Below are 223624 nucleotides of genomic sequence, written 5' to 3' on the forward strand. Positions count from 1 at the left end.
CCCCTACTCCCCTACTCCCCTACTCCCTCATTTTCGGGGTTACATCCGCCAAAACTCTTCCCTATAAGGCCCTCCTAGCCTGATACCAGAATCGCAAACACAACCGGCCGGGTCCTTCCCGCCCGGTTTTTCGTGCAAGCTGCTCGCCGAACGGAACCCGTAGACATGCCAAGACGCACCGACATCAAGTCGATCCTGATCATCGGGGCCGGCCCCATCGTCATCGGCCAGGCTTGCGAGTTCGACTATTCCGGCACCCAGGCCTGCAAGGCGCTGAAGGAAGAGGGCTTCCGCGTCATCCTGGTCAACTCCAATCCGGCCACCATCATGACCGATCCGGAGCTGGCCGACGCCACCTATATCGAACCGATCACGCCCGAAGTGGTGGCCAAGATCATCGCCAAGGAGCGGCCAGACGCGCTGCTGCCGACCATGGGCGGCCAGACCGCGCTCAACACGGCGCTGTCGCTGCGCCGCATGGGCGTGCTCGAGCGCTATCAAGTGGAGATGATCGGCGCCGACGCGGCCGCCATCGACAAGGCCGAGGACCGCGCGCTGTTCCGCGAGGCGATGAGCAAGATCGGGCTGGAAACGCCGAAGTCGATGCTGGCCAACGCCACCGACGTCAAGAACGCCGACCGCAAGACGCATGAGGCCGAGCGCGCCGCGCTGAAGGCCGAACATCCCGAAAACCTCGACGCCGCGCTCGATGCGCTGGAAACCCGCTGGAACCTCGGCGAAGGCGACCGCAAGCAGCGCTATATCAGCCACGCCATGGCGATCGCCGCCCAGGCGCTCGACCATGTCGGCCTGCCGGCCATCATCCGCCCCTCCTTCACCATGGGCGGCACCGGCGGCGGCATCGCCTACAACCGCGCCGAATTCTACGACATCGTCCAGTCCGGCCTCGATGCCTCGCCCACCACCGAGGTGCTGATCGAGGAGAGCGTGCTCGGCTGGAAGGAGTATGAGATGGAGGTCGTCCGCGACAAGGCGGACAATTGCATCATCATCTGCTCGATCGAGAACCTCGATCCGATGGGCGTGCATACCGGCGACAGCATCACCGTCGCGCCGGCGCTGACCTTGACCGACAAGGAATACCAGATGATGCGCAACGCCTCGATCGCGGTGCTGCGCGAGATCGGCGTCGAGACCGGCGGCTCCAACGTGCAGTTCGCCGTCAACCCGGCCGACGGCCGGCTGGTGGTCATCGAGATGAACCCGCGCGTCTCGCGCTCGTCGGCGCTTGCCTCCAAGGCCACCGGCTTCCCGATCGCCAAGGTCGCGGCCAAGCTTGCCGTCGGCTACACGCTGGACGAGCTGGAGAACGATATCACCGGCGGCGCGACGCCGGCCTCGTTCGAGCCGACCATCGACTACGTGGTGACGAAGATACCGCGCTTTGCCTTCGAGAAATTCCCGGGCGCCGAGCCGGTGCTGACCACTGCCATGAAGTCGGTGGGCGAAGTGATGGCCATCGGCCGCACTTTTCAGGAATCGCTGCAGAAGGCTTTGCGCGGACTGGAAACCGGTCTCACCGGATTGGATGAGATCGAGATTCCGGGCCTTGGCCACGGGAGCACCGCCGCCAGCCACACCGACGACCGCAACGCGATCCGCGCCGCGCTCGGCACGCCGACGCCGGACCGGCTGCGCATGGTGGCGCAGGCGATCCGCATGGGCACCTCGCTGGAAGACGTGCACGCCATGTGCAAGATCGACCCGTGGTTCCTCGAGCAGATCGCCGGCATCATCGCCATGGAGGAACGCGTCCGCGAGCACGGCCTGCCGCAGGACGCTGTCAATCTGCGCATGCTGAAGGCGATGGGCTTTTCCGACGCCCGCCTCGCGTCGCTGACGAAGACCGACGCGGAAGCGATTCAGAAGGCTAGGCAAAAGCTCGACGTTCATCCGGTCTACAAGCGCATCGACACCTGCGCCGCCGAATTCGCCTCGCCGACCGCCTATATGTACTCGACCTATGAAGTGCCCTTCGTCGGCGAGCCCGCCAACGAGGCGCGCGTGTCGTCGCGCAAGAAGGTCGTCATCCTCGGCGGCGGCCCGAACCGCATCGGCCAGGGCATCGAGTTCGACTATTGCTGCTGTCATGCCGCCTTCGCATTGCGCGACGCCGGCTATGAAGCGATCATGATCAACTGCAACCCGGAGACGGTCTCGACCGACTACGACACCTCAGACCGGCTCTATTTCGATCCGCTGACGGCGGAGGACGTGCTGGAGATCCTGCGCGCCGAGCAGGCGTCCGGCGAGCTGGTCGGCGTCATCGTCCAGTTCGGCGGCCAGACGCCGCTGAAGCTGGCCGACGCGCTGGAGAAGGCCGGCATCCCGATCCTCGGCACCTCGCCCGACATGATCGACCTGGCGGAGGACCGCGACCGCTTCCAGAAGCTCTTGCACAAGCTGAACCTCAGCCAGCCGAAGAACGGCATCGCCTATTCGGTCGAGCAGGCACGCCTCGTCGCCGGCGAGCTCGGCTTCCCGCTGGTGGTGCGCCCGTCCTATGTGCTCGGCGGCCGCGCCATGCAGATCATCCATGACGAAGGCATGCTGCAGACCTATCTGCTCGACACCGTGCCCGGCCTGGTGCCGGAGGACATCAAGCAGAAATACCCCAACGACAAGACCGGCCAGATCAACACCTTGCTGGGCAAGAACCCGCTGCTGTTCGACACCTATCTCTCAGGCGCCATCGAAGTCGATGTCGATTGCCTGTGCGACGGCAAGGATACCTTCGTCTCCGGCATTCTGGAGCATATCGAGGAAGCCGGTATCCATTCGGGCGATAGCGCCTGCTCGCTCCCCGTTCACTCGCTGCCCTCCGACCTTGTCGACGAGCTGGAGCGGCAGACGGCGGCCTTGGCCCGCGCGCTCAATGTCGGCGGCCTGATGAACGTGCAATATGCGATTAAGGACGGCACGGTCTATGTGCTGGAGGTGAACCCCCGCGCCTCGCGCACCGTGCCCTTCGTCGCCAAGACCATCGGGCGTCCGATCGCCAAGATCGCCGCCCGCATCATGGCCGGCGAGACGCTGGAAAACGCCTTCGCCCATTACGGCGCCATGCCCGACGCGCGCAACCCTGGCCACATCGCGGTCAAGGAAGCCGTCTTCCCCTTCGCCCGTTTCCCCGGCGTCGACATCCTGCTCGGCCCGGAAATGCGCTCGACCGGCGAGGTCATGGGCCTCGACCGCGACTTTGCGCTGGCCTTCGCCAAGAGCCAGTTAGGAGCGGGTGTCGACCTGCCACGCTCCGGCACGCTGTTCGTCTCCGTGCGCGACGAGGACAAGAAGGGCATCCTGCCGGCCGTCAAGCGCCTCGCCGGCCAGGGTTTTAAAGTGCTCGCCACCTCCGGCACTGCCCGCTTCCTTGCCGAGAACGGCGTGACGGCCGAAAAGATCAACAAGGTGCTCGAAGGCCGCCCCCACATCGAGGACGCCATCCGCAACCGCCAGGTCCAGATCGTCTTCAACACGACGGACGGCCAGAAGGCGGTTTCGGACTCGAAGTCGCTGCGCAGGGCAACGCTGATGCAGAAGGTGCCGTATTACACGACGCTGTCGGGTGCAGCGGCGGTGGCCGAGGCGATTGCGGCTCTGCGAGCGGGGAATCTGGAGGTGCGGCCGCTGCAGGAGTATTTTGGGTGAGTTGACCAGGCGCCATCTCGCGCCACTCCACGGCACGACACGCGCAGCAGCCTCAAGGATGGTGAAACCTAACAGAGTATGTTACCCCACGTCGTTAGGGACACTGGGGTTACAATGCTATGGCCATACCTACCGACGATCCATTTATAATATTAATCACGATAATCCTCTCCATCGCGACGGTCTTATCGGTTCTAGAATTTGTTGGCTTCCTTCCAGAATTTATATCAAAACGATTGAACAGAAACAGAGCCGCGTTTACTTTGGAAATTTTGCGAGAGATGGGAATCGACGCAAAAACGGTTAAAAGGAGAAATGTTTCTAGCCTGTTTCAATATTTCTATAGTAAGGATGATCTGTACTCTGGAACGATACGTGACCTTAGATCCATAAAAATTCCAAAGAAAGTCAACGTCGGCTCCGTTAATTCTACTCAGTCAAACGGATTCATCGACCTAATGGGCGCAACGGTATCCTCCGACATTGCCGAGCGCTACGCCAAACGTCTTGTGACCTTCTGGCGAGAAAAGTTAAACAGTGATATTGACCTCAAGAATTCGAACTTTACGTTTATAGTTACGCCGAAAAGCGGAAGCCCTTTCATTGCATATGAGATGTCGAAAATATTAAACTTGCCTTTGGTTGTTCATAACTCGAGACAAAAATTTGAGGTTGAGCCAGCCGAATTCTCCGCATACTTCGATGCGACAACGCAACCTCCAAAAAACTCTGTTGGTATTATCGTCGACGACAGCACCACGGGAGGCGCGAAGGCGATGAAATTGATAGATGACCTTAAGAAGTTTGACCTTAAGGCAACAGAATTTCTTGTGATTTTTGAGCCTGAGATCAAAGATCCACGCCTTGTTTTAGAGAACAGAGGGGTAACGCTTCACTCTATAGTAAAGTTTCGAAAAAATGGGAAAATAGAAAAGTGAAGATACTGATATGCGGGGCTTTCTCGGCGGGTAAAACTGAGACTGTAATGGCAACAAAAAAGCTCTTAGAGACCTACGGAGAGAAGGTGTCGATAGTGGAGGAGGTTGCTCGAAAGGCACCCTTCGCGCTGAATAAACTTCAGGCGTTCGAAACCACTGCCTGGCTCTATTGCCAACAAATCTGCAGCGAGATCGAAATCAATAAAGAAGCGTCTGCAATTACAATCTGCGACAGGGGTATCCCAGATATATTTTCTCATTTCCTTGATATCTTGGAAAAGGCGCCTTCGTCAGACCGATTTTTAGATGCTTTCTTCCCCGCGCTGAAGCAGTGGTGTTCCACTTATGAAAAAGTCTTTTTTTGCCCAGTCAACCATGACGTTCCAATTGAGGCTGACTCGCTGCGAGTTTCGGATCCAGCATACCGTCGAAAGATGGAAACCCACTGCTTAGAAGCGCTTGAAAAGCTTAGCCTTGATTATGTTAAGCTACCCTTCGACAAAGAAGACAGAGCGACCATCATATATAAGTCGGTGAGATCTTCAAAAAACTAGATGTTGCTCCAAATTTCGACAGCAATTTCCTCCGGGCTTCTGAGGCTCGAGCCGAAGTCCACGTCAACAGTGAACCAGTTCCCTAAAATCGATTCCGCCGCTAATTTTTCATACATAATCGAGACTCTTGAAAGCAGCGAATTATCTGCCTCATGCCTATCCGCTTCGAGTTCGGTATATGCACGTCTCGGCTTCTTCAGAACATTTCTTGCGGATGCTTCGGATGAAATTCGTAAATATACGTTTAGATTGGGCGCTGGAAGCTCGTAGACATTCAACTCAAGATTTGATATCCATTGTATCATTTCAGTTGCCCGACCGGGCTCCACCTTGGAGGCTTGGTAAGCTACGTTGGAAGCAATATATCTATCAAATATCAACAAATCGGAATTTGACAGACTACTGGCAATCAAGGCCTTTGATTCAAATCTGTCCATTGCATAAAGAGTGGCGATAGATCTAGCGTCGTCAGGGACATATGTTCTCCCAGATAAAAAATCACCGAGTGCCCGCCCAGCGATGGTTTCAGAGTACCTTGGAAAAGAAATTATATTCGCGACTTTTCCATGGGCATCGGCCAGAGTTTTTAGCGCCTTGGATATTGTAAATTTTCCGGCTCCATCAACGCCTTCGATTGCTATTATTTTACCCATCAGAGAGACATGACCTTTTCTAGCACTCGTGAATTCGAAAGAAGAAACCTAAAATCGCGCTCTGATAGACGAAATTTATCGGCTTGCCGCAATATAATATCACGCCGTCTGCTCATAGGTTCAAAGGCAATATTATCAGATTGATCAATAGAATAAATTATCGCATTTCTAAACGTTGAAAAGCTGACCTCCAAATTGGAAGGCAAAGAAAAATCAGTATAAAACCGACGATCTAAATCTACAAAATATATCGAGTATCCGAGCGCAGCATTTTCGGATACCGTAACTACCCTGTCCTTTAGGAGAATCTCAAAACCGCCAGATCGCTCACGAATATCACTCGAAACCTTACCGGCGTACATCATAACACACACGCACGCGACATGCGCTACATCGCTCTCAGAGAAAAGCTCATTGTACTTGGTAATCATCTATAAACGTAAGCGCCTACCCAAACCGCCCTATCGCAACCGAATCAAAGCCTGCTTGACAGATCGACAAGTCGCAAAACCTATCATGAACCAACGCGCCTAACCACTCGGCAGTTTGCCGATGCTACCGACAGATAGAGCGCATGGTGAAACCGCACAATCCATTCCTTTGTGTTGCCGAACCTCATGCCACCGCCACGCACTCGATCTCAATATCGAACTCCATCGGCCATGACGCCACCGGCACGAAACTGCGCGCTGGCGGGTTGGTGGCAAAATACCGCGCATAAACCCGGTTGATGGCGTTGTAGAAGCCGGAATTGACGGCGTAGATGCGCACCATCACCACCTTATCCAGTGTGGTGCCGGCCGCTTCCAGGCAATGTTTCAGCGCTTTCAGCGACGCCTCGGTCTGGGTCTCGATGTCGCCGCGCACCATCTCGCCGGTCACCATATCGACCGGCGGCGTCGCCGAGATGAACACGAAGCCGTTGGCCCGCACCGCCGTCGAGCAGGGCAGGCCGAGCGAGCGCACTTTCGCCGACATCACGGGCACTTCGATAACTTCCTTGTCCATGGCGGTCCTCCCTTTGTTGCGCGCGAGCTTATCGCGGCAGCGAGGGAACGCCAGTCTTCCCTTCCCCCCTTGTGGGGGAAGGTGGATCGGCACGCAGCGCCGAGACGGATGAGGGGTGTTCCAGCCTGGCAAAACCGCTCGTCCAACCGTGACCGTATGGCTTATTGCCAGCGTCTCACTCCGCTGGAACACCCCTCATCCGGCCGCTTCGCGGCCACCTTCTCCCACAAGGGGAGAAGGCAAAGCCCTCACTGATGCGCGACCGCCAGTTCCTTCACGTGCTTCTCGTGCATCTTCAGCACCGGCAGCGTCTTCTTGGCGAATTCCTTCATCGCCGGGTCGTCGCCGGATTTGGCATAGGTGGAAAACAGCGCCACCGCATCCTTATGCGCGTCGGTCTGCATCTTGATGTATTTGGCGTCGAACTCCTTGCCGCTCGCGCCCTTCAACTCGCCGAGCATCTGCTGTTCCTTCGGCTGCAACGCCGGGCCGGCCGGCTTGATCGATGCGGTGGTCTGGCCCTGGCTGAGCGCTGTCTTGAAATCCTCGGCCGCCTTGCTGTGATCCTTGATCATCTGCGCGGCGAAAGCCTTGACGTCGGCCGACGCCGACTTCTCTTGCGCCAGCTTGCTCGACTCGATCTCGAACATGTTGGCATTCGGCACCGTCGTGACGAAGGTCTGGGTGTCGACCTTGTTCTCGGTCACCATCGGTCCCACGGCGTCTGAGTTGTCCGACTGGGCGAACGCGGCGGGCGCGCCGGCAAGAAGCGCGACGGCGACCAGGGGCAGCAGCGTTTTCATCTCGATCTCCGATCCGAAACAGCCCCTCCGCCTTCCCCAACGCGGCACCGGCCCCAGGGTTGCCTAAGAGGTTGCCTCGAAAAGAAGCGCGCGGGCCGGGCGCCCGCATCGCCATCAGTGGCAGTGCGCGCCGGCGGCGTGCCCGGCATATTGCAGCTGCTCGTGCCAGTTCGGCCGGCCTTCGGGCGTGAAATCCATCAGGTTCCACAGGATCTCGCAGGTGCCGATGCCGCGCGGGTCCTGGCCTGGGTCCGATGGCGCGAAGTCGAGCTCCGACGACCAGAAATGCCGGATGCCGTCACCATCGCGGTGGAACACCGAAAGCAGCGGTATCTGCGCGCCCTCGGCGGTTTCGGAGTTGTAGTCTCGCTTGAAAGCGTTGCCCGCCGACGAGACTAGCCGCATGTTTCGCCAGCCGCGGTCGCGGCCAAGCGCTACCAGATTGTCGAGCTTGGTCTTGGCCACCACGGCGAAGTTGAAACCCGCCGCTTCGAGATGGCCGATCGCGCCGTCGAACTGGTCGAGCAGCGCCGTGCAGGAGGGGCATGGCTGGTCCTGCCGGGCAAGCTTCGCCGTCTCGCCGCCTTTCGCCACCTCGCGCGTCTCCTGCGGGTGACGCGGGAACATCATCTGATAGAGGATCAGCGTATCCTTGCCCGGCGCGAACAGGTCCGACAGCTTGACTTTCGCCGGCTGGCCCTGGTCGTCCAGGGCGTCGAACACATAGTCCTGCGGCACCAAACCGCCCGGCGGCAAAGCGCGCCTTGCCTCCGCCACCGCTTCCATGGCGCGGCGCAGCTCGATTTCCTTGCGCAGCAATTTTTCGCGCGCAGTGCGATATTTGGCGGATTCATTGGGAAAGGTGATCATGATCGTCTCCTGGCGCCGGCGTCCCGGCGCGGGTTGCTCTACGATCCAAGGACGGCTCGCCGCGACCCGATCCGACATTTCGGCGCACGCTTTCCCTTCATTTTTCGCGTCGCATCTAGCCTTTGACGCCGCCAGCCGTGAGACCCGACACGATCCTGCGCTGGAAGACGAGCACCAGCACCACCAGCGGCACGGTGACGATCACCGAGGCGGCCATGATGTTGCCCCACGGAATCTCGAACTGCGAATTGCCGGAGAGCAGCGCGATCGCCACCGGCACGGTGCGCTGCGTGTTGGTGGAGGTGAAGGTGAGCGCGAACAGGAATTCGTTCCAGGCGCTGATGAAGGCAAGCAGCCCGGTGGTGGCGAGCGCCGGCCACATCAGCGGCAGGAAGATGCGCGTGAGGATGGTCCAGGGCCCGGCGCCGTCGAGGATCGCCGCCTCCTCGATCTCGACCGGCAGGTCGCGCACGAAAGTGGTGAGCACCCAGACCGTGAACGGCAGCGTGAAGATCATGTAGGACAGGATAAGCGCCAAGAGCGAATTGTAGAGATGCAGCGCCCGGATGATCTCGAACAGCCCGGCAAGTGCCGCGACCTGCGGAAACATCGAGACCGACAGGATGGCCAGCATCAGCGCCGAGCGCCCGCGGAAGCGGATGCGCGCCAGCGCATAGGCCGCGGTGACGCCGAGCAGCAGCGAGACCGCCACGACCGCGCCGGAGACGATCAGCGAATTGACGAGATTGCGCAGGAAGGGACCTTCGGTCAGCACGTTGCGGTAATTGGCAAGGCTGAACGATTGCGGCCACAGGCCTGCCTGGAACAGCTCTGTTCCCGATTTCAGGCTGGTGACGATTGCGTAGTAGAACGGAAACACCGCGACGAAAACGATCGCCAGGAGCAGTAAGTAGAAGCCGGCGCGCCTCAGCATTTTCATGTCAGCGCCCTCCCTCGAAACTCAACCGGCCGATGCGGATATAGGCGATGGTGAGCAGGCCGATGATCAGGAAAAGCAGCGTCGAGGCGGCCGAGCCATAGGCGAACTTGTCGAACTCGAACAGGTTCTCGCGCGCGAAGATCGACATCGACTTGGTCTGCACGTTGTTCGGCGTCAGCACATAGATCAGGTCAAAGATGCGCAGCGCGTCGAGCGCGCGGAAGATCACCGCCACCATCACTGCCGGCCGGATCAGCGGCAGCGTCACGCGCCAGAAGATCTGCCACGGGTTCGCGCCGTCCAGCTTCGCCACCTCGAGGATCTCGCGCGGCAGCATCTGCAGGGCCGCCAGGATCAGCAGCGCCATGAATGGCGTCGTCTTCCAGATGTCGACGATCAGCACGGCGATCATCGCGGTATCGGCATTGGCGGTCCAGGCGATCTTGGTGTCGATCAGGCCGAGATTGAGAAGCGCGACATTGATGATGCCGAACTGGTCGTTGAGCATCCACTGCCACATCTTGGCCGAGACGATGGTCGGGATCGCCCAGGGAATGAGGATGGCGGCCCGCACGATGCCGCGTCCCGGGAATTCGGTGTTGAGCGCAAGCGCCACGATCATGCCCAGCACCGTCTCGCAGGCCACCGAAACCACGGCAAAGCGCACCGTGTTCCACACCGCGCGCCACCAGACCGGATCGACGAGCAACCCGTCATAGAGCAGGCGGCCGCTCGGCAGGCGCAGCACCGAAAAGTAATTGTCGAAGCCCACCCATTGCCGCGCGTCGATGTCCGCCAGCGAAGCATCGGTGAAACCGTAATAGACCGTGCGCAGGAACGGCCAGCCAGCGACGGCGGCGAGCACGAGAAGCATCGGCGCAAGGAACAGCCAGGCCGTGCGCACGCGCCGGCGCATCAGCGGCGATCGCCTTGCCGCGCTCACCAGCCCTTGCCTTTCAGCCTGGTCAGCCTCGCGCCGAGATCGGCCAGATTGTCGGCGGCGCCGCCCTGGCCGGAGATCGTGTCGTGCACGGCAGTCCAGAACTGGCTGGATGCCTCGTTGTACTTGATCCTGGCGGTTGCCGACGGCCTTGGCTGCGCGTTGAGAAAAATCTCTTTCCAGCGCGGCACGATCGGCTGCTGCCGGGCGATGTCGGGGTCGTCATAGAGCGCCGGGATGGTCGGCAGGTTGGACGTTCTCAGCGTCCGGTATTTCTGCATCTCGCGCGACGCGATGAACTTGACCAGCTCGATCGCCTCGTCTGGATGTTTCGAATATCTGGACACCGCAAGGTTCCAACCGCCCAGCGTGGCGACCGGCCGCCCGCCTTCGCCCGCCGGCAGCGGCGCAACGTCGAACTTGCCCTTGATCGGCGAATTCTCGCTGTTGCCGAGCGCATAGGCATAGGGCCAGTTGCGCATGAAGACGGCATTGCCGGTCTGCCAGACGCCGCGCGCTTCCTCCTCCTGATAGGCAAGCACGCCCGGCGGCGCTATCGTGCCGATCCAGCCCTTGACCATGTCGAGCGCCGCGGCCGCCTTTGGATTGTCGATGGAGATTTCACCGTCCGGCTCGATGATCCGACCGCCGCCATTCGACATCACCCATTCGAGCGCGTTGCAGGTCAGCCCCTCATAGGCGTTGCCCTGGAAGACGAAGCCCCAGATGCCCTTGTTGCCGGCCGCCCGCTCCTTGTTCATCACGAGCTTCGCGGTATCGGCGAGCTCCTTCCAGGTGGTCGGAACCTTGGCGCCATATTTGTCGAGCAGATCCTTGCGGTAATAGAGCGCCGGCGCGTCGGTGAAGATCGGCAGCGCGACCAGCCTGCCGTTGACCGTCTGCGATTGGATGATCGACGGGAAATGCTCTCCCACCACATCCCTTGTCGCCTTGGTCAGGTCGACCAGCTGGCTGGCAAGCTGCGGCGCCCAGATCACGTCGGTCTGGTAGATGTCGATATCGCTGCTGCCGGCGGCGAGCCAGAGCCGGTACTGGCCGAACTGGTCGGTGGTCGAAGGCGGAATGACGACGATATCGACCTTGTTGCCGCTCTTCTTCTCGTAACGATCGAGTATCTCGCGCAGCACCTTGATGCCGTTGCCGGTATCGCCCGACACGATCGACAGTTCCACGGCTCGCGCTTGAACAGCGCCGAGCAGGATGCCGGCGGCCAGGAATGCTGAAACGAACTTCACGGGATTGCGGACCTCCCTGCGCGACCGGCGACGCATAGGTCGCGGCTCATCAAGGCCCCTGCGTTGAATGCGCGACGCCGCTTAGGGTTCCCGCGTTGTGCGTGGCCGACCGGGCCAGCAGGTCGGTGAAGCCGATCTCGGTGGCTCGCCGCGTCGGCGGCCCGTTCCGTCCGCCTCGCTTCACGCAAAGCGGACGGGCTCCGAAACCCCCGCCCCGGAGCCCGCCTGGGAGTGGCTGACGCATGCCGGCACAGCCTCCTCCGACGCCTTGCCCGCGTCGATCCGCCGATCGGCCGCCCGGCACGACGACGAATTAGCATGCCCTAACGTCAGCCTATGTGAAGGAGTTCACAATGTCCGGGCGCAGGCGATTGCAACGCCGCGCCGGGAGCCTCCGATCCGGCCCGCCGCGCTTTGGGCGTCAGCCTTCCCAGTCGACCGGGATCATGCCGAGCCGCTCGTAGAGCCTGAAGGCCGCGGTGTTCTTCACAATATTAGTCTTGAGATCGACATGGGTCGCCCCGCGCTCGCGAAAGGTCAGGAACACCTGCCGCATCAGCGCCTCGCCGAGGCCCTGCCGTCTCGATTCCGGATGGACGGCGAGATCCTTGACGAAACCGGATGTCCAGCAGAGCGCCGCGCCCGCCAGCAGCCCCTTGCCGTCGATCGCCAGGAAACAGAGAGCGGGATTGAACTCCGCATCGCCGGCAATGCGCGGCCACCACTCGTCGAACGGCCCGTCGGCGCCGTCATCGAACACCTCTTCCAGCAGCGCGTGCAAAGCCTGCGCATCCCGGTGCTCGAACGCGCGCATGACGAAGCCCTGCGGCCAGTGCGGCGCGGTGAGTGTATCGTCGAGCAGCTTGCGCAGGCGGATGTCGTTGGCAGCCGGCCGGCAGGGAATTGTGTTTTCATGCATGGCGCTGTCTCGAAACGCCGCGCGGGACCGTCCGCTCAGGCGTCGGGTTGCAGGCGATGCCGCTTGCGGTCGGAGCCAAGCCCCGTCGCCTCGAGCAGGCCCTTGCGCTTGGCGTCGTAGTAGTAACCGGTCTGGTAGAGCGTGTCGGCCCGCTTGGCGTTGCCGCCCGAAACCAGCCAGGCGCCACGCAGATATTTCACCGCGTATTTGAGGTTGGTCTCGGCGTCGAACAGGCCGGCCGCCGGCCCGTCATAGCCCATGCCGCGCGCCGTCGCGTGCTTGATCTGCATCAGCCCCCAATGGCCATGATTGTAGGCTTTCGGGTTGAAGGTGCTCTCGCGGTTGACGACATGGCGCACCAGCTCGACCGGCACTTCATAGATCGCCGAATATTTCTCGATCAGCCGCTCGATCTCGCCGCGCGGGCCGCTGGCGTGCTGCTCGGGCTGGCCGGGTGCCGCCAGCAGCGCCGGGTTGTCCGGCATCATATAGGCGACCTGCTGGACGCCGGGCATCGGGGCGACTTTCGCCGACTGGCCGGTGACCGGCATGGCCACGCCCGCGATCGTATAGACCGCCGCTCGGCTGATGGATGCCGCTCGGCTGATGGATCCTGGGCCGGTCGGCGAGCCGCCGGCCGTCAGCACCGGCGGCGGCGGAAACTGGCCGGCTATCGGCGTCGCTCCGGCGAAAGCCGCAGGCTGAGCCAGCGCCGCGGCGGGCGCGCCGGGCTGGACAGGCGGCGGCAAAAGCGCGCTTTGCGTCGCGAGCGCGCTTTGCGTCGCGGGCGCGCCTGGCGTGGTCGCCGCGGCGACGGCATCGCCAGCCAGCGCCGCGGTCTGCACCTGCGCGAGACCCGAAGGTTCCGGCAGCACGGCCACCGTTTCGGGCAGCGCGAGCGTCGGCGTATCGTCCGCGACGGCAGGCGTCGAGGCTTCCGCAAGCGCGGGCGCGGCCTTCATCTGCGAGGTCGAGGTACAGCCGCTGAGACCAGCAGCGGCTACGAGCACGCTGAGCGCGGTGAATATGATTTTAGCTGGCAAGCCGTGCGGGTCCGGTTTGTCGGTTGTTAAGGAGTCCTTACACCAGCGATTCACACCCGGCAATCGGGGCCACCCGGCGGTTTTCGGGTGGCGACAACAGGGCCGAAGTGCCATATTGTTCTGGATATGTACTCGTTTTTCGCTGTTTTGCCGAAGGAATACGCCATGAAACCCACATCCCAGATCACGGCCGGCCACGCAGTGTTAGAAACAGTGATCGGCTTCATGGGCATTGCCTGGAGCGAGAAGGGCCTGATCCGGCTTTGCCTGCCGGAGCGCAGCCGCGAAGCGGTCGAGCGCCGGCTGCTTCGCCACCCCGGCGTCTCAGCCTCGACAGACCAGCCGTCCTGGGTGGTCGATCTGATCGCCAAGATCAAGGCCTATGCGGCCGGCGAGGACGTCGACTTCTCGAGCGTGCCGGTCGATCTCGACGGCGTCGACGATTTCCGCCTCGCCATCTACGACGCGGCTCGCAAGCTCGGCTTCGGCGAGACCACCACCTATGGCGCACTGGCCAAGCGCGCCGGCCATGCGGGCCTTCCGCGCGAAACGGGCGCGGCGCTCGGCGCCAATCCGGTGCCGCTGGTCATTCCGTGCCATCGCATCCTGGCGGCCGGCGGCAAGATCGGCGGCTTCTCAGCGCCCGGCGGCTCGGCCACCAAGGAAAGGATGCTGGCCATGGAAGGCGTTCGCGTCGGCCCGCCGCCGGCGGCGCAGGCTTCGTTCGGGTTCTAAGGCGCTGCGTATCAGTCCTGCAGGAACCGGCGGCGGAAACGCCGCTCGAAATCCGGACGCTTGCAGACATAGACCATGCAGGACCGGGTGTCGGCGCTCGGCACGTAGGCGCGTGCCCTCACTTCGCCCGCGTTGCAGAAGCGCTCGTCGCGCACATAGCGGTCGTAGAGCGGCAGCCCCGGCACGCGCGTCGACTGGTAGCGCAGGATGACGGCGCCCTGTCTGGCGATCGTCGCCTGCACCCGGTCGCAGCTCATGCGCGTCGGATCGTAGCGCGTCACCGCCTGCGCTTCCGCGGCCAGCAGCAGGAAGCAGGCGGCAAGCAGAATGGCTTTCATGGCTTCTCTCCTCGGAAGGGCAAGCATCCCATCCCTTCACAACGCGGCACCGCTGTCAAAACTTCCATGCTTGTATTCCGCTCGATCCGGGATGCGGGGCAGCGTCCAGGCAACCCGTCTTGTTTTCTTGCTCAAACTATCCTATATCCGCAGCATTGAATTTGGCCGATCGATCGGGCCGCGATCTTCGCGTTTGCTGACGTCTATCTCCAAAATTTCGATACCGCCGGCCGGACGTTGGTCCGGTCAAACAAAAGCAAATGTGAAGGGCACTCTATATGGCAACTGGTACGGTCAAGTGGTTCAACGCCACCAAGGGCTACGGCTTCATCCAGCCTGACAATGGCGGCGCGGACGTTTTCGTCCACATCTCCGCTGTCGAGCGCGCTGGCATGACGAGCCTGGCTGAAGGCCAGAAAATCAACTTCGAGATCGAGCAGGACCGCCGCACCGGCAAGTCCGCTGCTGGGTCTCTTAGCAAGGCAGCCTGATTTGGCTTAAGCATTTTGCGGCAGGCTTTACGGCCAGCGGCGCAAAATGCGACTAAGTAAGGCGCGCACCGGGCGAAGGTTCGGGGCGCGCGGCAAGTCACGGATGTACTGACGGTCGCGCGAGAAGCGCGCCGGAGCGAAAAGACCCGACAAGCTGGAACAGCAGATAGCTGCCGGCCCGGACCAGACGCTCCCGATCAGGCTACCGGCAGAGGAAGGCGGGCATTGCCCGCCTTTTTTGTTGTCTGGATTTTGGCGAGTTGCCTCCTTCTCCCCGTGAACGGGAGAAGGAAGCTGTCCCCAGCCTTTCGCCGATCGCCGGCGCTGCCTTAAGGCACCCACTCGATCGGCACATGTCCCTTATCCGCCCCGACGCGCTTCAACCAGGCGGTGACCGCCGGATAGGCGTCGAGCTGGAAGCCGCCCATCCCGGCGGTGTGGGTATAGGCGTATAAGGCGATGTCGGCGACGCTATAGGCGTTGCCGGCGAAGAATTCGTTCCGTTCCAGATGCTGGTTCATCACGCCGAGCGCCTTGTTGCCGCGCTCCAGCGTCTGCGCCAATCGTTCAGGCGTGGCGTCCTTCGCCCGTTCCGGAAAAGTCAAAAGCGCCTTGCGCACCGCGATATAGGGCTCGTGGCTGTATTGCTCGAAGAACAGCCATTGGTAAGCCAGCGCGCGTTCATATTTGTCGGCGGGCAGGAAGCGCGTGCCTTCGGCAAGATAGAGCAGGATGGCGTTGCTCTCGGCGATGCGCCTGCCGTCCTCGAGCTCGAGCATCGGCACCATCGCGTTCGGATTCTTGGCGACGTAGTCTGGTTTGCGCGTCTCGCCGGTATGCGAGCTCACCTCGACCCGGGTGAAAGGAATGCCGAGCTTGGCCATCAACAGCCGCGGCTTATAACAATTGCCGCTGTCGGCCATGTCGTAAAGGATCATCCCACATACCTCGCGCGTCGCCTGAAGCCCATTTCAGCACGGCTCTAACGCGCCCAGGCGAGACCATCCAGTGATTTGTTTTCAAGAAGAACCATCAGCGGCGCTGATATTTTTTTCGCTGCATCAGCGATGCTGATGCGTCTTTTGGATCGAGCATCAGCGATGCTGATGCAGGGGCACGACCTTGTTGCCGGCGTCGATGAGGACGTCGATGGAAAGCGGTTCTTCCTTGAAGACCGTGCCGGCGAGCGCCGGGCGGGCGAGATGGAAGCCTTGCAGCAGGTCGACGCCGCCCTCGAGCGCGACGCGCAAGTGCTGTGCATTCTCGATGCCCTCGACCAGCACTTTGGCGCCGCGCTCGTGCAGCATCGCCACCAACGGCCGGAAGAAGCGTTCGGCGGCGGCATGGCGGCAGAGCTCGCCAAACCAGGCGCCATCGATCTTGACGATGTCGGGTGCAAGCAGATCGATGCGCGCTTCGGTCGAATGCCCCGTGCCGAAGTCGTCGATGGCGATGCGGATGCCGTCGCGCCGCATTTCGCGCACCAGGCTGGCAAGAACCTGGTCGTCGGCTGCCTGTTCGGTGATCTCGCAGACCAGCAGGCTGGGCTCAAGCTCCAGATCGCCGAGATGCCTGGTCATCAGCCGGATCTCGGCGAGCGCACGTCCGAGATGGTCGTTGATGGTCGGATTATAGTTGAAGAACAGCGTCAATTCCTCGACGCCGATGTTGCGGTAATTGCCGAGATGCAGCATCCGGCACATCGTTTCGACAAACAGAAGATCGGACGCGGGAATGCTGCCGAAGAAGACCGAAGCGGCTACCGGCTGCGCGACGCGGCGCGGCTCGATCAGCCCCTCGACGGCGACGGCTCTGAGCACCCTGCCCTCCGGCGCGAAGATCGGCTGATAGGCGCTCCACAGCCGGTACTCGCCATAGACGCCGAACTGTAGGCCGATCTCGTCGGTGAAGATCGCCTCGGCGACGTTGCGCCGCCTGTCTGATTGTCCGCTCATGGCGCGACCTTGCGCCCGAACACCCTTGCCGGCCGTCCGTGCAGCGTTGGGGCCGCCGGGCTTGCGGCGGCCGGTGCCTTGCTGTCTTCGCTCGAGGGCTGCTGCGCGCCCTTGCCGAAGACGCGAAAGCTGGTGGGGGCAAGTTCCGGCCGGGCAAGCACGTAGCCCTGCACCATGGAGGCGCCGGACCTCTCGGCGAGCTCCAACTGCCAGCCTTCCTCGATACCTTCGAAGACGGTGCGGATGCCCTGGTTCTCGAAACTCTGCACCATCGCCGTCAGCAAGGCGAAGCCGGCGCCGGACTCCATCAGATGGGTGATCCAATTCGCATCGAATTTGACGATGTCTGGCTTGAGTTCCTTGATCCGATTGATGTCGGAATCATCGGCGCCATAGTCGTCCACCGCGATGCTGAAGCCATTGGCCCTCAGCGCCTCGACAAAACCGTAGAGCGCTTCCTGCGAAGCCGACTTCTGTTCGGTGACCTCGCAGACGATGCGGCGCGGATCGATGCCGGCTTCGTGCAGCACCAGCCGCATGTCGCGCAGGGCCTTGTCGGCGATGTGGCGATCGGTGAAGACCGACGGGTCGAAATTGACGAAGATGGAGGCCTCTTGCGGTAGGCAGGCGCCGGCGTTCAGAAGATGCAGCGTGCGCGTCAGCGCCTCGATATGCAGCCGGTCGGCCGCCGGGCAGGTGCCGAAAAATGTCCCCGGCGACTGCGGCTCGCCATCGCGGAACGGCCGGATCAGCCCTTCGAAAGCGACGACCGAGAGCTTGCCCTGCTTGAAGGCGAAAATCGGCTGGAACGCGCTCTGCAACGTATAGATGCCCCAGACACCGGTCGAGGTGCCGTCATCATGACGGATGATGTGGGCGAGCCCGATGCTGCGCGACAAGGTTTCTCGCTCCGCGAATAGTCGCAATCCGATCTGCGATCCTGCCAGCCAAGGGTTTACCGGCCGTTGATGAATTTAGCGTTGCCGCTCACGCAGGCTGACTTTGGTCACGCCTCCTGACCTCTGGCTCATCGCACAATGCTTGCGCTCCGCGCGATGATGCGACATGAGAGGCGCCGCGGCCGCTCCTGGCCGCTTTTCCTAGGAGACATTTCGTCATGGCCTTTCTCGCCGACGCCCTTTCCCGCGTTAAGCCTTCCGCGACCATCGCGGTGACGCAGAAAGCGCGCGAGCTGAAAAATGCCGGCCGTGACGTGATCGGCCTCGGCGCCGGCGAGCCGGACTTCGATACGCCCGACAACATCAAGAATGCGGCGATCGAGGCGATCCGCCGCGGCGAGACCAAATATCCGCCGGTTTCCGGCATCGTGCCGTTGCGCGAGGCGATCTCGAAAAAATTCAAGCGCGAGAACAATCTCGACTACCGGCCGGAGCAGACCATCGTCGGCACCGGCGGCAAGCAGATCCTGTTCAACGCCTTCATGGCGACGCTGAACCCGGGCGACGAGGTCATCATCCCGCGCCCCTACTGGGTGAGCTATCCCGAAATGGTGGCGATCTGCGGCGGCACGTCGGTGTTCGCCGACACCTCGATCGACAACGGCTTCAAGCTGACGGCGGAAGTGCTGGAAAAGGCGATCACGCCGAAGACCAAATGGCTGTTGATGAACTCGCCGTCGAACCCGTCGGGCGCCGCCTACACGGAGGCCGAGCTGCGGGCGCTGGCCGACGTGCTGCTCAGGCATCCGCATGTCTGGACCTTGACCGACGACATGTATGAGCACCTGACCTATGGCGATTTCGTCTTCAAGACCATCGCCGAGGTCGAGCCGAACCTCTATGAGCGCACGCTGACCATGAACGGCGTATCGAAAGCCTATGCCATGACCGGCTGGCGCATCGGCTATGCCGCCGGCCCGGTGCCGCTGATCAAGGCGATGGACATGATCCAGGGCCAGCAGACCTCGGGCGCCTGCACCATCGCGCAATGGGCTTCGGTCGAGGCGCTCAACGGACCGCAGGATTTCATCGCCAGGAACAAGGCGATCTTCCAGGGCCGGCGCGACCTTGTGGTCTCGATGCTCAACCAGGCGCGCGGCATCTCCTGCCCGTCGCCGGAAGGCGCCTTCTACGTCTACCCGTCCTGCGCCCAGCTGATCGGCAAGAAGACCAAGACGGGCAAGGCGATCGACAATGACGAGACCTTCTGCTCCGAACTGCTGGAGGCCGAAGGTGTCGCGGTGGTGTTCGGCTCGGCCTTCGGCCTCGGACCGAACTTCCGCATCTCCTACGCCACGTCGGACGCCTTGCTGGAAGAAGCCTGCACGCGCATCCAGCGCTTTACCGCGTCGCTGACCTGATCGGCCGCCCGGCCGGCCAGCAAGAAAAACCCGGCGCCGCGCCGGGTTTTTCTTGGACGCCGATCAGCTGCCATATTGCTCGTCGGAAACCTGCTCCAGCCAGTCGGCGTGGACGCCGTCCAGCGCCTCCTGCATGGCGATGTGTGTCATGGCGGTTTTCCGGCCGGCGCCATGCCAGTGCTTTTCGCCCGGCGCGAAGGAAACGACATCCCCTGCCCTGATCTCCTGCACGGGGCCGCCCCAGCTTTGCGCCAGGCCGGCGCCGGCGGTGACATAGAGCGTCTGTCCAAGCGGATGCGTGTGCCAATGGGTGCGCGCGCCGGGCTCGAAGCTGACCAGCGTCGCCCTCAGCCGCGCCGGCGCCTCTTTCTCGATGATCGGCGTCTGCAGCACCCGCCCGGTGAAATATGTCTCCGGCGCGATGATCGTCGGCACGCTGCCGCACGCAATGAGCTTCATCGTTCAGATCCTCTCGAACAAAGCGCCCCGCCCGGCGTCTCACGCGGTAGTTTCACCTCGTCGGGAGACCGTTGCAACTGGCTTTGAGCCGTTGCCGGGCGGCAACCTCGATTTCTCATTCGTGCAGCGGGCGGATTGCAGCATTAGAATGTCAGAGAACCGTCACAAATAGTTGCTTTTTAACCATAAAATCGCGATCTCCACTCAGCGGCAAAGGAATAGATCAAGGCAGCGGCCAAGCTCAGCGTTTCTTAACGGCTGAGGTCCTAGCCATGTCGCGTGCTGTGGGGGCGCGGACATGAGTATCTTGGCGACAATCAAAGATCACAGCGGCCGTATCTATCGCGGCATCCAGGCGTTGCTCGTGATGAGCATCGCCACCACCGGGCTTGCGGCTTTCGCGCTGACGGAGAACGCCTCCCGCGCCGGCGCGCTCGCGGTTTCGGTGACTTCGACCTTATTGGCGCTTCTGGTGTTGATGTATATGCGCTCGAACGTCGTCCAGCGCCTGCAATCGGCGGCGGACGCCGAGGCCGAGAAGCATCGCTTCCTCACTGTCGATGCCATGACAGGCGCCATGACCCGGCGCTACTTCATCGAAGCGTTGGGCGATTGGCTGAGCGGCTCGCGCAATCGCCGCCAGGCAAGCCTGCTTTTGATCGACCTCGATCATTTCAAGCAGCTCAACGATACATTCGGCCATCAGTTCGGCGATCTGGCGCTGGCGCATCTGGTCGCGGAAGCGCAGCGCATCTTCGAGGACGGCGTCATCGGCCGGCTCGGCGGCGACGAGTTCGGCATCATGGTTCCGCATGGCGACGTCGCCAGTATCGGCAACGACGCCCGCCGGCTGCTGCATGCGATGCGGGCCGGCAAGAGACATGAAGGCAAGATCATTCCCCTGTCGATCTCGGTGGGCGTCGCGCTCGCGCCGTTGCACGCTTCGAACGGCACTGAATTGATGCTGCTGGCCGATCTCGCGCTCTACGAGAGCAAGGCGGGCGGCCGCGGCCGCGTCACCGTTTTCGACGACGAGATGCTGTCTGACAAACGCTATCGCCGGCTGGTCGAACGCGAGCTGCGCGCTGCGATCTATCTCGGCGAATTGGAACTGCACTACCAGCCGATCGTCGATCCCGACGGCTCGGTCGACGCGCTGGAAGGATTGATCCGCTGGCGTCATCCCGTGCGCAGCTTGATCTCGCCGTCGGAATTCATCCCGATCGCCGAGCGTTCGACGCTGATCGACATGATCGGCGAATGGGTCTTCAAGCGGGCCTGCGCCGATATCGGGCATTTTCCCGGACGGCGCATCTCGATCAACGTCTCCGGCGAGCAGCTGAAGCGCGACGAGATCGTGACGATGTGCGACCGGGTCCTGCGCGAGACCGGCCGGTCCGCGTCGCAGTTCATCATCGAGATCACCGAGACAGTGGCGACGGCCGCAACGCCCGAGGTTCTCAGGCGCCTCGAGGCACTGCGCGGCCTCGGCTTCCACATCGCCCTCGACGACTTCGGCACCGGCCATTGCGGCTTCAACTACCTGAAGTCGCTGCCCATCGACAGCGTCAAGATCGATCGCTCCTACATCCGCAGCCTCGCCCACGACCAGGTGGCGCAGATCTTCGTGTCTGCGCTTGCCCAGATCGCCCGCATCCAGGACATCGCCATCGTCGCGGAAGGCGTCGAAACCGCGGAGGAATTCGCGCTTGCCCGGACGGCCGGCTGCAGCCGCTTCCAGGGCTACTTCTTCGGCAGGCCGGCGCCGCGCGACAAGGCAAGCGCGTTATGTGCCGCCGCCCGCGAACCGCTCGCCCTCACAGCCTGACAAGCAAAAATAGCGGCCTGCTGAACCCAAGCCGGCGAACGTCCTATTTTCTTGCCCTCCGACAAACCCGTGTGACGATGGTTTTGGGAAGAGGTGAAACCCTGAAAAATGCCGGCCGTGACGCGATCGGCCTCGGCGCCGGCGAGCCGGACTTCGATACGCCCGACAACATCAAGAACGCGGCGATCGAGGCGATCCGCCGCGGCGAGACGAAATATCCGCCGGTTTCCGGCATCGTGCCGCTGCGCGAGGCGATCGCGAAAAAATTCAAGCGAGAGAACAATCTCGATTACCGGCCGGAGCAGACCATCGTCGGCACCGGCGGCAAGCAGATCCTGTTCAACGCCTTCATGGCGACGCTGAACCCGGGCGACGAGGTCGTCATCCCGCGCCCCTATTGGGTCAGCTATCCCGAAATGGTGGCGATCTGCGGCGGCATCTGGCAATCCTTCCATTGGGGAGAACCCCTGCCCTGTGTCGGCTACCACCCCAGCCGCGGCCAGAACAGGCCGGCTCGACCGCGATAGGCCTGGTAATCGCCCGCCAATGGCGTACGCGAAAACTTCTTTTCTTCGCCCAGCGCCGCAACCACATAGAGGACGGCGATCCCGGCGACCGGCACCACCGCCCAGATCGACCAGGTCGCGATCCCCCATCCAATCCAGAAGATGATGTATGACGAGTAGAAAGGGTGGCGGATGTAGCGGTAGGGGCCACCGGTCAGCAGGCTGTGCGGATTATCGGGCGCGAAGGCGAAGTGCAGCCGCGCCTTCCGCGAGGTGACGATCGCCCACCAGAAGAGGGCAGAGCTTGCCAGTTCGACGGCGAGCCCGGCGAGCTTTGCCGGAACCGGCTGCGATTGGATCCACAGGATGGCGAGAAAGAAAAAAGTCGTAGCAATCACCGCTGCCGAAATCACCATGGCGCCTGGAAACATGGCCTGCAATTGGAAATGCGCCCGCATCGACCAGACATATTGGCCAATGGTCGCGATGCTGCAAATCGAGACAAGAAGATCGAGGAGTGGTTCCATCGTAGGGGTTTTCCGCCGGTGCTGCCATCCAGCCGGTAGCCACGCCGGCCGCTTATTTCCAGGAACCCTCTCTTAACCACATGCTTAAAGAAGATATAGAGCCCCGGATGCGATGTTGGCCACCAGCCACATCCGAGGATCTAATCCAGCATGAGCGTCACTGACCGCACAATCCGTACGCCGCAGGCTGATTTGCGCCTCAGCCAGTCGTCTGGTTCCGGCCTGCCCATCGTCATGATCCACGGCTCGGGCAGTTCGCGCGCCGTCTTTGCGCGTCAGTTCGACAGTCCGCTCGCCGATGCCCACCGGCTGATCGCTTTCGACCTTCCCGGCCATGGCGACTCCTCCGATGCTCGCGACCCGGCCGCAACCTATACGATCACCGGCCTCGCCCAGACCACAGCCCGCCTTCTCGATGCCCTCAACATAGGCCACGCCATCATCTTCGGCTGGTCGCTTGGCGGCCATGTAGCGATTGAACTTGCCAGCTTCCATCACGCGGTGAACGGTCTGGTGTTGACCGGGGCGCCGCCGGTGTCGAGGGGGCCGCTCGGCATGCTGCGTGGCTTTCATGCCAACTGGGACATGCTGCTCACCTCCAAGAAAGTTTACTCCGAACGCGACATCGAGCGCTTTGAGGCGTTTTGCTTCGGCGGCAGCGCAAGTCCGTCTTTCCGCGAGGCCATAAGGCGCACCGACGGCAGGCTGCGCTCGGGCGTGGCGTTCGGCATGTTTGCCGGCAAGGGCGCCGACCAGAAGCAGGTGGTCGAGAATGCCCCGTTCCCGGTCGCGGTGATCAATGGAGAGCATGACCCGCTCGTGCGGCTGAGCTACTTCGAGACAGTGGCCTACGCCTCGCTGTGGGAACGGTGCCATGTCATATCCGACGCCGGCCATGCACCTTTCTGGGAAAAGCCGGACCTGTTCAATCCGCTGCTGTCACGCTTTGCCGAGAATGTAGTGAAGCAGAGCGCAGTCATGCCGGTGCGCCGAACCGAGGCCGGCTGAGCCTTTATCGACATCTTCCGATTCCGGCTTCTGAACCACCACCATCGATGGGTGGCGCGGCGGCCCAATTGGCAGGTGCCGGCTTGGCTTTTAGCGGCTGCGGTCTTGCCCTCACGGGCTGACAAACAGGAAATCGCGACCTGACGAAACCCAAGCCGGCGAACGTCCTATTTTTCTTGCCCTCCCGACAAACCCGTGTGACGATGGTTTTGGGAAGAGGTGAAAACCCGCCCGCGACGGCCGAACAGGCCGGCCGCCGCTCTGCATAGGGTGCGATCGGACGCAAACCGGTTTCCACTTTTGCTGATCGCTCTCTTGGGAAACGCCTGAGTGGAGGTTCAGCCATGGGTACTCGCGCCGGAGGACGACGCACGGGACCGAAATGCATTGCCATAGTCGGTCCCTTCGCAAGCGGTAAGACGACACTTCTCGAAGCCATCCTCGCCCGCACGGGCGCCATTCCCCGCCAGTCACCAGTTTCATCGGGCAACACCGTTTCCGACCATTCGCCGGAGGCACGCGCCCACGGCATGAGCGTCGAGGCGACCTTCGCCACCACCGATTTCATGGGCGAGCAGATCACTTTCGTCGACTGTCCCGGCTCCATCGAATTCGCCTTCGAGGCCGAACCCGTGCTTGCCGCTTGCGACCTCGCGGTCGTCGTCGCCGAGGCCGATGAGAAGAAGATCCCGGCGCTGCAGCTCATCATGCGCAAGCTCGACGATCTCGCCATTCCGCGCATCCTGTTCCTCAACAAGGTCGACAAGGCGGTCGCGGGCGTGCGCGAGACGCTGAAGATGCTGCAGCCGGCAAGCACGGTACCGTTGCTGCTGCGCCAGATTCCGGTGCGCAAGGACGGCATCGTCATCGGCTCGATCGATCTGGCGCTGGAACGCGCCTACATCTATCGCGAATACGCCGAGAGCCAGGTTGCCGAGATCCCGAACGACGACAAGGCGCGCGAGCTGGAAGCCCGTTTCTCCATGCTGGAGACGCTCGCCGATCATGACGATCACCTGATGGAGCAATTGCTGGAGGAGATCGAGCCGCCGAAGGACGCTATCTTCGACGATCTCTCGGCCGATCTGCGCGCCGGCGCGGTGACGCCGGTGCTGATCGGCACGGCCGAGAAGGGCAACGGCGTGCTGCGCCTGTTGAAAGCCATCCGCCATGACGCGCCGGATGTCGAGGCGACGCGGAAGCGCCTTGGCGCGCCGGACGGCCAGACGGTAGTGCAGGTGATGAAGACCATTCACACCGCGCATGGCGGCAAGCTTTCGGTGTCGCGCGTGCTCTCGGGCCAACTGGCCGACGCAGCCGAGCTCTTCCTTTCCAACGGCGACACGGCGAAGGTTTCCGGCATCTACAGGATGCTCGGCAAGGACCAGTCGAAGCTGACATCCGCCAAGGCGGGCGACACGGTTGCGCTTGGCAAGCTCGACAACGTCAAGACCGGCCAGACGCTGAGCTCGGCCAAGGGCGGCATCCGGCCATTGGTCACGCTGGAGCCGCCGCAGCCGGTCTTCGCCTTCGCGCTTCGCCCCAAGGAGCGCAAGGACGAGGTCAAGATGTCGGCGGCGATCCAGCGGCTTGCCGAGGAAGATCCATCGCTCAGCCTGCGCCACAACCAGGATTCCGCCGAGACCGTCCTGTCTGGGCACGGCGAGATGCATCTGCGCGTGGTGCGCGAGCGCCTCGAAGGCAAGAACCAGATCCCGATCGAGGGCCATACCCCGGCGGTGCCTTACCGGGAGACGATCCGCAAATCGGCGCAACAGCGTGGCCGCCACAAGAAGCAGTCCGGCGGCCACGGCCAGTTCGGCGACGTGGTGATCGAGATCAAGCCGCTGCCGCGCGGGTCCGGCTTCCAGTTCTCCGACACCATCACCGGCGGCGTGGTGCCGAAAACCTATATCCAATCGGTGGAGACCGGCATTCGCGACTATCTGAAGACAGGCCCGCTCGGCTTTCCGGTCGTCGATGTCGCCGTCAATCTGTCGGATGGTTCCTACCACGCGGTCGATTCCTCCGACATGGCCTTCCAGATGGCGGCGAAGCTCGCGATGAAGGAAGGCATGGCCGCCTGTTCGCCGGTCTTGCTTGAGCCGATCATGAAGGTCGAGATCGTCACGCCCTCCGACGCGACCTCCAAGATCATCGCGCTGATCCCGCAGCGGCGCGGCCAGATCCTCGGCTATGACGCAAGGCCCGACTGGCCCGGCTGGGACGTCGTCGAGGCGACCATGCCGCAGGCCGAAATCGGCGATCTGATCATCGAGCTGCGCTCGGCGACCGCCGGCGTCGCCAGCTACAAGGCCACTTTCGATCACATGGCCGAGCTCACCGGCCGGCTGGCCGACGAAGCGATGAACGCCAACGGCAAAGCGGCCTAGAGCAATTCCGGGAAAAGTGTGAGCGGTTTTCCGTCCGGAATTGCGAAAGAACAAGGAGATAGTGCGGTTCGCCGTTTCCGTGAAACGGTGAAACGCACGAGCAGGTCGACCTGCTGGCAGGCTTCTGTTGGAGATATGAAAGCGGCGTCCGGATGATCCGGACGCCGTTCCTATTGCGGACCGTTCTCCTGGGAGGCAACGGCTGGCCCGCCGCATCCGTAAAAAGGTTCGGACGCGGTGCTTGCCTGAGCCCGGTCTTTCGAGTGATGCCCCCATCTCCCGAACCGACCAACCGCGTCCTATCGTCTACTTAAACGATAGAGTGGGTCTGCGACATGTTACCCGATGTTACATGTCACTGTTACGCGGTGGATTCAGTCGTTTTCTTGCCGGCTCGAAGGCATGCGGGCAACAAAAAAGCCGGATCAATAAAGATCCGGCTGAGTTTGATTGGAAGTGCCGATTAAGGCTAACCTCCAGAGGGGAACACTCGAGGGCGCTAATGGGAGGAGAACGCGCCCCGGAGATGTGACTATATATGTGCTCATCATGCCCAAGAAACAAGCATCTATTTTGCAACACACGCATGCAAAAAGACGCAGGCTGTGGTCCAACCTGTTCCTCGAAGCCATAGGACCAGAAAAGTCGCCGATTCCGACGCGTTTCCGGCGCTAAAGCGACTGCTTAAAAGCAAACCGAGCCGATTTTGCTCAGAAATATGCGAGTCGGCGAAATGATGTCGATTTCGGCAGGCCGAGTTTATTTTTACGGCAGGAGACCGATGATGCGAACTTTTTCAGCAATCGCCGGCAGCGCGCTGTTCCTGGTCGCAGCGCCGGGCGTCGTCGCCGGCTTGGCGCCGTGGCTGCTGACCGACCATTATCGCAAACCTCTGTCGGCCCTGCCGGGCTTCGTGGCTGTGGGCTCGATTCTTGTGATCGGAGCGGCCGCCATCCTGCTTCATGCCTTCGCCCGCTTTGCCCTCGAGGGCCTGGGCACGCCCGCTCCCGTGGCTCCGACCGAGAAACTGGTCGTAGGCGGCGTCTACCGCCATGTGCGCAATCCCATGTATGTGGCGGTGTTGTCGATCATCCTTGGCCAGGCGCTGATCTTTTCGAGTTGGGCGGTGCTGGTCTACGGCCTCATCGCCGCGGCGGCGATGATCTCGTTCGTCAAGCTCTATGAAGAGCCAACGCTCGCCAACCGCTACGGCGAAGAATACGAGGTCTACCGCCGCGCCGTGCCCGGCTGGCTGCCGCGCCTGAAACCCTGGCGCGGATAAGCCGCCCTTTCCGAGAGGGGTGCCGATATTCAGGTCAGGCCGAGTCGAGAACGGTAGGCTCCGAGAACCGGAACGGAGCGTACTTCAGTACGTGAGTACCGGAAGCGCAGGAGCCTGCCGTTCGCAGGCCCGGCCTCACCTGAATATTCAGTAAGACCAGCTGCGCGCCTTGGCGATGATAAAGTCGCGAAACACGTGCAGCTTCGCCTGGTTCTTCATCGCGTCGGGATAGGCGAAATAGGTGTCGAAGGACGGCACCTCGGTCTCCGGCAGCAGCTGCACCAGGTTCGTGTCCTTGTTGATCACATAGTCCGGCAGCATGGCGATGCCGGCGCCGCCCTGCACTGCCCGCTTGATCGACAGGATGTCGTTGATCTGCAGCGTCGGCACCCGCTGCCCGCCCTCGAAATCGCCGACCGTCTCCAGCCAGTTCAGCTCCGACAGATGCGAGGGCACCGGCAGGCCGAAAGTGACGATGCGGTGGTTCCTGAGCTCGGCGATCGAGGCCGGCCTGCCGAACTTGGCGATATAGGACGGCGCCGCATAGAGGTGGAAATGCACCGTGAACAGCCGGCGCTGGATAAGGTCGGGCTGCTGTGGCTGGCGCAGCCGGATCGCGCAATCGGCCTGGCGCATGGTGAGATCGAGCTCCTCATTGGCCAGGATCAGCTGCAGGCTGATCTCGGGATAGAGCTCAATGAATTCCTGCACGCGCTCGGTCAGCCAGCCGGCGCCCAGGCCGACCGTGGTCGTCACCCTGAGCACGCCCGACGGCCGATCCTTGGTCTCTGTGAGCCGCGTCTTGATGGTTTCCAGCTTCATCAGCACGTCATGCGCCGTGCGGAACAGCATCTCGCCCTGCTCGGTCAGCACCAGGCCGCGCGCATGGCGGTGGAACAGTGCAACGCCGACGTCATGCTCCAGCGCGCTGACCTGCCGCGAGATAGCCGATTGCGACAGATGCAGCGTCTCGGCAGCATGGGTGAACGACCCAGCCTCCGCCGCTGCGTGAAATACGCGTAGCTTGTCCCAGTCCAGCGCCATGATTCCCCTCGCGTTGCCTTTGGCGTCTGAATGAAAAATCAGGCTTTTAAACGGCTCTTTTCAGCCGATTGTCATTCCGCCGCTTCGCGGTGAACCTCGATGCCCGCCAGATATTTTTCCGCCTCGAGCGCGGCCATGCAGCCAAGCCCGGCCGCCGTCACCGCCTGGCGGTAGACGTCGTCGGTGACGTCGCCGGCGGCGAACACGCCGGGCACGTCGGTGCGGGTGGAATCGGGCGCCGTCCACAGATAGCCGTTCGGCTTCTGCTTCAGCTTGCCCGCGAAGAGCTCGACCGCCGGCGCATGGCCGATGGCGACGAACACGCCGTCGACCGGCAGCTTCGATTCCTGGCCGGTCACGACGTTGCGCAGCGTCAGGCCCTCGACCGAGGGCGGCAGCGGCGCCTTGCCTGGCCGTCCGGTGATCTCGTCGACGACCGTGTCCCAGATGACGCGGACATTGTCCTTCTTGAGCAGCCGCTCGCGCAGGATGCGCTCGGCGCGGAAATCGCCGCGCCGGTGGATGACGGTGACGCTCTTGGCGAGGTTCGACAGATAGAGCGCTTCCTCGACCGCCGAATTGCCGCCGCCCACCACCGCGACGTCCTTGCCGCGATAGAAGAAGCCGTCGCAGGTGGCGCAGGCCGAAACGCCGAAGCCCATGAAGGTCTGCTCCGACGGGATGCCCAGCCACTTCGCCTGCGCGCCCGTGGCGATGATCAAGGCGTCCGCGGTGTAGACGGTGCCGGAATCGCCGGTGGCGCGGAACGGCCGCACATTGAGATCGACCTCGGTGATGATGTCGTTGATGATGTCGGTGCCGACATGCTCGGCCTGCTTGAGCATCTGCTCCATCAGCCACGGACCCTGGATCGGATCGGCGAAGCCCGGATAGTTTTCCACGTCGGTGGTGATCATCAATTGGCCGCCCTGCTGCAGGCCGGCGACCAGCATCGGCTGCAGCATGGCGCGCGCGGCATAGACCGCCGCCGTGTAGCCGGCCGGGCCGGAACCGATGATGAGAACGGGCGCATGTTTGGTGTTCATGAAAAAGTCCCCTGCGGCGCGAAGCCGTGGTTTTGTTGGGCTTAATGTAAGTGTTGCCCGTGAGACCAGCAAGGCAAGTTGGCTTTCGTCCCCGGAAAGCTTCGTTCCCCGTATATAGGGCCATATCGCCGCCCTCACCGATGCATGCCGCCCGGAGATATGCGCGGCTCTGGCATCATCGCATGCATCAAAAGAAGGAGAAAATCATCGTAAAGGGATGGCCTCCCAGGCGAAACCAAATTACAAAATCGCGAAAGATTCTTGCGCGAAAGCCGTCCATGCCGCTCAAAGCCGACCTCGATGCCATCGACTGGAAGATCCTGCGCGAACTGCAGGGTGACGGCCGCATGACCAATGTCGAATTGTCCAACCGGGTCGGCATTTCGGCGCCGCCCTGCCTGCGCCGTGTCAGGCGGCTGGAAGAGGCCGGCATCATCCGCGGTTACCGCGCGCTGCTGAACGCGCCGGCGCTCGGCATGGATGTCGTCGCCTTCTGCCTGATCGGCCTGCATCATCAGGCCGATGCCGAGCTGAAGACCTTCGCCGAACGCACGCGCGGCTGGCCGATCGTGCGCGATGCCTGGATGGTTTCGGGCGAATCCGATTTCCTGCTGCACTGCGTGGCGAGCGACCTCGGCACCTTCCAGACCTTCGTCATCGAGGAACTGGCCTCGGCCCCGAATGTGGACACGGTACGCACCGCTTTGACGATCCGCCGGGTCAAAGACGAAGGGCTTGTCGCTTTTCCAACTTAATGTGCCGGCTTCCGGAAATTCTCCTGCGCAAACAAAGGGCTTAGCGCCAGGTTTTGAATCAATCCGCGATCAGAGCGACCGTATCGCGGTAAGCAGCTCCTCAACGTGGTGAGCGCCGCGCAACGGCGAAACCGAAAACCCGCCTGTCGTCGAGGCTTCGCCGTCGACGAGCCAGCCACGCATGAGGCCGGCGCGCTGGCCGGCTTCCATGTCGGCCGGCTTGTCGCCGACGATCAGCGATCGCTTTAGGTCGAGGCCGAGGCGGCGGCCCGCCTCCAGCAGCATGCCCGGATTGGGCTTGCGCATCGGGTGATCGGTAATGGCGAGAGGACCTGAACCGGCTTCGTGGTAGGCGCAGGCAAGCACCATGTCGACGAAGGCATTTTTCTGAGCCAGCAGCTCGAGCACGCGCCCATTGACCCGCGCGAACGCGTCCCAGCCGAAATAGCCGCGCGCGATGCCGGACTGGTTGCTGACGACAATGGCCGGAATACCGTGCACGTTCGCGGCCTCGATGACCGGCGCGATGCCATCGCGCAGCACCATGGTCGCCGGATCGTCTGGATAGCCGGTATCGACATTGATGGTGCCGTCACGATCGAGGAACAGGGCCGGCCGGCCGGCCGGAAAGCTCGTGGCGGTGGTCCGCTCGACCCACAGGCCCGGCGCGGCCAGCGGAAAGCCTTCGCTCTCATCCATTGCTGAGACGCGCTTCAACCGCCTCGCACAGATGGTGATAGAGGCACAGATGCCCCTGCTGAATGATCGGCGTCGAGGTCGACGGCACGTTGAGCAGGATATCGGTCAGCTGCTTGAGCTTGCCGCCGGTCTCGCCGGTCAGGCTGATAACCGTCATGTCCATCGCCCGCGCCTGCTCGGCGGCGGCAAGGATGCTTGGCGAATTGCCGCTGGTGGAAATGGCGAGCAGCACCGCGCCTTCCGATCCATGCGCCTCGACCTGGCGCGAGAACACGGTGTCGAAGCCGTAATCATTGCCCCAGGCGGTCAGCACCGCGGCGTTGGCCGGCAGCGCGATGACGTTATAGGCCTTGCGCTCCTTCAGGAAGCGGCCGACCAGCTCGCCGGCGATGTGGATGGCGTCGCTGGCCGAGCCGCCATTGCCGCAGATCAGCAGCGCCTTGCCTTGCGACAGCGCCGTCACCACGGTGCTCACCGCGCGTTCCATCTCGTCGGTGAGGTCGCGCTCGACCATCGCCGATATCGCCGCCGCGGAGCGGACCAGGTAGTCGTTCAAATCTGACATGAGATCCTCAGTTTGCGGCACGCAGCTTGCCGATCGTGTTCGTCGTGCTCTTGCCGGCGACGAGATCGACCAGCACCACGCGCCCGCCCGCCTTCTGCACGACATCGGCGCCGACCACGGTCTCCACCGTGTAATCCGCGCCCTTGACCAGAATGTCCGGCAGGAGCGCCTCGATCAGCTTCAGCGGCGTGTCCTCCTCGAAGACGACGACCGCATCGACAGAGGCAAGTGCCGCTAGCACGCAGGCGCGGTCATGCTGGTTGTTGACCGGGCGCCCCGGCCCTTTCAGCCGGTGCACCGAGGCGTCGCTGTTGAGACCGAGCACCAGCCGGTCGCACTGGCTGCGCGCGGCATGCAGCAGGCTGACATGGCCGGCATGCAGGATGTCGAAGCAGCCATTGGTGAAGCCGACGGTCAGCCCCTCTTCCTTCCAGGCAGCGACCATCCTGGCCGCGGCATTGAAATCGAGGATGGCGTCCTGATGGCCGGTCGGCCCGTGCGAGCGGAACAGCGCGCCGGATAGCTCCTCGACGTTGAGCCGCGCCGTGCCGCGCTTGCCGACCACGACGCCGCCGGCCGCGTTGGCGATGACCGCGGCATGCACCCGGTCGGCGCCGGCGGCGAGCGACAGCGCGAAACTCGCGATGACTGTATCGCCGGCACCGGAGACGTCGAAGACTTCGCGCGCCTGGGTGGAGATGTGGCGGGCGTCCTCGGCGGAGACCACGCTCATGCCCTTCTCGCTGCGCGTGGCGACGATGAACTCGAAATCATGCGTGGCGATCAGGTCGCGCGCCGCCGCCACGATCTCGTCATCGCCGAAGACCTTGCGCCCGACCGCCTCGCCAAGCTCCTTGCGGTTCGGCGTCACAGCCGTGGCGCCGGCATAGCGCGCATAGTCGCGTCCCTTCGGATCGACCAGCACCGGCTTGCCGGCATCTCGGCAGATCGCGATCAGCTCGCCGGCGACGCCGTCGAGCAGGATGCCCTTGCCGTAATCGGAGAGGATGACGATGTCGGCGCGGCCAAGCGCCGCCTGGAAATGATCGATGAGCTTCGCCCGCTCGGCCCCGGCGAGCGGCTTGATCTCTTCCTCGTCAAACCGCAGCACCTGCTGGTTGAGCGCGCTGAAACGGCTCTTCGACGAGGTCATGCGGTCCTGGCGCTGCAGGAGCCCGTCGGTATCGACGCCGATCTCGCCCAGCATGCGCATCAGATTGTCGCCGGCCTGGTCGGCACCGATCACCGAAACGGGAATGGCGGCCGCGCCCAACGAAACGATGTTGGAGACGACATTGCCGGCGCCGCCGATGTTCAACGCCTCGCCCTTGCCATGCAGCACCGGGATCGGGGCTTCCGGCGAGATGCGCTCGATCACCCCGCTGACGAAACGGTCCAGGATGAAATCGCCCACCACCAGCACGGTGACGTCGCCGAACCGGGCGATGGTGCGATGCAAAGGTTCCGGAGAAGGCAGATGGTGCTTGATCATCTCGCTCGAGCTATGCCTGAAGACGGCCGGACTTGATTAGGTTTCAGCGCCGGAATTGTGGCGCGGGCTGTTCAAAGCGATGCCGATATACCGCAATTCGGGCGAGCGCAACGGCAGCCCGGCGCGGACCTTAGCCGGAGCCGGGTTGGCAATCAGCTCCTCTGCAGGGCGACGTGGACGCCGAGGCCGACCAGCACGGCGCCGCCCGCTCGCTGCATCAGGCGCTGCGCGCGTCCCGAACGCCGCAGCCGCGCTATCATCGCGCCGGCAAGGAATACGCACATGACGTCGGCGGAGGAGAACATCAGGTTGACGATGGTTCCAAGCACGACGAACTGCAGCCAGACCGGAAACGCCGCCGAAGCATCGATGAATTGCGGCAGGAACGCCATGAAGAAGATCGCCGTCTTCGGATTGAGCACCTCGACGGTGATGCTTTCGAAAAAGGCGCGCCGGACCGATTTCCGCTCGATGGCGGGCAGAGCCATATCGCCGTCCGCCCGTTTGCGGAACATGGCAACGCCGAGCCAGACCAGATAAAGCGCGCCGATCAGCTTGACCGCCAGGTACAGCGGCGGCACGGTGTGAAACAGGACGGACAGGCCGGCAGCGGCCGCGAAGACATGCACATAGCCGCCGAGATGGATACCGAGTGCCGCCGTCAGCCCAGACCAGCGCCCGCGCGCCATTGTCTGCGCAGCGGCGTAGAGCATGGCGGGGCCAGGGATATAGGCGAAGACCGCGGTGGTGGCGAAAAAAGCGATGAGCAGTTCGGTCGACGGCATCTTGTCCCTCATGATCCGGTCGCAGCCTGTTCAGTCCGCACGCGGGATGGCTTTGGATTGACCTTTGCGGACAACCGTAATGAAAGCAGCCATGACTTTCTTGTGGAATGACGGACTGAACGCGCCGATGCGCGCGCCCGGCTCGAAATAGGCTGACGATTCCAGGATATCGTGATTGTATTCGTCGACTATGACCCAAAGAGGAATAGGGTCAAGGCCGGCGCGGCGGCGTTCGATTTCCGGAACGGAAACGGCAACACGATCGCGACCCGGTTGCGTAGAGGTGATTGCGAGGATGAAGAGGTTCGTGCCGCCGGCTTTCCCGGGAAGGACGGCCACGAAGGCAACGGGCCGTCTCTTGCGGCCTTCGGTCTCGCCGTCTCCATGCTGCCGATACCAAAGATATGGATATCGCCAGACGTCGGCGGCAACCGGCTTAATCACGATCCAACTCCGCAGCGTACTCCTCAAGCATCTCGACATGGTCTGACGGAGCATCCTTGGCAGCGTAAGCGCGACGGCTGTCGTTGGCAAAGCGAGCCTCGTAGGCCTCGATGCTCATTAGGACATATCTCGGCTTGTTGTGACGGGTAATGGAGACAGGCTGCTGGCTCGCGGCCGCAAGCACGTCACCGAGATTTTGTTTCAGATCAGTAGACGGGTATTGCTTCATGAAGTCCTCCATCTTGTACAAAATAGGCAAAACAGACGAAATAGACAAGCTCAACGACCTAAGACGGGACGATGCCTGCTTTGTCGACAGCCCGACTGGCCTCCCCTATAAGAGCCGGAATCGCAAGCAGCAGAGGCCATCATGATCATCGTCACGGGCGGCGCCGGCATGATCGGCTCCAACATCGTCGCCGCTCTCAATGCCGAGGGCCATGACGACATCGTCGTCGTCGACGATCTCACCGACGGCCACAAGATCGCCAACCTTGCCGACCTTCGCATCGCCGACTATTTCGACAAGGACGATTTTCTCGCCCGGCTCGAGGACGGCGCGCTCGGTCGCATCGAAGCCGTCTTCCATCAAGGCGCCTGCTCGACCACCACAGAGTGGAACGGCAAGTTCATGATGGAGGTGAACTACGCCTATTCGAAACGGCTGCTGCATGCCTGCCTGAAGCTGCGCGTGCCCTTCCTCTACGCCTCGTCGGCTTCGGTCTATGGCGGCGGCAGCGAGTTTCGCGAGGAGCCAGACTTCGAGCGGCCGCTCAACGTCTATGCCTATTCGAAGAAGTTGTTCGACGACTACGTCCGCCGCAACGTCTTCGATACCGATCATTCGCAAGTGGCGGGCCTGCGCTATTTCAATGTCTATGGGCCGCGCGAGGCGCATAAGGGCGCCATGGCCTCGGTCGCCTTCCATCTGTTCAACCAGGTCGAGCGTGGCGAAAACCCGAAGCTGTTCGGCGCCTATGGCGACTTCGGACCCGGCGAGCAGAGCCGCGACTTCATTCATGTCGGCGATGTGGCCGACGTCAATCTGTGGCTGTGGAAGCGCGGCGCGAGCGGCATCTTCAATTGCGGCACCGGCCGCGCCCAGCCGTTCCGGGCGATTGCCGAGACGGTGATCGACACCCTGGGCAAGGGCGAGATTGAATTCATCCCCTTCCCCGACCATCTCAAGGGCAGCTACCAGAGTTTCACGCAGGCTGATATGTCCCGCTTGCGCGCGGCCGGCTACAATGGCCAATTCCGCACAGTCGAAACCGGCGTCAGGGACTATGTCGAATGGCTGAAGGCCCAACGATCCTCGTGATCGGCCCACGCTGGGTGGGCGACATGGTCATGGCGCAGTGCCTGTTTGCGGCGCTGAAGGAAAAACATCCGAACGCGGCCATCGATGTGCTGGCGCCGGCCTGGGCGGCCCCGCTGGTCAAGCGCATGCCTGAGATACGCAGCCAGATCGACTTTCCTTTGATGCCGGGAGCGCTCGAGTTCCGCAGCCGCAGGCGCTTCGGCCGCCTGCTGCGCGGCCGCTACGACATGGCCTATGTGCTGCCGGGGAGCTGGAAATCGGCGCTGATCCCGTTCTTCGCCCGCATCCCACATCGCGTCGGCAATCTGCGCGAAATGCGCTACGGCCTGCTGACGGATGTCGTGCCGCTGCCGGAAGCGCTGAAACGGCGCACCGCACGCGCCTATTTCGGCCTCGCGCGCGGCGGCACTTTTCGCGCGCCGCGTCTTACCGTCGACAAGGCCAATCAGGCCGATCTGCTGGCGCGCCTCGGGCTGACCGGGAAGAAATTCGTGGCGCTCATGCCCGGCGCCGAATTCGGCCCGGCAAAACGCTGGCCGAGCGATCGCTATGCTGGGCTGGCCCGGGACATGATGGCCAAGGGTTTGAGCGTCGCGCTGCTCGGCTCGAAGAACGATGCCGATGTGACCGGCGAGATTGCAGCCCTTGCGCCAGGCGCAATCGACCTTGCCGGCAAGACGCGGCTGGAGGACGCCATCGACCTGATCGCAGCGGCAAAGCTTGCGGTCTCGAACGACAGCGGGCTGATGCATGTCGCCGCCGCCGTCGGCACGCCGATCGTTGCCGTCTACGGTTCGACCTCACCGGATAACACGCCGCCTCTCAGCGAGCGCTCCGAGCTGATCTGGCTGCATCTGTCCTGCTCGCCCTGCCACAAGAAGGTCTGCCCGCTTGGCCATCTCAACTGCCTGAACACGCTCGACGTCGCGCGCGTCACCGCCGCGGCCGACCGCTTGCTGAAGGTTCCGGCAGCGGCATGAAGGTGCTGATCGTCAAGACATCGTCAATGGGCGATGTCATCCACACTTTTCCCGCCATCGAGGACGCGGTGCGCAATCGCCCCGATATAGATTTCGATTGGTGCGTGGAGGAGCCGTTTGCCGGTATCGTGGCTCTGCATCCGGCGATCGGCACCATTCACAAGGTGGCGGTCCGGCGCTGGCGCAAGCGGCTTCTCGATGGAGCCACGTGGCGCGAGATGACCGGACTGCGCGGAGCGCTCCGCGCCTCCCGCTACGATCTGGTCATCGATGCGCAGGGCTTATTGAAATCGGCCCTGGTCGCGATCCAGGCCGGCGCGCCGATTGCTGGCTTTGATCGGGCGAGCGCCCGCGAGCCGTCGGCGACGCTGTTTTATCGACACAGATATGGGGTGCCGCGCGACCTGCACGCCATCGAGCGCACCAGACGGCTGTTCGGGCTGGCGCTTGGCTATCAGCCCGACCTGTCGACGCTTCGCTCAGGCATCGTGCCGCCGGCGGGCAACCTGCCTGGCATCGAAGGCAGAGCCGCCTTCCTGCTGCACGGCACCAGCCGCGAGGACAAGAAATGGCCGGTCGAGGACTGGATCGAAACCGCGCGCCGACTGACCGACCGGCAGTTCACACCAGTGGTCACTTGGTCCAATGAGGCGGAAAAGAATGTGGCGGAAGCCGTTGCCACTGCGGTGCCAGGGACGGTGGTGGTTGCGAAATCGCCGCTCGCGGATGTCGCCGCGATCCTTGGCCGCGCGGCGCTGGTCATCGGCGCCGACACCGGCCTCACCCACCTCGCCAGCGCCTTCGGCCGGCCGACGGTCGCCATCTTCCTGGCGACGGAACCCGGTCTCACCGGCCCGCGCGGGCCTTTCGCATCGACCTTGCTTGCGCCTGCGGGCGGCAGAGTGACGCCGGCCGAGGTGATGGCTGAGGTTGAGCGCCTGCTGGCGCTCAGATCAAACGCGCCAGCGTGAGGACCTTTTCAGAATTCGCTCTGGTGAGTCGAATAGCGTGGCTTTCGAGAACCGGAGCGGAGCGTACTTAAAGTACGTGAGCACCGGAAGCGCAGAAAACTACGCTAGTCGGCCGCCAGAGTAGAATTATCAAAAGGTCCTCAGATAAACTGCACCTGGACAATCTCGTAGCCTCGGGCGCCGCCCGGAGCATTGACCTCGATGGCATCGCCGACTTCCTTGCCGATCAGCGCACGCGCGATCGGCGATGAAATCGAGATGCGGCCCGACTTCACGTCCGCCTCCTGGTCGCCGACGATCTGATAGGTCTTCTTTTCCTCGGTATCCTCGTCGACGAGCACGACGGTCGCGCCGAACTTGACCTTGTCGCCGCTGAGCTTGGAGACGTCGATAACTTCGGCCCGCGCGATCAGATCCTCGAGCTCGTTGATGCGGCCTTCATTGTGGCTCTGCGACTCCTTGGCCGCGTGATATTCGGCATTTTCGGACAGGTCGCCATGCGAACGCGCTTCGGAAATCGCCTCGATGATACGAGGACGTTCCTCCTGCTGGCGCCAGCGAAGTTCTTCCTTCAATGACGCGAACCCCTCGCCTGTCATCGGGACCTTGATCATAGCCTGACCTTTCTGCCGCCACCCCCGTTTTCGGGAGGGACCTTGTCAATAGGTACAAAAAGAAAACGGTCCGGCAGCCTCGGGCTAACGGAACCGTCTCACCACAATTTCCCTGAATATAGCGATCTTTGCGCGCTTTTCACGCCCAAAATTGAAGTTCGGCAAAATGATCACCGCTTTCGCGGGTCCGGGCTGACGGCGAGCAATAAAAAACCGGCTGCGATTGCCCGCAGCCGGTTCGAGAGGCTTCGAGCCCTGTTCAGCTCCTCAGGAAATGATCGATCTGCTCGGACAGCATGCCGTATTCGCGCGAGCCCTTGCCGGTCCGCTTTTCGATCTCCTGGAGCTGCTGCTGTGCGCCGGCGAGATCGCCGATCTGCAGATGCGCCTCGCCGAGATATTCGCGCACCAGCGTGTAATTCGGGTCGATCCGCAGCGCTTCCTCGTAATAGCCGAGACCGACCGTGACGCGGCCCGAATGGCGGTGCGAATAGCCGAGATAATTGAGGATGCGCGGATCCTGCTTGTTGGCGGCGAGCGTCAGCACCGAGATCGCTTCGTCATAGCGTCCGGCCATCGCCAGATCGTGACCGGCCTCGTAGATGCTGTCGTCGTCCAGCATGCCATATTGCGGCTTTACGCATTTGTTCTTCTTCTTGTCCCAGACCTCGCCCTTCTTGCAGGTGGTGGTCGTCTGGCCACCGCTGCTGCCGCCTTCACCAGCCGCAAAAGCCGGCGCAACGAACAGCGGCAGCGCCGCAATAGCCATGACCTGAACAAGCAAACGTCTGCGCATCGAAGCCTCCGTGAGTGTGACAATGCCAGATTAACGCCGCCTTGGCGCGGTTTCATCCCGAAATGCGGGCGACTACCGAACTATTTTGAACGGGCCGGACAGAAGCCGATAGCTGCGGACGTGACGCGCGCTTTAATTCCGCTATCATCGGACCAAGCGCATCACGTGGAGAAGGACCGTGCAGCAGCGCCTCGAGAAGGAGTGGGAACTTTCGATCGATCCGGACACGGTGCGCCTGTTCATCCTCAAGGCGAAGGCGCTGAGTGCTGCCGTCAACGAGGACTATGATGACGGCGCTGAGCACGAGGTCGAGTTCGACGGCGACACGCATGACAGCCACCATCATGACGGCCTTGTCGAGGAAGCCTCGGAAGACCTGACCGGGGAAGAATTGCGCGAGCTGATCAACGATCTCAATATCGACGAAGCGGCCGAGCTCATCGCGCTCGCCTGGGTCGGGCGCGGTGACTATGAGGCATCCGAATGGACGGACGCGGTGGCCGCCGCCAGGGAGCGCCCCAGGAAGCGCGTGGCCAAATATCTGCTCGGGCTGCCGATGCTTGCCGACTGGCTGGAGGAAGGCCTTGAAGCCATCGGCGCGTAACGCGCCGGTAACCGATTGTGATCGGCAAGGCAGCCGATACAGGCAACTTCGCACCGCGACCGCCGTTTCCGGGCGATGGCAACGCTGAGCCTTTCACGACTTTGCAGATTGGCGCTGCCTGTGGCGGCTGCGATGTTGCTGGTTACGCCGGCCATAGCCAAGCATCATCATCGGCATAAAAGACATCTGCCGCCGGCCAGCCAGAGCGCCGCTCCGGCTCCGGAAACGCCGCCGGCGACCCCGGTTCCAGGGTCGCGTCCGCAAGACCTGGAGAACGGCACTGAGAAGTCGGGGCAAGGCAAGCCGCGCGCGGACGGCAGCGACGACTTCCTCAACCAGCAGAAATCGCATTCGAAATGGGACGCCCGTCCGCCGCGTTCGAAGAGCGCTCAATCCGCGCCGCGGACGGAAGCCGAGCCGCAGACGCCGGATGTTGTGCCGACGCCCCCGCAGAAGCCCACCGAACTGGAGCCGGAGCCGCCGGAAACCGCGCCGCAGCCAGCGGAGAAACCCGAACCGCCGGGCGAGGAAAAGATGCTTCCCGATCCGCGCTCGGCCGACATGCCGGCCGAAACGATGCCGGCGGAAGAAACCGCGTGCCGCGAGCGGCTGAAGGCTCTGGGCGTCGAGTTCGAGGAGCACAAGGCCGAGCACGATGCGGAAATCGGCTGCTCGATCCCCTATCCGATAATTCTGAAAACGCTCGGCAAGTCCATCGGCATCAGTCCCGGCACCGAGCTCAACTGCCAGATGGCCGAGGCGGCGGCACGCTTCATGGCCGAAATCGTCCAACCCACGGCAAAGGCCGAGCTCGGCGCCGATTTGAAGTCGATCGACCAGGGCTCGGCCTTTGTCTGCCGCCCGCGCAACGGAACCCGCAAACTGTCCGAACACGCCTTCGGCAACGCGCTCGACATCGCCAGCTTCACCTTGTCGGACGGGAGGAAGATCGAGGTCGGGCCGGCGCCGCCTGAGAAGGACGCAAAATTCCTCGACGCGGTGCGCAAGGCTGCCTGCGGGCCGTTCAAGACGGTGCTCGGACCAGGCGCCGATCCCGACCACGCGCTGCATTTCCATCTGGACCTGGAACCGCGCCGCCACGGCGGAACCTTCTGCCAATAGGTGAATTCCGGAAGTCTTGCCCGTGCCAAGCCAAGCACAGCGCCGCAATTCCGCCCCATGCGTGAATGCCGGCGCTGATCTTTCCTTTACTGTTGGCGGTTAACCTTGTGCCATTCGGGGACAAGGACGCCTTTCAATGGCTCGAAGACTTGGCGCTATGCTGGCAGCGGCGCGACGGAGCAAGCGTGCGCGCATCACGATCGCCGGGCTGGCCGCGGGCGTCGCCATGGCGGCGATATCGGCCTGCACGACCGGCGACGTCTTTGCGCTGCAGCCGGCCGTCGATGTCGGCAGCCAGACGGCAGCCGTGCCGCAGCCCGATGCGCCGCAATATTCCGGCATGCAGCGTCTTGTTCCGTCCAACCCCTATATGACGCAGGCCGCCTATCCGCGCATGGACGAGCCGATGTCGCCTCTCGAGCAGATGCCGGCCAGCGAGATCGACTGCCGCAACGAGCTGAGGCGGATGGGAGTCGTCTTTCAGGACGTCCAGCCGATCCATGAGGGCCGGTGCGGCATCGATTATCCGGTAAAAGTCTCGGCCATCGGCAACGTCGCCATGACGCCCGCGGCGACGCTGACCTGCAACATGGCCGCAACCTTTGCCGCCTGGACGAAGAACGAGCTGCAGCCGGCTGCCCGCTGGCGCTATTTCTCCGGCGTCAAGGCGATCCACCAGGGTTCCAGCTATTCCTGCCGCAACATCGCCGGCGAAGGCGTGCTGTCCGAGCACGGCAAGGGCAACGCCCTCGACGTCATGAGCATCGAGCTCAACAATGGCGACGACATCGACGTCCGCAAGCCCGGCCTGTTCGCCTTCCGCACGCGCGGCTTCCTCAACAATGTGCGCGCCGACGGTTGCGAGTATTTCACCACGGTGCTCGGCCCCGGCTACAATTACGACCACCGCAACCATTTCCATTTCGACATCAAGAACCGCAAAAGCGGTTACCGCGCCTGCCGCTAGTCTAGATTAGCCTTGGGCTTCGGTGGCAGCGATGATCTGCCGGGCGACCAGATCCTGGATATGCCAAAGATTTCTGTCGCGGATCCCGCTTTCCTCCAGCTTGGCGACCGTCCGGAAAAGATATTGCGCCGAGGAGCCCCAATGCCCGGCGGCGCGCGCCAGCGTGTGCGCAACCTGCTCCAACGCCAGCCTGCCGGCATAAGCCCTGCCCTCGGGCGCGGCGACAAAAGCCAGCGCACGCAATGGCCCGTCCCTGGTCCGGAGCTTGATCCAGCATGGCACGTTGGTCGGCGGGTTCGCATCTATTTCGCGACGAAGCAGTTGGACGATCTGCCCCTGATGGTCCTCCGCCGGCAGCCGATAGGCGATGCCGTTGCAGCTGCCTCCCCGGTCGAGCGCCAGCATCAGCGCCGGCAATTCACGCGTTCCGCGCCAGCGTGTCAGCTTCAGGCAAAATGAGCGGTGCCAACCCAGTGCCGTCGCCTGACGCTGCTCTTCATAGATGAATTCTGGATTCCAGATCAGCGAGCCATAGGCAAAGACCCAAAGCGTCTCAGGCCGATATTGCGCAAGCAGCTGTTCGGCCAGACCGTCAAATTCAGCGTCGCTATGCTCGCTTGTTCCGGGCTCGGGACCGGGATCCGGCTCCATGCGCTCGACCCTCGCGACAAGCTCGGCAGTCAGCGCCATTTTCCCGCGGCCTGTCTTTGTCGGTTCCATTCGCTGCACCCCGGTCAAGCGATAATCGATGGTAGACGGTCTCCAGATCGCTGGCCATTGATTTCCCGTGATTGTCGCGCAACACATGCCACACGGGATCGAGCGGCGTTCATGAGCCACAGAAGTTTGAGACGACGCGCGGTGATCTGGATCGCGGCTTTCTGCGCCTTCTACGTGATGCTCGCCTATCTCGCCGCGCCGGAATTCTGGACCTGGCGGGAGCGCGGCTTCCGCACCCGGCCCTTCGAGATGGTGACGCATACGCCGCAGGGCATTCCCGGCGACCCGATCAATGTCGGCCTTGTCGGCACCGAGAAGGAAGTTGTCCACGCCTTCGCGGTCGCGGGCTGGGACACTGCCGATGCCGTGACGCTGCAGACCGCGATCGACATCGGCGAAAGCGTCTTGTTTTCCCGCCCCTACCCCGATGCGCCGATGAGCCGCCTTCTGTTCGAGGGCCGAGCCCAGGACCTGGCCTTCGAGAAGCCGGTCGGCGACAGCGCCGACCGGCGCCACCACGTCCGCTTCTGGCAGACGGACACGGTGGGCGACGACGGCCGCCCGCTCTGGCTGGGCGCCGCGAGCTTCGACCGCGGCGTCGGCCTCAGCCACGATACCGGCGCCGTCACCCACCATATCGGCCCCGACATCGATGCGGAGCGCGACTTCCTGATCGGCGATCTGAAGGCTGCCGACCTGCTGGCCTCCACCAGCGAGATACCCGGGATCGGCGCCACCAAGGCCGGACGCAATGGCGGCGGCGACCCCTATTTCACCGACGGCATGGCCATTATCGGCGTTCTGAAGACGCAGCAGTGACGGCGCACCGTCACGCGCGCGCTGACGCCGAAGGTGCGCGTGGTGGTCGACGCGCTTGTCGGGCATTTTTCGGCGCCGCTTTGGGATGCCGCCTGAACAGCGCGCCTGTCATGTTCCAAAAATACCCGCGGGCTATTTTCGAACGCACTGCAGCAATGCTATTGACCGCCCATGCTATATGTTGAAATCGCCGTCGTGGCCGTCCTCATTCTGGTGAACGGCCTCTTGTCGATGTCGGAGCTAGCCATCGTCTCGTCGCGGCCCGCCCGCCTCAAGGCGATGATCGACCGCAACGTCAGGGGCGCGGGCCGCGCGCTGGCGCTCGGCTCTAATCCCGGCAAGTTCCTGTCCTCGGTGCAGATCGGCATCACCTTGGTCGGCGTTCTCTCCGGCGCCTTTTCGGGCGCCACGCTCGGCGAAAGGCTGGCGCAATATCTGGCGTCGACCGGCATCCGCGAAAACATCGCCGATCCTGTCGGCGTCGGCATCGTGGTTGCTTTGATCACCTATGCCTCGCTCATCGTCGGCGAGCTGGTGCCGAAGCAGATCGCGCTCAAGGATCCGGAGCGCGTCGCCGTCAGAGCCGCGCCGGCAATGACCATCCTCGCCACCTTCTCGGCGCCGCTCGTCTTCCTGCTCGACCTCTCGGGCCGCGCGGTGCTTTGGCTGCTTGGGCAGGCCGGCGAGACCGAAGAGAAGGTCACCGACGAGGAGATCAAGATGCTGGTCGCCGAGGCCGAGCATCACGGCACCATCGAATCCGATGAGCGCCGCATGATCGCAGGCGTCATGCGCCTCGGCGACCGCGCCGTGCGCGCCGTCATGACGCCGCGCACCGAGGTCGACTGGCTGAACCTGCAGTCAGACGACACGGCGGTCAAAAAACTTCTGATGGATACCCAGCACTCGCGGCTGCCCGTCGGCGACGGCAATGTCGACGCCATGGTCGGCGTCATCCAGACGCGCGACGTGCTGGCCGCCCTTCTGGCCGGCAGGGTGCTGGATCCGCGCCAGCATGTGCGCGCCGCCCCCATCGTGCATGATCAGGCCGACGCGCTCGATGTCCTGCAGAAGCTGAGGGAATCGGACGTGCCGATGGCCCTCGTTCACGACGAATACGGCCATTTCGAAGGCATCGTCACCCCGGCCGACATCCTCGAAGCCATCACCGGCGTGTTCCGCTCCGACCTCGAGGCCGGCGAGGAAGAGAACGCCGTCAAGCGCGATGACGGCTCGTGGCTGCTCGCCGGCTATATGCAGGCCGACGAGATGGCCGAGGTGCTGGGCATCGACCTGCCCGAAAACCGCGACTACGAGACCGTCGCCGGCTATGTGCTGTCGCATCTGCATCATCTGCCGACCACCGGCGAATGCGTCGACGCGCAAGGCTGGCGTTTCGAGGTGGTCGACCTCGACGGCCGCCGCATCGACAAGCTGATCGCCACCCGCCTGCCCGACGGCCACCGCCCGGTGGCGCGCTGAGGCGAAATTTATGTGGTGATCAACTCGCCGTCAGCTTTGAACGGCCAATCTGCTTTCCGGCAAACCGCCACAAGCTGCCGCGTCCAGCAGTGCAGGGTTGCCGCATAGAGAAGGCGGAAGCGCCAGATAGCGTTTCGATCATTCACCTTATCCGCCGATGTAGGCCGCCAATTCGTCAGGGGTTCCCTTGGGAAACGCCTGCTTCAAATAGTCGAGGAACGCCGATACGCGGACGCTGAGCAAGCGTCGGGACGGATAGAGCGTCCATAGGGCGATGTCCGGGCCGTCGACATCGCCCCAATGCACCAGCGTTCCAGCAGCCAGATCGTGACTTACAAGCGAGATCGGCAAACGTCCGGCGCCGACGCCCGCCCGGACGGCATCGCGGAACATGAGGAGCGACGAAAGGCGAAGGACTGGCTCAATCGCGATGCGCGACCGTCCGGTCGGCGTCGCGATGTCCCAGGCTGCAACGCGCTCGCCGGACTCCCGCACGACGGCCGGAACGGCGAGATCGTCAGTCGGTCTGGCGAGGCCCGGACTCGCGACCACGACCAGCCGGTCGCGCAGGAACACCCGTCCGACAAGACTTTCATCGGGCTCGGGATCGACCCGGATCACCAGATCGTATCCCTCCTCGATCATATCGACGGCCCGGTCTTCCGTCGTGACCTCGAGCCGGACTTCCGGATATTTCAGCGCGAACCCGGCGGCCAGCTTCCCCATCGCAGTTTGGGAGAAGAGCAGCGGCGCGCTGATCCGCAGCCTGCCCCGCGGCGTGCGTCCGCCCGAAGCGATCGCCGTCGCGGTTTCGTCCAATTCGGTCAGCAACGCTCCCGTCCGCTCGAAGAGCGCCCGTCCTTCCTCGGTGAGCTTCAGCGCACGCGCCCCGCGCTCGAACAGACGCAAGTCGAGGGCGGCCTCCAGTTCCGCGACTCGGCGAGACAGGGTCGCCTTCGGGCGCCCCGCGGCGCGCGCCGCCCTTCCAAACCCTCCGTGCCGGGCAACCAGATTGAAATCAGCGAGGGCGAGAAGGTCCATCTGTTCCAACATTGAGACGCTGTGTCCAAATGTAGCGCCTATCGGTTCGAATGTGGATCACTCATTTACGGGATGTCTTTTGACCCAAACCCGGAGTGAACCCCATGACCATTCTCGTTACCGGCGCGACCGGCAATGTCGGCAGCCAAGTCGTCAACCAACTCGTCAAGCGCGGCGCCGATGTCCGTGCGCTTGTCCGCGACCCTTCGAAGGCGAACTTCCCTGCGAGCGTCGCCGTGGTGCAGGGCGACCTGATCGACGTCGATTCTCTGCGCAGCGCCTTCTCGGGCGTTTCCACCCTATTTCTGCTCAATGCCGTGGTGCCCGACGAATTCACCCAGGCGCTGATCGCGCTCAACTTGGCCCGCGAGGCAGGCATCGAACGCATCGTCTACCTGTCGGTGATCCACGGTGAGCTTTACGCGAACGTGCCGCACTTCGCCGGCAAGCTCGCGGTCGAGCGGATGATCGAGCAGATGGGCCTCAACGCCACCATCCTTCGTCCGGCCTATTTCATGAACAACGAGTTCATGATCAAGGACGTGATCCTCAGCCAGGGCGTCTATCCGATGCCGATCGGCAGCAAAGGCTTGGCAATGGTCGACGCGCGCGACATAGCCGAGGTCGCGGCGATCGAGTTGCTTCGCCGCGAGCAGGCCGAAATTGCCCTCCCGCTCGACCGGATCAACCTCGTCGGTCCCGACACCCTGACCGGCACGGATGTCGCCGGCATCTGGACCGAGGTCCTGGGCCGCCAGATCGCCTATCCCGGCGAAGACCTGGCAGGCTTCGAACAGAACCTGCGGCAGTTCATGCCGGGTTGGATGGCATTCGACATGCGCCTGATGGGCGAGCACTTCATCAGTGAGGGCATGATTCCCGACGCTGGCGACGTCGACCGCCTGACCAAGCTGCTGGGCCGTCCGCTGCGCACTTATCGCGACTTCGCCGCAGAAATCGCCGCCGCGGCCTGACGCCGGCGGCAGCCTGCCACCCCAACATCAATCCCAAGGATACGATTATGATCTACTCAACCGCCACTGTTCCAGTGAACCCGGAAGGCGCGACCAGGCTGACCCGTGCGCAAGCCTGGGCCGGCCTGGAGCTCAAGGCTCGCGACGCCCGCGAATTCCTGCCGCCCGGCCTCTGCACCCGCTGCGATGTCGTGGAAGAAAGCGCGACGCATTTCGTGCGCGAAGCGACCATCGCGGGTGCAGATCTGCGCGAGATCATCACGCTTGAACCGGAGAGCAAAGTCACATTCTTCCAGGCCACCGGGCCACGCGAGGGCGCGATCATCAACGAACTGTTCGAGAGCGCCGACGGCACGCTCCATCTGCGCTTCTACTGCTATCTCGGCCTGCGTGGCAAAGAGCCGAACGGCCCCGAGGAGCAGGCCGAACAGGCGCAGTTCGACGGCGACCAGGGCTACAAAGCTGCCCTGCTGTCCACACTGAAGCGCACCCGCGAGTTGCTCATGGAGGGCCGGCTCTGACCATCACCCATGAACATCAACCAGGGACCTTCTCTCGTCGGCTTGGCTATTCTCGGACGAAGGTGTCGAGGCTGATGCCGAAGGCACGCCAGGTCCCCACCCGCTTGCGGGAAGCGGTTTCGCCCTCCTTGCCGGTGATGGTGCTGCCGGCCACTGTCAGCCACATCGTCTCCAGTCTGCCGTCCCGCAAAATGCCGGTGTAGCTCACGGCGGCAGGGCCGGCCGTACCCTCGCCGGCGGCCGTTACTCCAATCACGTCGCCATGCGCGATGCCGGATATCGGCACGGTCTGTCCATAGAAGCTGCTGTCTTCGAGCGCCGTGCGAAACGTGCCTTCAATCCGGCCGCCCTCCTCGCCGGTGATGTCGAGGACGGACCCATACTGATTGCGCCATCTGCCAAGCCAAGGCATCCCGCTCCTCCACGACTGTGCTGTCTTCGTCTTCGGTGGATTCGGGCCTGCATCTAACGCGCCGTTCCGAGCGGTCAACAGCGCGACGGCCAAAGGGATCAGCCTGGGATCCAGGCAAGACAGACAGCTCCGCAAATGGAAAGGGGCAGCGCTGGCGCCGCCCCTTTCCCATTGGGAGGACAGTATCGATCGACCGCTCAGGCGGCCTGGGCTTCGCCGGCGATCGCGTCGGCGGCGCGGGCCGCTTTCAGCACCCTTGCCCACCAGGCGACGTCATTGACCAGCGCGGCGGCCGACTGGTTCAGGTGCTCGAGATCCTCGAGCTTCTTCTCGCCCTGGCGAACCGCAAGGAAATCGCCCCAGGCGATGTGCACCGCCGACTTGACCGGCGCCATCTGCAGCTCGACGGCGATCAGCCGAAGGTGCTCGATCGCTCGCGAGCCGCCGACGCTGCCATAGCCGACAAAGCCGGCCGGCTTCTTGTTCCACTCATTGGCGGCGTAATCGATGGCGTTCTTCAGCACAGCGGTCGGGGCGTGATTGTATTCGGCGGCAGTGAAGATGAAGCCGTCGAACTCGGCGACCTTCTTCTGCCAGCGCTGCGCCACTTCGTTCTGCGACGGTGCCCAGGCGGACGAAGCGACCTCGTCGAAGAAAGGCAGCGGCCAGTCACGCAGATCGACGATCTCGACATCGATATCGGCGTGCGACTTGGCGATCTTGGCGATCCACTGCGTCGGCACGTCGGCGAAGCGGGCGGCGCGCGTCGAACCGACGACAATGGCGATTTTGGGCTTGGACATAAGGGGCTCTCCTTGCGGGAATTTCTGGTATCGTTTGGATACCGGCGCTATATGTGATACTGACAAATCGGCGCGCAAGGAGGCACTTCTTTGTTACTGAGGCACCCGCACAACACCGAGGACTGCCGGGCCGTTTCAGAAATCCTGCAACGGGTCGGCGACAAATGGACGGTGCTCGTCGTCGGCAAGCTCGGCGGCGGACCAATGCGCTTCAACGAATTGCGCGCCGCCGTCGGCGGCATTTCGCAAAAGATGCTGACCACCACCTTGCGCGGTTTGGAGCGCGACGGCTTCGTCACGCGCAAGGTGTTTCCGACAATTCCGCCACGTGTCGACTACGAGCTCACCCAACTCGGTCACGAGCTCCTCGTGCCGGTCGGCGCGCTCGGCGAATGGGCGCGCAAGAACACCAATCGAGTCCGCGAAGCGCGCGCGAAATTCGACGGCCTGCAGGCCTGAAACCCTTGAAGTTCAAGGATTTCTGAACCATTGGATGAGCCATGCGGCTGGGCGCAGGGCCCGTCCCACCTTCCGGTTTAATGGATCCGCTGCGGCCCCGCAGTCAGCCTCGCCGGCGTCTCCGCGCAACCGGCTCGCCAAGGAGATCCGTCTTTGGCCGGCAACGGATCAGGCGCTTGGGGCAGTGCTGTCGCAGCACGCGGTCGAGCAGCTCTCCCGCTGCGCGGCCTTCTTGTCGATCGCCTTCGGGCCCCGCATGCAGGCGACGTGTGGAAGGCCTTTGCTGACCTCCACATAGGCTGTTATCCCGAGCAGGCAGACCAAGGCAATAAGAGCTGCCACGAGCCAGCCGTTCAGCATATGTTGACGCATTGTCTTTCCCTCGCGCCTACAAGGTGGGGGGTGAAGGCAACCATTGGATGTCGCGAAGCGAATCTCCCGAGCAGGCGTTGTTACAAAGCGGCAAGTCTGGGGAGAATCAGTATCCCGCCGGAGCGTCAGCTCTCGGCCGGAACCGGCTTCGGCTTGCCCTCGCCGTCGAGCGCCACCATGACGAAGTCGGCATGGGTGACCTTCTCCATCAGATCGGAAAGATAGCGCTGCGCCCAGGCTTCGACCTTGAGCACCATCGAGGTGCGGCCGACGCGCTCGACATGGGTGTAGATGCAGAGCGTGTCGCCGATCTTCATCGGCTTGGCGAAGGACATCTCCTTGACTGCGGCGGTGACCACGCGGCCCTTGGCGCGCTCGGCGGCGCGGATGCCGCAGGCAAGGTCCATCTGCGCCATCACCCAGCCGCCGAAGATGTCGCCGGCCGCATTGGCGTCGGACGGCATGGCGAGCGTGCGCAAGGTCAGATCGCCAATGGGTTTTCCGTCCGCGTAATGCACCATGGCAAAATCCTCAAAGGGCAGCTTCTGTTGCGTATCAATGCGACCGCCATGTCGCAAGCTCTGGTAAAGGCGAAATGTGCCTCACTGCGCCGGTCGCTTTTTTCACAAGCCATGCCGGAAGCCACGGCGACGCCGCAAGCCGGCAATGTCTAGGGTAAGCGCAACAGCGCGGAGCCCGCTTTTCCATCATGCAGACTTACGACTTCATCATCGTCGGCTCCGGCTCGGCCGGTTCGGTCGTTGCCGACAGGCTGTCGGCTTCGGGCCGCTTCTCGGTGCTGGTGCTGGAAGCCGGCGGAACCGACCGGCGCTTCTACGTCCAGATGCCGCTCGGCTACGGCAAGACCTTCTTCGACCCGGCCGTCAACTGGAACTACAAGGCCGAGCCGGATCCCGGCCTTGCGGGCAACAGCGACCACTGGCCGCGCGGCAAGCTGCTCGGCGGCTCGAGCTCGATCAACGCCATGGTCTATATCAGGGGCGCGCGCGAGGATTTCGATGCCTGGGCCGCCGCAGGCAATCCCGGCTGGGCCTATGACGACCTCCTGCCATCCTTCAAGGCGCTGGAAGACAATGCGGCGGGCGCCGACCAGTGGCGCGGCGTCGGTGGCCCCTTGCACATCACCGACTGCACGAACGCGGTGCATCCGCTGACCAAGCGCTATCTTGCCGCCGCACAGCAAGCCGGGCTGCCGCTCAATCCGGACTTCAACGGCGCCTCCCAGGAAGGCGTCGGCGTCTACCAGATCACGACGAAGAACGGACGCCGCATGTCGGCCGCCCGCGCCTTCCTGCGGCCGGCGATGAAACGCGGCAATGTCCGTGTCGAAACCAACGCCCTGGCGACGAAAATCCTGTTCGAGGGCAAACGCGCCGTCGGCATCGAATACGAGCAGAACGGGCAGAAGAAGACGGCTCGCGCGGGCCGCGAGGTGATACTGTCGGGCGGCTCGATCAACTCGCCGCAGTTGCTGCAGCTGTCCGGTATCGGCCCTGCGGCATTGCTGGCCGACCTCGGCATCCCGGTCGTCCATGCCAACGACAATATCGGCGCCAATCTGCAGGACCATGTCGGCATCAACTACACCTTCAAGGGCAAGCTGCCGACGCTCAATCAGATCCTCAGGCCCTGGTGGGGCAAGCTGCTCGTCGGCATGCAATACATCCTCTTGCGCTCCGGTCCGCTGTCGCTGTCGATGAACAATGCCGGCGGTTTCTTCCGCACCGACCCGTCGATGACGCGGCCGAACATGCAGCTCTATTTCCAGGCTTTCTCGACCGTCATCCCGAAGAGCGGCGAGCGTCCGATCCTGACGCCCGACCCCTGGCCGGGCTTCTCGATCGGCCTGTCCAATTGCCGGCCCTCGAGCCGCGGCGAGATCATGATCCGCTCGAAGGACCCGCGCGAGTATCCAAGGATCACGCCCAACGCCTATTCGACCAACGCCGATGTCGACGAGATGCTGGCGGCGGTGAAGTTCGTGCGCAAGATCGCCTCGATGCCGGCCATAGCCGAGATCATCGAGGAAGAGGTTCTGCCCGGCCCCTCGATCCAGTCGGACGCCGACCTGATCCAGGATTTCAGGAAACGCTCGGGCACCGTCTATCACCCGGTCTCGACCTGCCGCATGGGACCTGACGCATCGCGCGCCGTCGTCGACCCGCGGCTTCGGGTGCATGGGCTGGACGGTCTGCGCGTCATCGACGCTTCAATTTTCCCCGACAACATCACGGGCAACACCAACGCCGCCGCGATGCTGACCGGATGGAAAGGCGCCGACCTGGTTCTGGAGGATCACACATGAAAATCATCGACGTGAAGACCTGGGTTGTCGGCAACCCGCCGCCCGGCATCGGCGGCAAGTATTTCATCTTCGTCAAGCTCACCACCGATGGCGGCGTGGTCGGCTACGGCGAGGCCTACAACGCCACCTTCTCCGCGCATGTCACCGCCAGGATGATCGAGGACATGGCCGAGCGCTATCTCGTCGGCCGCGATCCGCACGACATCGAGAATTTCTTCCGCCGCGCCTATTCTTCCGGCTTCACCCAGCGCCCCGACGTCTCCGGCATGGGCTGCTTCTCGGCGCTCGAAATGGCCTGCTGGGACATCGTCGGCAAGGAGGCCGGCAAGCCGGTCTACAAGCTGCTCGGCGGCCAAGTGCACGAGACCCTGCGCTCCTACACCTACCTCTATCCGCACACCGGCAGCGTCCATTCGGAAGATGCGCGCGGCAAGAACGTCTACAACGATCCCGACATGGCTGCGGCCTGCGCGCTCGAATATGTCGAGCAGGGTTTTAATGCCGTGAAGCTCGATCCGGCCGGCCCCTACACCGCCTATGACGGCCATCAGCCGCGCTTGATCGACATCGACCTGTCGGCGCGCATGGTCAAGGCGATCCGCGAAGGAGTCGGTAACAGGGCGGATATCCTGTTTGGCACGCATGGCCAGTTCACCGCCTCGGGCGCGCTGCGGCTCGCCCGCGCCATCGAGCCCTACGATCCGCTGTGGTTCGAGGAGCCGGTGCCGCCTGATATGCCCGAGGTGATGGCGCAAGTCGCCCGCCAGACCTCCATCCCGATAGCAACCGGCGAGCGGCTGACGACGAAGTTCGAGTTCGCCCGCGTCATCGAGAACCGCGCCGCGACCATCCTGCAGCCGGATCTCGGCCGCTCCGGCGGCATTCTCGAGACTAAGAAGATCGCCGCCATGGCCGAGGCCTACCACATCCAGGTCGCGCCGCACTGCTACTGCGGCCCGATCGTCGGCGCCGCCAACATCCAGCTCGCGGTGACGCTGCCCAACTTCCTGATCCTGGAATCGCTCAAGCAGTGGGACGGTTTCCACGCCACGCTGCTCAAAAAGAAAATCGAATGGCAGGACGGCAACGTCATCCCCTCGAAAGAGCCCGGCCTCGGCGTCGAGCTCGACGAGGCGGTCTGCGAGGCCCATCCCTATAGCGGCAAGGAGCTGCATCTGCAGATGATGCAGACGCCGCTGATGCCGTGACCCTCGCTTACGCCTTCGTCGGCCTTGGCCATCTCGGCGGCAACCTTGCCGCCAGCCTGCTGCGCAACGGCTTTGCCGTCACCGTCTTCGACCGCGACCCGGGGGCGGTCGAGCGCCTTGTCGCGCTCGGCGCCACGGCGGCGGCGAGTCCGGCGGAAGCCGCTGCCCGCGCCGGCAACGCGATCACCTGCCTGCCCTCGCCGAAGGTCAGCGAAACTGTGCTCGCCGGCCCCGACGGATTGCTCCAGGGCCTGCCCGCGGGCGGCACCTGGATCGAGATGTCGACCAATGGCCGTGACGAGATTTTACGACTCGCCGCGCTGGCATCGGCACAAGGCATCGAGACGCTCGAATGCCCGGTGACCGGCGGCGTGCATCTGGCCGCAGTGGGCAGGATCACGGCGCTCGTCGGCGGCGATGCGGCGCTCTACGAACGCCATCGTCCGGCCATCGAGGCGATGTGCGCGAAATCCTTCCTGATGGGCCCGGTCGGCTCGGCGGCGGTGATCAAGGTCATCACCAATATGCTCGCCTTCATCCATCTCGTCGCCGCCGGCGAAGCGTTGATGCTGGCGAAGCAGGGCGGCCTCGACCTTGCGCAAGCCTACCACGCCATCGTCGCCTCTTCCGGCAACAGCTTCGTCCACGAAACCGAAAGCCAGCTCGTGCTCAACGGCTCCTACGACATCGGCTTCACCATGGATCTGGCGCTGAAGGACCTCGGCTTCGCGCTTGCCATGGGCAGGGATTTCGGCGCGCCGCTCGACCTTGCCACCCGCGTCAACGCGATTTTCGAAGAGGGTAAGCGCGCCTATGGCGGTGGCGCCTCGTCGACACAGATCGTCAAGCTTTTGGAAGACGCGGTCGGGACGGAGCTTCGCGCGCCGGGCTTTCCGGCCAAGCTCGAACTGTAACCCTGCAGAAATTAGCCAGCTGTTTCAATTGCCTGACCGCACCGGCTGAATCGGGCTCTTAACCGGTTGATTCAACCCCTCAGCATTAGCGCGCCGGGCAGGATCTCAAACGTCGCCGGAATTCGGCCTGGCGACTCGCCGTCTATGTCGACCAGCGCGCCGTTCTTCTCGGCATCGCCGAGCGGCTCGACCAGCACCTTGCGGCCACGCAGGATGGTGATTGCCGGATGGTTGCGGTGGCGTCCGCCATAGAGCAGGCGGAGGTCGCGGATCAAGCCGAGCTTGCCGGCGGCCCGCAGGATGACGATGTCGAATTGGCCGTCAGCGAGCTCGGCGTCCGGCGCGATCATCATGCCGCCGCCGAAGAATTTGCCGTTGGCCACCGCCACCAGCGCCATGCGCGCCTCGACCGGCTCGCCGTCGTCGATGGTGATCCTGACATCCTGAAAACGGTAGCGGATGAACTCCAGCACGGTGCGCCAGAAGAACAGCGCCTTGGCCGAGACCCTGCCCTTGCGCTTGTCCGCATTGACGGCGCGATCCGTCGCGCCGGACAGGCCGAGGCTGGCGATGTTGATGAAGTGGCGGCTTGCCAGCGCGCCGTGGTCGTCGATGTAGCAGATGCGGCCGGCGTCGATTTTTCGGGCCTTGGAATCGGCGACCCGCTTCAGCGCGGCATCGATGCCGCGCGGCAAGTCGAGCCCGCGCGCGAAGTCGATGCCGGTACCACAGGGCAGAAGGCCAAGCGCGGCTTCCTGGCCGGTCTCATCTTGTGCCTGCAGCAACTCGTCGGCCACCTCGCTTGCGGTGCCGTCGCCGCCTGCCGCGATCACCAGGTCGCACCCGCCGGCGGCGAGATCGATCGCCAGCCGCTCTGCGTCGCCGCTGGCCTGAGTTTCCCGCAAGTCGAAATCGCCGAAATTCCTGTTGAGCGATGCCGCGGCCTCCGCCCAATGCCGCTTGAGCCTGCCGCCGCCGGCAATCGGATTGAGAACAACCCCGACTTTCAAGTCGACCTCCCCCGAGGCAAGTCGCGCAACTAGTACCCAGAGTCTTTTGCCGACATTGAAACGCGGACCGGGCGCCGGAGCAAGGCTCCAACATCGAGCGGTCACAGAAAAGCCGGGGCAGGCCGTCTAAGCGGTTCGGCCGGCGGATTCCGAAGCTTTCGCCATTGGTCCCCGATAATCCCGCTATCCACAGGCGCGCCGGCATTTCCCAGAGCCCTTACCCGGCGTACATTCAACCCATCTCAGGCGGCTACCGAACGCCCAGCCGAAAGGCAAAAGCGCAAGGCGGATTTCCTGAGGCCCGTACGGCCCAGAACGAGAGCAGGCTTGCCTGTTGGAGGGACGGATGCCGAGACCTACGGGTGCCGCGGAAAGCGTGCCAACGCCGACGGCGGACCGATGCTGCCATGAAGGCCGGTAAAAACCTTCGATGGCACGCTGGGCGAAGCCTGCAAGGGTGGAGATCGGCGTGGTCTGGAACGGGAGCTGCCCTTCGGGCGGCGACTGGCAGGACCGTCAAAATCAAGGCCGGCCTGGCGCGACGACTTTACGGAAGTTGCTGCCTTGACTGGTTCCTGATCTGACAGGGAGGCGCTGGGAGAAATCCCAGCGCCAACTGTCTTTTTGGCCCGCCTCACAGGCTACCGCGCCTTCCGGGCGTCCGCTGCTGATGCTTTCCGGCCACAGTCGCCGGCCAAGCAACCTTCCGTAACGCGTCGACACGCACAATCCACAATCGCGGCCAAATCCCGCCTTGTTCCCCGGCGATTGATCGGTTTGGGAACATTTAAAGGGACAAGACCGTGATCAAGACCGCCCTTGTCGCCATGACCATTGTCGGCTGCGACTGCGACGCCAAGCTCTGCGAATATATCGGCGAGACGCCGGCCAAGTGGGCGACGCTCGCCGACTGCGAAGCGGCGGTGAAGAGCCAGATGCTGCACCAGCGCAATTTCGACTATCCGCTGGTTTCGGGTATCTGCCGCGTCAAGGGCTCGGCCTCTTCCTCCGAGCTTGCCGAGAAAGCTTCCAGGCCGGATTTGAAGCCCAGGAACCGCGTCGTCGAAACCATCGCCCCGCTGCCGCCCGAGCTCGACCATCGCCCGAGCGCTCCGGTCGGCGGAACGGTGACCGCCAGCGAAACGGAATCGGCAAAGCCCGTGGCCTTCGATGGATCGGTCGATGGCGGCCGCGCCGTGCTCTACCGCACCAAGGCCGGCTATGCCGTGGTCAAGACCGACCTCAGCCGCGCTGCCGGCGCAACGGTGGACGCGGCGAAGCGCTCGGCGAACTGGCTGGCCGGATTGACCGGGCTGTAAGCCTGCCCACGGTTCAGGTCGGCCCGAGCAGAAGTGAAGCCATTCCCTTATGATTGCCCGATGACAAAGGCGTAGGGCCGCTTCGCAACCGCAGATCGGATTGATCAAGCCGACACATTGCCCGAAGATAACGCACAGGATATTGGCCATCACCGGGGGGTGTCATGACAACTGCCGTTCGTATCGCGTTATCCCTGCTGCTGGCGCTCGCCCCCTTGCATGCCAGGGCGGAAGGCGACGACAAGGCCATGGTGATCGCATCCGACGACGCCGAGATGGCGGTGGCGGTCGAGAAGGCGCGATCCAGCCTGGATGAATTCCTGAACCTGTCCGACGCTCCGCCGCCGGGAACCGACAGGTTCAAGCTGAAGGTGATGGTCGTCGACGGCAATGCGACGGAGCATTTCTGGGTCATTCCCTTCAAGCGGACGGCCAACGGCTTCGTCGGGATATTGGCGAACGAGCCGGAAATCGTCCGCAACGTCGTCCTTGGCCAGAACATCGAATTCACCAGGGACGACATCTCCGACTGGGGCTACACCAGGAACGGCCGCCAGGTCGGCAGCTTCACCGTCTGCGTGATGCTCAAGAAGATGTCGAAGGAAGAGGCCGAGCACATGCGCGCCCAATACGGCTTCGATTGCTGAACCCTATCCGGCCGCTTCCTCCATCGCGCCGATCTTGCGCTCCGACATGGGAAAAATCGTCACCAGTCGGGCCGCGACCCGCTGCTTGAGCGCGCCACCCAGAGCCACGACAGGCACCAACCGCTCGTGACCATTGGTGGCGAGGCGCGCGAAAAAATGCATCCGGTAGGCGGCGATCCTACCCCGCGTGGCCGGATCGACGCTGACATCGACGACGAATATCGAGCCGATGCGTACCGGCCATGGCAGTCTGGCGAGCGCAGTGCCGAGGAAATCGCCAAGGCCGTAGGCGATCACGCTGTCGCCGACACGCTCGATGGGCTGCACGACATGCGCGTGATGCCCGGCGATCAGCCGGACGCCGTGATCCGCCAGCCGTCTCGCCAGCGCCCGCGTCGCCGGCCGTGGAAAATGCCGGAACTCCCAGTCCCAGTGCGGCACGGCGCAGATGAGATCGATGCCGGATGCAGCGTCGCTCGGCCATTCGGCGGCATGCATCGAGATGCGTTCTTCGAACCGCGCGGCATCCGTGTTGCGCCAGAGCGTGAAAGCCGCAAAGCCGATCGTCAGCGGTCCGGCCGCATGACGCTGGACGGGCCCGCCGGCAACCGTGCCGATGGTCCGGATCCCGAGCCGGTTCAGCGCCGCGAGCGTTTCCTCGAAACCGGCGATGCCCTGATCGAGCACGTGGTTGTTGGCCAGGGACAGAACGAGCCTGTCGCGCGCGATGCCGGCGGCTGCGAGCGCATCGGCCAGGAAATGCTCGCTCATCGCATGATGCGTGCCGAGCCACGTGCCCATCACCGCGCGTGGGCGTTCGACGATCGGGCTTTCGCAATTGCCGATCACGAGGTCGGCGGACGAAAGCAGCGTCGTGATTGCCGGATCGCAATCCGGCGCATCGCAATTGGCGACGGCCGAAATGTCGCCGACGAAGGCCAGCCGCACCTTCCGTGTGGGCTGCGGATCGAGCAACATCGCCGCGGGCGCCGCGAAGCCGCTTCTGTCGCCGGCAAGCGATGGTCTCAGCAGGCGCGGCAGCCACGACAGTTTATAGGCAAGCGGATAGTTCGACACGGGCCCATCCAGTTTCGCCCTGTGTAGACTGTCTGACGGGCCGGTTGAAGCGGGTTGCTGGCGATCCCGCGGCGGCCATCTCGGACTGCCCGAAATCCGTGTATGCTCACGACGTGGAGCAGTGGAGGGCGATGACGATGCGTAGAACGATCCTTGCAGCAGCCTTGTTTGCATTCCTGCCGGCGTCCGTCGCCTGGGCCGAGATGCCGGACGAAGCCAAGTCCATGTTCGAGGCGAAGAGCGTGGCCGACCGGAACACGGCGCTGTCGACGTTGGAGGCGGCAGCGGCCAAGGACCCGGCCTCGGCCTATGCGGCCGGCGCCGGCGAATTCTTCACCGCGCTTGAGGTCCTCGCCGGCGGACTGCATCGCCACGGTTTCGAGAGCCCGAAATCCTTCATGCTGCCGCTGATGCGGTTGCCCGTGCCCGACAATCCCAACCCGCAGCCGCTGACCTACGAAGAACTCCGCGCCATCCTGGTTGCCTTCCGCGACCGGCTCGAAAAATCTGCGGCCACGCTCGGCTCGGTACCAAAAGATGCCGATGTCGGCATGGTGGTCGATCTCACCCATGTCGGCATCGACCTCAACGAAGATGGCAAGCTCGCGCCCGATGAAAGCTTCGCCGCCATCATGGCGTCGCTGTCGCGCGGCAGCATCGACACCAGCAATACCGCGCCTTCGCTCACCTTCCGCTTCGACCGCGCCGACGGTTTTTGGCTGCAAGGTTATGCCGAGTTCCTCATGGCGCAGGCCGATTTCTGGCTGGCGCATGATTTCCGCAATGCCTTTGACGGCTCGTTCCACATGCTGTTCCCGCGCGCGAAACTGCCATTGCAGGATACGCTTGTGCCGCTGGACGGCGGCATGAGCGGCAACATTTTCGCCTCGGAATGGCGCTTCGCCGACTTCATCTCGCTGGTGCATCTCGTCAACTGGCCGGTGGTCGAGCCGGAACGCCGGCAGGCCGCGCGACGCCACCTGCTGGAGATGATCCGACTGTCGCGCGAGGACTGGAAATCGATCCTGGCCGAGACCGACAACGATCGCGAATGGCTGCCGGGACCCCAACAGAAAGGCGTCAATCCGCTGACCGGCCTCGAGGTCGGCGAGGAACAGGTGCAGGCCTGGCTCGCCACGTTGACCGTGGCCGAGGATCTTCTCGAAGGCCGCGCGCTGCTGCCGCATTTCCGCATCACCGGCAAGGGCATCAACATGAAGCGCTTCTTCGACGAGCCGAAACCTTTTGACCTGGTCCTTTCGATCACCGGTCCCGGCATCGCGCCCTATCTCGAAAGCGGCAAGATCCTCACCAGCGACGATTTCGACCAGATCCAGCGCCAGTTCAGCGGCGCCGGTTTCTTGACGTTTGCGCTGTGGTTCAATTGAGGCCCGCGGTCTTAGGTTCCTCGCCCCCATGAAATGGGGGAGAGGTGGCTCGGCGAAGCCGAGACGGAGAGGGGGCGCCGGTCCCGCGCGGCGAAAGCGCTTTGAAGAGAAGGGCTTCCGCCTTACGAAACCCCCTCTCCGTCCGCTTCGCGGACACCTCTCCCCCGCCTCTGGCGGGGGCGAGGAAACCGAACCTTCGAGGTCGACGCCGTCCCCCTGGCTATCGTCAGAAAATTGCGCCCTGATAAAGCACCGCTTCCGCCTCTTCCGGCGCGAAGCGCCGCGCCAGCGTGCGGAAGGCGCTGTGGACGCCGTCGCGGTCCAGGTTGCAGCTTCTGAGGTGGCGGACGGCCAGCGTCGGATCGAATTCGGTGCGTCCGTGCAAGACCCGCTGATTGTCGAAGACCAGCACCTCGCCGGGCTGCAGCTGATGCCGGAACTGGTTCGCCGGATCGCAGATCAGCCGCGTCAGCTCGGCAAGCGCCTCGATCAGCCCGTCGATCTCATCGACAGCGCCCGTCTGCGGCGCCAGGCAGCGATCGTTGAAGCGTATGCCGGTGACGGCGCCGCTCGCGTCGAGGCTGATGACATGCGCCTCGGCGCTGAAGAACACGTCGCCGGCATGCTCGCGATGGAATGTCACGCCATGTCGAGCGAGCAGGTCGAACAGCTCCGGACTGTTTGTGCGCATCCGTTCGGCGACTTGAAATCCGTCGACCATCAACGAGGTGCCGCCGCTGCCGGCGCCGGTCCTGATGGCATGGAAGAAGATGAAGCCCGGCGGCGAATAGCGGAACGGCTCGTCCGTGTGCGGAATTTGCGCGCGCGCCGTTTCCCCGGCCACCCGGGCGTCGGGCCGTGAGATGAGATCGAAAACCTTGCCGTAGCTGGTCTCGCGCACCGGACCGTAGCGGCCGGCGACGCGCAGCGTCGCCTCCGGCTCGGCCGGGACGCCGGTCAGCATGGCGATACCATGGTCGCGCAAGGCGCGCAGCGACTGGAAAAGCGCCGCGTCCCCCTCCACCACGGCGTCGAAGGCGAAGCGCCCAAGCCGCGCGCCGAGATCGCCATTCCACAGTTCCGGCTGAAAGCGTGGCGCGCCGAAATCGCCGCCCCGTCCGGCATGGGCCGCCAGAAAGCCCGCCGCGAAGCGCGAGACGTGGCCGTCCTGCCAGACCACGTCCATCTTCCCATCCGTCGAGATTTCGATCGAGGCCGCGCGAATACCGACCGGAACATCAGCAGGCGTCAGCCAGCGCTTTCCGGAAGCGGTGTCGCCGCATATCCCGCATTCGCAGGCAAGCCGCAGCCAGCGCATCGACAGCCGGCCGGCGCTGCCGTCGTCGAATTCCATGGCGATGTGCGGTCCTTCGTTGCGCATCGATCGCAAGGAGCGCGTTGCGAGTGCCTGGCCGGCGGGGACGGACTGCGTTTGCATATCAAGCATGGCGACGGCTTTCCTGGATTGAGTTGTCTTCAACAACGGTAGGGCGCTCGCGGCTTTTCTTGCAAACGAGTTTGTTTTCGCAAGTTTTGAGGTATTCTCAATACATGGCATTTCTTCGCGACCTCCCGCTGTCGGCCCTGCGTGCGCTTGCAGCCGCCGCGCGCACCGGCAGTCTCACGCGCGCCGCCGACGAGCTCGGCGTCACGCCCGGCGCCGTCGGTCATCAGTTGCGGCAGCTGGAGGATCGGCTTGGCGTCAAGCTGGTCAGGCGCGAGGGCAACGGCATCGCGCTCACGCGCATTGCCGAGGCGGCGCTGCCCGACATCGACCGCGGCTTCGACGCGCTGGCCTCCGGCTTGCGGCGGCTGCGTTTCGAGCGCCGTGCCGATACGTTCACCATCGCCGCCGATCCGTCCTTCGCCTCGCTTTGGCTGGCGCCGCGCCTTGGCAATGTCCGCGCGGCTCTCGGCAGGCTAGACGTGCGCATCGTGGTGTCGATCGCGTTGGATTCGATGCTGGAGGAAGGCATCGACCTCGCCATCAGCTACCGCAACAGCACGGCAAGAGATCTCGTATCGGCCGATCTCTTCACCGAAAGGGTGGTTCCGGCCTGTGCCCCTGCGCTGATCCGCAACCGCACAGATCAAGACAGCGCCGAAGTGCTCGACCGCCTACCCCTCCTCCACATCGACCAGACGATGGGCGACGACGTTTACCCCACATGGGCAAACTGGTTCGCCGCCGCCGGCCGCCTGCGCAAGAACATCGACCACGGCCCGCGGTTCCCCTTGACCGTGCTGGCGGCGCATGCCGCGATCTCCGGCATGGGCGCGCTGCTTGCCAGCGAACTGGTGCTTAGGGAGCATTTCCGCTCCGGCCAGCTCGTCGAGATCGCCCGCGAGGTTCCGGCATTGACCATCAAGCGCCGCCTGGTCTGGCCGGTGGATGGACCGAAGGCCCGCCGCGCCGCCGCCGTCGCCGCGGCGCTTGCCGCGGTTGCCAAGGCGGAGCCGGACGATCCCAGGCCCATCGGATCATGACCCCTCTCCTGACAGCCTTCTGTCAGCAGCGTCCAAGCGCGGCCGGAGCCCTTTCACTCCGCTCTTTCCATTTCGGCCGAGTCCTCCCATATTCGGGCCATGGCCAGACATCCTGACAAGAAGACGCCTTCGCAAGACGGCGCGCCGAAGCGACGCAGTCCGCTGACCGAGTTCCTCGATGCCGCCGAGCCGCTGGAGCCCGGCGGCTTCGCGGAAGCGCCGCAGGCCGAATTTGCCGGCGCGCCGCTGACCGGCTCGATCTCCGATTGGGCCGGGCAGATCGAGCGCGAGGCGGAAAAGCAGCCGAAGGCAAAAGCGCCGAAGAAGATACCCGAGCGCTCGTCGGCGCCCGGCCGCACCGCGCGCGGCACCTCGATGGGCGGCGCTGCCTCGGCCAAGGAGCGCGCGGCCGCCGGCCTCAACCCGGTGGCCGGCCTCGACATCAGCCTGGAGGATGCCGAGTCGGTTTCGTCCGGCGGCGTCACTGCAACGGTCGCGGCGCTCTCGGCGCTGATCGAATCCGGCAATCCGCTGCACAAGGACGGCCAGCTGTGGACGCCGCATCGTCCGGCCCGCCCGGAAAAGTCTGAGGGCGGCATCGCCATCAAGATGGTCTCGGATTTCGAGCCCGCCGGCGATCAGCCGACCGCCATCAAGGACCTCGTCGAAGGCGTCGAGCGGAACGACCGCACCCAGGTGCTGCTCGGCGTTACCGGCTCGGGCAAGACCTTCACCATGGCCAAGGTGATCGAGGAGACGCAGCGCCCTGCCTTGATCCTGGCGCCGAACAAGACGCTTGCCGCGCAGCTCTATGCCGAGTTCAAGAAATTCTTCCCCGAAAACGCGGTCGAATATTTCGTCTCCTACTACGACTATTACCAGCCGGAGGCCTATGTCCCGCGCACCGACACCTATATCGAGAAGGAATCCTCGATCAACGAGCAGATCGACCGCATGCGCCACTCGGCGACCCGCTCGCTGCTCGAGCGCGACGACGTCATCATCGTCGCCTCCGTGTCCTGCATCTACGGTATCGGCTCGGTCGAGACCTATACGGCGATGACCTTCCAGATGCAGGTCGGCGACCGGCTCGACCAGCGCTCGCTTCTCGCCGACCTCGTCGCCCAGCAATACAAGCGCCAGGACATCAACTTCGTGCGCGGCTCGTTTCGCGTGCGCGGCGACACCATCGAGATCTTCCCCGCCCACCTGGAAGACCGGGCCTGGCGCATCTCGATGTTCGGCGACGAGATCGAGCAGATCACCGAGTTCGATCCGCTGACCGGCCAGAAGACCGGCGAGCTGAAGAGCGTCAAGATCTACGCCAACTCGCACTACGTGACGCCGCGCCCGACCTTGAATCAAGCCATCAAGTCGATCAAGGAGGAGCTCAAGCATCGCCTGCAAGAGCTTGAAAAGGCTGGCCGTCTGCTGGAAGCGCAACGGCTGGAGCAGCGCACGCGCTTCGATCTGGAGATGCTGGAGGCGACCGGCTCCTGCGCCGGCATCGAGAACTATTCGCGTTACCTCACCGGACGCCAGCCCGGCGACCCGCCGCCGACCTTGTTCGAATATGTGCCCGACAACGCGCTGATCTTCATCGACGAAAGCCACGTCACCGTGCCGCAGATCGGCGGCATGTATCGCGGCGACTTCCGCCGCAAGGCGACGCTGGCCGAGTATGGTTTCCGCCTGCCCTCCTGCATGGACAACCGGCCGCTCCGCTTCGAGGAATGGGACGCCATGCGCCCGCTGTCGGTGGCGGTTTCGGCGACGCCGGGCGGTTGGGAAATGGAGCAGTCCGGCGGCGTCTTCGCCGAGCAGGTCATCCGTCCGACCGGCCTGATCGATCCGCCGGTTGAGGTGCGTCCGGCCAAAAGCCAGGTCGACGACGTCGTCGGCGAGATCCGCGACACGACCCGGGCCGGCTATCGCACGCTGGTCACCGTGCTGACCAAGCGCATGGCCGAGGACCTCACCGAATATTTGCACGAGAACGGCATTCGCGTCCGCTACATGCATTCCGACATCGACACGCTGGAGCGCATCGAGATCCTGCGCGATTTGCGCCTCGGCGCCTTCGACGTGCTGGTCGGCATCAACCTGTTGCGCGAAGGCCTCGACATTCCCGAATGCGGCTTCGTCGCCATCCTCGATGCCGACAAGGAAGGTTTTTTGCGCTCCGAAACCTCGCTGATCCAGACCATCGGCCGCGCTGCCCGCAACGTCGACGGCAAGGTCATCCTCTACGCCGACCAGATCACCGGCTCGATGGAACGGGCGATGGCCGAGACCAACCGCCGCCGCGAGAAGCAGATGGAGTGGAACGCCGCCAACGGCATCACGCCGGAATCGGTCAAGTCGCGCATCGCCGACATCCTCGACTCGGTCTACGAGAAGGACCATGTCCGCGCCGACATCTCGCAGTTCACCGACGATGCCGGGGCGATGATCGGCAACAATCTGAAGACGCACCTCGAGGCGCTGGACAAGCAGATGCGCGACGCCGCCGCCAATCTCGACTTCGAGAAGGCGGCGCGCATCCGCGACGAGATCAAGCGGCTGCGCGAGATGGAGCTTGCCATCTCCGACGACCCGCTGGCGCGCGAGGTGGAAGGCCAAAGTCCTGCCTCAGGCCGCGAAAAGGGCAAGCACAACAAGGGCGTGGCCAAGCATCGCACGGTCGAGGAACAGGAGCGCTTCCGCAAGCTCGATGAGGCACGCGCCGCCGAGGAGGCGGCAAAGGCTGCCCGGCCCAACCTCTTCCGCAAGCCGCATCTGGACGAGATGGGCGCCGACGGTGCCGTGCCGGTGAAGAAGCCGCTCTTCGCCAAGCCGTCGATCGACGACATGGGGCCCGGCACCGACATGACGACCCCCGCCGGCGCGGTGTCGCGTTCGCTGTTCAAGAAGCAGAGCGCGCAGGAAGCGCACGGTTCCGATTTCGGCATTCCCGGCGAGCCGACAAAGCCCCTGTTCAGGAAGAACTCGCTCGACGAGATGACGGTGCGCCGCACGGAGAAACCGGTCGAGGGCAGGAAGCCGGCGAAGCCGCAGCCAACGCCTCCTCCGGCGGGGGAGATGTCCGGCAGGACGGGCGCGAAGGAACGCGACGATAAGCCGATCGTCCGCCAGCGAACCGGCATCGGCTCCTACGAGGACCCTGGCGACGAGCGGCGTCAAAAACGCCGGCCGGGCAAGACCGGACGGCCGGGGCAGTAGCATCTTTTCCTTCTCCCCGTGTGGGAGAAGGTGTCGCCGAAGGCGACGGATGAGGGGTGCTCCAGGGAAAGCCAGCGTCTCACTCCGCTGGAACACCCCTCATCCGTCTCGGCGCTGTCGCGCCGATCCACCTTCTCCCACAAGGGGAGAAGGGAAAGGCGCACCTTGCCTCCGCCCCTCCCCCGGTGTACCCAATTCCCAATTCGAACATCCGGAAAGGAGGGCTGCGTGAACTACTGCCACCACCGTCAGCGCGGCCCTGTCTGTGCCCTGCGAGCTTGCTTGCAGGGCTGACCAGGACGGTCCGGGTTTTCCCGCTTCGATTTTTGGTCTGCCCTTCGTGGTGCCGCTGAACCTGGCCTGATGGCCCGCCGGCGCACCGTCAAAGTGCATCACAGCCCGAGTTCCTCCGGGCAGACCAGAGAAATAGACATGGCCCTGATCAGCCTCAAATCCCTCGGCGTCACCATGAGTGCGCCGCTCTTCTCCAACCTCGACCTCATCATCGGCTCCGGCGACCGGCTCGGCATCGTCGCGGCCAATGGCCGTGGCAAGTCCACACTTCTCAAATGCCTGACCGGCGCGTTCGAACCCACCACCGGCGACATCACCCGGTCGCGCGGCCTGCGCGTCGGCCATGTCGAGCAATCCATCCCTGACGCATTCCTCGGCCGCAGCTTCCATGATGTCGTCGCCGATGCCTTGCCGCCCGAACAGCGCGACAGCGAGTTCTGGCGCGTCGACGTCGTGCTGGATTCGCTCGAGGTGCCGGAAGACATGCGCGGCCGGCCGATGCGCGCTCTGAGCGGCGGCTGGCAGCGTCTGGCGCTGATCGCCCGCGTCTGGGTCACCGATCCCGACGTGCTTCTGCTCGACGAGCCGACCAATCATCTCGACCTCGCCAGGATCAGCCAGCTGGAAACATGGCTCAATGCGCTGCCGCGCGATGTGCCGGTCATTATCGCCAGCCACGACCGCGCCTTCCTCGACGCGGCCACCAACCGTACCCTGTTCCTGCGCCCGGAAGAATCGCCGGTGTTCGCCCTGCCCTATTCGCGCGCCAGGCAGGCGCTCGACGAGCTCGATACCTCGACGGCGCGCAAGTTCGAGCGCGACATGAAGATCGCCCAGCAGTTGCGCAAACAGGCCGCCAAGTTGAACAATATCGGCATCAATTCCGGCAGCGACCTTTTGACGGTGAAGACCAGGCAGCTCAAGGAACGGGCCGAGAAGCTGGAGGATGCCGCCATACAAGCGCATCGCGAGCGTTCGGCCGGCGCGATCAAGCTGGCGAACCGAGGCACCCACGCCAAGGTGCTGATCACGCTGGAGGACGCGGCGGTCGAAACCCCTGACGGCACGCTGCTGTTCAGGACCGGCAAGCGCCACATCTGCCAGGGCGATCGCATCGTGCTGCTTGGCCGCAACGGCGTCGGCAAGACGCGCTTCATCGCGATGATCCGCGACGCCGTCGCCGACCCGGGATCGGTCGCGAACTTCAAGGTGACGCCGTCGACCGTGCTCGGTTACAGCGGTCAGGCGCTGTCGGGCATCGATGGCGGCGACACGCCGCTGGCGATGGTCTCGCGCCGCTTCGAGGTCGGCGAGCAGCGCGCCCGCTCGTTGCTCGCCGGCGCCGGCGTCGCGATCGAGATGCAGGAGAGGAAGATCGGCGCTCTGTCCGGCGGACAGAGATCGAGGCTGATGATGCTGGTGCTCAGGCTCATCCATCCCAATTTCTATCTGCTCGACGAGCCGACCAACCATCTCGACATCGACGGCCAGGAAGCATTGGAGGACGAGCTGCTGAAGCATCAGGCGAGTTGCCTGCTTGCCTCGCATGATCGCTCCTTCATCCGCGCCGTCGGCAACCGCTTCTGGCTGATCGACAAGCGGCGGCTGACCGAGGTCGACGACCCGGAAGCCTTCTTCCGCTCGGTCGCCGAGATGCGGAGCTGAGACGATACCTCTGTTGGGCCGGCGCTGCCGGCCCGACAGGCGTTGCTGCCGGCTCGGCGATACTTTTCCACCTGCTAAAAAAAGCGCATGCTGAACTGCTTAGCCATGGAGGGAATGGGCCATGCGTGCAGTGGAAATCGTCAGCAATCTCTATCAGGCCTATGCGGATCGCGACATCGAGGGCGCCTTGTCTCGGTGCGCTGAAGATGTCGTGTTCCGCTGGATTGCCGATCCCCGGCAATCGCGTCATGCCGGCACCGCGCACGGCAAGCAGGAATTCCTCGCCAGGCTGCTGGCGCTCGACGACGACTTCGAATACCGGCATTTTGTCCCGGTCGAGCTCATCGACGGCGGCGACAAGGTCGCCGCGCAAGTCGAGATCCACATGACGCGCCGCGCCACCGGCGAGGAGTTCATCATGCGCACCGCCAATTTCTGGACGGTCCGCGACGGCGAGATCATCGAGATGGTGGAATATTACGACACCGCGCTGGCCGCGTCGGTGTTCTAAAAAAAAATCGAGGGCGATCTGTCGGATCGCCGATTGCCGCCTCGTCCTTGGGATGCCGACACGATGATGCCGGCATCAACCAGGGAGAGACATCATGTCGGTACTGTCATCCATCGGCCGCCTTGCCAACCGCTATACCCAGGCGCGCGCCCGTCATCGCAGCGAGCGCATCCTGCTGTCGCTTCCGGCCGAGCTGCGCAAGGACATCGGCTTTCCGGAGATTTTCGAAACGCGGGAAAGCCGCCGCGCCGCCACCTTCTCGGCGAAGGTCATATAAGTCGCTTTCGATGCGATCGTTTTGCAGCCGCGCTTGCCGCCCGAGCTGTTTGGGCCAGCTACTCTAAAAATAATTCTCGGGCCATGTAGGATCGCCGCCGCTTCATCCGTCCTGGGGTCGCAAAACCGGATCAACCCGTGAAGAGGAACACGAGAATGAATGACCAAACCCCGCCCCGCGCCAAGGTCCTTGGCGGATTGACCCCCTACCTGCAGGTCGACGGCGCTATCAAGGCCGCCGAGTTCTACAAGAAGGCTTTCGGCGCGGAGGAAGTGTTCGCCCATCCGCCTGACGACAAGGGCCGCACCATGCACATCCATCTCTACGTCAACGGCTCGACGCTGATGCTGGGCGATGCCTATCCCGAACACGGCCATCCGCACCAGGCGGCACAAGGCTATACGCTGCAGCTGCATCTCGGCAGCGACGACATCGATGCCTGGTGGCAGCGCGCGGTGGATGCCGGCTGCGAGATCGTCACCCCGCTGCAGGTGATGTTCTGGGGCGACCGCTGGGGCCAGGTGAAAGACCCCTTCGGCGTCGCCTGGGCGATGAATGCCCCGGTGAAGTGAGCCCGCCCACCTCTCCCTGTGGGAGAGGTCGGATTGCCCCAATTTGCCCTTCGCAAATCGGCTCCGGGTGAGGGGTAAGCGACGCCGAGCTGGCGCACCCCTCATCCGTCTCGGCGCTGCGCGCCGATCCACCTTCTCCCACAGGGGAAGAGACGCCACAAAGAGGAGTTCAGCATGTCCTATGTCGATGGTTTCGTGCTTGCCGTGCCGAAGGCAAATCTCGATGCGTACAAGAAGATGGCCGAGAACGCCGGCGCCGTCTGGATGGAGCACGGCGCGCTCGCCTATGTCGAATGCGTCGGCGACGATGTCCCCTATGGCGAGCTGACCTCGTTCCCGCGCGCCGTGCAGGCGAAGGACGACGAGGTCGTCATCTTCTCCTGGGTCGTCTACGAGTCCAGGCAGAGCCGCGACGCGGTCATGGCCAAGGTGATGGCCGATGAGCGTCTCAAGATGGACTGGTCCGCCATGCCGTTCGACGGCAAGCGCATGATCTTCGGCGGCTTCCAGCCATTCATCCAGCTTTGAGGAGCGACGGAACGCCGGTGTCGGCTGATCGCAATCCGTTGCGATTGGCCAAGACGCTCGTCAGGTCGTCATCCACGGGCGGAGCAAGGAGCGAAGCGACGCGGCGCAGACCCGAGGATCCATTCCGTTACCTATGAGCTTTGCAGCGATGCAAAACGACCTCTGTTCTGCGCCGCCTTTAACCTTCGCGCGAGGTCACGGAATGAATCCTCGGGTCTACGCGTCCGCTTCGCTCCCGCTCCGCCCGAGGATGACGAAGTTCGGACGCTTCGGCCAATCGCTGACGCGTGTGCTAGTTCAGCCGATCAAGCAGCGGCTTCAGCCGCTCCCCATACCTCTTCCACAGATCGACCGAGCCCTGATACATCGGCTGGCGCACCTGCGCGGCGGAAGCGGTGCGCACCGGCCGGTCCGTCTCGTGGAAGGACAGCACCTTGTCGTCCCAGGGCAGGCCGAGATACGCCATCAGCGCCCGCGACTGCCCTTCCTGGTCGGCGACGAAATCCTCATAGCGCACATCATGCACGACGCCTGGCAGCACCTTGTGCCAATGCGCCATGATGTCTGTGTAGAGGTTATGGAAATCGGCGAGCTCGCCGAGGTCGTAGCCGTAGCGGTGGCTGTCGCCGCGGAAATGCACCTTGAAGATCGACAGGCACGTGGCCGCCGCATCGCGCGCGCAATGGACGATCTTGGCCTTCGGCAGCATCATGTGCAGGAAGCCGACCAGCAGGAAGTTGCCCGGCATCTTGTCGGTGACATGGCGGTAGCCCGGATAGCGGCTATGCAGCATGTCGAGATAGGCCTGGCCCGCCTCGGCGAATGCCTTGTCGGGCATGTCGGCGATACCGGCGGGGAAGCCGCCCGGCATGCTCATCGGAAACTGCTTGCCGACGGCCGTCTTGAGGATGTTCAATTCGCCCGCACCGAAAACCTGCGGATGGCTGGCGATGATCTGCTCGACCAGCGTGGTTCCGGAACGTGGCATGCCGACGACGAAGATCGGCGTGTCGTCGGAAATGCCGCTTGGCATGTGCTTCTCGAAGAAGGCTGCGTCGAAGGCCGTCTTCATCGCCTCGAATTCGCCCCGCGTGCGCGCGGGATCGTAGTCGATCACGCTGCGGCGGATGGCATTGCCCTCGGCGAAATAGTCGAAGGCGCGGCCATAATCCTTGAGGTCGTCATTAACCTTGCCCAGTCCGAAGGAGAGCTGCATGCGCGCGAGGCTGCCTTGCGGCGCCTTGGCATGTTCGGCCTCCATGCCGGCAAGCTCCTTGTCGCGCTCGGTCTGGCGCTTGACCTGCGTGAGCAGCAGCCAGGCTTTGGCCATGTTCGGGGCGATCGCCAGCGCCTGACGGGCGCGGTCGGCCGCCTCGTCGAGCTTGCCCTTCTCCATCATCGCGACGCCCAGACCGTAGAGAAGCTCGGCGTCCTTCGGCCGGATCGACAGCGCCTCGCTGAACAGCTTGATCGACTCGTCCAGCCGCCCGGCTTCCTGCATCGTCTCGGCAAGGCCGATGCGCGCACGGACATGGAACGGATTGCGGCCGATGGTGCCTCGATAGATCTCCTCGGCCGCGTCGAATTTGCCGAGCTGCTTCAGCGACGAACCGAGATTGTCGCGCGCGGCCAGCTGGTCCGGCCGGATATCCACGGCCCCGCGGAAGAAATCGACCGCCGCGGCGACGCGCCCGAGGTCGCGCATGACCGTGCCCATATTGTTGAGGAAGTCGGCATTCTCGGGCTGCAGCGTCACCGACTGCTCGATGAGATCGAGCCCTTCCTCGCTCCTGCCGGTCTGGTGCAGCAGCAGCCCGAGGAAATGCAGCGCTGCGGCATGGTTCGGCTGCTGCCCCAGGACCTGCCGGTAAAGCGCCTCGGCCTCTTGCCGCCGGCCGCCCTGGTGCAGTTGCAGCGCCTTTTGCACATAAGGATCGAGCGGGTTCACCGAGCCACCTGGCCTGCCACCGGCGTTTGCCGCTCTTCTGCGATCTTTGTTAATGGGAAACCTGCCGTATTTGTTGGTCCGCCGGACCTAAGCCATGCGGGCAAGAGATTCAAGACAAACGTCAGCGCGCCTCGCGGTGTCTATCTTGCGAATGGACACCGCGGTCTGCTCAGCACGGCCCGTCGCCGACGATGCGATAGTCCGCCGCGCGCGCCTCGCAGGCGTTCGGGAAGGTGCGCATCTGCCCATGGCGCCTGGCGCAGACCGGCGCGTATTCGCGCGTGCAGAAGGCTTGTTCGCCACCACCGCCACCGCCGTCGCGGCAAGGACCGTCCCGCACGATGCGGTAGCCTTCCCTTTCAGCCAGGCAGGCATTGGCAAAGGTCTGCCGGTCGCCGCCGCGCCGGGCGCAGACCGGTTGGTACTGCATGGTGCAGAGCTGCGGATGCGGCCGGGACGGCAGCGGGCGCGGCCCATCGTCGACGACGACGGTGCAGGCTGCCAGCAGCGCCGACAGCGTGAAAACGACAACGCCCTGCCATAACACCGCAAGAAGCCGCATATACCCCTCCTCCATCCCGACGCGTGATGCCGGCTCGCGGTATCCTCGCATCCTGCGCATTAAACGCAACCATCGTTTGTGGAGCCACGGAACGGTCGTCGCCGCCTTGGCCCATGCTTGGCCCGCCTCTGGCCGATGACCGGTGATAGGCCCGGGTCTATCGAGGCCCAGCGTTGGACGCGCCGCTGGCCGCCCGCGAGCGTCGTCTTGCAACCATCACGTTTCCGTGTAATAAAAATCATGTTCGGGCATTTGCGACCCGGAGAGCGGAACGTTTTGGACGACCTTTCCCCGATAAGTGTGAATCTCTGACAACCCCGTTTTTCGGCGGGGGGTTTGACCATGCGCGAATGCATGACCGCCGAAGCAACCACCGGGATTTGCCCAAGGCGCGAGGCAGCGGGCAAACCACCAAGACTGACACGGGTGAAGGAGTTTTCCCCAATGGCCCAGACCGGTACTGTAAAGTTCTTCAATGCCACCAAAGGCTTCGGCTTTATCACGCCGGATGGTGGCGCCAAGGACGTGTTCGTCCACATTTCCGCGATCGAGGCCTCTGGCCTGCGCACGCTGGTCGACGGCCAGAAGGTCACCTTCGACGTCGAGCCGGACCGCATGGGCAAGGGCCCGAAGGCGGTCAACCTGCGCGCTGCCTGATCCGCCGAAACAGCCTATCGTTGCGGATGCAATGGTGCGGCAGGATCATGAGCCGGCTTCAGGACAGGCCTGAATTTGCGAAGGCGCGACCGAAAAGGTTGCGCCTTTTTTGCGCGCAAATGCTTGGATCGGCAGGCGAAAACTTTCTCTTGCCGATAGCGCTAAAATAAAGGACAAATTTCCTCTCGGGCAGTTTGCCGGCCCGAGACTTGACTTGATGGGATCAAAGGAGTTTCCCATGCCGCAGACCGGCACCGTCAAATTCTTCAACCATGCCAAGGGCTTCGGCTTCATCACGCCCGATGATGGCGCGAAGGATGTCTTCGTCCACATCTCGGCTGTGCAGGCGTCGGGCCTTCCCGGTCTTGAGGATGGGCAGAAAGTGACATTCGACACCGAGCCGGACAAGCGCGGCAAGGGTCCGAAGGCCGTCAATCTGTCGGTCGGCTAAGCCGGCTCGCGACGGATCCGACGGAAGCTTTTCAGGCGGGACCGCTCCCGCCCCGGAACGGATTGTGCCTAGGTCCGGAAAGGTCGCCGGCTTCGAAAATCGCCAAGCCTCGCAAACCGCCGAGGCTCGAAAAATCCCCAGGCCTCGAAAAATCGTTTACGCCGATTTCCGTTCAGCCTCCGTTCAGCCACGGTCTTCTATTAACCTTTGCTAAAGCCGGTCCGTATCCCCCGAAAAACGCGCGGGCCGGCGCGAAGGAGACCGAAAATGAATCGTTTTCTCAGGACCGCCATCCTCAGTGTTGGCATTGCCGCGACCACCTTGGCCACCTTCTCGGCGGCCAATGCCGACGACTGGCGCTGGCACCATCATCGTCATCATGGCGGTGACGCCCTCGCCGCCGGCGTTGTCGGCCTTGCGGCAGGCGCTCTGATCGGCAGCGCGCTCAGCAACCCTGGGCCGCGCTATTACGAACCGGCCTATGGTGACGACTATTATGTCGACCGGCCGGTGCGCCGCTACTACGTTCAGCAGCCGCGTGTCGTCTACGCCGACCGCTATGCCGAGCCGTGGACCCGCGGCTGGTACGAGTATTGCTCGGACCGCTACCGCAGCTTCAATTCGCGGACCGGCACTTTCACCGGCAGTGACGGCGCTCAGCATTTCTGCGTCGCCAATTAAGAAAACCCAGGTTCCCTACCTTAAAAAGCGCCGCCCTTGGGCGGCGCTTTTTTGAATAACTCGCCAACGATGGCTATGCCGAGATTCAGGTCAGGCCGAGCCGAGAGCGATGGGTTCCGAGAACCGGAGCGGAGCGTACTTACAGTACGTGAGCACCGGAAGCGCAGGAAACTGACGCTCGCAGGCCGGCATCACCTGAATATCGGCATCGCCTAGGTCAGAAACGGATTGGTCCGCCGTTCGTCGCCAAGGCGGCTACCCGGGCCATGGCCGCAGATGAAACCTATGTCGTCGCCTAGCGGCAGAAGCTTGTCCTTGATTGAGGCGATCAGCGCTGCGTGGTCGCCGCCGGGCAGGTCGGTGCGCCCGATCGAGCCGCGGAACAGCACGTCGCCGACATGCGCGAATTTGGCCGCCCGGTTGTAGTAGACGACATGGCCCGGCGCATGTCCCGGGCAATGCAGCACTTCGAACACATGGTTGCCGAACGACACCGTTTCGCCTTCGGTGAGAAAACGGTCCGGCACGCAATTGCGCACCGGATCGGTGAGGCCGAAACGTTTGGCCTGGTTCTCGAGATTGGTAAGCAGCGGCTTGTCGGCCTCATGTGGGCCGATAATGTCGATGCCCAGCGCGTCCTTCAGGTCCATCGCGCCGCCGGCATGGTCGATATGACCGTGCGTGATCCAAATTGCGCCGGCGGTGATGGCATTGTCCTTCAGCGCCGACAGTATCTGGTCGACATCGCCGCCGGGATCGACCACGACGCCCGACCTGTCGTCCATGTCGAAGAGAATGGTGCAGTTCTGCTGGAAGGGCGTGACCGGCACGATACCGGCATTGAGCTGACCCATGGCATTCCTTTCCCTTCCTTCGAAGTGTCGCCCTGATGTAGACAGCCCGGCGAACCTCGTCCACCATTGTCCGAACTTCGGGAGGAAATGCGCGGCCGAGGCCGCTGGCCATGTTTCCAAAGGAATGGGCGGCCGAGGCCGCCGGCTTGGTAATAAAGAATGGGCGGCCGAGGCCGCCCATGGCAAAGTCCGAAAGACCGGACCTATTTCTTCATCGCATTCATGACCGCGCCGACGATGCCGGTCAGTATCGCGCCACCGCCAACGCCGCCGAGGAGGTTCTTCAGGTCGAGCGCGCTGCCGATGCCGCCCGCCGCCGCTGCCGCGTCAACGCCGCCGCCGCCGAGCAGGCTGCCGAGAATGGCCGCGCCGCCGACGCCGCCGATCGCACCGCTGAGGATTTTGGTAAGTTGGCCCATCGCCGCCTGCTTGAACGCCGCGCCAACCGCCTGGCCACCGATAACGCCGGCAATTACCTGTACAACGATCTGAATAATCGTGTTGCTGTCCATGTAACTAGTCCCTCCATAGCCGCCAGCCTCCTCGGGCCGACGCCATCATGAGACGCCGAATTGTTCGAAAGTCAAATGCGCGCGCGCTTAAATAAAAGGGGCGGCTCGAAAACCGCCCCTATTGCATAAAAAAGCTGTGACTATCTCTATTCTGCAGCGATTGCGTGCTTTGGCTGCACCGCGGCGGAATAGTCATTCATCAATGTCTTGGCGATCTCGCCGACCTCGAATCGGTATGGACCGATCTCGGAAACCGGCGTGACCTCGGCGGCGGTGCCGGTGAGGAAGCACTGCTCGAAACCTTCGAGCTCCTCCGGCATGATGGCGCGCTCGATCACCTCGAAACCGCGGTCCTTCGCCAGGCCGATCACCGTGCGGCGGGTTATGCCGTCGAGGAAGCAGTCGGGCGTCGGCGTATGGATTTTGCCGTCCTTGACGAAGAAGATGTTGGCGCCCGTCGCTTCCGCCACCTGGCCGCGCCAATCGAGCATCATGGCGTCGGCGTAGCCATTGGCCTCGGCGGCGTGCTTGGACAGCGTGCAGATCATGTAGAGGCCGGCGGCCTTCGACTTGGACGGCGCGGTGCGCGGATCGGGCCGGCGCCATTCGGCGACGTCGAGCCGAATGCCCTTGAGCTTCTGCGCGGGATCGAAATAGCTCGGCCACTGCCAGATGGCGATGGCGCAGTTGATGCGGTTGTTCTGCGCCGAAACGCCCATCTGCTCGCTGCCGCGCCAGGCGATCGGACGCACATAGGCGTCCTGGAAACCCTGCTTCTTCAACAGCGTGCGGCAGGCCTCGTCGATCTCGGCGACCGGATAGGGAATCTTGAAGCCGAGCAGGCGCGCCGATTCATGCAGGCGCTCATTGTGCTCGGTCAGCTTGAAGATCTGGCCGCCATAGGCGCGCTCGCCCTCGAAGACGGCACTGGCATAATGCAGGCCATGGGTCAGCACATGGATCTTGGCATCGGCCCATTTGACGAACTCGCCGTTCATCCAGATGAAGCCTTCCAATTGATCGAAGGGAACGGATGCCATGGAAACCTCCCGCGGGCAGGCGCCCGCAAATCGTTGTGTTTATGACCTTCCGAACCGGCCCCGCACAGGATCCGAAACGCTGGCCAATGCTTGAAAGCGTAGGCGGATATTCAATCCGTGGCAAACTCAGGAAGTTCCGGAAAAACGGCTTCCTCTTGCCTTTTTGTTCGCAATCCGCCGAAAAGCTTGTCAAAAATTATCATTGCCCGGAAATTACGTCAATAGTACTGACGTAATTCCCGCCTCGCATGGAGAAACGATGACGAGCCCCGCAGCCGGAAAACCGATCAGGACGGCCATCGCCGATGAGGACGGCATCGACTTCGCCATCATCGAGCTGTTTTTCTTCGCCTATCGCGATTTCACCTCCGACCCGGACCAGATCCTCGCCGATTACGGCTTCGGCCGCGCCCATCATCGCGTGCTGCATTTCGTCAACCGCAGGCCCGGCCTCACCGTCGCCGAGCTGCTCGATGTGCTGAAGATCACCAAGCAGAGCCTGGCGCGGGTTTTGAAGCAGTTGATCGACACAGATCACATCGTCCAGGTGCAGGGTCCGCGTGACCGCCGGCAGCGCGAGCTTTACCCGACCGCCAAGGGTCGCGCCCTGGCCCTGGCGCTGGCGCGGCCACAGTCGCGCCGCATCCGTGCGGCATTGGAGGATTCCGGAACCACCGAACGCGCCACGATCGAGCGTTTCCTGGAAGCGATGGTCAATCCGGAACTAAGAGCGCAGATCGACATTGTGCCTGCGCAAACATCGGGGAAGAACCATGGAGACCATTGAGAAGGTCGATCATCCGTCAGCGCCCGACGATGACGCGCCGCATCTTCTGGTCGTCGACGACGACACGCGTATCCGCAACCTGCTCAAGCAGTATCTGTCCGAGAACGGTTTTCGCGTCACCGTGGCCGGCAATTCCGGCGAGGCCAGGCGCAAGCTCGCCGGCCTCGACTTCGACCTTCTGGTGCTCGATGTGATGATGCCGGGCGAGACCGGCGTCGACCTCACCAAGGCGCTGCGGGCCGAGAAGAACGTGCCGATCCTGATGCTGACGGCGCTGTCCGAGACCGACAGCCGCATCACCGGCCTGGAAGCCGGCGCCGATGATTACCTGCCGAAACCGTTCGATCCGCGCGAGCTGATCCTGCGCATCAACAACATCCTGCGCCGTGGCGGCCCGGCGGCGACGCCCAAGGTGGAGCAACTGGTGTTCGGGCCCTACACGTTCCAGATCGCCAAGCGGGAATTGAAGCGCGGCGGCGAGGCGCTTAAGCTGACCGACCGCGAGCAGGAGATCCTCGCGATCTTCGCCGCGCGGGCGGGCGAGACCATACCGCGCCATGAGCTGGTGGGCGATGAATCGGATGTCGGCGAGCGAACCATCGACGTGCAGATCAACCGGCTGCGCCGCAAGATAGAGCGCGATCCATCCAATCCGGTGTGGCTGCAGACGGTGCGCGGTATTGGGTATCGGCTCAGCGTCGAATAGGTTACCGTCGAAGGCCCTTTGCTGAACGGCCATCGACGAGCGGAAGGGCGAATGGCGACCACGCAACTGGACAAGCCGAAAGGAAGCGGTCCCGGCGATCTCGCATTGCGGACGCTGAGGGCGATGCCGCGTGCCTGGAACCGGTTCTGGCGCCTGGTCGCACTCTATATGCCGAAACGGCTTTACGCCCGCTCGCTGATCATCGTGATCGCGCCGATGATCCTGCTGCAGTCGGTGGTCGCCTTCGTCTTCATGGAGCGCCATTGGCAGACTGTCACGCAGCGCCTGTCGCAGGCGACCATCTCGGACATAGCGGCCGTCATCGACATGATGGAGACCTATCCGCACGACGCTGACTACGCCAACATCATCCGCATCGCCCAGGACCGCATGCAGTTGAAGGTGGATCTGCTGCCGCCGGACCCGCTGCCGCCGCCCGGTCCCAAACCGTTCTTCTCGATCCTCGACGAGGCCTTGTCGTCGGAGATCACGAAGCAGATCAACCGTCCGTTCTGGATCGACACCGTCGGCAACTCCAACGTCGTCGAGGTTCGCGTCCAGCTTGAAGGCAAGGTGCTGCGCGTCTTCGTGAGGCGCAGCCAGGCTTATGCCTCGAACACCCATATCTTCCTGATCTGGATGGTCGGGACCTCGCTGGTGCTGTTGATGATCGCCATCCCGTTCCTGCGCAATCAGATCAGGCCGATCCTGACGCTCGCCGAGGCCGCCGAGAGTTTCGGCAAGGGTCGACCGATGCCGCGCGATTTCCGCCCGCGCGGCGCCGAGGAAGTCCGTCGCGCCGGCTTCGCCTTCATCCAGATGCGAGAGCGTATCGAGCGCCAGATCGAGCAGCGCACCGCGATGCTGACCGGCGTCAGCCACGACCTCAGGACCATCCTCACCCGCTTCAAGCTGCAGCTGGCGCTGGCCGGCGGCAAGTCCGAGACCAAGGCCGCGCTGAACCAGGACATCGACGACATGCAGTCTATGCTGGAAGGCTATCTCTCTTTTGCCCGCGGCGAGTCCGCGGAGGATACAGGCCGCTTCGACCTTGAGACCTATTTCCAGAAGCTCGGCGAGGAAGCGCAATTGCGCGGCTGCAAGCTCGCGACGACGCTGGTCGGCGATCCGACCGTGCATGTGCGGCCGAACGCCTTTGCCCGTTTGCTGTCGAACGTCATCGGCAATGCTTTCCGCTATGCCAAGACCGTCGAGGTCCACGCCAATCATGGCCGCGGCTCGCTCACCGTCACCATCGACGACGACGGACCGGGCATCGCGCCCGACAAGCGCGAAGAGGTGTTCAAGCCTTTCCTGCGGCTCGACGAGGCGCGCAATCTCGATGCCAGCGGCACCGGCCTTGGCCTGTCGATCGCCCGCGACATCGCCCGCAGTCACGGCGGCGACGTCGGCCTCGAGGACAGCCCGCTCGGCGGCCTGCGCGCAGTGATCAAGGTGCCTGCGTAAGTCCAGCCGAGACAGGCTTCATCCGCCCGTCATGAAATCATGGTCAAGAGCGCGCATGAAGCGCGCGACCTCTATTGATTCGGCCCTGCCGCACCGCTTCGATCCGGCCCCTGCCCGGGTGCGCTGGAGCGAGGCGCGAGCGGCTGCCTGGTCGCCGTTCCGGCACCGCGCCGGCGCGCTCAGGAATTATTGCGGTATAGGATCGCCATCCGTATTGGGATCGCCATGCGTATCCTGATGGTCACCGACGCATGGCGGCCCCAGGTCAACGGCGTGGTGCACACGCTGGAACGCCTCACCGAGGCGCTGAAACCCTTCGACGTCGAGCTCGATTTCCTGACGCCGAACCTGTTTCGCACGTTGCCGATGCCGACCTATCCCGACATCCGCTTAGCGTTGACCACGCCTGGCCGCGTCGCGCGCATGATCGAGGCCGCCAAGGCCGACCACATCCACATCGTCACCGAGGGTCCGCTCGGCATCATGGCGCGCCGCCATTGCCGAAAAGTGGGCCGCCCCTTCACCACCAGCTACCACACGCGCTTTCCCGAATATCTCAGCGCCCGCCTGCCGGTGCCGGAGAGCTGGGCTTACAATTGGCTGCGCGACTTCCACAATTCCGGACAGGGCACGCTTGTCGCCACGCAATCGCTGGCGGACGATCTCGCGGCACGCGGCTTCAACAAGCTGAGGCCCTGGACGCGCGGCGTCGACACCGACCATTTCCGGCCCGACAAGCGCAAGGAAACCGGATTCCCGCACCCGGTATTCTTGTGCGTCGGCCGTGTCGCAATCGAAAAGAACCTGACCGCCTTCCTCGATCTCGACCTGCCCGGCAGCAAGGTTATCGTCGGCGAAGGACCGGAACTGGCAAAGCTCAAGGCGCGCTATCCCAACGCGCATTTCCTCGGCCACCGGCCGAACGACGAGCTGGCCGAAATCTACGCGTCGGCCGATGTCTTCGTCTTTCCGAGCCGCACCGATACCTTCGGCAACGTCATCATCGAGGCGCTGGCCAGCGGAACGCCCGTCGCCGCCTATCCGGTGACCGGACCGATCGACATTGTCGGCGATGGCGTCGGCGGGGCCGTGTCGAACGACCTGGGTGAGGCGGCGATGAAGGCGCTTCACGTCGATCGCGCCGAAGCGCGCCAGCGCGCGATGCGCTACAGCTGGCAGGCCTGCGCCGAAATGTTCATCGACGCCGTCGACGAAGCGCTGGGCATGCCAAGCAAGCGCGCCGATCAGGACAGAGCGGCTCCAGTTCGCCCCAGGCTCGCCCTAGAATAGGCGCCCGCCGTCCGGCACTTTGCGCTCGATGGCGCCGAGCACCACGGCGCCCTCTTCGTCGGGAAAGCCCAGCGTCAGCACTTCCGACATGAACGGGCCGATCTGGCGCGGCGGGAAGTTGACCACCGCGAAGACCTGGCGGCCGATCAGCGTTTCCGGCGCGTAGTATTTGGTGATCTGCGCCGACGACTTCTTCACCCCGATCGCCGGGCCGAAATCGATCTTCAGCTTGATCGCCGGCTTGCGCGCCTCCGGAAACGGCTCGGCCTCGACGATCGTGCCGGCACGGATGTCGACACGGTCGAAATCGGCAAAGCTGATCTCGGGCTTGCGCTCGCTGCTGGAACTCATTGGCGATTTCGGCTTGGCTCAGGCGTTTCCATGGGTCTCAAAGAGCACGCTGGACAGCGCGTCCTTGGCCGATGTACCCGACCAGACGACGAACTGGAAGGCCTGGAAATAGCATTCACAGGCCTCGAGCGCCGATGACAGCAGCACCTCGACCTGCTGGCTCGACGGCTCGACCCCGCCGGCAAGCAGCAGCGACTGCCTGAACATGATCGCGCCTTCCTGCTCCCACAGATCGAAATGCCCGAACAGCATCTGCTCGTTGATCAGCGACAACAGCCGCATCACTTCCAGCGCGCGCGTTTCCGGCACCTTGATGTCGAAGGCGCAGGCCAGATGCAGCGCCTCGAAATCCTCCATCCAGGAAAAGGAGACATGATAGTCGGTCCAGCTACCGGCCACCGAAATCGAAATCTCGTCGTCGCCGGCGCGCTCGAAGGACCAGTCGTTGTTGTGGGCCACCTGCTCGATGACGTCCACCGGGTGGATTTCGCGGGAGAATTCGAGTTCGAGGAGTTCCATGAATGCTTCCTGTGTTCAGGGGAGCGCCACACGCTCCGCGGGGCACACACGACGAACAATCTTGTCTAGAACTCGGACGGTCAGGACTTTCCAACACAAAGACCCAACCGGACCCCACCGCCCGGCGCATGACCCTGCTTCGAATCATGCAACAAATTCAGTCTATTGATCGGGAGTCGCGTGAACAGCCCAATTTTTCGCACTGCGTCATCCGCATGTGGAAAGGTGGCTGTGACAAAGATTCATGCAATGCCGGTAAGCGATTCACGGCAAAGCGATTTTTCGGATCGCGCTATGTGGAAAAGTTTAACGATTATTTTTTTGCGCGGGGCTTCGCGGCACCCGCTGGTGCGGCTTGTCCGGTCAGCTCGGCGAGCCTGGCCTCGAGCGCCTCGACGCGCGTCGCCAACTGGATGTTGTCTTCCCGTGCCTTGACCGCCATCTCGCGCACCGCCTCGAACTCTTCGCGCTGCACCACATCCATGGAATTCAGCATGCGCTCGGCCTGGGCCCGGAACGCCGTCTCCACTTCGCGCCGCACGCCCTGCGCGGCACCCGCGGCATCGGTCATGATCTTTGCGAATTCATCGAGAATGCGGTTCGGTCCGGTCGACATGGCAGATCCTCGCTTTGTCGTTTTGACGTAGTGGCGAGCGGCGCGGAATGCAAGCGAAGCCTTGCCTTGACCGCGCCAAAACCCTGCCGCATGGTCCGCGCCCAATCGTGACCGTCACCGGGGAACCGTTTTGAGCGAATATTTCCTGCTGCCGCTGGCCTCCCTGCCCTTCCCCAACATCGATCCGGTCATCGTCCATATCGGGCCGCTGGCGGTGCATTGGTACGGCGTCGGCTATATCGTCGGCATACTCTTTGCCTGGTGGTACGCCAAGCGCCTAGTCACCAACCCGCGCCTGTGGCCCGACGGCAATCTGCCGATGAAGCCCGAGGACCTCGACGACTTCATTGTCTGGGCGGCGATCGGCGTCGTGCTCGGCGGGCGCACCGGCTACGTGCTCTTCTACGACCTGCCGCGCTATATCGCGCATCCGCTCGACATCTTCGCGGTCTGGCAGGGCGGCATGTCGTTCCACGGCGGCCTGCTTGGCGTCATCCTCGCCATGACGCTGTTTTCGCTCAAGCGCCGCATCCCCACCTGGACATTGTTCGATGTGGTGTCGGCGGGCGTGCCGGTTGGGCTGGGCCTGGTCCGGGTCGCCAACTTCATCAATTCGGAGCTTTGGGGCCGGCCGTCGGACGTGCCCTGGGCGATTGAATTCCCCAATGGCGGCCCGTTCACCCGCCACCCCAGCCAGCTCTACGAGGCACTGCTCGAAGGGCTCGTGCTTTTCCTGGTGCTGCGCTTCCTCACCCATTCGCGACTCAAGCTGAAGATGCCGCGCTTCGTCGGCGGCGCCTTCATCTGCGGCTACGGCCTGTCGCGCATCTTTGTCGAGTTCTTCCGCGAGCCCGACCAGCAGCTTGGTTATCTGCTCGGCACCGGCTGGCTGACCATGGGCATGATCCTGTCCACGCCGATGGTGCTGGCCGGCATCTGGGCCATGGTCACCGCAAGGCCGGCGGTCGAGCCGCGGGCGGCATGACCCGGCTGAAGGAGCGCATCATAGGCCTGATCGGCGCGGCGGGGCCGATCCCGGTCAGCGAATATATGGCGCTCTGCCTGTTCGATCCCGACGCCGGTTACTACACGACGCGCGAGCCCTTCGGCGCCGCCGGCGACTTCATCACCGCCCCAGAGATCAGCCAGATGTTCGGCGAGCTTGTCGCCGTCTGGCTCTATCAGGCCTGGCAAGGTGCCAGCCGGCCGTTGCCCGCGACCTTCGCCGAGATCGGCCCCGGCCGCGGCACCCTAATGAAGGATATGCTGCGCACCTGGTCACGGCTCGACCCGGCGCTCGTGGCCGGCGCCTCCTTTGCCATGATCGAGACCAGCCCGCGCTTGGCTGATATCCAGAGAGAGACACTTGCCGGCCAAGACGCAAAGCTAGCCTGGCACCAGACCATCGACACGCTGCCGCGGCAGCCGCTCTTCATCGTCGGCAACGAGCTGTTCGACGCGGTGCCGATCCGGCAGTTCGTCCATGTCGGCGAAAGCTGGCGAGAGCGCGTGGTCGGCCTCGATGGCGCCGATGAACTGCGTTTCTTCGCCGGCGCGGGGTCTGTCGATCCGGCACTGCTGCCGGCCGCCGCGGCCGATGCGCCGCAAGGCGCCGTCGCCGAAATCGCGCCCGCCCGTTCGGCGCTGATGGCGGTGATCGCCGAACGCATCGCCGGCCAAGGCGGCGCCGGCCTGTTCATCGACTACGGCCACCTCCGGCCGGGGATCGGCGACACCTTCCAGGCGCTGCGCCGGCACCGACGCGAAGACGTTTTGGCCAATCCAGGTGAAGCCGATCTCACCGCCCATGTCGATTTCACGCCCCTTGCCGATATGGCGCGCGCTCACGGCCTCGATGTGCAATTGTCGACCCAGGGCGAATTCCTGCTCGGCATGGGCTTGCTCGAGCGCGCCGGCACGCTCGGCGCCGATGCCGATGCCAAGACACGTCAAGCCATTTCGGAAGCGGTCGAACGCCTGGCCGGCCGCGACGCGATGGGCGAGCTGTTCAAGGTGATGAAGATCCTGCCGGCCGCGAGAACAGCCTGAGATCGAGGAGCGGGTCATGCCGCATGGCCCGCCTCGTCATCCGAACTTCACCTTGACGAGACCGCCCCGCACGGACGACAAACCCAACCATGCTGAATCAGACCAGACCCGATCCAGTGCGCTCGCCGCTGCTTGAAAAGGCGCAAGGCATGCGCCACGGCTATTTCACGCGCATCGGCGGCGTCTCCGACGGCATCTATCGGGGGCTCAACATCGGCACGGGCTCCAGCGACGATCAGACACTGGTCGCCGAGAACCGGCGGCGCGTTGCCGCCTGGATGGGCGTGCCGGCGGATCATCTGTTGACCGCGCACCAGGTCCATTCGCCGGATGTCGTCGTCGCCAGGGAGCCCTTCGCTGGTCCTCGCCCAAAGGCCGACGCCATCGTCACCGACCGTCCGGGCATCGCTATCGGCGCCTCGACCGCCGATTGCGGGCCGGTTCTCTTCGCCGATGCCGAGGCGCGCGTCATCGGTGCCGCCCATGCGGGCTGGAAGGGTGCCTTCACCGGCGTGCTCGAGAATACCGTCGCCGCGATGGAGAGCCTCGGCGCCAGCCGCAAGCGCATCGTCGCCGTGCTCGGTCCTTCCATCGGCCCCGACAATTACGAGGTCGGGCCGGAATTCGTCGCCCGCTTCGTCGAGGCCGACGCCGGCAATCATCGCTATTTCAGGCCATCGAGGACCGCCGGCCACTCGATGTTCGATCTCAACCGATATACGGTCGACCGGCTGCGCAAGGCCGGCGTGACCGCCGAGGGGCTTGGCCGCTGCACCTATGCGGAAGAAGACCTGTTCTATTCCTACCGGCGCACCACACACCGCAAGGAAGCGGATTACGGGCGCCAGGTTTCGGCAATCGTTCTGGAGAAAGAATAATGGCGCTGCATTTCGAACGTTCGGAATTCGACGCGCGGCGCGACCGGCTGCTGATCGAGATGGCCGAGAAGAAGCTCGACGCCGTGCTCCTGTTCGCGCAGGAGAGCATGTATTGGCTGACCGGCTACGACACGTTCGGCTTCTGCTTCTTCCAGTGCCTGGTGGTGAAGGCCGACGGCTCGATGGTGCTGCTCACCCGTTCGGCCGATCTGAGACAGGCGCGCCATACCTCGACCATCGAGAACATCGTGCTGTGGACCGATCGTCAGGGCGCCAATCCGGCGATCGACCTGCGCAACCTGCTCAACGACCTCGATCTGCTCGGCGCCCGCATCGGCGTCGAATACGACACCCATGGCTTGACCGCCTACAATGGCCGCCGCCTGGACGAGCAGTTGCAGACCTTCGGCCAGATCGCCGATGCTTCCGGCATCGTCGGCCGGCTGCGCCTGTTCAAGAGCCCGGCCGAGATCGCCAAGGCGGAAAAAGCCGCCAATCTTTCCGACGACGCGCTGGATGCCGCCCTGCCCCTGATCAAGCAAGGCGGCGACGAAGGGCTGATCCTTGCCGCCATGCAGGGCGCGGTCTTTGCCGGCGGCGGCGACTATCCCGCCAATGAGTATATCATTGGCTCCGGCGCCGATGCCTTGCTCTGCCGCTATAAGGCCGGCCGCCGCAAGCTCACCAAGAACGACCAGCTGACGCTCGAGTGGGCCGGCGTCTTCCACCACTACCATGCCCCCATGATGCGTACCGTTTTGACCGGCAAGGTGTCGAAACGTCATCAGGAATTGTTCGACGCTTCCCGCGCCGCCCTGCTCGCGGTCGAAAAGGCGATGACGCCGGGCAACACTTTCGGCGATGTCTTCGACGCGCATGCCCGCACGCTCGAAACGCACAATCTGACCAAGCACCGGCTGAACGCCTGCGGCTATTCGGTCGGCGCCCGCTTCACGCCGTCCTGGATGGACATGCCGATGTTCTACCAGGGCAACACGGAACCGATCGCGCCCAACATGACGCTGTTCGCGCACATGATCATCATGGACTCTGAGACCGAGACCGCGATGACGCTTGGCCGCACCTACCTCACCACGGAATCGGCGCCGAAGCCGCTGTCGCGCCATGATCTCGACTTGATCGTGCAGTGAATCCATAATCGTTCGTTCACGCGGGGGCGTTCGCCAGCAGGGAGTTTTCAGGCAAATGAGACGATCGCAGGTGACGACCGTGTCATTGCTTGCGGCGCTGGCGCTTGGCGCCTGCACCAATGCCAAGGACGTGCTCGAACCTTCGGCGATCACCCCGCCGGCGGGCTCGGCCCAGTCCTCGGCCGCTTCGCAGGGCACATCGACGACGGCCACAACCCCGACCACGACCGCGCCCGCCCCTTCGCCCGCGCCTTCCACCACAGCATCGCCCGCGACATCCAGGACACCGGCCCAGACCGCGGCTGTCGCCAAGACGCGGCTGCAGGTGGCGCCGATCGTCGGCGCGTCCGTGGAGGCTGCGGCGCCCTTGACGGCGGAACTGCAGGCCCGTGCCCGGCAGCGCGGCCTGACGCTTGTCGGCAGCACCGACCAAACGGCCACGCATGTGCTGAAAGGCTATTTTTCGACAATGTCCGAGGGCAAGGACACGACCGTCATCTATGTCTGGGACATCTACGACCCCTCCGGCAATCGCCTGCACCGCATCAATGGCCAGCAGAAGGCGCCCGCGGCCGGCAGCGGCGAGGGCTGGCCCACGGTGGCGCCCGCGACCATGCAGGCCATTGCCGACCAGACGATCGACCAGTTCGCCGCCTGGCTCGGCAGCGGCGGCGCCGGTTGACCGGACCGGCGCGGGCCGAACTGTTGCCGGCCAAACTGTTGCCGGCTTGCGATGTTTTCCGTGTTTGTTGCGGCCGCCGGAAGGATTCCCCACGACGAGGCTTGCAATACCGGCCCGGCCCGCTAAAAGCCCGCTTAAAAGGCGCATGAGAGTCTCTCCGGCCTCTCCATCCTTCACCAGGAACGGTGCATGAAGCTTTTCGCGGGCAATTCCAATCGGGTGCTGGCCGAGGCGGTCGCTCGCTATCTCAACGTCCCGCTGGGCAAGGCCAGCGTCAGGCGCTTCGCCGACCAGGAGATCTTCGTCGAGATCCAGGAAAACGTGCGCGGCGAGGATGTCTTCATCCTGCAATCGACCTCTTATCCGACCAACGACCATCTGATGGAACTGCTCATCATGATGGACGCCTTCATGCGCTCCTCGGCGCGGCGCATCACGGCGGTCATCCCCTATTTCGGCTATGCAAGGCAGGACCGCCGCGCCTCGGGCCGCACGCCGATCTCGGCCAAGCTGGTCGCCAACATGATCACCCGCGCCGGCGCCGACCGCGTGCTGACGCTTGATCTCCATGCCGGCCAGATCCAGGGTTTCTTCGACATCCCGACCGACAATCTGTTCTCGGTGCCGGTGATGGCCCGCGACGTAAAGGCCAAGTACAAGCAGCTCGGCAATGTCGTCGTCGTGTCGCCGGATATTGGCGGCGTGGTGCGGGCGCGTGCGCTGGCCAAGCGCTTCGACGCGCAGCTCGCCATCGTCGACAAGCGCCGCGAGCGTCCCGGCGAATCGGAAGTCATGAACATCATCGGCGCGGTTGCCGGCAAGGACTGCCTCCTGATCGACGACATCGTCGATTCCGGCGGCACGCTTTGCAACGCAGCCGACGCGCTGCTGGCCAATGGCGCGACCTCCGTCACCGCCTACATCACCCATGGCGTGCTCTCCGGCGGCGCCGTTGCCCGTATCGCCGGCTCGAAGCTGCAGGAACTGGTGATCACCGATTCCATTCAGCCGACGCAGGGCGTGCTCGACGCCCCGAACATCCGGGTCATTTCGATCGCCGACCTGCTGGGCGAAGCGATCTCGCGCACCGCGACCGAAGAATCGGTTTCGAGCCTGTTCGATTGATCAGAAACTGGTTTCCGCGGGCGCATAGCGCAGCAGCGTGACCCCTTGCGCAAGGCGCCCCGTGCCGAGCGGCTTCAACGCCAGCGACAGGCCGGACTGGAAATAGGGCTTGCCGCCGCCGCCCAGCACGACCGGATGCATGTAAAGCCGGTATTCGTCGATCAGGCCGGCACGCGCAAGGTGCCCGGCAAGGTCGGCGCCGGAGACCGAGATCTCGCCATCTGTATCCGTCTTGAGGGTCCTTGCCACCGCCTCCGCGTCAGCCTTCACCAGCCGGGCATTCGGCCCGACCTCCTGAAGCGTGGTCGAAAACACGACTTTCGGCGTCTCCCGCCACGCGCGGGCAAAATCCCGCTCGACCTCCTCAGCCGCGATATCGCGTTCCGGGCTGTCCCAGAAGCGCATGGTTTCATACATTCTGCGCCCGCAGAGCGCGATCGACGTCCGCCTCATCTCGTCGTTGAAATGCCGATGCAATTCTTCCTCGGGAACCGGCAGGTCGATGTCTCCGCTCGGCCCGGCGATGTAGCCGTCCAGCGATGTCAGCATGGCATAGACGAGCGTTGCCATGGGGGCCTCCGATTTTGCGTTTCTCGGAAAAGAACCATAACTGATTGCAAATTGCAATCAGAATTGGCGCCTACGCCGAGCACACCGGCTCAATGCCGCCGGGCGCTGTTTCACGCGGCGATCGGACCGCCTGTGCGGCGCTGGTTCTCACCGGCATCGCGCGCGCCACGCATATAGCCGCGCGGCGAAGCGCCGAGCATGCGCTTGAACATGGTGATGAAGGCCGGCACGCTGTCATAGCCGAGATCGAGCGCCACCCTGGTGATCGGCTCGCCGTCGGCGAGCCTTGGCAACGCCGCGAAAAGGCAGGCCTGCTGGCGCCAGGTCGACAGCGACAGCCCGGTCTGGCGATGGAAGGCGCGGGTGAAAGAGCGCCGGCTCATGCCCGCGGCATCCGCCCATTCATCGATCGTCGCATGCGGCGAAGGGGCCGCCACGAAGCGCCGGCAAAGCGCCGCGAGCTTCGGATCGGACGGGAAAGGCAAGCCGAGCGGCCGTTCCGGCAGGTTCGGGATCTCGTGCAGCAGCAGTCCCATGACGAGCGCCGCCCGCCCTTCGAGCTCCCCGCCCTGCGGCAGCTTCTCCGATTCGACGATCAGGCTGTGCATCAGCTCGGTAATGCCGACGACGCGCAAGCTGTCCGGCAGGCCGGCAATGGCACCCGGCATCACATAGACCGAGCGCATCGAGACGTCGCCCAGCATCTCGACGGAATGCTCGATGCCGGCCGGTATCCACATCGCATGGTCGGGCGGCACCATCCAGCGCCCATGCCTGGTCGTCACCAGGACCACGCCGACCAGCGCGTGCAGCAGCTGGCTGCGGCTGTGGCGGTGCTGCGGCACGTGATAGCCGTCCGGGTATTCGGTCGGCAGCGCGACCGCCGGTCCGACAGCCTGTTCCAGCCATTGCCAGCGGCTTTCATGCAGCCGGCCGAGCTCGGCAGCGTCGCCCTTGAATATCTCCTTGCCATGCGGCATCGATGTGGCCCACTTGCGAAACTATTGGACCAAACCACGAAAGAAGTCGCTTGGCAACGGGCCTATAAGGCCGGCTGCGGTTCGCCGCCTAGAGCATGATCCCGAAAAGTGGGAACCGGTTTTCGGACAAGATCATGCTCCAACAAGACTACGGAGCATTGCCTTGACTGATACGACCGCCACCTCCGTCGCCGCACCGGCGCCGGCAAGCAACATCTCGGCGCAAGCGACGGCCTTCACCGTCATTCTTGCGGTGAGCTTCTGCCACTGCGTCAACGACATCATGCAGTCGCTGCTTTCGGCGATCTATCCGCTGCTCAAGGACAATTACGGTCTCGATTTCTGGCAGATCGGCCTCCTGACCTTCACCTTCCAGGTGACGGCCTCGCTGCTGCAGCCGGTGATCGGCATGATCACCGACAAGAAGCCGATGCCCTACTCCTTGCCCTGGGGCATGGCCTCGTCGCTGGTCGGCCTGGTTGTCCTCGCCCATGCCGGCCACTATTGGCTGCTGCTGATCGGCGCCTCGCTTATCGGCATCGGCTCGGCGATCTTCCATCCGGAATCCTCGCGTATCGCCCGCTTCGCCTCGGGCGGCCGGTTCGGCCTGGCGCAATCGCTGTTCCAGGTGGGCGGCAATTTCGGCCAGGCCATGGGGCCGCTGCTCGCCGCCTTCATCGTCGTGCCCTTCGGCCAGACCAGCATTTCCTGGTTCGCCGTCGGCTCGCTGATCGGCATCGTCGTGCTGTGGCGGGTCGGCGGCTGGTACAGCCGGCTGCGCGCCTCGCTGGCCACCCGCAAGCAGGCTGCCCATGTCTCGCCCTTCGCGCGCAAGAAGGTCATGTGGGCATTGGCCGTGCTGACGCTGCTGGTGCTGACCAAGAACGCCTATATCGCCTCGCTCTCCAGCTACTACACCTTCTACGCCATGCATAAATTCGGCGTTTCGGTGCAGATGAGCCAGGTGATGCTGTTCCTCTTCCTCGGCGCCTCGGCGCTGGGCATCCTGCTCGGCGGCCCCTTCGGCGACCGCTACGGCCAGAAGGCGATGATCTGGTTCTCGATCGTCGGCGTCCTGCCGTTCACGCTGGCGCTGCCATACGCCAATCTGGAATGGACGATGGTGCTCACCGTGCTGATCGGCCTGATCCTGTCGTCGGCCTTCTCCAACATCGTCGTCTTCGCGCAGGAGCTGGTTCCGGGCCGCGTCGGCATGATCGCCGGTATCTTCTTCGGCTTCGCCTTCGGCATGGGCGGCATCGCCGCCGCGGTGCTCGGCGTCGTCGCCGACATGAAGGGCATCGACTTCGTCTACCAGATCTGCTCGTACCTGCCCTTGCTTGGCCTGCTGACTGTTTTCCTGCCAAACATGAAGGAAGCGCGGAAGGCCTGAGCCGATCGGGTCAGCGGCCAAGCTGCCGTTCAACAAAAGATCGCCGCCGGGTTCGGAGCCTTGAAGGTTCCGGAGCCGGCGGCAGCATTCCATGGCGCGACGCTTGCTTTACCCAACAAGCAGCTTCTTCCTCGCCGCCCTCGCGACGAGATCAGCTCCATCCCCTCAAACCCAGGCGTTGCAAAAGGCCGTGAAGAAAGCGACCCCGGCCATCGGCCGGCTTCGCCGCCGGCTGGCGTTGCCGCCTCGGCAGCGCTGCGAACAGCTCGGGAAGCTTTCGGAGCGTCGAACTCCAAAGCAGCGTGTCGAGCTGCGCGATGTCTGCCGAATTCAGCGTCTCCGGTTCGCTTCTGAGCGCCTGGGCAAGCACATCCCGGAAGTCTTCCGGCCTGTCCGCCAGCCGGACATTCGGCCAATGCTTGAATTGCTCGTAGCCGCGCAACGCGAAGGATGTCGCCACGACCGGCTTGCGGTTGTACAGCGCTTCCGCGGTCTTGATATTCGTGCCGCCGCCCTCGACGATCGGAAGCATCACGACGTCGGCAAGCTCGATCAGCGCGCTGAGGTTCGCGCCGTCCTGCATGCCGAGCAGCTCGATCCGGGCATTGTCGGCGCCACGGCGCCGCAGGAATCCGGGATCGTTGCGGATCTGGTCGGCAACGCCGCCGACCACCACAATCCGCTCCGAGGCTGAGAGAAAACCAAGGTCCGGATCCGTCATCTGGAGAAAACCGCGGGCATTGGGCGGATGGCCCGACCCGACGAACAGCGCCGTGCGCAGGCCGGCGAACCGCGATGACCACCGATCGAGGCCAACGGGCGTTTCCCGCGGCCATACGCCGTTGGCGGCGACCACCACGCTTGGATTGAGCTTGCGAAAATGGGCTGCATCCTGCTCGCTGACCGCGACCACCAGGTCCGCCTTTGCGGCAAGATCGGACTCGATGTCCGCCGCACGTCGAGCGCTCCAGAGGTCCGTTCCCGCGCCGGCAATCGCGGCCTCTTGCGCCAGCAAGTGCTGTTCGACATTGTGCGAGCTGTAGACGATTGAAAAATTCGCCTCGGGCGAGCACGTTTCAACATACTCACGCAAAGCCGGCCAAAGCCAGCCTTGCTCCACGGCAATGACATCCGGCCTGAAGTCGTCGAGAAATCTTGCGATTTCAAGGCGATGGGAGCTGTTGCGCGCGATGAATTCGGCGGTGGCGACATCGGAACGCCATTTGCGCCTGGCCATCTGCTTGCGAAACCGGCGCGGCATCTCGATGAAAAGATCGCCGGCCTCCATTTCCCGCCTGGCGCCGCGGTTGGGAGTAACGAGGACATGGCGTGTTTCCCATCCACAATCCCGCAGGACCCTGTGGATGGCGTTCGCCCGCAGCTGGCCGCCCTGGACCGGCTGCCGGATCGGATACGTTCCCAGCGAAACATATCTCATCGGATCAGCGTGATGCTGCAATCGCCGGCATCAAGCAGCGATCCTACGACGGCACTCATTTTTTTGCCCCCTTCTTCAGAGGCGACAGTACCATTTTTCGGTGCCGAGTCTGGAGATGATATCGGCGGCCGGGCGCTGACTTCTCGCCGATATCGAAAGGACGGCATAGGGACAATATCGAGCGTCCTCGCCCAACCGCGAAACGATGATCCGTCATCTTACAGCACCCGCCCGAGGGCGGGTGCTTTCGCGTTTTGGCGGCCAGCCTCAGGCCTTGAAGAAGGCCAGCAGGTCGGCGTTGATGACATCCGCATGGGTCGTTGCCATACCGTGCGGGAAACCCTTGTAGATCTTGAGCTCGCCCTTCTTGAGCAGCTTGATCGAGATGAGCGCGGAGTCGGCGATCGGGACGATCTGGTCGTCGTCGCCATGCATGACCAGCACCGGCACGTCGATTTTCTTCAGGTCCTCGGTGAAGTCTGTTTCTGAGAAGGCCTTGATGCAGTCGTAATGCGCCTTGGCGCCGCCCATCATGCCCTGGCGCCACCAATTGTCGATGACACCTTCGGAAGCCTGGGCGCCGGGACGGTTGAAGCCGTAGAACGGGCCGGCCGGCACGTCGTGGAAGAACTGTGCCCGGTTGGCCGCCAGCGCCGCGCGGAAACCGTCGAACACCTCGATCGGCAGGCCGCCGGGATTGGCCGGCGTCTTCAACATGATCGGCGGCACCGCGCCGATCAGCACGGCCTTGGCGACGCGGCCTCCGCCGCCATATTGCGCGACATAGCGCGCGACCTCGCCGCCGCCTGTCGAATGACCGACGTGGATGGCATCCTTGAGGTCGAGATGCTCCGCGAGCGCCGCCACATCCGCGGCATAGGTGTCCATCTCGTTGCCGGTATCGGTCTGGCTGGACCTGCCATGGCCGCGCCGGTCGTGGGCGATGACGCGGTAGCCCTGTGCCAGGAAGAACAGCATCTGGGCGTCCCAGTCGTCGCTGCTCAGCGGCCAGCCATGGTGGAAGACGACCGGCTGGCCAGTCCCCCAGTCCTTGTAGAAGATCTGCGTTCCGTCCTTCGTGGTGATCGTGCCGCTGCCCGAACCCGACTTGGTCTGCGAGGTCATCTCAATCTCCTTGTATTAGCGCGATAAACAATATCGCGATAATTATTTCGTAATGAAGATCGAGAGCCTTGTCTACCAAAAAATGTATCGCGATACCATTTCCCGTGATACATAAAGGATGCTCAGTCGGCAAAGGAATGCGCCGTGCCTCTCCCGTTGGACAATCAGCTCTGCTTCACCCTCTACGCCACCAGCATGGCGATCAACCGCACCTACAAGCCGATGCTGGACGAGATGGGGATCACCTATCCGCAATATCTCGTGCTCAATGCGCTGGGAGAGACGGACGGCATGTCGGTGGGCAGCATCGCGCATCGGCTGGCCCTCGAATCGAGCACCATCACGCCGCTGGTGAAACGCATGGAACAGGCAGGCCTTGTCACCCGCCAGCGCAGCCAGACGGACGAGCGCCAGGTGCAGGTCGATCTCACCGCCGCCGGACGTGCTCTGCTCGTCCGGTGCAATTGCCTGAACGAGACCCTGATCGAGCGCTCAGGCATGAAACTGGCTGAACTCGATGCGCTGAACCGGCAAATCCAGGCGCTGCGCAATGCTTTAAGCGGCGACCAGATGGTGGACACCGCCGAAGGCTAATCGAGATTCAAAGTCGGGCTGGCATCACCTGAATATCAACCTAGTGCAGGCCGAACTCGCGTAGCAACTCCTCGCGATAGCGCACGAAGCGGCTTTCGCTGCGCTCGCGCGGCCGCGGTAGGTCGACATCGATCAGTCGCGCCGCGCCGCCTTTCTCCCTGGGCAGGATCAGCACCCTGTCGGCAAGATAGATCGCCTCTTCAAGGTCATGGGTCACCATGACCATGGTGACATTCTCCTCGCTCCAGATGCGCGCCAGCTCCTCCTGCATGGAGATCTTGGTCATGGCGTCGAGCGCCCCGAGCGGCTCGTCGAGCAGCAGGATTTCCGGCTGCACCGTCAGTGCCCTGGCGATGCCGACGCGCTGCGCCATGCCGCCGGAGAGCTGCCTGGGATATGCATCGCTGAATTCGGCAAGGCCGACCAGGGCGACATAGAAACGCGCCCGCTTCTCGGCCTCCGCCTTGGCAATGCCGCGCACTTCGAGACCGAAGGCGACATTGCCGAGCACAGTCAGCCAGGGCAGCAGCCGCGGCTCCTGGAAAATTACCGCTCGCTCTTCGCCGACGCCCTCAATCCGCTTGCCGTCGATCGCGACGGCGCCGCCATCGGCCCGCTCCAGCCCGGCAAGGATGCGCAGCAGCGTCGTCTTGCCGGAACCGCTTGCGCCGACAATGACCAGGCATTCGCCGGAGCGGATATCGAGATTGAGCGAGCGCAGCACGGCAAGCTGCCGCCCGGCGAGTGCGAAGGATTTCGACAGGTCGCGGATCGTGACATCGCCGCCGCGTGCCGTGGGCATGGTTTGCGTCTCCGTGCTCAATTGGTCTTGGTTTCGCCGAGACGGTAGAGAATGTCGGAAGCCTTGAGCTTGCCTTTCGGCAGCCGGCCGTCGCGCTCGAGGATATTCACCCAGAACTCGACGTCGCGGTCGGTCACCGCCGCCTTCTCGCGCAGGCCGAAGCCGGTCCAGTAGCGCGCCAGCTCGCCATTCTCGCCACGCCTGTTGAGAATGTCGGCGAGCAGCTTGCGCGCCTCGTCCGGATTTTGCCGCGACCAGTCCGACGCGCGCGCCGACTGTTCGACGAAGTTGCGGGCCGCATCCGGATTCGCCGTGATGAAATCACGACGCAGCACGACGAAGCCACCGGCGATTTCGCCGAGCACGTCAGTATCGTTGAAGACGCCGCGCACGCCGCCATTGCTGACCAGTTGGCCCGCAAACGTCGCTTGCCAATAACCCAGCCCGGCAATATCGACCTGACGCGAGCGCAAGGTCTGTTCGAGCTGCGGCCCGGGCACCACCACCAGCTTGGCCGCGTCCGGCGACAGGCCAACACTGTGCAGCGCCTCGCGCACCGTATAGTCGAGATGGGCGCCGAGCGTGTTGACCGAGATCGTCTTGCCGGCAATGTCGGCGATCGATTTGATCGGACTGTCTTCCAGCACGTAGAAGACACTCTTCACATCCTTGTTGATGCCGTTGCTGGGATAAGCCGCGACGAAGTCGTTGCCGCCGGCGATAGAGTTGATCACCGCCGGCGTGGCTGCCGAGCCCAGGTCGACGCTGCCGGACGCGAGCGCGAACAGCGATTCCGGGCCGCCCGCGGCATAGCCGACATTTTCGAGCTCGATGCCGAGGCCCTTGAAATAGCCGAGCGCGTCGGCCAGCTCATGCGGGGAGATGCTGCCGCGGCTGGCGAGATAGCGGATCTTGACGGATGCGGCTTGCGCCATGGCGATCGACGGCAGGCCGGCGAGAATGCCGGCAGCAAGCGGAGCGCGCAGGAGAAGCGAACGGCGGGTGATGCTCATGATCAAGCCTTTCGTTGTTTTGGGAGTGACGGTGAAGGTTTGGGTGCTTAGCCGGCTGAAACATTCCAACGACACAGCCGCCGCTGCAGGACGACCAGCACCTGGTTGGCGATCAGGCCGAGTGCCGCCAGGATGACGATCGCCGCGAACATCAGCGGAATCTGGAAATTGTACTGGGCATTCATCACCTGGAAGCCGATGCCCTTGTTGGCACCGATCATTTCCGAGGCGATCAACAGCAGCAGCGCGGTCGTGGCGCCGAGCCGCAGGCCGACGAAGATCGACGGCACCGCGCCCGGCAGCACGACGCGACGGAAAATCGTCAGCCGCCGGGCACCATAGGCGCGCGCCATTTCGAGCAGCTTCGGGTCGACCTCCTTGACGCCGCTGATGGTGTTGAGCAGCAGCGGAAACAGCGTCGCCCAGAAGATGACGAACACCTTCGAAGCTTCACCCAGCCCCAGAAGCAGGATGAACACCGGGTAGAGCGCCAGCGCCGAGGTCTGACGGAACAGCTGCAGGATCGGGTCGAGCGGGGTCTCCACGGCACGCGCCTGGCCCATGACCAGGCCAAGCGGAATGGCGACGACGACGGCCGCCGCGAATGCAAGGCCGGCACGCTGCAGGCTGATGGCTATGTCGCCAAGCAGGCTGCCGCCAATGAGACCCTTCCAGAGCGCCGCGACGATCGTGTCGACCGGCGGCAGCACGGCCGAATTGACCCAGCCGCTGCTCGCTGCCACCTGCCAGAACACGAGGAAGCTGAGCAGCACGCCATAACGCGACAGGATTCGCGCCGAAGTCCGCGTCAGGAGGCGCAGCGGCTCCATGCCGGTGCCGCTGCCACCCTCATGCCGGCCGATACCGACCGTCTTTTCGATATGCTGCAAAGTCATCGTCTTGCTCTCGCGTCGGGAATCATTCGGCGGCGAGCACGGTCGAGCGCGCGGCCGTCCACGGGTTCTGTGGCCGCCTCAGGCCAAGATTTTCGCGCAGCGTCCTGCCCTCGTAAGCGGTGCGGAACAGGCCGCGACGCTGCAGCTCCGGGATTACCAGATCTACGAAATCGTCGAGCGCGCCGGGCAGCCAGGGCGGCAGGATGTTGAAACCGTCGGCGGCCTCGCCTGTGAACCATTCCTCCAGCTGATCCGCGACCTGGGCGGCACTGCCGATCACCGTGTAATGGCCGCGCGCGGTCGCAACCCACTGATAGAGCTGGCGGATCGTGAAATTATGCTCGTCCGCGATCTGGCGGATCAGCGCCTGGCGGCTCTTCATGCCTTCGGTCTCCCTGCTCGGCGGCAGCGGGCCGTCCAGTGGATAGTCCCTGAGGTCGAGCGTCTGGCCGGCAAGTCCGTTGAGCAGCGCCACGCCGTCCTCCGGCAGGATCAGGTCGTTCAGCTGCTGGTATTTGGCACGGGCCTCCTCTTCGGTGCGGCCGACGAAGGGCGCCACGCCCGGCATGATAAGCACCTGCGCCGGATCGCGCCCGGTCGCCGCGACGCGCGCCTTGATGTCGCGATAGAATTCCTGCGCCGAGGCAAGGTTCTGATGCGCCGTGAATATCACCTCGGCCGACGCCGCCGCGAGCCCGCGACCGTCCTCCGATTGTCCCGCCTGCACGACCACCGGATGACCCTGCACCGGACGCGGCACGTTGAGCGGCCCCTTGACGCTGAAATGCGCGCCCTTGTGGTTCACGTCATGCAGCTTGTCCTTGTCGTAGAAACGGCCCGTCTTCTTGTCGCGGATGAAGGCGTCGTCTTCCCAGCTGTCCCACAGCGCCTTGACCGTTTCGACATGCTCATGCGCCCGCGCATAGCGCTCGGCATGATTGGGCTGGACGTCACGATTGAAGTTGCGCGCCGTGTCGTCGCCGGCCGACGTCACCACGTTCCAGCCGGCGCGCCCGTTCGACAAAAGATCGAGCGAGGCGAATTTGCGCGCGAGCGTGTAGGGTTCTTCATAGGTGGTCGAGGCGGTGGCGATGAAGCCGATATGCGTGGTCAGCGGCGCTAGCGCGGCAAACAGCGTCACCGGCTCGAATCCGGCGATCTTGGCGTTGCCGCCTTCACGGGCGCCGAGGCCGATGGTGAGATTGTCAGCCAGGAAATAGGCGTCGAACAGACCCCGCTCGGCGGTCAGTGCGAGTTGCTTGTGGAACTCGAAATTGGTGGCGCCATCGGCCGGCGCGTCCGGATGGCGCCAAGCCGCGACGTGCTGGCCGCCGCCGGGCAGAAAGGCGCCGAGCTTGATCTGTCTGGATGTGCTGGAGCTGGTCATGGCTGATCCTTCGGGTTCCAAAACGACTGCCTGAATTCAGGCGGCGAGGCCGACGCTGCGAGTTTCGCCAACGATGCGCAAAACCTCGGCAACGGCCTGTCGGGCGCGGGCTTGGGTAGCTTCCGACACCAGCACGCCGTCGGTGAAATCCTTGTCGGAAGCGTAGATCGCGGTCGGCATGGTGAGCGCTTCGAAGAATCCGAACAGCGGCCGCAGCTGATGCTCGACGATCAGCGAATGGCGCTCGCCGCCGCCCGTGGCAACGAGAATGATCGGCTTGCCGCGCAGCGACGACGGATCGAGCAGATCGAACAAGTGCTTGAAAAGTCCGGTATAGCTGCCTTTGAAGGTCGGCGACCCCACCACCAGAACGTCGGCGCCGAGCAATTGCTCAACGATATTGCGCGCCGTTTGATCGAGATCGGAAATGCGCCGTGCCGACGGGAACGATAGACCGAGATCTTCAATGTCATGGACCGCCGAGGCCGCCCCGATGCGGCCAGCCGCTTCGTCCGCGATCTGCGTGATAAATGCCTTGGTCTTTGACGGACGGGTCAGATTGCCGGAAAATCCAACCACCAGCTTCTTTGTCATGTTCGGGCTCTCCTCGCGGACACTTCTTCATTAAGACTACAGATTTTGTATAATTAAATGAGCGAGAAGATTTCAAAACGCGCCGCGCAAACGGATTGAGTTTGCGCGGGAGAAGCGTTGATTGGTTCAGCCCATGCGGGTCAGGCCTCGATCTTGACCGGAGCCAGTGGAGGCGCCTGAAGTCCCTGGAACGGGTCGCGCCAGGCATCGATCGCCTCGAGCCGGCCATACCAGCGGCGGATAGACGGGTAGTCGTCGAGCGGCAATCGGGCGGCATCGTTGAAAGGCAGGAACGTCGCCATGCGGAAGTCGGCATAGGAGACGGAATTGCCGACCAGCCAATCGCGTCCGGCAAGCTCAGGCTCGAGGATCGCGGCGGCGGCGTGGAACTGCCTCAGTCCCTCCTCGACCAGCGCGCGGTCGATAGGACCAAGCCCATAGCGCTGCTTGGTCCCACGCTCGAAATGCACCATGTCGCAAGCGAAAGCGAACCGTTCCTTGCCCCAGCTGATCCAGCGGATCATGTCCGGCTCGTCCTGCCCGCCGCGCCAGAAATCCGAATGCGTCTCGCGCGAAAGCCGGCAGGCGATGGCGTCGGTCTCCCAAAGGCTCCATCCCGGCCCGACCAGGATCGGCAAGGTCAGATTGGGGTTCAGCGCGCGATAGCGTTCGGCCTGCCCCGGCGCCATGGGCGATGCGAACTCGAACGCGATCTCCGCCTTGAGATGGCGCGCCGTCGCGACCGCGAGGCGAGGATTGGGATTGCGGCTGAATAGAAGCTTCATATCGGTCCCCATTGGGTCTGGTCAGATGCCGCAGGACGGCTGAGAACTGCGCGTTCCTACATTTGCCGCAAATCGGATTTCCGGTTTATCCTTTCGGCACCGGAAACCGCCCGCAACCCGCCCGGCCAACCGCTTGCACCCTTGCCCGCCTTCCGCTATAGAGCCGCCACCCGCGTAGACACCCTTGGAGGCAACGCGGAGGAAGGCCGGCCAGGCCTGCATGATCCCCTAGACGCTTTTGGATCGCCAAACGCATCGACAGATCGTGCAAGGCCGCGACGGCTTTCGACGTTTACGGACGGGTTTGCCGGCCGCGAACGCTCCACAACACGCGAAAGGAAATGCCATGAGCCACGATGCTTATGAGCTGAAAGCCGAAGCGCGCGAACAGGTCGGTAAGGGGTCCGCCCGTGCAGTTCGTCGCGACGGTAAAGTGCCTGCAGTTATCTATGGCGACAAGCAGCCTCCCCTGGCGATTGCGCTCAACTACAAGGACATCTTCTACAAGATCCATGGCGGCGGGTTTCTGACCACGATCGCCACGATCGATGTCGACGGCAAGAAGATCCAGGTCCTGCCGAAGGATTTCCAGCTCGACCCGGTCAAGGATTTTCCTGTCCATGTCGACTTCCTGCGCATCGGCAAGGACACCGAAGTCAATGTCGACGTGCCTGTCCACTTCATCAATGAAGACAAGTCGCCAGGCATCAAGCGCGGCGGCGTGCTCAACATCGTTCGTCACGAAGTCGAGTTCCACTGCCCGGCCAACGCGATCCCGGAGTTCATCACCGTCGATCTCACCGGCACCGACATCGGCGATTCGATCCATATCTCGGCGGTCAAGCTGCCGGCCGGCGTCAAGCCGGTCATCTCCGATCGCGATTTCACCATCGCGACCGTTGCCGGCTCGTCGGCGATGAAGCCGGAGACGGAAGCGACCACGGAAGCTGTGGAAGAGACGGCGGCCCCGGAGGCCGAAGAGAAGTAATTCTCCGAGCCGGATGATTTCATCCGGCTCTAAATCAAAGAAATAGAGCATGATGTTTTCCGAAAACCGCTTCCCACTTTTCGGCATCGTGCTCTAAGTCTGGAGGCGGCGATGCTTGTCTTTGCAGGCCTCGGCAATCCGGGCGCGAAATACGAAAACAACCGGCACAATGTCGGCTTCATGGCGGCGGACGCGATTGCCCGCCGCCATTCCTTTTCGCCCTGGTCGAGAAAATTCCAGGGCCTGGTCTCAGAAGGCACGCTCGGCGGCGAAAAAATCCTGCTGATCAAGCCGCAGACCTTCATGAATCTCTCCGGACAGTCAGTCGGCGAAGCGCTGCGCTTCTACAAGCTCGAGCCATCCGCCCTCACCGTCTTCTACGACGAGATCGACCTTGCTGCCGGCAAGCTCCGGGTCAAGGTGGGCGGCGGCTCCGGCGGCCATAACGGCATCCGCTCGCTCGACCAGCATGTCGGCAACGCCTTTCGCCGGGTGCGCATCGGCGTCGGCCATCCCGGCGTCAAGGAGATGGTGCACGGCCATGTGCTTGGCGATTTCGCCAAGGCCGACCGCGAGTGGCTCGATGTCCTGCTGGACGCAATCGCCGACGCTGCCGGCTTGCTCGCCAAGGGCGACGACAGCTCGTTCATGAACCGGGTCACGCTCGCCTTGCGCGACAAGCTTGTGCCGACCGGCGACGACGACCGCCCGCCGCCCAAGGCGCCGAAGCAGCAAAGCCATGTCCGCCAGGCGCGCCCGCAGCAGCCAGCGGCAAAGCTCCCAGAAAGCGGCCCGATGGCTGCCATGCTGAAGAAGCTCTTTGGCAAGGACTAAAGCATGTCTCCCGAAAGTGGGAACCGGTTTCGGGGTAAAGACATGCGCAAAATCAAAAGCCTAAAGCGCAGGGAGCGAATCTAAAAGATCGCGACGCGCTTTAGGCCCTGTCACGATAGAGGCATGGGGCTTGACGTTCGTCACCCCTATCGCCCATAGCCCTCACCAAAATCGAATTTCCGACAGGATTGGACGAACATGGGTTTCAAATGTGGCATCGTTGGCTTGCCCAACGTCGGCAAGTCGACGCTGTTCAACGCGCTGACCAGGACGGCCGCCGCGCAGGCCGCCAACTATCCTTTCTGCACCATCGAGCCGAACACCGGCGAGGTGGCGGTGCCCGACCCACGCCTGCAGAAGATCGCGGCGATCGGCAAGTCGAAGGAGATCATCCCGACCCGCATCTCCTTCGTCGATATCGCCGGCCTGGTGCGCGGCGCCTCCAAGGGCGAAGGGCTGGGCAACCAGTTCCTCGCCAACATTCGCGAGGTCGACGCCATCGTGCACGTGCTGCGCTGCTTCGAGGATGACGACATCACCCATGTCGAAGGCCGTATCGACCCTGTCGCCGACGCCGAGACGGTCGAGACCGAGCTGATGCTCGCCGATCTCGAAAGCCTCGAGCGCCGCATCGCCCAGATCCGCAAGCGCGCCGCCGGCAAGGACAAGGAAGCCATGGCCGTCCTGCCCATGATGGAGGCCGCGCTCGAGCTTCTGCAAGCCGGCAAGCCGACGCGCTTCCTGCTCAACGGCATCGCCGCGGAGGACCTGCGCATCCTGCAGGGGCTGAACCTGCTCACCTCGCATCCCGTTCTCTATGTCTGCAACGTCGCCGAGGCAGACGCCGCCACCGGCAACGAGCACACCAGGGCGGTGGAGAAGATGGCGGCCGCGCAGGGCGCCGGCACGGTTGTGATCTCGGCGGCGATCGAGGCTGAAGTCGCCCAGCTTTCAGACGAGGAGGAAATGGAGTTCCTTGCCTCGATCGGCCTCGATGAGCCGGGCCTCAACAAGGTGATCCGCGCCGGCTACGAGCTCCTGCATCTGATCACCTATTTCACCGTCGGGCCGAAGGAAACGCGCGCCTGGACGATCCACAAGGGCGATAAGGCGCCGCAGGCGGCCGGCGTCATCCACACCGACTTCGAGCGCGGCTTCATCCGCGCCCAGACGATCGCCTACAACGACTTCGTCACGCTGGGCGGCGAGGCTGCCGCCAAGGAAGCCGGCAAGGCGCGCGACGAGGGCAAGGAATACGTCGTCCAGGACGGCGACATCATGCTGTTCAAGTTCAACACCTGATCTCCAGGGAGACCCGGCGATGATAAAGACCTTCGTCGTGGACAATGATCGCCTGCGCCTCACGGAGGACCTTGTTGCGGACGGCGACAGGATCGTCTGGGCCGATCTTTTCAACCCGACCAAGGAGGAAGAGGCGCGCATCGAGAGCTGGCTGGGCATTGCCATCCCGACCCGCGAGGAGATGGAAGAGATCGAGATTTCGAGCCGGCTCTATATCGAGGACGGCGGCTACTTCATGACTGCCGTGCTGCCGGCGCAGACCGAGGCCGACGATCCCTTGATGTCGCCGGTGACCTTCGCGCTCGCCGGCAAGAGGCTGATCACCATCCGCTATCATGAGCCCAAGGCCTTCAAGACTTTCCCGCAGCGCGCCGAGAAGGTGGCGACCGGCTGCACCAGCGGCGACACCATCCTGATCGGCCTCCTCGAGGCGATCGTCGATCGCCTGGCCGACATCCTCGAGCGCGCCGGCCGCGAGGTGGAAACGATCTCGCGCGACATTTTCGAGGCGCGCTCGACCAAGGCCTCGAAGCGCAATCGCGATTTCCAGGAGCTCCTCAAAGGCATCGGCCGCAAGGAGGACATCGCTTCCTCGGTCCGCGACAGCCTGATCTCGTTGCAGCGCCTGGCCGGCTTTCTCGCCCATGTCGCTGACCAGACCAAGATGAGCAAGGATGTACGCGCCCGCATCAAGACGCTGTCGCGCGACGTGCTCTCGCTTGCCGACCATGCCACCTTCCTGTCGCAGAAGATCTCCTTCCTGCTCGACGCCACGCTCGGCATGATCTCGATCGAGCAGAACGCCATCATCAAGATCTTCTCGGTCGCCGCCGTCATCTTTCTGCCGCCGACGCTGGTCGCCTCGATCTACGGCATGAACTTCGACATCATCCCCGAGCTCAAATGGGAGTTCGGCTACCCCTTCGCCATCGCCCTGATGGTGGTCTCGGCGATCCTGCCCTTCTGGTATTTCCGCCGCCGCGGCTGGCTCTGACGGACTTGGCCGGCGACGGCTGGCTTACCAGAAATCACTTGACCAAATCGACTTGGGCCGGCATCCGGGTTTTCCGATCCTTGCGGATCGCGTTCGTCAACCGGATTGCCGATCATGACCGGAAAGACCTGGGCCTATGAGGATTTCGCCGAGGGCGCCTCGCTCGACCTCGGCAGCAAGGACGTAAGCGCCGCCGAGATCATCGAATTCGCCTCGGAGTTCGATCCGCAGCCGATGCATCTCGACGAGGAAGCCGGCAAGGCGACCATCCTCGGCGGGCTTTCGGCTTCGGGCTGGCATACCTGTGCGATGTTCATGCGCATGCTGTGCGACGCCTTCCTGCTCGATTCGACCTCGCAGGGCTCGCCCGGCATCGAGCATGTGAAATGGAAGAAGCCGGTGCTGGCCGGCGACAGGCTTACCGGCACGCTCACCATACTTTCCAAGCGCCAGTCGAAATCGAGGCCGCAGCTCGGCTTGATCACCATGCGCAGCGAGCTCGTCAACCAGCGCGGCGAAAGCGTCTTCGAGCTCGAAAACACCGGCATGTTCCTCGCGCGTGATGCCGCAACGGACCTGTCATGACCCTGGACGAGTATTTCCTGATCGGCGAGACCGTCACGCTCGGCTCGCATAAATTCGAAGCCGACGAGATCAAGGCGTTCGCCAACAAATACGATCCGCAGGTCTTCCACGTCGATGAAGAGGCGGCGAAGAAGAGCGTGCTTGGCGGGCTCTGCGCCTCAGGCTGGCACACTGCCGCCACCTGGATGAAATACAATCTCGAAAAGCGCATGGAGACCGAGGGCGTGCGCTGGACAGGCCCAGGTCCGCAGCCCGAATTCGGCCCCTCGCCCGGCTTCCGCAATTTGAAGTGGCTGAAGCCGGTCTACGCCGGCGAGACCGTGACTTTCACGCGCACCGCGCAGGCGCACCGCCCGCTCGCCGGGCGCCCAGGCTGGAACCTGCTGACGCTGCGTTCGGAAGGTTTCGATTCGACCGGCGACAAGGTGATTGAGTTCGACAGCGCCGTTCTGGTGAAGGTGGGATAGCGCCTCTCCTTCTCCCCTTGTTGTGGGAGAAGGTGGATCGGCGCGCAGCGCCGAGACGGATGAGGGGTGTTCCAGCGAAGTGCGACGTTGGCGTTCCCTGGAACACCCCTCATCCGTCGCCTTCGGCGACACCTTCTCCCCCAAGGGGAGAAGGGGAAGATCAATGCCCCTCGAACCCGATCAACGTCCTCACCGGCACGTCTAGCGCTTCCAGCTTCTGGCGGCCGCCGAGGTCGGGCAAGTCGATGACGAAGCATGCCGCGACGATGTCGGCGCCGATTTGCCTCAGCAGCTTCACCGCGGCTTCCGCCGTGCCGCCGGTGGCGATCAGGTCGTCGACCACGATCACCTTCTCCCCCGGCGAGACGCCGTCCTTGTGCATCTCCATCTCGTCCAGGCCGTATTCGAGGCTGTAGGCGACGCGCACCGTCTCGTAGGGCAGCTTGCCTTTCTTGCGGATCGGCACGAACCCTGCCGAAAGCTGGTGCGCCACAGCGCCGCCGAGGATGAAGCCCCGCGCCTCGATGCCGGCGATCTTGTCGATCTTCAATCCGGCATAGGGATGGACCAGCTCGTCGATGGCGCGGCGGAAGGCGCGCGCGTCGCCAAGCAGCGTGGTGATGTCGCGAAACAGGATGCCGGGCTTGGGATAATCCGGAATGGTGCGGATGGCCGCAAGCAGCGTGTCTTCGAGGGAGGATTTCATCGAGGCTTTCCGCGTGTCCGGCTGTCGGATTTGGCGGCGTCGGCCTTTGCTGCCCGACGCGACCGACAAGGGCTACCGCGATGTCGCGCCAGAGACAAGCACATCCGGCAAAGGATCGGCACCGATCGGCCTCGACCATAATGAAAAAGGGCGCCCGCGAAGGCGCCCTTCGAAAAGCAGGCGCTACCGAGCGGCTACATGCCGAGATCCGAGCGCAGCTCGGAGCGCGCCACTTCGTACTCGGCCTTGAAATCTGGACGGTTGAGCAGGACCGCGGCGATCACGCTGCCGGAGATCTTGCCCATCTCGATGTCGGACGGATAATGGATGCCGCCGACCACGCGGTTGTGGGCGAATTCGGCCGCGCGCGCCATGATCTCGGCGCGCTTTTCGGGGACCATGTCGGCAAGGACGATGCCCATCATGGTGCCGACCGTCGCATGGCCAGACGGCCAGGAACCGGAGCTCGACAGCTTCACGACCGGCTTGACCAGATCGCTGAGCTGATGCGGCCGCGGCCGCTTCCAGACATCCTTGGCGGGATCGACGACGGCGCCTTCGGTCGCCACGACGCGATCGAAGAAGGCACTGAACTTCGGCAGCTTCTCCTTGTTGAAATTCGGGCCCATGACGTCGGCGAAGCGCCAGATATTCTCCTCGGCGTCGGCGATGGCGCGCTTTTCCATTTCCGGCGTGCGCGTCACCTGCAGCGTCAGCACCTCGCCGAGCTCGGCTTTGGTTTCCGGCGAGTCATTGGCCGGTGGCGGCGGCAGGATCATCGTCAGGTCAATGTCCTTGCTGGTGACGAAAGGCTGGGCCTCATCGGCATGGGCGACATATCCGGTGACAAGCAGCAGGAAACCCGCCGCGAGCGATGCATATCTTTTCATGGGTGCGATCCTTTGCTGAGTGCGAGGCAGGATCGCCACGAGCGATGACGGTCATGTGACACGCCCCGGTTTGCGCGCGCCGAAATACAAAAGGGCGCCTTGTGGCGCCCTTTCAAAATTCTTGCGATCGACGCCGCCTCAGTGCGCCACGTCGGCCCACACCCTGCGCTTGGTCATGTAGACCAATGCGCCGAAGACCAGCAGGAATATCATGACACGGAAGCCTGTCTTCTTGCGATCCTCGAGATGCGGCTCGGCCGCGAACATCAGGAAGGCCGAGACGTCGCGGGCATACTGGTCGACGGTCTGCGGCGAGCCGTCGTCATAGGTCACCTGGCCGTCCGAGAGCGGCTTCGGCATCTTCAGCGACACGCCGGACAGGAAGTACGGGTTGTAGTGCGTGCCTTCCGGGATCACCATGCCGGCCGGCGGCGTCTGGTCGTAGCCGGTGAGCAGCGAGTGGATGTAGTCCGGGCCGCCCTGCGCATACTGGGTGAAGATGTCGAAGATGAAGCGCGGGAAGCCGCGCTCGACACCGCGCGCCTTGGCAAGCAGCGACATGTCCGGCGGGGCGGCGCCGCCATTGGCGGATGCCGCGGCCTGCTCGTTCGGGAACGGCGCCGGGAAGTGATCCGACGGCTTGCCGGGACGATCGAACATGTCGCCGGCATCGTTCGGGCCGTCATGGATGGTGTATTCGGCGGCCAAAGTCTTGATCTGCGCCTCCGAATAGCCGAGCCCTTCCAGCGTGCGGAAGGCCACCAGGTTCATCGAATGGCAGGCCGAGCAGACTTCCTTGTAGACCTTCAGGCCGCGCTGCAGCTGCGCCTTGTCATAGGTGCCGAACGGACCGGCGAAGCTCCAGCTCATTTCCTTCGGTTCGTTGATCGGGAAATGCGTCGGAGCGGCCGCGTTGTGTTCCTCTTCGGCGGCGATGGCAGCGGTGCCCGCGACCACCAAGCCAAGCAGCGCCAGCGAGGTGAGAATCTTCTTCATACCCAAAATCCCCTCAGATTCTCAGCCCGTGATTTCCGGCGCGGCGGTAGCGCGTGCCGGATGCCCGCTGCCCTTTTTCTTTTCAAGCACGGCCTCGGTGATCGAGTTCGGCAGCCTGCGCGGCGTCTCGATCAGGCCGAGCACCGGCATGACGACCAGGAAGAAGGCGAAGTAGAACAGCGTCGCCATCTGCGCCATGAACACATAGCTGCCTTCCGCCGGCTGCGAGCCCAGCCAGCCGAGCAGGATGGCGTCGGCTACGAACAGCCAGAAGAACAGCTTGTACCATGGACGATAGACCGCCGAGCGCACCTTGGAAGTGTCGAGCCACGGCACCAGGAACAGCATGGCGATGGCGCCGAACATGCACAGCACGCCGCCGAGCTTGGAGTTGATCGGGCCGATGTTGAAGGTGATGGCGCGCAGGATCGCGTAGAACGGCAGGAAGTACCATTCCGGAACGATGTGAGCCGGCGTCTTCAGCGGATTGGCGACCGTGTAGTTGTCCGGATGGCCAAGAAAGTTCGGCAGGTAGAAGACGAAATAGGCGAAGACGAACAGGAACACGATCATGCCGAACGCGTCCTTGATGGTGGCGTAGGGCGTGAAGGCCACGGTATCGGTCTTCGACTTGACCTCGATGCCGGTCGGGTTCGACTGGCCCACGACATGCAGCGCCCAGATGTGCAGCACGACCACGCCGGCGATCATGAACGGCAACAGATAATGCAGCGCAAAGAAGCGGTTCAGCGTCGGATTGTCGACGGCGAAGCCGCCGAGCAGCAGTTCCTGGATCCAGTTCCCCACCAGCGGAATGGCGCTGAAGAAGCCGGTGATGACGGTAGCGCCCCAGAAGCTCATCTGGCCCCAAGGCAGCACGTAGCCCATGAAGCCGGTGGCCATCATCAAGAGGTAGATGATGCAGCCGAGGATCCACAAGAGCTCGCGCGGCGCCTTGTAGGAGCCGTAGAACAGGCCGCGGAAGATATGGATGTAGACGGCGACGAAGAAGAATGAGGCGCCGTTGGAATGGAGATAGCGCAAGAGCCATCCGGAATTCACGTCGCGCATGATCTTCTCGACCGAATCGAAGGCGAGATTGGTGTCGGAGGTGTAGTGCATCGCCAGCACGATGCCGGTCAGGATCTGCGCGGCCAGCATGATCGACAGGATGCCGCCGAACGTCCACATGTAGTTGAGGTTGCGCGGCACCGGATAGGCGACGAAGCTGTCATGGACCAGCCGCGGCAGCGGCATGCGGGCGTCGAACCAGCGCTCGATACCGGTCTTGGGCGTATAGGTCGAGTGTCCCTCGCTCATCGAAATGTCCCCTGCCTCAACCGATAAGGATCTTGGTATCGGAAATGAACTTGAATACCGGGATCGCCATGTTCTCCGGCGCCGGGCCTTTGCGGATGCGGCCGGCGGTGTCGTATTGCGAACCGTGGCACGGGCAGAACCAGCCGCCGAAATCGCCTTCCTGGCCGAGCGGGATGCAGCCGAGATGCGTGCAGACCTGCACCATCACCATCCAGGCTTCCTTGCCGGGCGTGGTGCGGTTGGCGTCGGTCGCCGGCGCGTCGGACGGCAGGTTGGCGTTGCGTGCGATCGGATCCTTGAGATCGGCGAGATTGACGGCCGCGCCGTCCTTCATTTCCTTTTCGGTGCGGTTGCGCACCACCACCGGCTTGCCGCGCCACTTGACGACCAGCGAGCTGCCGGGCTGCAGTGAAGAAACATCGACCTCGACCGAAGCCAGCGCCAGGGTCGAGGCATCGGGGCGCATCTGGTCGATGAACGGCCACGCGACGGCTCCGGCGCCGACAACGGCGGCCATGCCGGTGGCTACGTAGAGAAAATCGCGACGGTTGGGATCGTGGATATCGGTTGCGCTCACGGGTGCCTGATCCTTTCGCCTCTTCCTAACCGGAGGCCGAGCCTTGTCCCCGCTCAATCGCACCTGCCCGACAGCGCATGGCGAACAGGCTAGCGAATTCCTCCGGCATTTGGAGTTCGGTTTATGCGTGCGGCCCGTTTTTGTCCAGCGGGGTGAGACCACAAGGGCAGATTGTCGCGGGGATGCGCGGCGGCCCAGGCCGACGCGTCCCCGCCAGGCCGCCGGACAGGGTGAAACAGCGGGAAATCCGGGGTCAATCGAGCCGGTGTTCGCCTCGACATCGGCTCCTGGCCCGGTCTATTCTGGCGTCATGGCGCATGTCATTGAACGCGACAGCTGGGCCGAAGCCCCCGACCGCTGGAAAGGCGAGCTGCAATGCGGCCAGTTCGGCGCCAATTCCTGCCTGATCTTCAACTATCAGCCGACGGTCGGCGGCGGCCCGCGCCTGCACAAGCACCCCTATGCGGAAATCTTCGTCATCCGCTCCGGCACCGGCCTGTTCACGATCGGCGACCAGGAGATCAAGGCCACGGCCGGCCAGATCCTGATCGTGCCGCCCGACACGCCGCACAAATTCACCAATCTCGGGCCTGGCCCGCTCGAAAGCACCGACATACACGAGAACGGCCACTTCATCACCGAATGGTTGGAATGATTCTTCCGATCGTCGGACCGGGCCTGTCCGAACGCTGATTGCAGCCTAGTTCCATCGAGCTGGCATCGATGGAGATGAAGCATGCGACAGCGCACCGTTGAGGTCGAGGGGCTGGCTATCGCGATCCGGGACGCAGGGCCGCCCGATGCGCCGGGCCTTCTGCTGCTGCATGGTTGGCCGCAAAGCTCCCATGCTTTTGAGGCAATCGTCGACGAGCTGGCCGGCGACCAGCGCGTGGTCGCGCCGGACTTGCCGGGCATCGGCGGTTCACACGGCGCGCCCGAGACCGGAGAAAAGGCATATCTGGCCAGACTGATGAAGGGGCTGATCGCCGTTTGCGGCTTGCGGCAGGTCATCGTCGCCGGTCATGACGTCGGCGGCCAGATCGTCTTCGCGCTGTTGCGCGACGAGCCCGAAAATTTGTCCGGCGCGGTGATCATGGACGTCGTTATCCCCGGCGTGGCGCCGTGGCAAAATGTCATCCGCAACCCGCGTATCTGGCATTTCGCCTTTCATGCGATCCCGGCCTTGCCGGAGATACTGGTGAGCGGCCACGAGCGCGCCTATTTCGATTTCTTCTTCGATATTCTTTCGAAGGAAAAATCGGCGATCCCTGCGGAAGCCAGAGACATCTATGCCAAGGCCTATTGGCGGCCGGAAAGCCTCAAGGCCGGCTTCGACTGGTACCGCGCCTTTGCCGCGGACGCCAAGGTCAATTCCCACCCATCCGCGACGCCGATCGCCACGCCGGTTCTTTATCTCAGAGGCTCGGCCGAATCCGGCGACATCGCCGACTATCTCGACGGCTTGAAGGCAGCAGGCCTATCCAATGTCGAAGGCGACATCATCCCGGGTAGCGGCCACTTCGTCGCCGACGAGAATCCCGGAGCCCTTGCTGCGCGATTGGCGCGTTTTCGCCAGGAAATCGGCGCCTAGCTGGCGCCGAGCCTGACCAGCACCGCGCGCGGGATGTCGTATTCGCGGATCACGGCGTCATGCTTGCGCAAACCGCAAAGCTCGCGCTGGATGAAATAGGCGTGGACGGCCGCTGCCGCCTCCTTAAGCAGCCGGTTGCGATGCTCGCCCTCGCCGCTCTCGCGCAATCTGGCAAGGGTTTCCTCGACACGCCGGCCGGCGCGGCCGAGCGCTGCGGCCTTCTCGGCGAGGATTTCGTGGCCGAGCAGATCGAGCGCGCTTTCCTGCGCGCCTGACCGTCCGAAATTCATAGGCATGCGTACCGACATGATGCCGTTCTACTCCGCTGGCCGCGTCTCTTCCAGCGCGCTTTCCTCGTTGAACAGGAAGCCGCCGGACTGCCGCTTCCAGAGCCGCGCATAGAGCCCGTCAAGCGCCACCAGCTCGTCATGCGTGCCCTGTTCGACGATGCGGCCGCCGTCCAGCACCACCAGCCGGTCGAGCGCTGCGATGGTCGACAGCCGGTGCGCGATGGCGATCACGGTCTTGTTCTCCATCAGTCTGGTCAGGTTCTCCTGGATCGCCGCCTCGATGTCGGAATCGAGCGCCGAGGTTGCTTCGTCGAGGATCAGGATCGGCGCATCCTTGAGGAAGACGCGCGCGATGGCGACGCGCTGCCGCTGGCCGCCGGAAAGCTTCACGCCGCGCTCGCCGACATAGGCCTCGTAGCCGGAGCGCTCGCGGTTGTCGCGCAGCCCCAGGATGAAGTCATGCGCCTCGGCTTTCCTGGCCGCGGCCATCACCTGCGCATCGGTCGCGTCCGGCATGCCGAGCTTGATGTTGTCGCGCAGCGAGCGGTGGAAAAGTGCGGTATCCTGGCTGACCACGCCGATATTGCTGCGCAGCGAGTTCTGCGTCACATGCGCGATGTCCTGGCCGTCGATCAGGATCTGGCCGCCCTCGAGGTCATAGAGGCGCAGGATCAGGTTGGCCAAGGTCGTCTTGCCGGCGCCCGACGGGCCGACCAGCCCGACCTTCTCGCCCGGATGCACGACGAGGTCGATGCCGTCGAGCACGCCGGCCCCCTTGCCATAATGGAAGGTGACGTTCCTGACGTCGATGCTGCCACCGGCGACGACCAGTTCCTTGGCGTCCGGCGCGTCGGTCAGGCCGAGCGGCTGCGAGATCAGCGCCTTGGAATTCTCCAGCACGCCGAGATTCCTCAGGATGCCGTTGAGCTGCATCATCAGCCTTCCAAGCAGCATGTTGAGCCTGAGCACCAGCGACAGCGTGAAGGCGACGGCGCCGACCGTGATCGAGCCTTCGACCCACAGATAGATGGCGAACGCGGCGATCGCCGTGATCATGATGCCGGAGAGCATGGTCAGCGCCATGCGCACGCCGGTCAGCCGGCGTGTGAACGGCCGCAGCGCGTCGAGATAGATGCCGAAGCCGCTGCGGATATAGCGATCGTCGCCGTCGGCCGAAAACAGCTTCAACGTCTGCACGTTCGAGTAGGAATCGACGATGCGGCCGGTGATCATCGAACCGGCCTCGGCCGTCGCCTCGGCATGCTTGCGGATAGCCGGCAGATAGAGTTTCGCCAGCCAGCCGAAGGCAGCGATCCAGATCACCACCAGCACCGCCAGCCGCAGATCGAGACCGGCGACCAGCGCGAGCGTCGTCACCGTATAGACGATCATGAACCAGACCACCTCGATGAAGCTCTCCATCAGGTCGCCGGTCGCCTGCCCCGCCTGCCAGACTTTTGTCGCGATGCGGCCGGCGAAATCGTTCTGGAAGAAGGCATAGGACTGGCGCGAGACGTGCCGGTGCGCCTGCCAGCGCACCAGATTGTAGAATCCGGGCGTGATCGTCTGCTCGTCGACCAGCGCCGACAGGCCGACCACCAGAGTGCGGATGACCAGCACCACGGCGCCCATGAACAGGAGCTCGGGACCGGCGGCCGCCCACAGCGCGTGCCAGCTGCGCTCACCGGGCAACTGGTCGAGGATATCGACCAGCCTCCCGACGAAATAGAACAGGCCTGCCTCGACCAGCGGCGCGATGCCGCCGATGATGAGCATGGCGAAGAAAGCGAGCTTGGCCTGCCCGACATAGTGCCACAGGAAGCCGCCGACGCTGGCGGGTGGCCGAAGATTCACGGGCTCGCGGAACGGATAGACCCAGCCCTCGAACCAGCGATAGACGCCTTTCATCATTCCGCGGCTTCACCTTTCGCCGCCAGATCGTCGGCGGCCTGCTTTTCCTCGAGCAGGAAACCGCCCGACTGGCGCCGCCAGAGCTGGGCATAGAGCCCACCCTTGGCGATCAAGGTCTCATGCGAGCCGTCCTCGACGATGCGTCCCTTGTCCATCACCACCAGCCTGTCCATCGCCGCGATGGTCGACAGCCGGTGGGCGATGGCGATGACGGTCTTGCCCTGCATGAGCTTATAGAGGTTCTCCTGGATGGCGGCCTCCACTTCCGAATCGAGCGCGGACGTGGCCTCGTCGAGAATGAGGATCGGCGCGTCCTTCAGCATGACGCGGGCAATGGCGATGCGTTGCCGCTGGCCGCCGGACAGCTTCACCCCGCGTTCGCCGACAAGCGCCTCATAGCCGCTCTGCCCATACGGATCGGTCAGTGCCGCGATCACATCATCGACCTGAGCGGCTTTTGCGGCGCTGAACATGGCCTCGTCGCTGGCCGACTGGCGTCCATATTTGAGGTTCTCGCGAACGGATCGATGCAAGAGCGACGTGTCCTGGTTGACGAAGCCGATCGCCGCGCGAACGCTCTCTTGCGAGACGTGGCGGATGTCCTGTCCGTCGATCAGCACCTTGCCGTCCTGCACGTCGAACAGCCGCAGCACGAGATTGACCAGCGTCGACTTGCCGGCCCCGGAGCGACCGATCAGGCCGACCCGCTCGCCCGGCGCGATCTTCAGCGACAGATTGTCGATGACGCCGCCTTTGCCGTCCTTGCGCCAGTAGTTGAAATTCACCCGGTCGAACTCGATGCCGCCGGCGGTCACGGCGAGGGCCGGTGCGTCAGGCTGGTCCTGCATGGTGATGGGACGCGCGATCGTCGTCATCGAATTGCTGGCAACGCCGATCTGCCGGAAAACGTTGGCGCCGACATCGAGGATCCTGCCGGAGATATTGGCGATCTGCAGCGCGAACGGTATCGCGGTCGCCACGGCTGCCGTAGTCATGGTCCCCGCGTTCCAGCCGGCCAGCGCCAGCCAGCTTATGGCGATGAGCAGCGCCGCGTTGAGGACGAACAGGGCCGACCACATCAGCGTGAAAACGCGCATCAGCTGGTAAAACGTGTCGGCATGCTCGACCACCGCCTGCGAGACATATTTGTCTTCGTGCTCGCCGGTCGAGAACGTCTTGAGCGTCAGGATGTTGGTGTAGCTGTCGACCATGCGGCCGCTCACCTGCGACCACCGCTCCGACAGTTGGGACGAACGCTGCGTGATCCTGGGCATCGCGGACCAGAAGATGAGGCAGTAGAACACCAGCCACACCGCCACCACAGCCAGCAGCAGCGTATCGAGCCGCGCCAGCACGACGATGGCGACCGCGACGAACACCAGCGCGTACCAGACGGCATCGACGGTGAGGTTGACGCTCATCTCCACCGAATCGCCGCTCTGCATGACCTTGGTTCCGATGCGGCCGGCGAAGTCGTTCTGGAAGAACGACCAGTCCTGGCGCACGACGTGCCAATGGCTCTGCCAGCGGATAAGATCGATGAGGTTCGGCGCGATGGCGTGATTGCGGATGAGACCATCGACAACCATCGACAGCGGACGCAGCAGCACGACGATCGCCATCATGACGAGCAACGGCATGTGCGCAGCGAAGAAATCGCCTGGCTTGGTGCTGGAGAGCAGGCCGACGATCAGGCCGACGAAAATCGGCAGCATCGCGTCCACTACCGCCGCGAGGGCAACGATGATCATGCGCAGCCGATAGGCGGCGCGAAACTGTCTTATGAAATACCAGTAGAACCGCCAAAGCCCCATTGGCGGCTGCCTGTCGTCGGCCAGCGCCACCGGCGAATAACGGCTTTCGAACCAGGTGAAGATGCGGTCGAACATTTTTCTCTCATCGCGCCGGAAATCCGCCGGCACCGATCTGGTCGCCAGCAGGCCTCTGGCGAGGTCGTGGTTACGCCCGGTATCGATTCCCCGCAATCGCCGTAACCTTGATGCCGGAGCGGCTCGACGGCTCACAGAACCGCCGGGCCGCTCCAAGTCTTTGTTTTGCGCAATTCCGGACGGAGTTGCTGCAATCGCGATCGCGTTACTCCGCAGCCATCTCGGATCGAAGCGACTTGGTATCGGGCTCAGCCGGCGCGTCATCGAGCAGGAAGCCGCCGGACTGGCGTTGCCAGAGCTGGGCGTAGAGCCCGCCCCTGGCGACGAGCTCCTCATGCGAGCCTTCCTCGATGATGCGGCCCTCGTCCATGACGACGAGCCTGTCCATCGCCGCGATCGTCGACAGGCGGTGCGCGATGGCGATGACGGTCTTTCCCTGCATCAGCTTGTAGAGGTTCTCCTGGATGGCCGCCTCGGCTTCCGAATCGAGCGCCGACGTCGCCTCGTCGAGGATGAGGATCGGCGCGTCCTTCAGCATGACGCGGGCAATCGCGATGCGCTGCCGCTGGCCGCCGGACAGTTTGACGCCGCGGTCGCCGACATGGGCATCGAATCCCTTGCGGCCGTTATGGTCCGAGAGCCCGCCGATGAAATCGAGCGCCTCCGCCCGGCGCGCCGCCTCGATGAGCATTTCGTCGGTCGCGTCCGGCCGGCCATAGAGGATGTTCTCCTTCACCGAGCGGTGCAGCAGCGAAGTGTCCTGCGTGACCATGCCGATCTGCGCGCGCAAAGAATCCTGCGTCACCGCCGCAATCTCCTGGCCGTCAACGAGGATCCTGCCGCTTTCCAGGTCGTAGAAGCGCAGCAACAGGTTGACCAGCGTCGACTTGCCGGCGCCGGAGCGGCCGACAATGCCGACTTTCTCGCCGGGCTTTACCGTCAGCGTCAGGTTCTCGATGACGCCCTTCTGCTTGCCGTAGTGGAAGCGGATGTCGTCAAAGCGGATTTCACCCTGGCTGACGGCGATGTCCTTCGCGCCGGGCCGGTCTTCGACGAGACGCGGCAGTGAGATCGACTGGATGCCGTCCTGCACCGTGCCGATATTCTCGAACAGGCCCGACATTTCCCACATGATCCACTGCGACATGCCCCACATTCGCAGCACCAGGCCGATGACCACGGCGACCGCGCCGATCGTCACCGCCTGGCCGAGCCAAAGCCACAGCGAGATCGCCGTCACCGAGAACAGCAACAGCGAATTCAGGATATAGAGCAAGCCATAGAGCACCGTCACCAGCCGCATCGAGCGGTAGACGGTGCCGAGGAAGCTCGCCATGCCTTCCCTCGCGAAGGTCGCCTCGCGCCGCGCATGCGAAAACAGCTTCACCGTCTGGATGTTGGTGTAGCTGTCGACGACGCGGCCGGTCATGGTCGAACGCGCATTGGCCTGCTCCTCGCCGACCTTGCCAAGCCGCGGAATGAAAAAGCGCAGCAGACCGATATAGCCGGCCAGCCATACGGCGAGCGGCGCCGCCAACCGCCAGTCGGCCGAGCCGACGATGAACAGCATGCCGAGGAAGTAGACGACGACGTAATTCAGCACGTCGATCAGCTTGATCACGCATTCGCGCACGGCGAGCGCGGTCTGCATCAGCTTGGTGGCGATGCGGCCGGCGAACTCGTCCTGATAGAAGGCCATCGACTGCTTGAGCAGATAGCGGTGCACCTGCCAGCGGATGCGCATGGGATAATTGCCCATCAGCGTCTGCTGGTTGAGGAGCGAATGCAGCCATACCGTGCCCGGCAGCGCGAACAGCACGACGAAAGCCATGCCGGCGAGCTTCCAGCTCTCGGTCTGCAGGAAGGTTTCGCGGTTTTGCGCCGACAGCCAGTCGACGATGCGGCCGAGGAACCCGAACATCCAGACTTCGGTAAAGGCGATCGCCGTCACCAGCACCGCGTCGAGGATGATGTAGGGCCAGGCGCCGCGCGTGTAATGCACGCAGAAGGCGATCAGCGTCTTCGGCGGCTCGACCGGCTCCGCGGCGGGAAACGGATCGAGCCTGTTTTCAAACCAGCGGAACATTCCAGGCACTCGACTTATCTATGCGCTCACGCGGCGCGGGATTGATGGGCAAGGCTTTGCGGCCGCGCGGCATTGCGGGCCGGCGATACGGAATCATCCGCATCGCCGGCCCTGTCCCGCGCAATATAGGGTTTCGCCGGCATTTCGCCGACAGGCTCGTTTGACGTCCCTGACGGCCCGGAACGTCCGGACGAAAGGGCGGAACCAGCCCTGCTCCTGTCGCCCGGCCGGATCAGGCGGATGATCCGGCGCACAAGCGTGGGCCGGCTGTGATCGGGCACCGCGCGCGAGAAATCGACGTCCGGCAGCATGCCGCGATGCGGCCTGCGCCGTTCCTCGGCATGCACGGCCGACGAATAGGTCTCGCCGATCAGCAGCGCCCAGGTAGCCACCTTGCGTTCATGCAGGCTTCTTGAACCAGGTATCTTGTAGGGATCGAACATCGGCCCGTCCTCCATATGCAAATGCGTTAAAAAGGGTGATGCGGCCTCGACCATCGGCATTCGGCCGAAGGCGCGGATCGAATCGGCCGGGACACGACCAGCGTCGGTCCCGACACGCTCAGCTGGGGCGCGGCGCCCCTTTGGCAGTTTGAAAAACATCGCAAGATTCCTTCGAAGGCCGAAACTGGGTTCGGCGGGAATCGGTGCGATGAGGACTTAAAGTGTCAGAAGAATCGTCGTACCGAAACCGCCGGTGGGCATAGGGGTGCCCCGGAGAGGAGCTGGAAGTGCATGGTCATCATGTGGTCCCCCTCCTTCGGTTCGGGTTGACGATGGTGAGCATATACTCGACTTCGCAGAAAATGGCCACCTGCCAGTCCAGAAATCGCCGAAAGCCGCAGGCGCCTGTGGCCGATCTGCCACTTATTAGCAGGATACGGAAATGAACGGTCGTCTCCGCATCGCGCTCTACCAGCCGGACATCGCCGGCAACACCGGGACAATCCTGCGCTTTGCCGCCTGCCTCGGTATCGGCGTCGATATCGAGCCGGCTGGTTTCCCGCTCTCCGACCGAGCGCTGAAACGCGCCGGCATGGACTACCTCGAAATGGCGGCGCTTTCCCGTCATGCCGACTGGCACGCCTTCGAGGAGTGGCGAAAGACCAACGCGCGCCGCCTCGTGCTGCTCACCACCAAGACCACGGCCGCCTACGCCGACTTTGCTTTCGCTGCCGGCGACATCCTTCTGTTCGGCCGCGAATCCGCCGGCGTGCCGGACCAGGTCCACCAGGCGGCCGACGCGCGACTGACCATCCCGATGCGGCCCGGCGCGCGCAGCATCAATGTCGCGCTGTCCGTCGCTGTGGTCGCGGGCGAAGCGCTGCGCCAGCTCGGCTAGAACCCCGAACCCCTCTTCATTGCCGCGCGCAGGCTCCACTCGCGGCGTCATTCTCACCCAGGCGCACATCGCCTTCTCCTGCAATTGCCCTATCGACATTTCTTGGCTACAAGCTCAAGTTAACTTGAGGTCAAGCGGAAAAATCGAGATGGCCCCGGCAAGGGAATTGACGGTCGGCCAGGTGGCCGTTCGCAGCGGCGTTGCGGTATCGGCGCTGCATTTCTACGAGGCGCGCGGCCTGATCCGCAGCCACCGCACCTCCGGCAACCAGCGGCGCTACAGCCGCGACGTGCTTCGGCGCGTGGCGATCATCCGCGTCGCCCAGGAGGTCGGCATCTCGCTTGCCGACATCGCCCGGGCGTTCCAGTCGCTGCCGGAAGAGCGCACACCGAACCGCGAGGACTGGAACCTGCTTTCGACAGCCTGGCGCGACGAGCTCGACCAGAAGATCGCCCAGCTCAAGAAATTGCGCGACGGCCTGACCGATTGCATCGGCTGCGGCTGCATGTCGATCGACAAATGCCCGCTGAGGAACAAGGAAGATCGGCTGGCCAAGGAGGGGACGGGGGCGAGACGGCTGGCGGTGCGCTGACAGTCTGTCGCCAAGGTGCATTGAGATTCAGGTCAGGCCGAGTCGAAAATGGTGGCTTCCGAGAACCGGAGCGGAGCGTACTTAAAGTACGTGAGCACCGGAAGCGCAGGAAGCCGCCATTTGCAGGCCGGCATCACCTGAATATCAATGCACCTTAATCGGCCGCCGGCAGCCGCCGCATGGTAAACTCGATCACGTCGCCCGGGCGTTCGAACCAGCTTTCGATCTCGGTCCAGTAGGCCTGTTTCGGAAAACGCTCGAACCACTCCTTGGCCTTCAGGCGCGCATCCGGGCGCGGCAGCACGAAGGTTTCGCGCAGGAAACCGTCGCGCGGCTGGTTTTCGCGCTCAGCCCGTGAGCGCTCCAGCCTCTTGCGTAAGCCATCCAGCGGCGGTCTTGCCGGGGTGCGCACGAAGGAACTCCCTTGCACCTTGGTCAGACAGGACTTGACCCTTCCTCTCAAGAGATTAGGGATCGCGCCCTGAAAAGACGAGTCATTTGTCAGGCAAGCGCGCCTGCGACTGGAGACCGAATTGGAAAGACCTGACCTTCCCGTGGGCCTGCCGGCCGACATCGAGCAGAAGAAGATGAAGGCACGTCTGTGGTTCGAGGCCTTGCGCGAGCGCATCTGCGCCACTTTCGAGCAGATCGAGCAGGAACTCACCGGCCCGCAAGCGTCATGGTCGCCCGGCCATTTCGAGAAGACCCCCTGGGAGCGCGACGAGGGCCGCGGCGGCGGCGGCACCATGTCGATGATGCGCGGCCGCGTCTTCGAGAAGGTCGGCGTCCACACCTCGACCGTCCACGGCGAATTCTCGCCCGAGTTCAGGAAGCAGATTCCCGGCGCCGAGGAAGACCCGCGCTTCTGGGCGAGCGGCATCTCGTTGATTGCCCACCCCTGGAACCCCAACGTGCCGGCCGTGCACATGAATACCCGCATGGTCGTCACCACGCGCCAGTGGTTCGGTGGCGGCGCCGATCTGACGCCGGTGCTCGACCGCCGCCGCACCCAGGACGATCCCGACACGATCGCCTTCCATCGCGCCATGCAGTTCGCCTGCGAGAAGAACGCCGCCGTCGCCGACTATCCCAAATTCAAATCCTGGTGCGACGAGTATTTCTTCCTGCCGCACCGCAACGAGCCGCGCGGCATCGGCGGCATCTTCTTCGACTGGCTGCATTCTGACGAGGACAGGGGCGGCTGGGAGGCCGATCTCAATTTCGTCCAGGACGTCGGCCGCTCCTTCCTCGTCGTCTATGCCCATCTGGTTCGAGGCAACTTCAACCAGAACTGGACCGACGGCGAGCGCGACGAACAGCTCATCCGGCGCGGCCGCTACGTCGAATTCAACTTGCTTCACGATCGCGGCACCATCTTCGGCCTGAAAACCGGCGGCAATGTCGCCTCGATCCTGTCCAGCCTGCCGCCCGAGGTAAAATGGCCGTAACGATCCGGTGAGCGCGGCGACGGCCGCATTGCTGTCCAATTCGCCGAATCTTGGCCGGCAATGTGGCAGGGACGATATCTTTTTCGTCTAATATGCTTTTGAAAAAATTGAGCTATTTAAGATCGCCGGGTCGGGAAGCGCCGGCGGTCGAAGCGAGATCATCTCGTCTCCCTCCGGCCGTGAGCCGGCGCGACTTGACGACCCTGATCACGAGAGGTGCCTCGCCGAATCGGGCACCCGCATTCCAGGAGAGCACGCCATGCGCAAGCTTATCGTGACCGCAGCTACCGCCGCCCTTCTCGCCTCCGGCGGCGCCGCGTTCGCAGCGGTCAAGCACACCACCGGCACCGTCAAGAGCTTTGACGGAACGGCCATGAGCCTTGTTCTGGACGACGGATCCACTTTCAAGCTGTCCAAGGCCTTCAAGGATCCCGGCATCCAGGCCGGCGAGAAGGTTCGCGTCTCCTGGGACATGAGCGGCAAGAACAAGATTGCCGAGGCCGTCAAGATCATGAAGTGAAGGCCTGCCCGTCAAAGGCAGATCGAGTTCTCAGGCGGCAAGGAAGGCGGGGCAGCACTGCTCCGCCTTCCTTTTTTGGAGAGAAAAGCAGTCTGCCGCGGGCTGCGATGCAACCGAAACCGGTCGCATGTGTTATGGTTTTCCAGCAGAACGAGGAAAGGAAAGTCCCATGAAGGAATTCCAATGCGGGTCGCTTGTCCCCGGCTGCGACTGGCATACGCGCGCCGAGGAAGAAGCCGAGGTGATGCGCCGTGCCGTCGAGCACATGCGCGAGACGCATGGCGAGACCGTCATCCGCGAGACGATGATCGAGGCGATACGCTCCCGCATCCAGAAGGTTCGCGACGCGGCCTGAGGGACTTCTCACCTTCGAACAGATCGACCGGCAGCGAAATCAGGACGGCTCAGGGCCTGAGCATGTTCCATCGCGAGTTGCGAACCAATTTGCCTGAGTCGATCCCGGAAGGTCCGGACCGGCCAGGCATTTCAAACAGATACTTATATTCGAGTCATCTCATTTAAGTTTGCGGTAACGGAATTCGTGCCACCGTCGGGCAAATGATCCGGCTGCAGGGCTGGCCGAGAAACTCGCCGCCACCCAAGGCGCTGACCGGATCGGTGGGGCGAGGTGTTTCGCGCATGCGCGAACGATCCGGCAAGAGGAGCACATCGTGCGAGGCGGCGCTGCTGCTGTGCGCATGTCTCGGCGCGTCTCCCGCGGCCGCCCAGGAAATGATGACCACCTCGCTGATCGGCATGCATCAGGGGTCGCCGCTGAGCGACCGTGCCCGAGGCCTCGGCGGTGGCGGCTATGAGCTGCAGAATGGAAGCTGGGTCTCGTTCAACCAATGGTACCACACGAACTGGGTAGACATGCATGTCGACCTGCTCACCCAGGTTACCGAAAACACCGGCATCCTTTGGGGGTTCGGGACCGGCGAACAAGGCGACAAATACAGCATCGGGCCCAGCCTGAAGCTCGGTTTCCTCACCCAGACGCATCCGAATCCGAACAGCACCCTGTCGCTGTCCGTAACGTCGATCATCGGCGGAAACCTCACCGAGAAACCTTGCCTGGCCGACTACGGGGATCTGGGCTCCTACAGTGTCAATTGCCGGCTCGCGGCCGGTGAGATGGCGCCGCAGGAAACCCTGAAATATCTGGTTAGCGCCAAGCCCGAGAGCATGCATCTTTGGCTGAATTATCGTCTCACTTTCTGATCGCCGGGAGCCGCGAATGAAAAGTCCATCTCGTCCCGAAACGCGCGATCGCCCGTCCTGGTTCTTGTTGGCTGGAGTTGGAACATGTCTGCTGGTCACCTGAAATTCGGCCTCCTTGCCGCCCTTGCCATCCTTTCGGCCCCCATTGCCTCGGCGCAGGAGGGCCTCGGCGCGGACGAGACGGCGGCGCTCTGCCATGGCGGCGGCTCCATCTGCGTGAGCGCAAAGATACCGGTCGCGCGCACGACGCAAACGGTACAGAACTGGATGAGCCCCGACGTCGGCGCGGCATGGGCCGCCGGCTACAAGGGCAAGGGCGTCACCATCACGATGGTCGACGACTTCAGCAGCACCTCGCGCTTTTCCGGCAATTTCGGGATCGGCGTGCAGACCCAGCGACACGGCGAATGGACGCGCGAGGAAGCAAGCATGATTGCTCCCGCCGCGACCATCCGCTCCAAGGATTTCTCGACCGGCACGGCCGTTTCGCTGCCACGCGGCCTTAATGTGCTGAACCTGAGCTACGGCATGTATACAACCGCGGGCTACAGCGCGAACCAGATCTGGTGGGCTCCAGAGGAGTCCTCGATCATCTCCTACGCCACTAAGGGTTCGGCCATCGTTTCGAAGGCGGCCGGCAACGACGCGGTCGCTGTTGGCGGGGTCACTGGTGGCCAGCAGGACTATCTCGACCTTGCTTTGATCGGCAAACCGACCGCGATCTTCGTCGGCGCGCTGTCGACGAACGGAACCACAGCCAACAAGGCCCAGCTCGCCTGGTATTCCAATTATGCCGGCTCCGACCAGGCTGTGCAGAGCCACTTCCTGGTGGTCGGCGTCGAGGGTGACAAGACCGGGCTCTACGGAACGTCTTTTGCCGCGCCGATCATCTCCGGCTATGCTGCGATCATCGGCAGCAAGTTCACCAAGGCGACGCCCGTCCAGATCACCAACGACCTGCTCAATACGGCCCGCACCGACACGCTGGCCAATTACGACCCGTCCGTCTACGGCAAGGGCGAAGCAAGTCTCTCGCGCGCTCTCGCTCCTGTGGCCATACACTGACAGGCACCGGCCGTTCCGGCCCGTCTAGCTCTCCAGCGCCTGCGCGGCGCGTTCCACCAGCGCGCCGCGTTCCAGGGTGAAGCCGGACTCGACCCATTCCTTCTCGAGGTTCTTCAGCGTGGCGCCGAGCTTCGGTCCTGGCGACGCGCCAAGCGCGGTCAGGTCGGCGCCTTTTATCGGAAACACCGGCTTTTCCCATTTCAGCGTGAAATTGAGCAGGCGTGAAAAGCCGCCGGCTTCCATCATCGCCTGATTGTCCTCGACTGCGCGTGTCCGCGCGGCGGCAAGCGCCAGCCGAATGCGGTCGATATAGCCGTTGCGGTCGCCGTAATAGAGTTTCTTGGCCAGCTCGGTCTCCGTCGCCTTGGCATCCGGCGCGATGGTCAGTGCCCAATGCCGCAGGCGGCCGGCCTCGTCGTTCGACAATCGCAGCCGCTCGCCAAGCGTCTTCATGCGCACGGCATCGGGCGGGACGATCGCCTCCAGCCTCAGCACAGGATCGGCGGCCCAGCCGAGATCTTTTCCAGTTTTGACCAGGCCATGGATGGCGTCGATGCCCCACTTCTCGCTTTCCGGCAGCACGGCGGTGAGCACGCCTGCCTGGCGCATCCATAAGAGCGCGCGCGAGGGATCTGGAGCCGACAGCAGCTTCTTCAGCTCGGACCAGACGCGTTCGGCCGAAAGCCGGGCAAGTCCGTCCTTCAGCCTGGCACAGGCCTTCAGCCCTTCCGCGTCCGGCCGTCCGTCGCCATACCAGGCAAAGAAACGGAAAAAGCGCAGGATGCGCAGATAATCCTCGCGGATGCGCGCCTCCGCGTCGCCGATGAAACGCAGCCGCCGCGCCTCTATATCGGCGACGCCGCCGACGAGATCGACGACCGTGCCGTCCGCTTCGGCATAGAGCGCGTTGATGGTGAAGTCGCGCCGCTCGGCGTCCGCTTTCCAATCGCGCCCGAAGCTCACCTTTGCCCGCCGGCCGTCGGTCTCGACATCGGCCCTGAGCGTCGTCACCTCATAAGGCTTGCCGCCGGCGATCACCGTGATCGTGCCATGCTCAATGCCTGTCGGCACCGTCTTGAAACCGGCCGCCTCCGCGCGCCGGACCGTTTCCTCGGGCACGGTGGTCGCGGCGATGTCGATGTCGGCGACCGGCTGGCCGATCAGCGCATTGCGCACCGCGCCGCCGGCGACGCGCGCTTCCTCGCCGCCCTGCTTCAGCGCGGCAAGAAGCTTCTGCAGATGCTTGTCGGCCAGCCAATCGGCCCTGCCCGAGAGTGACGCCTCAGCGGTCAACCATAAAGCCTTTCATAGAGCGTGCGGATGATGCCGGCGGTGACGCCCCAGATACGCTGGCCGCCATAGGGCATCTCGTAGAAGAACCATTCGAGCTCGTTCCACATGCGGCTGTCGCGCGCGTGGTTGGCCGGATCCATCAGGAAACTCAGGGGCACCTCGAAAGCCGCATCGACCTCATCGACATTGAGCGTCAACGAAAAACCCTGGCGCACGATGGCAAGCACCGGCACGATGCGGTAGCCGCTGCCGGCGACGTAGTCGGGCATGCGGCCGATGATCTCGACGAAATCCCGTTCGAGGCCGATCTCCTCGAAGGTCTCGCGCAAAGCGGTTGCCTCGGGGCTTGCATCGGTCGCATCGATGGTGCCGCCTGGAAAGGCCACCTGGCCGGAATGGCTGCGCAGCTTCTCGGCGCGCTTGGTGAGGAGCACCATGGCGCCCTCGGCGCGGTCGACCACGGGAATCAGCACCGCCGCGTCGCGCAGCGGCTTGATATGTTTGAGCCTGGGATGGCCGGGATTGAAGCGATGATCGCCGAATTCGTCGCCGGGAACGATCGCCGCTTGCGCCGCGACGCGCGCCCGAAAATCCGCGACCGAAAACGCCGCCGGCGTCACCTGGTCCATCACGCGCTCAGCCGCTTCAGTTTCTCGGCCGGCATGATCGGATAGACCTCTCCGCCCGAGCGAATGGCGAACATCGCCTTGCCGCCGATGTCGATCTCCTCGCCATGCTCGACCAACTCATACATCACCGGACGCGCCACCAGCGCTTCCAGTCGTCCGCGCACCAGCACATAGGGTTTCAGTCCGCCGGTTTCGTCCTCGTCGACGAAGCGCAGCGCATGGCCGGGGCCGGCGGCGACGACATCGCCGACATTCGTGCGGAAGGTGACAACCTGGTCGTTCCCGCTCCCGGACACGTTCATTTCGACGGCGATGAAGGGCGCGTCGACGACGCGGATCCCAACCCGCTCGACCGGCGTCACCAGATAGGTCTTGCCGTCGTCATCCTTGCGCAACACGCTGGAAAAGAGCTGCACCAGCGGCATGCGGCCGATCGGCGTGCCGAGATAGAACCAGGTCCCGTCAGCCTTGATCTCCATGTCGAGATCGCCACAGAAATCCGGATTCCAGCGCTCGACCGGCGCCGGCCCCTTGCCGGCCCGGGCCGCGCGGGAGATCAGCGCCTCCAGGCCGCGCGCCTCTGTGGCGCCGATCAGGCTCTGTTTGCTCAAGCTGTGCTCGCCAGCGCTCTGTTCGTCGGGCGTTTGTTCACGATGTTCGCTGCGTTCGGCCATGGTCACGAAATAGTCACTGTTGTCCCGATTGTCAGCCTTGTCCGCCCGAGTCTGTGATTTAAGTTCAATTACAGGCGCCAGGTGAGGCCGAATCGCGGCATTCTGCGGCATCGAGAGTGCAGGCCGGCATTTCCAACCACAAGGATCGAACGGCATGAGCGTGATGATCAAGGAAAGCCCGATCAGCGAAAAAGCGATGATCGAGGAAGCCGAAAAGGCGCTGGCCGATATCTCCAGGATCCGCGACGCGGTCGGCAGGGTGATCTTCGGCCAGGAGGCGGTCGTCGAGCGCACGCTGGTGGCTCTGCTGGCCGGCGGTCATGCGCTGCTGGTCGGCGTGCCGGGCCTCGCCAAGACCAAGCTGGTCGAGACACTAGGCATCGTGCTCGGCCTCGATTCGCGCCGCGTCCAGTTTACGCCCGACCTGATGCCGTCGGACATCCTCGGTTCCGAGGTGATGGAACAGGACGAGTTCGGCAAGCGCTCCTTCCGCTTCATTTCCGGGCCGATCTTCACGCAATTGCTGATGGCCGACGAGATCAACCGCGCTTCGCCGCGCACACAATCGGCGCTGCTGCAGGCCATGCAGGAATATCACGTCACCATCGCCGGCGCCCGCCACGACCTGCCCGCGCCCTTCCACGTGCTGGCGACGCAGAACCCGCTGGAACAGGAAGGCACCTACCCGCTGCCGGAGGCTCAGCTCGACCGCTTTCTGATGCAGGTCGACATCCTTTATCCCGAGATTGAGGCGGAACGCCGTATCCTGCTCGAAACCACCGGCGTCGACGAAGCCAAGGCCGACAATGTGCTGCAGCCGGCCAGGCTGAGGGAAATCCAGACACTGATCCGCCGCATGCCGGTGCCGGAAAGCGTCGTCGAGGCGATCCTCAAGCTGGTGCGTTCGGCCCGGCCCGGCCAGGGCAATGCCGAGACCGACAAGCATGTCGCCTGGGGGCCGGGACCGCGCGCCAGTCAGGCGCTCACCCTGTGCGCCCGCGCCCGCGCCCTATATGATGGCAGGTTGGCGCCTTCGGTCGACGACGTTCGCGCCTTGGCCGAACCGGTGCTGCAGCATCGCATGGCGCTGACTTTCGCCGCCCGCGCCGAAGGCACTTCCGTGCGCGACGTGGTGGCGAAGCTGGCAAAAGGCATCTGATGGGTCGAATAGGCGAGGTCCAGGCACCGGTTGCGACGCGCGACGCGCTCGCCCGTGGCCGGTTGCGGGCTTCACTGGTGCCGGACCTGTTGGTCGAGGCGCGCCGTATCGTCAATACGGTGATCGCCGGCTGGCATGGCCGTCGCAAGCGCGGCATCGGCGAGAATTTCTGGCAGTTCCGGCCCTATGTCGAAGGGGATTCCTCGCGCATCGACTGGCGCCGCTCCGCGAGAGACGACCATACTTATGTGCGCGACCGCGAATGGGAAGCCGCGCACACCGTCTGGCTCTGGGCCGACCCCTCGCCTTCCATGCTCTACAAATCCGCCGCGGCAAGCGTCTCCAAGCAATCGCGCGCGCTGGTGCTGGCGCTCGCCTTGGCCGAGCTCTTGTCGCGCAGCGGCGAGCGCATCGCCTGGCCGGGCCTGACGGATCCGTTCACCGCCCGCAACGGCGCCGAGCGGATCGCCGCCCAGCTCAGCCACGCCGCCGCGCTTCCGGCCAAGCCCGATCTGTCGGCCATCCGCCGCTTCTGCGACATCGTGCTGGTCAGTGATTTCCTCGATCCGGTCGAGGAAACCATGGCCTGGCTCGACGTGCTCGCCCGCCACGGCGTGCGCGCGCATCTGATCGAGGTGGCCGACCCGGCCGAAGAAACCTTCCCCTACGCCGGCCGCACCGAGTTCACCGACCCCGAGACCGACGACAAGCTGACCGCCGGCCGCGCCGAGATACTGGCCGAGGAATATCGCCTGCTATACCGAGCCCGCCGCGACGAACTGGCCGCCTGGTGCAAGCGTCTCGGCTGGAGCTACACCGTCAACCACACCGACCGCCTCGCCTCCGAGGCGCTGGTGCGCGTCCACCTGGCGATGACCGCCGACGGCACCAATTTCGGAAGGGCGGTCGCATGAGCTGGCTGCCGCTTTCGTTCGGGGCGCCCATGGTGCTGTGGGGCCTTCTGGCCCTGCCGGTGATCTGGTGGCTGCTGCGGCTCACCCCGCCCAGGCCGCAAACGGAAGTTTTTCCGCCGCTGAGAATCCTCGCACGGGTCCTGAGGCGCGAAGAAACCCCGCAGCAAAGCCCGTGGTGGCTGACGCTGCTTCGGTTGCTGATGGCGGCGCTCATTGTGATGGCGCTGGCCGAGCCGGTCTTCAACCCGCGCGAAAAACTGCCGGCGGAAGGTGCTGCCCTGGCGCTTGTCGTCGACAATGGCTGGGCGAGCGCCGCCGACTGGAACAAGCGCGTCGCCACCGCCGAGCGGCTGATCGCCGACGCCGGTTCGAACGGCGTGCCGGTCGTGATCGCCTTCACCGCCGAGAAGCCCAATGCCGAGATCGGCCCTTTCGACGCTTCGGGCGCGCTCGATCACCTGCGCGCCGCCAAGCCGCGACCGATTCCTACCGACAGGCCCGCCGTCTACGCCCGCGTCGCCGCAGCGTTGGAGCGCCTGCCGGGCGCCAGCGTTGCCGTGCTAGCCGATGGGCTTGCCGCCAAAGGCGACGAGGCCGCTTTCAGGACGCTGCTCGAAAAGAATGCGACACGGCTGGTCTGGGCCACGTCCGACCGGCCTTCCGTGACCGGCCTGATTGGTGCCGACAACCAGGTCGATGGTTTCGCTTTGAGCGCCATTCGCGCGCCGGGCAATCCGGCGCCGGCGCAGGTCACCGCTGGCGCCTTCGACGACAAGGGCCGCCGCATCGCCGATGCGACGCTGACCTTCGCGCCGGGCGAAGCCACCGCCACGGGGACGATGGCGGTTCCCTTCGAGCTGCGCAACGACTTCGCTTCGATCGCGCTCGACGGTGAGCACCAAGCCGGCGCCGTGCGCGTGCTGGACGAGAGCTCGAAACGCCGCCGCGTCGGCCTTCTGTCGCAGGCCGAAGCCGACCAGGCGCAGCCGCTTCTGTCGCCGCTCTATTACATCCGCCGCGCCCTGCAGCCCTTTGCCGACCTGGTCGAGCCGTCGAGCGCCGATCTCGCCGATGCCATTCCGCAGCTTCTCGACCAGAAGCCGGCGATGATCATCATGGCCGATGTCGGCACCATCCCGGCGCAGGTCAAGCAGCGGCTGGTCGACTGGGTCGACAAGGGCGGCACGCTGGTTCGCTTTGCCGGCCCCCGCCTTGCCGCGGCCGGCAATGACGACGACCTTTTGCCGGTCAGGCTGCGCAGCGGCGAGCGCGCGCTAGGCGGCGCGCTGTCGTGGACGACGCCGCAGGCGGTGACCGAATTCCCGAAGAGCGGCCCCTTCGCCGACCTCTCGCCGCCCTCCGAGGTGACGGTGAGCCGGCAGGTTCTGGCCGAGCCGACGCCCGACATCGTCGAGCGTACCTGGGCCACGCTTGCCGACGGCACGCCGCTGGTGACGGGCATGAAGAAGGACAAGGGCACGCTGGTGCTCTTCCATGTCACGCCCGAGGCGACCTGGTCGAACCTGCCGATCTCCGGCAGCTTCGTCGAGATGCTGCGGCGCGTCGTGCAATTGTCGCGCAACCAGGGAGCCGCGATCGCCAATGCCGAAGCCGCCGCCGCGTCGCTCGCTCCCTACCGCATGATCAGCGCCGACGGCATGCTGACGCCGCCCTCGCCGGATGCCCGACCGCTGGTGCCCGGCGCCGGTCCGCTGCCGGTGACGCTGGAGAATCCGCCCGGCCTTTACGGCTCCGAGACGGGCGTCTTCGCACATAATCTGCTCGATGCGTCGAGCACGTTCACGCCGCTGGTCCGTCCGCAGGTTTCGCTGCCGGTGACAGCCATCCCCTATGCCTTCGATGAATCGGAGAACCTGAAGGGGCCGCTGGTCGCCATCGCGCTGCTGTTGATGGTGCTCGACACTTTGGCCGTGTTCTGGATGGGCGGACTGCTGGCGCGCCGGCCGCGCCGCGCAGGCACGGCGGCGACCGCCGCGGCCGTTCTGGTCGTGCTGGGCGGCCTCTTCGGCCATGCCGATCTTGCCCGCGCCGATGATTCCAAGCCCGGCGACACCCAGGCGATCGAGGATATTTCGAAAACCCGCATCGCCTATGTCATCACCGGCGAGCCGGGCGTCGATTCGATCAGCCGCGCCGGCCTCGAAGGCCTCACCCGTTTCCTCATCGAAAAGACCGCGCTTGAGCCCGGGCCGCCGGCGGGCGTCGACATCGCCAAGGACGAGCTGTCCTTCTTCCCGCTGATCTATTGGCCGATCGATGCGACGGCGCCTATGCCCAGCCAGGCGGCGATCGCCCGCATCGACGCCTATATGCAGCAGGGCGGCACGGTTCTGTTCGATACCCGCGACCAGTTTTCGAACGGCATCGGTGCCGGCTCGGCAAGCCCGGCGACCGAGCGGCTGCGCGACATCCTCGGCAATCTCAACGTGCCGCCGCTGGAGCCGGTGCCGTCGGACCACGTGCTGACCAAATCCTTCTTCATCCTTCCGGAGTTCCCCGGCCGCTTCAACGGCAGCCCGCTCTGGGTCGAGGCCTCGCTCGACGCCAGCAACACCGAGAACCGCCCCGTGCGCACCGGCGACGGCGTCTCCCCGATCATGATCACCGCCAATGATTTCGCCGGCGCCTGGGCCATCGACGAGAACGGCGATCCGATGCTGCCGACCGTGCCGCCGGATCCGATGCAGCGCATCTACGCGCTGCGCGCCGGCGTCAACATCATGATGTACATGCTGACCGGCAACTACAAATCCGATCAGGTGCATGTGCCGGTGCTGCTCGAACGGCTGGGGCAGTAGATCATGAACTGGTCCATCTCATTCGAACCGCTTCTCTCCTGGCCGCTCTTCGGCCTGCTCTTCGTGCCGCTGCTTTTGCTGGCGCTGGTCGGCCTGTGGTTCCGCCAGCGCGGCTCGGCATTGCGCTTCATCGCGCTGCTCGCGCTCGCCGCTTCATTGCTCAATCCCGTTTTCCTCGCCGAGGAACGCGAGGCGCTGAAGAGCGTCGTCGCCCTCGTCGTCGACCGCAGCCAGAGCCAGGACATCGGCGACCGCACCAAGCAGACCGACGAGGCGCTGGCCGGCCTGCAGCAGCGTCTTGCCCGCTTCAAGCAGTTCGATGTCCGTGTCGTCGAGGCCGGCAAGTCCGAAGCCGCCGACGAGCGCACCGAAACCAGGCTGTTCAGCGCGCTGGAAGGCGTCTTCCGCGACGTGCCGCCGTCGCGCATCGGCGGTGCCGTCATGATCACCGACGGCGAGGTGCATGATGCGCCTGCCGGCGCGCCGGAGTTCAACGCGCCGCTGCATGCGCTGATCACCGGCAACGAGCATGAGAAGGACCGCCGCATCCGCTTCGAGAACGCGCCGCGCTTCGGTCTCGTCGGCAAGCCGCTCGACATGACCTACCGCGTCATCTCGACGGAAGGCGACGGCGCTCCGGTGGACGTGCGCGTCTCGGTCAATGGCGAGCAGGTCTCGGTCGAGCACGCCACGGTCGGCCAGCCGATGAAGCTCTCGGTCACCATACCCAATGCCGGCCGCAACATCGTCCAGCTCGGCATCGACCGGGAGCCCGGCGAGCTGACCGACGCCAACAACCGGGCGATTGCCCTGGTCGACGGCATCCGCGAGAACCTTCGCGTGCTCCTGGTTTCCGGCGAACCGCATGCCGGCGAGCGCACCTGGCGCAACCTTTTGAAATCGGACGCGTCGGTCGATCTCGTCCACTTCACGATTCTGCGCCCGCCGGAAAAACAGGACGGCACGCCGATCAATGAGCTGTCACTGATCGCTTTCCCGACGCGCGAGCTGTTCGTCGAGAAGATCAAGGATTTCGATCTGATCATCTTCGACCGCTACCAGCACCGCGACGTGCTGCCGATCCTCTATTACGACTACATCTCCGAATATGTCGAAAAGGGCGGCGCGCTGCTGATTGCCGCCGGCCCCGAATATGCCGGCGAGAACTCCATCGCCCGCACGCCGCTCAACGCCGCGCTGCCGGCCATGCCGACCGGCGAGGTGGTGGACAAGGCCTTCTACCCGCGCCTGACCGATCTCGGCCAGCGCCATCCGGTGACGCGCGGGCTCGACGGCTCGGCAAACGAGCCGCCGCATTGGAGCCGCTGGTTCCGCACCATCGGCGTCAAGAACCCGGAAGGCGAAGTGGTGATGAAAGGCGCCGACGATCGGCCCCTGCTCCTGCTCGCTCGCAAGGGCGAGGGCCGTGTCGGCATGCTCCTGTCCGATCAGGGCTGGCTGTGGGCGCGCGGCTTCGAGGGCGGCGGGCCGCATGTCCAGCTTTATCGCCGCATCGCCCACTGGCTGATGAAGGAGCCGGAACTGGAAGAAGAACGGCTAACCGCCGACGGCCGCGGCATGATGCTCGAAATCCGCCGCCAGACGATGAGCGATGATCCCGGTCCCGCCCAGGTCATCACGCCGTCCGGCAAGGCGGTGGCGGTGAAGCTCGAGAAAGCCGAGCCCGGCATTTTCACCGGCAGCCTGCAGACCGGCGAGATCGGCCTTTACCAGATCGGCAATGGCGACCTTACTGCGCTTGCCCATGTCGGCCCGATCAACGCGCCGGAATTTTCCGACGTGATCTCGACCGAGGATCGGCTGAAGGCGCCCGCCGAGGCGACCGGCGGCAGCGTGCGGCGTCTGGCACCGTCGTCGACGCTCGGCAATCTCGCCGGCGGCTTGACACTGCCGTCGATCGTTCCCGTCCGCACTTCAGCGGCTGCGTCGGGCGACGACTGGATCGGCCTGCGCACCACCGACGACAGCACGCTCAAGGCCGTGTCGCGCGTGCCGCTGTTCGGCGGCTTCCTCGGCCTCGGCCTCCTGCTGCTCGCCATCGGCTCGATGTGGTATCGCGAAGGGCGGTGACGCCACCTTCTTCCTTCTCCCCTTGTGGGAGAAGGTGGATCGGCGCGCAGCGCCGAGACGGATGAGGAGTGTTCCAGCGGAGTGAGGCGTCGGCGTTCCCTGGAGCACCCCTCATCCGGCCGCTTCGCGGCCACCTTCTCCCACAAGGGGAGAAGGGAAAGCGCCTGCCCCTACTCTTCCGGTTCTGTGGTGAACAGCAGCGGATAGCCCTTGGCCTTGCCGGCGTCGGTCGCCCGCGTCGCCTTGGTCTCGGCGATATCACGCGTAAACACCGCGACGACGCACACGCCGCGCGTATGCGCGGTGATCATGACGCGATGCGCCTGATCCTCACTGAGCTTGAATTCGCCCTTGAGCACCGTCACCACGAACTCGCGCGGCGTGAAATCGTCATTGACGAGGATGACTTTGTAGAGCTTCGGCCGCTCGGTTTTCGGCTGCGTCTTAGTGCGGGGTTTGAGGACGGTTTCGGGCATCGGATCCACCAGCGAGAACTGGGCTCTCTCGCTCTCATTCTGTCACGCAGCAAATATACGTCCAATTCCACGCGCGGATAATGCCGGCCTGGACCATCAGCCCTATGTGGGGAATCATTGCCGAAGGTCAACGGCCCTGGCGGCGCAACGCGGTGCCCGATCTGCCGGAACCTGCACCGCCATCCATGTCGGAGCCGCGTTCGACGAAGGCGAAAAACATCCAGCCGACAAAGCCGATCACGGTCGCACCGGCCAGCAGGATCAGGACCCAGGACTGCGCCGGCGTGATGTAGTCGAAGCTTGAAGAGATCAGCGGAGCGAACAGCTCGGGCTCGGTCGTGCCGCTGGCGGGATCCGGCACGGGGCTTGCGGTAAAGATGATCAACGATCGTGCCGCCGCGGTGGCGATCAGGCCGCCGAGGGTCAGCGAACGCATCAGGGACGAAAACCGCTTCTTCATGCGGACTGTCCTACAGCACCGGCATTGCGATCGGGTTAAGGATAGGACTTGAGCGCGGTGGAAACCTGCTGGTTTCGGGCTCCCTGCCGCAAGCAAGCCGCCCCTGCCGAAATCGACCGGAGCGGCTTCGTCTAGTGGCGCAGAGCGCTGGATCAGGGCTTCTTGGCAGCCGGCTTCGCAGCAACGGGCTTCGCAGCCGACGCTTTCTTCTTGACCGGGCACTTGTGCGTCTTGGTCACTTTGCAGGCCTTCTTGGCAGCGACCTTCTTCATCGGCTTCGCAGCCGTGCTATCCGCCGGAGCAGCCGTGGTGGTCGCGGTCGAAGCAGCCGGGGCAGCCGTCGTCGTGGCGGCGGCGTTGCCGAGCGCCGGCATTGCGAAGGCGAGAGCAACACCGAGGCCGAGGGCGGAGAGGATGGACTTCTTCATGGCTTCATTTCCTTTTCTTGCGGGTCTGGGTGGGTGTCACTGAACGGGATCGATCGGTGCCACTCCAAGCAGCTTCAAAGCATTTGCGAGCATCCGGATTCCCTGTGCCTGCTTTTTGTTGGCGCAGAACCGGTTTCCCCTTCTTTGCAGTGCTTTCGCCGCGGTGACCTGCGTTGCCGCGGCATGGGTTTCGAGAGCTTCGTCAACCTGACGGCTCAGATTGGTGCAGCGCTCGGTCCGGGTGAGCGGAGCGACGACCTTTGCGGTGGAGGCGCCGTCCGCGGCTGTGATGAGCGATATGCTGAGCAAAGCACCCATCACGCTGATCCAGAACCTCTGCATTGGTCTTATCCGTTACTCCGGAAACGTGCGTCGCAGCCGATGACCTGACCGCCACGGCACCGGTTATGCCCTTGAAATTTTTCACCAGTTTTTCCCAACTGTAGAATTTTGTTTCTGGATTGTTTCTGAGGATCCGCCCGGCGCGGCGATCGCGGCCACTGGCCAAGATGTGGCCCGAATTCTATCGTGTGGGTTGTCTCGAACGGATATCCAGCAAGAGCCGGCAAAGAGAATGATAGGTTTCGAGTGAAATCCGATGCGCACATACTGATCGTCGACGACGACAAGGGCATACGCGACCTGCTGCAGGAGTTCTTCCAGAAGCGCGGGCTGCAAACGACGGTGGCCGGGGACGGCACCGAGATGGAAGCGATCCTGCGCCGCACGCCGGTGGACCTGATCATTCTCGACGTGATGCTGCCCGGCAAAAGCGGGCTTGAGCTTTGCCGCGAGATCCGTGCCAATTACACCACGCCCATCATCATGCTGACCGCGGTGACGGAAACGACCGATCGCGTGGTGGGCCTGGAAATGGGCGCCGACGACTACGTGCCCAAGCCCTTCGATCCGCGCGAGCTTCTGGCCCGCATCCGCGCCGTGCTGAGGCGCAACGGCAGCGCCGAGCCGCGTCGCCCCACGATCAAGCAGATCTACCGCTTTGCCGGCTGGACCATGGACTGCGCGCGCCGCCGCCTGACGGCGCCCGACGACGTCCGGGTGGAACTGACGATGGCGGAGTTCAACCTGCTGCAGACCTTCGTCAAGAGCGCCCAGCGTGTGCTTACCCGTGAGCAGCTGATCGAGCTGTCCGGCGGCGACACCGGCTACAGCTTCGACCGCAGCGTCGATATCCTGGTGAGCCGCTTGCGCCGCAAGATGGAAGACGATCCGAAAACGCCCCAACTGATCCTGACCGTGCGCAGCGGCGGCTATCAGTTCCTGCCCGAGACCACGTCGGAATGAGACGCTTCCTGCCGCAGACCCTGCCAGTCTGGGTGCTGCTGATCGTCATTGCCGGCCTCATGATCAGCCAGGTGACGACGCTCTACATCGTGGCGCGCGACCGCGCCGCCGCCAACAGCGTCGTCGATCTCTACCGGCTGAACGACCGCGGCTATTCGCTGGTGCAGCTGATGCATGACGCCACGCCCGAAGAGCGCAAGGCGACCGCGTCCGGCCTGTTCAACTCGACCTATGCGCTGACGGTTTCGGACACGCCCGCCGTCACCTCTTCGATCGCCGGCGATGACGAGCTGGCCGAGCTTGAGGACATCCTGGTCGGCCGCCTGTCGAAATTCGGCGTGACCGACGCGCGCGTGCGGCGCGATCCGGCCACCCAGGAAGCCGACGTCCCAGACGGGCAGGCGGTGAACAAGGATGTCGGCCAGGTCGAGCGCGACCTGCTGGTCTTGGCCGCGGATTTCGCGCAAAGCGATAAGCTGACCGCCTCGCTGCGCTTTTCCGACGGGCAGTGGCTGAATTTCACCGAACCGATCACGCCGGCGGGACCGATTCTGAGCCTCGACAGCCTGCCGCTTTACTCACTGATCGCCGGCTTGATCATCATCATGTCGATCTGGTCGCTGCGCCGGCTGACCGCGCCCTACCGGATGATGGAAACGGCGGTGACGCGCATCGGCAATGACCTGAAAAGCCCGCCGATCGCCGAGAGCGGCAGCCGCGAGATCCGCGCGGCCGCAAAGGCGATAAATGCCATGCAGATGCGGCTGCGCGATTATGTCGAGGACCGCGAGCATCTCGCGGCAGCGCTGGCGCATGATCTGCGCACGCCGCTGACCCGGATGCGCCTGCGCCTCGAACTGTTGCGCAGGTCGCCCGCGCGCGAGGCGCTGGCGCACGACCTCGCCGACATCGAAAGCATCGCCAGCTCGGTCATCGACTTCGCCAAATTCGAGGTGACAGAGGAAAAGGCCGAGCGGATCGATTTCTGGTCGCTGGTGGAATCGGTGGCGGACTCCTTCGACGGCGCGTCCTTCGACGAAGGCGTGGTCCCGTCGCGCGGCCTGATCTGCGTCGCGCGGCCGGTGGCGCTGCGGCGCTGCGTCACCAATCTTATCCAGAACGCGGTGACCTACGGCAAGAAGGCGCATCTCGGCGTGCGGCGATCGGGCGACATGATCACGCTTTCGATCCGCGACGAGGGCCCCGGCATCCCGCAAGCGAAGCTGGACGCGGTGTTCGGCTCCTTCGTGCGGCTGGAGGAATCGCGCAACCGCACCACTGGCGGTCTAGGCCTCGGCCTCACTATCGCCCGCAACATCGCGCGCGGCGCCGGCGGCGAGGTCGATCTCTCCAACTACCCCGGTGGCGGGCTGTTGACGGAGCTGCGGCTGCCGCTGGCAGCTTGAGTCAGGAGTGGGCTCTGTCCGCCACCGGCGCCACTGGATCAGCCGAACCATCCTTGTGATAGTGCGGCCCGCCTGGTCACGAGGGAAATCCACCCATGTTCTACGCCGTCCTTGCCTATCATGTCGAAGACACCGTGCAGTCCTGGTCGCCCGATGAGGATGCGGCGCTGATGAAAGACCTGCTCGAGGTCAACGACAGGCTGACGCGCGAGGGCAAGCTCGGGCCCGCGGCCAGGCTCGGCGCGACGGCCAAGGCCGTGACGCTGCGCGGTCCGGGCGACGGCTTGGTGATCGACGGTCCCTTCGCCGAGACCAAGGAGCAGTTGCTCGGCCTCTATGTCCTCGACTGCGCGACCCAGGACGAGGCGATTGCCGCGGCGCGCGATCTCAAGCGCGTCAACCCCACCGCCGTCTACGAGATCCGGCCGATCATGCTCTATCTACCGGGCGCCGCGCTGACGGTAAGCTGAGACAGCTTCCCGAGCGTGCTTCAGACCGGTATCGCGGCCTCGATTTCCCGTCCCAGCCGGAGCATCTCCGTCACCAGCAGGTCGAGATCGCTGCGGCGGGTGCGGTGATTGGCGATCGCCACCCTCAGGCAGTGCCGGCCCTGCACCCTGGTATCGGATAAGGCCGCGGTGCCCTCCTCCTGGAGTCTCAGCATGATCTCGGTGTTGAACGCCTTGAGCCGTTCCTCGGATGCCCCATCCAGGCGATGGCGGAAGCAGACGATGTTGATGGTGCTCGGCGCCATCAGTTCGAGCACCGGCTCCGCCTCGATCAGACGGGTGAGGTGGCGGGCCTGGGCGATGTTCTGGTCGATCAGGCGGCCGAACTTCTCGACGCCATGCTCCTTCAGCGCCATCCAGATCTTAAGCGCACGGAAGCCGCGCGACGTTTGAAGCCCATAATCGTGCAGCCACTCTCCGGAGGCCAGGCCCCGCGGCGTCGATTCCAGATATTCCGGCGTCACGGCAAACGTGTTGCGGTGCTGGGATGCGTCCCGCACCAGGGCGCAGCCGGCTTCGAACGGCGCGTGCAGCCATTTATGCGGATCGAGTGCGATCGAATCCGCCTGTTCGATGCCGGCGACGAGCGATCGGTTCTTAGGCGCGATCGCGATGAGCGCGCCGATGCAGCCGTCGACATGGAACCAAAGATCCTCTTCGGCCGCCACGCTCGCCAGCGCCTGCAGGTCGTCGACCGCGCCGGTGTTGACGGTACCGGCGGTGCCGATCACGCAGGCCGGCCTGAAGCCCGCCTCGCGGTCCTCCGCGATTGCCGCCTTGAGCGCGGCGATATCGATGCGCAAGCCGGCATCGGTCTGGATGCGCCGCAGCGCCTGATTGCCGAGGCCGAGCGCCTCCACAGCCTTGCGATGACAGGAATGGACCTGGTCCGAGGCGTAGTAGCGCAACGGCTTCGGCATGGCGCCGACACCCCGCTCGCGCACGTCGACGCCTGCCTTGACGTTGCGCGCCACGGTCAGTCCGATAATGTTGGCCATCGAGCCGCCGCTGACCAGGGTGCCGCTGGCCGAGACTGGGAAACCGACCATCTCCTTCATCCAGTTGACGACCTGGCTGTCCATCAGTGCGGCGGCATGGTTGCCGCCGCCGAGATTGGAGCCCTGGATCGCCGCCAGGAAATCGCCGAGCGCGCCGGTGAAGTTGCTGGATCCCATATACCAGGACCAGAAACGCGGATGGATGTTGCCCATCGGGTAAGGCATCACGTTGCGGGCGACGTCGTCATAGACGTCAGCCGCCGGCGCCGGCGAGCGCGGCAAAGGTGCGCCGAAGAATGCCCGCACCTCGGCCGGCATCTCGCACCAGACCGGCCGGTTGCGGACATCCTCGAGATAGGCGATGGCCTCGTCGAGGATTCGGTGCGAGAGCTCTCCCACATCGGCCCAATCCGGCGGATCGAGCGTTTCCTCCGCGTTGGTCGCTTCCGGAAATATATCCATCTCGCCTCTCCCGCCGGCGTGGGTCAACCCGCGCATAAAAGAACGACGCCGCCATGCGGGGGCGGCGTCGCGTTTCTGTTCTCAGCCTTCGAACTGGCAGCTCGGCGTCGAGCGCGACAGCGCCGTCTCCTCGGCGTCCATCTCGGCCTCGATGCCGTCGAAAAGCGGCGTCGACATATAGCGCTCCCCCGTGTCGGGCAGCATGCACAGGATCACCGAGCCGGCGGGGGCCTTGCCCGCGATCTGCCGCGCCACGGCGAAAGTGGCGCCGCCGGAGATGCCGGTGAAGATGCCCTCCTGCCGCGCCAACGCCTTCGTCCATTTGATGCCTTCGGGACCGGGGATCGGCACCACCTCGTCATAATAGCGTTGGTCGATCGCCTCCTGCAGCACGTTGGGGATGAAGTCCGGCGTCCAGCCCTGGATCGGATGCGGTTCGAAGGCCGGATGGCTGGCTGACGGCGCGCCGCCGGCGCCGCGCTCCTGGGCCTTGCCGCTGCCGATCAGCTGAGCGTTCGCCGGCTCGGCGAGCACGATCTTCACCTCCGGCCGCTCGCGGCGCAGCACGCGGCCCACGCCGGCCACCGTGCCGCCCGTGCCGTAGCCGGTGACAAGCACGTCCAGCCTCGAGCCGGCGAAGTCATTGATGATCTCGCGCGCCGTCGTCGCCTCGTGAATGGCGGCATTGGCCTCGGTCTCAAACTGGCGCGCCAGGAACCAGCCATTGGCTTCGGCGAGCTCGACCGCCTTCTTGTACATGCCGAAACCTTTTTGGGCGCGCGGCGTCAGCACCACTTTGGCGCCCAGCATGCGCATTAGCTTGCGGCGCTCGATCGAGAAGCTGTCGGCCATCGTCACCACCAGCGGATAGCCTTTCTGCGCGCAGACCATGGCAAGGCCGATGCCGGTGTTGCCGCTCGTCGCCTCGACGACGGTCTGGCCAGGTTTGAGCTTACCGCTGCGCTCGCCTTCCTCGATGATGTTGAGGGCCAGCCGGTCCTTCACCGAGGCCGCCGGATTGAAGAACTCCGCCTTCACATAGATCGTCGCGTGACCTGGCCCGAGATTGTTGATGCGGATGACCGGCGTGTCGCCGACGGTATCGAGAATGCTGTCGAACAGCCGGCCGCGACCGGCCGTGGTCCTGATTTTCAATTGATGCAACATGGCTCTCTCCTCGATCTCCTCACGTGCCGGTTACAAACCGGCGAATTGGGCGGCGCGGTTTCGACACCTTGCCGCGCTAGTTGCGTGTGACTTGCCGGCAATTCGGCAAAGGCCGCGTCCGGCTCGAAAATTCGCTGCCGGATGCGCCCTGTCGTGTTTGGTGATAGAACATGGACCAACTGTTCGACGTGGGAGCGAGCGTGGAAACGGACGTGGAATCCGTTCGGTCGACTCTGAAAGGCATGGCAGCCAGCCTTTCGATCAGGCTGCTCGGCCCGTTTACGATCATGCGCGACGATGTTCCTGTGGCCTTGCCTTCGTCACGCAAGCTGCGCGCCCTGCTTGCTTATCTGGCGCTGGCGCCCCACCCAGTCAGCCGCAGCCGTCTTTGCGAACTTCTCTGGGACGTGCCCAACGATCCGCGCGGCGAGTTGCGCTGGTGCCTGAGCAAGCTGCGTGCCGCGCTCGACGAAGCGGGCTTGCGCCGGGTCGAAACCGACGGCGATATGGTGTCGCTCCGTCTTGACGATGTCCATGTGGACGCGCTGGATGCCGCCTCGGCGGTGGCCGAAGGTGTCCAGACGCTCGATCTCGTGCGGCTGCAGGCGATTTCGCAACATTTCGCCGGCGATTTTCTCGACGGCCTCGAGCTCGATCGCAGCCCGCATTTCGGCAGCTGGCTGACGGCGCAGCGCCGCCGTTTCAGCGCATGCCATGTCGCGGTTCTGGAGCATATCATTGGGCTTCTCCCACGTGGAACCGATGAGGCCGGCGCTTATATCGACAAATGGCTGGAGCTAGCGCCCTTCGACGGCCGCGCGCATGTGGCGCTGCTGGAAAATCTGGCCCGGCGCGGGCAGATCGGCGCCGGCGAAGAGCATCTTGCCACGGCAGCGGAGTTGTTTCGCTCGGAAGAGCTGGATTTCACGCCATTGCGCGAGGCTTGGCAGGAGATAAGAGCCCGGAACGCCGGCGCAACGCCATGCGCCCGATCCGGGCCGGCTTTCCCGGTTTCGGAATCGTCGGTCGCCGCGGACGAATCCGAGCCCGTTGCGACCCGCCGGGCTTCGCTCGCGGTGATGCCGTTTGCCGAGAGCGCCGGCGCCGGCGGCTTCCGTGGCGGGCTTGCCGATGGCCTCACGCATGACATCATCACGCGGCTTGCCAAGCTGCGCGATTTCTTCGTCATCGCCCGCGGCTCTGTCTTCGCGCTCGCCGAGAAGAACATCGCGCCGGAAGACGCCGGGCGCAGGCTGAATGTCGACTATGTCGCGACGGGCTCGGTGCGGGCTCTGCCGGGCAGGTTCATCGTCTCGGTCGAGCTTGTCGAGGTCCGCACGGCAAGGATCGTTTGGGCGGAAACCTTCGAGCATAAACCCGACGACATCTTCATCGTCATCGAGGATATCGGCAACAGCATCGTCTCATCGATCGCCGCCGAGATCGCGACGGTGGAGCGCAATCGTGCATTGCTGAAAGCGCCAAACTCGCTCAATGCCTGGGAGGCCTATCATCGCGGCCTCTGGCACATGTATCGCTTCACCCGCCAGGAAAACGAGCTGGCGCAGCATTTCTTCGGCGAGGCATTGAAGCTCGATCCCACTTTCGCGCGCGCCTATGCCGGCATGTCCTTCACCCACTGGCAGAATGCTTTCCAGCGCTGGGGCGACCGCGACCGCGAGACCGCGCTTGCCTTCGAAAGCGCCGGCCAGAGCCTTTTGGTCGACGACCGCAACCCCGCCGCCCATTGGGCGATGGGCCGCGCGCTATGGCTGCGCGGCGAGCAGGACGGCTCGCTGCTGGAGCTCGCGAGCGCCGTTGACCTCAGCCCCAATTTCGCGCTCGGCCACTACGCGCTGTCCTTCGTCCATTCGCAGTCGGGCGACCCGCAATCGGCGATCGGCTCATCCGACCATTCGCGTCATCTCAGCCCCTTCGATCCGCTGCTGTTCGGCATGATGGGCGCGCGCGCCATGGCGCATGCGAGGCTGGGCGAATTCGAAGCGGCGGCCGAATGGGCGCTGAAGGCGGCCGCAAGGCCAAACGCCCATGTCATCATCCTGGCGATCGCCGCCCATTGCCTGGCGCTGGCCGGCCGGCAGGAGGAGGCGCGAACCTTCGCCGCCGCTATCCGCAACGCCTTGCCGAACTATCGCGCCGACGATTTCATCGCGACATTCCGTTTCGATCGCGATGGAGAAGCCCTGTTCCGGAACGGCGCCAAGCTCATCGGGCTGAACTGAACCCGGCCGGCGCGCCTAGAGCAATTCCAGGAAAAGTGTGAGCGGTTTTCCGTCCGGAATTGCGTAAAAAACAAAGAGATAGGGCGTTTCGTCGTTCCGTGAAACGGTGAAACGCACTAGTGCATGTCGCCCAGAAGTGCGACGCGCTTTAATGCATCAGCGGGCCGCTGGCTTTCCGCCAGGCGTCGATGCCGCCCTGGATATGGCGGGCACTGGTAATCCCGACATCCTGCGCCGCTTGCACCGCCATCGCCGAGCGCTCGCCGAAGGCGCAGTAGAACAGGATCTGTTTGCTGGTCGACTTCGCCAGCTCGTGCAGCATGCCGCCGGCGGCAATGTTTTCCTGCAGCCGCGCATAGGGCAGATGGATCGCGCCGGGGATGACCCCGTGCCGCTCGCGCTCGGTTTGCTCGCGCAGGTCGATCAGCGCCACGTCGGGTCGCCCGACCAGCGCCAGCGCCTGCTCCGCGCTGACCGCCCAGCCGCGGCTGGCGATGTCGTCCTGATGCAGCCCGACCCGCATGTTGGCGGGCACGGCCACATCCATCATTTTCGGGTTGGACAGATTGAGATTGTTCATGATGTTCACATACTCGTCGACCGACTTCACCTGCAGGCGCGGATTGAAGGCCTTTTCCTCGCCGATCGTCGACACGGTCTCGCCCTTATAGTCATGCGCCGGGAAGATCAGCGTCTCGTCGGGCAGCTTGAGCAGGCGGCCGAAGATCGATTCATATTGCTGGCGCGGATCGCCGTTCTGGAAGTCGGTCCGGCCGGTGCCGCGGATGAGCAGCGTGTCGCCGGTGAACACACGATCCGGCAGGATGAAGCTGTAGGAATCGTCGGTGTGGCCCGGCGTGTAGATGACGTCGAGCGCCAGGCCTTCGATGCCTAGCTTGTCGCCGTCGGCAAGCCGCATCGACACCACGTCGGCCTTGGTCTGCTCGCCCATGACAGTCACGCAATGCGTCTTGTCGCGCAGCGCGCCGAGACCGGTGATGTGGTCGGCATGAAGATGCGTGTCGACTGCCTTGACCAGCCTCAGGTCCAGCTCATTGACCAGCTGCAGATATCGCTCGACCTTCTCCAGCACCGGATCGATGATCAGCGCCTCGCCGCCGCGCCGGCTGGCAAGCAGATAGGAATAGGTGCCCGAAACGGAATCGAAGAGCTGACGGAAGATCATTCGTGCCTCTTTCGCCTGATGCCGGTTGTTCGGCTGCCGGTCAGTCTAGAACAAGCGCGAGGTGCCCGCCAGCGGCACACGCCCGTCAAAAAGGCTGAAACCCTACCGCCTCAGCACAGCACTCAGCACGTCCCTGATGCCAATCGAGCCGACGAAGCGCGAGCCTTCATCGAACAGCGCCACCGGCGCCGTCTGCGACCGGTGCATGGCGAGCATCACCGTTTTCAGCGGGGTGCCGGGATTGGCCCAGAACACCTGGGCGCCCTCCTCCGGCTGGCGCTCGACATCGGCGCAGGACACCCACACCGCCGGCTTGCCGTCGCGCTCGGCCGCCGCCACAAGGCCGTGGTCGTCGATCTTGAAGCGTGTCGTCTTGCGCCGGTCGAGCCACACCCAACCATTGTCGCCCTGCTCCAGGTCGCGACGGTCCCGCATCACGTTCCACGCCGTCAGCACCGACAGCGGATTCACATTGGCGATGAAGTCGCGGACATAGTCGTTGGCAGGGCGCAAGACGATGTCTTCCGGCGCGCCGGTCTGCACGATGCGGCCGCCCTCCATGATCGTGATGTGACTGCCGATCTTCAGCGCCTCCTCGAGGTCGTGGCTGACGAAGATGATGGTCTTCTTCAGCTCGGCCTGGAGCTGCAGCAATTCGTCCTGCAGCTTGGTGCGGATCAGCGGGTCCAGCGCCGAAAACGGCTCGTCCATCAAAAGGATCGGCGCCTCGGTGGCGAAGGCCCGGGCGAGACCGACACGCTGCTGCATGCCGCCCGAAAGCTCATGAGCGTATTTCTTCGACCACTGGTCGAGATGGACAAGCTGCAGCTGCTTCTGTACCCGCGCCTTGCGCTCGGCTTCCGGCACGCCAGCAAGCTCGAGGCCAAAGCCGACATTTTCCTCGACCGTGCGCCAGGGCAGCAGGCCGAACTGCTGGAACACCATGGCCACTTGCTTCTGCCGCAGCCGCCGCAAGGTCGTCTCGTCGCAGGTGACGACATCGACGATGCGGTCGCCGTCCTTGACGAGCACCTGGCCGCGCGACACGACGTTGAGCCGGTTGACGGCCCGCAGCAGCGTCGACTTGCCGGAACCGGACAAGCCCATCAACACCGAGATCTCGCCTTCGTGCACGGTGAGGCTGGCGTCGGCGCATCCGAGCACATTGCCGGTCTTTTCGAGGATCTCGGCACGGGTGGCGCCCTGATCGATCAGCGCCAGCGAACCGGCCTGGTCGGCGCCGAAGACGATGTCTACATTCTTGAAATCAACCGCGACCGTCATTTCTTGCCTCCAACGCCGATGCGGGTCATGCGGTCGAGCACGATGGCGAGCACGACGATGGCGAGGCCGGCCTCAAGCCCGAGATCGATGCGCCGCGAGCCGAGCGCCCGGTTGATTTCGGTGCCGAGGCCACCGGCGCCGATCAGGGCGGCGAACACCACCATCGACAGCGACAGCATGATCGATTGCGTCAGGCCCGCCATGATGGTCGGCAGCGCCGAGGGCAGCTCCACCTTCCACAGAAGCTGCCGCTTGGTGGCGCCGAACGCCTCGCCCGCTTCGATGATTGCCTTGGGCACCGAAACGACGCCGAGATGGGTGAGCCGAACGGCCGTCGGGATGACGAAGATGATGGTGACGATGAGGCCGGGCGCATTGCCGAGCCCGAACAGCGTGAGCACCGGTATCAGGTAGACGAAGGTCGGCAGCGTCTGCATCAGGTCGAGCACCGGCAGCATGACGCGGTAGACCTTCGGCTTGTGCGCCGCCCAGATGCCGAGCGGCACGCCGATCGCCATTGCCATTGCGGCGGCGGCAACGACCAGGACCAGCGTCTGCACCGTCTGTTTCCACAGATTCTGGTTGATGATGAAGATCAGGCCGAGGAAGACGCCGATGGCGAGCGGCCGCGAACGCTGTAAGAGCCAGGCGATGAACGCGATGACCAGGGCCAACAAAACCGGCGGCACCATGAGCAGGAGGCTCACTGCTCCGTCCAGGATGAAATTCAGACCGTTTGAAAATGCGCGGAAGATGGTGTCGAAATTGTCGGTCAGGAAACCGAAGAAAGCCTTGCCCCATGGCCCGATCGGAATTTTGTAGTCGGTCAGGAATTTAGAAATCGGATCCATCTTTCCCCTCTCGGCTTCGCCGCACTTGCCGCACGGTCATCCTCTCACGTCTCCAGGCATATGAAAAAGGGCAGCCTCTTCGAGGGCTGCCCTTTTTCGGAAATCATGCCGGTCCCAAGCGGATCAGCCCCCGAGCGCGGTCTTGACGGCAGCCGCCGCGTCGCCGCCATCAAAGGTGGTGACGCCGGCGATCCAGGGCGCCACCGCGTCCGGATGCTTCTTCAGCCAATCGGTCGCCACCGTCTGCGGATCGCCACCCTTGAGGATCGCGTCCATCATCTCGCCTTCCATGTCGAGATTGAACTTCAGGTTGGCGATGAACTTGCCGGCGTTCGGGCATTCGGTGGTGTAGCCCTTGCGCACGATGGTATAGACGGTGGCGGCGCCGAAGCCGCTGTCGCCCATGCCGTCGAGATAGGTGATCTTCATGGCGCCCATCACCGGATGCGGCGTCCAGCCGAGGAAGGCGATCCACTCATTGTTCTTCATCGACTGCTCGGCCTGCGTCAGCATGCCGGCCTCCGAGGATTCGACCAGCTCGAAGCCTTCGAGGTTGTCCTTCGGGTTCTTGATCATGTCCAGGATGATGCGGTTGCCGTCATTGCCGGCCTCGATGCCGTAAATCTTGCCGTTGAACTTGTCCTTGAACTTGCCGAGATCGGTCAGCGTCTTGACACCGGCATCCGCGACATAGGTCGGCACGACGATGCCATAGCCGGCGCCGGTCAGGTTGGTGCTGATCGTCTCGATCGAGCCTTCCTTGGTGTAGTCCTTGATGTCGTTGGTCATCGACGGCATCCAATTGCCGAGGAAGACGTCCAGGTCCTTGTTCTTCAGCGAGGCCATGGTCACCGGCACCGAAAGCTGGATCGTCTGCGGCTCATAGCCGAGCGCGGTGAGCAGCACCGAGGCGAGGCCCGTGGTGGCCTGGATGTCGGTCCAGCCGACATCCGACAGCCGCACGGCCTTGCAGCTCGCCGGATCGCCGGCATTGGCGGCGGTTGTCGACAGGAACGCCGCAAGGCCGAGGCCTGCGACGAAAGATTTCATACGCGACATGAACTTATCTCCCATTGGATTTCCGAGGCAAAGCGAAGTCACGGTTCTTGCGCCCGCCTTGTTTCGTCAGCCAAACACCATTTTGATGTTGTTTCAAGCGGTTCAACGTCGCGACGAACGGCGCGCGCTGGCCATTAAGCGACATGACAGCTTTTTGAACGACATCGAGTTTTTGGTGGACGGAGCCGGTGCCCTCTCCCCGAGCCGCGGCAAGTCGGCTTAGGGTGTGTCGAGATTCAGGTCGGGCCGGTCTCGCCTGAATCCCGACACACCCAAAAGAGCGACATGGCCAAGCTTTACTTCCACTACGCCACGATGAACGCCGGCAAGACGACGATGCTCTTGCAGGCGTCCTACAATTATCGCGAACGCGGCATGTCGACGATGCTGTTCGTCGCCGGCCACTATCGTAAGGGCGACACCGGGCTGATCTCGTCGCGCATCGGTCTCGAATCCGAGGCAGAGATTTTCCGCGACGGCGACGACCTCTATGCCACGGTCGCCGAGCACCATCGGCATGGCCCTGTGCATTGCATCTTCGTCGACGAGGCGCAGTTCCTCGAGGAAGAGCAGGTCTGGCAGCTCGCCCGCATCGCCGACCGTCTAGGCATTCCGGTCATGTGCTACGGCCTGCGCACCGACTTCCAGGGTAATCTGTTCTCCGGCTCGCGCGCTCTGCTCGCCATCGCCGACGACCTGCGCGAGGTCCGCACCATCTGCCGTTGCGGCCGCAAGGCGACGATGGTGGTGCGCCTGGGGCCTGACGGCAAGGTGGCGAAGCAGGGCGAGCAGGTGGCGATCGGCAAGGACGTCTATGTCTCGCTCTGCCGCAGACATTGGGAAGAGGAGATGGGTCGGGCGGCGCCCGACGACTTCATCGGCTTTGTCAACCGCTGAGCCGAAAGCCTGCATAGAGCAATTCCAGGAAAAGTGGGTAGCGGTTTTCCGTCCGGAATTGTATAAAAACAAAGACTTATAGCGGTTCGGCGATTTCGTGAAACGCTGAACCGCTCTAGAGCCGGATGTCGTCCTAAAACCGCTTCAAGCCCTGACCGCCGCCGGTGAAACCGGCATCGCCGCCGCAAGATATTTGCCGGCGCTGTTTCATGGCCGGTCGCAAAAACAAGACCTTAAGGCATGTCAGCAAAAGCTGCTCGATGATGGTGCGCGTTACTAGGCGCCATGCGCATGCTTGCCTTGCCTTTCAAGGACCTAACCAATTCTTTTGTTTTGACGCTTCCCTTTGTCTTCCTTCTTTCAATCCCTTGAAGCCCCACATATATTCGCCGCCACAACACGGAAACGGATGCTGAAGCGGGAGGCCCCAATGGCGACATTGCAGAATTTCGATGCCGAAATTGCCAAGACCAAGCAGGTCGTGCAGGACATGCGCAGCAAGATCGAGCAGTCCGGCACCGTGCTCGATACGCTTGCTCAGGCCGACAAGAAGATCGGCGACGCCAATTTCGACATCGAGAACGCCCGCATCGAGGACGTGCTCAAGCAGCAGAAAGTCATGGAAGGCAATATTGCCGACCTGATCATCGGGCTCGAGGACGCAACCAATGTCTTCGGCGCCGAGTTCGAAAGCATGAAGAACTACACCGGCTGGGAAAATTTCGTCGGTATCTTTTCGGCGCAGCGCAAGCAGCGCATGCGCACCGATCGCGTCCGCAACATGTCGCTGGCCGGCAATCTGCAGGAGCTGCTGGCAAAATCGGACACCATCGTCGGCATCCTGAAGGCGCAGAAGCAGGTCCTCGACCAGCGCTACAAGACCTCCGAGGCCAGCCTTTCGCAGGTTATCGAACGCCGCAAGATGACGATGACCAACCTTGAAGCGGTGCAGAAGCGCATCGAGGAATTGAACCCGATGCTGCTCGACATCGAAAACAAGATCGCCGCCTCCACGACCCAGAAGGAGCGCACCGAGCTTGAGGGCGAGCGCTCCAAAATGGCGACCGAATACAATGAAAAGCAGGCCAAGGAGCAGGAGCTGCTGGCCGAAAGCCAGACGCTGGAGCGCTACACCTCGATGTTCCAGACCTTCGTCGATTCACTCAACAACCAGATTGCCGCGCAGTCGACGCTGATCAACAAGCTGACCATCGACACCGAGCAGCGCATCGTCCTCTACAAGGCGCTGGAAGATTCGCTCAAGACCGCCGCCCAGCAGGACGTCGCCCACAAGATCAACACGCTGGGCAGCCAGGTCGACAACACGGCCGAGGAGACGATGGCCGGCATCGGCGCCGCCTCGCAGAAGCATATCGGCGACCTGCTCGAGATGCATGAGAAGAACATGGTGGCTTCAGCCGACATCCAGCGCCGCAAGAAGCTCGCCGACGATGCTTTCGCCCGCCGCTTCGACGATGTGATGAAGAAGCACAACGCCGCCAACTATGTGCAGCAATAGGCGGCGCCGCTGATTTCATTTCCACGGCAGCCACATGACACCTGAGAACGACGCCGCGGCACGCTATTTTTCCGCCATCACGGCGGCGCTGAGCGGGCTGGAAGTGTTCATGCGCGACGACCGCTCGCCGCTCTACCGGCACGGCATCGTCGCCAGGATCGTCGCGGAGTATATCGCGCGGCTGGACAAGTCCTTTGCCTGCTGGCGCAACCGGCTGGGCTTCATGGACACCTTCCGCATCTCGCGCGCCGAAAGCGGCTATCCGGTCTTCCAGAACCTGCTGGAGCTGGAAAACGACCGCCAGCAGGCCGATGCCCGCCTGGCCAACATCCCGCAGGCCGGCGAGCTGCGCGAGGAGATGGCCGACTTCATCCTGCGCCATAAGGAATTTCCCGAGGCGCTACAGAAGTCGATGGCCGAGCGGCTCTATCTGGAGGACGTCAAGAGCGAGGCGACCTTCGGCCCCTTCACCCTGGCGCAGACGGCCAAGGTCTCGGTCAACCCGAAAACCATGCGGCCCTATTATCTCGTCCACTGGGCCGCGTTCGACGGCAGCGCCAACCTGCCGCTGGTCTACATGGCGACGGTAGAGGACTCCTCCGAAAGCATGGTGCGCCAGCTGGTCGACGTGAACGGCAAGCTCAACGAGCGGGTCGATATCCCGCTCCCCGTCGACGGCTTGCTCAACCCGGAGCTTGCGCACCGCTTCGACGATTTCACCGAGAAGAACTCGGCCTATACGCTGTCTCCGGCGACGATCGCCGTCAATCTCGACAAGGATTTCGAGCCGCTGCATCCCAAGCAGCTGAGGCGCGTGGTGCTGGGACCCTTCTACTCGGCCGGCATCACCCAGAACAATTCGACGGTGGCCGAGGTGCTGGCCAAGGTGCGCAAGCCGCAGAACGCCTGGCTGCTCACCTGGACCATCCAGGAAGTCTTCTCCAAGAGCGAAAAGCCCGGCCGCAGGGGCCTGTTCTCCAGCGAGAAGACGACGCAGGAATTCTTCATCAACACCGACGATCTCGAAGCGGCGCGCCAGGGCGTGTCGAGCTACGAGAACCACGCGCTGATCCCGCACGAGGCCTATCAGGCGCTCTACGCCGCCGGCGAGGCGCAGAAGATCTTTTCCGGTTACAAGGTCCACATCCTGTCCAACGGACAGGTGATCAGCGACGTCTGACCGTCAATCGCGGAGCATCCTTCATGGACACCGGCCTGACCACGATCTTGGAAGCCGCAATCGAAAAGCACCGCGCGACCGCGCACAGCTTCATCACCCGCATCGTCGTGCTGGAGGACCCTTCGCGCGAATCCGGCACGGCGCTTGCCGGCACCAACCGCCGCTTCGTCTCGACCGTGTCGGTCGGCTCGGTGCGCCGCACGCGCGAGGTCGAGCTCACGAAAACAGTAGCGGCCATTCATCCCGACGACCAGTTGATGAGCATCCCGCAGCACACGCTGCTCTACCGCGCCCGCCGCGGCCTGGCGATCGCGCTCGCCATATCCGACGTCTTCGCCGAAGGCTCCGACCTCGAAAGCCTGCAGGCGAGGAATGCGCGTGCGCCGCTGGAAGGCGATGAGGCAGCCACCTTCAAGAAGCTTCTGTCGGCCTCGGCTTACGTTTCCGCCTTCAGTTTCGCTTCGTATCTCTTCCAGCTGATCGACAGCGATGGCGAGGCGCCGAACGACATCCCCGAGCCCGACTTCCTGTTCGACACACCGCAGGACGCGGTCAAGTCGATCATCGCCGGTCTCGACAAGGCAATCGCCGGCTCGAAGGACGACGCCGACCTGACAACGCGCGCTCGCGCCTTCGCCCGCCTCGCCATCGACGGGTTGCTTGCGCGCAAAGGTCGCTTCGACGGCATTGGCCCGTTCGAAAATGCGCATATCCGTATCGACGTCGACGATTTTACCCTCGATGGTTTCGACGTCGCGCCCGGCAAGCGCACCAAGCCGCTGGTGATGACCTTCAAGAAACCGGAAGAGGTCATCGGCAACCACATCGCCAAATTCCAGTCGGTCAGGCTGGCCAAGATGCTGATGGCCTACGACTTCGAGCGCGAGATGAACCCCTTCGTCGAGCTCGGCGGCTTTCTTTTCACCTTCATCGGCGACGGCGCGCCAGGCACCGGCAAGACGACGCTGATCCAGATGATCGCCGGCCTCGTCAACGGCTACTGCCAGGTCGCCGGCTATCCCTTCGCCTATGAGAATTTCGGCGTCGACCAGATCTCGTCCTACCAGGGCAAGTCGGGCCAGAACTGCCGACAGTTCATCAACAACGTGCTCAATCCGCGCGTCATCGGCTTCGGCACCATCGACGACATCGACCAGGTGGCGGCGCGCCGTTCCGACGACCGTGCTTCCGCCGGTCAGCAGGAGATCACCGGTATCCTGATGGACGCCTTCGCCGGCGCCTCGACGGTGGTGCGTGGCAATTGCTCCTTCGGCATGTTCTCCAACTATCCGGAAAATGTCGACGATGCGCTGCGCCAGCGCGCCGGCGCGCGCTGGCTCGTCGACGGCCCGCAGACCCGCGATGATTATATCGACATCTTCGTGCTGCTTGCCGGCAAGAACCACGAGATCCCGCTTGGCAAGCACGAACTCTATGCCGCGCAGGAAATCCAACGCGCCGTGGCCGAGGCCTATGAAGAGCACGAAAAGCCGCAGGAAGACGGGCTGATGAAGGTCTATGAGCGCTACATGAAGGAAAACGGCGCGCCGAAGACCATGGCCGATGTCGGCACCTATCTGCACATGATCAAGGACGCCGAGCCGCGCTTCACCGGCCGCGCCATCAAGAACGTCACCGACGCGATAAAAATGCGCGCCATGGACATCGAGCTGCCGGACGACTGGTTCGAGAAGCCGGAAGCCTTCATGCACAAGAGCTACGATGACAAGAAGGCGATGATCGAGGAACTGCGCGGACCGTTCTCGATGGACATGGTCATGCAGGAGATCAACCGCTACGCCGATTCCGAGTTCCGCTATTCCGATAAATCCGACGACGCCGCCGTGGAGAAGCTCCTGCGCGACGCCAGGCTGCGCGAGCGCGCAGCGCGCGAGATGGAGGAGTTGAAGAAGAAGGGGCTGTGGAATGCGTGAGCTGCGCCGACCTCGCCTTCTCCCCTTGTGGGAGGAGGTGTCGCCGAAGGCGACGGATGAGGGGTGCTCCAGGGAACGCCAGCGTCTCACTCCGCTGGAACACCCCTCATCCGTCTCGGCGCTATCGCGCCGATCCACCTTCTCCCACAAGGGGAGAAGGGAAGAGTGCGCTGCCCCTCATCCGCCCTTCGGGCACCTTCTCCCCGTGAACGGGGAGAAGGGAAGATGAGCGCAATTAAAAAACCCGACCTTCTGCGCGACAACGAGCTGATCTACGGCCGCTTGCTAACCATCGACGAGCCGCATCTCATCCAGCGCTACAACAAGGCGCTTGCCGCTTTCGGCCTCAAGCCCACCAAGCTTGCGAGCTTCCAGATCGACCGCACCGGCTTCTCGCCCGAAATCGCCGAGGAATGCGGCGACTACAACTATCTCGATCCCAACGAGGTCAACCGCCGCTTCATCATCCTGACGCCGTCGCAGATCGACCTGCCGGTGGTCCACACCGCCTTCTCCAACACCTCGCAGCTGATGTTCGAGTTCATGTCGAAGAACCAGCGCGCCATCGACGCGCTGACCATCAAGGACGTCATCTACGGCGAGATCGAGGACTCGGTCCCGAAGGTCAACGACATCGAGGACCTGCTGTCGATCAATCAGGTCGAGTTCAAGGTGTTGTCGGCCGAGGATGTGCTCGGCAAGGCGGCCGAGCTCGGCAAGCTCGTCGACCGGCTGAGGCAGGAGCCTGACGCCTGGCGCGACGACGTCATGCTTGAGCGCATGGTCGAGCTTGCCAAGGTCTGCGGCGACATCCGCGAGAACGCGCTGGTGCCGGACCAGGTGATCTTCCGCCACAACGCCTACTGGACCAGCCATTTCGGCGGGCTCTATGTCTTCGTCGACCCCGACATGACGACGGTGATCAGCGATCCGGCCGCTCCCGGGTTCCGCCGCTCGCGCCCCTGGCAGGTGAGCTATCTGTCGATCAATGACGCCGACAAGGTGTTCGGCTTCCTGGCCGCCACCGGCCGCCTCGACCTGCCGCGCGCCTCCTGGATCGAGACTTCCGGTTATCTCGAACACCGCGCCGAAATGGTCGTGCGGGCGCTGATCCGCGATGCCGAGCCCAACCGCAATCTGACCGATGTCGACAAGGTCTGGCTGCAGACCTGGATCCACGGCCACGCCGACCTGATCGCCAGCGACGGCAATTTCCCGTTCCTCAACGCCGCCAAGCGCGAGATCGCCCAGCTCGGCCATCTCAAGATCGAGGATGTGCCGCCGCGCCAGCGTTTCCTCGTCGTGCGCGCCAAGCCCGATCATCCCGATGCCTGGCTGACCAACCAGCTGATCTCGGATTTCGTGCCGCAGGACTTCGTGTCGCGCTACGTCTTCAACAAGCCCGGCTTCTACAAGGACTATGACGGCTTCAGCGACGCTTGGCGAAGCCATGTTGTGGACGTTCTGAAAACCACATATTTGAAGGACAAGGCGGCGTTCCGCGCGCGCCTTTACGGTTTGACTGACTAGAGCATGATTCCGAAAAGTGGGAACCGGTTTTCGGGGGAAATCATGCTCCAACAAAGAGTTAGATCAGGATGACGTTTCAACGAAACGTTATTCTGATCTAGAGCAATTCCAGGAAAAGTGTGGGCGGTTTCCGCCCGGAATTGCGGCAAAACAAAGGGTTAGGGCAGATCGCCGTTTCCCTTGAAACGGTGAAATGCTCTGAGGGGGTGCCACAGCCATGCTCGACCCGATCGTGAACTTCGTCACCCGGATTTTTCAATGGATCGGCCGCGGCATCGGCTTCGTCATCGGCCTCATTCTGTGGCCGTTCATGTGGGTTGGCCGCTGGTACGGCCAGCGCGGCTGGATTCTGAAGGCGGTGGTCGGCCTTGCCGTTCTGGTATTGATCGGCCTCTATGCCAACTTCTTCTACGCCACGCAGTGGTGGAACAATTTCAACCCGAACTATCCCGACACCTACACGTTCGAGAAGCGGAACGTGTCGGCGGGCGAGCAGGTTTCAGCCGGCAGCGGCACCGATACGGCCAAGACATGCGGCAACTCGGCGATCGCCCAGGTTGCCGCCGATTTGACGGACTTCAACGTCAACCAGAATGCCTGGATCTCCTCGATGATCCTCTACAAGCTCGGCTTGTTCGGCATCGATTGGGACCACACGCCCTGGATGGACAACAAGGCCTCCTTCCAGCGCGGCATCAACCAAGCGGTGCGGCGCACCGCGACCGAGCTTGCCGACAATCTCGGCCGCGTGCGCACGACATCGCAGATCGACGCCGACCTGCAGGATGCGCGCGGCAATCTGCAGTTCGATGAATACACCTGGTATTTCGGCCTGAACCCGTTCGGCCCCAAGACGCCGACGCCGAGCTATTATCGCGACGCGGTGCGCAAGCTGCGAAACTTCAACGCCCGGCTGGCCACCTGCCAGGCGACGTTCGACGCCCGTGCCGACAATCTGAAGCAATATATCGACCGCATCTCCTCGGACATCGGATCGACCTCGGCCATCCTCAAGGAGCGCGCGGAAAACCACAATGATGGCTGGTTCGATACCCGCGCCGACGACCGCTTCTGGTTCGCCTATGGTCAGCTCTATGCATATTACGGCCTGATGAAGGGCGCCCAGGCCGACTTCGACGACGTGATCAAGGAAAAGCACCTGCAGAGCCTTTGGGACACGATGGATTCGCAATTCGTCTCGGCGCTGCGCATCCAGCCCTTCATCATCGCCAACGGCCGCGAGGACGGCTGGCTCCTGCCGACGCATCTGACGACGATGGGCTTCTACATCCTGCGCGTGCGCTCCAACATGGTCGAGATCAGCAACGTGCTCACGCAATAGCGCCTTTCGAGGCGACACGGCGATGGTGGATTTGCGCCGTCGCCTCTGTCGCTTTTCGCGTATTCAGCGGCTGTTTTGAGACGGCGGAACGGTCTTGGCTCTGGCTTCTATACGCCGCAAGCGACCGGGGCCGAAGACCCGAACAGGGTCGGACCGGGAACAGCAGTTTTTCTTTGCAGGAAACTTAGTTGCATGGAAGTTGACGCCGCGGCCGCGACAGGGTTAGAACTTACCCTTGCGCCCGCGCGGCGTTTCGAACATGCACAAATGATCAAAACCGTCCCTTCCACCGCCCAATCCAGAGGAAAGCCGTCATGGCCGAAGTGAAGTCCGACATCGAGATCGCGCGCGCCGCCAGGAAGAAACCGATCCAGGAGATCGGCGCCAAGATCGGCATCCCGAACGAGCATCTCTTGCCCTATGGCCACGACAAGGCGAAGGTCTCGGCCGAGTTCATCAAGTCGGTGAAAGACAGGAAGGACGGCAAGCTGATCCTCGTCACCGCCATCAACCCGACGCCGGCCGGCGAAGGCAAGACCACCACCACGGTCGGCCTTGGCGATGGCCTCAATCGCATCGGCAAGAAGGCGATCGTCTGCATCCGCGAGGCCTCGCTCGGACCGAATTTCGGCGTCAAGGGCGGCGCCGCCGGCGGCGGCCTCGCCCAGGTGGTGCCGATGGAGGACATGAACCTTCACTTCACCGGCGACTTCCACGCCATCACCACGGCACACAACTTGCTTTCGGCACTGATCGATAACCACATCTACTGGGGCAACGAGCTCGGCATCGATACCCGCCGCGTCGCCTGGCGCCGCGTCATGGACATGAACGACCGGGCGCTGCGCGAGATCATCTGCTCGCTCGGCGGCGTCGCCAACGGTTATCCGCGCGAAGCCGGCTTCGACATCACCGTGGCTTCCGAAGTCATGGCGATCCTGTGCCTCTCCACCGACCTCAAGGACCTCGAGAAGCGCCTCGGCGACATCATCGTCGCCTACCGCCGCGACAAGTCGCCGGTCTATGCCCGCGACCTCAAGGCCGACGGCGCCATGGCAGTTCTGCTCAAGGACGCCATGCAGCCCAATTTGGTGCAGACGCTGGAGAACAACCCGGCCTTCGTGCATGGCGGCCCGTTCGCCAACATCGCGCATGGCTGCAACTCGGTCGTCGCCACCACGACAGCGCTGAAGCTTGCCGACTATGTCGTCACCGAAGCCGGCTTCGGCGCCGACCTCGGCGCGGAAAAGTTCTTCGACATCAAGTGTCGCAAGGCGGGGCTGAAGCCGTCGGCGGCGGTCATCGTCGCCACGGTGCGCGCCATGAAGATGAATGGCGGCGTCAAGAAGGAAGACCTCGGCAAGGAAAACATCGAGGCGGTCAAGAAAGGCTGCCTGAATCTCGGCCGCCATATCGAGAATGTGAAGCAGTTCGGCGTGCCGGCAGTGGTGGCGATCAACCACTTCACCACCGACACCGAAACCGAGATCCAGGCGATGAAGGACTTCGTCAAGGCGCAGGGCGCCGAGGCCATCCTGTGCAAGCACTGGGCGCAGGGCTCGGCAGGCATCGAGGACCTCGCCAGGAAGGTGGTCGAGATCGCAGAATCCGGCGCCTCACAGTTCTCGCCGCTCTACCCGGACGAGATGCCGCTGTTCGAGAAGGTCAACACCATCGTCAAGCGCATCTATCGCGGCGACGAGGCGATCGCTGACAAGTCGATCCGCGACCAGTTGCATGCCTGGGAGCAGGCCGGCTACGGCAATCTGCCGGTCTGCATGGCCAAGACTCAGTACTCGTTCTCGACCGACCCGAACCTGCGCGGCGCGCCGACCGGCCATACCGTGCCGGTGCGCGAGGTCAGGCTCTCGGCCGGCGCCGGCTTCGTCGTCATCATCTGCGGCGAGGTCATGACCATGCCGGGCCTGCCCAAGGCGCCGTCCTCGGAGAAGATCTTCTTGAACGAGACCGGCCAGATCGAGGGCCTGTTCTAGACGCTGCTCGAACTGAAAGCCCAAGGGCGCCGCCCCACCGCGGCGCCCTTTTTTCTTCGCCGGCTTTCACGCCACCGTGGGCGAGCCGAACTTCTTGATGCCGGCGACCGACATCGAGACGAACTGGTCGAGGATGGCGAAGAAGATATCGAGGCTGAAGCCGAACAGGAAAGCGAAGGTGAACAGGCTGAAGCCTATGCCGGTCACCTCGCCGCCGAGCTTGGTTCCCGGCGCCATGAACCAGGCTAGGATCATCCCGGCAAGCCCGCCCAGCGCAATGCGATGAATGAGCCGCGACAGCGGCGGATTGGGTAGGAGCGGGTTCAGGATCATGCGCATGTGGAACATGATGCCGCCAAGCGCGCCGTAAAGCGCGGGCAGGATCCACAGCGCATAGGGGCTGAGGACTTCGCTCAGCGTCTTGGCCTGCAGTGTCAGCGTCGAAATCGAATTCGGCGTGATGGTGATGACGCCTTCGCACTGCAGATCGCGTGTCGCCGCGTCGAAATCCGCGCTCACGTCTTCGACCATGCCGGTAGAACTGACGACTTGCATGCCGCCTTGAGTGTTGCCGTTGTTCCTGCAATCGAAATCCGACTGCTTGAGCGGCTGGCTGCTCCCGGCCCCGCTCTGCTGTTGCGCCAGCGCGATTTCCTGGCCGCAGAACTGGTCAATCGCCATCTGCCTGGGGTTCGAGAAATCAAGCAGCGCGCCCGCTTTGGCCGAGGAAGCCGAAAACTTGCAATAGGCCCATTGCATGCCCCAGAGCGGAAACGGCGCCTCCTGCGTCATGAACCCCTGCGCCCGCACCAGCAACGAGGAAAAACGCTGGTCGAGCGAATGCAGGTTGTCGACGGAATTGTAATAGGCGTCCTTCAGAAGCGTCAGATCGGTCGCCGACGCCTGCTGGGCGGCGGCCGAGCTCAATTGCTTCTTGGTCGCCCAGACCTGCCTGATCGACTGCCCGAACCGAGCGCTGAAATCGTTGTTGTCGATCTCCTGCAGCTCCGCGTTGATCGAGACGCCCCTGTTGTAGACATAGGTCAGCTTGCCGATGACGATCATCATCGTCACCGACAGGGCGATGAGGAAATAGGTCGCGAGCGCGGTCCGGCGCGACATGTCGCCCGGCGACCAGCCGGTGCGCAGCGCAGCCAGGGTTGAAAACGGCACGGTGCTGGAGCAGTCGTTGAGCACCGTTTGAAGTTTGACGACCTCGGGCTGGCTTGCGCTCGCGTCACTGAGTTTTTCCGCGTCGCCGATCGCAGCGAAGAGCGCGCTGTCCTTGAACACGCCGTAGCGGCCGTAGCCGGCAACCAGCTTGGCGTCGGCAAGCAACCCGGAGACAAGAGGATCGTGGAATGTCGTCATCGCGCCCCCCGACGACTAGCCCAGATAACCCTGCACGAAGCCATATTGCGACGGGCATCCGCAGGGATAGCCGGCCGGCCCGGGCGGTTGCGCCCAGCACCAGAAGAATTGGGTGAAGCAGATCGTGCCTGGCGCATGCGGCGGCACTTGCGCGAAGGCGGGCCACGGCAGCAGCGCCGCGCCGACAGCGAGGGTCAGGACGACCAAAGTTCGTGCAACGCGCGCCTTCAATCCAGCCCCCCGAGCCATCCGCGCTTATTCACATGCGCGGCGACTTTCTGAAAATACCGGAGCGGCGTCCGTGAAATGGCTCACGCTCTTGCTGGATATTTGGCGCCAGGAAAAAGGCGCCGCATCCTGGCGGCGCCCTTGCTTTTGAATGGCTTCGGGCTACGCGGCGTTCCGCTGCAGGGCCCGCTGGTTGGACGCATAGATCGTGTCGCGCTCGGGCAACTTCCCGGTTTTCAGGCAATCGATCCACTCGGCGGTCTTGAGCACCGCAGCGAAGCGCGACTGCAAGACGACGCTCACCACCCGGTGTATATCCTCGGCCGACGCGTAGCCGGCGCTGTTGGCATAGGGCACCGAGCCGCTGGCATCCGAGAGGAACTCGACGGCAAAGCCCATATGCACCGCGTGGATGATGGTCGACAGATCGCAGTTGTGGGTCATGTAGCCGACGACCGCGATCGTATCGATGGCGTTGGCGCGCAGCCAGGCTTCGAGATCCGTGCCGGTGATGGCCGAAGGCAGCGTCTTTTCGACATAGTGGTCGCGGCCGCGCCTGGCGATCTCGGCATGCAACTCGCCGCCATGGCTGCCCTTGGCGAATATCGGCGAGGTCTCGGGCGCCATCTGCTTGACGACGACGATTTTGATGCCGGCCGCCGCGGCGGCATCCATGGCGCGCGCCACATTGGCGACGGTCTCAGCGAATGGCGGATGCTGGATGGCGAGATTGCCGCCATTGTAGTCGTTCTGGACATCGACGACGACAAGCGCGCGGCGCGGCTGGGTGGCTGGTGCTGACATGGCGGTTTTCCTTTCGACCGGGTTGATGGGCGCTAAGCTAGGCCGACGGTTCGAGTCGAGAAAGTGTCCCGATTGACATCATTCGAAAAAATTGGGACATTCAACTTTCGACGAAACGATGCTTGCCATGAAGAACCCGATCATCGCCGCCGTCGCCTTCGACGGTATCAGCCCGTTCCACCTCTCCGTGCCGTGCCTGGTGTTCGGCACCGATCGAACCAGCCTTGGCCTGCCGCGCTTCGACTTCCGCGTCTGTGCGATGGACGAGAGACCCATTCATACCGATGCGGGGCTGAGCATTGTCGTGCCGCATGGGCTTTCCGCGCTCGACGAGGCCGACATCGTCATCATCCCGAGCTGGAAGGATCTCGAGGATCCCCTGGCCGCGCCGTTCAAGGATGCTCTGCAACGCGCGCATCGGCGTGGCGCTTTGATCGTGGGCTTGTGCCTCGGCACCTTCGCAATTGCCGGCGCCGGATTGCTTGCCGGGCGCAAGGCGACGACCCACTGGGCCTATACCGATCGATTGCAGAAGCTTCATCCTGACATCGCGATCGACGCTGACGTGCTCTATGTCGACGAGGGCGACATAATAACCTCGGCCGGCGTCGCCGCCGGGCTCGACTGCTGCCTGCACATCGTGCGCGCTCGCTACGGCGCGGAGGCCGCCCTTCGGCTTGCCCGCCATGTCGTGCTCTCGCCGCACCGGCAGGGCGGGCAGGCGCAGTTCATCGAGCGCCCGCTTGCGCCGACACCGAATGCCGACCGGTTCTCGCGCGCTCTCGACCAGGTGCGGGCGACACTCGGCGAACCGCACAGCCTCGACAGCGTCGCCGATGCGGCCGGCCTCACCCGCCGCACCTTCACGCGCCGCTTCCAGAAGTCGATAGGCACCAGTTTCGGCGACTGGCTTGCCGACCAGCGCGTGGCGCTTGCGCAGAGGCTGCTGGAACAGACGGACAAATCGATGGACATCGTGGCCTTCGAAGCTGGCTTCGGCAGCGCCACCTCGCTGCGCCAGCATTTCGCCGCGCGGCTCAGGACCTCGCCGAGGCAGTACCGGCGCGAGTTTTCCAGAAGCACCAAGGCGTCAGACGGACTCAGCCTTTTGTAACGGCCCGTGCCGGGTTGCCGAGGACGGTCGCGTTGGCCGGTACGTCGCGGGTCACCACCGCGCCCGCGCCGACGATGGCGCCCTCGCCTATGCTGACGCCGGCGAGGATCACCGCGCTGCCGCCGATCCAGGCATTGTCGCCGATCCTTACCGGCCTGGCGATCTCCAGCCCGGCCAGCCGGCCGGCAGCTTCGCGATGATGCTCGGCGCAGTAGATCTGCACATTGGGCCCCAGCATCGTCCCCTTGCCGATGCGCACCGGCGCGGTATCGAGGATGGTGCAGCCGGCATTGAGGAAGACGCCGTCGCCGAGATGGATGTTGAACCCGTACGCGCAATGGAACGGCGCCTCGATGCGAGCCTCCTCGCCGACGCCGCCGAGCAGCGCCCGCAGGGCCGGAGCGATGTTGCCGCGCTGCCGGGGCGGCAGGCTGTTGTGCTCGAACACCGCATCGCGCGCAGCGATGCGCAACGCCTCGAGCTCATCGTCGATGCAGGTGTACCATTCGCCCGCCGCCATCTTTATGCGTTCGCTTGTCGTCATGGTGGCCCTCCAGGTTTTCGTCTGCTGCCAAAGCATAATCGATCGTCTGACAAAAGCCCCGTAGCCAAACGCCTAGCTTGTGCTAGCCTGCCGTTCCGAGGCCATGCGAAGGTCTCGGTTTGAGGGGGCCGATCATGCTTTACATTCTCGCCCTGCTGATAGGCGTCATTGCCGGCCTGCGCGCCATGACCGCGCCCGCCGCCGTCGCCTGGGGTTCCTATCTCGGCTGGCTGCCGGTAACAGGCACCTGGGCGAGCTTCATGGGCCACTGGATCGCCGTCGGCATCTTCACCATTCTGGCCATCGTCGAGCTGATCGCCGACCAGCTGCCGTCGACGCCGAGCCGCAAGGTGCCGCCGCAGTTCGGCACCCGCATCGTCGTCGGCGCCTTCTGTGGCGCAGTCATCGGCGCGACCGCCGGCGCCACCATCGGTGGCCTGGTCGCCGGCGCGATCGGCGCGGTGATCGGCACGCTGGGCGGCGCCGAGGTCCGCGGCCGGCTGTCCGTCGCATTTGGCAAGGATCCGCCCGCCGCCTTCATCGAGGATGCGGTCGCCATCATCGGCGGGCTGCTCATCGTGGCGGCGGTCGCATGAGCGCAAAGAGCTTCGACGCCATCGTCATCGGCGCTGGCCAGGCCGGGCCGCCGCTTGTCGGCCGGCTCGAGGCCGCCGGCATGAAGGTCGCGCTGATCGAGCGCAAGTTCATCGGCGGCACCTGCGTCAACACCGGCTGCATGCCGACCAAGGCGATGGTAGCGAGCGCCTATGCCGCGCATCTCGCCCGCCGCGCCGCCGACTATGGCGTCGCGCTGTCGGGCCCGGTCGGCGTGGATTACAAGCGCATCAAGGCACGCAAGGACAAGGTCACCAACGACGCCCGCGGCAACCTCGAAAAATGGATCGCCGGAATGAAGGGCTGCACGCTTTATCGCGACCATGCCCGTTTCGTCACCGCCGACACGGTGCGCGTCGGCGATGAGCTGCTCACCGCGCCAAAAATCTTCCTCAACACCGGCGGCCGCGCCTCGGTGCCCGATCTGCCTGGCGTCAACGACGTGCCCTATCTCACCAATTCCTCGATGATGGATCTCGATGTGCTGCCCAGCCACCTGATCGTCATCGGCGGCAGCTATATCTCGCTCGAATTCGCGCAGATGTTCCGCCGCTTCGGCTCCGAGGTCACGGTGATCGAGAAGGCGCCGCGGCTGACCGGCCGCGAGGATGAAGACACCTCCGCCGCCATCCAATCGATACTCGAAAACGAAGGCATCGCCGTCCATGTCGGCGCGGACGACATCGCCTTTGCCAGACAAGGCAATGGGATCGCCGTCACCTTCGCCGCCGGCAAGCCGCCGGCGGTCGGCTCGCATGTGCTGCTGGCGCTGGGGCGCAAGCCCAACACCGACGATCTCGGCCTCGACAAGGCCGGCGTCGCGGTCGACCAGCGCGGCTATATCGTCGTCGACGACCAGTTGCGCACCAATGTGCCGGGCATCTGGGCGATGGGCGACTGCAACGGCAAGGGCGCCTTCACCCACACCTCCTACAACGACTTCGAGATCGTCGCCGCCAACCTGCTCGACAACGATCCGCGCAAGGTGAGCGACCGCATCGAAGCCTATGCGCTCTATATCGATCCGCCGCTCGGGCGCTGCGGCATGACGGAAGCCGCCGTGAAGAAATCAGGCCGCCGCGCGCTGGTCGGACAGCGGCCGATGACGCGTGTCGGCCGCGCGGTCGAGAAGGGCGAGACGCAAGGCTTCATGAAGATCCTGGCCGATGCCGACACCGGTGAAATCCTCGGCTGCTCCGTGCTCGGCCCGGGCGGCGACGAGGCGATCCACTGCGTGCTCGACCTCATGTACGCCAAGGCGCCGATCTCGACGCTGGCGCGCGCCATGCACATCCACCCCAATGTCTCGGAGCTGCTGCCGACCATCGCCCAGGAGCTGAAGCCGCTGGAGTAGAGCAATTCCGGAAAAAGGCGCAGCGGTTAGGCTCGGCAACTTCGCCGTAGCAAGGCTCGGCGTCTTCGCCGTAGCAAGGCTCGGCGTCTTCGCCGTAGCCACGCTGCCCCGACAACCCGGCGCGGCTGGACCACTCGACAGCCCGATCGCAACAATGCATGGCTGAAACCTCCTCACGCGGAGTATCCCATGCAGAAGACGATCGAACGCATCGCCGGCGACAGCGAGGGTGTCGCCTACGAATTTCCGGTCTTGCGCTTCGAGGGCAAGGACAAGGCGGCTCCTTCCGCCTATCTGCAGGCGGCGCTGCATGCCGGCGAGCTGCCGGGCGTCGTCGCCATCGACGCGCTGATGCCGATGCTGGCCAAGGCGGAGGCCGAGGGCCGCATCAAGGGCCCGATCACCATCGTACCCTGGGCCAACCCGATCGGCCGCGCGCAATATCATTTTGGCGAGCACCAGGGCCGCTTCAATCTCGGCACCCGCACCAACTTCAATCGCTCCTTTCCGCTGCTTGCCGCGCCCGACGCCAGGCTTCTGCCGGATGTCAGCCTCGGCGGCGCCGATCGCCGGCTGAAGAACCGGCTCGTCCAGCTCTCGCTCGGCAACGACATCGTGCTTGACCTCCACTGCGATGACGAAGGTCTGGCCTATCTCTACATCCACACCAGCCTGTGGCCGCATATGGCCGATTGCGCGGCCGCCATGGGCGCCGAAGCCGTCCTGCTGTGGAGCGAGGACGATACCGGCACCTTCGAAGGCGCCTCGATCATGCCCTACCAGAACGTGCCGGCGAGCGTCGCGCGCTTCGATCGCCGCGCCGTCACCACGGTCGAATATCGCGGCATGCTCGATGTCGACGCCGCCTTCGCCGCGGCCGATGCCGCGGGACTTTACCGACTGCTTGTGACGCGCGGCGTCGTCCAGGACTCATCCGTGCCGAAATTCGAGAAATTTTCCGGACCGGTCGTACCGCTGGAAAACATCGACATGATGCCTTCGCCCAGGGCCGGCGCGATCCTTTACGACGTCAAACCCGGCGACCGCGTCAAGAAAGGCGAAAGGCTGGCGACGATCGTCCACGCGCCCGGCGAGGCCGGCGGCCGCACGGAAGTGTTCGCCCCTCAGTCGGGCTTCATCCTGACCCGCCGCGCGCGCCGCATCATCCGCGCCGGCGAGGATCTTCTGAAGCTCGCCGGCGACGCCAGGAGCACCGACGCGCGCTCCGGCACGCTGGAAGACTGAGGCGTAGCGGCTTTCACCATCGCCGTGAAATCCAGTTGCATGGACCTCCATTCGCCGCTATGGGAGTCGCCATGAACATGCGTTCGAACAAGACCATTTGGTGGTGGGCTCGCTGACAGCGGCCTGTTCGTGCGTGTGCGCGTGAAAAAGAGGGTGGCCGCAGCGGAATATCCGGGCGGCCATTTGTTTTTTAACGCCATTCCCGGGTCCGTTGCCCAAGACGCTGATGGAGACGGCAATGACGACTAAAGTTCTGGACAACGGGGCCGAGCGCTTCATCACCGCGGGCGGCGTGACGATCACCCGCGAGCGGCACGACCGGCCCTATGAAGGCGCGATCGATGCCTATGTCGACGGCCTGAATTCGCGCCGCGGCGCGGTGTTTTCCTCCAACTACGAATATCCGGGCCGCTACACGCGCTGGGATACGGCCATCATCGATCCGCCGCTGGTGATCTCCGCCCGAGGGCGCACAATGCGCATCGAAGCGCTGAACAAGCGCGGCGAAGCGCTGTTGCCCGTGATCGGCAAGGCGCTTGGCGAGCTCGGTGATGTGACGATCGTCGAGACCTCGAAGACGCTCATCCGCCTCGATGTCGCCAAACCAGGCCGCGTCTTCACCGAGGAGGAGCGCAGCCGCGTACCGTCCGTGTTCACGGTGCTGCGCGCCATCACCGCGCTGTTCAAGACCGCCGAGGACGCCAATCTCGGCCTTTACGGCGCCTTCGGCTACGACCTAGCTTTCCAGTTCGATCCTGTCGACTACAAGCTCGAGCGCAAGGAGAGCCAGCGCGACCTGGTGCTGTTCCTGCCCGACGAGATCCTCGTCGTCGACCATTATTCGACCAAGGCCTGGACCGACCGCTACGACTATTCCGGCGACGGTTTTTCGACCGAGGGCTTGGCCCGCGATGCCCATGCCGAGCCGTTCAAGACCGCCGACCGCATCCCGCCGCGCGGCGACCATGAGCCAGGCGAATACGCCAACCTGGTGCGCCGCGCCATGGAGAGCTTCAAGCGCGGCGACCTGTTCGAGGTCGTGCCTGGACAGATGTTCTACGAGCGCTGCGAGACCCAGCCTTCCGACATCTCGCGCAAGCTGAAATCGATCAACCCCTCGCCCTATTCCTTCTTCATCAATCTCGGCGAGAACGAATATCTGATCGGTGCCTCGCCGGAGATGTTCGTGCGCGTCAACGGCCGCCGCGTCGAGACCTGCCCGATCTCCGGCACCATCAAACGCGGCGACGACGCCATTTCCGACAGCGAGCAGATCCTGAAGCTGCTTAACTCGAAGAAGGATGAGTCCGAGCTCACCATGTGCTCGGATGTCGACCGCAACGACAAGTCGCGCGTCTGCGAGCCGGGCTCCGTGCGCGTCATCGGCCGTCGCCAGATCGAGATGTATTCGCGCCTGATCCACACCGTCGACCATATCGAGGGCCGGCTGCGCGAAGGCATGGACGCCTTCGACGCGTTTCTCTCGCATGCCTGGGCGGTCACCGTCACCGGCGCGCCGAAACTGTGGGCCATGCGCTTCATCGAGCAGAACGAGAAGAGCCCGCGCGCCTGGTATGGCGGGGCGGTCGGCATGGTCAATTTCAACGGCGACATGAACACCGGGCTGACCTTGCGCACCATCCGCATCAAGGACGGCATCGCCGAGGTCCGCGCCGGCGCCACACTGCTTTTCGACAGCATTCCCGAGGAAGAAGAAGCCGAAACCGAACTGAAGGCATCCGCCATGCTCTCCGCTATCCGCGACGCAAAGACCGGCAACGCTACCGGAACCGAGCGCACCACCGCGCGCGTCGGCGACGGCGTCAACATCCTGCTGGTCGACCATGAGGACAGTTTCGTCCATACCTTGGCCAACTACTTCCGCCAGACCGGCGCCAACGTCTCCACGGTGCGCTCGCCGGTGCCGGAGGAGGTCTTCGAGCGGTTGAAGCCGGACCTCGTCGTGCTTTCGCCCGGCCCTGGCACGCCGAAGGATTTCGACTGCGCCGCCACCATCAGACGAGCGCGCAGCCGCGACCTGCCGATCTTCGGCGTCTGTCTCGGCCTGCAGGCATTGGCCGAGGCCTATGGCGGCGAGCTCAGGCAGTTGCACATCCCCATGCATGGCAAACCATCGCGCATCCGCATTTCGAAGCCCGGCATCATCTTCTCAGGCCTGCCCAAGGAAGTGACCGTCGGCCGCTATCACTCGATTTTCGCCGACCCGGTGCGCCTGCCCGACGGTTTCGTGGTGACCGCCGAAACCGAGGACGGCATCATCATGGCTTTCGAGCACCGCAAGGAGCCGATCGCGGCGGTGCAGTTCCATCCCGAATCGATCATGACGCTCGGTCACAATGCCGGCATGCGCATCATCGAAAACATTGTCGCGCATCTGCCGCGCAAGGCCAAGGAAAAGGCCGCCTAGGAACCATGGCTGTGACGCAGGACACGGTGGCGGCCGCGGCGAAAGCCGCGACCCGCGAGAAGATTGCCAGGCTTGCCTTCTGGTCGATCCTGGTCGCCTTCGTGGTGCTCGTCTTGAAGCTTGCCGCCTGGTACATCACCGGTTCCGTGGCGCTCTATTCCGACGCGCTGGAATCGATCGTCAACGTGATCGCATCGGCCGCCGCCTTCTGGGCGATCCAGGTCAGCTACAAGCCCGCCGACCAGGACCATCCCTTCGGCCATCACAAAGCCGAATATTTTTCCGCCGTCCTCGAAGGCGTGCTGATCGTCGTCGCGGCGCTGCTGATCCTCAACGAGGTCTGGCAGTCCTGGCAACATCCCGCCCCGCTGGAACAGCCTTGGCAGGGACTTGCCGTTAACGGCGTCGCGACGGTCATTAATGCGATCTGGGCCTGGACGCTGATCCGCGCCGGCCGGAATGCGAAGTCGCCTGCGCTTGTCGCCGACGGCCGGCACATCATGACCGACGTGGTAACGTCAGTCGGCGTGTTCGGCGGTCTTGTCGGTGCCGTGCTCACCGGCTGGCAGATCCTCGACCCGGCACTTGCCGTGATCGTCGCGCTCAACATTCTGTGGCAGGGCTGGCATGTCATCGGCTCGTCGATGAGCGGGCTGATGGACCGCGCCGTCGAAAACCATGAGCACATGCAGATCCGCAACATCATATCGGCCAATTCGAAGGGCGCGCTCGAGGTGCATGATCTCAAGACGCGCATTGCCGGGCGCGCCACCTTCATCGAGTTCCATCTGGTGGTCGACGCCGACATGACCGTCGGCGCCAGCCATGTCATCTGCGACCGCATCGAGGATGCGCTGAAAGCCGAGATCCCCTCGGTGCGCGTCACCATCCATGTCGAGCCGGACGACGAGGCGAAGCTGCCGAAAGGCACCGCGGCCGTGCCTTTCGCTTAGCAGAGCGCGAAGGTCCGTCGAGATTCAGGTCAGGCCGAGTCGAGAACGACGGCTTCCGAGAACCGGAGCGGAGCGTACTTGAAAGTACGTGAGCACCGGAAGCGCAGGAAGCCGTCGTTCGCAGGCCGGCCTCACCTGAATATCGGCAGACCTCACGGAGCACAGGCCGACTGCGGCATCGGCTGCAGCCGATAGACCTTGTCGTCGGACCTGGTCTTGCCATCCGCCGCCTTCGAGCAGAGATCGACAATTGCCACTGCATTGTTGGGGTTCGCGACCATCATCGTGCCGTTGACGCCGCGCTTGAGGAAGATCTCCTTCTGCGAGACGTCGCAGGAAAAATCGCTCATCTTGGAACTGGCCGAGCAGCGCCACTGATCGGCCTCGCCCTGGCAGGAATAGGTCTGCGTGACCTTTTTCCCTTTCTGCCTCGTCGTCACCGAAACGGCGACATCCGCCCCATCCGGCCAGTTCGCGGCATCGCCGCCGGCTGAGAAGGAGGCGAGCTCGACGGGTCCGCGAAACACGCGGATCGATTGCGTCAGCTGGTTGGGATGCGACTTCAGATGCGCATCGTCGTAGTCACGCCCGAAGCAGAAGGGCTGATCGGGCTTGAGCCGCACGCGCAGCGGCTCGCCCAGCGCAGGGTCGATCGGGTCGATGCGCGCGAACTCCGCCTTGCAGGTCTCGGCCGGCATCGGGTCCAGCTTGAAATTGTCGTCCTCGCTGCCCAGCGCCTGCTTGTTGTACTCGGCCTCGCCGAGCTGCTCTTCCGAATCCGGGTCGAGATAGACGTCTGGCGACAGGCCGGACAGAAGAAGCTTCCCCTTGTTGTCGACTTTCAGCGAAGCCAGTGTCCTGTCGCAGTCCATGCCGCAACGGATGCCGCTCGCCTTGTCGCTTGGATCCTCGTTGTTGCACCAGCTGCTCGCCCATTCCGGCTTCTTGGCGCCGCGCACCGTTGTGGTGAGAAAGCCGTTATAGGACGTATCCTGGTTGGCGGCGGGTTCTTCGTTCGTCCGGCTGACCGGGTCATGGCCGTAGAAGAAGAAGATGCGCGCCACCTTCTGGCGCGGATGCGCCTTGAGATGGGCGGCGTCGTAGACACGGCCGAAGCAGGCGTCGGCGCCGGTCGGGCTGAGCTCGGGAAGCTTGGGCGGCTGTTCGGCGCGCGCCGCGCCGAACGAAGCGGCAAAGGCGGCGCAAAGCACCACCGCCATGGTCCTCGATGTCATGTGATCCTCCTCCCACCGACAGGACTTGGATATGCTAGTCTAGGAGTGCCGCCTGGACCATGCAAAATCGCGAGCGCGGCGAACGGAGGATACGATGCTGCGCCGTGACATTTTTCGAGCCGGCCTCGCAGGCGCCGCGGGCCTTTTCGGCCTGGGCCGGGCAAATGCGGCAACGCCTGAGGGGCGGCTGAAAGTCGCCTATCACCTCAGCGACGCCGACAAGGTCAACTTCGTCCTCGGCAACATCAAGAACCACTATGAAGGCACCGGCGGCAATGTCGACATCGTGCTCGTGGTGCACGGTCCGGCTCTGGCCGCCTTCAAAGTCAAGGGCGCTTCCGGCGCTGTTTCCAGCCGCTTTGCCGGCCTTGTCCAGCAGGGACTTGTGCCGCAAGCCTGCGGCAACACCTTGCACGGCATGGATATCACGCTGACCGACCTGCTGGCGGGCTTCGAGCTTGCCGACAAGGGCGGCGTCGTGAAGCTCGCCGAACTGCAGCATCAGGGCTATGTCTATCTCAGGCCCTGAATGCGCCCGCACTGAACGCCAACACTTGAACGCCGGGCCGGCAATGGCCTACGAAGGATGGCAACCCGGAGACCAGCCGACATGACGACACTTGCCATCCCCGATCTTGCCGGCAAGGCGGTGCTGGTCACCGGCGCTTCGACCGGGATCGGCGCGGCACTTGCCCGTGCCTATGCGGCGCAGAAATGCCGCGTCGCGCTGCATTTCAATGCAAGCCGCGCTCCCGCCGAAACCGTGGCCGGATCCATTCGCGACGGTGGCGGCGAGGTGTTCCTGGTCCAGGGCGACTTCTCGAAACCTGCCGACGTCGAGCGTGTGGTCGAAGAGAGCGCAAACCATTTCGGCCGGCTCGACGGCCTGGTCAACAATGCCGGCGGCATGCTTGGCCGCGTCGCCTATGCCGACCAGGACGAGGCGCATTACGACGCCGTGATGGACCTCAATGCGCGCTCTGTCCTGACCGCTTCGCGCAAGGCGATCCCCTGGCTGAAGCGCCAGGGTGGCTTCATCATCAACACCACCTCGATCGCCGCCCGCAACGGCGCCGGCGGCGGCGCCGGCCTCTACGGGTCGTCCAAGGCCTTCGTTTCCAACGTGACGCGCGGCATGGCCAAGGAACTGATCGGCTTCGGCATCCGCGTCAACGCCGTGGCGCCGGGCACTATCCTGACGCCCTTTCACGAACGCTATTCGAGCGCCGAGCAGATCAAAGCCATGGTCGCCACCATTCCGCAAGGGCGCGCCGGAGCGCCCGAGGATTGCGTCGGCGCCTATCTGTTCCTGTCGTCCGACCTGTTGAGCGGTTACATTATCGGCCAGGTGATCGAGGTGAATGGCGGCCAGTTGATGCCGTGAGCTGGCGATTGCATACTTGATGCAGCGTGCAACCTGGAGGGAGAGCAAGGGCATGTACGGACTGATCGGCAAGATGCGGGCGGCGCGCGGCCAGCGCGATGCGGTCATGGACGTGCTGCGCGAAAGCACCGGCGCTCTCCCCGGTTGCCTGAGCTACATCATCGCCACCGATCCGGCCGACGCCGACGCCATCTGGGTCACGGAAGTGTGGACCGACCAGGCGAGCCACAAGGCCTCGCTGCAGCTGCCGGAAGTCCAGGCGGCGATCGCCAGGGCGCGTCCCTTCATCGCCGGCTTCGAATTCCAGATCGAGACCCATCCCGTTGGCGGCTTCGGCCTTCCAGCGCCCGAAAAGGCCGGGTGAAATCGCCGCTGCGGCGCAGAACGTCGACATCTCTTTCGTCATGGCCTTGCAGACGGCGCGCTTCCTGGTCGTGCTGCTGATTGTGCCAAGCGTAGCCAGGCTGGTGGCGCGAAACGTCGGGGCTTGATCCGGGGTATCCAATGCCAAGGGAATTCCAGGAAACGTGCTCGGCGGTTTTCCGTTCGGAATTGCGTAAAATCAGAAAGTTGGAGCAAGTCAGCAATCCATCAGGATGCTGAATTGCTCGACGAGCAAGGGAATTGCCAATGAACCGCCGTTTGAACGCCGTCGATCTTTCCGGCCGCATCGCCGTGGTGACGGGCGGCGCGCAAGGCATCGGCTTTGCGGTCGCCCGGCGCCTGTTGTCGTCGGGCGCCGGCGTTGCCATCTGGGACGTCGACCAGGCCGCAATGACCCGGGCTGTCGCCGAGCTCGCTTCGCTCGGCCGCGTTGAAGCCATTCTCTGCGACCAGTCCCAGATCGAGGCCGTCGATCGCGCTGCCGCCGCGACTGAGCGCTCACTTGGCCCCGTCGATCTCCTGGTCAACAATGCCGGCATTGCCGGGCCGGCGGCGACCGTGGCGGACTACGACCCCGCCGCCTGGCGTCAGATCGTCGATATCGACCTCAACGGCGTCTTCTACTGCTGCCGGCGCCTGGTGCCCGGCATGGTCGCGCGCAATTACGGCCGCATCGTCAACATCTCCTCGGTGGCCGGCAAGGAAGGCAATCCGAATGCCGCCGCCTATTCGGCCGCCAAGGCCGGCGTGCTGGCGCTGACCAAGTCGCTCGGCAAGGAGCTCGCGGGACACGACATCGCCGTCAACGCGCTGACCCCCTCGCCCGCCCGTACCAGAATTCTCGAGCAGCTCACGGAAGCGCAGGTCGCTTATATGCTCGGCAAAGTGCCGCGCGGCCGCTTCGTCGAGGTGGAAGAGGCCGCCGCGATGATCGTCTTCATGCTGTCGGACGAGAACTCTTTCACCACCGGCGCAACCTTCGATCTCTCCGGCGGCCGCGCGACCTACTGACCATCCCCGCGGAGCTTCGTTTGGATTGCCGGGCCTATCGCCCCGCCGCAAGCCTCTCGGGAAGAAAATCGACGAAGACCCGGACCTTCGGCGAAAGATGGCGATTGGACGGCCACAGCATGCGGAACTGGCCGCGGCCGTCGACATGATCGTCGAGCACGGTGCGCAGCCTGCCGTCATGCAGCGCCTCCCGAGCCAGGAAGTCGGGCATGCAGGCGATGCCGAGACCGGCAATCGTCGCGCCCTTCAATGCCTCCATGTTGTTGCAGGTCAGCATCGAACGGATCTGCGGCTCGGCGCTCCCGGTGATGAACGGCCAGTTGAGCAGCCTGCCGCTGTTGAGAAAGCGGAAGTGTATCCCGAAATGTGCCGCTAGATCCGCCGGCGTGCCGGGCGTGCCATGGCGATCGAGATAGGAGGCGGCCGCGCACAAGATCATGCGAAAGGGCGCGACCGGCCTCGACACCAATCGCGAATCGGGCAGCTCGCCGCTGCGGATCGCGACATCGATACCCTCGTCGATGACGTCGACGATGCGATCGTTGAAATCGATGTCGAGCTCGATCTCGGGATAGCGGGCCATGAACTCCGACAGCACCGGCAAGAGCAGATGATAGGTGACGATCGGCGTTGAGATGCGCAGCCGGCCATGCGGCGTTTCGCGTGTCCGCGACAGCATCGCCTCCGCGTCTTCTATGTCGTCAAGGATGCGGCGCACCCGCTCGTTGAACAGCTTGCCCTCCTCGGTCAGACCTATGCGCCGCGTGCTGCGCTGCAGGAGACGCACGCCGAGTTCCTGCTCGAGCCGGGCGACGCTCTTGCCCACGGCGGAGGCGGAAATGCCGAGCGCATGTCCGGCGGCGACGAAACTGCCGAGCTCGGCGGTGCGGGCGAAAGCCAGAAGGCCGTTGAGACGATCCATGGTGAACCTATTCGAGCGTTTTGTTCCGAGATGAACGGAGATTTAATACTATTTTGCCGGAAACGTCGCCGCCCTATCTTGTCGTTGCGATCGGCTGTGCCAGTCAGGACATGCCGGCAAATCCCGCCTCGGATAGGAAAATCCATGACTTTGATGACCAGAACCGGCCCGGCCGGCAGATGGCTCGTGCTGCTGTCGGTTTGCCTCGCAGCCATGACGATGCCGTTGAGCTTCACCGGTCCCGCCGTGGCGCTGTCCCGCATTGCCGCCGATCACGGCGGCAGTCCGATCGAGCTCAATTGGGTGACCAATGCCTTCATGCTGACCTTCGGCGCCGGCCTGATGGCGGCCGGAGCGCTGGCTGACAACCATGGCCGCAAGCGGATCTTCCTCGCCGGCCTCGCCGCCTATTCCCTAGCCGCGCTGGGCTGCATGCTGGCGCCAGGCATCGTCTGGTTCGATTCCTTCAGAGCTCTGCAAGGCGTTGGCGGCGCTGCCGCCTTCGCCGGCGGTGCCTCCGCGCTTGCGCAGGAATTCGACGGCCAATCGCGTTTGCGCGCCTTCAGCTTCCTCGGCACCAGCTTCGGCATCGGCCTTGCCTTCGGCTCTGTTGCCTCCGGCCTGCTCATCGACGCGTTCGGCTGGCGCGCGATCTTTCTTCTGGTGGCGGTGCTTGGCGTTGCCGCCGCCGCGCTCGGCCTGCGCACCGTCGCCGAATCGCGCGACCCGGACGCAACCGGGCTTGACTGGGCGGGAGCCGCCACCTTCACCATCGCGCTTGCCGCGCTGACCTGCGGCGTGCTGCAGGCGCCCCAGAGCGGTTGGGCCAATCCCCTCGTCATCGCCCTCCTCGGCGTTGCAGCCATCTTCTTTGCCGCCTTCGTCATTGTCGAGCGGCGGGTGCGCCGGCCGATGCTGGACCTGACGCTGTTTCGCTTCCCGCGTTTCGTCGGCGTGCAGTTCCTGGCCGCCGCACCTGCCTATGCCTTCGTCGTCTTGCTCGTGCTCCTGCCGATCCGCTTCATCGGCATTGAGGAGATGAGCGAGATCAAGGCGGGGCAATTGATGATCTGCCTGTCCGGGCCGCTGCTGATCTTGCCGCTGCTGGCCGGCCAGGCGGCACGCCGGATCGCCCCGGCCACCATCTGCGGTGTGGGCCTCCTCGTCGCCGCGGCCGGCCTGGTCTGGCTCAGTTGCGTGCCCGTGGCGGACAACGCGCTGCTGCTCCCGCTGGTCTTGGTCGGCATCGGCATCGCCTTGCCCTGGGGGCTGATGGACGGACTTGCCGTCAGCGTCATGCCAAAGGAGCGCGCCGGCATGGCGGTCGGCATATTCAACACCACCCGCGTCGCCAGCGAGGGCGTGGCCCTGGCTATCGTCATGGCGGCCTTGTCCGGTTTCACGGCCACGCAGCTTGGCGCTCAAGGATTGGCCTCGCCTGCCGAAGCGGCCGCGGCGGCACAGCTACTGGCAACCGGCAATATCAGCGAAGCGGTGCAACATCTACACTTGGCCGACGCCAGTGCCCTGGTCCAAGCCTATGAGACGGCTTTCGACCGGCTGCTCATCGTGCTGGCGACGATCACCGTGCTCACCGCCGTCGTCGTCTTCTTCGGCTTGCGTCGCGGATCGCCGTCGCAACAAGACGTCGCGCCTGTCCCGGCCTGCCTGGAAGGCTGACGCCATGTGACGCCGTCAAGTCCGGCGAGGTATCAAAAAAAATACTTGACTCTCTTACTCATATTTGAGAGCGCGAAGGCGCAACCAAACATGAGGATTGGAGACAAGTTAATGACGAAGCGGTCGAGGACGTGGCGCCGGGGATTATCATTGCTGGCGGGCAGCGCCATCCTTGGCCATGCCTGGCCGACAATTGCCCAGGAAGGCGGCGACGCCACCGTTCTCGACAGGATCGAGGTGACCGCCGAGAGCAACGAGATCCTGAAGCAGGACGGCTACGTCGCGAAGAAGGACCGCATCGGCACCAAGACCGACACGCCGATCGCCAGGATCCCGCAGGCGGTCTCGGTCGTCACGCAGAAGCAGATCGAGGACCAGAAGCCGCGTACACTGAACGACGCGCTGGGCTACACGGCCAGCGCCAATCCAAACAGCTTCGGTTTCGACACGCGCTACGACGCCTTCTTCCTGCGAGGCTTCCAGGCCTTCTACAACGGCATGTTCCGCGACGGGCTGCGCCAGTACAACGGCCCTTCCGCCTGGTTCAAGACAGAACCTTACGGCATCGAGGGCGTCACCATCCTGAAGGGACCGGCCTCCTCGCTTTACGGCGTCAGCGGTCCGGGCGGCATCGTCAATGTCGTCACCAAACGCCCCAAGGACGAGCCGTTCCATGAGATCGAGTTGCTGGCCGGCGAGCACAACCGCTTCCAGGCGGCGCTCGATGCTTCCGGGCCGGTCAATGACGACGGCAGCATCCTCTATCGCTTCACCAGCCTCGGCCGTCTGAGCGAGACCGGCCTGCCCGACTATCCCGACGATAAACCCTATCTGGCGCCGGCCGTCACTTTCAAGCCGGACGAGGACACCAAGCTCACCATCCTCGGCGAATATTCGAAGTCCGTCACCGGCGGCACCGCGGCCTTCTACAACTCCGCCTATGGCGTGCTGTCGAACGTCTATGAAGGCGATGCGTCCTGGAATAATTTCACCCAGGATCAGGGGCGCATCGGCTACGAGTTCGAGCACCGCTTCAATGACTGGCTGACCGTGCGCCAGAACCTGCGCTACAACGCCGTCGACTCGGATATCGAATATAGCGGCCATTACTCGATCGGCGCCGATCAGCCGCTTGAGCGCTACTGGGGCCACTATACCGAGACGATGAAGAACTTCGTCGTCGACAACATGGCGCAGCTCGAATTCGACACGGGTCCGGTGCGGCACACCGTGATTGCCGGCATCGACTATGCCTGGTCGGACTATGACGCCGGCAGCGGGCTCTCCTATGTCTCGGTCGAGGATATCAAGGCCGCCCCCGTCCCCCATTCCGGCGGGCAGGAGATGAACCAGCTCGGCGTCTACCTGCACGACCAGATGGAGTGGAACGATTTCACCCTGTTCACCAGCGGCCGCTACGACTGGGTCGACACCACCTCCACCGCGGCGGATTTCAGTCAGTCGAAGCAGAAGGACAGCGCCTTCTCCGGCCGCGTCGGCCTGTCCTACCGGACCGAATGGGGCATCATCCCCTACGTCAACTATTCGACCTCGTTCTCTCCCAACATCGGCTTCGTCTATGACGACGTCTCGAGTTCCGTCAGCCGCGTCGCCCGCCCGACCATTGCCACGCAGACGGAGATCGGCGTCAAATACGAGGTCCCCGACCACAACGCGACCGTCAGCGCCGCGCTGTTCGACATCGACCAGAAGGACGGCGTCGTCTTCGACGCCTCCACCGGCATCAACAAGCAGCGCCAGCTCGACCTCAACTCGCGCGGCGTCGAGCTGGAAGCCAATGCCTCACTCGATAATGGCTTCAGCGTCATCGCCTCCTACACGTATCTGGGCGTGAAGATCGAACGCGGCGCCGAAGGCACCGACGGCAAGGAACTGTCGGCCACGCCGAACCACATCCTGTCGCTCTGGGGCCATTACCAGTTCGAGAACGGCACGCTTGAAGGGCTTGGGCTCGGCGCTGGCGTGCGTTTCGCCGGCGCGAGCTACGGCGACGACACCAATACTTTCAAGAACGACGCGCGCGCCTTCGTCGATGCCTCGCTGTCCTATGATTTCGGCTATCGCAACCCGAGGCTCGAAGGCGTGAAGCTGCAGATCAACGCCAAGAACCTGTTCGACAACCAGCAGGCAATTTGCTCGGCCGGCTATTGCTACCGCGACGAGGGCCGCTCGCTGTTCGGCAGCCTGCGCTATCGCTTCTGATGTCGGTCTCCGTCTCGAACCGGGCCGCCTCGTCGCCGGCCGCCATCGTCGCCGCGATCGGCGGCCTCTATGTGGCGCAAAGCGTGATCGGCGGCATCACCTGGACGGGTCTCCCGGCCGTGATGCGCGACCAGGGCCTGCCGCTCGACCGCATCGGCCTGCTCACCCTGATCGCCCTGCCATGGGCGCTGAAGTTCCTGTGGTCGCCGGCGGTGGAGCGCTACCGGCTTCCGCCAGCGGGCAGGAATCGCACCGGCGCGATCGTCCTCATCGGCGGCCTCATCTCCATCGCCGGACTGCTGGCCATGGCCCAGTTCGGTCCCGCCGCCTTCTGGCCGGTCGTCGCCTGCCTGACGGTGGTCGCCTTTGCCGCCTCGACGGTCGACATCGCCTGCGATGGCTTTGCGGTGCAGAACCTTGCCGGCAAAAATCTCGGCTGGGGCAATGCCGCCCAGGTCGGCGGCGCCTATTTCGGCTCGGCGATCGGCGCCGGTCTTTTCCTCTATCTGGTCGAAATCCACGGCTGGCGCGCGGCGGTGTCGGCGATGGCCTCGCTGCTGGTGCTGCTCGGCATGCCCTTCCTGCTCGGCATCGCCGGCCGATCGCGCGAGGAAGTGCGCGAACACGTGCCCGCGCTCGGCACGGCGCTGCGGCGCCCGCAGATACGCCGCGGTCTGGCGGCGTCGGCGATCTACGTTCTGGCGCAGAAAGGGGCGCTGACCATGCTCGGCCCGTTTCTGGTCGATGCCGGGCTCAGCCTTTCCACGATCGGCCTGGTCAACGGTGTCGGCAGCATGGTTCTCGGCGGCGCGGCCGCCCTTGCCGGCGGCGCTCTTGTCCGATGGCTGGGCACGCGCAGCGTGCTTGTGCTCGCGCTTATGCTGCAGGCCGGATCGCTGTTCATCCTCGCGGCCTTCGCGCTTTCCGGCGTTTTCCCGGCAGGCCCGCTGGCGGCCGTCGCGACGCTGAGTTCCTCGGGCATCATGGCGCTCGGCTTCGTGGCGCTCTATGCGCAGTTCATGCGCTGGTCGGATCCGAAGCAGGCAGGGGTCGATTTCACGCTTTTCCAGTGCATGGATGCCTTGGTCAGCATGGCGGGCGGCATCCTGGCCGGCTATGCGGCGCAGCATCTGGGCTATGGCGCACTGTTCGGCGGCGCGGGCGTCGTCGCGCTGCTGGCGGTGCCGGCCATCGCCATGGTCAGCGATCGCAACTAAAAGATTGAACTATTCCTCGCCGGCACCGTCTCCGCCCGACGCGCCGCGGCGCCAATAGGCGGTGACAAGATGCCGGTTGCGCGACAGGGCCCATTCCTTGCGCACGGTCCGGCGGATGTCGCGGAAGTCGGCGAACTCGCATCCGGCCCAGACAAAGAGATCGTCGGCCCCGCGGCCGCGCTCGCGCAGCGCTTCCGGCAGCAGGCCGGCCCGGCCTGCTTCGCGGCCATACCGATAAAGCCAATGGACAGCGATGTTCTCGCCCGCCGCCAGCGTCACCCGGTCTTGCGGACCGTCAACCTCGATGAAGGCCTCGGCACGGACGGACGGCGCAAGCTCTTCCAGCATCCGGCCGATCGCCGGAAGCGCGGTATCGTCGCCCAGAAGAAGCAGGTTTGATGCCTCGGGCACATCGCCGCCGCCGGGGCCGATCATGCCGATGATGTCGCCGGCTCTCGCATTCTGCGCGAAACTCGCAGCCGGCGTCTCGGCGCCGGGATGCAGCACGAAATCGATGTCGAGCCAACCCTCGGCCACGTCCAGCGCGCGGATTGTGTAGACGCGGATGGTGAGCGCATCCTCGCCCGACGGCCAGACGATCAGGCCGTCCGCGCCCATGGTCGGCCAAACCGGCTGCCGTCCGGCCGGCGGCAGCAGAAGCCGAACATGAAATCCGCCATGGGCGAAGCGGCCGAGGGCGCGGCCGGAGAAGCGCACGCGTTGCATATGCGGCGACAACCGTGTCGAGGACAGGACCGATATCTCGCGGAAGAATATCGGCGTGCCGGCATCCATGCCGTCTCCTTGCCAGCGCAGGCCTTCGGTGGTGCGGAGATGCGCGGCGATGTGGCCGGCGAAGATCATCTTCATGTAGGAGAGGCAGGTCTCGTCCTCCGCCGCGACACGGACCAGCACGCCGCGGTCGTCGAATGAGGCATTCAACGTGCCGTAATGCATGCGGAATTCCCATTGGCCGGCAACGCCGGTGTCGTTTTCATAGTCGCCGTGCTCGGCGCGCAGCCTGTCCATCACCGCGCGGATGTCGTCGTTTTGGATACGGGTTTGCGCGCCCAAGAGCTTCATCGCCGGGCCTTCCGATATCGACGAGATCGGCCGAAGCCCGATATCGCCGCGCCGGCATGCCACAGCGCCGGCGGCATTGCCACAAAAACATGATTATAATGATCATATTTTTGGACGATGCCGCACGAAGGTCGCGACGCATCCGTTCTTCAGCTGATGACCAGGCTCGCGATCCGGTCGCCGTTGAGCGTGAAGGCCATGTCGCCCTCGCCGTTGAAGCCGTTGCCGGTCACGGCGACGCGGGCATGATAGACGCCGTCGCGCTTCGCGATGCGAACGATGCGAAGGTTGGACTGCACGCCGATATTGTCCGACTGGTTCCACCGCGCGACGCCATCGCGGCCACGGAAATCGCGACCCCAGTCGCTGAGGAAAGCATCGTCTGTGAATGTGGCCAGAAAGGCTTCGGTATCGGCGGCGTTGGTCGCTTCGACAAAGCGACGGATCGGATCGGGTGTGGTCATTGGTCCGTACACTTTGAGGTGTGTTGAGCTTCAGGTCAGGCCGAGACGAAAATGGTGGCTTCCGAGAACCGGCCTTCGCCGGCCGTAGCCTTCATCGGGCGGAAACACTTAAGAGGGCTTCGGCCGGCGAAGGCCGGAGCGGAGCGTACTTCATGTACGTGAGCACCGGAAGCGCAGGAAACCGCCATTTGCAGGCCGGCCTCACCTGAATATCAACGCACCTCAGTCCAACCTGTGCATGAGGTCGTCATCCAGCCAACGGCCGAAGAAATAGACGAGCTGCTTATGCCACCACGGCCAGTCATGGCTGACGTCGCCACCCCAATAGTCGACCCAGGCCGGGATCGATTTGTCGCGCAGCACCTGTTCCAGCTCGCGCGTTTCGACCAGCATGCGCTCTTCCCAGGCGCCCTGGCCGCAACAGAAGATCAGCCTGAGCGCCCTGAGCCGCCCGAGCAGCTTCTGGTCGACGATGCCGGGCAGATAGTCGAGCGGCGAGTTGAAATAGATATTGCCTTCCAGAGCCCGGCCGAAAAAGTCGCGCGCCGAATAGACGCCGGACAGCGAGATCACCCCGCTCGCCAGTTCCGGGAAGCGGAACACGAAATTGGATGAGTGATAGCCGCCCATCGAGCAGCCGCAAAACAGCGGCTTCAAAACGCGGCCACCGTTGGACTTGGCGGCAACCGCCTGCAAATCCGGCAGCGCTTCTTCGCGCACATAGCTGAAATAGGCTTCGTGGCGGGCGATACGCTGCGCCGTGTCGGCATGCTTGTCGAAGAAGGATTCCGAATCTACGCCGTCGAGCGTGAAGAGCTGGATGCGGCCGGTGTCGATGAACTCGGCAAGCGCGCCGACCCCGCCCGAATCCTCGAGCTGGTAGAACCGCCCTTGCGAGGTCGGGAACACCACCACCGGCCGCCCGGCATGGCCGTAGCGCTTGTATTCCATGTCCCGGCCGAGATTGCGGGCATGGCCCTTGTGATAGGAGACGTCCATCGGCTCAGGCCTTTTCCGCGTGGATGTAGTCGACCGCCTGGCGCAGCGCCTTCGGATCCTTCGAACGCATCTGGTAGGCATAATTGCCCATGGCGCGGCTGAAGACCTCTTCGATGGCCTGATGATGGACGATCTTGTCGCCGTGGGCGGCTAGCACGTTCGCATGGCTGTGCAAATAGTCGATGTGGCGTTTGCGGCTGGCATAGGCGGTGAAATACTTGCCCTTGTAAGGGCCGCCGGCGGCATCCTTGACCACCATGTCGGCCCAGGCGGCATAGACGTCGATGTCGAATGTGTAGTTGATGGCGTCGGTCATCCAGGCGCCGGGCGGCCGCATGTTGACCTCGAGCGCGATGACGCGCTTGTCGCTGGTTTCGAACAGCTCGATATGGAAGAAGCGCTCGCGTACGTCGAACGCCTTGAGGATCTTGCGGCCCGCCTCCTCGACTTCCGGGCTGATCTCGGGAAAGCAGGTGTAGCTCATATGGCGATCCTTGTTGACCGCCTCCATGATGCTCTGATCGTAACGGTGGCTGGCCGCCAGCACCACCTCGCCGTCGCGGTTGACGAGCCCGTCGAAGGTCACGACCAGCCCCTCGATGAACTGCTCCATGACGAAGGTGACACCCTCCGGCTTGTCCTTGAAGAACTGGTCGAGCTCCTTGGCGTTGGAGATCTTGAAAGTGTTGGAAGCCCCGGAGCCCGAATCCGGCTTGACCACCACCGGAAAGCCGACGCGGCGGATGAAGGTCATGGCGCCGGCGCGGTCGGAGCATTTGCGCTGCGGGATGGTCTCCACGCCGCTCTTGCGGAAGAAAGCGCGCATACGGCTTTTCCGCTTCAAATTCTTCACGAAGTCGAGCTTGGTGCCGAAGATGTTGAAATCGGTGCGGATGTTGGCTTCGAGTTCGAGCCAATGCTCGTTGAGGGACTCGAAGCGATCGATGCGGCCCCATTTATGGATGAAGTGCCCCATCGCCCGCAAAACGGCGTCATAATCTTCCATGTCGGCGACGCGGTAATATTCCGAAAGCGCCGCCTTGAGCTTGGCGTTCAAGGTTTCGTAAGGCGCATCGCCGATGCCGAGCACGGTGGCGCCCGCCTTTTTCAGCCGGTCGCAAAAATCGGTGCCGTTGGCCGGGAAGTGCGGCGAGAAGAACACGAAATTCATGGACGAACTCCTCCCCGGAGCTTCGCTCGGTGCCAAGCCTTCGAAACCAAGTCTGGCGCATTTGCGAGGCGCGGGGAAGACTGTCCGCACCGGCGGCGATATTAGGCAAGGGCGTTCATTCATGCGTCCCGCTTGCCTCCGACGGGCCGCTCCTGTAAGAGAGCCGGCATGACCACGCGCGTCCGCTCCGTCGCCTCCTCTCGCACCGGCTTTGCCGGCGAGACCGCGCGCGCGCTCGCCTCGACCCTGCTTCTTCTCGGCCTTATCGGCGATCGCCGGGTTCGCTGAAGGAGCGCCCGGCGGTCGAAACCGCCGCTCAAGGCGCATGCTCCTTGGCCAGACTTTGGCAAAGTCACATCAAGCGAACGAATTTTTGGTAGAGGCGACGCTCGCCACCCATCCGCCTGAAGCGGGCATGCGGGCCGCCGGGAGAAACGACGATGAACGCACGAGAAGAAATCCGCGCCGGCGAGGCTGAAAGCCGGAAGCGCGCGGCCGGCCACATGCCGGATGCAGCACGCAAATACCAATCCTACCCGACGGTCGGCCTGACCGACCGCACCTGGCCGAACAAGACCATCGACAAGGCGCCGATCTGGTGCTCGGTCGACCTGCGCGACGGCAACCAGGCGCTGATCGACCCGATGGGTCATGAGCGCAAGGCGCGCATGTTCGCGCTGCTCCTCGACATGGGCTTCAAGGAAATCGAAATCGGCTTCCCCTCGGCTTCGCAGACGGATTTCGACTTTGCCCGCTGGTGCATCGAGGAAGGCGGCGTCCCCGCCGACGTCTCGCTCCAGGTGCTGGTGCAGTGCCGGCCCGAGTTGATCACGCGGACCTTCGAGGCGCTCAAGGGCGCACACCGCCCGATCGTGCATTTCTACAATTCGACCAGCGAGCTGCAGCGCCGCGTCGTCTTCGAAAAGGATGTCGCCGGCATCAAGCGCATCGCCACCGACGCCGCCAAGATGATCACCGACATGGCCGCCAAGGCCGGCGGCGGCTACCGCTTCGAGTATTCACCGGAGAGCTTCACCGGCACCGAGCTCGAAGTCGCGCTGGAGATCTGCAACGCCGTCACCGAGATCGTGAAGCCGACGGCCGACAACAAGCTGATCATCAACCTGCCGTCGACGGTCGAGATGTCGACGCCCAACGTCTATGCAGATCGCATCGAATGGATGTGCCGCAACCTCGATGCCAGAGAGAACCTGATCGTCTCGCTGCATCCGCACAACGACCGCGGCACCGGCATCGCCACCACCGAGCTCGGCCTGATGGCTGGCGCCGACCGCGTCGAAGGCACGCTGTTCGGCAATGGCGAACGCACCGGCAATGTCGATATCGTCACGCTGGCGCTCAACATGTTCACCCAGGGCGTCGATCCGGAGCTCGACTGCTCCGACATCAACCGGATGAAGGACGTCTACGAATATTCGAACCAGCTGAAGATCCCGGAACGTCACCCTTATGTCGGCGAGCTGGTCTACACGGCTTTCTCCGGCTCGCACCAGGACGCCATCAACAAGGGCATGAAAGCTCTGAAGAAGGCCAACACCCCAATCTGGGAAGTGCCCTATCTGCCGATTGATCCGGCCGATGTCGGCCGCACCTACGAGGCGATCATCCGCATCAACTCGCAGTCCGGCAAAGGCGGCATCGCATACGTGCTGCAGGCAGATTACGGCCTCAACTTGCCGCGCAATCTGCAGATCGAGTTCAGCCAGGCGATCCAGGCGATCACCGATGCGGAAGGCAAGGAAGTGCCAGCCAGGCGCATCCACGAACGCTTCCTCGAAACCTATGTCGACCAGCCCGGCGCGCGGCTGAAGTTCCTCGACCATCGCACCTATCCGGACACCGAGGTGAAGGGCCGGCGCATGGTCGAAGCGGATATTCTCGACAATGGCAAGGAAGTGACCATCACCGGCTCGGGCACCGGCCCGATCGACGGCTTTGTCGATGCGCTCTCGCGCCATGTCGGCGTCGACATGTCGGTGCTCGACTATTCCGAGCATTCCTTGCAGCGCGGCTCCAACGCCTCGGCGATCTCCTATGTCGAGATGGAGTATCCGGGCGGCAAGCTGTTCGGCGCCGGCATCAACACCAACATCGTCGCCGCCTCGCTGGAGGCCGTAGTTTCGGCCGCCAACCGGATCATCGGCGGCTAGAGCAAATTCCAGGAAAAGTGTGAGGCGGTTAGGCTCGGCGGTTTCGCCGTAGCCTTCCGTCCGGAATTGCGGTCAAACAAAAAATTGAGCGGTTCACCGTTTCGTGAAACGGTGAACCGCTCAAGCCGGATGATCTGATTCAGCGATGGAGCTGGCGCATTCCAGCCTGCGCCACGCTGCAGACGCGGACGCGAATCTGCCATTCGTTAACCGCCGGAGGAATTTCCGGTGGCTTACGCGATCACATAATAGAAGCATCCTTGTGCGCCGGCGCGAGCGCTATATTATCGCTCCCTAACCTGTGCCGACTTCGAAAGGTTCGACACTTGGAGCATGCCCCGCCTGCCGCCCCCGCAGTGCGCGAGACATTGGAGCGACTGCTTGCCAGCGAAACGTTCGGCCGATCCGAGCGTGCCCGCAGGCTATTACGCTATCTGGTCGAACGCGAGCAGGCCGGCGAGGCGGACAGGCTGAAAGGCGTTTCAATCGCCATGGACGTCTTCGGCAAGGACGGCGATTTCGACGCCTCCACCGATGCCGTGGTCAGGGTTCAGGCCGGTCGTCTGCGCGAACTTCTGGAGCAGTATTTCGCCAATGAAGGTGTCGCCGAGCCGGTGCGCATCGCGATCCCGCGCGGCGGTTATGTCCCGTCCTACGAGCCGAATGCGATCCGCCTGCCCGGCGACGCCAGGTCCGCCTCCAAAACCGTCGCGCAGCGGTCCGACGCTTTGGCCGAAGCCGCTCAGGCCGCAACCGAACATCTCGACGCCTCTGCCGCGGGCGAACCTGCAGCGCTGATGGCGCCGGCAGCACCCGCCCAGTCGCTCACGCGGCAATTGCGGTTCTTCTGGGCTGCCATGGCTCTGGTCATTGTCATGCTCGGCGTGCTCATCGTGCGTCAAGGCAATGCCTTCCTCAACGGCGGCGACACTGCCGCGACAGCCGAAACGGCGCGCCTGGCCGGCACCGCCCAGTCCCGATTCGACTCCCTGCCGCTGATCTACATCGCCGTCAAAGCCGATGGAGCGGAGGCGGCTCGTGTCGCGTCGTCGCTGCGCGCCGGGCTCGCGGGTTTCGACACCATCGATTTCATCGGGCGCGATGCGGATTCGACGCGTGATCGGTCCGCCGATCCGATCAGTTTCGTTTTCGAAATCGTTCCCGGGCCTGCTGCCGGCGACGTCACGGTGGAGTTGCAGAGCGTCGCGACCGGGCGGGTTCTCCTGTCGCGCAACCTTACATCGGCCGAGAGCGCCCCTGGCGCGGTTGAAGGCAACGTCGCCAGCCTTCTCACCTCGACCGTTCCCGCTTCGGGCGCTATCTACAGCTACATCGATCAGAGCGACATCCGGACCAGCCAGATCGGGTGCCTGGTGCTCGACGACCGCTATTATCTCGACATGAGCGCCCAGACGCACGAAATTGCGTATCGCTGCCTGGAGAAGCTGGTCAGCGAAGGCACCAAATCGTCGCTTGTCTACGCGGAGCTGGCCGCGCTTCATGTGGAAGCCGTCACCGCGCACTATGCCTATCCACCGGAAGCGACGCTCGAAAAGGCCATGTCGCTTGCCCACCGCGCCGTCCAGATGGGGCCGATGAGCCCGCATGCGCATCGCGCCTTTGGCTACCTCAACTCGCGTCTCGGCAACACGGACGAAGCGATCCGATTAATGCGAAAGGCTTACGAACTCAACCCGTACGACCTCGGCATGGCCGCCGCCTATGGCTACGGCCTGATCTTCGCCGGCAAATATGATGAGGGAACGCCGATCCTGGACCACGCGGTCGAAGCCTTCAGCGGCCATCCAACCTGGTGGGATTATGGCCTTTTCGTCGGAGCCTTCATGCAGGGCGATATGAAAAAGGCCGCGCTCGCCAGCGAGTCGCTGCGCACGACGGCATCAAAGTCGCATTACCTGGCCGCGCGCCTGATCGGCGCCAGGATTTCGGGACGCGACAAGCTGGCGGGCGAGCTTGCCAACGAGCTCACCGCGCAATTCCCGAAGTTCGCCGCCGACCCGCGCGCGACATTCGTCGATCGCAAATACCCCCCGGATCTCACCGATCGGCTGGTTCAATCCTTGCGGGCCGCTGGGATCGGCAACCCGAGCTAATCCAACTCTCCATACTCATCTGGGCCACACGAATGCCGGAGCACCAAAGTATGACGCTGTGATCCGGCATATATTAGGACATTCTTGCGCATCGAGCGCCTGACGGGGCGCTGCGGTCGCGAAAATTTTACTGGCCATCAATCCGGTTCGGGAGCAATTCAGCCACAATTTGAAGCTCCTGCCTTGTTCACCGCCCCATTTTTTCATGCGTCCATTCCCTTATGCGGTCGAAAGCGGCGCCCGTCCGAGGACGATCGTGCTTCTGCACGGCTTCGGAGCCTGTGGTGAGATCTGGCGTGACGTCGCGGCCTCGCTGGCGGCGCGGGCGAGAGTGTTGGCCTATGATCTGCCGGGCCATGGACAGTCCCTGGAAAGCGAAGGCCTGGGCGGCGCCAAGCCAGCCGCGCGAGCCATCCTCGCCGATCTGGCCGCCCGCCGGTTGGGTAAGGTCCATCTCGTCGGTCACTCAATGGGCGGCGCGGTCGCCACATCGATGGCGCTTGCCGACCCCGACAGGGTGGCCTCGCTTACGCTGTTGGCGCCCGGCGGTTTTGGCCCGGAAATCAACGCCGACTTGCTGCGCCGCTACGCCGCCGCGGCCGGCAGCAACCAGGTCCGCGCCAGCCTTGCCGCCATGTCGGGTCCGCGAAGCGTGCCGCCCGATCACGTGGTGGATGCACTCTGCCGGATGCGCACCCGACCGGGCCAGTTGCAGACCCTGATCGATATGGCGGCCGCGATGACGAGGGATGACCGGCAAGGGATCATCCCCCGCGCGCAGTTGGATACGCTCGACATGCCGGTCATGGTCGTTTGGGGAGCGGAGGATCCGCTGCTGCCGGTCGAGCAGGCCGAGGCGCTGCCGTCGCATTTCCATCTGCATCATGTCCTTGACGCAGGTCACATGCTGGTCGAGGAAGCTCCTGACCTGATTGCCGAAATCGTGCGTCGCAACGTGCGGCGGCGCGGCAGATGGTTGCGTCCACCGCTGGACGCTTCGGCGGGTTGATCGCTCCCGGACCGATCTCGAAACATCCCTAACCCGCTTTCGCCGGACCGCGGCAGTCGCGCGGTTCGTCGTCGGCAGTGCATTTTGCCGGCGACTGTGGTAACTCGCTGTTAACCAACAGTGAGGCAGCCGCCATGACGGATGCAGGCGACAAAATCACCCCGATCGAACCGTCGCGAAAGCTCGCCGATGCCGTACGCGACGTCAAGAACGCCTTTGCCGACCGCGATGACGTGGTCGTCGACATGCGCGAGGCGCACCGCATGCGACTCGATCTTCTGGCGAGCGAGCTTGCCCCGGTCTTTGCCGATGTCCCGGCCGACATGGACAGCTTCGACTTCGCCGTCTCGTCCGGCCTGCAGCCGCGGCTATGGATCGATGCGGTGAGCCATGTCGCCATGGGACGCGACCGCCGCACCTATCGCTTCCTAAGGGATACGCGCGTCGGCCGCGTGGTGCTGGCCGAATCGACCGAGATGAAAGCCGTTGCCGATGCGGTGATGCGCTACGTGGCCGAGCGTGTCGTCGAGCGGCAGCGGATGATGGAAGGGAGCGTGGAGAGCGCCGTTCGCGGCCTGCATCGCCCCGTGGTCCAGGAAGCGGAGCCGCCCATCCGATCCGAAAGCGGCCGCAATGGCTGGACGACCTTCTTCGCCGGCCTCGGCCTGATCGCCGCAGGCGCCCTTGTCGGCCTGGCGGTTTCGCTGGCGTTGTTTTGGGACCGCATCATGCAGATGAAGATCAGCTTCTGACGAGCTGGCGCGCCGTGCCGGCGGGCACATCGAGGTCGATGGCCTGCAGGTCGGCAGGCGGCAGGGCTGGTCCCGTCAGGCCGCGCCGGATCAGGCGAAGACGCCAGTCGCCCTTTTCACCGTCGATTTCGAAGATGTTGTATTGCGCCGGCGGGTGTTTGCCGCCGGGCGCCTGGCCCGCGGCGGCAACCCCGACCACGGGCACCTTGGCGCCCCGTGCGCCGATGGTGAACAGTGACGGCAGATGCGAATGCCCGTGCAGGACGAGTTCAGCGCCATGACGGCGAATGACCTTGTGAAAGCGAGCGATGCCGAACAGCCGCTTATGCTGCGGGACGGCACCGCGCACCGGAGGGTGGTGGATCATGATGGCGCGGAACAGCCCTTGCTCCGCGGCATCGTCGAGGATCTTGGCGAGCCGCTCGGCCTGCCCTTCCATGAAGAAGCCGTTGGCCATGAAGGGCGCGGTGGCGCGCGCCGTGGTGACGCCGATCAGCGCGACATTGCCGCGCACACGCAGATACGGAAAGGAATTGCGGTCGACCGGGCTATTGACGCCGTCGCCCGTCATCCAGGGAGCCCACGACCGGCAGACCTTGTCGAAGGCGCCCGGCACATAGGCGTCGTGATTGCCGGGGACCACGGAAACGTCATGCGGCGATCCAAGCGTCTCCAGCCAGTGCTTGGCCATCTCGATCTCGCCATCGAGCGCCAGGTTGACGAGGTCGCCCGTGACGGCCAGGTGATCGGGCGCGCCGGCCTTGATGTCGGCGACGATGGTGTCGATCACCGAGTCATGCATATGGCGGCGGCGATTGCGCTGCCAGTTGACGTAGCCCAGCACGCGCTTGGAGGCGAGGTCGCGATAGGTTACATCGGGCAGCGGTCCCAGATGAGCATCGGAAATATGCGCGAGCCTGAACATGGCCCCTTCTTAAGCGACGCCGACGAGGCTTTCCACTCACCGTTTGCTGTTCGCCCAAGCAAGTTCCGCAAAAGTGTCCCACGGTTTTGGGGCCAGAACCTGCGAAAAACAAGGAAAGCCAGGCAGATGTTCGTGGGGCAACCCATCTGCTTCGGGATCGTTGAATGAACCGCCCGGCCGATCCTGACGCGGCATTCCGCCAGACCGGCTGGCCGGGGTTGCGGGCAAGGCTGTTCCATTTCTACTTCCTGCTGCGCCGCCCGATGACGCTTGGCGTGCGCGGGCTGGTCTATGACCGTGCCTCCAACTCAGTCTTCCTGATCCGCCACACCTATGTTCCCGGTTGGCAATTGCCGGGCGGCGGGGTCGAGGTGGGCGAGACCCTTGAGGAAGCGCTGGCGCGCGAACTGGCCGAGGAAGGCAACATCGCTCTGACTGCGCCGCCGGTGCTGAAGTCGATGCATTTCAACCATCGCCCCAGCAAGCGCGACCATGTCGGCCTTTATCTGATCGAAGCCTTCTACCAGACGGCGCCGAAACTGCCTGACCATGAGATCGCCGAAGCGGGTTTCTTTCCGCTCGACCGCCTGCCGGAGGGCACGACGCCGGCGACGCTGCAGCGGATAGCGGAGATTTTTGGCGGCGAGCGTAACTCGGCTTACTGGTAATCAAGCCGCCTTCCTGAACCTGTTCCGGTCATGCGGCGCGGCATAATCAAGCTCCGGCCCTGCCGGAATGATCCCCGTCGGGTTGATCGATCTGTGGCTGCCGTAATAATGCGCCTTGATGTGATGCAGGCTGACCGTGCCCGCGACGCCGGGCACCTGATAGAGATCGCGCAAATAGTTCGACAGGTTCGGATAGTCGGCGATGCGGCGCAGGTTGCATTTGAAGTGGCCGACATAGACCGGATCGAAACGAACCAGCGTCGTGAACAGCCGCCAGTCGGCCTCGGTGATGCGTTCGCCGGTCAGAAAGCGCTGCTGCGAAAGCCGCTCTTCGATCGTATCAAGCGCTAAGAACAATTCGCCGAACGCTTCCTCATAGGCTTTCTGCGTGGTGGCGAAGCCGGCGCGATAGACGCCGTTGTTGATTGCCGGATAGACCAGCGCATTGATCCTGTCGATCTCCGCGCGTAGCGCCGCCGGATAGAAGTCGAGACCGGCGTCGCCCCATTCGTCGAAGGCGGAATTGAGCATGCGGATGATCTCGGAGGACTCATTGTTGACGATGGTCTCTTGCCTTTTGTCCCACAGCACCGGCACCGTCACGCGGCCTGAATATGCCGGATCGGCCTTGGCATAGACCTGGTGCAGAAAATCGAGGCCGTAGAGCGTGTCGCCCGTGGCGCCGTCCTCAGCTTTGAAGGTCCATCCGTTCTCCCCCATGAAATGGTGCACCACGGAGACGGAGATGATGCCCTCCAGCTTCTTCAGGACGCGAAAGATCAGTGTGCGATGCGCCCATGGGCAGGCGAGCGACACATAGAGGTGATAACGGCCAGGTTCCGCCTTGAAGCCGCGCGTGCGCCCTTGCGCCGGCGCGCCGTCGCGCGTGATCCAGTCGCGCCATTGCGATTCCGTTCGCACGAACCGGCCGCCGCTGTCGGTGTTGGGCGTGCGATCCTGCCATCTGCCTTCAATCAGCAATCCCATGCGAAAAATCTCCCTGCGGCTCGATATTATCTAGGTTGATGACCGGGCTGGCGAAGCCCTCAGCGGATGAACAGTTCGTCAAACGACGAACCAGTTCGTCAAATGACCAACCGCTCCGGGGACGGATAAGTTCGTCATGGACGCAAAGAAAGCCTGAAAGCACCGATTGCAGCGGCCCAAAATTGATGCTAGCGGAGGCGCCCATGTTCGACTTTGCCTCGATCCGGTTTGACCGACGACGAAAGGGCGCCCGCGCTTAAGAAGCGTTGACTGGCGAACGCTGCCGCTTTGCAGCAAACCTTCCTCGATACCGGAACGCAAAGACCATGAGCCTTGCCGACGTGAAATACCTGCCGGAGACTCCGGCGCATGACCCTGAAATCGAAGCCATCAACGACGAGGCCTTCGGTCCGGGTCGTTTCGTGCTTGCCGCCTACAAGATCCGCGAGTCGGGAGGACATGACCGCTCGATGTCCTTCGTCGCCGTCAAGGACGGCACGGTCATCGCTTCGGTGCGTATGACGCGCGTGGCAGCGGGCGCCGGACGCGCTATGATGCTCGGCCCGCTTGCGGTGCGCCCCGCCTACAAGAATCTCGGCATCGGCCGCAAGCTGGTCGCGATCGCGCTGGAGGCGGCCAGGAAGGCCGGTGCGCCTGCCGTCATTCTGGTTGGTGACGAACCATATTATGGACCGCTTGGCTTCAAGCGCTTCCCGCGCGGACAGATCACCATGCCGCGCCCGGTCGATCTCGACCGGCTGCTGTATCACGAGATCAAGCCGGGGGCGGTCGCCCGCTTTGCCGGCGATGTCTGTCACGCCAACATGACGAGGGTTGCGGAACTTGTCCCGGCCCTGGCGCGGTCGGCCGCTACCGGGCAGGCATCTGTCGACCCGCCTGTTGCTGTTGCGCCTCCTTTGCGCGCTTCGTAGCATAATCCGGTCGCTGGGAGGCCTGCATGAACCCGAACGGCCAGATCGCGATCGTCACCGGCGGCGGGTCGGGCCTTGGCGAGGCGACGGCGCGCGCCTTGGCGGCCAGGGGCGCCCGCGTCGCCATCCTCGACGTGGGCATCGAGCGCGCGGCGAAAGTCGCGGCCGAGATCGGCGGCGTTGCCGTCCAATGCGATGTCGGCAGTGGCGACAGCGCCACGGCCGCGATCGCCGAAGTGGCTGAAAAGCTTGGGCAGCCGCGCATCCTGGTCAATTGCGCCGGCATTGCCATCGGCATGAAGACGATCGGCAAGGATGGACCGCATCCGCTCGACCAGTATCGCAAGGTGATCGAAATCAACCTCATCGGCACCTTCAACATGATCCGCCTCGTTGCCGACCGGGCGGCGAAACTCGAACCGCTCGCCGGCGGCGAGCGCGGCGTCATCGTCAACACCGCCTCCGTCGCCGCCTATGACGGCCAGATCGGGCAGGCCGCCTATGCGGCCTCCAAGGGCGGCGTCGTCGGCATGACGCTGCCTGTGGCCCGCGACCTGGCGCGATCCGGCATTCGCGTCTGCACCATCGCGCCCGGCATCTTCAAGACGCCGATGATGGCCGGCATGCCGCAGGAAGTGCAGGATTCGCTCGGCGCTTCCGTGCCCTTCCCGCCGCGGCTCGGCGAGCCGTCCGAATATGCGTCGCTTGCGCTCCACATCGTCGAGAACCAGATGCTGAACGGCGAGACCATCCGCCTCGACGGCGCTATCCGCATGGCGCCGAAATAAGCGGGGATGTCTGGCTCGCCGACAGGCGCCGGTGCTACCACCGGAAAGACCGGGCCGCTCGCCGGCCTGAAAGTGATCGAGATGGCCGGGCTTGGCCCGGTGCCGCTTGCCGCCCTGATGCTGTCCGAAATGGGCGCCGAGGTGCTGCGCATCGAACGCGCCGATGCCGGCCAGCCGCTTCTGAGCCTGCCCGAACAATACGATCTCGACCGCCACGGCCGTTCCATCCTCAAGCTCGACCTGAAGAGCCCGATGGGGGCCGACCTGCTGCTGCGCCTTGCGGCAGGGGCCGACGTGCTTGTCGAAGGCTTTCGCCCCGGCGTGATGGAACGGCTCGGCCTCGGGCCGGATGCCGTTCTGCAGCGCAATCCGGCGCTGATCTATGGCCGCTTGACCGGATTCGGACAGGACGGGCCGCTGTCCGGGCGAGCCGGGCACGACATCACCTATCTCGCCTATGCGGGCCTCTTGCATGCGATCGGCAGGCAGGACGCGCCGCCGGTGCCACCGCTCAACCTCGTCGCGGATCAAGGCGGCGGCGCCATGATGCTGATCGCCGGCGTGCTCGCCGCTCTTTTCCAGCGCTCGCGCAGCGGAAAGGGCCAGGTGGTCGATGCCTCGATGATCGAGGGAGCCTCGATGCTCGCCGCACCCATCCACGCCTACATGGCGGCGGGTCTCTGGAGCGACAGGCGCGGCGACAACCTGCTCGATTCCGGCGCGCCTTTCTACGATACATATGAGACGGCTGACGCAAGGCACATTGCCGTCGGCTGCCTCGAGCCGCGCTTCTTCGCCGAATTCGCCAGGCTGCTGCCGCTCGACGAGCATTTTGTCGGCAGCCAGTTCGACAAGTCGTCGTGGCCCGCGATGCGCGCCGCCATTTCCGGCCGGATCAAGGAGAAGACGCGCGACGAATGGGCCACGCTTTTCGCCGTGACCGACGCTTGCGTGGCGCCCGTGCTGTCCCTGGTCGAAGCCAGGAACCATCCGCACAGCCGCGCCAGGAAAAGCTTTGTGAAGTCCGGCGAGCTCGACCGCCCGGCGCCGGCGCCGCGTTTCTCGCAAAACCCGCAGACGCTTGCCGCGGCGCCGGACGTCGCCGATCGCGAGCCTGCGGACATATTGAGCCGTTTCGGCTTGAGCGAAGACGAGATCGCTGCCCTTGCAAAGGCGGGTGTACTCGGCCGATAACCGGAGAACAGAAATCAACTTATCTCGGGTGAACCTGTGACCGAACCGAAAAAGGACGTCATTCGCGAGACCGACGCCGAGGCGATCAGGCTCGCAAAAACCCTGATCCGCGCAGCACGTTTCGGCGCGCTCGCGGCGATCGAGCCCGGCACCGGCGCGCCGCTGGCAAGCAGGGTTGGCGTCGCCACCGACATCGACGGCGCGCCCCTGATCCTGATCTCGATGCTGTCCGCCCACACCGGTGCGTTGCTCGCGGATCCGCGCTGTTCGCTGCTGCTTGGCGAACCCGGCAAGGGCGATCCGCTGGCGCATCCGCGCATCAGCCTGGCATGCCGGGCCCTGCGGCTGGAGCGGGGATCTGCCGATCAGATCCGAGCCGAACGCCGCTATCTCAACCGCAATCCGAAGGCGAAGCTCTATGCCGGGCTCGGCGACTTCTCGTTCTTCCGGCTCGAGCCCGAGCGCGCCAGCCTGAATGGCGGCTTCGGCAAGGCCTTTCTTCTCGACCGTGATGATTTCATCACCGATCCCGCCCTTATCGAGGAGTTCGCCGGCAGCGAGCAGGCCGCACTCGATCACATGAATACCGACCATCGCGACGCGCTTGCCCTTTACGCCCGTCATTTCGGCCGCGCCGAAGACGGCGGCTGGATCGTCACCGGTTTCGACCCCGATGGCATGGATCTCGCGGCCCCCGATGCGACCTGCAGGGTTTTCTTTCCCCGGCCTTTGCAAAGCGCGCGCGAATTGCGTTCGGTGCTTGTCGAGATGGCCAAGGCGGGACGCGCGGCCGAGCAAGAGCGATAGTTGATCGCGCGCCGGCAAAAGCAACGCTTGAGATTTAGATGAAATGATCTACCTTTGTAGTGGCGCTGATTCAGCAGCGCCTAGCGACATCTGAACATCGTGGAATCAGGCGCCATTGCCCCCTGGCGTCTGGATGAGCCAGGACCCTTGGGGGATCTATGATCTCAAATAAGCTAATCGCCAATGCGGAATCGGCGGCCGCCTTTCTCACGCTCATGGGCAACGAAAAGCGCTTGCTGATCATGGCTCACCTGATCGACGATGAAATGCCGGTCGGCGCCATCGCCGAGAAGGTGCAACTCAGCCAGTCCGCGCTGTCACAGCATCTCGCCAAGCTGAGGGCGCTCGATCTCGTCGAGACCCGGCGCGACCGCCAGATGATTTACTATTCCTGCAAATCCGAGGCGGTGCGCGAATTGCTGCGCATGCTGGAAGGCATTTTCGGCGACGGCGACCTTTCACAGATGGCCTATCGGTTGCGCCGCGCCGGGGCTTGACCCGCGCCATCCAAAACCCCTTATCTCGCTGGCAATTTTTGCCGGCGAGATTTGCATGAACCTCATCTCCATCGATGATCCTCGGGACCCGCGCGTCGCCGCCTATCTCGACATCCGCGAGCGCGACCTCGTCGGCCGGCATTGCCGCTTCGTCGCCGAAGGCAAGGTCGTGCTGGACCTTCTTCTGTCGAGCGGACGCTTCGCCGCCGAGTCTGCCCTCATCCTCGAAAACAGGCTGGCTGGCGTGCAGGACATCTTGCGCAAGGCGCCCCCGGGGTTTCCGGTCCATGTCGCCGCCGGTGAGGTCATGGACCGGATCGCCGGCTTCCACATGCACCGCGGCATCCTGGCGATCGGCTTGCGCGGCGATCCGGCGCCCGCTGAGACCCTGGTGGAAACCTTGCCCCGGCGTGCCTTGGCCGTCGTCCTGGTCGGCATATCCAATCACGATAATATGGGCGCGATCTTCCGCAATGCGGCGGCCTTCGGCGCCGACGCGGTGCTGCTCGACCAGACGTGCTGCGATCCGCTCTACCGCAAGGCAATCCGTGTTTCGGTCGGTGCGGCGCTGAAGGTTCCCTTCGCGTCATTCGGCGACACCGGAAGCTTCACCGCGACGCTCGATCGGCTTGGCTTCGCCCAGTTCGCACTATCGCCAAGCGGCACCACCGACATCCGGGCCGTGCAACATTCGGCCAGGCTGGCGCTCTATCTCGGCACCGAAGGCGAAGGCCTGCCGCAAGACCTGCTTGCCCGGTTGCACACGGTGCGGATCGGCATGGCGGAAGGTTTCGACAGCCTGAACGTCGCCGCCGCGTCGGCAATAGCCCTGCATCACTTTTCAAACCGCTAGCGGTCCCGACCTGGGAGCCCGAACAGCTGCAACGCTTTGAGGTGTGTTGAGATTCAGGTCAGGCCGAGTCGAAAATGGTGGCTTCCGAGAACCGGAGCGGAGCGTACTTAAGTACGTGAGCACCGGAAGCGCAGGAAGCCGCCACTTGCAGGCCGGCCTCACCTGAATACCAACACACCTCAGTTGGACGGGCCGGCCTTCTGCAAAGCCCTCACGCGATCGGCAAGGCTGACGCCGCGCCCATTTTGCTGCCCCTCGCCCGCCAGCGCCTTGGCGATAGGCGAATCCGGCCCGTCGAGCTTCATCGTCAGATTGACCACCTCGGCTGCCAGCTCGTTCATTTGTTCGCGGAGGCCGGCGCCGGAGCGTGCGTCGCCCGCCGATTCGGGCATTGCCGCCCCCGTGGCGGCGGCAAGATCGGTCTTCAGCCGCTTGTTCTCGCGCGCCAGCGCCGTCAGCCTCGCCTCCAGCCGTTCCCGATCGCCCTCGAGCCTGGCGATTGCCTTATCGACATCGTCGCCTTTCGTGTCCGTTCCGGCAGCCAGCCGCGCAACGCCGTTTGCAGCGCTCTCCTTCGAACGTTCGCGCATTCGGGCGAGATCCTTCTCGCGGCGGTCGAGCTTTTCCTCGCGGTCGGCAAGCGTCGCCAGCAGCCGCTCCACCTTCTTGTCGAGCTCGGCCGTTTTCTTCTTCTCCGCCTTCAATGCTTCGCGTGCGGCCTTGCTCTCCGACGCGACCTCCTGATTGCGTCGGTCCGCCTCCCTGCGCTGGCCTTTGAGCAACGCGATGTCACTGGCCAGCTTTTCCAGCTCCGATTCGCGGGCAACCAGCTCGATCTGCCGGTTCGAGGACGAGAAGCTGGCGTCGTCATACATCTGCTCGAGCTTCTGCAGCTCCAGCGCGCGCTTCTCCAACGCCCGCTCCGTCTGCGCGTGCTTCTCCGCCAAGCGGTGCAACTCTTCCTCGCGCTGCCTGAGCTCCGCATTCTTGGCCTGCAGGTCGGAAAGCGCCTGATTCTTGTCCTTTCTTTCAACCGCGAGCCCCTTCAAAGCCTCGTTCGCGCGGCCGATCTCCACCAGTTGCTCAGCGACCCTTTCCTGAAGGTTCTTGACGGTTATCTCCAGCCGGCGCGTCGTCATGGCATATTCCGCCCGCACCCGGTCCTTATCCGCCTGGATTTCGGCTGGTGTCAGCGGCAGCGAAGCCTCGAGGCGCCTGCGCGTCAGGACAACGGCCCGCCGCCAGACCGCCGGCGCGACCAGCGACGCCAGAAAAACGGCGCAAAGGAAACCGAGTACGAAGAACAGAACCGACTGGACCAAGGCGTGCTATCCACTTTACGGCGCGGCAATCGCTGGATCGTGCCAGCTTGGCATGGCGGAAATTCAACGCGGCGGCAAGAGCTTGCCGCGGCGCGATCAGCACTGTCCGAGCGATCGTAGCGAGCGCAATCCGATCAGAACGGGTTCCAGGTCGGCCTTTCGGTGAGCTTTAGATAGCCGAGATTGACTCCGAGACGGGCACCGACGCCGGTGCGGATCGGCACGAGCAGCACCCGGTTGCTCTGCAGCACGTTGAAGCCGACGCCGGCGATGACATAGGCGGAGCCGGCGACGCCGCCGAAGCGGTTATAAAGGCTGCTGATGTCGTCGAGGTTATAGACCAGCATCATCACCCGGGACCCCTCGCCGCCAAAATCCCAGCCGAGCGAAGGGCCTTGCCAGAACACCTTATGGTCGCCGGCGTTCTTGGTGTAGAGCGTCCCCTCGCCATAGGTCAGGCCGCCGATCAGGGCGCCGGATCCTTCCTCGCCGAGCAGGTAGCCATTGGGCAGGCCGTAGGAGGCGAAGATCTTCTCGACGACGGTGGCCAGGCCGCCGGATGTCTCGCCGAAGAATTTATGACCGGAATCGACGATTTCCTGAGCGGTGTACTGCTGAGCCCGCGACGCCGAGGTCGAAAGGACCAAAGCCGCCAGGAGTGTGATGGTCATGGTGAGGACGCGGACGAACGTCCGGTCGTAGTATCGGGAAAACATGCTTCCAATCTCCGTCAGGGAGCACTTTCGCCGACGCCTCGCACCCCTGCGGCTCTTGCCGGCCGTTCGGGGTGGCTATCACGGGCAAATTATGCCGTAATCCTTTTTCAACCATTAAGCTCCCACACGAAGATGGCGGTTCGAAGGCTGCGCTTTTGCCGCTGCGGCGGGTTTCCCCCGCGAAACACACCATTTTCGCCGTCGATGATTTTGGATTTGTTGATGCGCGCTCGGGCCCTGTGTATTCAGAAAGCCTTGGAAAAGAGCGTGATTCGTGTGGGCAGGCGCGAAACCGTCGCTCGGCCATGAACAAATGATTTAAGCAGGGATTTCGCCGATGGCCGAGCTTTTCACCCTTTCCGCGCCAGATCTCGCCGCGCTGCTTTGCAGCCGTGTCTGCCACGACATCATTTCGCCGGTCGGCGCAATCAACAACGGCCTCGAGCTGCTCGACGAAGGCGGCGCCGACGAAGACGCCATGAAACTTATTCGCCAGAGCGCCAAGAACGCTTCGGCGCGATTGCAGTTTGCCCGCATCGCCTTCGGCGCCGCGGGTTCCGCCGGCATGATGATCGACACGGGCGATGCCGAGGCCGTGGCCATCGCCTTCTTGAAGAACGAAAAGCCGGAACTGCTGTGGAACGGCCCCCGTGCGCTGCTTCCTAAGAACAAGGTCAAGCTGCTGCTCAACCTCATTCTCGTCGCCAACGCAGCCATACCGCGGGGCGGCAAGTTGGTGGTCACGCTGGAAAGTCTCGAAACCGAGCCGCGTTTTTCGCTGTCGGCCAGTGGCCCGATGCTGCGCGTGCCGCCGAAATTCCTCGAGCTGCATTCCGGCCACAAGCCGGAGGAGCCGATCGACGCCCATTCGGTCCAGCCCTATTATACGCTGCTTCTGGCGCGCGAGGCCAATATGACGATCTCGATCCACGCGACCGCCGAGGAGATCGTGCTGACGGCAGCCTAAGAAAAACCGAAGTATCTTTTGTTGCTGATATTTTTGCTGGCGGCGCAGATTGAGCAATGCCAGCCGCGATCTATGTAATCGCGCTGCGGGGCCAAGGCCGCCCGATACCGTGTTTGGAAAAACTTTACCTAACGGCTTTTCGGCTTCTTTACCAGATTGGCCTATGGTGGTTTGCGGCCACCCCGAGATTGCGGTTCGGCAGATGGCAAAGAGGACCCGGACATGAAGCGCTGCCTGTTCGTCGATGATTCGAGCGTCATCAGGAAGGTCGCAAAACGCATTCTTGGCGGCTCGGATATGATTGTCGTCGAGGCCTCGACCGGAGTCGAGGCGACCGACATTTGCGCCGGCGACATGCCCGATGTTATCGTCATCGACGGTGGTCTTGCCGACGTCCCGGCCGTGGACCTTATTCGCCGCATCCGTGCTATCGAAGCGCCCAACAAGCCGCAGATCCTGATCTCGCTGGTCGAGGTCGACGTCGCGGCGATCATGCGCGCCAAGCGCGCCGGCGCCCAAGGCTATCTGCTGAAGCCCTTCAACCGTGCGCAACTGCTCGAAAGCTTTCGCGTCCTGAAGATAGCCGCCTGATTCGCCGGAACCGCTTTCAAGCAAAAACCCGGCCTGAGCTGGGTTTTTCGTTCGAATCACCTGGATCGCTTATGCGCTCAAGCAAAAACCCGGCCTGAGCCGGGTTTTTCGTTCGAATCGCTGGGATCGCTTATGCGCTGACGCGAATATCTTCCGGCTCGCGCAGTACATAGCCGCGGCCCCACACCGTTTCGATGTAGTTCTGACCGCCGGACGCCGCGTCGAGTTTCTTGCGCAGCTTGCAGATGAAGACGTCGATGATCTTCAGCTCCGGCTCGTCCATACCGCCATAGAGATGGTTGAGGAACATTTCCTTGGTGAGCGTAGTGCCCTTGCGCAGCGAGAGCAGCTCCAGCATCTGATATTCCTTGCCGGTCAGGTGCACGCGCTGACCGCCGACCTCGACCGTCTTGGCGTCGAGATTGACCACAAGGTCGCCGGTGGTGATGACCGACTGGGCGTGCCCCTTGGAGCGGCGCACGATCGCGTGGATGCGCGCCACCAGCTCGTCCTTATGGAAGGGCTTGGTCATATAGTCGTCGGCGCCGAAGCCCAGGCCGCGCACCTTGTCCTCGATGCCGGCCATGCCGGAGAGGATCAGGATCGGCGTCTTGACCTTGGAAAGGCGCAACGTGCGCAGGACTTCATAGCCCGACATATCAGGGAGATTGAGGTCCAGAAGGATGATGTCGTAGTCGTAGAGCTTGCCGAGATCGACACCTTCTTCGCCGAGATCGGTCGTATAGACGTTGAAGCTCTCCGATTTCAGCATCAGTTCGATGCTCTGTGCGGTTGCACTGTCATCTTCAATCAGCAGAACACGCATTTCATTCCCCTTTTCTGCTGCCGGACCGTGTCACGACCCGTCCGGGACCCGGAGCAGTGATTGCCTGAACAGAAGGTGCCACCGACTGGTTAACAAATCCTAATTTCGTGCCATCCACGATACCAGATTTTTTAACCCCTTTCTACACCCACTTGAATCTAATAACGAATCACAGACCAAAACCGCTAATGCACCACATTAAAAAATCAGCCTAAGTGACTCCAGGGACTCGCTGGCCCGGGCTTCCCGCCGCCGCCGGAATTTTTACCCGGCCTTAAGTCCTCGCCCGTATGATTAACAATGCCCGTAAACGAATGGTTACCGCCGGCGAAAATCTTTAGGGCTTTGTTTCCTATAGCCCAGGGAAAGCCGGGGGAAACGGGCGGCGCTTAGGTCTTTCCGGGCGGACTGGACGGTATTGCAGGTGTGCGTTTGCGGAGTATCGAGTCATGAAGTCACGTGAAAACCTCGTTCGACTGAAACAGTTTCAGGTGAATGAGAAGCGGCGGCAGCTCTTGCAGCTGGACATGATGATCGCCGAGTTCGAGCGCATGGCCGTCGAGCTGGAGGCGCAGATCATCGCCGAAGAGAAAAAAGCCGGCATCACCGACATCAACCATTTCGCCTATCCGACCTTCGCCAAGGCGGCCCGCTTGCGCCGCGACAACCTCAGGAATTCACAAAGTGACCTCGCCCAGCAGCGAAGCACCGCCGAATCATTACTCGGCGAAGCTGAAGCGGAGCTGTCCAAGGCAGAGATGCTGGAATCGCGCGACACCAAGATCCGCGAGGCCGAAACGGGCGGCCGCAGCGCCATGATCGGCTGATCGCCGGGCATAATCGCGGCCATGCCGGAGACCTGCCGGCATCCTCAGAGCTGGCAATCGCCAAAAATCGTCCTCGCCGTCTTCACGGCATAGCGGCCTTCTCGCCGTGATCGGCCGATGCCCGGGTTCGGGCATCCTTGATTTCGGATGCATGCTCTTCCGCCCAGGAGCGTATCTGGCTGAGCAATCCCGCAAGGTTCCGCCCAAGCTCCGTCAGTTCGTACTCCACGCGCGGCGGGATCACCGCGAACACCTCGCGCCGCACGAGGCCGTCGCGCTCCAGCACGCGCAGCGTCTGAGTCAGCATTTTGGGCGTGATGCCCTCCAGCTTGCGCGCCAGCTCGCCATTGCGCAGCCGGCCGCTCCGCAGCGCGCAGACGGTGAGATAAACCCATTTGCTTGCGAGCATCTCGAGCACGGTATGCGATGGGCAGGAGCGCCGGAACGCGTCGTAGCCGAAGGGAGATCTGTCTTCGCTATCCATGAGGTGCCTATATATACAAAAGGTACATACTCGACAATCGAATACTACTATCCAAATGATAGCGGGCACATTCACTCGAACAGGAGGCGTTCATGCGTGCCGTTATCCAGACTTCCGTCGGCGGACCCGAGGTCCTTTTCGTGGCCGAGCAGCCCGACCCCAAGCCCGGCCCCGGTGAAGTGCTCGTCCGCGTCAAGGCGGCGGGCCTCAACCCGGTCGACGGCGCCGTGCGCGGCGGGTTCTACCCGCTGCTCGGCGAACCGCCTTTCATCCTCGGCTGGGACATTTCCGGGACCGTCGCGGCGCTCGGAGACGGCGTGACCGCCTTTAAACTCGGCGACGAGGTGTTCGGCATGCCGCGCTTCCCCAAACAGGCCGGCGCCTATGCCGAGCTCGCCGCGGCGCCGGTGGACGAGATCGTCGCCAAACCTGCCGCCATCGACCATGCCCATGCGGCTGCATTGCCGCTGGCCGGGCTGACGGCCTGGCAAGGCCTCGTCCGCCATGGCGGCCTGCAAGCGGGCCAACGGGTGCTGGTTCACGCCGTCGCCGGCGGCGTCGGCCATCTGGCGGTGCAGATCGCCAAGGCGCGCGGCGCCTGGGTGGCATCGACCGCCAGTCCGGACAAAACCGACTATGTCCGCTCGATCGGCGCCGACGAGGTGATCGACTACACCAGGGACGATTTCACCGGGAAGGTCGGCAATGTCGATCTGGTGCTGGACCCGATCGGCGGCGACCACGCCGACAAGTCGCTGGAAGTGCTGCGTGACGGCGGCGTTCTGGTGTCGCTGCTCGACGTTCACGACGCCACCAGGGCGAAGGCCAAGGAGCGGAACATCCGCGTTGAACGCATGTCTGTGGTGCCTGATCGCGAGGGGCTCGCCGAACTCGCCAGGCTGGTCGGGGCCAAAAAGCTGATGCCGCATGTGGCGAAAGCTTTCCCGCTCGACCAGGCGGCGGCCGCCCATGCCTTTCTCGCGACCCGCCCCATCGGAAAGGTCGTGCTGACAGTTTGAATGGAAGGCCGCCGCAAAAGCGAAGGGCGCGGAGTCCCGCGCCCTTGCACGTTTTCGGCCGGCAGCTTAATGCCGGTATTGCTGGATTCGCGTGGTGCGCAGCCCGGCAAGGCCGTATTCGTCGATCGATGCCTGCCAGGAGAGAAATTCTTCGGTGGTGAGCTTGTAGCGCTGGCAGGCTTCCTCAAGGCTGAGCAGGCCGCCGCGTACAGCGGCGACCACTTCCGCCTTGCGCCGGATAACCCAGCGCCGCGTGTTCGTCGGCGGCAGATCGGCGATCGTAAGAGGGCTGCCGTCGGGCCCAATAACATACTTGACTCTAGGTCTAACCAGATCGGTCATCGTACTCTCTACTAAAAACTCAAAGACCCAATCCCCGCCACAGTACCGTCACAGCTTTAAAAATTGCCTAAGCGAACCCTAATGACTAAGTAAGGATCGTGAACGCCCGGTTAGGATTTCGTTTAGAATTTGAAACACCGGCCTCCGGGCCTTGATTTTTGCCGGTGAACTCGTCTTGGCCGCAAGCTGGCGCATGCGTGGCGCTTGACCTATATTCCGGCCATTGGCATTGAGCGCCGCACAGTGAAAGCATCATGAACAGCCTCGATCTCCCTCGCCGCCCCGAAGAAACCCGCGTCGTCGTCGCGATGTCGGGTGGTGTCGATTCCTCGGTGGTTGCCGGCATCCTCAAGCGCGAAGGCTATGATGTCGTCGGTGTGACGCTGCAGCTTTACGACCACGGCGCGGCCACCCATCGTGCCGGCTCCTGCTGTGCCGGACAGGATATTGATGACGCGCGTCGCGTCTCGGAGACGCTCGGCATCCCGCATTACGTGCTCGACTACGAGGAACGTTTCCGCAAAGCGGTCATCGATCCCTTTGCCGAAAGCTATGTCGCCGGCGAGACCCCCATCCCTTGCGTGTCCTGCAACCAGACTGTGAAGTTTGCCGATCTTTTGGCGACCGCTCAGGATCTCGGCGCCGACGCCTTGGCCACCGGCCATTACATTCGTTCGCGCTCCAATGGAGCGCATCGTGCGCTTTACCGGCCGGTCGACGCCGATCGCGACCAGAGCTATTTCCTGTTTGCCACCACGCAGGCGCAGATCGATTATCTGCGCTTTCCGCTCGGCGGCCTGTCGAAGCCGCAGGTCCGCGCCATTGCCGAGGAAATGGGCCTGACCGTCGCCGCCAAGCAGGACAGCCAGGACATCTGCTTCGTGCCGCAGGGCAAGTATTCCGACATCATCGCCAGGCTGAGGCCGGCCGCCGCCAATCCCGGCGACATCGTCCATATCGACGGCCGCGTGCTCGGCCGCCATGAAGGCATCCTGCGCTACACGATCGGCCAGCGCCGCGGCATCGGCATCGCCTCTGGCGAGCCGCTCTATGTTGTCCATCTTGACGCCGACCGCGCGCGCGTCATCGTCGGCCCGCGCGAAGCGCTGGAGACGCACAAGATCTATCTGCGCAACATGAACTGGCTGGGCGACGGACTGTTGTCGGATGTTCCGGCCGGCGGGATCGAGCTCTTCGCCAAGGTCCGCTCGACCAGGCCGCCGCGTCCGGCCGTGCTGCATCACCGCGACGGCGTGACCTCTGTCGAGCTGGCCGACGGCGAGTCGGGCATCGCGCCGGGGCAGGCCTGCGTGCTCTATTCCGACGACGGCAATGAGGCGCGCGTCTTCGGCGGCGGCTTCATCGAGCGCTCCGAGCGCGGCGCCGAGGCCGAGGCCATGCTGTCCCGGCTGGCGGACAGGCCGGCGCAGATTCCCGCTGAGTAAATTCTCGATCTGATTGCTTTATGCAGACGAGCCGGTGTGGATCACTGTGCCGGCGGTCAGGATGCGCAGCACCCTTATCGCTTCCTCGCCGTCGGTGCGCGGTTCGGCGCGCGTCTCGATGCATTGCACGAAATGGGCAAGCTCGCGAGTCAGCGGCATGCCCTCGCCGACGGCCACATAGGCAGGTTCGTTGGCGGTGAAGGCCCACTGGCCGCTGTCCTGCCATACTGCGTGGCGGTAGACGGCAAGCTTGCGCTCCCAGGGCTCGACGTCGTCGAACACCGCCATCGCCTTGGTGCCGACGACCGTCAGCCGCCGCTCGCGATAGGGATTGAGTCGCGAGGCGAAGAGATGGCTGCGCAATCCGTTCGGGAAGCGCATATGCAGATGCGCGAAGTCGCTGAGATTGTCGAGAAGTGCTGCCCCCTCGCCCCTCACTTCGATCGGCTCGGTGCCGGTGATGGCGAGGATCATCGACAAATCGTGCGGCGCAAGGTCCCAGAGAGCGTCGTTCTCGGTATGAAACTTGCCGAGGCCGAGCCGGTGCGAATGGATGTAGCGCACCTCGCCGAGCTCGCCATTGTCGATCAGCGCCTTGAGCGTCTCGAATGCGGGATGAAAGCGCAACACATGGCCGACCATGAAGATGCGGCCATTGTCCTTTGCCGCCTTCACCGCGCGCTCGGCGTCGGCGACCGTCAGCGCGATCGGCTTTTCCACCAGCACATCCTTGCCGCTTTCGACGGCCCGCACCGCGGTGTCGGCATGGAATTGCGGCGGCAGCGCCATGACGATGGCGTCGATATCGTTGCGCTCGAACAGCCTGTCCGGCTCGATTGCCAGGCAATCCTGCTCGCTGGCGAAACCTTCGGCGCGGGCGCGGTTGGCGTCGGAAACGGCATGGAGCGCGCCAAGCGCCTTGAGGGTGCGGATATGGTTGCTGCCCCAGTATCCGCAACCGAGGACGGCGATGCGCGGCTTCATTCGCTCAACTCTAGAATTTCTTGGCCGAGACATAACGACGTGCCCCGCCGAACTCAACCCCGGGGCAGGCCCTGAGTGTCTGTCCGGCAAAGCTTTTCTGGGATGAGATCATGACGGCCGGATTATGCCCACATGTCGGCCGCTTCGAAGCTTGACAGGCCCACCCTCCCAACCTTATATCCGCGCGACCTTGGCGAACGCCTTGAAACAACCCGTCCGTCCAGGACGGTTTTTCGGGCCATTTGCCACCCTGGCGGGGTAGCTCAGTTGGTTAGAGCACGGGAATCATAATCCTGGGGTCGGGGGTTCAAGTCCCTCTCCCGCTACCACTTCAAACCCACTATCGTGTGCAACGGCCGCCCCACAGCGGCCGCTCAACCGAGCGGGCTTTCCAGCATGCCGTGAGGTGGGGAATGCGGCTCCGCCAATGAGAGCGGCAAGTTTGCCCTTGACCTCTATTTCGAAGCCTTTGCGTGCAGGTTTTGGATGCACGGTGACGCTGTGAACAAGCTCACGGAAGTTTTGAGTGAGTGGGCCGCGGTCATCTAGAGCAGTCGCGTGACCCGCCAACGCTTTTGAAAGACCATCGACGGTTTCGGTATACCGCTGCAAGGCAGCCGGATGGAGTACCACAATCGATGGGGGCTCATCGAGACCGCAGAATTGCGCCTCGATCACAGAAAGCTGCGTCTTGAGTTGTGCTATCCGCTCTTTGGCATCCTCTTCAGCAATAACGTTTCTGATCACGAGGTCGATTGTGCGCTGAAGCTCGCCTTCTGCCCGATCGCGCTTGCCTTCTAAGGCTATGCGCGTCGAATTCGCCTGGGCCGCCAATTCGCGGCGCTCCTGGTTATATTTCCGGATGTATGCCTCGATCAGTTCCGTCGCTTTCAACTGCTCGCGCATACCATCAAGGACCGCCCTTTCGATCTCCGGCAGGTAGATAATGCGTCGGTTGGAACAACTCCCGCTTTCGCGAACTGCCGAGCACCGGACGCGCGTCTTGCCTGTCTTATCCCGATCGTGAACCGACATGCCCGAACCGCAAACGCCGCAGCGGAGTAGGCCGGATAAAAGATGCGCTGGGCGACGCTTAATATGAGACGACGCTTTCAACCTCGCCGCTTTGAGTGCTTGTGCGCTGCGCCAGACTTCGTCATCGACAATGCGCAAATGCGGAACTTCGTTTGTCTGCCATTGGTCTTGCGGATTTGGCCTGGAGACCCGTTTGCCAGTATCAGGGTTTTTTAGCATCCGGACCTTGTTCCAGACGATCCTACCCACATAGAGCTCGTTGAAGAGCAGTCCTACCCCACGTTGCGCATTTCCATTGATGGTGGAACCGTTCCACCGAACTCCTCGCGGTGGGGCTATTCCATCCCGGTTGAGATCACCCGCTAGGTCTCGTGGAGTTCGACCGGCCGCATAAGCGGCAAAAATTCGCCGGACAACTTCTGCCTCTTGTTCCACGATCTCCAGTTCGCCAGGACGACCCAGGACATGTCGATAGCCGTAAGCACGGCCTCCGGCATGACGTCCGTCACGGACGACGCCAGCCATGCCCCTCCGCACCTTCTTGGCCCCATCCTCTCTTTGCATCTGACCGACGAGGCCACGAATACCAATAAGGACCGCATCCGCGATGCCGTCATGAACAGCTTGAATTTCGATACCGAGAAATGAAAACCGTTTGTGAAGACCCGCGAGATCCGCCATGTCGCGCGACAGGCGATCAAGTGCTTCCACAACAATCGTATCGAACACGGAGTGCTGTGCGGCCTCCATCAAGTTCATGAGCCCGTCGCGACCGAACACCGAAGCCCCTGAGCGCGCTTTGTCCTCATATACGGCAACGATATCGAGCCCGCTGCGGACCGCATAAGCGCGGCACAGAGCAATTTGATCTGCGGTAGATCTCTCATTTTGGAGCTCGGTCGAAAAACGAGCGTATATAGCGGCTCGCTTCATACCTTCGGAGCCTTCTGGACGTTCTTTGAATCAAGCACAGAGTTGCGGTCAATTGCAAAGCTGGCGGCGATGAGATGATCGCGCCTGGCGTCCGCAACAGCAAGTGCTTCTACAAATTCAAGCATGGCTTTGCGAAGCTCGTCCGGCCCCATCGAAGAGGCAGCCTCGGGGTGAGAAGAACCATCGCTTGTGTCTGGTGCCGACTTCACAACGGCTAGCATCACGATGAGCAGCGACGAGCAAAGAGACATGGCCGGTCAATCGTGCAATTGGCACGCTGCAGCGTAGAAATCGGACAGGGGTCAACTCAGCGAGGTTGGGCAGAGACATGGTTTCGGCGCTGCGTAAACAGCGAAGCTCATTGCGGGCAGTCGCCGAGCTTTCCAAGTTGCAGCCATCCGCATCACTCCCCACGGGAGGGTGGCCCCTAAGTGGGGAGCCCGCGCCTACGACGGCTACGCGAAATTCATCAGACAGGCACATTCCGTCGGGGATCCTCGGCCGAAAGCGCCGTCATGAGGTCGTTGGCTTGGTTCCAATGTCGCGCAACGTCGGCACGGGTACTGGCGCGATCTGGTCGACTGTAACCTAGATCCCCAGTGATCGCCTTCAAATCTCGTAGGACGGATGCAATATGCGGCCATGGGAAATCGGTGACATCATCGATATCGCGGTCCGCGCCAACAATCATCTCCAACTTAGCCACAATGCCAAGGAGCGATGAAGACCGGAGGTCGATCATTGCGTCCTGAAGTTTGAGCACCTCGGTCATGGCAAAAACTTCAGCTTCACACGCTCTGGCATATTGAAAGCCTGCTGCGGAAGTCGCTGCTGATCTGCGACGCGGCGCGGATACGCCTGCAGTCAATACCTGAATTCCGGTATCGACCATCATTCGCGCCTCTAACCGCTGCTGCACCCGACATAGCATCAACGAAACATATCGAGCTTGTTGCCACTCGCTCCACAGGGCCAAAACGAGATCGAGAGGGCGGCGGCTATCGACTGGAGCTTCAGAGGCGTCATTCATTTTCAGATGACCATCATGCTGACGAAGGGGGTTCACTTCATAGCATACAGAACTGCGAATAGGAACCATCGTTCCTGGAATGATCGTTCCATTCGCGAGTTATCTCTCGGGATGGACCTAAAGGACATCTTCGCTACCAATCTGCGGCACGCCAGAAACAGGCGGCATTTGACGCAAGAGGAATTAGCAGAGCGCTCGGGCTTGAGTTCTCGCTACATAGGAGCGATTGAACGCGCTGACGTGTCGGCCAGTGTCACGGTTCTCGGACGCATCGCCGAGGCGCTTGGAATAGAGCCGGAAATTCTCATTCGTAAATCGAAGAGCGATCATTTGGACTAAGGCCCGAACGTAGCCGCTCGCCAGCGCGCCTCAAAATGGCGCCGTAGCAAGCGAGCGGCGGCTTTGCGCCAGTCTTTCCGGTAGGATCCCTTGATCCTCAAAAGCTGACCTCTCGCCACTTAGACCAGCATCGCCCGTGGCGATTTTGGTTACCGCCAGTATTCATGCGGTGCTGGCGCTCGGCTTTTCATTGCCCCTGCGCAGAACTCGGATGGCCGCCTGATTCTGCTCGGGAGGCGCCCAGACAACTCCCTTGTCTGACGGCGCGGTCAGGAGAACTGTAGTACAGGGAAGCCCCGCCGCATCGAACTTGCGGGCGATGAAATCGCTCTCGCCGCGATCGTGGCTCGACATAATCAACTGATAGCCATTCAACTCGACCATGTTGCGCATAACGTCGACAAAAGCCGCAGTGTGGATGATATCATTGTGCTGGAGCGGATCGTCGAGCAGCAAAGCGCGCCAGCGTGACCAGGGATATGCCGTACTGGCGGCGCAGAGAATGCTGAAGCCATTGGCAGCAAGTTGACCCTCACTCAGCACCAATTGCGGCGGCAAGTCCTTCTTGCTCTCGATGGCATTCTCAACCTTCTCGCGATAGCGCAGCGCCATGCCGAAGGTAGTGGCATCGACGCGCGTGTCGGCCTTGAACTGGATGCTCTCGCCTGGCGTGCTCAGCATCGCCTCGTTGAAATCGTCAATAACCGTGTTGAGCGGATCGAGCACACGGCTGGAGAAGTCTTCGGCCTGGGATTGTAGATCCTCCGAATAGCGCTTGACCGCATTACGCGTCGAGGTTGTTAGCTTGACTGTTGCCTTCGCAGCATCGAGCGTCGCTTTGAGTGCCGCGAGATACGCCGCCGGATCGCCGACGCCGTCGTCGCCACCGCCGAGGCGCATTGATGCAGTGATCTCATCGATCTCGGTCTGAAGCAACGCGTCCTCATTATCATGGGCAAGCGCGAGTTGCCGCTCGGCCAGAGAGCGCAACCCGGCGAGGGTCGCGTCGAGCACCGCAACACCACGATCATAGCCGACCTGGCTGGGGCTGTCTGGTAGTCCCTCCCGGGTCCAGCGTAGTTGAATCTGACGCGCCGCTTCCTCCGCGTTGGCGCGAGCCAATTCCGCCGCCGCCAGCTCTCGCTGCGCCGCATCGACCGCCGTCTGCGCGCTTTGCGCTGCAGCCGCCGCGGCGCTCGCTGCGTCAGTAAGCTCGGCTAGGCGGCTTCGAGCCGCCTCGCTCTGCATGCGTTCCGATGTCAGGCGGCTCTCGACATCGGTTATCGTGGCATTCGACAGATTGCGAGCGGTGATCCTGTCCGCACAGGCCGTGTCCTCGGCTTGAAACTGTGCCAGCCGGGCGCCAAGAAGGCTTTCGCGCCCGATCAGATCATCTAGTTCATTGGCGGCGGATGAACGCTGTTCAGTCGCGGCAGCAGCGTTCGCCGCCAGCGGGGCGAGCGCCGCCGCGGCTGTAGCGAGTGCGGCGTCGGCGTCCCGCCTGCGCATTGCCGCGATGGCCACGAGATCGCTATCGCTGCTCACATCCAGGGTTCGTGCGATCGCCGCACGGGCGTCGATCGCCGCCCTTTCAGCCACAGTCGCCGCTCGTTCCAGGTCCTCAACCGCCGCAATCTGCAAATTGAGGTTGGCAATCTTGCCGATCAGATCGGGCCGCGAGGTGCGAAGGTCTTCGAGCGCCTCGTCGGCCTGGGCCAACCGGCTGTCGCTGCCCGCTGCCGCAGCTTCGGCTAGCGCTTTGAGCACCCCAGGCTCGAACGAAGTGCTGCACACTGGACAGTCTGTGTCGTCATCGTGCAGATGGCTTGCCAGCTGCGAGAGTGCGCCGCTGATCGCTGTCGCATGACGATCAGCTTCCGCGCGTTCTTGCTCCGCGTCGGCGATACGGCGGTCAATTTCAGCCAGTTGCGTTTCGAGCGGCGCAAGGTCCGCCGCAGCTCGTACGGCGGCCTCGCGCCCCTGTGCCAGCGCGGCCCTCGCCTCTCCGGTTTGAGCTTCCAGAGCGAGATAGTCTACTAGCGATTCTTCAAGCGCCTTGGCGGATTCCGCAAGGCTGCGCAGGCGCGCCACCTCAGCGACGGCGTCGGCATGCGCGCTGATGGTGCCGTCCGCAGTTTCGAGCGCGACGCGGTGCGTGGTAATCGCTTCAATCAATCCCACGCGATCCGTCTCGTCGGCCGTAATCAGTTCGGCCAGCTGAGCGCGGCGCGCAAGGTCAGTCCGAGTAGCGTCGAGAATGGAGATGTTCTGATAGATCGTGGCGATGGCGGCCTGCTGCGCCGTGAGCACCTCGCTCGTTGAACCGACAAGTGATGACGCATGATCAAGCCGCGCCTGGGCATCGCTTAACTCACTGCGCAACCTGACTAGGTTGGGGGTGTCGAGGCGACTCTCAGACCGGCTGATCGCGAACTGGCTTGCCAGCGGCGCCAGTGCCTCACAGGCGTTCTTTCGCTCACCGGTCGAATGGAGCGCGTCACGAATCCGATCGCCGACCGCCGCCAAGCGCCTTCCGATATTCTCACCGGTAATGGCGAGAGGCTGCCCTGATGTCAGTTGCAGCAAGTTGGTTTCGAGCTGGTCGATGCGCTCGGATAACTCCGCGGCGGACAGAACGCCGGTCGCGCGAGCGGCCGAGCGCAGCCTTTCGAGGCGCGTCATCCACCCCTGCCAGTCGGCGATCTGGCGCTCAAGTGCAGTAACGCTCGCCTGCTGCTGCTCGATACGCCGCGTGAATGCTGAAACCGTTGGGCGTCCCCGCAGACCGGCACGAATTCTCTCGAGCCGGTCGATGCCGCTTGGGCCTTTGAGCGCATGCCACTGATCCCGCGGATCACGGCTGGTGAACCGCTGCTGTGCCGCCTGCCCGAGAAAATGGGTTAGGGCGAGATAGGTGCCGAGGTCGTTGATCGTGCGTCGGTCGGGTCGCGCGAGCTGCGCGATTATGTCCGCCATTGGTGTGCCGCTGTCCGCGCCACGCTCGATCGGATCATGTCCGGAAAATGTCAGCGACACGCGGTGCGAGCCCGGGTCGGCCCCGCGACGGGTGAGATAGTCCTCCTCGACGAGCTTCTTCTTGGATTTCTGCAGATAAGGCTCGAAACGACGGATCTTATTCGTCAGACCCCATTCGATAGCATCGAAGAAGCTACTTTTGCCAAGCCCATTGGTTCCGGTGAGCAGCACCAAGCCGGGCGCAGTCGGCACCTCGATTTCGAAGTTGCCGAAGGTGCGGAAATCGTGGATTCCAACATGGGACAGGAATATCTCGCTCATGCCTGACCTCTCCGTTCCCATGCCTTAACAAGCGCCGTGACGATATCGTCCGGCGACTTTTTCTCGTCGAGCGCGATATGCTCCCATTCGTCCGCCAACGTCCGCGGCAGTCCGGGCATCGATGCGCCGCTACCGCTCAGCTCGTCGAGGGCCGCATCCTCGAATTTACCTTCCTCATGAATCCAGGGCCGGGCGAGGAACGTGCGCTTGAGAAAATCGGCAAAGCTTTGCTGGTCCCGTTGCTCGTCTTCAGGCCGCAACCAGGCGAGCTTGCGCGCCACGCGATCATCGCGCTCGACCATCAACGCGAGCGCGCGCCAAGCTTCCTGCCGTTCACTCGCGCGTGGCCCGAGCAACATCAACTGCAAGTCGAGCGTCTCATTGGCCCCCAGATAGGAGCGCGCGACGACGCACTGGTTGCGGCAACGCCGTAACGTCTCGCGCACCGCCTCAAGCGTGGCGATTTCGGGCAGTACGGCGAGCACGATATGGAAGCGACTGATGCGGATGGCATAGCACTCCGCGGGCAAATCGGTTGGACTTAGCGAGGTCGATTTGGTCGATCCGCCGTTGAACGTCGAACTCGCCAGTTCCGCACGGTCCTCAAAAGTGAGGTCGAGCCTTGCCGCCGCCTTACGGAGACGATCGGCAAAATCAGCCAAGCCGGGGGATAGGGTCGAACCATCGGTCATGCCGCGCCGCCTTTCTCAATCGCCTTGTCTAGAACCTCGAAATGCCGAGCCTCGACGCCTGCCAACAATGCACGCAGCTCGCCCAGGCCCGCCGCAATCGCCTCGGAAAATTCGCGGTTGATCGACATGATTACCGGGCCAGCACCATCGGTATCGCTGAGGGCCGGCTGATCGGATTCGATCTGCGCGAAGGCACGTTCGGCGATACGCGCAACTTCAATCGTGCCCTTAACGATCAAAATGACGAACTGAGTTTGCCACATGTAGGAAGCGGCGCACAACGACATGTCACTGCCGTTGATCAGATCCGCCGCGCACCCATGACCTGCCCAGGCGCTGTCGCCCTCGCGCTCGCGCACCAGATTGCCAGGACGAGCGCCCTTCGGCGAAGTCGTCTGCCAAGCCGCCGCAATCGCAAGCGCGACGGTGGTGCCGCGGACGATCTCCTTCCACTTCGTCGGTCCGACCAGTATCTGTGCTGCGTCGCGATTGTCATCGTCATCGACTGCGCAGATCATCAGTCTCAAAAAGTGGTTGAGGAGTGCCGGATCGTCGGCGAACGAGGACTGCCAGTCGGCCCACATCGTCGCCATCGCGGTGCGGACGCTATTGGCGACCGATAGGCCAATGTGATGACCGGGGTCAGCATTGCTCGCGAAAAAGGGCTGGAGATGCGTGTTGAGCCGGCCCAGCATCCAGGCATCAAGCGAGCGATGGATTCGCCTGGCGAGGATGTCAGGCACGACCTCCTCCGGATTCTGTGCCGCGCCGCCCGGGTTCCCGCCAGCGATCGTCGGCATCGCCATGCCCTCCGCGTGAAGCGAGTCGAGGCTTAAGGCACGCACATGCTGCGTCCACAAGGCGGGTGCAGCATGCAGGCGGCTGACGCGGCTATGGCACGCCACGCGCAGGACGGCGCCGGCCGCGGCTCCAAGGTCGCTCGGTCCGTCGGGCAGGATAATGTCGAACGCTTGATCCTCGCTCCAGGCTCTGACGAGCTGGTCCGGCGCAATCGCCCCCGACCACCGCACGCGGTCGGCATGACGGCGAAGTTGAACCGAAATCGGCAACTGCTGTGCGGCGAGCCGCTGCCAGCGCGGCGCGAGGGGAATACCGGCGTTGCGCGCCGCTTCCAGAAAAAGCGTCCGCGCGTGCCCTGATAGTTTGGGAACCAGCGTTGCATCGCCGTGGCGGGAGAGCCACTCCTTATGCGTGTCCTCGTAGCCCGCCAGATGACCGTCAAACGGTGCCCGAACCACCGCGCGCAACGGGCCACGACGAACGATGACCGCGTCTGCCGCGACCGTTTCGCCAGCACAATCGAGCCAGAACGCGGCTGGGGCTTCGGGCACCGGGTTCGGGGCATCGACCCGCGCAACGGCGCCACACTGGAGATGCCGGAACGACCGCTGCTCGTCGGCCTCGCACGCCTTGATGGTTAGATAGGCGGCTAGGCGGTTGAGCGTCGATGTGGATACTTCGAACAGTTCGGCGTGCTGGGTCTGCAAGGTCAGCCGCACACCAGGGCGCAGTTGCTGAGCGACGGCGGCGAGCAACCCGATCGCTGTGAGCGAGTTGAGCAGTTGTGCATCATAGGCGGCCATGAAGTCGAATCGTGCGCCGGCTGCATCGGCCGTACGGGCCTGTACATCGATAGCCGCAAGAGTCGCTGATAGGTCGGCAATGCCCGGATGCTGAGAGATCATGGAGATCATGCCGGCATGGTTGAAATCGTTGGCACCGGCCGCCACGAGGTCGATCAGGCCGCCATCGCCGGCGCCGCTGACAAAGAACCGCGGCGTAGGGCGGCCCTGGAATTCGGCGACGGGCACGCCGGCATCAGACCAATAACTCGCGCTCTGGATATTCTGTACAGGCTCGTCCGGCTCAAGCCCGAAGCCGACCGCCAGCAATACCATGTTGAACCGCTCGGTTGGTTCCTGCCCTGGACCAGGAGGCGCCGCATCCAGATTGATGAAGCTGACGTCGTATCCGTCGGCTGCAGAGGCAAGTCCGATCACCTTATGCCGTGTGCGCTTCTGCAGCCGCGGCGCAAGGCGAAGGGCGATGTGCTCGAACCCGAACAGGACATCGTCGCGCACCGACAGGCATGTGCCGGACTCCCAATCTAGAATTGGCAGATCGGCGATCGGGTCGGTAGTGTCGTGCGCAGGCCAGTCGTAGATGTGTGGGTCGAGGCGCCGCCGCGCTGTGGTTGACTGGAGCGACAACAGTTCACCCGCCGTCTCGAACAGAGTTACGCTGGACTGCGATACAAGCGCAGCTGCTGCCGCAGCTGTAACTCCGGCCGCCCCGCCGCCGATCACCGCTATGCGCGGATTGGCATTCAGGTAGCCTAGATCCTTGAGGGCATGAACGAGCGACAGCGCCCTGACTTGCTGTGAGTAAAAAGTGATGCGCCGGTCATAGCACCCAATCACGAATAGGTTCGGTCGCTCGCGAACCGCCGCGCCGTCGATAACATCCTGCGGGAGTAAAGGCTCAGCCAACGCGCCGCGCCCTTCCTTCCGACGGACAGCGTGCCGCGGCATTGATGCCAGCGTCGGCGAAGACTACAGCTAGTTTCAACAATCCCCCCGTCAAACAGCGCGCGTTTTCGGCAATTGGTACCGAAGGTTATGGCGACGAAGCAACAATGTCGCAAGATTCTGGAAGCATTGAAACTAATACCAGCGGAACGCGCTGTGGATTTGCCAGCGCCTAACGTTAATAAAGCTGACGGCCACGAACCGCTTCAGATTTGGCCACTCGACTAACAATCGAAAGCACCACGTGGACGGGCGATCGCTCTCCACGATTTTGTTGCCAGTAGCTGTCAGTCCGCACCGGCACCATTGCGGACATTTAGCGACGAGCAACGAACGTGTTACTTGCTGAGCGATCGCAATCCGAAGCCAGCACGACGCGCCTCGCAACCTGCAAATTCCCAAGCAGACTCAACTAATTAGTGGGAAATCACACATTGCAGCAAGTACTCGCAATGTTCGGGCAGCGGCGAAAAACCTAGCAAAAACAGCCAACCGACCGCCGCACAATGTGCGCCCTTTTATCTTGCCATCGTTCTCGGTCGTGTTTTCGCGGCCCTCCCTCGATTGCTTCTGACTCTCCTTCACCACGCGGCAATGTCCGGCAGCCCGCTCTTGCCCGAGCATCTACGAAAGGGAGCACCCGCCTTTGGAGCGCACCGCTGATGCCCACCGGAGCGCTGCTTTTAGCTGCAGCGGATCTGCAGCCGCCGTGATGGTGAAAGGGCATTCCCGGCACGATCGAAGGCACATTCGAGCCGCCAGATTTGGCCTTAGATGGCACTGGCCGGCCTGTCATATCGACACTGCGAGAGCGTGCCAAAAGCAGCCTGGTTCACAAATGGAGGTAAGCCGGCGTGTGGCAGAGAGAAATCCTTGTGTTGCCCGACGATCTGATTGCGTTTGCCTGGTCTGCACCGATGCGGGACTTGGCGGCGAAGCTCGAACTGTCCGACGTCGGGCTGAAGAAGCTGCTGACGCGATGTGGGGTTGCATCGCCGCCGCAAGGATATTGGAACAAAATCCGTGCCGGAAAGAAGGTGCCAGCACTGCCCAAGGCACCACCACGACGCCCCGGTGAAACGGGCCGAGCAAGTGTCGACGCCCGCTTCAAAAAGGTCCTGCCGATTGCAGCTCCTCTGCCATCCAGTGGGCCATTTGCATCCGCTCTGGTTCCAGAAGACCTCGACGAACTCCGCGCACAGGAGTTGAAGGCGATCGGCAAAGTTTCCGTCCCGCAGGCGTTGGACAGGCCCTACAAAGGGCTTGTTCAACTGCTCAAGCAGGAGCAGCGTCGCCGCGACAAAAACGCAGAACGCGAGTGGACCTTTGACGAACCCAAGTTCGACAATCCACTTGGCAAGCGGCGGCTGAAAATCTTCAATGCGCTGTTTTTGGCGCTCAGCAAGCGCGGCCATGACGGTGATGCCTACGAGCGCGATGGAGAAATTCATGCGCGAGCAACCATCGGAGACACCTATATTGGATTGGACATCGGAATAGTCGGCAGCCACCGCACCGAGCGTCATTACGGATACCTGCGGCCGGCGCCAGACCTGCCGTCATCAACTGCGCTTGCGCTGCGGATCGATCCGGGTTTCGACCGCAAAAATACTGTTTCTTGGCAAGACGACGGTGACACCAAGCTTGAATCTAAAATCGCTGAGATTGCGGCTGCGATCATCGTGGCGGGCGAGAAGAAGTTTCGACTTGGCCTGCGGGAAGCCGAGGAACATGCAGAGCGGGAGCGGATTGAAAAAGAAAAGCAACGCCAGGAACGGCTGGTTCAACTTAACCAAAAGCGCCTGCAAAACCTGCGGACCAGCGGGGAGCTGCTGCGTCAGGCTGAAGACATTCGCACGCTTGTTGAGCGCGTCCGTCGCGCGATCGATGATGGTTCGGCTGATATCGATGCCTCGGCACTGGAAGCATGGCAACGTTGGGCACTCGCAGAGGCTGATAGGATCGATCCAGTGCGGTCTGGCCAAATTTTAACGCACCTCAACGAGCCGTCGCTATAATACATTGTCCGACGGTCGACTTCTGATCGACCATCGGGCTCCAGGGCGACACCACGGAAGCGATATATCACAGTGCCGGCAACAGACCCGAGACGCCAGAAATTTGTGCTCCCCCTTAGCATCTTCTCATTGCGCAAATGACGATCGAAGAACGCAAATATCCTGGTGAGCTTGCATCCTGTCAGCAAGTTCACGAACTGGCGGCAGAATACCGAAAGGCAGCACATCTGCTCCTCCAGCTCGGCCGGCCCGGCAAACCTTTGACACGCGCGCCGTTCAGATTAACAGCAATCCATGCGATCGAACTCTATCTGACGGCTCTCTCAGCAGAACCAATTTACGTTGAACAAGACCGATGAGTGACCATCCTATTACAATTGCACAACTGAAGCAGGCGGTGTCGAACGGTTCGCTGTGGCCCACAGTATCGGCACTGAGTTTCGATTCCCTAAGGGGTGTCGGCACCGTCCTTGCGGACATGCACAATGATAACACCTTCGACGGAATTTCGTACTTTGAGGCACTTCCTATAGCGGAATTCTCAAGCCGAGACAGAACGCGAATAGCGCACGTCATTGAGGGGTTTCTAAGCAAGATTCGAGACACAACGGAGCGCGTAGTCTCGCTTGTTCATACTTTGGGCGACAGGGCGTCTGACAACCTCGCCTACCAGATAGGCCAAGGCTTCGAAGCATGGGTCGCGGCCAATCCCGCGCAAATTCACCAAGCGGCAAATATCATCACGGAGACAGACCGGGACAGCGAGTTCCTGGGCACGGTGCTCCAAGCGTGGAGGGCGAAAGCACCATCTGAAGCGCTGAACGCAGCCATTTCACTCTCCAAGAGCAAATGGCCCTCCATTAGACGCCAAGCGACACATATGCTCGGCGCCTTTGAGTATTCTGACGGGGACGAGACGCTTGCAGCCGAACGACTCGCTGATTTGATCTCGTCGGATGATCCGCAAAATCAGCGCGCTGCTGCTTTTGCAATTATCCGCCTGCTTGAGAGGCAGACCGACAAATCAGCTGAGCTTGTGGCGAAACTGGAAGAGGTAGCCGATCGATCAAACGAAAATGTCCGTAACGAGTTGATTGCTGGGCTTGCCTATCATCGCGCTGCCTTTCCTCCCCTACTCAAAGAAAAAGTGCTCGCGCTTATGAAGGCCGTCCAAAGCGACGATGCGCGGACGCTCGACCTGATCGACGCTGCGCTCTACAGCATGGATATTGATAAGGACCGCCATCTCGTTTTCGAGACATTGACTGCGATCTTAAGCCAGGCAGAGGCAGCTCCTCCCCTGAAGAAATTCGATTCGCTGGTCCACAAGATCCAAACCTCAGCGGGTGATGCACACGGCTGGTATGTCACGCATTGGCTGTTGGGTGGTGAATATCAAATTTGTAGCCAACTCGACGCGTTCTTTCCTCCCCTCGACAAGTCGATTTACGATTTTCAACTCGACGAATTCAGCCTCAGCGACGCTGAGATTTTTTATCTTGCACACAAGATATATGCATACCTGATGTTCGACCATGGGCCGGCGGTGTCGCTCTTGTCAGCATGTCTTTCGTCTTTGAAACTCCATAAACGAAAGCTACTAGAGAAGGACATCGCATCCTTCTGGCTTCGCAACTATCCAACTGACCTCGACCTCTTTGATAAAGTTAACAGCGCCTATCCGGGCAAGGGGCTCAAACCCTCGATTGAACGGATGAAGCAACAGGTCGGCAGCTACCAAACGCCGCTACGTGCTTTGCCACCAAATAGGGCGATGCAGCCGTCCACATTGGAGCGGCGTGTCCAAACGGAAATCGCACACGAACGCAGCAAACAGATTGGCCGAATAGCCGAAGAAAACTCTATCTTCGCAGGGTTATTTCATAAGAGCACCCTTCTCTACGGGCGTTCATCTGTCGTCTACATTTATCCGGACAGCTCCGGCGAGCCTATCCGGCAGGTGATGCAGTTGCAAAGCGTTGAGACATCATCCGCATTGCCGCGTATGGATATTCTTTATCCAGCCCGACTCAACTACCTCATCTATCGGCTTCGCATCGAGGAGCGCCCGGAGTGAAGCTTCTTCTGAAACAGTATTTAGCGTCCCTCAACGAGAGGGACGAACTCGACGTGGTATTGCCAGACATCATGAGTGAAGTCGGCTACACGGTCGTTTCACGCCCTAAACGCGGAACTCGCCAATATGGCGTCGATGTTGCGGCGATTGGGCTCCATCCTCAGACGGGAGACAAGTCGCTGTTTCTCCTTTCGATCAAGTCCGGCGACCTGACCAGGGACAATTGGACAAGGGGGAATCAGGCGTTGAGACCTTCGCTCGAAGAGATCATCGAAGTCTACGTCCCCAGGCATGTACCCCTTCGGTACAAGGACTTGCCGGTCATAGTCGCAATTTGTTTCGGTGGGGATATGCAGGAGGATGTAAGGCCGCAGGTGGAAGGCTTCATCGAAGCGAAGACAAAACTCGGGATGCTCGAGTTCGTGGAGTGGAATGGCGACCACATTGCAGACCTGATCGCCACAGGCCTGCTCCGCGAGAACATTTTCCCGAAGGCCATGCAGACATCATTTCGAAAGGCCGTCGCACTGGTCGATGAACCAAGCGTCTGCCTCGCGCATTTCGAAGAACTGCTGCGGCAACTAGCTGACACACAGCCGAAAAACCTTTTCGATCGCCTTCGGCTAGTGCGTCAAATCTACCTAGCAAGCTGGACTGTCTTTGTCTGGTGCCGCGACGCGGAAAATCTAGAAGCGGCCTATTCAACAAGCGTCATCGCCACGTTGCGAATGTGGCATCTGTCTCACGCTCATTTCGGTAGGTCCAAGCTCGCCAAAGGTTTGGAGGAGGTGATGAAAAAAATGATGCAACTCAACCGCATCATCGCCTCTTCATTCGTTGAGAAACATGTATCACCTTACTGCGCGATTGAAGATGGGCTTGGTGTTTCCATTCCATCTCCGGCGAGTGTAGACATCAACCTGAAATTGTTCCAGGTTCTTGGACGTTTGGCCATAGATGGGTTATGGCTAATTCACACAAAAACGCTCACGTACGAAAAAGCTGACTCAGCTTTTCAAGCCGCCCTGGACGCTGAGTTGCAGAAATCGCTAAACATGATCTGCAATACGATCGAAAACAACCCAGTTCTCTACACCCCATTGCGAGACGACCACGCTATCGAGATCACGGCCGTCGGCCTATTTCTGATGCAATGCAAGGCGTTTGATTTTTTACGGCGATGGATCGAGCAAATCACCCTGTCCTCGATATTCAGTTATCGAGCCAATGGGAAATACCCATGCGTCTTCCGCGATTATGCAGACCTTGCGCTACACCCGAGAGCAGTTGAGGGTTATCGAGAGGAAGCGACAGTGGGCAGCATCCTTTATCCGACACTCGGCGTATGGTTGGCGATTTTTCAAGATGCGAAGAGCTTCGCCATCTTGGCTGACTTCCACGTCAAAGACATGACGCACAGTACCTGGCAGCTATGGATACCGGATACGACGTCGGAAGAGCATTTATATCTGAATTCCGAGGTACATGGTTCTTGCATCGCACACCTCGGAACGGCAAACGGTCCGGGCGCTCTGCTTGAGCAGATTCGCAAAGAGATCATCGCTTGCAAGGAATTCGATGAGCTTTCAGCGATGAGGTATGGGCTATGGCCGATCGTTCTAATGGCTTGCCTGACATATCGATTGCCGATTCCACCACATTTTTGGACGATGACACTGCTACCGGATGAGAGCAACATTGCCAATTCGGGCAACGCTTCCGATTAAACTAATCCAAACGTACGTGAGGTTGTGCGTCGACTCTCGTCAATCTCCACCTCTCTACAGTGCTGCCAATACAACGTGCGTTGATACGTGTTGTCTGGACCGCGATGGGGAAGCGGCATTGTTTGTTGCCACAATCGATCAGCGCGCTATTGCTACGTAAGCGGTGTTCTCAGGCCACGGCCTTACGCTCTTGATCGGTGATGTAGGCACAAGGCAGGAGATCGTCGATCTGGCCGTTTGGGTTCCCCGTTGACGGTCCTGGTGAGCACGTTGGCGACATAGCTGAGTGGCTCGACGTCGATCAGCCTGCAAGCCTCGATCAGCGAAGCGACGACGACCCAGTGCTCGGCGCCGCTCAAGGTGTGTAGATACGCCTTAGGCGACTGGTCGAGGGTGCGCATGGTGCGGAGGGTGATCTGGAACGACGAGTAGGCACGTTTCCGAACACTTTAACCAACGGTGCGGTTTTCAATGTCATAAATCGCAGAATGACATGGTTAAATCTGAGACGGCGAGATATTCCGGGAGTCATATTGGCTGTTGCCTTGGTATTGGGCGCTGCGGCGTTGGCGATGTGGTATGGACACCAAACGGGCGCTCATCTTGCCGACCCCAATTGGCGTTGCGTGAACGGTCCAAAAGGCATGGTTTGCGACCGTCAGCCCGGAGGGTAACTGTCATTGGCGTGGCAAATCCAACTTTAAAGCAGCCGACCCTTGGGCTGGCGGCTGCTGCGGAACGTTTGTAATCGGGTGTTCTCAGGCCACGGCCTTAAGCTCGGGAGCGGCGGCGACGTAGGCCCAAGGCAGGAGATCGTCGATTTGGCTGTTTGGGTGGCCGTTGACGATCCTGGCGAGCACGTCGGCCAGGTAGCCGAGCGGCTCGACGTTGTTCAGCTTGCAGGTCTCGATCAGCGAAGCGACGACGGCCCAATGCTCGGCGCCGCCGTCAGAGCCCGCGAAGAGGGCGTTCTTGCGGTTGAGCGCGATCGGACGGATCGACCGCTCGACGGTATTGGAGTCGATCTCAATGCGTCCGTCGTCGACGAAGCGGGTGAGCCCCTCCCAGCGTGACAGCGTATAGCGGATCGCCTCGGCGAGCTTGGCCTTCTGGCTGATCAGGCCGAGCTTCTCACGCAGCCAGGGCTCGAGCTCGGCCAGGATCGGCCGGCTCCTTTCCTGGCGCCCGGCACAACGTGCGTCTGCCGGCTGGCCGCGGATGTCGTCCTCGACGCGATAGAGCTCCGCGATGCGCCGGAGCGTTTCGCTCGCGATCGGCGCTGGGCCGGCTGCGGCGAGTTCGTAGAAGCGCCGGCGCACGTGCGCCCAGCAGAAGGCGAGCGTTGCGCCGCTCTTGTCGGCGAGCACCCGATAGCCACCATAGCCGTCGACCTGCAGGATTCCGGCAAAGCCCGCCAGATGAGCGATCGGTCGCTCCGCCTTTCGGTCCGGCGCATAGATATAGGCGACGCCTGGCGTGTCGCTCCCATTCCATGGTCGGTCATCGCGAGCGTAGGCCCAGAGCTGCCCGGTCTTGGTCTTGCCGCGGCCGGGATCCAGCACCGGCGCCGTGGTCTCGTCGGCAAAGAGCTTGGGCGAGGCTTTCAGCTTCTCCAGCAGCCGCTCGTGGACCGGACGCAGATGCCAGGCGGCGCGGCCGACCCAGTCGGCGAGCGTGGAACGGTCGAGGTTGATACCCTGCCGGGCGCAGATCTGCGCCTGACGATAGAGCGGCAAGTGATCGGCATATTTGGAGACCAGAACCTGCGCGACCGTCGCCTCGGTCGGCAGACCGCCTTCGATCAGCCGGGCGGGCGCCGGAGCCTGCACGACCACGTCCTCGCAGGCACGACACGCATATTTGGGCCGGCGCACGACGATCACGCGCAGTTGCGCCGGCACGATGTCGAGCCGCTCGCTGACGTCTTCGCCGATCCGATGAAGTCCGTCGCGGCAGCATGGGCAGGCATGGTCCTCGATGTCGACGACCATCTCGATGCGCGGCAAATGCGCCGGCAGCGCGCCACGGTTCGCCCGCCGCTTTGCGGTGCGCTCCCTGCGCGTGGCAGGATCGGCACGCTCGGCCTCTTCCTCGCCTGCCGCCTCGATCTGCTCGACCTCCTCGAGGCCAAGGAGCAATTGATCTTCGGGCAGGCTCTCGGCCCGGCGACCGAAGCGGTGCCGCTGCAATTCCTTGATGATCTGGGCCAGGCGAGCATTCTCGACATCGCGCGCCAGGACCATCGCTTTCAGCACATCCGGATCGTCGGGAAGCTGGTCCGCCGTCATCGCCATGATCGGATCAGACCATATTCGCCAGTTCCGAGCGATAGCGGAATCCGGGCTGATTCACTTGGTCGCGGATCAACCCGCCTGCGCCGGAGTGAGCGTCCGGCGGGCTTCATGGACCCGGCGCCAATCAAGCCCCTCAAGCAGCGCCGACAACTGGGCGGCCGTCAGCCGCATCACGCCATCCTGCACTTTCGGCCAGCGGAACTCGCCATCCTCCAGCCGCTTCGCATAGAGGCAGACGCCGGTGCCGTCCCAGAAGATCAGCTTGATCCGATCCGTTCGTTTCGCCCGGAAGACGTAGACTGCGCCACTGAACGGATCGGCGCCCATCGTCTCGCGCACCAACGCAGCCAGCCCCTCCGCACCCTTGCGGAAGTCCACTGGCTTCGTTGCCACCATGACCTTGACGGCGCCCGTCGGCCCGATCACGAGGTTGCCTTCAGCGCACGGATCACCGCCGCAACCGTCTTGGCGTCGGCTCCCCGGCCGACCCGCATGGCGATGCCGTCGATCTCAAGCTCGATCACGCCAGCATCTCGGGCCGTCTTCCGCTTCTGCGGCTGCGCTGGACGCGTCGGTGCGGATCCTGGAGGCGGCGCCGTCACCACCGCCGGCACGAAGGCCGGCGATTCCTGCTGCACCCAAGCGGCCTGTTTGCGCGCTTCACGGCGCCAGGCGAACACCTGCTGTGGCCTGAGACCATAACGCCGGGCGACTTCGGAGATGATTGCGTTCGGCTCCAGCGTCTCCGCGACGATCCGCGCCTTATCATCCATCGACCAGTGACGCCGGCCGCCAGCGCCGTTGATCACCTCAAAACGCCGAAGCTGCCGCTCCGGGTCAAGCGTAAGGTCAAGTCCAGACACAAGCCTATCTCCGATCCCACTACAGGATCGGCAACCTCACAGATCGCGATCACTCCCGAAAGGTGGCCCCAAAACACCGCTTACATTGCTACCGTAGTAGCCCCAGTTCCGTCGTCTGGGCAGCATTGGGCATGGATAGATGGAACTGCGTGGTTAGGGCGTTATCGCCTCCGGAGTGTCCCGACCTATCCTCACTGGCCGCGGGAATATCGGACGGATTCGTGTCCTATCGGCATTTTGCCGCGGGAGTTCGGTCATTCTTTGCGATTCAGAACGCAGCCCAGTCGATTGCGACAGTTCCGCCGGCGAGTGTGGGAGGGGCATCAGCACGAAAGTAATTTTCGCCCTCTCGAAAATTCAGCACGAGCATTTTCTCGTCCGCGAATATGCAGTTCGAGAAGTCACATTTCTCAAAAGCAAATTTATAATTCGCGTAATGATTCAGTGAATCAATCGATTCGACACGAGTGATACCGCAATTCTTGAACATGGATCTCTCAAATCGACCATCCATCGTTACGCGCTTCCATCGCGCTATTGTTACCCCGTTAAATGATGCATTTTCCAGGCTATCAATTTCGTATTCGTCATCGACCGGAAATTCTCCGAAATATCTTACTGAGGCGAATCCTGGAATGTAGTGCCAGTATACAGGATCATCGTCGTAGTGATAATCCTCTTCGGCTTCCGCAACATAGAATGTGATGCTTCGACCGGTGTTAAGACCTGCCTTGTCTCCAGACCGCATGACCCCGGAAATCTGTTCTCGATGCCGGTTGCTGTGATAGTTACGCATGTGATCTTCGACAAAATCAGCGAGCAGGTTCATCGCGCTCCACGCGTAGTCCCCTTGCCCGCTATGAATGAGCACGCTTAGAGTAGCGACACCGGCAGACACATGGGATGGTTTGCTTGGCTCGCTCAGAAGTTTAGCTCCCTCCTGAAGGAGTCTTGCGCGCCCTTCGTTCTCAGCTTGATTGGCCTGCCGAACGCTAATGGAACCTCGCCAGCTAACCGTGCAAAAAGTTACCAGCGCGAACAGTGCAACGCCGAACGGGGCGAGCGCTTGGGCCAAGCGGGTATCATGCTCGCCATCGAAGCCATCACC

The 223624-nt window shown here is 63.2% G+C and carries 217 protein-coding genes, 1 tRNA gene and 4 pseudogenes (1 of these 222 cut by a window edge); 117 read left to right on the forward strand and 105 right to left on the reverse strand.

What is annotated here, in order from left to right; all coding sequences use genetic code 11:
• The first annotated feature begins 165 nt into the window (after window positions 1-165).
• The 3 genes from carB to LB520_RS04135 all read left to right on the forward strand — a co-directional run bounded on the left by carB (window position 166) and on the right by LB520_RS04135 (window position 5161).
• The gene (carB, locus tag LB520_RS04125; protein ID WP_224636541.1) at window positions 166-3669 is read left to right on the forward strand and encodes a carbamoyl-phosphate synthase large subunit; all 3504 of its coding nucleotides are present in this window, start codon (window positions 166-168) and stop codon (window positions 3667-3669) included.
• A 119-nt stretch (window positions 3670-3788) separates the two neighbouring features.
• Window positions 3789-4607 carry a phosphoribosyltransferase gene (locus LB520_RS04130; protein WP_224636542.1) on the forward strand — a complete coding sequence of 273 codons (819 nt, stop codon included), beginning with the start codon at window positions 3789-3791 and terminating at the stop codon, window positions 4605-4607.
• Window positions 4604-5161, forward strand: a complete 558-nt coding sequence (locus LB520_RS04135; protein ID WP_224636543.1) for an ATP-binding protein — start codon at window positions 4604-4606, stop codon at window positions 5159-5161. The genes LB520_RS04130 and LB520_RS04135 overlap by 4 nt, the downstream gene beginning before the upstream one ends.
• Here LB520_RS04135 and LB520_RS04140 read toward each other — a convergent pair.
• The 9 genes from LB520_RS04140 to LB520_RS04180 all read right to left on the reverse strand — a co-directional run bounded on the left by LB520_RS04140 (window position 5158) and on the right by LB520_RS04180 (window position 13593).
• On the reverse strand, window positions 5158-5814 hold the full coding sequence (locus tag LB520_RS04140; RefSeq protein ID WP_224636544.1) for a hypothetical protein: 657 nt from the start codon (window positions 5812-5814) through the stop codon (window positions 5158-5160). The two genes, LB520_RS04135 and LB520_RS04140, sit on opposite strands and share 4 nt — an antisense overlap.
• 615 nt (window positions 5815-6429) lie before the next feature.
• The gene (locus tag LB520_RS04145) at window positions 6430-6822 is read right to left on the reverse strand and encodes a RidA family protein (RefSeq protein ID WP_224636545.1); all 393 of its coding nucleotides are present in this window, start codon (window positions 6820-6822) and stop codon (window positions 6430-6432) included.
• A 248-nt stretch (window positions 6823-7070) separates the two neighbouring features.
• Complete coding sequence (locus tag LB520_RS04150) at window positions 7071-7625, reverse strand: DUF4142 domain-containing protein (RefSeq protein ID WP_224636546.1); 555 nt, start codon at window positions 7623-7625, stop codon at window positions 7071-7073.
• 114 nt (window positions 7626-7739) lie between these two features.
• Window positions 7740-8495 carry a DUF899 family protein gene (locus LB520_RS04155; protein ID WP_224636547.1) on the reverse strand — a complete coding sequence of 252 codons (756 nt, stop codon included), beginning with the start codon at window positions 8493-8495 and terminating at the stop codon, window positions 7740-7742.
• Between the two features lie 115 nt (window positions 8496-8610).
• The gene (locus LB520_RS04160; RefSeq protein ID WP_224636548.1) at window positions 8611-9435 is read right to left on the reverse strand and encodes a carbohydrate ABC transporter permease; all 825 of its coding nucleotides are present in this window, start codon (window positions 9433-9435) and stop codon (window positions 8611-8613) included.
• A gap of 1 nt (window position 9436) precedes the next feature.
• The gene (locus LB520_RS04165; RefSeq protein WP_224636861.1) at window positions 9437-10351 is read right to left on the reverse strand and encodes a carbohydrate ABC transporter permease; all 915 of its coding nucleotides are present in this window, start codon (window positions 10349-10351) and stop codon (window positions 9437-9439) included.
• A gap of 23 nt (window positions 10352-10374) precedes the next feature.
• A complete protein-coding gene (locus LB520_RS04170) occupies window positions 10375-11631 on the reverse strand; it encodes an ABC transporter substrate-binding protein (protein ID WP_224636549.1) in 1257 nt (418 codons plus the stop codon).
• 421 nt (window positions 11632-12052) lie between these two features.
• A complete protein-coding gene (locus LB520_RS04175) occupies window positions 12053-12550 on the reverse strand; it encodes a GNAT family N-acetyltransferase (RefSeq protein WP_224636550.1) in 498 nt (165 codons plus the stop codon).
• A gap of 35 nt (window positions 12551-12585) precedes the next feature.
• Window positions 12586-13593: a lytic transglycosylase domain-containing protein gene (locus LB520_RS04180; protein ID WP_224636552.1), complete on the reverse strand. Its 1008-nt coding sequence runs from the start codon at window positions 13591-13593 to the stop codon at window positions 12586-12588.
• A gap of 165 nt (window positions 13594-13758) precedes the next feature.
• Between LB520_RS04180 and LB520_RS04185 the strand changes: the two genes are divergently transcribed.
• Window positions 13759-14328: a methylated-DNA--[protein]-cysteine S-methyltransferase gene (locus tag LB520_RS04185; RefSeq protein WP_224636553.1), complete on the forward strand. Its 570-nt coding sequence runs from the start codon at window positions 13759-13761 to the stop codon at window positions 14326-14328.
• A gap of 11 nt (window positions 14329-14339) precedes the next feature.
• Here LB520_RS04185 and LB520_RS04190 read toward each other — a convergent pair whose 3' ends face one another.
• Window positions 14340-14666, reverse strand: a complete 327-nt coding sequence (locus LB520_RS04190) for a hypothetical protein (protein ID WP_140838556.1) — start codon at window positions 14664-14666, stop codon at window positions 14340-14342.
• A 278-nt stretch (window positions 14667-14944) separates the two neighbouring features.
• Here LB520_RS04190 and LB520_RS04195 point away from each other — a divergent pair, with 278 nt between their 5' ends.
• Window positions 14945-15157: a cold-shock protein gene (locus tag LB520_RS04195; protein ID WP_027168154.1), complete on the forward strand. Its 213-nt coding sequence runs from the start codon at window positions 14945-14947 to the stop codon at window positions 15155-15157.
• A 329-nt stretch (window positions 15158-15486) separates the two neighbouring features.
• Here LB520_RS04195 and LB520_RS04200 read toward each other — a convergent pair whose 3' ends face one another.
• From LB520_RS04200 to LB520_RS04210, 3 genes are all read right to left on the reverse strand, one after another.
• On the reverse strand, window positions 15487-16095 hold the full coding sequence (locus LB520_RS04200) for a glutathione S-transferase family protein (RefSeq protein WP_224636555.1): 609 nt from the start codon (window positions 16093-16095) through the stop codon (window positions 15487-15489).
• Window positions 16096-16251: 156 nt separating this feature from the next.
• The gene (locus LB520_RS04205; RefSeq protein ID WP_224636556.1) at window positions 16252-17112 is read right to left on the reverse strand and encodes an EAL domain-containing protein; all 861 of its coding nucleotides are present in this window, start codon (window positions 17110-17112) and stop codon (window positions 16252-16254) included.
• Window positions 17109-18011 carry an EAL domain-containing protein gene (locus LB520_RS04210; protein WP_224606210.1) on the reverse strand — a complete coding sequence of 301 codons (903 nt, stop codon included), beginning with the start codon at window positions 18009-18011 and terminating at the stop codon, window positions 17109-17111. The genes LB520_RS04205 and LB520_RS04210 overlap by 4 nt, the downstream gene beginning before the upstream one ends.
• Window positions 18012-18229: 218 nt before the next feature.
• On the opposite strand from LB520_RS04210, the gene LB520_RS04215 reads away from it, so the two are divergent.
• Window positions 18230-19432 (forward strand): pyridoxal phosphate-dependent aminotransferase, encoded by a 1203-nt coding sequence (locus LB520_RS04215; protein ID WP_224636557.1) that lies wholly within the window; start codon window positions 18230-18232, stop codon window positions 19430-19432.
• A 63-nt stretch (window positions 19433-19495) separates the two neighbouring features.
• Here the strand turns inward: LB520_RS04215 and LB520_RS04220 are convergent, their stop codons facing one another.
• Window positions 19496-19891 carry a cupin domain-containing protein gene (locus tag LB520_RS04220; RefSeq protein WP_224604625.1) on the reverse strand — a complete coding sequence of 132 codons (396 nt, stop codon included), beginning with the start codon at window positions 19889-19891 and terminating at the stop codon, window positions 19496-19498.
• A 298-nt stretch (window positions 19892-20189) separates the two neighbouring features.
• Here LB520_RS04220 and LB520_RS04225 point away from each other — a divergent pair, with 298 nt between their 5' ends.
• Both LB520_RS04225 and LB520_RS04230 read left to right on the forward strand, forming a co-directional pair.
• Window positions 20190-21719: a putative bifunctional diguanylate cyclase/phosphodiesterase gene (locus LB520_RS04225; RefSeq protein WP_224636558.1), complete on the forward strand. Its 1530-nt coding sequence runs from the start codon at window positions 20190-20192 to the stop codon at window positions 21717-21719.
• A 101-nt stretch (window positions 21720-21820) separates the two neighbouring features.
• Window positions 21821-22246, forward strand: a pseudogene (locus LB520_RS04230) (aminotransferase class I/II-fold pyridoxal phosphate-dependent enzyme); the annotation flags it as partial.
• On the opposite strand, the gene LB520_RS04235 reads toward LB520_RS04230, so the two are convergent.
• Window positions 22201-22752, reverse strand: a complete 552-nt coding sequence (locus LB520_RS04235) for a methyltransferase family protein (protein WP_224531322.1) — start codon at window positions 22750-22752, stop codon at window positions 22201-22203. The pseudogene LB520_RS04230 and the gene LB520_RS04235 overlap by 46 nt on opposite strands.
• Window positions 22753-22902: 150 nt before the next feature.
• Between LB520_RS04235 and LB520_RS04240 the strand changes: the two genes are divergently transcribed.
• From LB520_RS04240 to LB520_RS04250, 3 genes are all read left to right on the forward strand, one after another.
• On the forward strand, window positions 22903-23760 hold the full coding sequence (locus tag LB520_RS04240) for an alpha/beta fold hydrolase (protein ID WP_224636559.1): 858 nt from the start codon (window positions 22903-22905) through the stop codon (window positions 23758-23760).
• A gap of 344 nt (window positions 23761-24104) precedes the next feature.
• Entirely contained in the window at window positions 24105-26153 is a 2049-nt protein-coding gene (locus LB520_RS04245; RefSeq protein ID WP_224636560.1) for an elongation factor G, read from the forward strand.
• 784 nt (window positions 26154-26937) lie between these two features.
• Entirely contained in the window at window positions 26938-27435 is a 498-nt protein-coding gene (locus tag LB520_RS04250; RefSeq protein WP_224626898.1) for a methyltransferase family protein, read from the forward strand.
• Window positions 27436-27582: 147 nt separating this feature from the next.
• On the opposite strand, the gene LB520_RS04255 is transcribed toward LB520_RS04250, so the two are convergent.
• The gene (locus LB520_RS04255) at window positions 27583-28479 is read right to left on the reverse strand and encodes a LysR family transcriptional regulator (RefSeq protein ID WP_095766582.1); all 897 of its coding nucleotides are present in this window, start codon (window positions 28477-28479) and stop codon (window positions 27583-27585) included.
• A gap of 71 nt (window positions 28480-28550) precedes the next feature.
• Complete coding sequence (trxB, locus tag LB520_RS04260; RefSeq protein WP_224636561.1) at window positions 28551-29525, reverse strand: thioredoxin-disulfide reductase; 975 nt, start codon at window positions 29523-29525, stop codon at window positions 28551-28553.
• Window positions 29526-29803: 278 nt separating this feature from the next.
• On the opposite strand from trxB, the gene LB520_RS04265 reads away from it, so the two are divergent.
• A complete protein-coding gene (locus tag LB520_RS04265; protein WP_040989590.1) occupies window positions 29804-30280 on the forward strand; it encodes an Lrp/AsnC family transcriptional regulator in 477 nt (158 codons plus the stop codon).
• Between the two features lie 69 nt (window positions 30281-30349).
• Here the strand turns inward: LB520_RS04265 and LB520_RS04270 are convergent, their stop codons facing one another.
• The 6 genes from LB520_RS04270 to LB520_RS04295 all read right to left on the reverse strand — a co-directional run bounded on the left by LB520_RS04270 (window position 30350) and on the right by LB520_RS04295 (window position 34494).
• Complete coding sequence (locus LB520_RS04270) at window positions 30350-30979, reverse strand: HAD family hydrolase (protein WP_224636562.1); 630 nt, start codon at window positions 30977-30979, stop codon at window positions 30350-30352.
• A complete protein-coding gene (locus LB520_RS04275) occupies window positions 30972-31544 on the reverse strand; it encodes an SIS domain-containing protein (RefSeq protein WP_224636563.1) in 573 nt (190 codons plus the stop codon). Before LB520_RS04275 ends, LB520_RS04270 begins: the two co-directional genes overlap by 8 nt.
• 7 nt (window positions 31545-31551) lie before the next feature.
• Entirely contained in the window at window positions 31552-33036 is a 1485-nt protein-coding gene (gene rfaE1 / locus LB520_RS04280) for a D-glycero-beta-D-manno-heptose-7-phosphate kinase (RefSeq protein WP_224636564.1), read from the reverse strand.
• 152 nt (window positions 33037-33188) lie between these two features.
• The gene (locus tag LB520_RS04285) at window positions 33189-33821 is read right to left on the reverse strand and encodes a LysE family translocator (protein WP_224636863.1); all 633 of its coding nucleotides are present in this window, start codon (window positions 33819-33821) and stop codon (window positions 33189-33191) included.
• Window positions 33822-33851: 30 nt separating this feature from the next.
• Window positions 33852-34265: a hypothetical protein gene (locus LB520_RS04290; protein WP_224636565.1), complete on the reverse strand. Its 414-nt coding sequence runs from the start codon at window positions 34263-34265 to the stop codon at window positions 33852-33854.
• Complete coding sequence (locus tag LB520_RS04295; protein WP_217575619.1) at window positions 34258-34494, reverse strand: type II toxin-antitoxin system Phd/YefM family antitoxin; 237 nt, start codon at window positions 34492-34494, stop codon at window positions 34258-34260. Before LB520_RS04295 ends, LB520_RS04290 begins: the two co-directional genes overlap by 8 nt.
• 141 nt (window positions 34495-34635) lie before the next feature.
• Between LB520_RS04295 and rfaD the strand changes: the two genes are divergently transcribed.
• The 3 genes from rfaD to waaC are packed head-to-tail and all read left to right on the forward strand — an operon-like array spanning window position 34636 to window position 37537.
• The gene (gene rfaD, locus LB520_RS04300; RefSeq protein ID WP_224636567.1) at window positions 34636-35586 is read left to right on the forward strand and encodes an ADP-glyceromanno-heptose 6-epimerase; all 951 of its coding nucleotides are present in this window, start codon (window positions 34636-34638) and stop codon (window positions 35584-35586) included.
• On the forward strand, window positions 35559-36566 hold the full coding sequence (gene waaF, locus LB520_RS04305) for a lipopolysaccharide heptosyltransferase II (RefSeq protein ID WP_224636569.1): 1008 nt from the start codon (window positions 35559-35561) through the stop codon (window positions 36564-36566). Before rfaD ends, waaF begins: the two co-directional genes overlap by 28 nt.
• Window positions 36563-37537: a lipopolysaccharide heptosyltransferase I gene (gene waaC / locus LB520_RS04310; protein WP_224636570.1), complete on the forward strand. Its 975-nt coding sequence runs from the start codon at window positions 36563-36565 to the stop codon at window positions 37535-37537. Before waaF ends, waaC begins: the two co-directional genes overlap by 4 nt.
• A 140-nt stretch (window positions 37538-37677) precedes the next feature.
• Here waaC and greA read toward each other — a convergent pair whose 3' ends face one another.
• Both greA and LB520_RS04320 read right to left on the reverse strand, forming a co-directional pair.
• Window positions 37678-38151, reverse strand: coding sequence for a transcription elongation factor GreA (greA, locus tag LB520_RS04315; RefSeq protein WP_027168132.1), 474 nt, complete (start codon window positions 38149-38151; stop codon window positions 37678-37680).
• A 259-nt stretch (window positions 38152-38410) separates the two neighbouring features.
• Window positions 38411-38947: a tetratricopeptide repeat protein gene (locus LB520_RS04320; protein ID WP_095766572.1), complete on the reverse strand. Its 537-nt coding sequence runs from the start codon at window positions 38945-38947 to the stop codon at window positions 38411-38413.
• A gap of 178 nt (window positions 38948-39125) precedes the next feature.
• On the opposite strand from LB520_RS04320, the gene LB520_RS04325 reads away from it, so the two are divergent.
• The 3 genes from LB520_RS04325 (at window position 39126) to LB520_RS04335 (ending at window position 41640) form a co-directional block, all read left to right on the forward strand.
• A complete protein-coding gene (locus LB520_RS04325) occupies window positions 39126-39551 on the forward strand; it encodes a DUF3775 domain-containing protein (RefSeq protein WP_095766571.1) in 426 nt (141 codons plus the stop codon).
• A 132-nt stretch (window positions 39552-39683) separates the two neighbouring features.
• Window positions 39684-40673, forward strand: coding sequence for an extensin family protein (locus LB520_RS04330; protein WP_224636572.1), 990 nt, complete (start codon window positions 39684-39686; stop codon window positions 40671-40673).
• Between the two features lie 136 nt (window positions 40674-40809).
• Window positions 40810-41640: an extensin family protein gene (locus tag LB520_RS04335; protein ID WP_224636573.1), complete on the forward strand. Its 831-nt coding sequence runs from the start codon at window positions 40810-40812 to the stop codon at window positions 41638-41640.
• A 6-nt stretch (window positions 41641-41646) separates the two neighbouring features.
• Here the strand turns inward: LB520_RS04335 and LB520_RS04340 are convergent, their stop codons facing one another.
• Window positions 41647-42330 (reverse strand): gamma-glutamylcyclotransferase, encoded by a 684-nt coding sequence (locus tag LB520_RS04340; protein ID WP_224636574.1) that lies wholly within the window; start codon window positions 42328-42330, stop codon window positions 41647-41649.
• 141 nt (window positions 42331-42471) lie between these two features.
• Between LB520_RS04340 and LB520_RS04345 the strand changes: the two genes are divergently transcribed.
• Window positions 42472-43179 (forward strand): LssY C-terminal domain-containing protein, encoded by a 708-nt coding sequence (locus tag LB520_RS04345; RefSeq protein ID WP_224636575.1) that lies wholly within the window; start codon window positions 42472-42474, stop codon window positions 43177-43179.
• A gap of 171 nt (window positions 43180-43350) precedes the next feature.
• Complete coding sequence (locus tag LB520_RS04350) at window positions 43351-44661, forward strand: hemolysin family protein (RefSeq protein WP_224604546.1); 1311 nt, start codon at window positions 43351-43353, stop codon at window positions 44659-44661.
• Window positions 44662-44808: 147 nt separating this feature from the next.
• Here LB520_RS04350 and LB520_RS04355 read toward each other — a convergent pair whose 3' ends face one another.
• Window positions 44809-45702, reverse strand: a complete 894-nt coding sequence (locus tag LB520_RS04355; RefSeq protein WP_224636864.1) for a LysR family transcriptional regulator — start codon at window positions 45700-45702, stop codon at window positions 44809-44811.
• 104 nt (window positions 45703-45806) lie between these two features.
• Between LB520_RS04355 and LB520_RS04360 the strand changes: the two genes are divergently transcribed.
• A complete protein-coding gene (locus LB520_RS04360; RefSeq protein WP_224636576.1) occupies window positions 45807-46676 on the forward strand; it encodes an SDR family oxidoreductase in 870 nt (289 codons plus the stop codon).
• Window positions 46677-46723: 47 nt separating this feature from the next.
• Window positions 46724-47197, forward strand: a complete 474-nt coding sequence (locus LB520_RS04365) for an SRPBCC family protein (protein WP_224636577.1) — start codon at window positions 46724-46726, stop codon at window positions 47195-47197.
• Between the two features lie 46 nt (window positions 47198-47243).
• Here the strand turns inward: LB520_RS04365 and LB520_RS04370 are convergent, their stop codons facing one another.
• Together LB520_RS04370 and LB520_RS04375 are read right to left on the reverse strand one after the other, a co-directional pair.
• Complete coding sequence (locus LB520_RS04370; RefSeq protein WP_224636578.1) at window positions 47244-47609, reverse strand: avidin/streptavidin family protein; 366 nt, start codon at window positions 47607-47609, stop codon at window positions 47244-47246.
• A gap of 197 nt (window positions 47610-47806) precedes the next feature.
• The gene (locus LB520_RS04375; RefSeq protein WP_095766563.1) at window positions 47807-48412 is read right to left on the reverse strand and encodes an NADPH-dependent FMN reductase; all 606 of its coding nucleotides are present in this window, start codon (window positions 48410-48412) and stop codon (window positions 47807-47809) included.
• 90 nt (window positions 48413-48502) lie between these two features.
• Between LB520_RS04375 and LB520_RS04380 the strand changes: the two genes are divergently transcribed.
• A complete protein-coding gene (locus tag LB520_RS04380; RefSeq protein WP_140629822.1) occupies window positions 48503-48871 on the forward strand; it encodes a winged helix-turn-helix transcriptional regulator in 369 nt (122 codons plus the stop codon).
• Window positions 48872-49039: 168 nt separating this feature from the next.
• On the opposite strand, the gene LB520_RS04385 is transcribed toward LB520_RS04380, so the two are convergent.
• Together LB520_RS04385 and LB520_RS04390 are read right to left on the reverse strand one after the other, a co-directional pair.
• Window positions 49040-49243 (reverse strand): hypothetical protein, encoded by a 204-nt coding sequence (locus tag LB520_RS04385; protein ID WP_224626867.1) that lies wholly within the window; start codon window positions 49241-49243, stop codon window positions 49040-49042.
• A gap of 125 nt (window positions 49244-49368) precedes the next feature.
• Window positions 49369-49764: an acyl-CoA thioesterase gene (locus tag LB520_RS04390; protein WP_140838613.1), complete on the reverse strand. Its 396-nt coding sequence runs from the start codon at window positions 49762-49764 to the stop codon at window positions 49369-49371.
• Window positions 49765-49952: 188 nt separating this feature from the next.
• Here LB520_RS04390 and LB520_RS04395 point away from each other — a divergent pair, with 188 nt between their 5' ends.
• From LB520_RS04395 to LB520_RS04405, 3 genes are read left to right on the forward strand one after another with little or no spacing between them, the layout of a single operon-like run.
• Window positions 49953-51569, forward strand: coding sequence for a GMC family oxidoreductase (locus LB520_RS04395; RefSeq protein WP_224636579.1), 1617 nt, complete (start codon window positions 49953-49955; stop codon window positions 51567-51569).
• Complete coding sequence (locus LB520_RS04400) at window positions 51566-52777, forward strand: mandelate racemase/muconate lactonizing enzyme family protein (protein WP_224636580.1); 1212 nt, start codon at window positions 51566-51568, stop codon at window positions 52775-52777. Before LB520_RS04395 ends, LB520_RS04400 begins: the two co-directional genes overlap by 4 nt.
• Complete coding sequence (locus LB520_RS04405) at window positions 52774-53691, forward strand: NAD(P)-dependent oxidoreductase (protein WP_224636581.1); 918 nt, start codon at window positions 52774-52776, stop codon at window positions 53689-53691. Before LB520_RS04400 ends, LB520_RS04405 begins: the two co-directional genes overlap by 4 nt.
• A 71-nt stretch (window positions 53692-53762) precedes the next feature.
• On the opposite strand, the gene LB520_RS04410 is transcribed toward LB520_RS04405, so the two are convergent.
• On the reverse strand, window positions 53763-54701 hold the full coding sequence (locus LB520_RS04410; RefSeq protein ID WP_224636583.1) for a diacylglycerol/lipid kinase family protein: 939 nt from the start codon (window positions 54699-54701) through the stop codon (window positions 53763-53765).
• 803 nt (window positions 54702-55504) lie between these two features.
• Between LB520_RS04410 and LB520_RS04415 the strand changes: the two genes are divergently transcribed.
• Together LB520_RS04415 and LB520_RS04420 are read left to right on the forward strand one after the other, a co-directional pair.
• A complete protein-coding gene (locus LB520_RS04415; RefSeq protein ID WP_224636585.1) occupies window positions 55505-56020 on the forward strand; it encodes a hypothetical protein in 516 nt (171 codons plus the stop codon).
• Window positions 56021-56184: 164 nt separating this feature from the next.
• The gene (locus LB520_RS04420) at window positions 56185-56667 is read left to right on the forward strand and encodes a YegJ family protein (RefSeq protein WP_224636586.1); all 483 of its coding nucleotides are present in this window, start codon (window positions 56185-56187) and stop codon (window positions 56665-56667) included.
• A gap of 3 nt (window positions 56668-56670) precedes the next feature.
• Here the strand turns inward: LB520_RS04420 and LB520_RS04425 are convergent, their stop codons facing one another.
• A complete protein-coding gene (locus tag LB520_RS04425) occupies window positions 56671-57744 on the reverse strand; it encodes a CapA family protein (protein WP_224636587.1) in 1074 nt (357 codons plus the stop codon).
• Between the two features lie 137 nt (window positions 57745-57881).
• On the opposite strand from LB520_RS04425, the gene LB520_RS04430 reads away from it, so the two are divergent.
• Entirely contained in the window at window positions 57882-59132 is a 1251-nt protein-coding gene (locus LB520_RS04430) for a hypothetical protein (RefSeq protein WP_411969858.1), read from the forward strand.
• A gap of 226 nt (window positions 59133-59358) precedes the next feature.
• Here LB520_RS04430 and LB520_RS04435 read toward each other — a convergent pair whose 3' ends face one another.
• Window positions 59359-60579: a clavaminate synthase family protein gene (locus LB520_RS04435; protein ID WP_224636589.1), complete on the reverse strand. Its 1221-nt coding sequence runs from the start codon at window positions 60577-60579 to the stop codon at window positions 59359-59361.
• A gap of 104 nt (window positions 60580-60683) precedes the next feature.
• Here LB520_RS04435 and LB520_RS04440 point away from each other — a divergent pair, with 104 nt between their 5' ends.
• From LB520_RS04440 to LB520_RS04470, 7 genes are all read left to right on the forward strand, one after another.
• Entirely contained in the window at window positions 60684-61619 is a 936-nt protein-coding gene (locus LB520_RS04440; protein ID WP_224636590.1) for a LysR substrate-binding domain-containing protein, read from the forward strand.
• A 99-nt stretch (window positions 61620-61718) separates the two neighbouring features.
• Entirely contained in the window at window positions 61719-64841 is a 3123-nt protein-coding gene (gene uvrB, locus LB520_RS04445) for an excinuclease ABC subunit UvrB (RefSeq protein ID WP_318012076.1), read from the forward strand.
• Window positions 64842-65273: 432 nt separating this feature from the next.
• Window positions 65274-66800, forward strand: a complete 1527-nt coding sequence (locus tag LB520_RS04450; protein WP_224636591.1) for an ABC-F family ATP-binding cassette domain-containing protein — start codon at window positions 65274-65276, stop codon at window positions 66798-66800.
• A 121-nt stretch (window positions 66801-66921) separates the two neighbouring features.
• Window positions 66922-67311, forward strand: a complete 390-nt coding sequence (locus LB520_RS04455; protein WP_224551622.1) for a nuclear transport factor 2 family protein — start codon at window positions 66922-66924, stop codon at window positions 67309-67311.
• 94 nt (window positions 67312-67405) lie between these two features.
• Window positions 67406-67588: a hypothetical protein gene (locus LB520_RS04460; RefSeq protein WP_224604502.1), complete on the forward strand. Its 183-nt coding sequence runs from the start codon at window positions 67406-67408 to the stop codon at window positions 67586-67588.
• Window positions 67589-67743: 155 nt separating this feature from the next.
• Entirely contained in the window at window positions 67744-68160 is a 417-nt protein-coding gene (locus LB520_RS04465) for a VOC family protein (protein ID WP_224636592.1), read from the forward strand.
• 174 nt (window positions 68161-68334) lie between these two features.
• Window positions 68335-68688, forward strand: coding sequence for a DUF1428 domain-containing protein (locus tag LB520_RS04470; protein WP_095766545.1), 354 nt, complete (start codon window positions 68335-68337; stop codon window positions 68686-68688).
• Between the two features lie 292 nt (window positions 68689-68980).
• On the opposite strand, the gene LB520_RS04475 is transcribed toward LB520_RS04470, so the two are convergent.
• The gene (locus LB520_RS04475) at window positions 68981-70615 is read right to left on the reverse strand and encodes a tetratricopeptide repeat-containing sulfotransferase family protein (protein ID WP_224636866.1); all 1635 of its coding nucleotides are present in this window, start codon (window positions 70613-70615) and stop codon (window positions 68981-68983) included.
• Between the two features lie 190 nt (window positions 70616-70805).
• A complete protein-coding gene (locus LB520_RS04480) occupies window positions 70806-71198 on the reverse strand; it encodes a Kazal-type serine protease inhibitor domain-containing protein (RefSeq protein WP_224606113.1) in 393 nt (130 codons plus the stop codon).
• 444 nt (window positions 71199-71642) lie between these two features.
• Between LB520_RS04480 and LB520_RS04485 the strand changes: the two genes are divergently transcribed.
• The 3 genes from LB520_RS04485 to LB520_RS04495 all read left to right on the forward strand — a co-directional run bounded on the left by LB520_RS04485 (window position 71643) and on the right by LB520_RS04495 (window position 72987).
• Window positions 71643-71855: a cold-shock protein gene (locus tag LB520_RS04485; RefSeq protein WP_006202520.1), complete on the forward strand. Its 213-nt coding sequence runs from the start codon at window positions 71643-71645 to the stop codon at window positions 71853-71855.
• Window positions 71856-72093: 238 nt separating this feature from the next.
• A complete protein-coding gene (locus tag LB520_RS04490) occupies window positions 72094-72306 on the forward strand; it encodes a cold-shock protein (protein ID WP_008877668.1) in 213 nt (70 codons plus the stop codon).
• 267 nt (window positions 72307-72573) lie between these two features.
• Complete coding sequence (locus LB520_RS04495) at window positions 72574-72987, forward strand: BA14K family protein (RefSeq protein WP_224636593.1); 414 nt, start codon at window positions 72574-72576, stop codon at window positions 72985-72987.
• A 212-nt stretch (window positions 72988-73199) separates the two neighbouring features.
• Here LB520_RS04495 and LB520_RS04500 read toward each other — a convergent pair whose 3' ends face one another.
• The 3 genes from LB520_RS04500 to LB520_RS04510 all read right to left on the reverse strand — a co-directional run bounded on the left by LB520_RS04500 (window position 73200) and on the right by LB520_RS04510 (window position 75393).
• The gene (locus tag LB520_RS04500) at window positions 73200-73841 is read right to left on the reverse strand and encodes an MBL fold metallo-hydrolase (protein WP_224531202.1); all 642 of its coding nucleotides are present in this window, start codon (window positions 73839-73841) and stop codon (window positions 73200-73202) included.
• A gap of 203 nt (window positions 73842-74044) precedes the next feature.
• Entirely contained in the window at window positions 74045-74353 is a 309-nt protein-coding gene (locus LB520_RS04505; RefSeq protein WP_095766540.1) for a hypothetical protein, read from the reverse strand.
• A 146-nt stretch (window positions 74354-74499) separates the two neighbouring features.
• Complete coding sequence (locus LB520_RS04510) at window positions 74500-75393, reverse strand: branched-chain amino acid aminotransferase (RefSeq protein ID WP_095766539.1); 894 nt, start codon at window positions 75391-75393, stop codon at window positions 74500-74502.
• A 259-nt stretch (window positions 75394-75652) separates the two neighbouring features.
• On the opposite strand from LB520_RS04510, the gene LB520_RS04515 reads away from it, so the two are divergent.
• The 4 genes from LB520_RS04515 to LB520_RS04530 all read left to right on the forward strand — a co-directional run bounded on the left by LB520_RS04515 (window position 75653) and on the right by LB520_RS04530 (window position 79643).
• Entirely contained in the window at window positions 75653-76180 is a 528-nt protein-coding gene (locus LB520_RS04515) for a MarR family winged helix-turn-helix transcriptional regulator (protein WP_140647554.1), read from the forward strand.
• A complete protein-coding gene (locus tag LB520_RS04520) occupies window positions 76167-76886 on the forward strand; it encodes a response regulator (RefSeq protein ID WP_095766537.1) in 720 nt (239 codons plus the stop codon). The genes LB520_RS04515 and LB520_RS04520 overlap by 14 nt, the downstream gene beginning before the upstream one ends.
• Window positions 76887-76937: 51 nt before the next feature.
• Window positions 76938-78353: an ATP-binding protein gene (locus LB520_RS04525; protein ID WP_095766536.1), complete on the forward strand. Its 1416-nt coding sequence runs from the start codon at window positions 76938-76940 to the stop codon at window positions 78351-78353.
• 225 nt (window positions 78354-78578) lie between these two features.
• Window positions 78579-79643, forward strand: coding sequence for a glycosyltransferase family 4 protein (locus tag LB520_RS04530; RefSeq protein WP_224636595.1), 1065 nt, complete (start codon window positions 78579-78581; stop codon window positions 79641-79643).
• On the opposite strand, the gene LB520_RS04535 is transcribed toward LB520_RS04530, so the two are convergent.
• The 3 genes from LB520_RS04535 to LB520_RS04545 form a co-directional block, all read right to left on the reverse strand.
• Window positions 79635-79994, reverse strand: coding sequence for a tRNA-binding protein (locus tag LB520_RS04535; RefSeq protein WP_127251739.1), 360 nt, complete (start codon window positions 79992-79994; stop codon window positions 79635-79637). The two genes, LB520_RS04530 and LB520_RS04535, sit on opposite strands and share 9 nt — an antisense overlap.
• An 18-nt stretch (window positions 79995-80012) precedes the next feature.
• A complete protein-coding gene (locus LB520_RS04540) occupies window positions 80013-80513 on the reverse strand; it encodes a YbjN domain-containing protein (RefSeq protein ID WP_040989643.1) in 501 nt (166 codons plus the stop codon).
• Between the two features lie 313 nt (window positions 80514-80826).
• Window positions 80827-81129, reverse strand: coding sequence for an accessory factor UbiK family protein (locus LB520_RS04545; RefSeq protein WP_224636597.1), 303 nt, complete (start codon window positions 81127-81129; stop codon window positions 80827-80829).
• Between the two features lie 130 nt (window positions 81130-81259).
• Between LB520_RS04545 and lgt the strand changes: the two genes are divergently transcribed.
• From lgt to LB520_RS04575, 6 genes are all read left to right on the forward strand, one after another.
• Window positions 81260-82114 carry a prolipoprotein diacylglyceryl transferase gene (gene lgt / locus LB520_RS04550; RefSeq protein WP_224636598.1) on the forward strand — a complete coding sequence of 285 codons (855 nt, stop codon included), beginning with the start codon at window positions 81260-81262 and terminating at the stop codon, window positions 82112-82114.
• Window positions 82111-83178 (forward strand): class I SAM-dependent methyltransferase, encoded by a 1068-nt coding sequence (locus tag LB520_RS04555; protein ID WP_224636599.1) that lies wholly within the window; start codon window positions 82111-82113, stop codon window positions 83176-83178. Before lgt ends, LB520_RS04555 begins: the two co-directional genes overlap by 4 nt.
• A gap of 89 nt (window positions 83179-83267) precedes the next feature.
• Complete coding sequence (gene pgeF, locus LB520_RS04560; protein ID WP_224543167.1) at window positions 83268-84056, forward strand: peptidoglycan editing factor PgeF; 789 nt, start codon at window positions 83268-83270, stop codon at window positions 84054-84056.
• On the forward strand, window positions 84056-85207 hold the full coding sequence (locus LB520_RS04565; RefSeq protein WP_095766531.1) for a M24 family metallopeptidase: 1152 nt from the start codon (window positions 84056-84058) through the stop codon (window positions 85205-85207). Before pgeF ends, LB520_RS04565 begins: the two co-directional genes overlap by 1 nt.
• Before the next feature lie 55 nt (window positions 85208-85262).
• Window positions 85263-85889 carry a hypothetical protein gene (locus LB520_RS04570; RefSeq protein ID WP_095766530.1) on the forward strand — a complete coding sequence of 209 codons (627 nt, stop codon included), beginning with the start codon at window positions 85263-85265 and terminating at the stop codon, window positions 85887-85889.
• A gap of 189 nt (window positions 85890-86078) precedes the next feature.
• Entirely contained in the window at window positions 86079-87014 is a 936-nt protein-coding gene (locus LB520_RS04575; protein ID WP_095766529.1) for a ribose-phosphate pyrophosphokinase, read from the forward strand.
• Here the strand turns inward: LB520_RS04575 and LB520_RS04580 are convergent, their stop codons facing one another.
• Together LB520_RS04580 and LB520_RS04585 are read right to left on the reverse strand one after the other, a co-directional pair.
• A complete protein-coding gene (locus LB520_RS04580) occupies window positions 87015-87584 on the reverse strand; it encodes a dihydrofolate reductase family protein (protein ID WP_224636600.1) in 570 nt (189 codons plus the stop codon). It lies immediately after the preceding gene.
• 110 nt (window positions 87585-87694) lie between these two features.
• Window positions 87695-88564 carry an AraC family transcriptional regulator gene (locus LB520_RS04585; protein ID WP_224636601.1) on the reverse strand — a complete coding sequence of 290 codons (870 nt, stop codon included), beginning with the start codon at window positions 88562-88564 and terminating at the stop codon, window positions 87695-87697.
• Between the two features lie 163 nt (window positions 88565-88727).
• Here LB520_RS04585 and LB520_RS04590 point away from each other — a divergent pair, with 163 nt between their 5' ends.
• A complete protein-coding gene (locus tag LB520_RS04590) occupies window positions 88728-89957 on the forward strand; it encodes an MFS transporter (RefSeq protein ID WP_176476971.1) in 1230 nt (409 codons plus the stop codon).
• 151 nt (window positions 89958-90108) lie between these two features.
• Here the strand turns inward: LB520_RS04590 and LB520_RS29330 are convergent, their stop codons facing one another.
• The 3 genes and pseudogenes from LB520_RS29330 to LB520_RS04600 form a co-directional block, all read right to left on the reverse strand.
• Window positions 90109-90816 carry a glycosyltransferase gene (locus LB520_RS29330; RefSeq protein WP_411969860.1) on the reverse strand — a complete coding sequence of 236 codons (708 nt, stop codon included), beginning with the start codon at window positions 90814-90816 and terminating at the stop codon, window positions 90109-90111.
• A gap of 15 nt (window positions 90817-90831) precedes the next feature.
• Window positions 90832-91395 (reverse strand): annotated as a pseudogene (locus tag LB520_RS29335) (glycosyltransferase); the annotation flags it as partial.
• A 267-nt stretch (window positions 91396-91662) separates the two neighbouring features.
• Window positions 91663-92520: an alpha/beta fold hydrolase gene (locus tag LB520_RS04600; protein WP_224636603.1), complete on the reverse strand. Its 858-nt coding sequence runs from the start codon at window positions 92518-92520 to the stop codon at window positions 91663-91665.
• Between the two features lie 144 nt (window positions 92521-92664).
• Between LB520_RS04600 and LB520_RS04605 the strand changes: the two genes are divergently transcribed.
• Entirely contained in the window at window positions 92665-93114 is a 450-nt protein-coding gene (locus LB520_RS04605) for a MarR family winged helix-turn-helix transcriptional regulator (RefSeq protein ID WP_224636604.1), read from the forward strand.
• A 40-nt stretch (window positions 93115-93154) separates the two neighbouring features.
• Here LB520_RS04605 and LB520_RS04610 read toward each other — a convergent pair whose 3' ends face one another.
• The 6 genes from LB520_RS04610 to LB520_RS04635 all read right to left on the reverse strand — a co-directional run bounded on the left by LB520_RS04610 (window position 93155) and on the right by LB520_RS04635 (window position 98591).
• On the reverse strand, window positions 93155-93916 hold the full coding sequence (locus LB520_RS04610; RefSeq protein WP_224636605.1) for an ABC transporter ATP-binding protein: 762 nt from the start codon (window positions 93914-93916) through the stop codon (window positions 93155-93157).
• A gap of 17 nt (window positions 93917-93933) precedes the next feature.
• Entirely contained in the window at window positions 93934-94929 is a 996-nt protein-coding gene (locus LB520_RS04615; protein ID WP_224636607.1) for an ABC transporter substrate-binding protein, read from the reverse strand.
• 47 nt (window positions 94930-94976) lie between these two features.
• Window positions 94977-95825, reverse strand: coding sequence for an ABC transporter permease (locus LB520_RS04620; RefSeq protein WP_224636609.1), 849 nt, complete (start codon window positions 95823-95825; stop codon window positions 94977-94979).
• A 22-nt stretch (window positions 95826-95847) separates the two neighbouring features.
• Window positions 95848-97212, reverse strand: a complete 1365-nt coding sequence (locus LB520_RS04625; protein WP_140838674.1) for an LLM class flavin-dependent oxidoreductase — start codon at window positions 97210-97212, stop codon at window positions 95848-95850.
• Window positions 97213-97248: 36 nt separating this feature from the next.
• Window positions 97249-97806 (reverse strand): FMN reductase, encoded by a 558-nt coding sequence (gene msuE / locus LB520_RS04630; protein ID WP_095766519.1) that lies wholly within the window; start codon window positions 97804-97806, stop codon window positions 97249-97251.
• A 140-nt stretch (window positions 97807-97946) separates the two neighbouring features.
• Complete coding sequence (locus LB520_RS04635; RefSeq protein WP_224636611.1) at window positions 97947-98591, reverse strand: glutathione S-transferase family protein; 645 nt, start codon at window positions 98589-98591, stop codon at window positions 97947-97949.
• A 346-nt stretch (window positions 98592-98937) separates the two neighbouring features.
• On the opposite strand from LB520_RS04635, the gene LB520_RS04640 reads away from it, so the two are divergent.
• The 6 genes from LB520_RS04640 to LB520_RS04665 all read left to right on the forward strand — a co-directional run bounded on the left by LB520_RS04640 (window position 98938) and on the right by LB520_RS04665 (window position 103761).
• Window positions 98938-99579 (forward strand): 50S ribosomal protein L25/general stress protein Ctc, encoded by a 642-nt coding sequence (locus tag LB520_RS04640; protein WP_095766518.1) that lies wholly within the window; start codon window positions 98938-98940, stop codon window positions 99577-99579.
• Between the two features lie 111 nt (window positions 99580-99690).
• Window positions 99691-100413 carry an aminoacyl-tRNA hydrolase gene (pth, locus tag LB520_RS04645; RefSeq protein ID WP_224630907.1) on the forward strand — a complete coding sequence of 241 codons (723 nt, stop codon included), beginning with the start codon at window positions 99691-99693 and terminating at the stop codon, window positions 100411-100413.
• 198 nt (window positions 100414-100611) lie between these two features.
• On the forward strand, window positions 100612-101715 hold the full coding sequence (gene ychF, locus LB520_RS04650) for a redox-regulated ATPase YchF (RefSeq protein WP_224626820.1): 1104 nt from the start codon (window positions 100612-100614) through the stop codon (window positions 101713-101715).
• 19 nt (window positions 101716-101734) lie between these two features.
• A complete protein-coding gene (gene corA, locus LB520_RS04655) occupies window positions 101735-102709 on the forward strand; it encodes a magnesium/cobalt transporter CorA (RefSeq protein WP_224636613.1) in 975 nt (324 codons plus the stop codon).
• Between the two features lie 114 nt (window positions 102710-102823).
• Window positions 102824-103294, forward strand: a complete 471-nt coding sequence (locus LB520_RS04660; protein ID WP_224636615.1) for a MaoC family dehydratase — start codon at window positions 102824-102826, stop codon at window positions 103292-103294.
• Window positions 103291-103761, forward strand: a complete 471-nt coding sequence (locus tag LB520_RS04665; RefSeq protein WP_095766513.1) for a MaoC family dehydratase — start codon at window positions 103291-103293, stop codon at window positions 103759-103761. Before LB520_RS04660 ends, LB520_RS04665 begins: the two co-directional genes overlap by 4 nt.
• 160 nt (window positions 103762-103921) lie before the next feature.
• On the opposite strand, the gene LB520_RS04670 is transcribed toward LB520_RS04665, so the two are convergent.
• The 5 genes from LB520_RS04670 to petA all read right to left on the reverse strand — a co-directional run bounded on the left by LB520_RS04670 (window position 103922) and on the right by petA (window position 108250).
• Entirely contained in the window at window positions 103922-104467 is a 546-nt protein-coding gene (locus tag LB520_RS04670; protein ID WP_140838687.1) for an adenine phosphoribosyltransferase, read from the reverse strand.
• A 194-nt stretch (window positions 104468-104661) separates the two neighbouring features.
• Window positions 104662-105357: an acid phosphatase gene (locus LB520_RS04675; protein WP_224524622.1), complete on the reverse strand. Its 696-nt coding sequence runs from the start codon at window positions 105355-105357 to the stop codon at window positions 104662-104664.
• 138 nt (window positions 105358-105495) lie between these two features.
• The gene (locus LB520_RS04680) at window positions 105496-106353 is read right to left on the reverse strand and encodes a cytochrome c1 (RefSeq protein WP_224524619.1); all 858 of its coding nucleotides are present in this window, start codon (window positions 106351-106353) and stop codon (window positions 105496-105498) included.
• 21 nt (window positions 106354-106374) lie between these two features.
• On the reverse strand, window positions 106375-107673 hold the full coding sequence (locus LB520_RS04685; RefSeq protein ID WP_140838693.1) for a cytochrome b: 1299 nt from the start codon (window positions 107671-107673) through the stop codon (window positions 106375-106377).
• 16 nt (window positions 107674-107689) lie between these two features.
• Entirely contained in the window at window positions 107690-108250 is a 561-nt protein-coding gene (petA, locus tag LB520_RS04690) for a ubiquinol-cytochrome c reductase iron-sulfur subunit (RefSeq protein WP_095766509.1), read from the reverse strand.
• A gap of 310 nt (window positions 108251-108560) precedes the next feature.
• Between petA and LB520_RS04695 the strand changes: the two genes are divergently transcribed.
• Window positions 108561-108905, forward strand: a complete 345-nt coding sequence (locus tag LB520_RS04695; protein ID WP_224524611.1) for a cupin domain-containing protein — start codon at window positions 108561-108563, stop codon at window positions 108903-108905.
• An 81-nt stretch (window positions 108906-108986) separates the two neighbouring features.
• Entirely contained in the window at window positions 108987-109841 is an 855-nt protein-coding gene (locus LB520_RS04700) for an alpha/beta fold hydrolase (RefSeq protein WP_224636616.1), read from the forward strand.
• Here the strand turns inward: LB520_RS04700 and LB520_RS04705 are convergent.
• From LB520_RS04705 to LB520_RS04725, 5 genes are all read right to left on the reverse strand, one after another.
• Window positions 109838-110149 carry a DUF6665 family protein gene (locus LB520_RS04705; protein WP_140838699.1) on the reverse strand — a complete coding sequence of 104 codons (312 nt, stop codon included), beginning with the start codon at window positions 110147-110149 and terminating at the stop codon, window positions 109838-109840. The genes LB520_RS04700 and LB520_RS04705 overlap by 4 nt on opposite strands.
• Before the next feature lie 9 nt (window positions 110150-110158).
• Window positions 110159-112042 (reverse strand): ABC transporter ATP-binding protein, encoded by a 1884-nt coding sequence (locus tag LB520_RS04710; protein WP_224636617.1) that lies wholly within the window; start codon window positions 112040-112042, stop codon window positions 110159-110161.
• Window positions 112039-114027, reverse strand: coding sequence for an ABC transporter ATP-binding protein (locus tag LB520_RS04715; RefSeq protein WP_318012077.1), 1989 nt, complete (start codon window positions 114025-114027; stop codon window positions 112039-112041). Before LB520_RS04715 ends, LB520_RS04710 begins: the two co-directional genes overlap by 4 nt.
• Window positions 114028-114136: 109 nt before the next feature.
• Window positions 114137-116017: an ABC transporter ATP-binding protein gene (locus LB520_RS04720; RefSeq protein WP_224636618.1), complete on the reverse strand. Its 1881-nt coding sequence runs from the start codon at window positions 116015-116017 to the stop codon at window positions 114137-114139.
• 26 nt (window positions 116018-116043) lie between these two features.
• Window positions 116044-116460 carry a hypothetical protein gene (locus LB520_RS04725; protein ID WP_224636619.1) on the reverse strand — a complete coding sequence of 139 codons (417 nt, stop codon included), beginning with the start codon at window positions 116458-116460 and terminating at the stop codon, window positions 116044-116046.
• Between the two features lie 442 nt (window positions 116461-116902).
• Here LB520_RS04725 and LB520_RS04730 point away from each other — a divergent pair, with 442 nt between their 5' ends.
• A complete protein-coding gene (locus LB520_RS04730; RefSeq protein ID WP_224636620.1) occupies window positions 116903-117358 on the forward strand; it encodes a tRNA (cytidine(34)-2'-O)-methyltransferase in 456 nt (151 codons plus the stop codon).
• Window positions 117359-117506: 148 nt separating this feature from the next.
• Window positions 117507-117950 carry a redox-sensitive transcriptional activator SoxR gene (gene soxR, locus LB520_RS04735; protein WP_095766500.1) on the forward strand — a complete coding sequence of 148 codons (444 nt, stop codon included), beginning with the start codon at window positions 117507-117509 and terminating at the stop codon, window positions 117948-117950.
• A gap of 154 nt (window positions 117951-118104) precedes the next feature.
• On the opposite strand, the gene LB520_RS04740 is transcribed toward soxR, so the two are convergent.
• A complete protein-coding gene (locus LB520_RS04740; protein ID WP_095766723.1) occupies window positions 118105-118362 on the reverse strand; it encodes a hypothetical protein in 258 nt (85 codons plus the stop codon).
• 121 nt (window positions 118363-118483) lie between these two features.
• On the opposite strand from LB520_RS04740, the gene hemF reads away from it, so the two are divergent.
• From hemF to LB520_RS04765, 5 genes are all read left to right on the forward strand, one after another.
• Window positions 118484-119398 (forward strand): oxygen-dependent coproporphyrinogen oxidase, encoded by a 915-nt coding sequence (gene hemF / locus LB520_RS04745; RefSeq protein ID WP_224636621.1) that lies wholly within the window; start codon window positions 118484-118486, stop codon window positions 119396-119398.
• Window positions 119399-119657: 259 nt separating this feature from the next.
• Window positions 119658-119918, forward strand: a complete 261-nt coding sequence (locus LB520_RS04750; protein ID WP_095766498.1) for a DUF1344 domain-containing protein — start codon at window positions 119658-119660, stop codon at window positions 119916-119918.
• Between the two features lie 169 nt (window positions 119919-120087).
• On the forward strand, window positions 120088-120273 hold the full coding sequence (locus LB520_RS04755) for a DUF1059 domain-containing protein (protein ID WP_095766497.1): 186 nt from the start codon (window positions 120088-120090) through the stop codon (window positions 120271-120273).
• A gap of 203 nt (window positions 120274-120476) precedes the next feature.
• Window positions 120477-121139, forward strand: a complete 663-nt coding sequence (locus tag LB520_RS04760; RefSeq protein WP_224636622.1) for a hypothetical protein — start codon at window positions 120477-120479, stop codon at window positions 121137-121139.
• Between the two features lie 84 nt (window positions 121140-121223).
• On the forward strand, window positions 121224-122204 hold the full coding sequence (locus tag LB520_RS04765; protein WP_224636623.1) for a S8/S53 family peptidase: 981 nt from the start codon (window positions 121224-121226) through the stop codon (window positions 122202-122204).
• Window positions 122205-122228: 24 nt separating this feature from the next.
• On the opposite strand, the gene LB520_RS04770 is transcribed toward LB520_RS04765, so the two are convergent.
• From LB520_RS04770 to LB520_RS04780, 3 genes are read right to left on the reverse strand one after another with little or no spacing between them, the layout of a single operon-like run.
• Entirely contained in the window at window positions 122229-123497 is a 1269-nt protein-coding gene (locus LB520_RS04770; protein WP_224636624.1) for a CCA tRNA nucleotidyltransferase, read from the reverse strand.
• A complete protein-coding gene (locus tag LB520_RS04775; RefSeq protein ID WP_224636626.1) occupies window positions 123494-124126 on the reverse strand; it encodes a CoA pyrophosphatase in 633 nt (210 codons plus the stop codon). Before LB520_RS04775 ends, LB520_RS04770 begins: the two co-directional genes overlap by 4 nt.
• The gene (locus tag LB520_RS04780; protein WP_411969861.1) at window positions 124126-124800 is read right to left on the reverse strand and encodes a DUF1285 domain-containing protein; all 675 of its coding nucleotides are present in this window, start codon (window positions 124798-124800) and stop codon (window positions 124126-124128) included. Before LB520_RS04780 ends, LB520_RS04775 begins: the two co-directional genes overlap by 1 nt.
• Window positions 124801-124954: 154 nt before the next feature.
• Here LB520_RS04780 and LB520_RS04785 point away from each other — a divergent pair, with 154 nt between their 5' ends.
• From LB520_RS04785 to LB520_RS04800, 4 genes are read left to right on the forward strand one after another with little or no spacing between them, the layout of a single operon-like run.
• Window positions 124955-125959, forward strand: coding sequence for an AAA family ATPase (locus tag LB520_RS04785; protein ID WP_095766493.1), 1005 nt, complete (start codon window positions 124955-124957; stop codon window positions 125957-125959).
• On the forward strand, window positions 125959-126873 hold the full coding sequence (locus tag LB520_RS04790) for a DUF58 domain-containing protein (protein ID WP_224636629.1): 915 nt from the start codon (window positions 125959-125961) through the stop codon (window positions 126871-126873). Before LB520_RS04785 ends, LB520_RS04790 begins: the two co-directional genes overlap by 1 nt.
• Window positions 126870-129692 carry a DUF4159 domain-containing protein gene (locus LB520_RS04795; RefSeq protein WP_224636630.1) on the forward strand — a complete coding sequence of 941 codons (2823 nt, stop codon included), beginning with the start codon at window positions 126870-126872 and terminating at the stop codon, window positions 129690-129692. The genes LB520_RS04790 and LB520_RS04795 overlap by 4 nt, the downstream gene beginning before the upstream one ends.
• Window positions 129693-129695: 3 nt before the next feature.
• Window positions 129696-131783, forward strand: a complete 2088-nt coding sequence (locus tag LB520_RS04800) for a hypothetical protein (RefSeq protein ID WP_224636631.1) — start codon at window positions 129696-129698, stop codon at window positions 131781-131783.
• Window positions 131784-131953: 170 nt separating this feature from the next.
• Here LB520_RS04800 and clpS read toward each other — a convergent pair whose 3' ends face one another.
• From clpS to LB520_RS04820, 4 genes are all read right to left on the reverse strand, one after another.
• On the reverse strand, window positions 131954-132259 hold the full coding sequence (gene clpS / locus LB520_RS04805; RefSeq protein ID WP_140546186.1) for an ATP-dependent Clp protease adapter ClpS: 306 nt from the start codon (window positions 132257-132259) through the stop codon (window positions 131954-131956).
• Window positions 132260-132386: 127 nt separating this feature from the next.
• Window positions 132387-132719 (reverse strand): hypothetical protein, encoded by a 333-nt coding sequence (locus tag LB520_RS04810; protein ID WP_224636632.1) that lies wholly within the window; start codon window positions 132717-132719, stop codon window positions 132387-132389.
• Window positions 132720-132871: 152 nt separating this feature from the next.
• Complete coding sequence (locus LB520_RS04815; RefSeq protein WP_095766487.1) at window positions 132872-133147, reverse strand: hypothetical protein; 276 nt, start codon at window positions 133145-133147, stop codon at window positions 132872-132874.
• A 36-nt stretch (window positions 133148-133183) separates the two neighbouring features.
• Window positions 133184-133489 (reverse strand): hypothetical protein, encoded by a 306-nt coding sequence (locus LB520_RS04820; protein WP_095766486.1) that lies wholly within the window; start codon window positions 133487-133489, stop codon window positions 133184-133186.
• A 246-nt stretch (window positions 133490-133735) separates the two neighbouring features.
• On the opposite strand from LB520_RS04820, the gene LB520_RS04825 reads away from it, so the two are divergent.
• From LB520_RS04825 to LB520_RS04835, 3 genes are all read left to right on the forward strand, one after another.
• Complete coding sequence (locus LB520_RS04825; RefSeq protein WP_224524576.1) at window positions 133736-134452, forward strand: response regulator; 717 nt, start codon at window positions 133736-133738, stop codon at window positions 134450-134452.
• On the forward strand, window positions 134449-135858 hold the full coding sequence (locus LB520_RS04830) for an ATP-binding protein (protein ID WP_224636633.1): 1410 nt from the start codon (window positions 134449-134451) through the stop codon (window positions 135856-135858). The genes LB520_RS04825 and LB520_RS04830 overlap by 4 nt, the downstream gene beginning before the upstream one ends.
• A 95-nt stretch (window positions 135859-135953) precedes the next feature.
• Window positions 135954-136328 carry a YciI family protein gene (locus tag LB520_RS04835; protein ID WP_140838742.1) on the forward strand — a complete coding sequence of 125 codons (375 nt, stop codon included), beginning with the start codon at window positions 135954-135956 and terminating at the stop codon, window positions 136326-136328.
• Between the two features lie 20 nt (window positions 136329-136348).
• Here the strand turns inward: LB520_RS04835 and LB520_RS04840 are convergent, their stop codons facing one another.
• Entirely contained in the window at window positions 136349-137827 is a 1479-nt protein-coding gene (locus tag LB520_RS04840; RefSeq protein ID WP_224636634.1) for a pyridoxal phosphate-dependent decarboxylase family protein, read from the reverse strand.
• A gap of 81 nt (window positions 137828-137908) precedes the next feature.
• Complete coding sequence (locus LB520_RS04845; RefSeq protein ID WP_140838746.1) at window positions 137909-138994, reverse strand: PLP-dependent cysteine synthase family protein; 1086 nt, start codon at window positions 138992-138994, stop codon at window positions 137909-137911.
• A gap of 242 nt (window positions 138995-139236) precedes the next feature.
• Between LB520_RS04845 and LB520_RS04850 the strand changes: the two genes are divergently transcribed.
• The gene (locus LB520_RS04850; protein WP_224636868.1) at window positions 139237-141237 is read left to right on the forward strand and encodes a transcriptional regulator; all 2001 of its coding nucleotides are present in this window, start codon (window positions 139237-139239) and stop codon (window positions 141235-141237) included.
• Window positions 141238-141385: 148 nt separating this feature from the next.
• Here the strand turns inward: LB520_RS04850 and LB520_RS04855 are convergent, their stop codons facing one another.
• From LB520_RS04855 to LB520_RS04870, 4 genes are all read right to left on the reverse strand, one after another.
• A complete protein-coding gene (locus LB520_RS04855) occupies window positions 141386-142423 on the reverse strand; it encodes an MBL fold metallo-hydrolase (protein ID WP_224630928.1) in 1038 nt (345 codons plus the stop codon).
• Window positions 142424-142525: 102 nt separating this feature from the next.
• The gene (gene choV / locus LB520_RS04860; protein WP_224636635.1) at window positions 142526-143707 is read right to left on the reverse strand and encodes a choline ABC transporter ATP-binding protein; all 1182 of its coding nucleotides are present in this window, start codon (window positions 143705-143707) and stop codon (window positions 142526-142528) included.
• The gene (gene choW / locus LB520_RS04865; RefSeq protein ID WP_095766478.1) at window positions 143704-144558 is read right to left on the reverse strand and encodes a choline ABC transporter permease subunit; all 855 of its coding nucleotides are present in this window, start codon (window positions 144556-144558) and stop codon (window positions 143704-143706) included. The genes choV and choW overlap by 4 nt, the downstream gene beginning before the upstream one ends.
• Window positions 144559-144681: 123 nt before the next feature.
• The gene (locus tag LB520_RS04870; RefSeq protein ID WP_095766477.1) at window positions 144682-145617 is read right to left on the reverse strand and encodes a choline ABC transporter substrate-binding protein; all 936 of its coding nucleotides are present in this window, start codon (window positions 145615-145617) and stop codon (window positions 144682-144684) included.
• A 285-nt stretch (window positions 145618-145902) separates the two neighbouring features.
• Between LB520_RS04870 and LB520_RS04875 the strand changes: the two genes are divergently transcribed.
• From LB520_RS04875 to LB520_RS04905, 7 genes are all read left to right on the forward strand, one after another.
• Complete coding sequence (locus LB520_RS04875; protein ID WP_095766475.1) at window positions 145903-146514, forward strand: thymidine kinase; 612 nt, start codon at window positions 145903-145905, stop codon at window positions 146512-146514.
• A gap of 430 nt (window positions 146515-146944) precedes the next feature.
• Window positions 146945-148033 (forward strand): hypothetical protein, encoded by a 1089-nt coding sequence (locus LB520_RS04880; protein WP_224636636.1) that lies wholly within the window; start codon window positions 146945-146947, stop codon window positions 148031-148033.
• A gap of 34 nt (window positions 148034-148067) precedes the next feature.
• The gene (locus LB520_RS04885; RefSeq protein ID WP_224636638.1) at window positions 148068-149213 is read left to right on the forward strand and encodes a hypothetical protein; all 1146 of its coding nucleotides are present in this window, start codon (window positions 148068-148070) and stop codon (window positions 149211-149213) included.
• Window positions 149214-149236: 23 nt separating this feature from the next.
• Window positions 149237-151147, forward strand: coding sequence for an AAA family ATPase (locus LB520_RS04890; RefSeq protein WP_224636640.1), 1911 nt, complete (start codon window positions 149237-149239; stop codon window positions 151145-151147).
• Window positions 151148-151372: 225 nt separating this feature from the next.
• Window positions 151373-152677: a DUF6638 family protein gene (locus LB520_RS04895; RefSeq protein WP_224636642.1), complete on the forward strand. Its 1305-nt coding sequence runs from the start codon at window positions 151373-151375 to the stop codon at window positions 152675-152677.
• A 217-nt stretch (window positions 152678-152894) separates the two neighbouring features.
• Window positions 152895-154019 (forward strand): DUF2333 family protein, encoded by a 1125-nt coding sequence (locus LB520_RS04900; protein ID WP_224636644.1) that lies wholly within the window; start codon window positions 152895-152897, stop codon window positions 154017-154019.
• Window positions 154020-154333: 314 nt separating this feature from the next.
• Window positions 154334-156013 carry a formate--tetrahydrofolate ligase gene (locus tag LB520_RS04905; protein WP_095766469.1) on the forward strand — a complete coding sequence of 560 codons (1680 nt, stop codon included), beginning with the start codon at window positions 154334-154336 and terminating at the stop codon, window positions 156011-156013.
• Window positions 156014-156079: 66 nt separating this feature from the next.
• Here LB520_RS04905 and LB520_RS04910 read toward each other — a convergent pair whose 3' ends face one another.
• The 3 genes from LB520_RS04910 to LB520_RS04920 all read right to left on the reverse strand — a co-directional run bounded on the left by LB520_RS04910 (window position 156080) and on the right by LB520_RS04920 (window position 158416).
• Entirely contained in the window at window positions 156080-157384 is a 1305-nt protein-coding gene (locus LB520_RS04910; RefSeq protein WP_224636645.1) for a hypothetical protein, read from the reverse strand.
• A gap of 15 nt (window positions 157385-157399) precedes the next feature.
• Entirely contained in the window at window positions 157400-157615 is a 216-nt protein-coding gene (locus LB520_RS04915) for a hypothetical protein (RefSeq protein ID WP_140838766.1), read from the reverse strand.
• Window positions 157616-157774: 159 nt separating this feature from the next.
• Complete coding sequence (locus tag LB520_RS04920) at window positions 157775-158416, reverse strand: cysteine hydrolase family protein (protein WP_224636647.1); 642 nt, start codon at window positions 158414-158416, stop codon at window positions 157775-157777.
• A gap of 127 nt (window positions 158417-158543) precedes the next feature.
• On the opposite strand from LB520_RS04920, the gene LB520_RS04925 reads away from it, so the two are divergent.
• Window positions 158544-159530 (forward strand): helix-turn-helix domain-containing protein, encoded by a 987-nt coding sequence (locus tag LB520_RS04925; RefSeq protein ID WP_224636649.1) that lies wholly within the window; start codon window positions 158544-158546, stop codon window positions 159528-159530.
• Here the strand turns inward: LB520_RS04925 and LB520_RS04930 are convergent.
• A complete protein-coding gene (locus tag LB520_RS04930) occupies window positions 159517-160074 on the reverse strand; it encodes a sugar O-acetyltransferase (RefSeq protein ID WP_224636650.1) in 558 nt (185 codons plus the stop codon). The two genes, LB520_RS04925 and LB520_RS04930, sit on opposite strands and share 14 nt — an antisense overlap.
• A 134-nt stretch (window positions 160075-160208) precedes the next feature.
• On the opposite strand from LB520_RS04930, the gene LB520_RS04935 reads away from it, so the two are divergent.
• The 5 genes from LB520_RS04935 (at window position 160209) to LB520_RS04955 (ending at window position 166669) form a co-directional block, all read left to right on the forward strand.
• A complete protein-coding gene (locus LB520_RS04935; RefSeq protein WP_224636651.1) occupies window positions 160209-160670 on the forward strand; it encodes a DUF4126 domain-containing protein in 462 nt (153 codons plus the stop codon).
• Window positions 160667-162043 carry an FAD-containing oxidoreductase gene (locus LB520_RS04940; RefSeq protein ID WP_140838776.1) on the forward strand — a complete coding sequence of 459 codons (1377 nt, stop codon included), beginning with the start codon at window positions 160667-160669 and terminating at the stop codon, window positions 162041-162043. The genes LB520_RS04935 and LB520_RS04940 overlap by 4 nt, the downstream gene beginning before the upstream one ends.
• 189 nt (window positions 162044-162232) lie before the next feature.
• Window positions 162233-163288 (forward strand): succinylglutamate desuccinylase/aspartoacylase family protein, encoded by a 1056-nt coding sequence (locus tag LB520_RS04945; protein ID WP_224524524.1) that lies wholly within the window; start codon window positions 162233-162235, stop codon window positions 163286-163288.
• Window positions 163289-163526: 238 nt separating this feature from the next.
• On the forward strand, window positions 163527-165716 hold the full coding sequence (locus tag LB520_RS04950; RefSeq protein WP_224524521.1) for an anthranilate synthase: 2190 nt from the start codon (window positions 163527-163529) through the stop codon (window positions 165714-165716).
• 5 nt (window positions 165717-165721) lie between these two features.
• Window positions 165722-166669, forward strand: coding sequence for a cation diffusion facilitator family transporter (locus LB520_RS04955; protein ID WP_224636652.1), 948 nt, complete (start codon window positions 165722-165724; stop codon window positions 166667-166669).
• A gap of 152 nt (window positions 166670-166821) precedes the next feature.
• On the opposite strand, the gene LB520_RS04960 is transcribed toward LB520_RS04955, so the two are convergent.
• Window positions 166822-167904 carry a hypothetical protein gene (locus LB520_RS04960; RefSeq protein ID WP_224524516.1) on the reverse strand — a complete coding sequence of 361 codons (1083 nt, stop codon included), beginning with the start codon at window positions 167902-167904 and terminating at the stop codon, window positions 166822-166824.
• 94 nt (window positions 167905-167998) lie between these two features.
• Between LB520_RS04960 and LB520_RS04965 the strand changes: the two genes are divergently transcribed.
• From LB520_RS04965 to LB520_RS04985, 5 genes and pseudogenes are all read left to right on the forward strand, one after another.
• A complete protein-coding gene (locus LB520_RS04965; RefSeq protein ID WP_224524513.1) occupies window positions 167999-168433 on the forward strand; it encodes a DsrE family protein in 435 nt (144 codons plus the stop codon).
• An 81-nt stretch (window positions 168434-168514) separates the two neighbouring features.
• On the forward strand, window positions 168515-169288 hold the full coding sequence (locus LB520_RS04970) for an SDR family NAD(P)-dependent oxidoreductase (RefSeq protein WP_224636653.1): 774 nt from the start codon (window positions 168515-168517) through the stop codon (window positions 169286-169288).
• Between the two features lie 52 nt (window positions 169289-169340).
• Window positions 169341-169652 (forward strand): putative quinol monooxygenase, encoded by a 312-nt coding sequence (locus tag LB520_RS04975; RefSeq protein WP_095766458.1) that lies wholly within the window; start codon window positions 169341-169343, stop codon window positions 169650-169652.
• 1 nt (window position 169653) lies between these two features.
• Window positions 169654-169779 (forward strand): annotated as a pseudogene (locus LB520_RS04980) (AbrB family transcriptional regulator); the annotation flags it as partial.
• Between the two features lie 151 nt (window positions 169780-169930).
• A complete protein-coding gene (locus LB520_RS04985) occupies window positions 169931-170683 on the forward strand; it encodes an SDR family NAD(P)-dependent oxidoreductase (RefSeq protein ID WP_224636869.1) in 753 nt (250 codons plus the stop codon).
• A 34-nt stretch (window positions 170684-170717) separates the two neighbouring features.
• Here the strand turns inward: LB520_RS04985 and LB520_RS04990 are convergent, their stop codons facing one another.
• Window positions 170718-171605, reverse strand: a complete 888-nt coding sequence (locus tag LB520_RS04990; RefSeq protein WP_224636654.1) for a LysR family transcriptional regulator — start codon at window positions 171603-171605, stop codon at window positions 170718-170720.
• 144 nt (window positions 171606-171749) lie between these two features.
• On the opposite strand from LB520_RS04990, the gene LB520_RS04995 reads away from it, so the two are divergent.
• From LB520_RS04995 to LB520_RS05005, 3 genes are all read left to right on the forward strand, one after another.
• Complete coding sequence (locus LB520_RS04995; protein WP_224636655.1) at window positions 171750-173285, forward strand: MFS transporter; 1536 nt, start codon at window positions 171750-171752, stop codon at window positions 173283-173285.
• 111 nt (window positions 173286-173396) lie between these two features.
• Window positions 173397-175508 (forward strand): TonB-dependent siderophore receptor, encoded by a 2112-nt coding sequence (locus LB520_RS05000; RefSeq protein ID WP_224636656.1) that lies wholly within the window; start codon window positions 173397-173399, stop codon window positions 175506-175508.
• Window positions 175508-176725 carry an MFS transporter gene (locus LB520_RS05005; protein WP_224636657.1) on the forward strand — a complete coding sequence of 406 codons (1218 nt, stop codon included), beginning with the start codon at window positions 175508-175510 and terminating at the stop codon, window positions 176723-176725. Before LB520_RS05000 ends, LB520_RS05005 begins: the two co-directional genes overlap by 1 nt.
• A 9-nt stretch (window positions 176726-176734) precedes the next feature.
• Here the strand turns inward: LB520_RS05005 and LB520_RS05010 are convergent, their stop codons facing one another.
• The 4 genes from LB520_RS05010 to LB520_RS05025 form a co-directional block, all read right to left on the reverse strand.
• Complete coding sequence (locus tag LB520_RS05010) at window positions 176735-177808, reverse strand: siderophore-interacting protein (protein WP_224636658.1); 1074 nt, start codon at window positions 177806-177808, stop codon at window positions 176735-176737.
• 149 nt (window positions 177809-177957) lie between these two features.
• On the reverse strand, window positions 177958-178272 hold the full coding sequence (locus LB520_RS05015) for a nuclear transport factor 2 family protein (protein WP_224636659.1): 315 nt from the start codon (window positions 178270-178272) through the stop codon (window positions 177958-177960).
• A 222-nt stretch (window positions 178273-178494) separates the two neighbouring features.
• Window positions 178495-179271, reverse strand: coding sequence for an esterase family protein (locus tag LB520_RS05020; protein WP_224636661.1), 777 nt, complete (start codon window positions 179269-179271; stop codon window positions 178495-178497).
• 4 nt (window positions 179272-179275) lie between these two features.
• Window positions 179276-180442 (reverse strand): ATP-grasp domain-containing protein, encoded by a 1167-nt coding sequence (locus tag LB520_RS05025; protein WP_224636662.1) that lies wholly within the window; start codon window positions 180440-180442, stop codon window positions 179276-179278.
• Between the two features lie 440 nt (window positions 180443-180882).
• Between LB520_RS05025 and leuA the strand changes: the two genes are divergently transcribed.
• The 4 genes from leuA (at window position 180883) to LB520_RS05045 (ending at window position 186488) form a co-directional block, all read left to right on the forward strand.
• Window positions 180883-182613: a 2-isopropylmalate synthase gene (leuA, locus tag LB520_RS05030; protein ID WP_224636665.1), complete on the forward strand. Its 1731-nt coding sequence runs from the start codon at window positions 180883-180885 to the stop codon at window positions 182611-182613.
• A 326-nt stretch (window positions 182614-182939) separates the two neighbouring features.
• Complete coding sequence (locus LB520_RS05035) at window positions 182940-184727, forward strand: tetratricopeptide repeat protein (RefSeq protein WP_224636667.1); 1788 nt, start codon at window positions 182940-182942, stop codon at window positions 184725-184727.
• 205 nt (window positions 184728-184932) lie between these two features.
• Window positions 184933-185736, forward strand: coding sequence for an alpha/beta fold hydrolase (locus LB520_RS05040; RefSeq protein ID WP_224524645.1), 804 nt, complete (start codon window positions 184933-184935; stop codon window positions 185734-185736).
• A 134-nt stretch (window positions 185737-185870) separates the two neighbouring features.
• Window positions 185871-186488: a hypothetical protein gene (locus tag LB520_RS05045; protein WP_095766446.1), complete on the forward strand. Its 618-nt coding sequence runs from the start codon at window positions 185871-185873 to the stop codon at window positions 186486-186488.
• Here the strand turns inward: LB520_RS05045 and LB520_RS05050 are convergent.
• Window positions 186478-187413 carry a metallophosphoesterase family protein gene (locus LB520_RS05050; RefSeq protein ID WP_224636668.1) on the reverse strand — a complete coding sequence of 312 codons (936 nt, stop codon included), beginning with the start codon at window positions 187411-187413 and terminating at the stop codon, window positions 186478-186480. The two genes, LB520_RS05045 and LB520_RS05050, sit on opposite strands and share 11 nt — an antisense overlap.
• Before the next feature lie 164 nt (window positions 187414-187577).
• Between LB520_RS05050 and LB520_RS05055 the strand changes: the two genes are divergently transcribed.
• On the forward strand, window positions 187578-188081 hold the full coding sequence (locus LB520_RS05055; protein ID WP_095766444.1) for an NUDIX domain-containing protein: 504 nt from the start codon (window positions 187578-187580) through the stop codon (window positions 188079-188081).
• On the opposite strand, the gene LB520_RS05060 is transcribed toward LB520_RS05055, so the two are convergent.
• A complete protein-coding gene (locus tag LB520_RS05060; protein WP_224636669.1) occupies window positions 188082-189068 on the reverse strand; it encodes a glutathione S-transferase family protein in 987 nt (328 codons plus the stop codon).
• Window positions 189069-189394: 326 nt separating this feature from the next.
• On the opposite strand from LB520_RS05060, the gene LB520_RS05065 reads away from it, so the two are divergent.
• From LB520_RS05065 to LB520_RS05090, 6 genes are all read left to right on the forward strand, one after another.
• Entirely contained in the window at window positions 189395-190000 is a 606-nt protein-coding gene (locus LB520_RS05065) for a GNAT family N-acetyltransferase (RefSeq protein WP_224626753.1), read from the forward strand.
• A gap of 26 nt (window positions 190001-190026) precedes the next feature.
• Window positions 190027-190788 (forward strand): 3-hydroxyacyl-CoA dehydrogenase, encoded by a 762-nt coding sequence (locus LB520_RS05070; RefSeq protein ID WP_224636670.1) that lies wholly within the window; start codon window positions 190027-190029, stop codon window positions 190786-190788.
• Window positions 190789-190794: 6 nt separating this feature from the next.
• A complete protein-coding gene (locus LB520_RS05075) occupies window positions 190795-191982 on the forward strand; it encodes a CaiB/BaiF CoA transferase family protein (protein WP_224636671.1) in 1188 nt (395 codons plus the stop codon).
• Between the two features lie 36 nt (window positions 191983-192018).
• Entirely contained in the window at window positions 192019-192789 is a 771-nt protein-coding gene (locus tag LB520_RS05080) for a HugZ family protein (protein ID WP_224636672.1), read from the forward strand.
• A gap of 158 nt (window positions 192790-192947) precedes the next feature.
• Window positions 192948-193286: an ArsR/SmtB family transcription factor gene (locus tag LB520_RS05085; RefSeq protein WP_224636673.1), complete on the forward strand. Its 339-nt coding sequence runs from the start codon at window positions 192948-192950 to the stop codon at window positions 193284-193286.
• 55 nt (window positions 193287-193341) lie between these two features.
• On the forward strand, window positions 193342-194139 hold the full coding sequence (locus LB520_RS05090) for a TrmH family RNA methyltransferase (protein WP_224636674.1): 798 nt from the start codon (window positions 193342-193344) through the stop codon (window positions 194137-194139).
• A gap of 179 nt (window positions 194140-194318) precedes the next feature.
• On the opposite strand, the gene LB520_RS05095 is transcribed toward LB520_RS05090, so the two are convergent.
• Window positions 194319-195461: a hypothetical protein gene (locus LB520_RS05095; protein ID WP_224636675.1), complete on the reverse strand. Its 1143-nt coding sequence runs from the start codon at window positions 195459-195461 to the stop codon at window positions 194319-194321.
• A 134-nt stretch (window positions 195462-195595) separates the two neighbouring features.
• Window positions 195596-196132: a DUF1134 domain-containing protein gene (locus tag LB520_RS05100; protein WP_224514585.1), complete on the reverse strand. Its 537-nt coding sequence runs from the start codon at window positions 196130-196132 to the stop codon at window positions 195596-195598.
• A 382-nt stretch (window positions 196133-196514) separates the two neighbouring features.
• On the opposite strand from LB520_RS05100, the gene chpT reads away from it, so the two are divergent.
• Together chpT and LB520_RS05110 are read left to right on the forward strand one after the other, a co-directional pair.
• The gene (gene chpT / locus LB520_RS05105) at window positions 196515-197144 is read left to right on the forward strand and encodes a histidine phosphotransferase ChpT (RefSeq protein WP_095766435.1); all 630 of its coding nucleotides are present in this window, start codon (window positions 196515-196517) and stop codon (window positions 197142-197144) included.
• A gap of 222 nt (window positions 197145-197366) precedes the next feature.
• Complete coding sequence (locus LB520_RS05110; protein ID WP_224636676.1) at window positions 197367-197735, forward strand: response regulator; 369 nt, start codon at window positions 197367-197369, stop codon at window positions 197733-197735.
• Between the two features lie 130 nt (window positions 197736-197865).
• On the opposite strand, the gene ctrA is transcribed toward LB520_RS05110, so the two are convergent.
• Window positions 197866-198561: a response regulator transcription factor CtrA gene (ctrA, locus tag LB520_RS05115; RefSeq protein WP_006203583.1), complete on the reverse strand. Its 696-nt coding sequence runs from the start codon at window positions 198559-198561 to the stop codon at window positions 197866-197868.
• 449 nt (window positions 198562-199010) lie between these two features.
• Between ctrA and LB520_RS05120 the strand changes: the two genes are divergently transcribed.
• Window positions 199011-199388 carry a flagellar export protein FliJ gene (locus tag LB520_RS05120; protein WP_040989842.1) on the forward strand — a complete coding sequence of 126 codons (378 nt, stop codon included), beginning with the start codon at window positions 199011-199013 and terminating at the stop codon, window positions 199386-199388.
• A gap of 82 nt (window positions 199389-199470) precedes the next feature.
• Here LB520_RS05120 and LB520_RS05125 read toward each other — a convergent pair whose 3' ends face one another.
• Window positions 199471-199872: a winged helix-turn-helix transcriptional regulator gene (locus tag LB520_RS05125; protein WP_140838824.1), complete on the reverse strand. Its 402-nt coding sequence runs from the start codon at window positions 199870-199872 to the stop codon at window positions 199471-199473.
• Between the two features lie 92 nt (window positions 199873-199964).
• Here LB520_RS05125 and LB520_RS05130 point away from each other — a divergent pair, with 92 nt between their 5' ends.
• The gene (locus LB520_RS05130; RefSeq protein WP_224636677.1) at window positions 199965-200891 is read left to right on the forward strand and encodes an NADP-dependent oxidoreductase; all 927 of its coding nucleotides are present in this window, start codon (window positions 199965-199967) and stop codon (window positions 200889-200891) included.
• 66 nt (window positions 200892-200957) lie between these two features.
• On the opposite strand, the gene LB520_RS05135 is transcribed toward LB520_RS05130, so the two are convergent.
• A complete protein-coding gene (locus LB520_RS05135; protein ID WP_006203587.1) occupies window positions 200958-201233 on the reverse strand; it encodes a DUF1153 domain-containing protein in 276 nt (91 codons plus the stop codon).
• A 254-nt stretch (window positions 201234-201487) separates the two neighbouring features.
• Between LB520_RS05135 and mnmA the strand changes: the two genes are divergently transcribed.
• Window positions 201488-202678, forward strand: coding sequence for a tRNA 2-thiouridine(34) synthase MnmA (gene mnmA / locus LB520_RS05140; RefSeq protein ID WP_224636678.1), 1191 nt, complete (start codon window positions 201488-201490; stop codon window positions 202676-202678).
• An 18-nt stretch (window positions 202679-202696) separates the two neighbouring features.
• Here mnmA and LB520_RS05145 read toward each other — a convergent pair whose 3' ends face one another.
• Complete coding sequence (locus tag LB520_RS05145) at window positions 202697-203662, reverse strand: Gfo/Idh/MocA family protein (protein ID WP_224636679.1); 966 nt, start codon at window positions 203660-203662, stop codon at window positions 202697-202699.
• 252 nt (window positions 203663-203914) lie between these two features.
• Between LB520_RS05145 and LB520_RS05150 the strand changes: the two genes are divergently transcribed.
• Both LB520_RS05150 and LB520_RS05155 read left to right on the forward strand, forming a co-directional pair.
• Window positions 203915-203991: transfer RNA gene (locus tag LB520_RS05150), tRNA-Met, on the forward strand.
• Between the two features lie 292 nt (window positions 203992-204283).
• Complete coding sequence (locus tag LB520_RS05155; RefSeq protein ID WP_224636680.1) at window positions 204284-204463, forward strand: hypothetical protein; 180 nt, start codon at window positions 204284-204286, stop codon at window positions 204461-204463.
• A 159-nt stretch (window positions 204464-204622) separates the two neighbouring features.
• Here the strand turns inward: LB520_RS05155 and LB520_RS05160 are convergent.
• The 3 genes and pseudogenes from LB520_RS05160 to LB520_RS05170 all read right to left on the reverse strand — a co-directional run.
• A pseudogene (locus LB520_RS05160) lies at window positions 204623-205630 on the reverse strand (recombinase family protein); the annotation flags it as partial.
• Complete coding sequence (locus tag LB520_RS05165; protein WP_224636681.1) at window positions 205627-205881, reverse strand: hypothetical protein; 255 nt, start codon at window positions 205879-205881, stop codon at window positions 205627-205629. The pseudogene LB520_RS05160 and the gene LB520_RS05165, both read right to left, overlap by 4 nt.
• A 218-nt stretch (window positions 205882-206099) precedes the next feature.
• A complete protein-coding gene (locus LB520_RS05170) occupies window positions 206100-206525 on the reverse strand; it encodes a hypothetical protein (protein WP_224636682.1) in 426 nt (141 codons plus the stop codon).
• A gap of 246 nt (window positions 206526-206771) precedes the next feature.
• Here LB520_RS05170 and LB520_RS05175 point away from each other — a divergent pair, with 246 nt between their 5' ends.
• Window positions 206772-206999, forward strand: a complete 228-nt coding sequence (locus LB520_RS05175; RefSeq protein WP_224636870.1) for a helix-turn-helix domain-containing protein — start codon at window positions 206772-206774, stop codon at window positions 206997-206999.
• Window positions 207000-207161: 162 nt separating this feature from the next.
• Here the strand turns inward: LB520_RS05175 and LB520_RS05180 are convergent, their stop codons facing one another.
• Genes LB520_RS05180 through LB520_RS05190 form a run of 3 tightly spaced genes read right to left on the reverse strand, consistent with a single transcriptional unit; the run spans window position 207162 to window position 213498 of the window.
• Window positions 207162-210296 (reverse strand): AAA family ATPase, encoded by a 3135-nt coding sequence (locus LB520_RS05180; RefSeq protein ID WP_224636683.1) that lies wholly within the window; start codon window positions 210294-210296, stop codon window positions 207162-207164.
• Window positions 210293-210988 (reverse strand): ABC-three component system middle component 1, encoded by a 696-nt coding sequence (locus LB520_RS05185; RefSeq protein ID WP_224636684.1) that lies wholly within the window; start codon window positions 210986-210988, stop codon window positions 210293-210295. The genes LB520_RS05180 and LB520_RS05185 overlap by 4 nt, the downstream gene beginning before the upstream one ends.
• Entirely contained in the window at window positions 210985-213498 is a 2514-nt protein-coding gene (locus LB520_RS05190) for an ABC-three component system protein (protein ID WP_224636685.1), read from the reverse strand. Before LB520_RS05190 ends, LB520_RS05185 begins: the two co-directional genes overlap by 4 nt.
• A 914-nt stretch (window positions 213499-214412) precedes the next feature.
• Here LB520_RS05190 and LB520_RS05195 point away from each other — a divergent pair.
• From LB520_RS05195 to LB520_RS05205, 3 genes are all read left to right on the forward strand, one after another.
• Window positions 214413-215555 (forward strand): hypothetical protein, encoded by a 1143-nt coding sequence (locus LB520_RS05195; RefSeq protein ID WP_224636871.1) that lies wholly within the window; start codon window positions 214413-214415, stop codon window positions 215553-215555.
• Window positions 215556-215910: 355 nt separating this feature from the next.
• Window positions 215911-217632 (forward strand): HEAT repeat domain-containing protein, encoded by a 1722-nt coding sequence (locus tag LB520_RS05200; protein WP_224636686.1) that lies wholly within the window; start codon window positions 215911-215913, stop codon window positions 217630-217632.
• Window positions 217629-219359 (forward strand): hypothetical protein, encoded by a 1731-nt coding sequence (locus LB520_RS05205; protein WP_224636687.1) that lies wholly within the window; start codon window positions 217629-217631, stop codon window positions 219357-219359. Before LB520_RS05200 ends, LB520_RS05205 begins: the two co-directional genes overlap by 4 nt.
• Window positions 219360-220117: 758 nt before the next feature.
• Here LB520_RS05205 and tnpC read toward each other — a convergent pair.
• From tnpC to LB520_RS05230, 4 genes are all read right to left on the reverse strand, one after another.
• Window positions 220118-221653: an IS66 family transposase gene (gene tnpC / locus LB520_RS05215; RefSeq protein ID WP_224636689.1), complete on the reverse strand. Its 1536-nt coding sequence runs from the start codon at window positions 221651-221653 to the stop codon at window positions 220118-220120.
• Window positions 221654-221722: 69 nt separating this feature from the next.
• Window positions 221723-222079 carry an IS66 family insertion sequence element accessory protein TnpB gene (gene tnpB / locus LB520_RS05220; RefSeq protein ID WP_224636690.1) on the reverse strand — a complete coding sequence of 119 codons (357 nt, stop codon included), beginning with the start codon at window positions 222077-222079 and terminating at the stop codon, window positions 221723-221725.
• The gene (gene tnpA, locus LB520_RS05225) at window positions 222076-222516 is read right to left on the reverse strand and encodes an IS66-like element accessory protein TnpA (protein ID WP_224636691.1); all 441 of its coding nucleotides are present in this window, start codon (window positions 222514-222516) and stop codon (window positions 222076-222078) included. The genes tnpB and tnpA overlap by 4 nt, the downstream gene beginning before the upstream one ends.
• Before the next feature lie 268 nt (window positions 222517-222784).
• Window positions 222785-223624 carry the 3' portion of a hypothetical protein gene (locus tag LB520_RS05230; RefSeq protein WP_224636692.1) on the reverse strand. The gene runs 132 nt beyond the window's last position, so 840 of the gene's 972 nt are visible here — the last part of the coding sequence; the start codon falls outside the window, past its right edge; the stop codon is at window positions 222785-222787.

This window comes from Mesorhizobium sp. CA12, assembly GCF_020165255.1.
Taxonomy (GTDB): Bacteria; Pseudomonadota; Alphaproteobacteria; order Rhizobiales; family Rhizobiaceae; genus Mesorhizobium.

What these genes read in the sequence shown, in the direction of transcription:
- carB (WP_224636541.1), top strand. Translation starts at nt 166, where the DNA reads ATGCCAAGACGCACCGACATCAAGTCGATCCTGATCATCGGGGCCGGC.
- LB520_RS04130 (WP_224636542.1), top strand. Translation starts at nt 3,789, where the DNA reads ATGGCCATACCTACCGACGATCCATTTATAATATTAATCACGATAATC.
- LB520_RS04140 (WP_224636544.1), bottom strand. Translation starts at nt 5,814, where the DNA reads ATGGGTAAAATAATAGCAATCGAAGGCGTTGATGGAGCCGGAAAATTT.
- LB520_RS04145 (WP_224636545.1), bottom strand. Translation starts at nt 6,822, where the DNA reads ATGGACAAGGAAGTTATCGAAGTGCCCGTGATGTCGGCGAAAGTGCGC.
- LB520_RS04150 (WP_224636546.1), bottom strand. Translation starts at nt 7,625, where the DNA reads ATGAAAACGCTGCTGCCCCTGGTCGCCGTCGCGCTTCTTGCCGGCGCG.
- LB520_RS04155 (WP_224636547.1), bottom strand. Translation starts at nt 8,495, where the DNA reads ATGATCACCTTTCCCAATGAATCCGCCAAATATCGCACTGCGCGCGAA.
- LB520_RS04160 (WP_224636548.1), bottom strand. Translation starts at nt 9,435, where the DNA reads ATGAAAATGCTGAGGCGCGCCGGCTTCTACTTACTGCTCCTGGCGATC.
- LB520_RS04165 (WP_224636861.1), bottom strand. Translation starts at nt 10,351, where the DNA reads ATGCGCCGGCGCGTGCGCACGGCCTGGCTGTTCCTTGCGCCGATGCTT.
- LB520_RS04175 (WP_224636550.1), bottom strand. Translation starts at nt 12,550, where the DNA reads ATGCATGAAAACACAATTCCCTGCCGGCCGGCTGCCAACGACATCCGC.
- LB520_RS04185 (WP_224636553.1), top strand. Translation starts at nt 13,759, where the DNA reads ATGAAACCCACATCCCAGATCACGGCCGGCCACGCAGTGTTAGAAACA.
- LB520_RS04190 (WP_140838556.1), bottom strand. Translation starts at nt 14,666, where the DNA reads ATGAAAGCCATTCTGCTTGCCGCCTGCTTCCTGCTGCTGGCCGCGGAA.
- LB520_RS04195 (WP_027168154.1), top strand. Translation starts at nt 14,945, where the DNA reads ATGGCAACTGGTACGGTCAAGTGGTTCAACGCCACCAAGGGCTACGGC.
- LB520_RS04200 (WP_224636555.1), bottom strand. Translation starts at nt 16,095, where the DNA reads ATGATCCTTTACGACATGGCCGACAGCGGCAATTGTTATAAGCCGCGG.
- LB520_RS04205 (WP_224636556.1), bottom strand. Translation starts at nt 17,112, where the DNA reads ATGAGCGGACAATCAGACAGGCGGCGCAACGTCGCCGAGGCGATCTTC.
- LB520_RS04215 (WP_224636557.1), top strand. Translation starts at nt 18,230, where the DNA reads ATGGCCTTTCTCGCCGACGCCCTTTCCCGCGTTAAGCCTTCCGCGACC.
- LB520_RS04220 (WP_224604625.1), bottom strand. Translation starts at nt 19,891, where the DNA reads ATGAAGCTCATTGCGTGCGGCAGCGTGCCGACGATCATCGCGCCGGAG.
- LB520_RS04225 (WP_224636558.1), top strand. Translation starts at nt 20,190, where the DNA reads ATGAGTATCTTGGCGACAATCAAAGATCACAGCGGCCGTATCTATCGC.
- LB520_RS04235 (WP_224531322.1), bottom strand. Translation starts at nt 22,752, where the DNA reads ATGGAACCACTCCTCGATCTTCTTGTCTCGATTTGCAGCATCGCGACC.
- LB520_RS04240 (WP_224636559.1), top strand. Translation starts at nt 22,903, where the DNA reads ATGAGCGTCACTGACCGCACAATCCGTACGCCGCAGGCTGATTTGCGC.
- LB520_RS04245 (WP_224636560.1), top strand. Translation starts at nt 24,105, where the DNA reads ATGGGTACTCGCGCCGGAGGACGACGCACGGGACCGAAATGCATTGCC.
- LB520_RS04250 (WP_224626898.1), top strand. Translation starts at nt 26,938, where the DNA reads ATGCGAACTTTTTCAGCAATCGCCGGCAGCGCGCTGTTCCTGGTCGCA.
- LB520_RS04255 (WP_095766582.1), bottom strand. Translation starts at nt 28,479, where the DNA reads ATGGCGCTGGACTGGGACAAGCTACGCGTATTTCACGCAGCGGCGGAG.
- trxB (WP_224636561.1), bottom strand. Translation starts at nt 29,525, where the DNA reads ATGAACACCAAACATGCGCCCGTTCTCATCATCGGTTCCGGCCCGGCC.
- LB520_RS04265 (WP_040989590.1), top strand. Translation starts at nt 29,804, where the DNA reads ATGCCGCTCAAAGCCGACCTCGATGCCATCGACTGGAAGATCCTGCGC.
- LB520_RS04270 (WP_224636562.1), bottom strand. Translation starts at nt 30,979, where the DNA reads ATGGATGAGAGCGAAGGCTTTCCGCTGGCCGCGCCGGGCCTGTGGGTC.
- LB520_RS04275 (WP_224636563.1), bottom strand. Translation starts at nt 31,544, where the DNA reads ATGTCAGATTTGAACGACTACCTGGTCCGCTCCGCGGCGGCGATATCG.
- rfaE1 (WP_224636564.1), bottom strand. Translation starts at nt 33,036, where the DNA reads ATGATCAAGCACCATCTGCCTTCTCCGGAACCTTTGCATCGCACCATC.
- LB520_RS04285 (WP_224636863.1), bottom strand. Translation starts at nt 33,821, where the DNA reads ATGCCGTCGACCGAACTGCTCATCGCTTTTTTCGCCACCACCGCGGTC.
- LB520_RS04295 (WP_217575619.1), bottom strand. Translation starts at nt 34,494, where the DNA reads ATGAAGCAATACCCGTCTACTGATCTGAAACAAAATCTCGGTGACGTG.
- rfaD (WP_224636567.1), top strand. Translation starts at nt 34,636, where the DNA reads ATGATCATCGTCACGGGCGGCGCCGGCATGATCGGCTCCAACATCGTC.
- waaF (WP_224636569.1), top strand. Translation starts at nt 35,559, where the DNA reads ATGGCTGAAGGCCCAACGATCCTCGTGATCGGCCCACGCTGGGTGGGC.
- waaC (WP_224636570.1), top strand. Translation starts at nt 36,563, where the DNA reads ATGAAGGTGCTGATCGTCAAGACATCGTCAATGGGCGATGTCATCCAC.
- greA (WP_027168132.1), bottom strand. Translation starts at nt 38,151, where the DNA reads ATGATCAAGGTCCCGATGACAGGCGAGGGGTTCGCGTCATTGAAGGAA.
- LB520_RS04320 (WP_095766572.1), bottom strand. Translation starts at nt 38,947, where the DNA reads ATGCGCAGACGTTTGCTTGTTCAGGTCATGGCTATTGCGGCGCTGCCG.
- LB520_RS04330 (WP_224636572.1), top strand. Translation starts at nt 39,684, where the DNA reads ATGTTGCTGGTTACGCCGGCCATAGCCAAGCATCATCATCGGCATAAA.
- LB520_RS04335 (WP_224636573.1), top strand. Translation starts at nt 40,810, where the DNA reads ATGGCTCGAAGACTTGGCGCTATGCTGGCAGCGGCGCGACGGAGCAAG.
- LB520_RS04340 (WP_224636574.1), bottom strand. Translation starts at nt 42,330, where the DNA reads ATGGCGCTGACTGCCGAGCTTGTCGCGAGGGTCGAGCGCATGGAGCCG.
- LB520_RS04345 (WP_224636575.1), top strand. Translation starts at nt 42,472, where the DNA reads ATGAGCCACAGAAGTTTGAGACGACGCGCGGTGATCTGGATCGCGGCT.
- LB520_RS04350 (WP_224604546.1), top strand. Translation starts at nt 43,351, where the DNA reads ATGCTATATGTTGAAATCGCCGTCGTGGCCGTCCTCATTCTGGTGAAC.
- LB520_RS04355 (WP_224636864.1), bottom strand. Translation starts at nt 45,702, where the DNA reads ATGGACCTTCTCGCCCTCGCTGATTTCAATCTGGTTGCCCGGCACGGA.
- LB520_RS04360 (WP_224636576.1), top strand. Translation starts at nt 45,807, where the DNA reads ATGACCATTCTCGTTACCGGCGCGACCGGCAATGTCGGCAGCCAAGTC.
- LB520_RS04365 (WP_224636577.1), top strand. Translation starts at nt 46,724, where the DNA reads ATGATCTACTCAACCGCCACTGTTCCAGTGAACCCGGAAGGCGCGACC.
- LB520_RS04370 (WP_224636578.1), bottom strand. Translation starts at nt 47,609, where the DNA reads ATGCCTTGGCTTGGCAGATGGCGCAATCAGTATGGGTCCGTCCTCGAC.
- LB520_RS04375 (WP_095766563.1), bottom strand. Translation starts at nt 48,412, where the DNA reads ATGTCCAAGCCCAAAATCGCCATTGTCGTCGGTTCGACGCGCGCCGCC.
- LB520_RS04385 (WP_224626867.1), bottom strand. Translation starts at nt 49,243, where the DNA reads ATGCGTCAACATATGCTGAACGGCTGGCTCGTGGCAGCTCTTATTGCC.
- LB520_RS04390 (WP_140838613.1), bottom strand. Translation starts at nt 49,764, where the DNA reads ATGGTGCATTACGCGGACGGAAAACCCATTGGCGATCTGACCTTGCGC.
- LB520_RS04395 (WP_224636579.1), top strand. Translation starts at nt 49,953, where the DNA reads ATGCAGACTTACGACTTCATCATCGTCGGCTCCGGCTCGGCCGGTTCG.
- LB520_RS04400 (WP_224636580.1), top strand. Translation starts at nt 51,566, where the DNA reads ATGAAAATCATCGACGTGAAGACCTGGGTTGTCGGCAACCCGCCGCCC.
- LB520_RS04420 (WP_224636586.1), top strand. Translation starts at nt 56,185, where the DNA reads ATGACAACTGCCGTTCGTATCGCGTTATCCCTGCTGCTGGCGCTCGCC.
- LB520_RS04430 (WP_411969858.1), top strand. Translation starts at nt 57,882, where the DNA reads ATGCGTAGAACGATCCTTGCAGCAGCCTTGTTTGCATTCCTGCCGGCG.
- LB520_RS04435 (WP_224636589.1), bottom strand. Translation starts at nt 60,579, where the DNA reads ATGCTTGATATGCAAACGCAGTCCGTCCCCGCCGGCCAGGCACTCGCA.
- LB520_RS04440 (WP_224636590.1), top strand. Translation starts at nt 60,684, where the DNA reads ATGGCATTTCTTCGCGACCTCCCGCTGTCGGCCCTGCGTGCGCTTGCA.
- uvrB (WP_318012076.1), top strand. Translation starts at nt 61,719, where the DNA reads ATGGCCAGACATCCTGACAAGAAGACGCCTTCGCAAGACGGCGCGCCG.
- LB520_RS04450 (WP_224636591.1), top strand. Translation starts at nt 65,274, where the DNA reads ATGGCCCTGATCAGCCTCAAATCCCTCGGCGTCACCATGAGTGCGCCG.
- LB520_RS04455 (WP_224551622.1), top strand. Translation starts at nt 66,922, where the DNA reads ATGCGTGCAGTGGAAATCGTCAGCAATCTCTATCAGGCCTATGCGGAT.
- LB520_RS04460 (WP_224604502.1), top strand. Translation starts at nt 67,406, where the DNA reads ATGTCGGTACTGTCATCCATCGGCCGCCTTGCCAACCGCTATACCCAG.
- LB520_RS04465 (WP_224636592.1), top strand. Translation starts at nt 67,744, where the DNA reads ATGAATGACCAAACCCCGCCCCGCGCCAAGGTCCTTGGCGGATTGACC.
- LB520_RS04470 (WP_095766545.1), top strand. Translation starts at nt 68,335, where the DNA reads ATGTCCTATGTCGATGGTTTCGTGCTTGCCGTGCCGAAGGCAAATCTC.
- LB520_RS04480 (WP_224606113.1), bottom strand. Translation starts at nt 71,198, where the DNA reads ATGCGGCTTCTTGCGGTGTTATGGCAGGGCGTTGTCGTTTTCACGCTG.
- LB520_RS04485 (WP_006202520.1), top strand. Translation starts at nt 71,643, where the DNA reads ATGGCCCAGACCGGTACTGTAAAGTTCTTCAATGCCACCAAAGGCTTC.
- LB520_RS04490 (WP_008877668.1), top strand. Translation starts at nt 72,094, where the DNA reads ATGCCGCAGACCGGCACCGTCAAATTCTTCAACCATGCCAAGGGCTTC.
- LB520_RS04495 (WP_224636593.1), top strand. Translation starts at nt 72,574, where the DNA reads ATGAATCGTTTTCTCAGGACCGCCATCCTCAGTGTTGGCATTGCCGCG.
- LB520_RS04500 (WP_224531202.1), bottom strand. Translation starts at nt 73,841, where the DNA reads ATGGGTCAGCTCAATGCCGGTATCGTGCCGGTCACGCCCTTCCAGCAG.
- LB520_RS04505 (WP_095766540.1), bottom strand. Translation starts at nt 74,353, where the DNA reads ATGGACAGCAACACGATTATTCAGATCGTTGTACAGGTAATTGCCGGC.
- LB520_RS04510 (WP_095766539.1), bottom strand. Translation starts at nt 75,393, where the DNA reads ATGGCATCCGTTCCCTTCGATCAATTGGAAGGCTTCATCTGGATGAAC.
- LB520_RS04515 (WP_140647554.1), top strand. Translation starts at nt 75,653, where the DNA reads ATGACGAGCCCCGCAGCCGGAAAACCGATCAGGACGGCCATCGCCGAT.
- LB520_RS04520 (WP_095766537.1), top strand. Translation starts at nt 76,167, where the DNA reads ATGGAGACCATTGAGAAGGTCGATCATCCGTCAGCGCCCGACGATGAC.
- LB520_RS04525 (WP_095766536.1), top strand. Translation starts at nt 76,938, where the DNA reads ATGGCGACCACGCAACTGGACAAGCCGAAAGGAAGCGGTCCCGGCGAT.
- LB520_RS04530 (WP_224636595.1), top strand. Translation starts at nt 78,579, where the DNA reads ATGCGTATCCTGATGGTCACCGACGCATGGCGGCCCCAGGTCAACGGC.
- LB520_RS04535 (WP_127251739.1), bottom strand. Translation starts at nt 79,994, where the DNA reads ATGAGTTCCAGCAGCGAGCGCAAGCCCGAGATCAGCTTTGCCGATTTC.
- LB520_RS04540 (WP_040989643.1), bottom strand. Translation starts at nt 80,513, where the DNA reads ATGGAACTCCTCGAACTCGAATTCTCCCGCGAAATCCACCCGGTGGAC.
- LB520_RS04545 (WP_224636597.1), bottom strand. Translation starts at nt 81,129, where the DNA reads ATGTCGACCGGACCGAACCGCATTCTCGATGAATTCGCAAAGATCATG.
- LB520_RS04555 (WP_224636599.1), top strand. Translation starts at nt 82,111, where the DNA reads ATGACCCGGCTGAAGGAGCGCATCATAGGCCTGATCGGCGCGGCGGGG.
- pgeF (WP_224543167.1), top strand. Translation starts at nt 83,268, where the DNA reads ATGCTGAATCAGACCAGACCCGATCCAGTGCGCTCGCCGCTGCTTGAA.
- LB520_RS04565 (WP_095766531.1), top strand. Translation starts at nt 84,056, where the DNA reads ATGGCGCTGCATTTCGAACGTTCGGAATTCGACGCGCGGCGCGACCGG.
- LB520_RS04570 (WP_095766530.1), top strand. Translation starts at nt 85,263, where the DNA reads ATGAGACGATCGCAGGTGACGACCGTGTCATTGCTTGCGGCGCTGGCG.
- LB520_RS04575 (WP_095766529.1), top strand. Translation starts at nt 86,079, where the DNA reads ATGAAGCTTTTCGCGGGCAATTCCAATCGGGTGCTGGCCGAGGCGGTC.
- LB520_RS04580 (WP_224636600.1), bottom strand. Translation starts at nt 87,584, where the DNA reads ATGGCAACGCTCGTCTATGCCATGCTGACATCGCTGGACGGCTACATC.
- LB520_RS04585 (WP_224636601.1), bottom strand. Translation starts at nt 88,564, where the DNA reads ATGCCGCATGGCAAGGAGATATTCAAGGGCGACGCTGCCGAGCTCGGC.
- LB520_RS04600 (WP_224636603.1), bottom strand. Translation starts at nt 92,520, where the DNA reads ATGACCTCGCAGACCAAGTCGGGTTCGGGCAGCGGCACGATCACCACG.
- LB520_RS04610 (WP_224636605.1), bottom strand. Translation starts at nt 93,916, where the DNA reads ATGCCCACGGCACGCGGCGGCGATGTCACGATCCGCGACCTGTCGAAA.
- LB520_RS04615 (WP_224636607.1), bottom strand. Translation starts at nt 94,929, where the DNA reads ATGAGCATCACCCGCCGTTCGCTTCTCCTGCGCGCTCCGCTTGCTGCC.
- LB520_RS04620 (WP_224636609.1), bottom strand. Translation starts at nt 95,825, where the DNA reads ATGACTTTGCAGCATATCGAAAAGACGGTCGGTATCGGCCGGCATGAG.
- LB520_RS04625 (WP_140838674.1), bottom strand. Translation starts at nt 97,212, where the DNA reads ATGACCAGCTCCAGCACATCCAGACAGATCAAGCTCGGCGCCTTTCTG.
- msuE (WP_095766519.1), bottom strand. Translation starts at nt 97,806, where the DNA reads ATGACAAAGAAGCTGGTGGTTGGATTTTCCGGCAATCTGACCCGTCCG.
- LB520_RS04635 (WP_224636611.1), bottom strand. Translation starts at nt 98,591, where the DNA reads ATGAAGCTTCTATTCAGCCGCAATCCCAATCCTCGCCTCGCGGTCGCG.
- LB520_RS04640 (WP_095766518.1), top strand. Translation starts at nt 98,938, where the DNA reads ATGAGCCACGATGCTTATGAGCTGAAAGCCGAAGCGCGCGAACAGGTC.
- pth (WP_224630907.1), top strand. Translation starts at nt 99,691, where the DNA reads ATGCTTGTCTTTGCAGGCCTCGGCAATCCGGGCGCGAAATACGAAAAC.
- ychF (WP_224626820.1), top strand. Translation starts at nt 100,612, where the DNA reads ATGGGTTTCAAATGTGGCATCGTTGGCTTGCCCAACGTCGGCAAGTCG.
- corA (WP_224636613.1), top strand. Translation starts at nt 101,735, where the DNA reads ATGATAAAGACCTTCGTCGTGGACAATGATCGCCTGCGCCTCACGGAG.
- LB520_RS04660 (WP_224636615.1), top strand. Translation starts at nt 102,824, where the DNA reads ATGACCGGAAAGACCTGGGCCTATGAGGATTTCGCCGAGGGCGCCTCG.
- LB520_RS04665 (WP_095766513.1), top strand. Translation starts at nt 103,291, where the DNA reads ATGACCCTGGACGAGTATTTCCTGATCGGCGAGACCGTCACGCTCGGC.
- LB520_RS04670 (WP_140838687.1), bottom strand. Translation starts at nt 104,467, where the DNA reads ATGAAATCCTCCCTCGAAGACACGCTGCTTGCGGCCATCCGCACCATT.
- LB520_RS04675 (WP_224524622.1), bottom strand. Translation starts at nt 105,357, where the DNA reads ATGAAAAGATATGCATCGCTCGCGGCGGGTTTCCTGCTGCTTGTCACC.
- LB520_RS04680 (WP_224524619.1), bottom strand. Translation starts at nt 106,353, where the DNA reads ATGAAGAAGATTCTCACCTCGCTGGCGCTGCTTGGCTTGGTGGTCGCG.
- LB520_RS04685 (WP_140838693.1), bottom strand. Translation starts at nt 107,673, where the DNA reads ATGAGCGAGGGACACTCGACCTATACGCCCAAGACCGGTATCGAGCGC.
- LB520_RS04695 (WP_224524611.1), top strand. Translation starts at nt 108,561, where the DNA reads ATGGCGCATGTCATTGAACGCGACAGCTGGGCCGAAGCCCCCGACCGC.
- LB520_RS04700 (WP_224636616.1), top strand. Translation starts at nt 108,987, where the DNA reads ATGCGACAGCGCACCGTTGAGGTCGAGGGGCTGGCTATCGCGATCCGG.
- LB520_RS04705 (WP_140838699.1), bottom strand. Translation starts at nt 110,149, where the DNA reads ATGTCGGTACGCATGCCTATGAATTTCGGACGGTCAGGCGCGCAGGAA.
- LB520_RS04710 (WP_224636617.1), bottom strand. Translation starts at nt 112,042, where the DNA reads ATGATGAAAGGCGTCTATCGCTGGTTCGAGGGCTGGGTCTATCCGTTC.
- LB520_RS04720 (WP_224636618.1), bottom strand. Translation starts at nt 116,017, where the DNA reads ATGTTCCGCTGGTTTGAAAACAGGCTCGATCCGTTTCCCGCCGCGGAG.
- LB520_RS04725 (WP_224636619.1), bottom strand. Translation starts at nt 116,460, where the DNA reads ATGTTCGATCCCTACAAGATACCTGGTTCAAGAAGCCTGCATGAACGC.
- LB520_RS04730 (WP_224636620.1), top strand. Translation starts at nt 116,903, where the DNA reads ATGAACGGTCGTCTCCGCATCGCGCTCTACCAGCCGGACATCGCCGGC.
- soxR (WP_095766500.1), top strand. Translation starts at nt 117,507, where the DNA reads ATGGCCCCGGCAAGGGAATTGACGGTCGGCCAGGTGGCCGTTCGCAGC.
- LB520_RS04750 (WP_095766498.1), top strand. Translation starts at nt 119,658, where the DNA reads ATGCGCAAGCTTATCGTGACCGCAGCTACCGCCGCCCTTCTCGCCTCC.
- LB520_RS04755 (WP_095766497.1), top strand. Translation starts at nt 120,088, where the DNA reads ATGAAGGAATTCCAATGCGGGTCGCTTGTCCCCGGCTGCGACTGGCAT.
- LB520_RS04760 (WP_224636622.1), top strand. Translation starts at nt 120,477, where the DNA reads ATGATCCGGCTGCAGGGCTGGCCGAGAAACTCGCCGCCACCCAAGGCG.
- LB520_RS04765 (WP_224636623.1), top strand. Translation starts at nt 121,224, where the DNA reads ATGTCTGCTGGTCACCTGAAATTCGGCCTCCTTGCCGCCCTTGCCATC.
- LB520_RS04775 (WP_224636626.1), bottom strand. Translation starts at nt 124,126, where the DNA reads ATGGACCAGGTGACGCCGGCGGCGTTTTCGGTCGCGGATTTTCGGGCG.
- LB520_RS04780 (WP_411969861.1), bottom strand. Translation starts at nt 124,800, where the DNA reads ATGGCCGAACGCAGCGAACATCGTGAACAAACGCCCGACGAACAGAGC.
- LB520_RS04785 (WP_095766493.1), top strand. Translation starts at nt 124,955, where the DNA reads ATGAGCGTGATGATCAAGGAAAGCCCGATCAGCGAAAAAGCGATGATC.
- LB520_RS04790 (WP_224636629.1), top strand. Translation starts at nt 125,959, where the DNA reads ATGGGTCGAATAGGCGAGGTCCAGGCACCGGTTGCGACGCGCGACGCG.
- LB520_RS04795 (WP_224636630.1), top strand. Translation starts at nt 126,870, where the DNA reads ATGAGCTGGCTGCCGCTTTCGTTCGGGGCGCCCATGGTGCTGTGGGGC.
- LB520_RS04800 (WP_224636631.1), top strand. Translation starts at nt 129,696, where the DNA reads ATGAACTGGTCCATCTCATTCGAACCGCTTCTCTCCTGGCCGCTCTTC.
- clpS (WP_140546186.1), bottom strand. Translation starts at nt 132,259, where the DNA reads ATGCCCGAAACCGTCCTCAAACCCCGCACTAAGACGCAGCCGAAAACC.
- LB520_RS04810 (WP_224636632.1), bottom strand. Translation starts at nt 132,719, where the DNA reads ATGAAGAAGCGGTTTTCGTCCCTGATGCGTTCGCTGACCCTCGGCGGC.
- LB520_RS04815 (WP_095766487.1), bottom strand. Translation starts at nt 133,147, where the DNA reads ATGAAGAAGTCCATCCTCTCCGCCCTCGGCCTCGGTGTTGCTCTCGCC.
- LB520_RS04820 (WP_095766486.1), bottom strand. Translation starts at nt 133,489, where the DNA reads ATGCAGAGGTTCTGGATCAGCGTGATGGGTGCTTTGCTCAGCATATCG.
- LB520_RS04830 (WP_224636633.1), top strand. Translation starts at nt 134,449, where the DNA reads ATGAGACGCTTCCTGCCGCAGACCCTGCCAGTCTGGGTGCTGCTGATC.
- LB520_RS04835 (WP_140838742.1), top strand. Translation starts at nt 135,954, where the DNA reads ATGTTCTACGCCGTCCTTGCCTATCATGTCGAAGACACCGTGCAGTCC.
- LB520_RS04840 (WP_224636634.1), bottom strand. Translation starts at nt 137,827, where the DNA reads ATGGATATATTTCCGGAAGCGACCAACGCGGAGGAAACGCTCGATCCG.
- LB520_RS04845 (WP_140838746.1), bottom strand. Translation starts at nt 138,994, where the DNA reads ATGTTGCATCAATTGAAAATCAGGACCACGGCCGGTCGCGGCCGGCTG.
- LB520_RS04850 (WP_224636868.1), top strand. Translation starts at nt 139,237, where the DNA reads ATGGCAGCCAGCCTTTCGATCAGGCTGCTCGGCCCGTTTACGATCATG.
- LB520_RS04855 (WP_224630928.1), bottom strand. Translation starts at nt 142,423, where the DNA reads ATGATCTTCCGTCAGCTCTTCGATTCCGTTTCGGGCACCTATTCCTAT.
- choV (WP_224636635.1), bottom strand. Translation starts at nt 143,707, where the DNA reads ATGACGGTCGCGGTTGATTTCAAGAATGTAGACATCGTCTTCGGCGCC.
- choW (WP_095766478.1), bottom strand. Translation starts at nt 144,558, where the DNA reads ATGGATCCGATTTCTAAATTCCTGACCGACTACAAAATTCCGATCGGG.
- LB520_RS04870 (WP_095766477.1), bottom strand. Translation starts at nt 145,617, where the DNA reads ATGTCGCGTATGAAATCTTTCGTCGCAGGCCTCGGCCTTGCGGCGTTC.
- LB520_RS04875 (WP_095766475.1), top strand. Translation starts at nt 145,903, where the DNA reads ATGGCCAAGCTTTACTTCCACTACGCCACGATGAACGCCGGCAAGACG.
- LB520_RS04880 (WP_224636636.1), top strand. Translation starts at nt 146,945, where the DNA reads ATGGCGACATTGCAGAATTTCGATGCCGAAATTGCCAAGACCAAGCAG.
- LB520_RS04885 (WP_224636638.1), top strand. Translation starts at nt 148,068, where the DNA reads ATGACACCTGAGAACGACGCCGCGGCACGCTATTTTTCCGCCATCACG.
- LB520_RS04890 (WP_224636640.1), top strand. Translation starts at nt 149,237, where the DNA reads ATGGACACCGGCCTGACCACGATCTTGGAAGCCGCAATCGAAAAGCAC.
- LB520_RS04895 (WP_224636642.1), top strand. Translation starts at nt 151,373, where the DNA reads ATGAGCGCAATTAAAAAACCCGACCTTCTGCGCGACAACGAGCTGATC.
- LB520_RS04900 (WP_224636644.1), top strand. Translation starts at nt 152,895, where the DNA reads ATGCTCGACCCGATCGTGAACTTCGTCACCCGGATTTTTCAATGGATC.
- LB520_RS04905 (WP_095766469.1), top strand. Translation starts at nt 154,334, where the DNA reads ATGGCCGAAGTGAAGTCCGACATCGAGATCGCGCGCGCCGCCAGGAAG.
- LB520_RS04910 (WP_224636645.1), bottom strand. Translation starts at nt 157,384, where the DNA reads ATGACGACATTCCACGATCCTCTTGTCTCCGGGTTGCTTGCCGACGCC.
- LB520_RS04920 (WP_224636647.1), bottom strand. Translation starts at nt 158,416, where the DNA reads ATGTCAGCACCAGCCACCCAGCCGCGCCGCGCGCTTGTCGTCGTCGAT.
- LB520_RS04925 (WP_224636649.1), top strand. Translation starts at nt 158,544, where the DNA reads ATGAAGAACCCGATCATCGCCGCCGTCGCCTTCGACGGTATCAGCCCG.
- LB520_RS04930 (WP_224636650.1), bottom strand. Translation starts at nt 160,074, where the DNA reads ATGACGACAAGCGAACGCATAAAGATGGCGGCGGGCGAATGGTACACC.
- LB520_RS04935 (WP_224636651.1), top strand. Translation starts at nt 160,209, where the DNA reads ATGCTTTACATTCTCGCCCTGCTGATAGGCGTCATTGCCGGCCTGCGC.
- LB520_RS04940 (WP_140838776.1), top strand. Translation starts at nt 160,667, where the DNA reads ATGAGCGCAAAGAGCTTCGACGCCATCGTCATCGGCGCTGGCCAGGCC.
- LB520_RS04945 (WP_224524524.1), top strand. Translation starts at nt 162,233, where the DNA reads ATGCAGAAGACGATCGAACGCATCGCCGGCGACAGCGAGGGTGTCGCC.
- LB520_RS04950 (WP_224524521.1), top strand. Translation starts at nt 163,527, where the DNA reads ATGACGACTAAAGTTCTGGACAACGGGGCCGAGCGCTTCATCACCGCG.
- LB520_RS04955 (WP_224636652.1), top strand. Translation starts at nt 165,722, where the DNA reads ATGGCTGTGACGCAGGACACGGTGGCGGCCGCGGCGAAAGCCGCGACC.
- LB520_RS04960 (WP_224524516.1), bottom strand. Translation starts at nt 167,904, where the DNA reads ATGACATCGAGGACCATGGCGGTGGTGCTTTGCGCCGCCTTTGCCGCT.
- LB520_RS04965 (WP_224524513.1), top strand. Translation starts at nt 167,999, where the DNA reads ATGCTGCGCCGTGACATTTTTCGAGCCGGCCTCGCAGGCGCCGCGGGC.
- LB520_RS04970 (WP_224636653.1), top strand. Translation starts at nt 168,515, where the DNA reads ATGACGACACTTGCCATCCCCGATCTTGCCGGCAAGGCGGTGCTGGTC.
- LB520_RS04975 (WP_095766458.1), top strand. Translation starts at nt 169,341, where the DNA reads ATGTACGGACTGATCGGCAAGATGCGGGCGGCGCGCGGCCAGCGCGAT.
- LB520_RS04990 (WP_224636654.1), bottom strand. Translation starts at nt 171,605, where the DNA reads ATGGATCGTCTCAACGGCCTTCTGGCTTTCGCCCGCACCGCCGAGCTC.
- LB520_RS04995 (WP_224636655.1), top strand. Translation starts at nt 171,750, where the DNA reads ATGACTTTGATGACCAGAACCGGCCCGGCCGGCAGATGGCTCGTGCTG.
- LB520_RS05000 (WP_224636656.1), top strand. Translation starts at nt 173,397, where the DNA reads ATGACGAAGCGGTCGAGGACGTGGCGCCGGGGATTATCATTGCTGGCG.
- LB520_RS05005 (WP_224636657.1), top strand. Translation starts at nt 175,508, where the DNA reads ATGTCGGTCTCCGTCTCGAACCGGGCCGCCTCGTCGCCGGCCGCCATC.
- LB520_RS05010 (WP_224636658.1), bottom strand. Translation starts at nt 177,808, where the DNA reads ATGAAGCTCTTGGGCGCGCAAACCCGTATCCAAAACGACGACATCCGC.
- LB520_RS05015 (WP_224636659.1), bottom strand. Translation starts at nt 178,272, where the DNA reads ATGACCACACCCGATCCGATCCGTCGCTTTGTCGAAGCGACCAACGCC.
- LB520_RS05020 (WP_224636661.1), bottom strand. Translation starts at nt 179,271, where the DNA reads ATGGACGTCTCCTATCACAAGGGCCATGCCCGCAATCTCGGCCGGGAC.
- LB520_RS05025 (WP_224636662.1), bottom strand. Translation starts at nt 180,442, where the DNA reads ATGAATTTCGTGTTCTTCTCGCCGCACTTCCCGGCCAACGGCACCGAT.
- leuA (WP_224636665.1), top strand. Translation starts at nt 180,883, where the DNA reads ATGAACGCACGAGAAGAAATCCGCGCCGGCGAGGCTGAAAGCCGGAAG.
- LB520_RS05040 (WP_224524645.1), top strand. Translation starts at nt 184,933, where the DNA reads ATGCGTCCATTCCCTTATGCGGTCGAAAGCGGCGCCCGTCCGAGGACG.
- LB520_RS05045 (WP_095766446.1), top strand. Translation starts at nt 185,871, where the DNA reads ATGACGGATGCAGGCGACAAAATCACCCCGATCGAACCGTCGCGAAAG.
- LB520_RS05050 (WP_224636668.1), bottom strand. Translation starts at nt 187,413, where the DNA reads ATGTTCAGGCTCGCGCATATTTCCGATGCTCATCTGGGACCGCTGCCC.
- LB520_RS05055 (WP_095766444.1), top strand. Translation starts at nt 187,578, where the DNA reads ATGAACCGCCCGGCCGATCCTGACGCGGCATTCCGCCAGACCGGCTGG.
- LB520_RS05060 (WP_224636669.1), bottom strand. Translation starts at nt 189,068, where the DNA reads ATGGGATTGCTGATTGAAGGCAGATGGCAGGATCGCACGCCCAACACC.
- LB520_RS05065 (WP_224626753.1), top strand. Translation starts at nt 189,395, where the DNA reads ATGAGCCTTGCCGACGTGAAATACCTGCCGGAGACTCCGGCGCATGAC.
- LB520_RS05070 (WP_224636670.1), top strand. Translation starts at nt 190,027, where the DNA reads ATGAACCCGAACGGCCAGATCGCGATCGTCACCGGCGGCGGGTCGGGC.
- LB520_RS05075 (WP_224636671.1), top strand. Translation starts at nt 190,795, where the DNA reads ATGTCTGGCTCGCCGACAGGCGCCGGTGCTACCACCGGAAAGACCGGG.
- LB520_RS05085 (WP_224636673.1), top strand. Translation starts at nt 192,948, where the DNA reads ATGATCTCAAATAAGCTAATCGCCAATGCGGAATCGGCGGCCGCCTTT.
- LB520_RS05090 (WP_224636674.1), top strand. Translation starts at nt 193,342, where the DNA reads ATGAACCTCATCTCCATCGATGATCCTCGGGACCCGCGCGTCGCCGCC.
- LB520_RS05100 (WP_224514585.1), bottom strand. Translation starts at nt 196,132, where the DNA reads ATGACCATCACACTCCTGGCGGCTTTGGTCCTTTCGACCTCGGCGTCG.
- chpT (WP_095766435.1), top strand. Translation starts at nt 196,515, where the DNA reads ATGGCCGAGCTTTTCACCCTTTCCGCGCCAGATCTCGCCGCGCTGCTT.
- LB520_RS05110 (WP_224636676.1), top strand. Translation starts at nt 197,367, where the DNA reads ATGAAGCGCTGCCTGTTCGTCGATGATTCGAGCGTCATCAGGAAGGTC.
- ctrA (WP_006203583.1), bottom strand. Translation starts at nt 198,561, where the DNA reads ATGCGTGTTCTGCTGATTGAAGATGACAGTGCAACCGCACAGAGCATC.
- LB520_RS05120 (WP_040989842.1), top strand. Translation starts at nt 199,011, where the DNA reads ATGAAGTCACGTGAAAACCTCGTTCGACTGAAACAGTTTCAGGTGAAT.
- LB520_RS05125 (WP_140838824.1), bottom strand. Translation starts at nt 199,872, where the DNA reads ATGGATAGCGAAGACAGATCTCCCTTCGGCTACGACGCGTTCCGGCGC.
- LB520_RS05130 (WP_224636677.1), top strand. Translation starts at nt 199,965, where the DNA reads ATGCGTGCCGTTATCCAGACTTCCGTCGGCGGACCCGAGGTCCTTTTC.
- LB520_RS05135 (WP_006203587.1), bottom strand. Translation starts at nt 201,233, where the DNA reads ATGACCGATCTGGTTAGACCTAGAGTCAAGTATGTTATTGGGCCCGAC.
- mnmA (WP_224636678.1), top strand. Translation starts at nt 201,488, where the DNA reads ATGAACAGCCTCGATCTCCCTCGCCGCCCCGAAGAAACCCGCGTCGTC.
- LB520_RS05145 (WP_224636679.1), bottom strand. Translation starts at nt 203,662, where the DNA reads ATGAAGCCGCGCATCGCCGTCCTCGGTTGCGGATACTGGGGCAGCAAC.
- LB520_RS05155 (WP_224636680.1), top strand. Translation starts at nt 204,284, where the DNA reads ATGGAGTACCACAATCGATGGGGGCTCATCGAGACCGCAGAATTGCGC.
- LB520_RS05165 (WP_224636681.1), bottom strand. Translation starts at nt 205,881, where the DNA reads ATGTCTCTTTGCTCGTCGCTGCTCATCGTGATGCTAGCCGTTGTGAAG.
- LB520_RS05170 (WP_224636682.1), bottom strand. Translation starts at nt 206,525, where the DNA reads ATGATGGTCGATACCGGAATTCAGGTATTGACTGCAGGCGTATCCGCG.
- LB520_RS05175 (WP_224636870.1), top strand. Translation starts at nt 206,772, where the DNA reads ATGGACCTAAAGGACATCTTCGCTACCAATCTGCGGCACGCCAGAAAC.
- LB520_RS05180 (WP_224636683.1), bottom strand. Translation starts at nt 210,296, where the DNA reads ATGAGCGAGATATTCCTGTCCCATGTTGGAATCCACGATTTCCGCACC.
- LB520_RS05185 (WP_224636684.1), bottom strand. Translation starts at nt 210,988, where the DNA reads ATGACCGATGGTTCGACCCTATCCCCCGGCTTGGCTGATTTTGCCGAT.
- LB520_RS05200 (WP_224636686.1), top strand. Translation starts at nt 215,911, where the DNA reads ATGAGTGACCATCCTATTACAATTGCACAACTGAAGCAGGCGGTGTCG.
- tnpC (WP_224636689.1), bottom strand. Translation starts at nt 221,653, where the DNA reads ATGGCGATGACGGCGGACCAGCTTCCCGACGATCCGGATGTGCTGAAA.